This window comes from Streptomyces phaeolivaceus (assembly GCF_009184865.1).
Lineage (GTDB): Bacteria > Actinomycetota > Actinomycetes > Streptomycetales > Streptomycetaceae > Streptomyces > Streptomyces phaeolivaceus.
The window spans coordinates 9,638,581-9,866,785 of sequence record NZ_CP045096.1 but is presented as its reverse complement, the minus strand read 5'-3'; the positions used below and the strand labels follow the sequence as shown (position 1 = coordinate 9,866,785).

Genomic DNA, 228,205 nt, shown 5'->3' with positions numbered 1-228,205 from the left:
GATCGGCCAGGCGATGGGCCTGGGCCAGCAGCGTGCCGTAGATCACCAGCGCGTTCGGGTCCTCTGCCACGGCGTCCGGCAGCTGTCGGCGGAACACGTCGAGGGTGCGGTGGAGTTCGGCGACCGCCTCGCGGAGTTCGTGCGCGGCGGAGTCGTCGTGGCCGCCCGGTGCGAACCGGGTCCGGCCGTAGAGCCCGATGGCGCACGCCGTGTCGCGCAGAAAGTCCGCGTAGGCGCGGGTGATCCCCGCGGCGGGGCGGGGCGCCTTCTCGCTGTCCGCCGCGCTCTCCCACACCGTGCGGGTCACGCCGGAGGTGTGGACGGCGACGTGGTCGAGCACGACCAGCGCGTCCGTGTACCCGTCACCGTCACCGGGCGGGTATCCGTCACCGAGCGGGTATCCGTCACCGAGCGGGTATCCGTCACCGAGCGGGTATCCGTCACCGAGCGGGTATCCGTGACCGGGCGGGGCGGGAGCCCGTTCGCGTGATCATCTTCCTGGTGTGGCTGTGGATCACCAACCTGGCGATCCTCCTCGGCCCGGAGTTCGACGCGGAGCTGGCCCGCCAGCGCGCCGTCGCCGGAGGCCACCCGCCCGACGACGAGCCGTACGTCCAGCCGCGCGACACCCAGAAATGGGATGAGGAGGACCGCCGACGCCTCAGGCCCTGACACGGAGGGCGCAGCACCGACCGGTGCTCGGGCAGCGACACCGCCGGGTCGGTGCCGCTGATCCACTTCGCGGGGGGGCGTAGTGGTACCCGGAGCCGAGGCCCAGGAACGGTGTGCGTGTCATTGCCGCCGCCGGTGGGCGACGTCGTCGGCCCGTCCGCCGGCGCCGAGCGAGCCCGTGGGGTGGAAGGGCCGTTCGGCCTCCAGGCGTGGCAGGAGGTGCCGGGAACGGCGCAGGACGAGGGGTGGAAATGCGGTGCGGGCGAGGTGGGCGAGGCGGAGCCAGGCGGGGGTGTAGACGGCGGTGCGCCGGTTTTCGACTGCCTCTGAGAGCCGCTGTGCGACGAAGTCCGCCGAGTGGAGGTGACGGGCGGGCGGGGGCATGTGGGCGCGCAGTTCGCGCAGGACGGCGTGGTGGTCGGCTTCTTGGATCATGTCAGTGGCGGTCCAGTTCAGGTAGGCGATGCCGACAGCCACTCCGTGGTGGGCCACTTCGGCGCCCAGGGCATGGGCGAAGGCTTCCGCTCCGGCTTTCGAGGCACAGTAGGCGCTCATCATCGGGGCGGCTCCGAACGCCGCGAGGGAGGCGATCTGGAGGTAGTAACCGGCTGTCCCGATCAGGTCGGGCAGGAACGTGTGCGCGGTCAAGGCACTGCCGGTGAGGTTGACATCGACGACCCTCTGCCAGGCGGTCATGTCGGTGGTGATGAACGGGCCGCCGTGGGCGATGCCCGCGTTCGCCACGACTACGGACGGGCGTCCGAGCCTCCGGCGGACCTGCTCGGCCGCCGCTTCGAGGGTCCCCTGGTCGGTGATGTCCGCCTCGACGGCCAGGGCCCGGGTGGGCAGGGCGGCGGCCACCGTCTCCAGCTCCGTCCGCTCGTGACCGATCAGGGCCAGGTGCGCGCCGCGCCGGGCGAGTTCGCGCGCCGTCGCCGCACCCACCCCCCGTGCGGCTCCTGTCACCACGACGATCCGGTTGGCGAGGGGACTGTCGCGCATGGGCTGCTCCAATCGTCTGCCGGGGCGTCAGGGAAGGGATGGGCGCCTGGCTCCGGTGCGGTCGCGGTGTGCCAGGACACGCTGCAGGCGGTCCAGGCCGGGTGCCCGGTGACGGCGCAGGGCCGCTCGCGCGGCATTGGCGCCCGGAGCACCGTGGACGCCGCCGCCCGGATGGGCACCGGCGGCGGCCAGGAAGAGCCCGCGCACCGGCGTCTCCGGGCGACCGGTGCCGGGCACGGGGCGGAAGACCAGCTGCTGGTGGAGGGCGGCGGTGCCGCCGTTGATCGCGCCGCGGTGCAGATTGCGGTCGAGCAGTTGCAGCGTGGGGGGAGCCAGGATGCGCCGGGCCCTGACGAGGGCCCGGAACCCAGGAGCGAATCTCTCGACCTGTCGCTCGATCCGGTCGGCCATCATCTCCTGCTCCTTGGCGTCCCAGGCACCGGTCAGCCCTTCGTCGCCGGCGTCGGAGGTGATCCGTTGGGGGACGTGGGTGTAGGCCCAGGCCGATTCGGTCCCTCGGGGCGACCGCGTGGGGTCGGCGGTCGTCATCTGTCCGAACAGCGCGAAGGGGCGGTCGGGCACGGCGCCCATCGCGATCTGGGCGGCGAACCGGGTGAGTTCGTCCACTCCGTCGGCGAGGTGGACGGTACCGGCCAGGCGTGCCTGCTCCACCTGCCAGGGAACGGGAGCGTCGAGCACCCAGTCGACCTTGAACGTCGCGAAGTCCCACTCGAAACGCTTCAGGTCCGCCGGCAGCTGAGCCGGCAGCTGCTCCGGGTCCACGAGGTCGCCGTAGAGCGCGGGCACCGACACGTCGGCCAGCACGGCACGGCGGGCGGCGATGTGGACGCCGTCGGCGGTGCGTACGCCGACGGCCCGCCCGTCTCGGACGACGATCCGGTCGACGCGCTGTCCGCAGCGCACGGAACCGCCGCGGGCACGCAGTCGCCGTACCAGTGCGTCGGTCAGGGCGCCGGCGCCGCCGACCGGCACGGGAAAGCCGTACGTCTGGCCGAGCATGGACATCAGCCAGCCGAAGCCGCCGCTGCCCGCGGCCTCCGGCGCGAGATCGGCGTGCAGGGCGTTGCCGGCGAGCAGCAGCCTGCCACCCTCGCCCGCGAACTCCTCCGCACCCATGCGGCGTACCGGCAGCAGGAGGGTGCGTGCCAGGCGCAACCCGCCCGCCGCCCGCAGGCGGACAGCGAGCCGCGTCGTGGCCCGCAGCGGGGGAAAGGGGGTGAACAGGGCGTCCAGGATGTCGGGGCGCAGCTGTTCCCAGACCTCGTGCAGCCGTCGCCAGGCGTCTCCGTCCCCGGCCGCGAAAGTGTCGAGACCGGCGGCGGTGACATCGACGCTGCGGTCGAGGACGGGGCATCTGCCGTCCGTCAGGGGGTGGGCCAGGACATGCGGCGCATGGCTCCACCTCAGTCCGAACTCCTCCAGGCCCAGGCCGCGCAGCACCGGAGACGCGGCGGCCAGCGGGTAGAAGGAGCTGAAGAGGTCGCTGACGAACTCGGGGTCCACTCCCCTGTCGTGCCGGACGGCCCCACCGGGTTCGCGCTGTTCCTCCAGAACCTCCACGCTCCAGCCGGCGTCGGCCAGGAGGTTCGCCGCCACCAGCCCGTTGGGCCCCGCCCCGACCACCACCGCGTCAGGCATCGCCGCCTCCCCGGGACTCGTCACATCGCAGTCGTCACGTCGCGCTCGTCAGGTCGCAGTTGTCACGTTGTGCGCCGAGTGCCCCCATCGAGGACAGCCAATCAGCCGACGAAGGGACGCCGAACACCCGACTTCTGCCTCGCTCACGTGCCGTCCCGCGCGCCGGGCCGGTCCGGGCGGTGGCGGTGACCGGGCAGGAGGTCCTGCACCTTGGCCTTGAAGCCCTGGCGGACCATGCCCGAGCGGTCGCTGTCGCCCTTGAGGATCGACGTCGCGGCGGCCTCGATCTGGTCGAGGGTCGCGTGCGGCGGGATCGGCGGAACGGCCGGGTCGGTGACGAAGTCCAGCACGCAGGGCCGGTCGGCGCCGAGCGCGGCCTCCCAGGCGCCCACGACGTCGCCCGGCTTCTCGACCCGGATGCCGTCCAGGCCTCCCAGGGACACGCCCCCTACGCGTGGAGCGTGCTCGGCGCCGCCGCACAGGCCACCGAACGCATCCCCCTGATGACCTACGTGACGTGCCCGACGACCCGCTACCACCCGGCGGTCGTTGCCCAGAAGGCCGCCACCCTGCAACTCCTCTCCCAGGGGCGCTTCCGCCTGGGACTCGGCTCCGGGGAGAACCTCAACGAGCATGTGGTGGGCGGAGGCTGGCCCGCCGCGCACGTCCGGCTCGGCAGGCTGGAGGAGGCCGTGGAGATCATCCGCTCACTCTTCGCGGGAGAGAACGTCAACCACCACGGCGACCATTTCGACGTCGAGAACGCGAAGTTGTGGGATCTGCCCGACACGGCCCCGCCGATCGGAGTCGCCGTATCGGGCGACCGCTCGTGCGAACTCGCGGGCCGGCTGGCCGACTTGCTGATCGCCACCGAACCCCGGCCGGAACTGGCCGCCGCCTTCGACCGGCACGGCGGCGCGGGCAAGCCCAAGGTCGGCCAGCTGCCGATCTGCTACGACACCGACCGCGACGCCGCGATCACCCGCGCCCACGACCAGTTCCGCTGGTTCGGCGGCGGCTGGCCGGTCAACTCCGAACTCCCCGGACCCACCGCGTTCGAGGGCGCCACCCAGTTCGTAAGGCCTGAGGACGTCGCCGAGTCCATTCCCTGCGGCGACGACGTGGACGCGGTCGTCGAGGCTGTACGCCCCTACGCCGAGGCGGGGTTCACCGAGGTCGCGCTCGTCCAGATCGGCGGCGACCACCAGGAGCCCTACCTCGAATGGGCGGAACAGAAGCTGCTGCCCGCCCTGCGCGAACTCTGAGCGGAGGAGCCGACGATGAGCACAGAACGCGCCGCGATCTTCGACGTCGACGGAACCCTCGCCGACACCAATCACCTGCACATCGTCACCTGGTGGGAGGCGTTCCGGCAGGCCGGCCACCGCGTCCCCATGCGGGACATCCACCGGGCCGTGGGCCTCGGCGGCGGCGACCTCATCGCGCATCTGCTCGGCGAGGACCACGATCCCGAGGACGACAAGCAGCTCGTCGCGGCCCACCACGCCCTCTACGCCACCTACTTCGACCGGCTCGCGGCCCTCGACGGGGCGGGCGATCTGCTGCGCGCACTGGCCGGGCGGGGCTGGGGAATCGTCCTGGCGACATCGGCGAGCGGCACGGAACTCTCCGCACTGCGACGGGCCATCGACGCGGACGACGTCATCCTCGGCGCGGCCAGCGCGGACGACGTCACCGACGGCAAACCCGCCCCCGACCCGGTCCGGCACGCAAGGGAACTGGCCGGCGTCCCCGCCGAACGGGCCGTGTTCGTCGGCGACTCCCTCTGGGACATGCGAGCCGCCGTACGGGACGGGGTCGTTCCGGTGGCGCTGCTGTCCGGTGGGATCCCCCGTACGGACCTGGAGACAGCCGGTGCCCGCGAGGTGTACCGGGACCCCGCCGACCTGCTCGGACACCTGGAAAGCAGCGTCTTCGCCCGAAGCGTCCGACCGTAAGACGTCAACCGGTTAGCCGTTGGCGAGGGCTGGTCACGGCCGGCATGGCAGCCTTCACCGACAGGGAACTGCCGCACGTCGAGAAGAACCTGGAAGAACCTGTACCCCACCTGTGCCTCGCGTGCACCGCGTCGGACCGCATGTGCGCGCGGGTCCGCGCCGCGTGCCTGTCTGTTGTGCAGCTCGTTGGCGTCCCTGTATCAGGGTATCGGGGTATTGGGCGAGCGCTTCGAGGACGGGGGCCTCATCGTCGTTCGCACCCGTGCGGCCCCGCGTTCCCCGCGTCCTGAGCCGCACGCCCTCCGCGTAGCCCTGTGGCGCCCTCGCGCCAGGCACTGAGCAGGGTGTCCGCCAGGCGGTTCTCCAGGTGGGTGGTCGTACGGATCCCGAACACCACGTCGGCGTCCAGGTGCGGTTCGTTCTCCAGGAGCCCGCCGACGACTTCGTGGCGTACGACCTGCTCGTGCACCGCGTCCGCCTCCACGTGCTCGGCGTAGAACCGAACGGCCGCCGGGCCCGCGCCCACCCGGCGCATGGCCTCGGCGAGGCGCCGCGAGGCCGGGGACGAGGTCACCTCGACGGCCGCGAAGTTACCGACGAGCGCCGCGCGCAGTGCCCGGTGCAGACCGAACAGGGACATCAGGTTGACGGTGGCGAGGGCCTCGGCCGGCGCGGCGTCGACATAGCGGCCGTATGCGGTGTCCAGCCGCAGGTCCGCCATGAGGTCGGCGAACAACAGCGCGTGGATCTCGTCGGCGCGGCCCGCTCCGAACTCGTCGAACTCCACCGCGACCATGGCCGCCTTGGCCCGCCCGTGGAGCCGGGGCAGGACCCAGGCATGCGGATCCGCTTCCTTGAGGTGGTACAGCGAACGTACGGCCGCGTAAGCACGCAGGTGGTCGAGGGTGCCTTCGTCGCGGAGGAAGTACGAGACGCCGCTGCCGTCGTCGCCGACCGGTTCGAGCTGGAGTTCGTCCAGCGCCTGCTCGGCCGTCTCCGTGTCGGCGATCGGCACGTCCCCGCGCAGTGCGCCCAAAAAGCGGTACTCGATCGCGCCTCGGTGCGCCAGCAGACCGCTGTCCCACTCCAGACCGTCATCGACGTCTTCAAAGCCCTGATAGTGCAGCTCGTAGAGGACATAGAGGGCGAGTTGCAGGTCGTCGCCGTAAGGGGAGCAACTGTCGGGGGACGGCACCGGCCCGGGGTCGGATCCCCGCAGCAGAGCCGTCACCGCGGCGGAGAGCGGGCCGCGCGGCTCCGGCAGCGGCGGGGGCCGGAGCCGGAACAGATGCCGGGAGCGGGAGCCCGTCATGAAGCCACGTCTCTCTTCCCGCGACCCTGTTCCGTGGCGTCACCGGCGCTTCGGCCGGGTGGTTTGTCGCGTCGGCGGTGGCTGGCGTCGCACCAGGGAAAGATCCGGCTGCGGCGACAGGTGCAGACCGCCACCGTGAAGCGACCGGAGACCGTCATCTCGCCGTCCTCGTCGACGACTTCGACCGGTCCCTCGATGAGCAAGGGCCCGTCGCGCTGAACGTGGACGCGGCGGGGGCGTTCAGGCGTGTTCGGCACGGATCACCACCAGTTCCTCGCTCGTTCCGTCGGCTGCCATGCCCTGCTCCCGCAGCCAGGCGAGCCGTGACCGCAGCACACGCCCGAAGGGCAAGTGGGCCCGGTCGGCGACCTCGGCGCGCAGGCCGGATTCCTCCAGGCGGGCCAGCGTGGCGGCAATGCCGCACAGATGCGAGTGCACGAGCAGGAGCGTTCCCGTCGGCCGCAGGACCGTCGGCGCGGTGTCGCAGATACGGTCGATCAGCAGGCGCCCGTCCCTCCCGGCGTCCCAGGCCCTCGCGGTGCCCCGGGGCGGCCCGGTGGACGGCGCGGGCACATAGGGAGGGTTGGCGATCACCAGATCGAAGCGGCGGCCGGACACGGCCCCTGCCAGATCCCCCTGGCGCACACGGAGGGACTGACCGTTCAGCAGGGCGTTCAGCCAGGTGGTGGCGATGGCCCGCCAGGAGATGTCGACCGCGGTGACCCGGCCGCCGCGCCGGGCTGCCTCCACCGCCAGCAGGCCGCTCCCGCTGCCCAGGTCCAGTACGTCCGTCTCCTCCGTGATCCGCTCACGCCGTATCGCCCGCTGCAGGAGCCAGGTGTCGGCCTGAGGGGAGTACACCCCCCGGGGAACCCAGCAGCGAAGGCGGGAGGCGGCCATGAGCGCTTCGGCTGTCATGGGCGCCGCCCGCAGCCGTTCGCCCGCGACGGCACCGGGGACAGGGCTCGTGCGACGACGTGCCGTGCCATGGGCTCGGGAGACATCTTGGGAGTGCGGTTGACGACCAGTGCTTTCACGATCACTCCGGTGTCGAGGGCAAAGGGCCGGCTGCGCGGACATGAGCCCGCGGCGCCCCACGAGTACCCCCTGACAGCCGACGTAACAGGTGGCGGGCAGCGGAGCCTCAGTCATCCGCTGCAAAGGTGCCGGCCCCCGCCGTACGGGTGGACTCGTGGGACTCCTCCCGTCCCGACGGTATGCGGATCTTGGACCTGGGTACTCGGCGGCAATGAAATCCCTCGCCCTTCAGGTGGCCGCGACGAATCCGGCCGGTGTGATCGCCGTCCTCGTCTGCGGTCTCCTCATCGCCGGAGCCCTGGTCTGGTCCGTACGGTTCGGCCTCAAAACACGCCGCCGCGAGCCAGGCCCCCCGGGGCGACACGAGCAGCCCACGCTCCCCGAATCCGGGCCGGTCCACGAGACCCGACAGATGCGCGAGCCGAACGAGGTCCCCCGAGCATCGGATGGCGGCGAACGGCTCACCCCGCACGACCTGCACGCATCCGGCAGCAAACGCAGCGAGAACCAGAACCGCCGACGCTGGAACTCCGACTCCGACCGCCAGTAGAGCTTCGTACAGACGGAAGGCTCCGAACGGCGATTCAGATCTACCAGCGCCGTGGGACCCGTAGCACGCGTCTCTTGCGTCAGTTCCCGGCTTCCCGGGTGCGGGTGGCAGACCGGGCGTGACGAGGTCGAGCCAGCGGGCGCGGGCCGCTGGTGGGTGGCCGGTCGGCGCGGTGGAGAACAGCAGGTAGATGTCGCCGACGGTGACGTCGGGATGGATGTCACCGTCGGCTTGGCCGATCCGGACGAGGGCTGCGACGGCGGTACCGGCGCGATCCTCATCGGCGCGGTCGCCCGGCTCCGCGCCCAGGGTCTGGGCGGCAGCCTTGACAGCCCGGTCGGTCACGGACGCCTCGACGACGCGCCCGAGGAAGGCGGTCAACTCGTCCACCGAGCGGGCGCCGGCCTCGACACGGACGAGCACGGTCTCGGCGTCGTCGGCGATCCGGGCGACGTATGCGCCGACGACGGCCCCCACCACGTCGGTCTTGGTGGGGAAGTGCCGATAGAGGGTGCCCACGGCCACGCCCGCTGCGGCGGCGATCTCGTCCATGCTTACTCAGGTCCGTTCACGGTGATCTGCTCGCCGGCGGCTTCGAGGATCTTCTTCCGGTTGCGGACCGTATCCGAAAGTTGAGGTCGAGACGCCCCACCGTTTTACTCCAAGGACCCCGACCCTCCCGAGCCGGGGCCCACGAGATCACAACTCCACACACGCCCTAGCCTCGCGCTTTCGCGAGTGGGCCTGTCCGGGTCTTGATCAAATAAGCGGAGAGTGCCGCTGACCCGCAACGATGGGACTTGTCGAGGGTCCTGTCAGCTGCGAGGAAAGAAGCACTCTCCAGGTGATGCCCCGGCCCGGACCACCGTGCCGCGCTGCACGACGCCGGTGATCACATTGTGGACGGGGCGATCCACCACGACATCGAGGTTGTCAGTTCATCGCTGTTCTCCCCCGCCGAAAGCTCTCCGCTTGATCGGCCACTCCCGCCGACACTGCGGTCCGGAAGGAGAACCGAACTGATGTCGTGTCAGGCCCACGCTCGATTCGCTCCATGTCCCGCAGGTCCGGCGGCACGTTATCGTCTAGCGAGGTCATGCAGGGGAAAGCGGGGAACGACACGTGCGCGATGTGGGGAAGTTGCCATTGCCGCTGGCGGAGAACAGTGAGCGCTGGGTGAGTGTGGCGGCGGAGCGGACCGTTCTCGGCGTGGTCCACAACATCACCTCTGCGACACGGCTGCTCGACCTGTTGACCGTGTTCGAGGGCGACCGACGTCTCCAGACTGTCTTCACCTGTACCGAGTCGTCGACCCTGGACGAGGGAACCTTTGAATTCTTCACCTCCCGGGGAATGCTTCACATACCATGGGAGGAGGCAATCTCACACAAATTTGACTTGGCAATTGCCACAAGTCGAGGCGGAGATCTCCATAATTTGCAAACCCCATTGATAGGCGCACCCCACGGCGCAGGATACAGTAAAATATTGGTGCGGGAAGCGGGAAGCGGGAAGCGGGAAGCGGGAAGCGGGAAGCTTTTGGCTTGTCGTCGGAATGGTTGACGCATAAGGGGCGAGTTGTTCCGTCGGCCATCGTCCTCTCTCATGATGAGCAACGTGAGCGGCTCGCGGTGAGCTGCCCGGCTGCTGTTCCCGTGAGCGTGGTGGCAGGAGACCCCTGCTTCGATCAGCTGAAGGCAAGTGCTCCGTTCAGAGAGAAGTATCGGCGAGCCCTGGGTGTTCGTCCGGACCAAAAGATCATCGTTGTCTCGTCGACCTGGGGACGCGGGTCGATCCTGGCATCGGATGAGAGTGATATGGATGTGCTTCGTCGAAGCCTGGCGGAGCTGCCGGCCGACGAATATCGCGTTCTGGCGGCAGTGCATTGCAATGCCTGGTACGGCCACGGCGCATGGCAATTGCAGACATGGCTGGCGCCGCTTACCGAGCATGGGCTCCTTCTCCCGGTCCCGGATACGGAGACCTGGAAAGCGGCGCTTCTGGCAGCGGATGGAATCCTTGGCGACCACGGCTCCTTGACGATGTACGGAATCGCACTGGGAATCCCCACAGTCCTGGGCACTTTCGCGGAATCGAAAATAGCCCCCGAGTCGCCCATGGCTCGTCTTGGTAAGACCCTCCCCCGGTTGTCTGCTCACCGGCCCTTCCTGTCGCAGATCGAGGAGGCGGCCAAGGCGCAGCGAGACAGTGCCGAACTGGACCAGTTGCGTGCGACCGTGACGTCCCGGCCGGGAGAATCCGCCGTGCTGCTGCGGCGCCTCTTCTACGACCTGCTCCAGCTTCCAGAGCCTGCGACACCCGCCAGATCGCGATTGGTGCCGGTTCCCACCACCGTGCCGGTAGGGCACTCCTCCCCCGTCCAGCGGCCGGCGTACGTATCCGTCGCCGCAGGCGGGGGCAGTGTCACAGTACGGCGCTATCCCGCGCCCCTTCAGCGCCGGACCATGGAACGGCATCTGGCGGGAACGCATTTGGTGGCCGATATCGATGATCCCGACGCCCTGTGGCCCCGTTCCGCGGACGTACTGCTTCTGCCGCTCGGCCGGCCGCGCCACTTGGCCGAGGCTGTGAACCGGGAGGACGTGGCCGCGCGCTACCCCGGCTGCGCCCTGCTCACCGTCGAAGAGCCAGAGGACGGCTGCACGGCGCTGCTCATCAAGGACGGCGTGCGTCTGCGTGCCCGCTGGCGTGGCAAGCGCCCCTCGTGGACATCGGCCGCCATCGCGGCCTCGGTGATCCACGACCATGTGATGTCCACTGCGGGCAGCCCCGGTGCCTTGTGCGTTCAGGTGACGATCGGCGCCGGAGCCGAACCCGGCCTACTCGTCGTCGACGCCCTGTGAGCCGTCCCCGTAACCCACCCCCGAGGCGTCCGCGAGCCGCTGGTCCGCCTCCTGCGCCCGCAGACTGTTCACCTCACGGTACAGATCGCCTGCGGTGACCCAGTCCAGCACCGCCTGTGCGTGGGCACCTTGCCGACTGAGCAGATCTCCCCTGAACAGAAGGATCCCGGCCCGCTGGTAGGCCGGACCGTTCACGGTCATGATCTCGATCGCGTCGCCGAGCGCCGTCACAGCGACGTCCAGCTGTCCGGCGGCGTTTCGATCCTCGGCGTAACGGGTCAGGGCACGTGCCGCGTTGTAGGGGTCCGGCACCGGCATGTCCTCGAACTGCGCGCGGGCGGAACGCAGTTCCTGTGCGGCCTCGTCATGACGTCGCAGATCGGTGCAGGCCACTCCCCGATGGAGGGCGAACAGGGCACGGCCACGCTTGTGGTCGATTCCGTTCAGTGCGGCCAGCCCCAAGTCGTAGTACTCCAGAGCGGCGGCAGGATTGCCCAGTTTGCGTTCCAGCAGGCCGAGGCCCTCCAGCGCGCTGGACTCCGTCCGCTGCCGGCCTTCGGTGGCGTTGCCGTCGGCCGGGCGTACGAGGTCCAGCGCGCTCTCGAAGTGCTCGCGAGCGGTGCGCGGGTCACCCTGGCGCGTGCTCCACCGCTCAAGATGAGCGAAACCGAGCTCGAAGTGCATACGGGCGATGGCCATCGGGTCGCGGCACTCGTGGGCCGACAGGAGAGCCAGCTCGTGCGTCGTGATCCAGGGACTGTGCAGACCGCATCTGAGGTGGAACGTGTGCAGCCCCTGGGCCAGCCGCCAGGTCTGCTCATGCCGGCCCTTTTCGTGCGCCAGGCGTACCGCGTTCTCCAGGCTCTCCAGGCGGCGCTCCAGGCTCGCGATCACCTCTGGTACGTCGACACTTCCCGTGGGTGCGTACGCCGCGTACGTACCCGACGGGTCGTACCGATGGCGGGAGGACAGGGCCGCCTCCGCGCGTTCGGCGAACTCCAGGTAATGCGCGATGATCCGGTCCAGCACCGCTTCACGGACCTCGGCCGGTTCGTCGGCGACAGCACACGTGAGCGCATGGTCGTGGATGAGGTGGTGACGTACCCGGTAGCCGTCCCCGTCCGGCTCTGTCAGGTTCGCGGCGGTGAGTTGTCGAAGGGCCTTGTTCCGGGCGGTGGTGTCCAGGTCCGGGAGCATGGCCCGTACGACGTCCGTCTCGAACGTTTCGGTGGGGTGGAGGCCGATGCAACGGTAGAGACGCGCGGCGTCCGGGGCGAGACCGCGATAGCCGGGATCCAGAGCGGCGGAGATCTCGTCGTCCATGTTGAGCGTTTCCAGCCTGGTCGTGCGGTCGGACAGTTCTGTCGCCAGCTCGCGCACCCTGCCCGCGTGGCCGAGTGCCAGTTGCGCCCCCGCGATGCACAGCGGGAGGGGAAGGTCCCCGCACCCGTCGGCGATCAGGTCCAGTTCCTTCTCGTACGCCGTCGCGTCGCCTCGGATCCTGCCGACATTGACGAGCAGCTTCCGGCTGTGCATCCGGCCCAGCGGCTTCATCTCGAACGGTTCGGCGCCGACGGTGCGGACCAGTCGGGGCAGACGGGAGTGGCTGGTGATGAGGGCCACGCTGCCCGGCGTGCCCGGCAGCAGCGGTTCGACCTGGGAGGCGACCGCGACATCCTCAAGCAGCACGACGATCGGACCACGCGAAGCGAGCCTGCGGAAGTAGGCCGACCGTTCCCCGGGGTCGGAGGGCACGTCCGCCGCCGGAACTCCCAGCTCGCGGAACCAGCGTTCCAGGATCGCCGAGGGCTCCGGCAGGTTGCCCCAGGGATCTCTGCCCAGCGACGCTTCGAGTTGAGGTCCCGTCAGTTCGTCCTGGTGATGGTGCAGCCACCTACGGGCCACAGCCGATGTTCCGCTACCCGGCACACCCTGCACATACATGGTCGCGGCAACCCCGGCGGCCTGACCTTGAGCCCATACGGCGTCCATTCGCCGTAGCAGGCTGTCATTGTTCTCGTAGTGCTCCATCGGCCACAGAGCGATGCGGGGCGACGGCACCGAGTCGCTCGGAAGGGCCTGTCGAGGAATTGCCGGACTGCCGCTGTAGTAGTGGTGGTGGTGCACATTCGATACATGCGCACCGTCTCCCACCACCACCGTGCCGTTGGTGACAATGTTCCTCACCTCGCTGTGCAGGTCCCTCAACTCTCCTGCCAGGGAAGGCTGTTCCTCCAGAAGCCTGCGCAGTTCGCCGCGCAGCAGCTCCTCGACCTGCGGCACCAGTTCCGCCACACGGGCCTCGTCACCCCTGTCCCGAGCCAGGGTCAGATCGTTGCGGCGCTCTTCCAGTTCACCGAGGAAGGAGTCTTCCTGCTCCTGCCTGCCCCGCCTGAAGAGCGCACCCACCCGGGCCCTGAGCGCGGTATACGCGTCGGTACCGATCGTCCCCGCCACGGCCGTCGCAACGGACGCGGCCAGCCGCATCAACTCCGCTTCCACTCAACCCCCTTGAACGACCCGACTCCGGCTCGCTCCACACTATCGGCTTCCGATCAACCTGCAGCGGATCCGACCTGCACATGGCTCATTGCGCAGGCAGCGCCACAGTTCCTCGGCGTGCGGCACGACGATGCCCGCCCTGATCGCACCGGCGTTCCCGGTCAGACACCCAGGTACATGGTGGACAGCGGACGCCAGTGCAAAGAAACGGGGCGAACAGGCCCATGGACACCGTTGCGGAATGAAGATCGGGAAGGTTAGAACGAAAACCTACATACCGGGGCGTATCGCGCATCGGTTTGGGCACTCGACCCCCATGAACACCGAGATCGGGCTCCAGGGCTCCTACTGGCTGCAGACCGCACCGCCCGGCGCCCCCGCTCCCCCGCCGCCGGGGGACCTCAGCGTGGAAGTCGCCGTGATCGGCGGGGGTGTCGCCGGGCTCAGTACCGCCTGGGAGCTGGTTCGGCAGGGGCGTGAGGTGGCGGTACTGGAGGCCGACCGGGTAGCCGCCGGGGTCACCGGCCACACCACCGCCAAACTGACCGCCCTGCATACCCTGGTCTACGACCACCTGCGCCGCACCCGCGGCCCCGAGGGCGCACGGCTGTACGCCGCCTCGCAGAGCGCAGCGATCCGGCACGCCCGCGAGATCGTCGAGGAACTCGGTATCGACTGCGACTGGGAGGAGGCGGCGGCCTGCACCTACGCGGAGGACCCACGGCACGTGGACGCCCTGCGGGCGGAGGCAGCCGCCGCGCGGAAGGCGGGGCTGCCGGCCGAGTTCGTGACCGGGACGGAGCTGCCGTTCCCGGTCGCCGGGGCGGTCCGGGTGAGCGGGCAGGCACAGTTCCACCCCCGTAAGTACCTGCTGGCGCTCGCCGACGACCTGTGCCGCCGAGGCGGCACGGTGTACGAGGGAACGCGCGTCGTCGGCCTCACCGAGGGCGAGCCGTGCACCCTGCGGACGGATTCCGGTGTCGCGATCCGCGCCGACGATGTCGTGATCGCCACGCACTACCCGGTCTTCGACCGGGCCCTGCTGTTCACACGGCTCAGCTCACTCCGGGAACTCGTGGTGGCCGCGCCCGTCGCGGAGGAGCGTGCCCCGCGCGACATGTACATCACGCCGGAGCTGTCGACACGCTCTGTGCGCAGCGCCCCGTACCGCGACGGTGAACGGCTGCTGATCGTCACCGGGGAGCACTTCGTCCCCGGTACCGCCGATGTCGAGGAGAGGTTCGCCCGGCTGTCCGGCTGGGCCGACGACCGCTTCGGCGGGCTCGCCTTCACCCACCGCTGGGCCGCCCAGGACAACGACGCCACCGACTCCGTACCTCTGGTCGGCCCACTGCGTCCCGGCAGCAGGCACGCCTATGTGGCCACCGGCTTCGGCGGCTGGGGCCTGAGCGGCGGCATCATGGCGGGCCGTCTGCTCAGCGATCTGATCAACGGCCGTCCGCCCGCCTGGCACCGTCTCTACGACCCGCGCCGACTGGCTTCCGTGGTCCGCGAAGGAACGTCGTTCCTGAAGCACCAGGCCGCCGTGGCCCGGCACTTCGTCGGCGACCGGCTGCCGGCCGTCACGTCACCCGCGCCGGACGACATCCCGCCGGGCCACGGCGCGGTGGTGCGCCGGGGCGGACGGCACTACGCCCTCCACCGGGACGAGCACGGAACGCTCCAATCGGTGTCGGCACGCTGCACCCACCTCGGCTGTCTCGTGGCGTTCAACGACGCGGAGCAGGCCTGGGAATGCCCGTGCCACGGCTCCCGCTTCGCCCCGGACGGACGGATCCTCCAGGGCCCCGCCCTACACCCATTGGAGGAACGCGATATCCCCGACCAGTAACGAGGCACCCCCACGGCGACGCACACACGCGTCGCCCGCACCGAAAGCAGGTCGCCCCATGACGAAGAAGCCGCACTCGTCCGAACCGTCGCACGGCCGGGGCCCCAGCCGTCACCAGGGCACCGAGCAGCACGGCTGGTCTCCCGACGTGGACGAGACCCGACAGCAGGACAACCCGAGCGCCCACAGGTCCTTCCACACCGCCGAGCACGGCGGCGGGAAGGGACCGGGACGGACGAGGTCGAAGGAGGAGTCGAAGGCCGTACCGGGTGACACGGTGAAGAGCACCGGCGCCCGCGGCGAGGAGTACGCGCACACGGAGGAGGAAGGCCGGCGGGACACCGGGCCCAAGGGCCGCTCCCGGCGCCCCAGCGGCACCAGGGACGCCTCCGCCGAGACCGGCGTCGACCCCCAGGACCCCCCGCCCCGGCGGCACTCGGGGTGACGAGCCTGTGCGCGGCCGGCCGAGGGGGCCGGAGGGACGCGGCGAGGGCACAGACCCGTCCGCCGACCCGGCGGGGCTCGCTCTCGTCGTGATCGACATGATCAACACCTACGACCACGAGGACGCCGAGCTGCTCGTGCCGTCCGTCCGGGAGGTCGTTCCCGTGCTCGCGGAACTGATCGGCCGGGCCCGCCGGGCCGACGTACCGGTGATCTACGCGAACGACAACTTCGGCTCGTGGCGCTCCCATCACGGCGAACTCGTGGACCTCGCGCTGACCCGACCGCACGCCGACCTGATCGAGCCGATACGGCCCGACGTGCTGACCCGACCGCACGCCGACCTGATCGAGCCGATACGGCCCGACGACGAGTCGCTCTTCGTGGTCAAGGCCCGCCATTCCGCCTTCTACGAGACCCCTCTGGCCTACCTGCTGTGGCGGTGGGGAGTCGGACACGTGGTGCTGAGCGGACAGGTCACGGAGCAGTGTGTCCTCTACTCCGCCCTGGACGCCCACATCCGCCATCTGCGGGTCACCGTGCCCAGGGACACCGTCGCGTCCATCCACCCCCATCTGGAGTCCGCCGCCCTGGAGATGATGGAACGCAACATGGGCGCCCGGATCGTCCCGGCGAAGGAGATCGACTTCGCCGGCCCGTCCACGGAGACGGAGGCCGGCACAGACACGGGCACGCATCGCGGGATGTGATGGAACGTGTTCGACTGCACACAGTGCGTTGTTGCATAGGCTCAACAATGGGGGGGGAAGGTGGATGAGCGCGGTCAGGCAGCGACCGCCCGGTCGCCGCCGTGCGGCCGGAGCAGGTTCGTCGGAAACGACGCCCGGTCGCTGGAGCGAGACAGATGATCACGAGGCCACTCCTGACGGTACGAACGGCCACCGGTGTAGCGACCGTGGTGTGCCTGTCCGGCGTTCTCGACCCCGACACGTGCCCCGATCTGGCGCGGGAGCTCGGCCGGTACCTCGATGAGGCCGCCCGGGACGGGCAGCGGCTGGTGCTGGACATGACCGACGTCCAGCCGTTCGGCGCCGCGGTCCGCCGGACCCTCCGGACAGCCACCGAGCACCTCGCGCACTCCCCCGTGCTGGTGGTCGGCGCGAACCCCGCGATGAGAGCGGTGCTGGAGCACGAGAGCGTCGTCGGCGTCCGGCTCCTCGACACCCTCGGCGACGCGCTGGCCGCGCTGCCCGACACCGCCTCGGAGACACCCCCGCACCGATCCGGCCGCGGGAAGGCGTCGACCGGCTGTCACGGCGGTTGCCGTCATCAAGGGGAGAACCTTGACGGCCGAGGCTGATCTGCTCCGGCACCCTCCGGCGTCAGGGATCCGCCGTGCGCAGTGTGCGGTGTCCAGGGCGCCGCATCGTCACGAGGTACGCGGGTACGCGGCCTCCCATGTTCTCGGCTCAAGCAACCCGGTCGGCTTGCCCACCGACCTGCCCACCGAACTGCCAGCCGATTCGGCAGGGCGCGGGCGGTGCGTGCCTTGGGTGAGTTCCTGGCCCTGGCGTCGGCCCTGTGCTTCGGCGTCACTCACTTCGTCAACGGTCTGCTGTCCCGGCGGGTCGACGGAATGACCGTCGCTCTCCACCCCCAACTGGGCGGGACCGTACTCGCACTTGTCCTGGCACCGGGTCTGCGCGGCGGCTCCGCGTCGCTCGCGGACTACGGCTGGGGAGCGCTGTCCGGGGTCGGAACCGGGGTGGGAGTCGCGTTCCTGTACCGGGCGATGTCGCAGGGAGCGATGAGTGTCGTCGTCCCCGTGAGCGATGTCGGTGCCGTGGCTCTGCCGGTGCTGGTCGGGGTGACTCTGCTCGGGGAGCAACTTTCCGCCCCTGTGTGGGGCGGGATCGCCGCCGTGCTGCCGGCGCTCTGGCTGGTCTCGCAGACCACATCCGGCACGGCCGAGGAGGGTCGCGGAGCGCTGTCCGCCGGTGTGCCGAGCGCCTTGGTGGCCAGCGTGGGAATCGGTCTGCGGTTCCCGGCCATGGCCCAGGTGACCGGTGACAGCGGTCTGTGGCCGGTCGTGCTGAGCCGCGTGGTGTCGGTCGTCGCCATCGCCGGCGTACTGGCGTCGTACCGCGCCGGCTGGACCATGCCGAGCGGGGCGTGGGCGACGGCGGTGGCGGCGGGCATGGTCGGGACGGCCGCGATCATGCTGTACCTGGAAGCGACCACTCACCAGCTCATGACCGTGGCCACGGTGCTGTCGTCCCTCTACCCCGCCGTCCCCGTCGTCCTCGCCCTGCTGTTCCTGGGCGAGTGCCTGAACCGTCGTCAGGTCCTCGGCCTGGTGTGCGGAGCGGTGGCGGTCGCGCTGATCGCCCTGCGATGAGAGTGGTCCGTTCGGCGGCTGGCTCGGCAAGGTGGTCTTCGGTGTCGACTCCATCGACGGGTTCTTCGGCCTCTCCGGGTTTTTCGACCTCTTCAGGCGCGTCGTGGGCCGGCCGGGGCACGGGAGCCTTGAAGGCTTGGCCGTTATCCGATGCCTCCAGGTGGGAGCCGAACGCCGTGACCGACCTCGATCCCTTCACCGACCTGCTCGACTACCCGATGTACGTCGTGACCGCCGTTGCCGACGGGGAGAGAGCCGGCTGCCTGGTCGGATTCGCCTCGCAGTGCTCGATCCGTCCCGCCCGGTTCATGGTCTGGCTGTCCAAGGAGAACCGGACGTACCGGATCGCGGGGCGCGCCGAACGGCTCGCGGTCCATCTCCTCCGCCGCGATCAGGACCGGCTGGCCCGGCTCTTCGGCGGTGAGACCGGTGATTGTACGGACAAGTTCGCCGAGAGCCGGTGGCACCAGGGGCCGGGCGGATCACTGATCCTCGACGAGGCCCCCGCGTGGTTCGTCGGTCGCGTGGAGGAGCGGGTCGACGGCGGCGACCACGTCGGATTCCGGCTCGCCCCGGAGGCGGCGCGGAACGTCGCGGGCAGCCGCACGGCTCTGCTGACACTCGGCGACACCCATGACATCGCTTCGGGCCATCCGGCGAACTGACGCGAAGCGCCCTCCCCAGGACGCCCATGTCGGGCGCCGTCCCCGGTCCACGCGCCTCGGCCACCGTCGGCTCCCCCAGCGACGGCCCCGATCAGACCTCGTTCCGGGCCTTGGCGAACTCCGTGAGGAAAGCTTCACAGAAGGCCTTCAGGTCGTCCGGCCTGCGACTGGTGATCAGCGTGTTGGGCCCGTGGGCACAGACGCGCACCTGTTCGTCGACCCAGGTCCCGCCCGCGTTGCGGATGTCCGTACGCAGACTCGGCCACGAGGTCAGCGTACGGCCCGAGACCACACCTGCCTCCACCAGGGTCCACGGAGCGTGACAGATCGCGGCGACGGGCCGGCCCAGGTCGAAGAAGTCACGTACGAACGACACGGCGTCCTCGTCGGCGCGCAGCAGGTCGGGATTGGCGACCCCGCCGGGCAGGACGAGACCGTCGAACGCCTCGGCCGACGCCCCGCGCACCACCGTCTCCACCGGAAACTCGTCCGCCTTGTCCAGATGGTCGAACGCCTGGATCTGTCCAGGCTCCGTCGATATGAGGACCGCCTCGTGGTCCTGGTCGGTGACCGCCTGCCACGGCTCAGTCAGTTCGATCTGCTCGACGCCTTCGGGCGCCATCAGGAACGCGATACGCATGGTCGTCGATCTCCTTGTGTCGATTGCCGTTGGTTTCGCCCCGGGCCGGCTCTCGGCGCGCCGGGCGGCGAAGGGCACTGATTCGAGGACGCTGTGGATGTGCTCTGCACTGCGATGAGTAGGGGGTTGACCTCGTGCCTCGCCACAGACGTAGGTAAGCCGGTCGACGGCGTAGCCCTCGGCTCTGCGGCCACGGCCACGGCCACCGAGTACCCGTAGACCGGACACAGACACGAAGAACACGCGGAGGTTTGTCCCCTCGTTCCCAGGGGACCCTCTGGCCCCATAGCGGCCCAGCCCTGTTCGTCACGCAAGAACCCCGGGACTCGGTGACGAGTCCCGAGGTCATGGTGCTCAGAGGAGGCTCTAGAGGCTTTCGGTCAGGCGGGCGGGCTACCGAACGGGGCGCCCCCGAAGCCGTAGTGGGTCCCCAGCTCGTCGCGGTAGCGCTGATCGGCGAGGTGCTTCTCCCGGTCGAACTCCGGGGCGTCCTTGATCTGTTGCTTGGCGAGGCCGATGAACACCTTCTTCTCGTTCGGGTCGATGCTCTCGACCGTGCTCGCCGGCAGCAGGACCTCCTTGCCGAAGATCCACACACCGGTGTCGACCACCAGGTAGGCGTCACCGACCTCGTCGGAGTGCTTGTCGACCTTACCGATGCTGCCGTCCGTGGCCTCGACCTTGTATCCAGTGAGGTCGGCGTCCGCCAGGCGACCCGCGGTCGACTTGTAGCTCCACACATTCTCAGTCACGCGAGACAACTCCTCGTCGTAAAAAACGATCTATTCGACCGCCGTGGACGCGAGTGCCCGCCGTCCGGAGTGACACACCCCGCGTTTAAGCCAGAATCAAGATTTCTCCCGGAAGTTGCACTCGGCGCGAAACCCACACGGAGTAAATCGGGGCCTGTGCGTCGAGGCGCGCTGCTCGAAGAGATGGAGGTGTTCCCGGCTCCACTCCAGCTTGTGTTCGAGTTCCCGCAGATAGCCTTCGGCCGCCCAGGTCGCCCGGGGTTCGTGTCCGGCGGCGGCGAGGTGGCGTACCCGTTCGATGTTCGCCCGCTGCTCGCGGATGACGGCATCGACAACGCCGTCGGTGGAGGACAGGCCGTAGGCCGTGCAGAACCGTTCCAGGCGCCGGCGTCGGGCGGGCGGTCGTGGGTGGCGCAGCCAGCGCGCGCACTCGGTGTCGTCCCTGAACGGGGCGACGTACTGCAGCGCGTAGGCGATGTCGTGCAGCCGCGCCGCCGGGCGGGCGAAGTCGAAGTCGATGAGGCCCACGGGCCGTTAGGCCTGCCAGACCATGTTCCACGGGCCGAAGTCGCCGTGACAGATCACGTTCGGAGGGCCGAAGTCGCCGTGGCCGACCGTGTCGTCGTGGCCGGGTTCCTGCGTGTCGCCCGCCCGGACGGCGTCGTCGGGTGGGACGAAGTCGGCGGTCGCGTCGTGGTACTCGCGCAGCAGCCGGGCGAAGGCGGTCAAGCCGTGGTCGCCCACGACCTCGGTCCAGCCCGTCGGCCCCGCATCGCCCTCGATGCAGCTGAGGACCTCGCGGCCCTTCTCGTCGATGCCCAGGGCCCGAGGTGAGTAGGGGAAGCCCACCGCTTCGAGGTGACGCAGCAGCGCGTGCACCGTTCCGGTCCAGGGCCGGACGGGGCGGCGGACGGTGTCGCCGATCCGTACGACCTGCCGATGAGGCTGATCCTGCAGCACGTCCTCGTTCGTCACCCGCACGAGGCTATCCACCGCACGAGGCCACCCAGCGTTCGAGGCCAACGGCTGGACCACCGGGACATTTCGGGCTTCGGCCACGACTTCGGTCACGGCTTCAGGACGCGGCGGGCCGGGGGTCGATCCACAACGACTCGGAGGCGGCGCACAGTTCACCCTCGGCCGTGGCCAGGGCCACGCCCATCGTGTGTTTGCGGCCGGACTCCGCCAGCAGCCACGCGTACACGACGTGCCGCTCGCCCGTGGTGACGGGCCGCAGGATCGTGCCCGTGAGGGCGGCGGTGACCGCGCCCGCGCGCTGGGTGCCGAGGAAGCGGCCCGCCCAGTTCCCGGGGCAGTCGAGGGCGCCCCAGACCAGTCGCGGCGGCAGGAGCCCGTCCGGATCGGCGAAGGCCGGGGACGGGGTCCAGGCGGAGGCCACGAGGTCGCGGCCGGTCACCGGCGCGCAGTGCACCCGCAGACCGCGATCAGCGGTACGCAGGCCGCAGCCGAAGCAGTCGACGACCCCCGGTGGCGGCGCCGCCCGGTAGCGCTCCGACGCGGCAGCGGACGCCTCCCAGGAGGGCGCGGGCGGCACGTCGAGCGGCAGCTCGGCGGGGCGGGCGACGGCGAGAGGCCGCTCGGCTTCGCCCAACTCCGCGCTCCCGGCCGCCGTTTCGGCGATCCGCACGGGCGCGCCGACCGGCACAGGACCGCGGAAGTCCACCCGTACCGTCGCCGCTCCGGATCTCTCCGCCAGCACACCGGCGACATAGCCACCGAAGGCCACCCCGGGGTAGCCGACGTACAGCTCCGGCACCACGATCGCGTCACTCGTCGTCATGATCCCCACTTCACCACACCGAGGGGACCTCACCCGGGCGACGACGGGCGGGTGTTCGCAGGATTTGGGAACACGGTGGCCAGATCCAGGGGCCGCAGCAACGTCGTACGCGTCCTCCTCGCACCTCACCTCGCATGCCTTGCACACCATCGAAGCACTCGGCACTGACAATCCGAGGCAGTGACAATCCGAGGCACTGACAATCCGTCCTCCCGGCAGGCGACGGCTACCGTGTCCGCATGTCAACGGGGGGTACGGAAGTTGCCGGGAGCGAATGGGCCGGGCTGTTCGTGGGCATCGAGGCGTTGGCCGCGCAGCCGCCGATGCGGCGGGCCTGGCCGCACGGGCTGAGCCGTGGCGCGCCGGCGGACGCGCTCGTACGGCTGCTGGGCTTGGTGAACGGCCTGGTGGCGCTGAGGTCGCTGCCGGCCGAGGTCGTCGATGTCGCCCTCGCGCATCCCGAGCGCAGGGTCCGCTTGCAACTGGCCGAGTTCCAGAGGGACATGAGCGTTGACCAGTGGGTGCGTCTGATCGCCGGTGAGCCCGGTGACGGTCTCCGCCGTCGCTTCCGTGCGCTGGCCGCCTGGCACTGCCCGAGGGTGACCGAGGCCGAGTTCGAGGGCTGGGCCCGCGATCCGGATCCGCGGGTCCGGCTGCGGGCCCTGTGGTTCCGGGGCCTTCCGGAGCGGCTGGCCACGGCTCTGGCCGCCGATCCCGATCCGGAGGTGCGCGCGGAGGCCTGCGGATACGCCTGGCCGCGTCTGGCTGCGGGCCGGCGGTCCGCGCTGGTCGACGACGCCTCGCCACAGGTCAGGGAAGCCGCCCGTCGGCAGGCGGAGTCGGACCGGCCGATGGCGCGGGCGGACTTCGACGCCCTGGGCTCCACGGAGCAGTGGCGCGCGGCCTGTTCCCAGGTGCTGGATCGGGACCTCGCCGAACACCTGGTCCACCACCCGGAGTACGGACTGCGGATGGCCCTCGTCGAGAACGAGCGTCTGGACGCCGATCTGCTCACCGTGCCGGCTCAGGACGAGGCCTTCCAGGTGCGGGTGGCGGTGGCCGTCCGCCCCGAGGTCGGCGAGGCCCTGCGCGCCGAGATCAGCGCCGGGCTTCCTCCGGGCACCCCCTACTGGCGTGTGGCCTGGGTCGAGGAACTCCATGACGACCCCGAGGCGATGCGTCGTCTGGCCGCCTCCGCGAGCGTGGCCGTCCGGCGCGGCGTCGCGCGCGCCCGCCGCCTGCCCCCCGACGTCGTGGACCGCCTCTCCCACGACCTCGACGCCCAAGTACGGTCCAACCTGGCCCAGTTCTGCGAGGGCGCCCCCGCCGACCTGCTGCTGGAGGTCGCACTGCGGCCGGAGATTCCCGTCGACTCGCTCACCCATCCGCACTTACCCCACCACGTCCTCCTGAGCTTCGCCGACGATCCGGACCCGCTGCGGCGCCGACTGGCCCTCGACGCCCCGGACTCCACCGGCGCACTCGCCGAGCGTCTCGCCGACGACCCCGACGAACGGGTCAGGGCACGTGCCGCCGCCGACCCCCGGCTCTCGTCCGCCACGGTCCCGCGGCTCCTCGACTCCACCCCCCGGGTCCGCCGAGCGGCCATCGGAAACCCTCGCCTCCCCGTCGCGGCCCTCGTCCGCCTGCTGCGCGACCCGGACACCGCGGAGGACGCGGCCGGCAACCCGGCGCTCCCGACCACGGTCGTCCACCGGCTGATCGACCTCGCAAGCCGCGATGAAAGGGTGGCCGAATGAGTGATCACAAGGAACTGCCCTCGGCAGTGGACGCGGACGCCCTGCTCGCCCTGACCCAGGGGCACCACGAGCGTGTCGTACGGGCCGCGGGTACGCGGGAAGCCGGCGGCCATGTGGTGAAGGCCTACGCCCTTGAGGCGCCGGGGCGCGGTGTGACGGAGCAGGACATCACCGCCGCCCTGGGGATCGTCGCGGCGCATCTGGAACTCGGCCGCGTCCGGGGGTCGCTGGGGCTCGCCGTCCTGATCCTGCACGCCGGTGGCGACGGCGACTACGTCCTGGTCCACAGCTGGATCGAGGGGCACATGTCCGACCTGGCCGTCTTCACCGGACCGGCCGGACGGCCCGACCAGTTGCGTCCGGGCCGTACCGGCCTCGCGCCCTGTGTCTGGGAGGCCGCGATCCTCGCCCATGAGCGGGACGCGTTCTCCCGTCATGTCCTCGACGGCAGCGGCCCGCTCGCGAACCGCCTCACGCTCTGGGCCTCGGACACCCTGACGGGCGGCGTCCGCTGAACAGCGGCCCGCACCGTCCGGGGTTCGATGATCACGAATGAGCCAGGCGGTGCGGGTCGCCGGGTGGGCCGAGGCCGACGCCGGCGGGTCCGATTCGTTGCGCGGGCCACACATATCGCTCAGGGCCGGTCAAGTCCCGGAAGCGGACGGTCCGGAGAGGGAACAAGTGCTTCCGGAACGCGTCCACCACGAGCGGCACGGACCCCCCGACCCCACGCAACGTAACTGTCCGCATTGGATCTAGTGCACCCAGTGACGAACCTTCTAGGGTCAAAGCGTTCCCAACACCGCATCCCTGGAGGATTCATGGCAAGTTTCCGTGCCCGGCTGTCCCTGCTCGGTTCGGCCGCCGCTCTCACCGCGAGTGCCCTCGTGCCGGCCCAGCTCGCCGGGGCGCAACCGGCCGCGGCGGCCGAGTACGACTGGGTCGCGCTGGGCGACTCCTACACCGCCGGGGTCATCCCGGCCGCCGGAGACGTCTTCGAATACCCCCGCGACGGCTGTGAGCGCACCGACCAGTCGTACCCCCAGGTCATCGACCGGGACTTCGGCTCGCTGATCGAGCTGACCAACGTCAGCTGCGGCGCCGCCACGATCCAGGACGTCACCTTCAGGGCCCAGGAGCCGATCGGCCGTAACGTGCCGGGCTTCCCCGAGGACCCGGACTACCCCTTCCCGCCGGTCCCGCCGCAGTCCGAGATGGTCAAGCCCGGCACCGACGTGATCACCGTCGGCGTGGGCGGCAACACCCTCGGGTTCGCCGAGATCCTCTTCAAGTGCCTGGAACTGGGCCAGGGCACCGGCGGCGTGGGCACTCCGTGCAAGGACGCCCTGGCCGCCGACATCCCCGCCAGGCTGACCAAGGTGGGCAAGGACTACGACGAGATGCTCGGCAAACTCCACGAACGGGCCCCGCACGCCAAGATCCTGGCCGTCGGCTACCCCACGGTCGTCCCCGAGGACACCTCCAAGTGCCGGTACAACGACGTGAAGCACTTCCTCTCCCTCACCCGGGGCGACCTGGACTGGCTGCGCGCGGATGTCCTGGAGCCCCTCAACGACACCATCGAGAAGTCGGCGGGCGCACAGGACACCGCCACCTTCGTCAACCTCTACGACTCCACCCGGAACCACAGCGTCTGTGACGCCGGCAACTGGGTCGAGGGCGTCTTCGACCAGGACGACCGGCCGGCCCTCGTCCACCCCAACGCCAGGGGCCATCGCAACGCCGCCGACCATGTCGCCTCGGCGATCCTCAACGCCATCGCCCCGAACTGACCCGCACCGCACCGACCCCCACCACGCCTCCGTCGCACGGGTGACACCTCCGCGCCAGGTCGTCGCGAGGGCCTCGGTCGGGGTCGGACGGGCGGCGCGGACGGGAGGGTCCACGCCGACGCCCCTGCCCCGCGTCTTCGACGTTTCCGGCGCGCCAACAGGTCCCGCGGCCGGCGTCCCCGACTCGGAGACGGTCTTCACGCTCCGGCCGCCGCTGTGAGGCGGCCGGAGCGCACGAGGGCGGAACCGCTCAGGGCTGCTTCTTCTCGACGTCCTTCACCGACGTCGGCCCCATCTGCTTGGCGCTGGCGTACTCCGGCATCGTCATGGGCTTGTCGAACAGGAAGAACGACTGGTTCGTGCCGACCGTGAACTCCATGTACGCGTTCGTCGTGGCGTCGAAGCCGTAGTAGGCGCCACAGGTCGAACCCGTCGTGTACGTGCCGTCCATGCCGGGCTGCGGGAGCACCACATGGTCCTCCACCCGCTCGGTCGGAGTGAGCATCTTGCAGCGCGGCACCGGCAGGCCCTTCATGATGAAGTACCCGTACTCGCCCTTGGCGTTCTGGATGTAGACGTACGAGAGTTTGCCGCGCTTGCCCCATGTCTCGACCCACTGGTTGATCGCCTCGCGGGTCGGCGAGTACTCCATGCGGCCCGCCGGCTGCTGGGCCACGAGGTGGTCGTAGTTCTCCTGCTTGGCCTGGGCCTCCTTGTCCTGGCTGGAGTCGGTGCAGGACGTCAGGCCGAGGCCCACGGCGAGCGCGACGACGGTGGCCAGGGCCATGCGTATGGGCTGCTTCATGCTGTGCCGTCCTCTTTCCCGGGGTGCGTGGGTGATCAGTTGGTGCACGTCGTGTGCTCGGCGTCGGCGTCCAGCGAGTACGGCAGGTCCTTGTCGCGGAAGGGCGCGCGATGCTCCTGGGAGGCCTTGGAGTTGTAGTCGTTGACCGACTCGATACGGGTGGCCCGGAGCGCGGTGATGGACTGGTCTATCTGTGTGGTGCGCGTCTCCGAAGCGGTCTTCCGCTCCTCCTCCAGCACCTCGATCGTCCCTTCGGCGTTCTGCACGGCCTCGCACAGTTCGAAGAACTCCTCGTACGTGGACTGCCGGAACACACCGGAGCCGACGGTGTTCTCACGCTGCTCCGCCTCACCCCGGAACGGCGCGGTGATCCACCCCGCGCCGCCGAAGGCGAACGCCCCGATCACATACAGCACGGCCAGGCCGATGACCCCGGCGACGGCCCAGGCCCCTAACCGTGCCCCCTCGCGTACCTGCCCCATGGCAATCCCCCTTCACAGGTGGTTCCTTGACGTGGAACCACCTCCCGCGAAGGAGGACACGGCATCCGCGGAAACGGTTCCGCGCTCAGGCGGGGGCCCGGACGCGGACCAGCAGCAGGGCGACGTCGTCGTCGGGCTGCGGGCGCAGGGCGTTGAGGAGGGCGTCGCCGGTCTGTTCCAGGGAAGTGCCGCTCGGGGACCGCAGGAAGCGGGTGAGGGTGGCGAGACCGGTGTCGATGGGGTCCGCCCGGTTCTCGACGAGTCCGTCCGTGTAGAGGGCGAGCAGGGAGCCGGGGGCGAGGTCCACCTCGACGGTGCCGAAGTCCACGCCGCCCACGCCGAGCGGTACGCCTCCGGGCACGTCGACGAGGTGTGCGGTGCCGTCGCCCGTGGCCAGGATGGGCGGCAGATGTCCGGCGCTGGACAGGGTGCAGGTGCCGCGGTTCAGGTCGCAGACGCCGTACACGCAGGTGGCGATGGCGTCGCCGAGCGGGCCGGCGATGTCGTCGAGGTGCCGCAGCAGTTCCGCGGGCTCCAGGTCGAGGCGGGCCAGCGCTCGGGCGGCGCTGCTCAACTGCCCCATGATCGCGGCTGCTTGGACTCCCTTGCCCATCACGTCTCCCACGACGAGCCCGGTACGTCCCGGGCCCAGCGGGAGGACGTCGTACCAGTCGCCGCCGACGTCGCTGAGGGCCGGGCGGTAGCGGGCGACGATGTCGAGTCCCTCGCGCCGGGCGGGTGTGGTGGGGAGGAGGCTGCGTTGGAGGGTCAGGGCGGTGGCACGTTCCCGGCCGTAGAGGCGTGCGTTGTCGATGCAGATGGCGGCGCGCGCGGCCAACTCCGAGGCGAGCACGCGGTCCTGGTCGTCGAAGGGGCGCTCGTTGAGGGTGCGGTAGAGGCTGAGGGTGCCGAGCACACTGCCCCGGGCCACCAGCGGCAGCGCCAGGTACGAGTGGACGCCGGCGGCGAGGAAGGCACGGGCGGCGGACTCGTCGCGGGCGATCCGCCCCATCGACCGTTCGTCCACGCGCTCGACGAGAATCGGCCGGGCTCTGCGGACGCACCGGGTGATGATCCTCGACGCGCGATGGGTGGCGAGTTCGCCGACCGGGTCGGCGGCCCGGATCACGTCGGAGGGGTGTCCGGGCGCCACGGCCAGCGCCAGGGCCCGGAACTCGGCCGGGGAATCACCGATGACGGGGGTCACGGTGCCGAGGGCCACGACGGATTCCAGGAGGTCCACGGCGGCCAGGTCCGCGACATGCGGTACGGCCACGTCGGCCAGTTCCCGGGCGGTCTGGTCCAGGTCCAGCGTGGTGCCGATCCGTGCCCCGGCATCCGCGATCACGGCCAGCCGCCGGCGTGCCTCGGCCACCTCGGCGGCGGCCTGCTGGCGTTCGGTGACGTCGAGGACGGCCATGGCGAGGCCGAGCACCCGGCCGCCGGTGTCCTCGATGCGGTGGTACGACTCGGAGTAGGTGCGGGCCTGGGTGTCCGCGGCCGTGTGGCCGACGGTGTGCTGGTCGAGGAGGGATCTGCCGGTCTCCAGGACGTGCCGCATCCGGGCCTCGATGGCCTCCACGTCCAGGTCCGGCAGCACCTCGCCGATCCGGCGGCCGACCAGCGCGGACTCGGGGAGGCCGTTCATGCGTTCCAGCGCGGGGTTGACGCCGATCCACCGCAGGTCGGTGTCGAAGACGGCGATGCCGACGGGGGTCTGGTTGACGAGGCTGTGGGAGAGGGCGAGATCCCGTTCGACGCCGCGTACGGTCATCGCGTCCGCGGCCAGCCCGAGCAGATGGGGCTTGCCCTCGCTGTCGAGGAGCCGCATCGTACGGAACTCCACCGCCCGTTCCCCGCCGTCCCGGCACCGCAGCGGGAAGACCCCCGCCCAGCGGGCGCCCGCCCTTACCTGGCTGAAGAGTTCCCTGGCCCGGGGCCGGTTCTCGGGTGCGACCAGCAGGGTGTCGGCGCGCTGCCGGAGCGCCTCCCGCGCGGAGTAGCCGAGCAGCTGCTCCATCGCGGGGCTCCACAGCGCGATACGGCCGTCCGCGTCCAGGACCACCGAGGCGACATGCAACAGGTCCAGCAGCCCGCCGGGGGTCGCCAGGGTCTCGTCGCGATGGGGGGTCGCATACCCGTGCATGCGGGCCGCTCCTTCCGGCGCGGCCAGGGGGTGTGGTGCGAGTCCCGTGCGGTGCCCGCGGTGTCCGGTGCGTGCCCTCGGCGTGCCGGACGAAGGTTCTCGTAGCGGAGCTACTTGGGCCTTTGGCCGGTGCGGCGAGGGTGCGTGCCGGGCGCCGCGGGTGCTGTGCGGGACTCGCACCACACCCCCTGAGGCACCACCGTTGTTGCGCACGTCGTCCGATGAGGTCAGGGTACGACCGGAGGCGGGGAATCGCCTTATGGCGTCGGAGGTTCGTGAACCGGTGGCACCGGTGCCGACGGCGGCGCGCGGGTGCGTCAGGGTGCGTCGGGCGCGGTCGACCAGCGCCACTGGGTGAACTGGTCCAGGTTGGCGGTGCCGCCGATGCGGGTGCCGTTGCCGGACGCCCCCATGCCGCCGAAGGGCGCGTTGGCGGCGTCCTGGGCGGTGACGCCGTTGATGTGCGCCATGCCCGTGCGGAGCCGTCCGACGAGGGCGGTGGCTCGCGGTACGGAACGGGAGTGCACGGCCGCCGTCAGGCCGTACTCGGTGTCGTTGGCGATCTCTACGGCCTCGGCGTCGGTGCGGAAGGTGAGGACGGGCGCGACCGGTCCGAAGATCTCCTCGCGGTAGGCGGGCATGGCGCGCTCGATCCGATCCAGGACGGTCGGCGGGTAGAACAGTCCGTCGCGGCGTCCGCCGGTCAGCACCCGGGAAGCGGCCGACGCGGCCGAGGGCGAAGCAGTAGGCGAGGGCGGCGACACCGCCGAAGGCCACGCCGTAGATCAGCACGCCCGTGGCCAGTCCGGCGGTCGACCGGAGGGTGCGGGAGACGAATTCGACCTCGTGCTCGTGGGCGTGGGCCTCCTCGAAGTCGATGGCGCTGTCGACGTTCGGTTCGCCGAGGAGGTAGGCGACGACCAGGGCGAGGACACCGGCGCCGAGGCCGGCGAGCATGCCTCGCACCAGCAGGTTTCGCACGGTTGCGGAGTTCATGGGAGTGCGTCGCCCCTCGTCAGTGGCAGGGGAAGCCGAGGAGGTGGCGGGCGTCGTGCACCCACTCGTGGACGTCCTCGCCGGAGACGACGGACGTGGCGCCCTGCTCGGCGCCGACGAAGTACAGCAGGACCAGCATCAGGATGCCGAAGAAGACCGCCCAGGGAGCGATGTCCCTCAGCGGCAGCTCGGCGGGGACGACGGGGGTGGTGGGTGTCGGCGGTGCGGCGTGCTGCGCCATGTGGCAGGGCTCTCTGGGAGTTCGCGTCCCATCTCGGTGGTGCACAGGACGACGGCCCCGGGTCTGACTCATGGTGCGCCCCCGTCAGGAGGGGGCGCACCGTTCACAGTGGCGCGACCGTGCCGGATTCCCACCGGCTTCCGTGGCGCCGTCGTCGATATCGGACCGACCGTACTCCCGGGCATGGGCATGACCAATACGGTTCGCCCTGGCCGGAAGCGGCTCTCACCGAACGCTTACCGGTGGCGCGACTCGGATCCCCGGCCGTCTCGGACGTCGTTTTGCCGGACCGGCAACACCAGTGGCAGACCGGGGGCAGGGTGCGCGACGGTGGGCCCGTGACCGACGACATCGCGGCGGGATCGCCCGCGTACGACATCCCTTCGCCCACCGACGGCTATGCGGGAGACCCCGCCGTACGTGCGGAGTGGGACGACCGGTACGCCGACCGGCGACAGCTGTGGAGTGGGCGGCCCAACGGCGCCCTCGTGGCCGAGGTCGCCGGGCTCACCCCCGGACGCGTGCTCGACGTCGGCTGCGGCGAGGGCGCGGACGCCGTCTGGCTCGCGGGCGGCGGCTGGGACGTGACCGCGATCGAGGTCTCGGGCGTGGCGCTGGAACGGGCGGCCGGGCATGCGCGGGACGCCGGTGTCGCCGTTCACTGGGTGCACGCCGAACTCACCGGGGCGGCGCTCCCACCGGCCTCCTTCGACCTGGTCTCCGCGCAGTACCCGGCCCTGCTCCGCACCCCCGACGCCGCCGCCGAGCGAGCGCTGCTCGCCGCCGTGGCGCCCGGTGGCGTGCTGCTGCTGGTCCATCACGCGGGGATGGACACCCAGCCGGCGGACGAGGGCGGCTTCGACCCGGCCGACTACGTCTGGCCCTCGATGGTCGCCGATCTGCTCGACGACGGCTGGGAGGTGCAGGTGAACGAGCGACGTCCCCGCGAGGCGCCCGACGGCGGCGCCGGCGCCCACCACACGGACGACGTGGTGCTGCGCGCACGCCGAAAGCAGGGGAACGGCGAAGGTAGCGGAACGGCGAAGGCCGGGAACGGCGAAGGGCTCCCGCGAGTCATGTCCTCGTGGGAGCCCTTCGTGGTGCCGCCTGCCCGGTGAAGGTTGAGAAGACGATCACGAGCAGGACGTCTGCGGGGTGTTACGACCTCACGGCGCGAGCAGGAGGCTGTCGCCGCGCTCTTTGGCTGCGGCGTGGCGGCGGGCCACGTCCTGCCAGTTGACGACGGCCCACATGGCGTCGATGAAGTCGACCTTCTGGTTCCTGTACTGGAGGTAGAAGGCGTGCTCCCAGGCGTCGAAGACCAGGATCGGGGTGGAGCCCTGGCCGACGTTGCCCTGGTGGTCGTAGACCTGCTCGACGATCAGACGTCCGCTCAGCGGCTCGTAGGCGAGGACGCCCCAGCCCGAACCCTGCGTGGTCGCCGACGCCTTGGTCAGCTGCGCCTTGAACCTGTCGAAGGAGCCGAAGGACTCGGCGATCGCGTCCGCCAGCTCGCCCACGCCGTCCTTGCCGAGGGGTTCGCCACCGCCGTCACCGGTCATGTTGTGCCAGTAGATCGAGTGCAGGATGTGCCCCGAGAGGTGGAAGGCCAGGTTCTTCTCCAGCCCGTTGATCGCACCCCATGCCTCCTTGTCCCGCGCTTCCGCGAGCTGCTCCAGAGTGTCGTTCGCGCCCTTGACGTACGCCGCGTGGTGCTTGTCGTGGTGCAGCTCGACGATCAGGGGGTTGATGACCGGCTCAAGTGCCGCGTAGTCGTACGGAAGCTCCGGGAGCGTGTAAACCGCCATGTCCAACGTCCTCCGACGTTATTGCGAATGATATGCAGCTGCACGCTAACAGTAGAAGCGACAGCTTTTCGATCAGGCGTTGGGCCCAGGACTTCCGCCGTGTCGCGAAGCGGCGGGTCGGGCCGATCGACCAAGGGGTGCGGGACGACGTCCCGGAACGGACGCTGTCAGGCGGGACGGCGCCCCGCACCTGGCATGTGTCGGCATCGCGTTGGGATTCGACCAGCCGTCACTCGCCATCAGTACACATCACCGGACTCATTATTGCACACTACTTGCAACAACTTTCTCTGCGCAGAAGGGGCCGTGCATGGGACGCAAGGCATCTCCGATCGTGCTGGGCATCGAGTCCTCGTGCGACGAGACCGGCGCCGGGCCGGTGCGGCGCGGCCGGCTGCTCGGCCAGGCGCTGGCGTCGAGCATGGACGAGCACGCCCGCTACGGCGGGGTGGTCCCCGAGATCGCCTCCCGGGCTCATCTCCAGGCGCTGCGCCCGGTGATCGGGCACGCGTCGGACGAGGCCGGGCTGCGACTGTCCGACATCGACGCGGTCGCCGTGACCACCGGGCCGGGGCTGTCGGGCGCGCTCCAGGTGGGGCTGGCCGGGGCGAAGGGGATCGCGTACGCGCTGGGCGTTCCGCTGTACGGCGTCCACCACCTCGCCGGTCATGCCGCGGCCGACACCCTGGAGCACGGCCCGCTGCCCGACCCGTGCGTGGTGCTGATCGTCTCCGGCGGCCACACCTCGCTCCTCCTCGTCCGCGACCTGGTCCGCGAGCCGATCGCCCCTCTCGGGGACACCCTGGACGACGCGGCCGGGGAGTGCTTCGACAAGGTGGCGCGGGTCTTCGGGCTGCCGTATCCCGGCGGGCCGGCGATCGACCGGGTGGCGCGCGCGGGCGATCCGCGCGCCGTCGCCTTCCCGCGCCCGCTGACCGGCCCGCGACGACCACACGTTGTGCGGGACCTGGCCGTAGCGGCGCACGACGATCCCGTCGCCGGCGCTGCGTTCCCGCCGAAAGGCGACCCGCCCCGCAGGCGCGACAGAACGAACGGCGGTAGGCCGGAGTGCCGCACCACAGGCAGCGCTGGAAGAGCAGTTCGCCGCGGTCCGGCGATACGGCCGGGATGGCGGGCGCGGTCGTGACCGCGACAGCCGCCTCGCGGTCGTCGCCGAGTTCGGCGTCTTCAAGGGTGTCTGTCCGAAGCATCACGGCCTCCTGCACGCAGTTCGGTGACCGGAAACGGGAGGTCGGAATCCGATCTGGCTCTCTCACCCTGGCCCTGCCCCGAGCCGCCGGTCAACGACGAGCTGGCGCATCTTTGTACGCGGAACACGCTCCGTTGGCCGAGGTCAGAACCGCCTTCCTGGCGCGACAGGCGGCGCCCCCAGCCCTCGTCGACCAGACCGGGCAGCAAGTGATCAGCGGTACAGTCCACTTCCTCCAGGACAGCACGGATGGCCTCGTCTCCCAGTTCCAGCCTGGGCGGACAGCGCAGCACCAACGACGTACCCACCCTGTACATCTGGAGCATGGAGGACACCACATTCGGTCCGGCTTCAGGGCGTCAGCCAGTAGACCCGCTGCAAGCCAGCCCCGGAGTCGCATCTTGATCGGGGTGGCCTGCCGAACTGGCCGGCTCGCCCCGGCTGACAGAGGGGCGGTGGCGCCTCTTTGAGCGCTCCTGATCCACGGAGGACATGAGCACGAGCAGCCGGCCCGGTCGAAGACTGCACGCACGACCGTCTCCGCCGGCAGTCATCCGCGTCATCGACTCACGCACAGCTTCGCGCATCGCGCTCCTGGTCGGCCTCAACGTCCACAAGCATCACCCTCCCGCCGGGCGCATCCCAGTTGGGTCCACGGCAAGCGGTTCGTCGGCTTGGCTATCGTGGCTGCTCATACGGGTGGTAGCGCCAATGCGGATGGCAAGGAGGCAGGGTGAGCGAGGGACGGACCGGATGGCTTCGCGTGCCAGTAGGACATGGGTCGACCGGCTGGGCAACTCGCGGGAATTGCCGAAAGGTGCTGCTGATCGTCCACAACGTCACCTCGGCCACCCGCTTGCTGGATGTGCTGCCGTTGTTCCGTGACGACCTGCGAATACAACTCCTCGCGACCTGCACGGGCTCATCGCCGTTCCAAGCGGGGGTGAGCGAGTTGCTGGCGCGTGTGGGCGTGCCAGTGCTGCCCTGGGATCAGGCATTGCACACCCCGGTGGATCTGGCTCTGGCAGCCAGTTTCGGCGGCGAAATCCATGCCATTCAGGGTGAATTGACCATTATTTCCCATGGCGTGGGCTACAATAAGAGACTGCGGCTGACCGGAGACCGGAGACCGGAGACCGGAGACCGGAGACCGGAGACCGGAGACCGGAGACCGGAGACCGGAGACCGGAGACCGGAGACCGGAGACCGGAGACCGGAGACCGGAGACCGGAGACCGGAGACCGGGCCCGTCTTCGGGCTTTCCTCGGAATGGCTGTTGGCGGCGGATGGCACCCCGGTCGCGGACGTGCTGGTGCTGTCGCACCCCGAGCAGATCGAGCGCTTGCGCAATGCGTGCCCGGAGGCAGTCCCGACAGCGGTACTCGGGGGAGATCCCTGCTTCGACCGAATGCTGGCGGCACGCCCCTATCGGGAGCGCTTCCGTAGAGCGTTGGGCGTGAAACGTGGGCAGCGGCTGATGTTGCTGAACTCGACCTGGAACCCGGAGTCTCTGTTCGGGGACGGCGGCGGCGCGGACGTACTACCGCTTCTTCTGCCGAAACTGACCGCCGAACTCGCGGCGGACGAGCACCGGATCGCAGCCGTACTGCATCCCAATATCTGGCATGGCCACGGACCCGGACAAATCCGTTCATGGCTGGACAGGGCGCAGCGTGGCGGCCTTACACTGGTGGATCCGCTGGAGGGGTGGCAGCAGGCATTGCTGGCTGCGGACGTCGTTCTGGGGGATTTTGGATCAGTGTCGTACTATGCCGCCGCCCTAGGCACCCCCGTCTTGCTCGGAGCGGCATCGCTGGCAGGTCTGGCCGCCGATTCGCCGGTGGCCGACTTCGTGCGGGAGGCACCACGGCTGGACCCGTACGCGCCGTTGCGGCCGCAGTTGGATGCTCTGCTGGCCACGCACCAACCCATGGGCGGCCCTGCCGAGTTCACGACCTCGGCCCCGGGTGGGGCAGCCGCCCGTCTGCGCCGTATCTTCTACGACGTCATGGGGATACCCGAGCCGATGGCGCCGGCGCTGCTCGACCCGCTGCCGCTGCCTTCGTACGACCCGCCGGTGCGCACTTCTCCGCTGCGGGTGCTGACGTCTGTGGTGGGTGCGACCGAGGTGTCGGTCACCCGCTACGCCGATCCGCGCCATGAACCACAGGCCCCGGGCGAAGCACACACGGCGGTGCACGAGGACACCCTGGACCCCGGTCTCCTTTCCGTCGCCGATGTGATCTTCAGGTACGGCTCACCCCACGACCCGAGGCTCGGCCCTCCCGAGTACTGGACCGCCGAGGTGCTGGAACGCCACCCGGGCTGCGCACTCGCCGCGTACGTCACCGCCGCCGACAGTTGCGTGGTGCGGACCAGGGACGGAGCGCTCCTGCGTCTCACCGGCGACCCGCGGGCAGCCGATCCGGCCGCATACGCCTCGGCGTTGCATGCCTGGCTGGCCCTCGGCAAGGACCCCGCGGACCTGGCAGACGGTCTGACCGTGTGGACCGGACAGACCGCCCATCAGGTGTCGGTCACTCAGGCAGGCCCCGGGCCGCTGACACACAGCGATCACGCAGGGCCCGAAGGTGGTTGACGTGGTAGTCGGCGTTCTCGCCCGCGAGCGCGTCGATCGCCTCGTCGATCAGCGGCAGCGCCTCCGACTGCCGCCCGGCACGCCTGTACGTGTCCGCCAGATCGGTGAGCGTACGGGCGGTGTTGTAGGGCTCCTTCTCGCGGAAGAACCCGAGAGCCTCCACCAGCAACTCCTCGGCCTCTTCCAGGAGATGGAGACCGTTCAGCGCGCGCCCCCGGTGACGTTTCAGAAGGGCACGGGCACGGAGCTTGTCACTGTAGCCGTCGTCTTCGGGACCGATACGCTGCCAGATTCCGTCCGCCTCGACGAACAGGTCGTGGGCATCCTGGAAGTTCCACTGACCCAGCCGTACAAGGCCCGACGTCTCGATGGCAGTGGCCAGACCGCGCAGGTGCCCCGCCTGCCGCTCGGCCGCCGCAGCCTTCTCCGCCTGGTCCTTGGCCTCCGCGAACTGCCGCGACTCGATCAGGGCCATCGCCTGCAGGGTGTGCATACGTCCCGCCATCCGGGTGCCGGGACAGATGTCGTCAGCGACCTTCGTCCCCACCCGAAGCGCCGGGAGGATCTCTTCGTGGCGTCCGTCCTTGAGCTGCAGGGCCCACAAGGCCTCGCACAGCTGACACGCGGTGTCGCCGAGACGGTACTCCTCAGCGGCGAACACGGCCTGAACGAGATTGCCCAGCTCGGCGCCGAGGGCGGCGATCGCCTCGCCCTTCGACGCGTAGGGGCCAGGAGGCAGCACAGCGAACAGAGGGCCCACGTGCCAGCGTTCCGGCAGGGCGGCGCGGTCGGCCTGCACCGCGAACGGCAGCAGCAACTCCACCGCGCGCGCCACTGCCCTGGAGCAGGCGGGAATGCCGTCCTCCCGTGCGGCGGCCTGCTCCGCGTGCCGGCGTACTGCGGGACGGAAGCGGTAGCGGCCGGTGCCGGTCTCCTCGACCAGCCCCTTCTCTGCGAACTCGGTGAACAGACCCGCCGCCTCGGCCTCCTCGACCTCGGCCATGGCCCCTGCCACGGCCGGGCTGAGCGCCGGCCACGGCCACAGTGCCGAAAGCCGGTACAGCCGGGCGGCCGTCGGCCCGAGCGTACGGTACTGCTCCTGTGCGGCGGCGTAGGCGGGGTCGCTCCCGGGCATGGTGGGGGTCTCTTCCTCTCTCGGTCGCGCTTCGAGCAGCGACGCGAATGTCCTCAACGCGTACGGGGACCCGCCGCATTGGGCGAGCACCTGCGGCAGTATGGCGCGGGCGCGGGCTTCCTGAACGATCCGCTTGCCCGCGACTTCGGTGAGCAACTCGACGGCGTGGTTCTCGGGCAGTGGCACCACCTCGATCGGTTCGGCGTCCGCCTGGGGAAGACGGCGGTGGGCGACGATGATGGTGAAGACTTCTGGCGCCGAGGTGAGCAGAGGCGTCACCTGCGCGGCGGTCTGGACGTGGTCGAGAACGATGAGCAGCCGCCGGTCCGCGACAAGCCGACGGAAGAGATCCATCCGCTCCTCCAGACCCGGCGGGATGTCTTCCGCGTCCAGTCCGAGGCTGCGCAGGGCTTGTCGGAGAGCCATGGCGGGGTCCGGCACCCGGGCCAGGTCCACGTACAACTGCCCGTCCGGATACCGCTGCAGCTCGCGCCAACCCCATCGCAGAGCGAGGGGTGTGCCACCCATCCCCTCAGGCCCGTACAGATGCGCCCTTCGAGCACGTCCGTCGAACTTGCGGGACGCCTCACGCGTGAGCTGCCGCATCTGCTTGTCGCGATCGACGAAGCCCCTGCGCCCGTCGGGCAGTTGCGGAGACGTGCGGACGCGTACCTGGACCAACGCCCTGCTGACCACCGCTTCCACCTCGGCGAGCCCCCGGGCATGATCCGGATCGCGCAACGCTCCTTCGTGCAGCAGCCGGGCCAGTCGCTCCCAGTCGGCGGGCCGCTCAGGGGCCGGGACCTCCCGTCCCTAGATCCGACGGGCCAGCCCACCGATCATCAGGTACGCGTTCCGACCCGCCTCGTTACCCAACCCCGCGCCCACGGTTCCCAGCATCGCCGAAACCGTCGCCAGCGATATCAGCTCCAGCATCCCGCGCTTCCCCGTTCCCATAGACCGACCACCCGGCGGCCACACACCGGCCTGGAAACCAACCGTAGCGGTGAGATCATGCATGGCGCACACTTCGCCTCGATCAAGGCCGTTTCCCACAAGGCGAGTTGGTCAGATGAAAACTAGCGCGAACGGGCCCTGGAGTTGGATCCCACGAACCGCCCCTGCCGGCGAGTGACGGCTCGGCCTTCCTCGGCGACTCCGCTGCGGCAGTCTCCGAGAAAGGGCTCTTCCCGGCCTTGACTTCACCAGATGTCGGCAGTGCGCGCGAGAGGCCTGGGGCTACCCACCGCGCTTCATGGGGCTACCGCAGGGTTCGCCCCAGCTCCTCAGGCCGTTCAGCGGATTCCGTCATTGCTGTGGATTCTGCGGGGTGCTGTGGTTTCCGCGGGTGCCGAGGGGGCCCACGCCGCTCCGACGGATCCGGCGGCGGTCCCACGACCGGCATCCCGGAGCGGCCGTAGTGGAAGGCGGTGATGCGGTCGTTGTGTTGCGCGTTGAGCCGGTGGATGAGAAGCGCCCCGAGGGCGATCACCGCGATGATCATGATCACGGTCACGAATGTCTCCACGGTTCTCACCTTCCCAGCGGCTGACGCGGCGTCACAGCGGGAGTAGCGGACGTAGCGGTCATCTCAGCCATCGCGGTCATCGCGGTCATCGCGGTCACGGTCGGGACCTGCGGACGTACGCCCGGAACACCGGTCCCATGTCCTCCCTCGTCGCCGGCCTCATGTCCCCCTTCGGAGTCCCAGACCGCCTCGACGGCCCGGTCGGTCTCCGCCACCGCCCGCAGGCGCGCCTCCTCCATCAACCGGCTCGCGGTCGATGTGCCCAGGGGGTCGCTCGCGGCGGCCATCAGCCACGCGGCCGACGCGGCGGGCGTCTGCGGTGGGACCACCAGGAGGTTCCAGCGGCCCACGTGGTAGGAGAGCAACAGCAGTTCGTGTGGGTCCTGCTCGGACCGGAACCAGCCCACTTTCACCACGTGCCCCGCGACAGGCACCTTGCGCGGAACGGCCGGCCAGTGGACGGGATTCACCGTCACCCGGGTGATCCGCCCCCACAACGGGTCCAGTACGGCGGTCAGGGAGCCGAGTTCCGCCCCGAGATCGCGGGAGCGGGGCCACCAGGCGCCGTCCAGCAGAGCCGGTGTGGCTCCGACGGGAGCCAGCGAAAGGCGGAGTGAGGATGAGGACGAGTGCGACGACGAGGACAAGGAAGAGGACGCGGACGCAGACGCAGACGCGACAGTACGGTGAGCGGCTTCCCTCGGCGGCGAGTGGGGAATGGTCACGGTCATGACGTGAACCCTGCCCCGGGCCGGCCACGACCGGCCCGGCATATTGGATCGCCGAAAACGACACGAGCTTGAAAGCCGGTGTGCGAAATGCCCTCGGTACCTTCGAGCGTACTCCTCGGAGAGGCCCCCGGACCGTCGGTCGACGCTCGCGCTGGTCATCGGTGACGTCGTGGGCCACGACCTGACCGCGGCGGCCGGGATGTCCCGGCTGCACGGCATCCTGCGCTCCCTGGCCTGGGACCGTGTCGGGTTGCCGGGCAGCGTCGTGGACCGCCTCGACGACGCCATGCCCGCGATCACCACCGTCCCCATGGCCACCCTCGTCCTCGCCCGGGTCGAAGGCCATCCGCACGACGGCACATGGACCTGCGGTGGACCAGCGCCGGACATCCGCCGCCGCTCCTCCTCACTCCCGGCGGACAGGCTCGGTACCTCGAAGCCGGGCAGGGCCTTCTCCTCGGCGCCCACCTGGGCGACGGCTGGAGCCGGCCGAACGCCGTGGAACCCCTGCCACCGGGATCCACTCTGTTGCTCTACACCGACGGTCTGATCGAGATCCCCGGCAGCGACCTCGACACCGGCCTGAGTCGCCTGCGCCGCCACGCCCTGCGGCTCGCCGACGCGTCCCTGGACACACTGTGCGACCAGTCGCTCGCCCGGATGCCGCCCGGCAGCACCGACGACGTGGCCCTCCTCGCTCTGCGGCTGCCGTCGGCGTGACAGAGGACGGGCCACTGCGCTCGGCCGACGGAATCGAGCTCATTCGCACGGTCGCCGAGCGGATGGCAGGAGCTCATCGAGGCCGAAGCAGCAGCCCACATCGGCGCCGAGTGGAACGGGCACACGCCGACGCGGACCAGGTCCCCAGCGGGCGCCGCGAGAAGGTACTGACCACGCCCGCGCCGCATCGACCAGGCTTCTCTACACCGTGATCATGGAGGCATACGTACACGGCGTCTCCACCTGCAGCATGGACGACCCGGTCGAAGCACTCGGCGGGAACAGCGGCACCTCCTGGTCGGGCGGCAGTTCCCGAAAGCCTCCCGCATCGACCCAACACCCCGGACAAGCCCGCCAGTTGATCGCCTACTGGCTCCGACAAGGGCTGTTCATCATGTGACTGTCGGTGGCGATGGTCGGTGACGGTGAGGGCGTAGTCGCCGTTCAGTGGCGTCACCGCGGGCTTCCGCCGGTCCCTGGTGAGCGCCCGAGGGTGAGCTCAATCGCCGGGTGTCTCCCGGCCCGGCACCTGGGGGGACATCGCGGCAGCGGCTTCCGCCTTGGCATCGCTGACCGCCGCGGCGGCCTGCTTCTCGGCCTCGTCGGTAGCCGCCGCGGCGTCGAGTGAAGCCGTCGAGCCCGCATCGAGCTCTGGTACCCGGCTTTCGTGTGAAGTGTCGTCGGCGTCGGTCGCTCCTGCGGGTTGCTCGGGTGGGGGAGGACCCGGCATCGGCTGGTCGCCGAACGCGCGTGTGACCGTCCGGACCGCCTCGGTCAGCTCCCCCGGGATCACCCAGAACGTGTTGTTGTCGCTGCTCGCCAGGTGCGGGAGCGTCTCCAGGTACTTGTACGCCAGGACCTTCGGGTCCGCGTTGTTGCGATGGACGGCCTGGAAGACGAGCTCCACCGCCTTGGCCTCGCCGTCCGCCCGAAGGATCATGGCTTGCTGCGTGCCCTGGGCCTCCAGGATGTCCTTCTGCTTCGTGCCCTCCGCGGTCAGGATCTTGGCTTGCCGCTCCCCCTCGGCGTGCAGGATGGCCGCGCGCTTGTCCCGCTCGGCACGCATCTGCTTCTCCATCGCTTCCTTGATGGTGTGCGGCGGGTCGATGGCCTTGATCTCCACACGGTTGACCCGGATGCCCCACTTCCCGGTGGCGTCGTCGAGGACGGCGCGGAGCCGGGAGTTGATCTCCTCACGCGAGGTGAGCGTCTCCTCCAGGTCCATGCTGCCGATGACGTTGCGCAGCGTGGTCACGGTGAGCTGATCGATTGCCTGGAGGTAGTCGGCGACCTCGTACGCCGCCGCGCGCGGGTCCGTGATCTGGTAGTAGAGCACGGTGTCGATGTTCACCACGAGGTTGTCCTCGGTGATCACCGGCCTGGGGTCGGAGGAGTAGACCTGCTCGCGTACGTCGAGTTTGGTGTTGATGCGGTCCGCCACGGGCACGACGAAGTTGAGGCCGGGTTGCAGTGTCCGGCGGTATCGGCCGAACCGTTCGATGTTGTAGCGGCGCGCCTGCGGGACGATCCGCACCGTGGAGGCCACGAGGAAGACGACTACAAGGGCCGCCACGAGGGCGAGGATGGCAACTGGTTCCACGATGCCTCCGTTGCTGTGTGTTCAGCCGTTCACGGAAGGAGTTCGCGGGGGTGGACGACGGCCGTGGCGCCTTCGATCTCCATGACATCCACCAGCGCTCCCACTGGTATCACCAGGCTCTCGTCGAGGGCGCGGGCGGACCACTCCTCGCCGGAGAGTCTGATCAGGCCGTGGGTTGCGGTGACTTCCCGTATCACCTCGGCCGGCTTGCCGATCAGCGCATCGCTGCCCTCCCGTGTGAGAGGTTGCTGTGCCATGTGCCGCAGCGCGACAGGACGGACGAGGACGAGACCTGCTGCCGCCGCTACCCCGAAGGCAACGAGCTGGCCGACGACGCCGATGCCCACACCAGCGACCACGGCGGCCACCAGCGCGGCACCCGCCAGCAGCCCGAAGGCCAGGGTCAGGGTGAAGAACTCCGCGGCACCCAGCACCCCGGCGGCGAGCAGCCATACGAACCATGGCATCAGATCGCCCTCCTTACGGAAGCCCTCTCCATCAAGCTACCTGCGGGAAGCGCCGGGCAGAACAGACACGGAAGCCTTGGTTCTTGATCGTCGATGCGTTCGCCCTGACCGGCGGGGACGCATGTGGACAGCTGAACAGCCGCGTCGGCTGTCCCGGACCGCGCGGGACCGGCGGATAGGGGTCCATGCCACCGTCACACACGGCCTTGCGGTCTCGCCATCGGGGCCGACACCCATTTCCGCCGGTATCCGACACCCACTTCCTCGGCGGCCCGACGGTCACTGAGGTCAGGACCGGGACGGAGGGGTGCGGTGCCCGTCCACAAGGGCAAGGCCGGCGCAGCCAGGGCGACCACGAGCAGCAGCCGTGCCCGGACGTGCCGGTACTCGCGGGGGGCAGGGGCGGCCGGCACCGAGCCGACGGGTGTCATGTGGATGAGGAAGTCGTTGAAGGACAGGTCGGCGCGGGAGCCGATCATGATGTTGGGCGGGTCACCGATGAGGGTGGCGGCTCCGCCGATGTTGCAGGCCATCACCTCGGCGATGAGATACGGCACCACGGGCAGCCCGAGCCGGGTGCAGACCAGGACGGTCACCGGTGCGATCAGCAGCACGGTGGTGACGTTGTCCAGCCACGCGGACAGGAACCCCGTCGCCACGATCAGCAGCACCATCAGCCGGTACGGTCTGCCGCGTGCGCGTCTGGCTGCCCAGATCGCGATGAACTCGAAGATCCCGGTCCGTTTCACCACGGCGACGATCAGCATCATGCCGAGCAGCAGGAAGATGACGTTCCAGTCGATGCCCGCGTGCTCGGAGAAGAACGCGTGCTCGGCATCGGTCGCCCCGATGGCCAGCATGACCACCGCGCCCCCGAGCGCGGCGGCGACCCGGTGCACCCACTCGGTCGCGATCAGCACGTAGACGGCGGCGAACACCGCCACCGCCATCCACGCTGTCACGCTCACGGCGTCCCCTCCTCCACACCACACCGGTACGGCGCCGTACCGGCGCCCGCGATGCGGCGCACCCACGCCGCCGCGGTGCGACGCGACAGCAGCACCAGCGGCAGCACCGGGCCGGAAACCGTCTCGGTGAGGGGACCAGGTCGTTGTGGCGTTGCGCGCATGGGTGCCGGGCTCCTCTCGTGATCCGACAGGCCCGCACCCCACCCGACAGCAACAGGCCCCCACGTCGCCGCGCGTCGAGCGGCAAGGGCTGGTCAGCGCGCCTGAAGGCCGAGGCATGGGGCGCGAGGCCGACCGACGGCGTCGTCAGCGGTCGCCGCGGTCGTACGGCGGCCGTCGGGTCGGGGAAAGGGGGGATTGCCTACACCCTCACCCACCGCCGGGGGTGGCCACCATCGGGTCCGGCACCCAATTGCGGACGGGGCAGACCTGTAGAGACGGCGCGGAATGGGTGCCAGACCCGATGGACGCCCGCCCGGCTCACCACTCACGCTGGAACGGACCGGCCCCTCACACGCCGGCCGCCGTCACGCCGACCAGCCCTCCGTCCACCGCCGACAGGCGACAGGCGGCAGCGGCAGCGGCAGCGGCAGCGGCAGCGGCAGCGGCAGCGGCAGCGGCAGCGGCAGCGAGGACGATTCAGGGAGGTGGTACGCGTGCCCTTGTTCTGGAGGATCTTCCTGCTCAACGCCGTGGTGCTCGTCACCGCCACCGCCCTGCTGCTGGGCCCGGTCACCGTGTCCACCCCCGTTCTGCTCACCGAGGCCGCGATCCTCACCGTCGGTCTGGCCGCGATGCTGATCGCCAACGCCCTCCTGCTGCGCATCGGTCTGGCCCCGCTGCAGCGCCTCGCCCGCGCGATGACCACCATCGATCTGCTGCGCCCCGGCGCCCGCCCGGCTGTCGGCGGTCACGGCGAGGTCGCCGAACTGATCGCCACGTTCAACACCATGCTCGACCGGCTGGAAGCCGAACGTGCCACCAGCGCCGCCCGTGCCCTGACCGCGCAGGAGTCCGAACGCCACCGCATCGCCCAGGAACTCCACGACGAGATCGGACAGACCCTCACCGCCGTCCTGCTCGACCTCAAACGCGTCGCCGACCAGGCACCCGACCCGGTACGTGAGGAGTTGCACCAGGTCCAGGAGACCACCCGCGCCAGCCTGGACGAGATCCGCCGCATCGCCCGGCGCCTGCGCCCCGGCGTCCTGGAAGAACTCGGCCTGACCAGCGCCCTCAAGTCCCTCGCCACCGAGTTCACCGGCCCCTCCCTGTCCGTGCGCCACCACATCGCACCCGACCTGCCGCCCCTGGGCGAGAACGCCGAACTCGTCCTCTACCGCGTCGCCCAGGAAAGCCTGACCAACACCGCCCGCCACGCCGACGCCACACGCGTCGGCCTCACGCTGGAGCGGACGCACAGTGCCGTGGAACTGCGCGTGCGTGACAACGGCAACGGCATCGACGGCGCCGCCGAAGGAGCCGGCATCCGCGGCATGCGCGAGCGCGCCCTGCTCATCGGCGCCGACCTCGCCCTCGGCCCCGCACCCGAGGGCGGCACCCACGTACGTCTGACCGTCCCCACCCACCACCGGAGTCAGTGACCATGCCCGAGGCGCCCCCCACCCGCATCCTGCTGGCCGACGACCACCACCTGGTCCGCCGCGGAGTCCGCCTCATCCTCGACAGCGAACCCGACCTCACGGTCGTGGCCGAAGCAGGTGACGGCGCCGAAGCCGTCGAGGCCGCCCGCACCCACCACCCGGACCTGGCCGTCCTCGACATCGCCATGCCCCGCCTGACCGGCCTGCAAGCCGCCCGCGAACTCTCCCGCACCCAGCCGGGACTGCACATCCTCATCCTGACCATGTACGACAACGAGCAGTACTTCTTCGAAGCCCTCGCCGCCGGCGCCTCCGGCTACGTCCTCAAGTCCGTCGCCGACCGCGACCTCGTCGAAGCCTGCCACGCCACCATGCGCGACGAACCCTTCCTCTACCCGGGCGCCGTCAACGCCCTCATCCGCAACTACCTCGACCGTGCCAAGGACGGCACCCATCTCCCCGCCAAAGCCATCACCGACCGCGAAGAGGAAATCCTCAAACTCGTCGCCGAGGGCCACACCTCCCAGGAGATCGCCGGCCTCCTCGTCATCAGCGTCAAGACCGTCGAACGCCACCGCGCCAACCTGCTGCAGAAACTCGGCCTCAAAGACCGACTCGAACTCACCCGCTACGCCACTGGCAGCGCTGGATCACCGGCCGCCCGGACGTCCCCGTTCCCCCCGGGGAGCTGCGCGACCTCAACTACCTGACGCACGCGGCCTGTTCGGCCGGTCTCAGGGACATCGCCGGATCCCTGTTCGCCCTCACCGGGCAGCGCGCGACCCGCACCCCCTGGTCGTACACCGGTGACCCGGTACGCCAATTGACCAAGTTCCGAAAGGATTTCCTGCCGCGCGGCTGAGCCCCCTGCTAGCAGGTCGCGGTCGCCGGGAGGTCGGGGTGGGTCGGGTGGGGGTCGGGGGCGGTCGGGAGGGCGAGGAGCATGGTGAGTCCTCCGCCGGGGGTGTCCTCGGCGTCGAGGGTGCCGCCCATGGCCTCGGTGAAGCCCCGGGCGACCGCGAGACCGAGGCCCACTCCGGCGCCGCGCGGGGCGTCGCCGTAGCGCTGGAAGGGCTCGGAGATACGGGGCTTGGCGTCCTCCGGGACGCCGGGGCCGCGGTCGACCACGCGGACCTCGACGCGATCGGCCAGGGCGCCGGCCGAGACGAGGACGCGTTCCCCGGCGGGGCTGTGCTTCACCGCGTTCTCCACCAGGTCGGCGACCGACCGCTCCAGCAGTCCGGGGTCGACGGCGACCATCGGCGGTGTCTCGGGGATGTCCAGGTCCACGGTGTCCTCGGGGACGCCGCCGAGGGCCATCGGGACGACCTCGTCGAGGTCGATCTCGCGGATCAGCGGGGTGACCGTGCCGGTCTGGAGCCGGGACATGTCCAGCAGATTGCCCACCAGGTTGCCGAGGCGGTCCGCGCCCTCCTCCATCCCTACGAACAGCTCCGCCCGGTCCTCGTCGGACCAGGCCACGTCGTCCGATCTGAGCGAGGTGACGGCGGCCTTGATCCCGGCGAGCGGGGTGCGCAGATCGTGGCTGACGGCGGCGAGCAGCGCGGCGCGGATGCGGTTGCCCTCGGACTGGAGCCGCCGGCGGTCGAGGACGACGACGGCCTGCGCGGCGAACGCGGCGAGCACCCGCCGGTCCTCGGCCGGCAGCACCCGTCCGGACAGCGCGAGGGCCATGTGGTCGCTGACCGGCATGTCGACGTCCGCGTCCTCGGGCCGGGCGACCACGGTCCGGGTGCCGACGCTGCCCGCGCAGGTCCACGGGTCGACGTCACCGGCCCGCTCCAGCAGGGCGACCGACTCCATGCCGAAGGTCTCGCGGACGCGTTCGAGCAGCGCCTCCAAACTGGTCTCCCCGCGCAGCACACTGCCCGCGAGGACCGAGAGGATCTCCGGCTCGGCCCGCAGCCGGGCGGCCTGATGGGTGCGGCGGGCCGCGAGGTCCACCACCGAGGCCACCTACACGGCGACGCCCACGAAGATGGCGATGGCGACGATGTTCTCGGGGTCGGCGATCGTCAGGGTGTGGAGGGGCGGGGTGAAGAACCAGTTCAGCAGCAGGAAGCCCACCACGGCCGAGGCCAGCGCCGGGTAGAGGCCGCCGACCAGGGCCGAGGCCACCGTCAGCGTCAGGAACAGCAGCATGTCGTTGGCCAGGCCCACCGAGGGCGCGACACCGGTCAGCGGCAGCGTCAGCAGGGCGGGGCCCACGACACCGACGAGCCAGCCCCGGATGATCCGGGACCGGCCGAGCCGCGCGCCCCGGGCGGCAGGCAGTCCGCGCCCCTTGCCCGCCTTGTCGTGGGTGATGAGGTGGACGTCCAGGTCGGGCCCGGAGCCCCGGGCCACCGTCGCGCCGACGCCCGGTCCGAAGACGTACTGCCATCCCTTGCGGCGCGACACCCCGAGCACGATCTGCGTGGCGTTCACCCCGCGCGCGAGGTCCAGCAGCGCCGTCGGTACGTCCTCCCCCATGACGTGGTGGTAGGCGCCCGCGTCGAGCGCCGCGACCTTCTCGTCTGAGGCCCGGCGCGCGGAGAGGACGAGGATCGGTACGCGGGTCCAGCCGCGCAGGGCCTTGATGACGTCGACCCCGTCCATGTCGGGCAGTCCCAGGTCGAGGAGGACCACATCGGGCCGACGGGCGGCGGCGAGGCGGAGCGCGGTGGCGCCGTCGGGCGCCGGGTCCACCCCGTACCGGCGGACCTGGAGGTTGATCACAAGAGCCCGGACGAGCTGAGGATCGTCCTCCACCACCAGTACCCGGGTCATCGGCGTACGCCTTTCCTGTTGCGCGGAGCCGGAGTTGCTGCGGGACGAGCGTCACGGCCGCGGGAGCCGACGGGACGGATGTCACCCCTTCCGTCGGCTCCCGCGTACCGCGGGCGGGGCCGTCAGCCCTTCGCCACGAGTGCCTTGAGCGCGATGTTGAGTTCGAGGACGTTCACCCGGGGCTCACCGATGAAGCCGAGGGTGCGGCCCTCGGTGTGGTCGTCGACCAGTTTCTGGACCTGTGCGACGGACACACCGTTCTTCTCCGCCACGCGGTGGACCTGGAGGTCGGCGTAGGCCGGGGAGATGTCCGGGTCCAGGCCGGAGCCGGAGGAGGTGACCGCGTCGGCGGGCACCTCGGAGGGCTCGACCGTGTAGCCGGCCACCGAGTTGTCCTTGACGACGGCGGCCTTGGCGTCCGTCACCCACTTGATCAGGTCGGCGTTGTCCCCGGAGCGGTTCGTGGCGCCGGACAGGATCAGCTTGTACCGGGTGTTGACGCTGTTGCCGCCGAGGCCGTTCTGCGGGCGGCCCTGGAACCACTTCAGATCGGGTTCCGGGGTCTCCTGCCCCTTCTTCAGCGGCAGGTTGTACGCCTGTCCGATGAGGGAGGAGCCGACGACCCTGCCGTCCGCCTTGATCTCCGAGCCGTTGGCCTTGTCGTTGAACAGGGCCTGGCCGACACCGGTGACGGCGAGCGGGTAGAGGACGCCCGTGACCACGGTGAGCACGAGCAGCGCGCGCAGGCCGGCCCAGAGCAACCGGGCGGTGTTCGTAACCGAGTTGTTCATGCCGATCAGCATGCCTTTCGAAAAATTACAGCCCGGGGATGAGGGAGATGACCAGGTCGATGATCTTGATGCCGATGAAGGGGGCGATCAGGCCGCCGATGCCGTAGATGCCGAGGTTGCGGCGGAGCATCCGGTCGGCGCTCATCGGCCGGTACCGCACACCGCGCAGGGCGAGCGGGACGAGCGCGATGATGATGAGCGCGTTGAAGACGACGGCGGACAGGATCGCGGAGTCGGGCGAGGACAGCCGCATGATGTTGAGCCTGTCCAGGCCCGGGTAGACGGCCGCGAACAGCGCCGGGATGATCGCGAAGTACTTCGCGACGTCGTTGGCGATGGAGAACGTCGTCAGCGCGCCCCGGGTGATGAGGAGTTGCTTGCCGATCTCGACGATCTCGATGAGCTTGGTCGGGTTGGAGTCGAGGTCGACCATGTTGCCGGCCTCCTTGGCGGCCGACGTGCCGGTGTTCATGGCCACGCCCACGTCCGCCTGGGCGAGGGCCGGCGCGTCGTTCGTGCCGTCGCCGGTCATCGCGACGAGCTTGCCGCCCGCCTGCTCCCGCTTGATGAGGGCCATCTTGTCCTCGGGGGTGGCCTCGGCGAGGAAGTCGTCGACACCCGCCTCCTCGGCGATCGCCCTGGCGGTCAGCGGGTTGTCACCCGTGATCATGACGGTCTTGATGCCCATGCGGCGCAGTTCCCCGAACCGCTCGCGCATACCGTCCTTGACGACGTCCTTGAGGTGGATGACGCCCAGGATCCGCGCGCCTTCGGTGTCCTCGACGGCCACGAGCAGCGGAGTGCCGCCCGCCTCGGAGATCCGGTCGGCCAGGGTGGCGGCGTCCTCGGAGACGTCGCCACCCTGTTCGCGCACCCAGGCGACGACCGAACCGGCCGCGCCCTTGCGGACCTTGCGCCCGTCGACGTCGACACCCGACATGCGGGTCTGCGCGGTGAAGGCGATCCACTCGGCACCGGTCAGCTCACCCTGGCTCCGCTCGCGCAGCCCGTACTTCGACTTCGCCAGGACGACGATGGAGCGGCCCTCGGGGGTCTCGTCGGCCAGCGAGGAGAGCTGGGCGGCGTCCGCGAGTTCGGCCTCCGGCGTTCCGGTCACCGGCACGAACTCCGACGCCTGCCGGTTGCCGAGGGTGATGGTGCCGGTCTTGTCGAGCAGCAGGGTGGAGACGTCACCGGCGGCCTCGACCGCGCGGCCCGACATCGCGAGGACATTGCGCTGGACCAGGCGGTCCATGCCCGCGATACCGATGGCGGACAGCAGCGCGCCGATGGTGGTGGGGATGAGGCAGACCAGCAGGGCGACCAGCACGACCATCGTGAGGTGGGTGCCCGCGTAGTCCGCGAACGGCGGCAGGGTGGCGACGGCCAGCAGGAAGACGATCGTGAGGGACGCGAGCAGGATGTTCAGCGCGATCTCGTTGGGCGTCTTCTGCCGGGCCGCTCCCTCCACCAGGGCGATCATCCGGTCGATGAAGGTCTCGCCGGGCCTGGTGGTGATCTTGATGACGATCCGGTCGGAGAGGACCTTCGTGCCTCCGGTCACGGCGGACCGGTCACCGCCGGACTCCCGGATGACCGGGGCCGACTCGCCGGTGATCGCCGACTCGTCGACGGAGGCGACTCCCTCGACGACGTCACCGTCGCCGGGGATGATGTCGCCGGCCTCGCAGACCACCAGGTCGCCGACGCGCAGCTCGGTGCCGGGCACCTGCTCCTCCGTCCCGCCGTCCCTCGACAGCCGGCGTGCGACGGTGTCGGTCTTGGCCTTGCGCAGGGTGTCGGCCTGCGCCTTGCCCCGCCCCTCGGCCACGGCCTCCGCCAGGTTGGCGAAGACGACGGTCAGCCACAGCCAGGCGCTGATGGTCCAGCCGAACCAGTCGGTCGGGTCCTTGAAGGAGAAGACCGTCGTCAGCACCGAGCCGACCAGCACCACGAACATCACGGGCGACTTGATCATCACCCGGGGGTCGAGCTTGCGGAAGGCGTCCGGCAGCGACTTGACCAGCTGCTTCGGGTCGAACAGGCCCGCGCCGACACGTCCTTCGTCCTTGTGACCGGTCGGCACATCGCTGTGCGGCGCCCGGGTCGGGGTGGCTGTGGACATCGAGTCCTCTTGCTTCTCCGTACGGGTGGTCATGACGCCAGCCCTTCGGCCAGCGGGCCCAGTGCCAGGGCCGGGAAGTAGGTCAGACCGGTGATGATCAGGATCGCGCCCACCAGCAGACCGGTGAACAGCGGCTTCTCCGTGCGCAGGGTGCCCGCGGTGGCCGGGACCGGCTTCTGCTCGGCGAGCGAGCCGGCCAGCGCGAGGACGAACACCATCGGCAGGAAACGGCCCAGCAGCATCGCGATGCCGAGTGTGCTGTTGAACCACTGGGTGTCAGCGTTCAGTCCGGCGAAGGCCGAACCGTTGTTGTTGGACGCCGAGGTGTAGGCGTAGAGGATCTCGGAGAATCCGTGCGCGCCGCTGTTGGTCATCGAGTTGCCCGGGGTGGGCAGGGCCATCGCGGCGGCGGTGAACACGAGCACCAGGGCCGGGGTGATGAGGATGTAGCAGGCCGCGAACTTGATCTCACGGGTGCCGATCTTCTTGCCCAGGTACTCCGGTGTACGGCCGACCATCAGTCCGGCGATGAACACCGCGATGATCGCCATGATCAGCATGCCGTAGAGGCCGGAGCCGGTACCACCGGGCGCGATCTCGCCGAGCTGCATACCGAGCATGGTGATGCCGCCGCCGAGGCCGGTGAACGAGGAGTGGAAGGAGTTCACCGCGCCGGTCGAGGTCAGTGTCGTGGACACCGCGAAGATCGACGAGGCGCCGACGCCGATGCGCTGTTCCTTGCCCTCCATCGCACCGCCGGCGATCTCGAACGCCGGGCCGTGGTGCGCGAACTCGGTCCACATCATCAGGGCGATGAAGCCGACCCAGATGGTCGCCATGGTGGCGAGGATCGCGTAGCCCTGCTTGATCGAGCCGACCATCACCCCGAAGGTGCGGGTCAGCGAGAACGGGATGACGAGGAGCAGGAAGATCTCGAAGAGGTTGGTGAAGGGCGTCGGGTTCTCGAACGGGTGGGCGGAGTTGGCGTTGAAGTAGCCGCCGCCGTTGGTGCCGATCTCCTTGATGGCCTCCTGCGAGGCGACCGCGCCGCCGTTCCACTGCTGTGTGCCGCCCGTGAACTGGCCGACCTCGTGGATGCCGGAGAAGTTCTGGATCGCGCCGCACGCCACGAGGACGATCGCCGCGACCACGGACAGCGGCACCAGGACGCGTACGACACCGCGCACCATGTCGGCCCAGAAGTTGCCGAGTTCATCGGTGCGGGAGCGGGCGAACCCACGTACCAGAGCGACGGCGACGGCGATGCCCACGGCGGCCGAGACGAAGTTCTGGACGGCGAGACCGCCGGTCTGCACGACGTGGCCCATGGCCTGTTCGCCGTAGTACGACTGCCAGTTGGTGTTCGACACGAACGACGCGGCGGTGTTGAAGGCCTGGTCCGGGTCGATGGAGGCGAAGCCGAGCGAGCCGGGCAGTACGCCCTGGACGCGCTGCAGGAGGTACAGGAAGAGGACACCGACCGCGGAGAAGGCGAGGACGCCGCGCAGGTACGCGGGCCAGCGCATCTCGGTGTCGGGGTCGGCGCCGATGCCCTTGTAGATCCACCTCTCGACACGCCAGTGCTTGTCGGAGGAGTAGACCTTGGCCATGTGGTCGCCGAGGGGACGGTGGACGAGCGCCAGTGCCGCCATCAGGGCGAGCAGTTGGAGGACGCCGGCAAGTACGGGACCCATACCTGTCTCAGAACCTCTCCGGGAAGATCAGGGCGAGGACGAGATAGCCCAGCAGGGCGACGGCCACGATGAGGCCGACGACATTCTCGGCGGTCACAGCTTCGTCACCCCCTTGGCGACGAGAGCCACCAGCGCGAACACCGCGATCGTGGTGACGACGAAGGCCACATCGGCCATCGCTGACTCCTAGGAGAGGGTCGGAAGAGAATCGGACGATTAGAGGAAAGCGCCTCTGTGGCCGGATTCGGCCACCCTTGACGGCTCCCATACGCGGGTTCGCACGGCTTTGACGGAACCCATACGCGGGCCTGAGCCCGGCCGGTTCGCTGTCGGGTTCGCTGTCGGGTGCGTGTGGGCTGGTCGCGCAGTTCCCCGCGCCCCTGAGAAGCAGGGGCTGCGCCCCATGCTTCTCAGGCCCGCAGGACCGTGGTCTGAAGGGCGCGGGGAACTGCGCGAGAAGCCCCACCGGGCCGCACCGGCTCGACCTCGGCGATGAGCACGGTGACCCGGGTACCGGGCTCCGCCGCGGCCGTCTCACCCACGGACGCCATCGCGTCCAGCGAGAGGGCCGCCAGGCCGGTGACGGCGGTCAGCCGGTGCCGCTCGCCGGTATCCGGCGGTTCCTCGGCGGCGGGGACCTCGCCGGGCTCGATCGTGAGGACAGACATGGGATGCGCGCTCCTGCGTGGACCTGCGTACGAAAGCCCGCGCGCGGGGAGGCGATGCGCGGGAGCCTCGCCCTGGGCCCGGAGGAAGGGGCTGTGGCGTCATGCCGTGGCGTCAAGGAGATGCACGGCCTTCATCAGAGTCCCGTCAAGGTAGGGGGCCCCGGCCGTCGCGGTCTCTGGCGTCGGTTGCCATGGGACACAGCCGACGCCCGCCGCCGTGCCTCGTCGAGCGTGCGATACGTCTTGCCCACCCCCGGGGCGGCCCCGAGACAGACCTTCGGACGTCCCTGGCGTATCCCGCCCACGTCCGTTCGTCCCTTGCCCGTGCCGGTTCGTACCCCGCCCCCGCCGGTCGGTACGTCACTCGTTTTGGCCCGTACGTCCCTCATCGCAGCCGACGTGCTCCACTCACCGGCGATCAACTCCCCGAGGGGAAGGGACACTTCCCTCCACCGAAACGCCTGTCCGGGCCGCGCGGCACACTCCTTGACGGGCCCCGCGCCGGGAGGTAAGGGTGACACGGTGACCTCTCCGCCGGACGACCCAGCGCCGCCGCTCCGCGACGACGACCGTGACACGGCGGTACGGCGCCTGCGGGAGGCATACGCCGAGGGGCACCTCTCGCACGAGGAGCTGGGCACCCGCCTCGACCAGGTGCTCGCCGCCCGGACGCGCGGCGGGCTCGTGTCGGCCCTGGCCTCGCTCCCGGAGGAGGACACGGGGACCACGTCCACGATCGCCGCCGCCGGGGGCCGGATCACACGGCGCGGGGCGTGGCGGGTGCCCCGGACCCTCAAGGTCACGTCCGCCTACGGGACGGTGCGGCTGGACCTGTCCCGCGCGGTCGTCGAGCATCCGGTGGTCGACATCGGGCTGCACCTCGGCACCGGCGGGGCGAGGATCACGGTGCCCCGCGACGCGATCGTCGAGTACGAGGACCTGCGGACCGACTGGAAGGACACCCGGTACAAGCCGCCGCGCCGGCCCCGCCCCGGGGTGGGTCCGACCATCCGGATCTCCGGGGTCATGGGCTTCGGACGCTTGAGGATCCGCCACGCCCGGCGTTGAGGGGTGCCCAGGGGCAGGGTAGGGGTCTTCCCGGCGGCGGAGATCGGGGCGGCCTGCTCGCGGTCCTCCAGGAAGGTCGGCGCCGTGCGTCCTCCCCTGCCGGGCGGCCGTGCCCCGTCGGGCCACCGTTTCCTCAGAGGCTGCGGACGGTGATGTCGCCCTGGGCCGTCGTGGCGCGGATGTCGAGCTGAGGGGTGCCGTCGTTCTTGAGGGAGTTGCCGACGCGGCCGTGGTCGGTGCCGGCGTCCAGGGTGGCCGAGACACCGGCGGCGGCGCCGACCGAGATGTCGCCGGACCCGGTACGGAGCACGACCGTGCCGCGCACGGCCTCGGCGATCCGAATGTCACCCCTGGCGGTGCTGATCTCCGCGGGGCCGCCCAGCCGGCCGACCTCGACGTCACCGTCGGTCGCGGTGAGATGGAGGCTCGCGGCGTCGTCGATCTCGATCTCGCGGTACGCGCCCTCGAAGGCGACGTCGCCGAGCGGTCCGACGGCACTGAGTTCGGCGCTGTCGGTGCGGGCCTCGACCCGGGAGCCGACGGGCAGGCGGACGGTGACCTCCACGGAGCCGGAGGGGCCGACGTGCCGGTCTTCGGGAGCGGCGGCCGTGATCCGCAGGACGCCGTCGGCGAAGTCGACGGTGGTGTCCGCGCGGGCGGCGGCGATGAACCGGACGCGTCCGGCGGGGACGGCCAGGACGGCGGAGATCGGGGCGGGGGTGTCGAACTTCTGCATGATGCACTCAGTGAACGCTATGCGGCGTGACCTGTGAGGATGGGCGGGGGGGGGCGGGGGGCGGGGGACGCAACGGCCGCCGTGGGCAGTCGGCGCATGAGCGAGGGAGCGGTGAGGGTGGCTCAGGGATCGCGGGGCCCGGTCGAGCGGATGGAACACCACCAGGCCGCGATCTACCTCGTGGCGATGGCCGTCGGCGGACTGCTGGGCCTGCTCGCCCCGGACGCCGGCCCGGGGCTGGAGCACGCCATCAACCCCGTGCTCGGGTCCCTGCTGTTCGTCACCTTCCTCCAGGTCCCGGCCGCCGAACTGGTCCGCTCGCTGCGCGACGGCCGCTTCCTCTCGGCGGCGCTGGTGGTGAACTTCGTGGTGGTGCCGTCGGTCGTCGCGGCGATGTTCGCCTTCCTGCCCGCGGACCAGGCCGTGCGGGTCGGGGTGCTGCTGGTGCTGCTGTGCCCGTGCGTGGACTATGTGATCGTCTTCTCCGGGCTGGCCGGTGGCTCCGGCCGCCGCCTGCTGGCCGCCACCCCGCTGCTCCTGGTGGCTCAGATGCTGCTGCTCCCGGGGTTCCTGTACCTGTTCCTGGGCTCCGAGTCGGCCGACATCGTCGAGGCGGGCCCGTTCCTGGAGGCCTTCGCCTTCCTGATCGTCGTCCCGCTCGCCCTCGCCTGGGCGCTCCAGGCGTGGGCCGCGCGCCGCCCCGCCGGGCAGCGGGTCTCCGACGCCGCGACGACCACGATGGTGCCGCTGATGGCCGCGACCCTGCTGACCGTCGTCGCCTCGCAGATCCCCAAGCTCGGCGACAGCCTGACCGATGTCGCCGCCGTCGTCCCCTTCTATGCGGTCTTCCTCGTCGTCATGGCGTTCGCGGGGAAGGCGGTGGCCCGGCTGTTCCGCCTGGACACCGCCGCCGGACGGGCCATCGTCTTCACCGGCGCGACCCGCAACTCCCTCGTCGTACTGCCCCTGGCCCTGGCCCTGCCCGACGCGCTCGCCGTGGCCGCCGTCGTCGTGGTCGCCCAGACCCTCGTCGAGGTCCTCGGGATGATCGCGTACGTCCGGCTGGTCCCGCGCCTCGTCCCGGCCGCGCAACACATCTGACCAGGGCGTGGTCGAACGCCCGGCGGCGTCGCGCCGGGCGGGGTCCGCTCCCGGTGGGACGGCGGCGCGTACAACCCTTTGCGCACCAAGGAGGTCGTACGGGCGTCGGATTCATCAGACAGGAGCATGACGTTGCGCAGATCCACCCTGACCGTGGCCACGGCGGCCGCCGCCCTCGCGCTCGCTGTCACCGGGCTCGGCGCGCCCGTGGCCGGCGCGGCGCCGGTCCGTCTGGCGGACGACTTCGACGGTGACGGCTACCGCGATCTCGCCGTCGGCACACCCAAGGCGAGCGGCGGCACGGTCACCGTCCTGTTCGGCTCCGCCTCCGGCGTCGGCGGGACCCGGTTCGTGAACGTCACCCAGAACACCCCTGGTGTGCCGGGCGCTTCGGAGAGCGTGGACAGGTTCGGCGAGAACGTCACCAGCGGTGACGTGAACGGCGACGGCTACGCCGATCTGATCGTGGGCGCGCCCGGCGAGGAGGTCACCGGCAAGCCGCGCGGCTCGGTGACGATCGTCTGGGGAGGTGCGAAGCCCTTCACCTCCGGCGGGCTGTCGCTCACCGCGCCGACCGCCGAGGCGGCCGGTTTCGGGGAGGGCGCGGCCTTCGCCGACCTCGACGGGGACGGCACGGCGCAGCTCGCCGTCGTCGGGAACGACACCTTCTGGTGGTACGGCGACGGCGGGCCCACGCAGGACGGGGCGCTCGCCCCCGAGGTGGACTTCCTGCCGGACGGCGTCCGTCTCGACGGCGTCGTGGCCGGTCACTTCTCCTCCGGGGACGGCGGCGACGGCTTCGAGTACGTCCTGCACGGCACCCGGACCGAGCCGGACGGCACCCCGATGTCCGGCTATGTGGGTGTGCTGCGCGGCGGCCACGGTGACATCGGCTCCCTGCACACGGACCTCAGTGACGACGGGACGACCGGCTCCGCCGCGTGGTGGTCGGGGGCCGTCGCGACGGGCGACATCGACGGCGACGGGTACGACGATCTGGTCACCGCCGACGAGGCGGGTGTCGAGGGCGGTTCGGTCATGGTGCGGTACGGCTCGGCGTCCGGTCTGCCGCTCAAGGGGCGCGCCTACCACCAGGACAGCCCCGGTGTCCCGGGCACCGACGAGGCCGGGGACGACTTCGGTTCGGCGCTCGCCCTGGGCGATGTGACCGGCGACGGCCGCGCGGACCTCGCGATCGGCGCCCCGTACGAGGACGTGGACGGCAGGCGCAACGTCGGCAGCGTCGTCCTCCTCAAGGGCGGTGCGAACGGACTGACGACGGCCGGTGCCCAGTCCTTCCACCAGGCCACGGCGGGGGTGCCGGGCGCGGCGGAGGCCGGGGACCACTTCGGCTCCTCGCTCCGGCTGCGTGACATCAACGCCAACGGCAGGGCGGATCTGGCGATCGGCGCGTTCGGCGAGGACGTCCTGCCGAACGGCTACGACGACGGGGCGGCGTGGGTGCTGCGGGGCGCGGCCTCCGGCCTGACGACGGCCTCGGCGACGTCCTTCGACGCGACGGACTTCGGCTATCCGGTGGTCGCGGGCCGGAGGTTCGCGGACGTGTTCGCCCGCTGAGACTCCCCCGCGCCCAGGCCGCGTTCAGGCGGCACGGGCGCGCAGGCGGCGCAGCATCCTGGCGTCCTCGAAGCCGACCGAGCGGGCGGCGGCGTCGACCGTGGCGCCGTGGCTGATGAGGTGTTCGGCGCGTTCCACCCGCAGGGTCTGCTGGTAGCGCAGCGGGGTGAGGCCGGTGGCGCGGCTGAAGAGGCGGGTGAGGGTGCGTTCGCTGACGCCGACGGCCGCCGCCAGGCCGGGCAGCGGGAGCGGCTGGTCGAAGCGGGTGTCGATGAGGTCCTGGGCGCGGTGCACGGTGTCGTCGAGATGGGACCGGTGCCGGAACATCGCGCTGGACTGCGGTTCGTGGCCGTTGCGGCGGGCGTAGACGACCATGTCGCGGGCGACCTGCGCGGCGACGGCGGGCCCGTGCCGGCCGGCGACGAGATGCAGCGCCAGATCGATACCGCTGGCGATACCGGCCGAGGTGATCACCCGGTCGTCGGCGGTGAACAGGACGTCACGGACGACGACCGCCCCGGGGTGACGCAGGGCCAGCTCGTCCTGTACGTCGTGGTGGGTGGTGCAGCGGCGGCCCTGGAGCAGTCCGGCCCGCCCGAGCGCCTCCGCGCCGGCGCAGACGCTGGCCACGCTGCCGCCGCCGCTGTGGTGGTCCCGCAGCATCTTGAGGGAGGCGTCGGTGATGGCGGGCGAGTCGGCCAGGGTGCGGGCCCGCCAGCCGGGGACCACGATCAGGTCCTCGGGCCCCAGTTCGGGCCAGTCCGTTCCGGCGACCAGGGGCAGTCCCTGGGCGGTGGGGACCGGTGGCTGTTCGGCGACGTAGGTGAGGGTGTAGGGGTGCCCGAAGTCGGCCGCGGTGGAGAAGACCTGCGCGGGTCCCGCCAGGTCCAGCAGATGGACTCCGGGCACCAGGAAGAAGACGACGTGGCTCACGATCCGGTCATCATGCCCGAAGGTCCGCCGCGGCTTCCAGCTCGTCCACCGTGGCGATGGTGGCGAAGCGTCCGGCGAGGGCGTACTCGGTACGGCGGACGGCCTCGTCGGCGGGCAGGGTGCGGGGGTCGGCGAGCAGTTCGGCGACGCTCCGGTCGGCGGGGGCGTCGCGGTGCGGGATCGGGTTGGTGGCGGTCGCGTCGACCACGAAGGTGACCCGGTAGCCGAGGTCGCTCGCGACGCGGGCCGTGGTCTCCACGCACTGTTCGGTGCGGATACCGCAGACGGCGAGTTCGCGGACCCCGTTCTCGGTGAGGAGTTGCTGCAGGTTGGTGGTGGTGAAGGCGTTGTGCGCGGTCTTGTGGACCAGCGGCTCGCCGTCCTGCCTCGGGTCCAGTTCCTCCAGTGGACGGACGTGGCCGAGGGCGGGGTCGAAGACGTCGCCGGTGCCGGGCTCGGAGTGCAGCACCCACACCACCAGGTCGCCGGCGCGGCGGGCCGACCGGACCAGTCGGTTCACCTTGTCGGCGATCTTCGGGTCGGAGATCGTCTCCCACAGCGGCTGGGCGCGGAAGGACTCCTGGACATCGATGACGATCAGTGCTCGGGTCATGCCCCAAGCCTCCGCCCCGCGGCGGGGCGGCGAACAGGCCGCATCGGGTCCCACAGCGGACCGATCCGGTCAGCGACCGCGGGCGATCGGTTCGACGTGGCCGATCGGATCGACGGCGGTCCGGGGCGCGTCCGGCCTCGGACGGCGGTCCGGGGCGCGTCCGGGCGACGCGGCTCAGGGAGCCTTCTCGGCGGCGGGCAGCACGTCAACGGGATTCGCAGGCAGGCGAGTTGACGTGCGCGACGAGGTGGTCGCGCCCCGCAGCAGCGACAGCACCAGGGCCACGGCGAGCAGGGCGGCGCAGACGCAGGAGGCGAACGCGTATCCGGTCCGGGCGTGGCCGTCGCCGGGCGGGCCGGGCGCGGCGTACAGGTAGACGGCCGAGACGGCGCTGAGGCAGACGGCCGCCGCGATGCGCTGGGCCATCTGCAGAATGCCGCCGCCCACTCCGGCGGCCTCGGCCGGGGCGTGTTGCAGCACCTGCGTCTGGTTGGGCGCGACGCTGAGCCCCGACGCGGCGCCGGCCAGCAGTTGTGTCCCGGCGAGTGCCACCGGCAGTGCGGCCGTCGGCACGGAGAGCGCGATGACGGCCCCGGCCAGGGCGGCGCCGATGCCGAGGGCGAGGCCGACGGTCACCGTGCGCGGTCCGATCCGCCGTACGAGGCGCCAGGCGAGGGCCGAGGAGACGCCCATGGCGACCGCCGAGGGAAGCGTGACCGCCGCCGTGAGGAGCGCGGACAGACCGAGCCCGTCCTGCAGGAAGACGGTGAGCACGAGGGACGCGGCCAGCGAGGAGCCGAACTGGGCCATGGCGACGACCGTGCCGAGGGCGTACGGCCTCGACGACCTCAGCGCCGGATGGACCAGCGGCCGGCGGCCTCGGCGGACCCGTAGACGCTGGTGCGCGGCGAAGACGGCCGCCAGGGCGCACAGCGCCGCCGCCCACAGGAGCGCCTCCCGCCCGCTGTCGGGGGTGCGGATGAAGGGCACCATCAGGGTCAGGGTGCATCCGCAGGCCAGGCCGAGGCCGAGGACGTCCAGCCGGGCGTTCCGGGCGGTGCGCCGAGGCGGTGGCAGGCGGCGGACCGCGAGGGCCAGGGTCGCCACGGCGCAGGGGGCGCTCAGCAGGAGGCAGGCCCGCCAGCCCGTTCCGGGGCCAGGCCGGCGACGAGCGCGCCGCCGAGGGGCGGTCCGAGCGCCGCGGCGACACCGGCCGCGACCGCGTACATGCCCAGCGCCCGGCCGCGGGCCGGGCCGTGGAAGACGTCCTGAAGGGTGCCGATCACCTGGGAGTTGACGAGTCCGGCCGCGGCGCCCTGCACCAGGCGCGCGCCGATCAGGGTCCCGGGTCCCCCGCCCGTCGCCGCCGTGATCCCGGCCAGGAGGAAGACGGCCATCCCGGCCAGGAAGAGGTGTTTCCGTCCGTACAGGTCGCCGAGGCTGCCGCCGGGCACGAGCGCCAGGCCGAACGTCAGGGAGTAGCCGGCCACCATCCACTGGACGTCTCCGGCGGAGGCGCCGAGCGACTGGCGCACGCTCGGCACGGCGATGTTCAGCACCGCCTGGTCCAGCAAGGTGGTCGCGCCCGCGGCCAGACACACCGACAGCACCCGTCGCGCCGCGCGGTCTTCACCGGGAAGCATCGCCATGGGGTCCTTCGCGGAACTACGGCCGGCCCCAACCACCGTACGGCTGAAGCTGGTCGACGTCGGACGGGTGCGCCGGGAACGGGTCGGGAACGGAGGGGACGAGGGGGACGAGGGGGACGAGGGGGTGCGGGCGGCCGGGGTACGGCGGTCAGCGACAGACCTCGTCGAAGTGGTCGGCGCGGCGGCTCACCCAGAACGGGTCGAGCGGCACCGTGTGCGCCGGGCCGGTGGTCTCCATGGCCGGGATCAAAACACAGGGCGGACAGGGGCGTCCACCATCCGTCCCAGCCGCTGAGACAACGGGGTTGATCTGGTGCGTCGCCGCCCGGATGTGGTTGTCTGGCCCCATGACCGTGCTCGTGACCCGCCGCCACGTCGACTACGTGCGTGTCACCACCACGGGCTGTTCCGCCACGAGCTGACGCCTCGCTCCGGCCCCTGAGCAGCCACTCGCGCGGCCAAGGGCGCGTCCTGAACACCGTGCTGACGCCGTCTCAGGTCCTCCTCCCGCCGGCCTCCGGGGCCTGGCGGGAGGGGGACCCGCACGGGCGTCGCCGGTGGTTCGCGCGCGAGAGCCCGCTTCCGCTGGAGGCGGGGGGTGAACTGCCGGGTGTGCGGCTGGTGTTCGAGACCTGGGGGCGCCTCGCGGCGGACCGGTCCAACGCGGTGCTGGTGCTGCACGCCCTCACCGGCGACAGTCATGTGGCCGGTCCCGCCGGGCCCGGTCACCCCACCGCCGGCCGGTGGGACGGGCTCGTCGGCCCCGGGCGGGCGCTCGACACGGACCGCTGGTTCGTGGTGGCGCCGAACGTGCTCGGAGGCTGTCAGGGCAGCACCGGGCCGTCCTCCACCGGCCCGTCCGGGCGGCACTGGGGCGGGGACTTCCCGTTCCTGACCCAGCGTCACCAGGTCGCGGCCGAGGCGGACCTGGCCGATGCGCTGGGCGTCGACCGCCGGGCCCTGGTGGTCGGCGGGTCGATGGGTGGGATGCGGGCGCTGGAATGGGCGGTGTCGCGCCCCGAGCGGACGGACGCGCTGCTGCTGCTCGCCACCGCGGCGGCGGCGAGCGCCGAGCAGATCGCCTGGGCCGACATCCAGCTGCACGCCATCCGCTCCGATCCGCACTGGCACGGCGGCGACTACCACGGCACCGGCCGGGGCCCCGACGCCGGGCTCGGGCTGGCCCGCAGGACGGCACATGTCACGTATCGCAGCGAGCCGGAACTCCAGGCCCGCTTCGGCCGCCTCCCGCAGGACACCGAGGATCCCTGGCGCGGCGGCCGGTACCGGGTCGGCTCCTATCTCGACCATCACGCGGCCAAGCTGGTGGGCCGCTTCGACGCGGGCAGCTGTGTCGTGCTGTCCGAGGCCATGAACAGCCATGACATCGGCCGCCGACGCGGCGGGGCACGCGCCGCCCTCGGCCGGGTGACCGCGCGGACCCTGGTCGCCGGGGTCGACTCCGATCGCCTCTACCCGCTCGCCCAACAGGCGGAGTTGACGGCGGGCATTCCCACGGCGGACGGCCCCCGGGTGATCGAATCACCGCACGGCCACGACGGCTTCCTCGTCGAGGTGGAACAGGTGGCCGCGCTCGTGACGGAACTCGTTCCCCCCGATCCCCGTTGACCTCACATCCTCACCGGCGTCGCATCCCCGCCGGCGCCGAAGAAAGGCAGCACCATGTCACCTCGCACCGCGCACACGGCCGTGGCCGTCCACCCCCTGCTGGCCGAACGCTGGAGCCCGCGCTCGTTCGACGCCACGCACACCATCGGCGACGAAGAGCTGGTGTCGCTGCTGGAGGCGGCCCGCTGGGCGCCCTCCTCCCGGAACTCGCAGCCGTGGCGCTTCCTGGTCGGACGGCGTGGCGAACCGACGTACCAGCGGCTCTTCGACAGCCTGGTGTCCTCCAACCGGCTCTGGGCGGGAGACAGTTCGCTGCTGATCGCCGCGCTCGCGGCGGAGCGTGCCGAGAACGGTGCGGCGCAGCACGGGCCCGCGTACGACACCGGCCTTGCGGTGGCCCAACTGTCGGTGCAGGCGCACGCGTTGGGGCTGCACGCCCATCAGATGGGCGGCTTCGACGCCGAGCGGCTGCGGGTGTCGCTGGGTGTCCCGGACGGCTACCGGCCGCTGTCCGTCACCGCGATCGGCGCCCTGGCGTCGGCGGACCTCCTCCCGCCGGAGCTGCGGGCCCGGGAGACCGCCGTCCGCGAGCGGCGCCCGCTGGCGGAGACGTTCTTCGGGGACGGCTGGGGCGATCCGCTCCCGGTCGCACCCTGAGCCGTGTTCCCCTCGCCCTTGCCCCCCGCCGGGCGTCAGACGCCGAGTTGCAGCGGTCGCGTCGGATCGCCGGACCACTCCTCCAGCGAGCCGTCGTAGAGCGAGACGTCGTCGCGGCCCAGCAGGGTGAGGGCGAGGGCCGTGGCCGCCGCCGAGATGCCGCCGCCGCAGTACAGGACGACCGGCGAGTCGGAGACGTCGAGCACCGCGCCCACCGCGGCGGCGAGTTCGGGGCGGGGCAGGACACGGCCCGTGGCGTCCAGCAGCGCACGGCCCGGGAGGCTGCGGCTGCCGGGGATGTGGCCCCGACGGCTGTAGCGGGTGGTGACCGTGCCGTCGAAGCCACCGGCCGGCAGCGCGCACACCAGGGTGCCGGGGCGTTCGCCCCGGCTGACGGCGGCCACCTCGTCGATGTCCGTCCAGAGTTCGGGGCGCGGGACGGGAGTGACAGGGGTGACCGCGCTGGCGGGGGCGGCCGTGACGACGGGACCGGCGGGGCCGACGGCGGGCGGGGGGTCGTCGGTCTCGCCGGAGGACACCGGGTGTCCGGCCGCCTCCCAGGCTTCCAGGCCGCCGTCGAGTACGGCCGCCGGTGCGCGGCCGTCTGACTGTCAATGATGAAGCCAGGCCTTTGCGATGGCGCGATGGACTGGCTCGACGCGAGTACGGAGAACTGTCCCGTCCAGCGCACGCTCGACGTGGTCGGGGAGAAGTGGACGTTGCTGATCCTGCGGGACGCCGTCAACGGGGTCCGGCGCTTCGCCGACTTCCACCGCCATGTCGGTCTGTCCGAGGCCGTCCTCAGCGACCGGCTCCGCAAGCTCGTCGCGGCCGGCGTCCTCAGGGCCGTGCCCTACCGGGAGCCGGGCAGCCGCTCCCGCAACGAGTACCGCCTCACCCGCAAGGGCTGGGACCTGTGGCCCGTCCTGATGGCACTCAGCCAGTGGGGCGAGGCGTACGCGCTGGGCGCCGAGGGCCCGGTCCTCGACGTCCGGCACACCGCCTGCGACGCCCCGGTGCGCGTCGTCGTCGCGTGCTCGGCGGACCACACGGCCCTCGCCCCCCAGGACGTCACCGCCCGCCTGGGACCGGGCGCCCGCCCCCGGACCTGAGCGGCGCCCGTCACGGAGCCGACCGCAGTGTCACAGATCTGTCCGCATACGGTCCCCTCTTCGTCGGCGGAGGTCGTGGTACCGCTCCCAGCAGGCACGATCACCGGGACATCACGATTCCCGGGGGCTTGTCATGACTTACACCGCTCGTGCACGCCGTACCTCCGCCGTACTCGCCGCTCTCTCGCTCGGCGTTCTGGCACTGACCGCCTGTGACGGCGGCACCGACAAGGACACCGCCGGCGCGAGCACGGCCACGCCGAGCGCGACGGATCCGACCACGGCGGCCCCGAGCGCGACCGCTCCCGGCAAGGAGGCGAGCCCGTCCGGCGGCTCCGACGACGCCGACGGCGCCTCGCCGTCGTCGGAGCCCGGGGTGGACGACGGTCAGGACGGGGGTGTGGGAATGTGCGAGACGAGCGACCTGGACTACACCGTCACCGTCGCGTCCCTGCCCTTCAGCCACGCCTTGCTGACCGCGACCAACAACAGCGGCGACCCCTGTCTGCTGCCCGCCGACGACCCGGTGATCACGATCCCGGGTCTCGACGGCGCCGCCGAGCACAGAGGACCCACCGGCACGGACTGGATCCTGGAGGCCGGCGGGCGCGCCTACGCCGGAATCCTGTTCGACGCCGCCGACACCACGGGCGGCAAGACCGCCGACCAGGTGGAGATCGCGCTCACCGCCGCCGAGAGCCCGGCGACCGTGACGATCGACGACGGTCCCGTCACCGTCGACGACAGCCAGGTCACCGGCTTCTTCGGCACCGCCGAGGACGCGCTCAGCTACTGACGGGGGTGCGGGTCCCCTCGCCGGTCCCGCGACCGCCTGATCATCCCGCTGACACGATCTCAACTCCCGTGACAGGGTGCGGTGATCGGGAACGGCAGACGGAGGGGCTTTTCGTGGAAGCACAGATGTGGGACGCGCTGGTCGGCGTGGCGAAGAGCGCGTACTCGGCAGGGCTGGGCGAGGGCGCGGTCCCGCGCCCGCTCATCATGCCGCTGGTGCGCGGCGAGCTGGTCGGAATGATCTGGGTCCGCCCGATCGAGGTCGGTCAGGACGCGCTCACCGGGATCGCGGAACTCGCGAACATCGCCGCGGCGGCCGGCGCGGACGAAGTGGTCCTGGTCTGGGAGACCCATGACGTCGCCACCGCCTGCGAACTGCCGGTCGTCGGCCCGGCGCCCTGCCTGAACATGGTGCTCGCCACGCCCGACGGGCACGTCCTGCACCGGTTCCCCTACAGCGAGCAGGTCCTGTCCCGCAGTCCCGAGGGCTGGGCGTCGGTCGCCCCGGACTGGGGGCCGGCCCCCGCGCCGCAGCCGGGCGGGGAGCTGGTGCCGCCGATCCAGGCCGCGGTGAACTACTCCTTCATCCCGCTCGAACTGGACCACCCCTCCCCGTTCGGCGTCACCGTCGTGCTGATGGAGGAGGACGGCTACCGGGTTCGCCTGACCGAGGCGTTCGCGCGCTGAACCGCCATGGCAGAGCCGCTCAGAGGTGGGCGTCCAGGATCTCCCGTACCTCGGCGATGGTCATGGGCCCCGTGCCGTGCGCCACTGCTTCTCCCTGCTTCAGCAGGACGTAGGACGGGGCCGCGGTGATCCCGTATCGCCCGGTCGCGGCCGGACAACGCGTGATGTCGGCGCGGACGGCGGTCAGTCGGCCCGTGTAGTCGTCGGCGATGCCTCCCATGACGAGGTCCATCACCCGGCAGGGCTCGATCGCCTTGGGCCATGTCCCGGTGAAGTAGGCGAGGACCGGAAGTCCGCTCATCCCGAGGACGAAATCGAACTCCGCGTCCTCACGGGGTCGATGAACCCTCTTCGCCATGGAAGCTCCTGACCTCACGTTCCGTCGTTCCCTCCCCATCATCCCCCGCGCGGCGCGCGGTGTGCCGGGCCGGGCCCCTACGCGGTCGCCCGCGTCCACGGGCGTAGCTTCTCCGGGTTGCGGACCGCCCAGATGCGGGTGACGCGGTCGTCGGAGATGTCGAACGCGGCCACGGTCATGGTGTGGCCGTCGCGTCGGGCCACCAGGCCCGGGGTGCCGTTGACCGAGTGTTCCAGGAGTTCGAGCCCCGGGGCCTTCTCGGCGATGGCGAGCAGGTACCGGGCGATGCGCGCGCCGCCCTCGACCGGGTGCGGGACGGTCCCCACCAGTCCGCCGCCGTCGGCGGTCATCACGGCGGCCGGGTCGAGGAGGGCGACGAGGGCCGCGATGTCCTTGCTCTGCCAAGCCTCCTTGACCTGCCGCACCACCTCGGCGCGGCCGGTCGCCGGCACCGGGGCGCGGTCGCCGTGCAGCCGCCGCCGGGCGGAGGCCGCGAGCTGTTTGCAGGCCGCGGGGGTCCGGTCGAGCACACCGGCGATCTCGGCGAAGGGGTACCGGAAGACGTCGTGCAGGACGAACGCGACCCGCTCGGCGGGCGTCATCGACTCCAGGACGACGAGGAAGGCCATGGCCACCGACTCGTCCAGCACGATCTGGTCGGCGGGGTCCCCACGACCGGTGCGGTCGCCGCCCGTGGTCTCCCACTCGGTGCGGTCGGGCAGCGGCTCGGGCAGCCACGCCCCGACATAGCGTTCCCGGCGGGCCCGCGCCGAGCCGAGCAGGTCGAGGCAGATACGGCCGGTCACCGTCGTCAGCCAGGCGCCCGGGGACAGAATCTCGGCCTGCCGGTGGCCCGGCAGCGCGTACCAGCGGGCGTAGGCGTCCTGTACGGCGTCCTCGGCCTCGGTCGCGGAACCGAGCAACCGGTAGGCGACATTGAGGAGTTGCCGCCGCTCCCCCGCCACTCCGGCGGTTCCGGCTCCGGCGGTTCCAGCTCCGGCGGTTCCAGCTCCGGCTCCCGCAGACCCGGCTCCGGCAGATCCAACTCCAACTGCCGGAGTTCGGGCCGATCCACCCGATCCGTACGTTCCCGTCGCGCCGGTCCCCGCTGTCTCCATGCTTCCGGCCGCCCCCTTGCCTTACCTTTCGCCGGCCCGTGTCGTCGGGTCGGTGAGACCTTATCGATCTGCTGCCCGACGGGCGGGAACGGGGACTGAGACATGGCCACCCAGGTGACGGTGACAGGGACGGCGAAGGCGCGGCGCGGCTGGTCGTTCCTGCGGATCGCGATAGCCCTGCAGACCTTGACCATCTTCCTCCAGGCGGTCTCCGCCGGACTGCTGCTGACCTCGTCCTACGGGGAGGTCCTGCACAGCGTCGGGGCCCGGGTGATGTACGGGGCGTCGATGCTGTATCTGCTCGCGGCGGTACTGGCGTGGCGGCCGGGCGGCGGCTCGCCCCGGCCCGTCCTGCACGCGTCCGGTTTCCTCGTGCTCGCCTCGGCGCAGGTCGTGCTCGGCATCGCGCACGTCCCGTCGGTCCATCTCCCCCTGGGTGTCCTGATGTTCGGGCTGAGTGTGCTGGCGCTGGCCCGCCGCTGAGCGCCGGGACGGGCCCGCCGGGCCGCTCCGGCCGCTCGATCAGGGGCGGACCGATGCGGTGAGGCGTCGCAGTGCGGCGTGGCCGGGCGGGCCCCAGGTGGGCTTGCCCCCGGGGCGGCCGTGGTCGCCGGCGTCGCCGATGTGGACGCAGGCGAGGGCGCGGAGCACCGCCCAGCCTCGGGCGCGGCGCAGGGTCGCGGCGTCCGGGGCCGGCCGGTAGGCCGCGTGGAAGTGGTCGGCGGCGCCGTCCGGGAGCAGGATCCAGGCGGCGGCGAGGTCGAAGGCCGGGTCTCCGGCGAAGAGGTCGCCGAAGTCGATGACACCGCAGAAGGTGCCGTGCGCGGTCAGGACGTTGGCCGGGTGCAGATCGCCGTGGAGCCAGAGTCTCGGACCCTCCCACTCGGGTGCCGCCGCCGCGTCCTCCCACACGGCGCGGACGGCGTCCGGGTCCGGGACGAGCCCCAGTTCGGTGGCCGAGGCGAGACTTCGGGCGAAGCCTTCGGCGCTGTCGGCCAGCGGGCCGCCGCGGTCCCGGCCCAGGGGCGCCTCGTCGGGGGCGGGGCGGTGGAGCGCGGTCAGGAAGGCGGCCAGGGAGAGGGCCGCCTCCTCGGCGCGCGTGGCGGGGGCGCGGTCGGCGGGCTCGCCCGGTACCCAGGTGGTGACGAGCCAGGGCCTCGGGAACCGTGCGGAGGGCTCACCGAGGCGCTGGGGGACGGGAATCCGCAGCGGAAGACCGGGGGCGAGCGTGGGCACCCAGGCGTGTTCCTTGCGCAGCAGCGCGTCCGCGGACTCCGTGGCCCAGGGCAGCCGGACCGCGAGGTCGTCCCCGAGCCGCCACACCTGGTTGTCCCAGCCGCGCGCTCCGAGCGTCACGGGGTGATCCGCCAGGTCGGGGCACTGCTCGCGCAGCAGCTCCCGGACGAGGTCTTCGGTGATGTCCGTCTCGGTGACTGTCATGGGGAGCGAGCGTAGCCAACGGACGCGTACCGACGGAGGCACGCTCCACCGAGTCGGACCCATTTAGTTAGACCCTTGACAGTCAGGGTTCTCACCAATACCGTCCCGGTAGATGACCGTGGGACGGCGGATCCGGCCGGAAAGGGCGGGCGCATGACCGACAGCACCGAGAGCACGGACGCACGGACGTGGATGTGACGGTCGTGGACGCGGCGGACGTGGACGTGGCGGACGTGGACGTGGCGGTCGTGGGGCTGGGCCCCGTCGGAGCCACGGCGGCGAACCTGGCGCACGGTCTCGGTGTGCGTCAAGTGACGCTCACCACCAAGGAGTTCGGGCGGCTCATCTGCGAGCGGGACGAGGACACCGCCGCCAAGCGCGACACCGATCCGCTCGCGGAGCTGGCGGCGGCGGCGGGGACCATCCGTCAGTCCCTGATCCCGGACTCCGGGCGGGCTTCCTGGCACCGGAGGGCTCGCCGGCCCGCGGTGACGTCCTCCCCCAGCCGAGGGTGACGGACGACCGGGCCCGCACCGGGCTGCTGGACGAGTTCACCGGGAGCACGTTCCGGCTGGTCGTACGCCATGACGCGGGCCTCGCCGCTCGGGCCGGCCGTCGCCCGTGAGACCTGCGGACGCGGCCTCCAACAAGGCCCGCGAACAGGGCCTACGACACCTTGAACTCGATCTGGGTGATGGACGGTCCGTCGCCGGTGACCTGGCCGTCGCCGATGGACTCCGTCCACGAGCCGTCCTGCTGAAGCTTCTCCAGGACCGTGGGGGAAAGGCTGACCGTGATCTGGATGCCGCCCCCGGCGGACGGGGCGCGGTCGATGCGGATGTCATTGCTTATGCCGACGAAGCTACCTCCAACGCACCACCCGGCAGGGGCCGTTGACGTTTTACCCGGGGACGTGGGGTTACGGCCCGTTCGGTCCTCCGGACACGGCGGGAGCGCACGGCCCCACCGAAATCGATCACACCGGCGTCGATCACATCGGCGTAGCCACTTCCGGCATTTTACTAGGACGTCCTACTATCTCTTCAGACAGCGTTCCCCCGACCCGCCCGGGAAGGCCCCCATGAGCGACCTGCACCGCCCCGTGCACCCCGTCCGTCTGATCACCGCCTCTGCCCTGTTCGACGGGCACGACGCGTCGATCAACATCATGCGGCGCATCCTCCAGTCCCAGGGCGCCGAGGTGATCCACCTCGGGCACAACCGGTCGGTGCGGGAGGTCGTGGACGCGGCGCTGGAGGAGGACGCCCACGGGGTGGCGGTCTCGTCCTACCAGGGCGGGCATGTGGAGTACTTCGAGTACCTGGTGGAGTCGCTGCGCGAGCGGGGCGCGGACCACGTCCGGGTGGTGGGCGGCGGCGGCGGTGTCATCGTGCCCGAGGAGATCGCCCGGCTGCGCCGCAGCGGGGTGACCATCTTCTCCCCCGAGGACGGTCAGCGGATGGGGCTGGCCGGGATGGTCAACACGGTCGTACGGGACTGCGACTTCGACCTGTGGGACAGCGGGCCGGCGGATGCCGCCGCCGTGCTCGCCGGGGACCGGTTCGCGGTCGCCCGCGCGCTCACCGGGGCCGAGCTGGGGAAGCTGCCGCAGGATCTCCTGGACCAGGTACGGGCCGCCGCCTCGTCCCGGGTGACGCCGGTGCTGGGCATCACCGGCACCGGCGGTTCGGGCAAGTCCTCGCTGACCGACGAGCTGGTGCGCCGGTTCCGGGTCGACCAGCAGGACAAGCTGCGGATCGCCGTGATCGCGGTGGACCCGACCCGCCGCCGGGGCGGCGGCGCCCTGCTCGGCGACCGCATCCGGATGAACTCCCTCGACGGCGGCCGGATCTTCTTCCGCAGTCTGGCCACCCGCGGCAGCCGTGAGCTGCCCGAGCATCTGCCCGAGGTGATCGACGTGGTCAAGGCCGCCGGGTTCGACCTGGTGATCGTGGAGACACCGGGCATCGGACAGGGCGACGCGGCGATCGTGCCGTTCGTGGACACCTCGATGTATGTGATGACGCCGGAGTTCGGCGCCGCCTCACAGCTGGAGAAGATCGACATGCTCGACTTCGCCGACATCGTGGCGATCAACAAGTTCGAGCGCCGGGGAGCCAAGGACGCCCTGCGGGACGTGGGCCGTCAACTGGTCCGCAACCGCGAGGCGTTCGGAATGCGGCCCGAGGACATGCCGGTGTACGGCACCTCGGCGGCCACCTTCAACGACGACGGCGTCACCGCGCTCTACCAGCATCTGCGGACCGCCCTCGCCGAGCACGGGCTGCCGCTGTCCGAGGGCACGCTGGCACCGGTCGACGTCAGGCACTCCTCGGGCATCCGCCAGGTCGTGCCCGCCGACCGGGTGCGCTATCTCGCCGAGATCACCGATGCCGTACGCGGCTACCACGCCGACACCGGCCGGCTCGCCGAGGCCGCCCGCCGGGTGCAGCGCCTGGACCTGGTCAGCGGCGAACTCGCCGACGCCGGCCATGGCACGGACGACGTCCAGGCCCTGCTCCGGGACGCCCGCCGGCGACTCCCGCACGACCTCGGCGAGCAACTGGCGAACTGGTCGGCCGTGGTGGAGTCGTACTCGGGCGAGGAGCAGGTGGTGAAAGTGCGGGACAAGGAGCTCCGCACCAAGCTGACCCGCGAGTCCCTCTCCGGCAACCGCATTCCCCGGGTCGCGCTGCCCCGCTTCACCGACCACGGGGAACTCGTGAACTTCTGGCGCCGGGAGAACCTGCCCGGCCACTTCCCGTACACGGCCGGGGTGTTCCCCTTCAAGCGCGACGGCGAGGACCCCGCCCGGATGTTCGCCGGCGAGGGCGATCCGTTCCGCACCAACCGCCGCTTCAAGCTGCTCTCGGAGGGCCAGCCCGCCACCCGGCTGTCCACCGCGTTCGACTCGGTCACCCTCTACGGCCGCGACCCCGACGAACGCCCCGACGTCTACGGCAAGGTCGGCACCTCGGGCGTCTCGGTGGCCACCCTCGACGACATGAAGGCCCTCTACGACGGCTTCGACCTGGTCGCGCCGACCACCTCGGTCTCCATGACGATCAACGGGCCCGCGCCGACCGTCCTCGCGTTCTTCCTCAACACCGTGATCGACCAGCGGATCGATGCCTTCCGGGCCGCCGAGGGCCGCGACCCGTCGCCCACCGAGGCCGCCGAACTGCGCGCGCACGCGCTCGGACACGTACGCGGCACGGTCCAGGCCGACATCCTCAAGGAGGACCAGGGCCAGAACACCTGTCTGTTCTCCACCGAGTTCTCCTTGCGGATGATGGCCGACATCCAGGAGTGGTTCATCGAGCAGAGAGTCCGCAACTTCTACTCGGTGTCCATCTCCGGCTACCACATCGCCGAGGCCGGCGCGAACCCCATCAGCCAGCTCGCCTTCACCCTCGCCAACGGCTTCACCTACGTCGAGGCCTATCTCGCCCGGGGCATGGACATCGACGACTTCGCCCCCAACCTGTCGTTCTTCTTCTCCAACGGCATGGATCCGGAGTACGCGGTGCTGGGCCGCGTCGCCCGCCGCATCTGGGCGGTGGCGATGAGGGAGAAGTACGGGGCCAACGACCGGTCGCAGAAGCTGAAGTACCACGTCCAGACCTCCGGGCGCTCCCTGCACGCCCAGGAGATGGACTTCAACGACATCCGCACCACGCTCCAGGCGCTCATCGCCATCTACGACAACTGCAACAGCCTGCACACCAACGCCTACGACGAGGCGGTCACCACCCCCACCGAGGAGTCCGTACGCCGGGCCCTGGCCATCCAGTTGATCATCAACCGGGAATGGGGCCTGGCCATGAACGAGAACCCCCTCCAGGGCTCGTTCGTCATCGACGAACTCACCGATCTGGTCGAGGAGGCGGTGCTGACGGAGTTCGAGCGGATCAGCGAACGCGGCGGGGTGCTGGGCGCGATGGAGACCGGCTACCAGCGCGGCCGTATCCAGGACGAGTCGATGCTGTACGAGCACCGCAAGCACGACGGCACCCTGCCCGTCATCGGCGTCAACACCTTCCGCAACCCGCACGCCGACACCGCCGAACCCGTCGTCATCGAGCTGGCCCGCGCCACCGAGGACGAGAAGCAGTCCCAGCTGGACCGTGTGCGCGAGCACCAGGACCGCCACCGCGACCGGGCCCACAGCGCCCTGGCCGCCCTCAAGGACGCGGCCGTGAGCGGTACCAACGTCTTCGCCGTCCTCATGGACGCCGCCCGGGTCTGCTCGCTTCAGCAGATCACCGAGGCGTTCTTCGAGGTCGGCGGCCAGTACCGCCGCAACGTCTGAGCCGGATGCGGCCGGGTCAGGCGCTCAGCGCCGCCAGCACCACCGACCTGGCCTCGTCCTGGACCTGCCGCAGATGGTCCGCGCCGAGGAAGGACTCCCCGTAGATCTTGTAGACGTCCTCGGTGCCCGAAGGGCGGGCCGCGAACCAGGCGTTGGCGGTGGCGACCTTGATGCCACCGAGGGCGGCGCCATTGCCGGGGGCCTCGGTGAGAACCTGGGTGACCGGTTCCCCGGCGAGGGTGTCGGCGGTGACCTGGGCCGGGGACAGCTTGGCGAGCAGCGCCTTCTCCTCACGGGAGGCGGGGGCGTCGACGCGGGCGTAGGCGGGGGCGCCGAAGCGTTCGGCGAGCCGGGCGTAGTGCTGCGAGGGGGTGCCGCCGGTGACCGCCGTGATCTCGGAGGCGAGCAGGGCCAGGATGATGCCGTCCTTGTCGGTGGTCCACACCGAGCCGTCGCGGCGCAGGAAGGAGGCGCCCGCCGACTCCTCGCCGCCGAAGCCGAGGGTGCCGTCGGAGAGGCCGTCCACGAACCACTTGAAGCCGACCGGGACTTCGACCAGCTGCCGGCCGACGTCCGCCGCGACCCGGTCGATCATGCCGGACGACACCAGGGTCTTGCCGATCCCGGCCCCGGCGGGCCACTGCTCCCGGTGCGAGAACAGATACGAGATCGCCACCGCCAGATAGTGGTTGGGGTTCATCAGGCCGCCGTCCGGGGTGACGATGCCGTGCCGGTCGGCGTCGGCGTCATTGCCGGTCGCGATGTCGAAGCGGTCCCGCCGCTCGATGAGCGAGGCCATGGCGTACGGCGAGGAGCAGTCCATGCGGATCCTGCCGTCCCAGTCCAGCGTCATGAAACGCCAGGTGGGGTCGGTGAGCGGGTTCACCACGGTCAGGTCGAGCCGGTGCTGTTCGGCGATCCGGCCCCAGTAGGCGACCGACGCGCCGCCCAGCGGGTCGGCGCCGATGCGCACCCCGGCGGACCGGATCGCCTCCAGGTCCAGCACGTTCGGCAGATCGGCCACATACGCGCCGAGGAAGTCGTGCCGCCCGGTGCCGGGGGCGGCCAGGGCGCGGGTGTAAGGGATACGCCGTACGTCCTTCATCCCGGCCGTGATGATGTCGTTGGCGCGGTCCTGGATCCAGGAGGTCGCCTCGGAACCGGCGGGGCCGCCGCTGGGCGGGTTGTACTTGAAGCCGCCGTCGGCGGGCGGGTTGTGCGAGGGGGTGACCACCACTCCGTCGGCGAGCGCGGACGTACGGCCGCGGTTGTGGGCGAGGATGGCGTGCGAGACCGCCGGGGTGGGGGTGTAGCCGTCGGCGGCGTCGATGAGGACGGTCACGTCGTTGGCGGCGAACACCTCGAGCGCGGTGATCCGCGCGGGTTCCGACAGGGCGTGGGTGTCGGCGCCGAGGAAGAGGGGACCGTCGGTGCCCTGGGCGGCGCGGTACTCGCAGATGGCCTGGCTGGTGGCGGCGATGTGGTCCTCGTTGAACGCCGTCGCCAGGGACGAGCCCCGGTGTCCGGAGGTACCGAACGCCACCCGCTGTCCCGGTTCGGCCGGGTCCGGATGCAGCGCGTAGTACGCCGTGACCAGACGGGCCACATCGATGAGATCCTCGGGCCCGGCGACCTGCCCCGCTCGCGCGTCCTGCATTGCCCCGCTCCTGTCGCAGAGGTCGAGTTGAGTACCGCCCTCATTCTCCCCCGCGCGCCCCACCGGGACGCACGGGTGTCGGGCGGGCGCCGAGCGGACTTCGGACTGCCCTCGGGCGCTTCTCGGGTGGCCCGCGGGTGGCCCGCGTCCGGCGGCTACGACGAGGCCATGGCCCAGCGGATCGTCCGGGTCAGGGCCCGGCCGGTGGGGCGTACGGCGAGTCGCTCGACGAGCGGCACCCGGGGCAGCCACAGCATGCCGCGGGCCCAGGGCGGGAGCAGCGCGACCGCGTTCGCGGCCAGCCCGCCGTAGAAGGGCCGTACCGCGAGCGGCAGGGGAGGCTGGAACAGCAGGAAGCGGGCGGCGGCGCGGGCCTCGGGCGTGGCCCTCAGCTCGTCCCGGTAGGCGGTCAGGCGCGCGGACAGTTCGCGGCGGTCGCGCGGTGGGTCGCTCACGCCGAGCGCCTCGGCGACGCGCGCGGTGTCGGCGACGTAGGCGTCGTATCCGGCGGCGTCCAGCGGGTGGGCCCCGAAGCACGCGTGGGCGCGCAGAAAGCCGGCCGTCTCGGCGGCGTGCACCCAGCCGAGCAGCCGTGGATCGGCCGCGTGGTACGGCAGGCCCTCGGCCGTGGTCCCGCGGATCCGCTCGTGGATGCCCCGGACGTGGTCGACCGCCCGCTGGGCGTCCTCGGCGGTGCCGAAGGTCGTCACGGCCAGGAAGGCGCTGGTGCGCTGGAGCCTGCCCCACGGATCGCCCTGGTAGCCGGAGTGCCCGGCCACCGCCGCCATGGCGAGCGGGTGCAGGGACTGCAGCAGCAGTGCGCTCAGCCCGCCGATGAACATGGAGGCGTCACCGTGGACGGTCCGGATCGGGCGCTCCGGGCCGAACCAGCGCGGGCCGGGGGTCTCATGGATACGGGCGCGTTTGTCCGGCCCGTCGGGACCGGCGACCCGGCGGAACAGGGCCTGTCCCAGCTGCTCACGGACGACGGTCAGCATGGCGGCCTCCCCTCTCCCGCTGTCCAGTGTCCGCATATCGCCTATGCCGACCCAGAAGGGAAGTGCATTCATATGTACTACTTATGGTTACATGGGTGACAGCACCCGAGCGTTGGAACACCGAAGGGAGCGTGCCCCATGGCGGTCGAAACAGTGGGAGTACCGCCCGGTGAGACGCCACCCGGCGAGGGCTCCACCTCCGGGATCTCCCATCCGGAGCCGCCGGCGCCGCGCAAGCGCTGGGAGGCGCTGTCCCTCACCCTGATCATGCTGGTGGTGGCGCTGGTGGCGATCGGTCTGATCAGCATGGCCGTGGTCCTCTGAGCGTCTCCCCCGTCCGACCGCCACCCTCCTCCGACCGGTGCCCTCGTCATGACCCCGGCCCCGGGTCCGGCCGTACGGCCTCGGTGATCCCGGCGCGGGCCGCTTCGAGCTGAGCGGCGAACGCGATGCCCAGGAACAGCGCCACACCGGTCAGGTTGGCCCACAGCAGCAGGGCGACGAACGCCGTCAGCGGCCCGTACACGGCGCCGAACGATCCGCTCCTGGCGACATAGAGCGCCAGCAGCCAGGTGGCCGAGACCCACAGCACGAGGTGGACCGCCGAGCCGAACGCGAGCCAGGTGTAGCCGGGCCGGTCGCGGCGCGGAGCCCAGCGGAAGATCACCACCGAGGCGACCCAGGCGAGGGCCACGCCCAGGGGCACTTCGAGGGGCCGCCACCAGTCGAGCAGTCCCGGGGACCGGCCGAGGGACTCCACCACCGAGGTGCCGACGGCGTCCCCCGCGACGAGCACGAGGAAGCCCAGGACCATCGGCGTGCCGGCGGTGAGGGCGAGGAGCAGGGCCCGGCCGTACTTGGCCAGGAACGGCCGGTCCCGCTCGATGCCGTAGATGCGGTTGGCGCCCCGCTCGACCTGCCCCGTCGCGGAGGCGGGGTTGAGCACGGCGAAGGCGAGTCCCAGCCACATGGCGACGGCGTTCCAGACGCCGGAACCGGCGCTGCGCGCGGTGGCGTCGAGGGCGTCCTCGACCAGGCGCGCGCTGGCGCCCGGCACGATCCGGCCCAGGGTCAGTTCGATGATCCGGCCCACGCTCTCCGTGTGCACGGTGGTGGCCACACCGACCAGCGCGATGGTGAACGGCACCAGCCCCAGGACCACTTGGAACGCGAGGGAACGGGAGTGGGTGAAGCCGTCGGCGTAGCGGAAGCGGGCGAACGCGTCGAGGAGCAGCCGCCGGCCTCCGTAGTGCCGCAGCGCGGTGAGCGCCTCGTCCCCGGACAGCTCCTCCCCGATCATGTCCCGCGTCTGCGGTACGTGCACGACGGTCCCCATCGAGAACGTCCCCTTCCGCTGTCTCGCGCCGAAGCCCCGCTCGGCGGGGAGCGCGAGGGCGTACCGCGCTCGGCCCCGACCGCGCGGACCCTTTACCGGAGATGATCATTTCATCTGCTGGGCGGCGCGTTGGAGCACAAGGGGCGCGCCCGCCGATGTAAGGGCCGGACCTGCGAAGACGGATCGACATCCTCACCATGCGATCGTGTTCGATCAGAAAGGCATCAATAGTGAAATACATATCGTCAGCGTCAATCAGATCCGGCATGATTCCGACCCGGCGACACCTCTCCGTATTCACATCGGGCCAGCCTCGACATCCCGACGCGTGATCAACCGAACGAGTCTTTTCAGATGGCTAACGTTGGGGCAACCTGAAAGGGCAGTAATCGTGAAAATTGACGAGGCGAGGGAGCTGAGGAACCAGTTGGTTTCACGGCTCCTCCCACCCGCCACCCACGCCTGGACGCGCCCCGCGGCCCATGAACCCGGGGGGCGTATCACCCGGTCGATCGGTGTCGGCATGTCGCACAGAGAATCCGGGGGATACCGATTGGAGTTACGCCTCGAAGAACGGGACCTGAGAGAGCATCCGGCTGTCGCCGCGCTTCTCTCCTCCGCCCGGGGGGAGGTGAATGTCGAGGTGACCGGGAGAATCAGCGCGCTCGGCGCACGCCACAACCCCTATCGGTCACGTCACCGTCCCCTGCGCGTGGGGCACTCGGTCGGACACGGTCTGGTGGGGGCCGGAACACTGGGCTGCTTCGTCCGCTTCCTGGGGCAGCCGGGCACCGTCGGGGTCCTCTCCAACAACCATGTCCTGGCCGCCACCAACCGCGGCACCATCGGCGATCCGATATTCCAGCCGGGCATGCTGGATTCCGGATGCCCGAACGACCGCATCGGCACCCTTTCCCATCTCGTCCCCCTCGAAGAACGGAAGGAGAATCAACTGGACGTGGCAGCTGCCACTCTGGACCCCGGAATCGAGACCATGGGCAACTTCCTTCCCGAAGGTGTTCTGGAGAAAGTGGACGAGCCTTCCTTCGACGATGATCTCCTCGCGAAGGTGGGGCGTTCCACCGGCCACACCAAAGGCCATCTGTCCGCCACCGAGGTCGACCTGATGCAGGTGGAGTACCGCATCGGCGAGGCCGAATTCCGGTACTTCAACTTCTCCAATGTCATCGAGATCACGGGAACCCATGGGTTTTCCTTTTCCGCGGCCGGCGACAGCGGGTCCATGGTCTACTCTCCTCGTACCCGCGTTGGCTATGCGATGATCTTTGCAGGCAATGAGGTGGCGAACCGGTCCTATGCCATGCCTCTGCCCGCCGCGCTTCACGCCGTGAAGGCCGAACCGCTCAACGGCACAGAAGATCGATAGACGCAGTGGAGGCTTTCCCATGCCGGACCTTGCAGCAGCCCGCCAGGCCAAGAGCAGAATCATGAATACGGTCCTCAGCACCAGCGACGCACAGCATGTGGCGGGGATCGGCCTCCGGCAGCAGGAAGACGGCTGGGTCGTGCGGATCAACCTGCGCGAGGACGATGACGGGACACGCCGGAAGATCCCCGCCGAGATACTGGGCGTTCCCGTCGTCATCGAGGTGACCGGCGGTATCCGCGCCCAGTCGACGGCCGGGAGCGCACCGCGTGCGGCACACCCCACCGCCTCCCCGGCCGATCACAGCCGTCTGCGGCTGCTGATCGCGGCAGCCGCCCTCCTGGCCGTCACCACCATGGCCACCCTGCTGTTCGTGCTGGCCTGACCGCCCCCCTCGCCTACGGCGTCTCGGTGCCGGATCGGCCATCGTCCCCGCAGCGGATCGCGCTCCGGGACGTACGGCGGGGCCGGGAGCGCGACGGCGTGGATCTGTCGACGACCGGGACCGGGGCGGCGGCGACCTCGCTCGTCCTCGGCCCCGCCGGGCGCACCCTGTACACCACCCGCGCATCCGCGTCCGGCATGCTCGACCACGAGGCGTGGGACACCGCGAGCGGCCGGCGCACGAGCACCGTCAGCGATGCCGACCTCGCGAGCGCCCCTGTGGCGGTCCGCCCCGACGGCGGCCTCATGGTCGGGGACAACCGTCTGTACGGCCTGCCCTCCGGTCCGGGCCGGGCCCAGGACCTGGTGCAGGGCGACCAGGTCAGCGCGCTCGCCTTCCGCCCCGACGGCCGGGCCCTGGCGGCGGACGACCGGACCGGCCGGGTCGCGCTGTGGGACGGCGCCGTCCGCCACCGGGCGCGGGTCCCGCGCAATGTCTTCCCCTCGCCGCTCGGCACCGCCCCGGAAGCGGTCGGCGCCCTCGCCCTCAGCCCCGACGGCCGCACCCTCGCGGTCGGCGGCGACGCGGGCACCCTCCAGCTGTGGGACACGGAGACCCAACAGCCGCTCGGCGGGCCGCTGCCGACCTCCGGCGAGGGCATCGAGACCCTCGCCTTCGGCGCCGGCAGCGGCACCCTGTACGCCGGGAGCGCGCATGTCCCGCTCCGGCGGTACGCGGTCGACACGGGCCGAGCGATGAGCACCGTCTGCGCCCGCGCGGGCGGCGGCCCGACCCGCGCCCAGTGGCGGACGTACATCCCCGACGTGCCGTTCCGCGAGGTCCGCGGAAGGACTTGACGGGGCTCGGACGGACGCGCCCGCGTCGGGCCACGCGAACCGGGACCTCGCCCGTGACGACGGGTGCCGCTACCCGTCCGCCGGTCCGTCGGCGCGGGCCACGAGCAGTTGTTGGAAGAAGCCGGTCTCCTGGGGCGTGCGCCAGGCGAGGTCGACGAACCCGGCCTCGGCCGCGAGGGCGGTGAGCCGGTCGCGGCCGAGTGCCCGGTACGTGGTCCGGCGGACCCGGACCCGCCATTCCCCGGCGTCGGCCGGCAGGAGCTGGAAGTGCTCCAGGTCGTAGTGCTCGCCGTCCTCGTGCCAGTGCCAGAGCTGGAAGGTGACGGTTCGCTCTCCACGGTCGGTGCCATCGGCCCCACCGGCGCCATCGGCCCCGTCGGACGGATCGGGGTGCGGGTGGACCTGTGGAGGCGTCGACGCCGGGCGGTCGCGCAGCAGTTCGTCGTACGGGCGGGTGCTGACCAGCAGCAGGCCGCCGGGCCGCAGCACGCGGCGCGTCTCGGCGAGGGCGGTGCGCACGTCCCGCTCGGTCAGCAGGTGGGGCAGCGAGTTGTCGGCGCAGACGACGGTGTCGAAACGGCCGTCGCGGAACGGAAGGCGCCGCATGTCGGCGGCGGCCGTGTCCAGACGGACGCCCCGGGAGACGGCCTCACGGGTGGCGCGGGCGACCGCGCGGGGGCTGAGGTCGGTCCCGGTGACGTGGTGCCCGTGCGACGCGAGGCCGATCGCCTGGGTGCCGATGCCGCAGGAACAGTCCAGCACTGCGGCACGGTCCCGGCCGATGAGGGCGTGCAGGGCGGCCCCCCGGGCGACGGATGCTCGCGTCCCAGTCGGCGTAGATGAGGTGGTAGTCGTCGGCCAGTTCGTCGTAGAAGCGCGCCACCGATGCCCCGGACATGGCGCGAGGGTATCGCGCCAGGTGGCGTAGTCACTGGGCGTGCGGGCGTGGGGATGCCGGACAGCCCTGTCGCCCTCGGGGGTTCACCGGGATCGCAGCACGGCCTCCAGCTGGCCCAGGGGATCGTCGCCCACGAAGCGCAGGACGACCGTGTCGGCGCCTGCCGTCGCGAGCGCCCGGATGTCGGCGACGGCCCGGGAGGCGCTGCCGGAGACGGTGAAGACCTCGTCCTGGGGGCGGCCCAGCCAGGCGCCGTGGCCCTCGGTGTGGGGGTGCAGGGCACGGGCCACCTCGTCGGGGTCGTCGCCGACGCGGGCGAAGGCGAAGACGGTGAGGGTGTGGTCGGCGGTGGCGCCGCCCTTCGCGGTCAGCTCACGGATCCGCGCCAGGTCGCGCGGACCGTGGCCCTCGGCGATCAGCGTGCCGTCGGCGACCCGGCCGGACAGTTCGAGGGAGCGGGGGCGCACGACACCCGCGACGACCGGCGGGACCTCGGCCGGCGCATGCACCAGCTCGACCCCGTCCAGGCGCACTTCACGCCCCGCCAGCTCGACACGCTCACCGCGCAGCAACGCCCGCACGGACGTGATCGTCTCCTCCAGCAGCGCCAGCGGGGAGCGGGGCGCGACACCGACCTGGGCCATCCACTCCCCTACCCCGTGCCCGATGCCGGCCACCAGCCGGCCGGGGAACACCCGGGCCAGCGTGGCCAGTTCCATCGCCAGCAGCGCCGGGCTGCGCAGCGGTGCCGGGGTGATGCCGATCCCCACCCGCAGGCGCCCCGTCGCCCCCAGGGCCACGGCCGCGGCCGACACACCGCCGTTCCAGCCGAGGTCCTCCACCACCCACAGATCGTCCACCCCGAGCGCCTCGGCCCGTCGCGCGAACTCGGGCAACCCCTCCGGGGCCCAGTCACGGTCGTACATCACACCGATCCGTACGTTTGTCATACGGGGAACCTACGCGGCGCCAGGCAAGTGGATCAACGACGTATCCGGCTGAAGGCCGGAGCGAGGGCGGGGCGGGAACGGGAATGGGTCCGCCCACTTGGCTTCCGGCGGATCGGATCGGCTCGGCCTCGCTGGTCTCGCTCGCGCACGGTACGAACGACGCGCAGAAGACGATGGGCGTCATCACGCTCACGCTGATCTCGGCCGGGGCCCTCGGCCACGACGCCGGGCCGCCGCTGTGGGTGATCGGTTCGGCCGGACTCGCCATCGGTCTCGGTACCTACCTCGGCGGCTGGCGGATCATCCGGACGATGGGCAAGGGGCTGACCGACATCCAGTCGCCGCAGGGCTTCGCGGCGGAGGCCGCCTCGACGACGGTCATCCTGACCTCCGCGCACCTCGGTTTCGCGCTGTCGACCACTCAGGTCTGCTCCGGCGGCATCCTCGGCGCCGGTCTGGGCCGGCGTCTCGCCGAGGTGCGGTGGGGTACGGCGGGCCGCATGGTGGTGGCGTGGCTGGTGACCCTGCCCGCCGCCGCGCTGGTCGGTGGCCTCGCCGCGAGCGTGGTGACGCACGGCGGGAACATCGGCCTCGTCGTCATCGCGCTCCTCGCCCTGGCCGTGGCCGCGTTCATCGTGCTGATGTCGCGCCGCAACCCGGTGCACGCGTCCAATGTCAACGAGACCCACGAGGTCGGCGTCCGCGCCACCGTGCCGACGCCGGTCTCCACCGCCGCCTGAGCCGTCCGACCGCCCGGGTCCGGGAGAGCAAGGAGAGTACGAACGATGCAGCTGGACTGGAGCGCCCTCGGTGAGGTCGCCGCGGTGAGTACCGGAGTCACGGTCGGGGTGGTCGTCGTCTTCGCCCTGGGGGTGCTGGGCCTGGCCCGCGCGGAGACCGCGCGCGAGGGCGACGGGGGCAGCGACGCGGTGGGGTTCGGCGTGGCCGGGCTGTGCTTCCTCGCGTGTGCCGCCGTGGTGGCGTACGGGATCCATCTGATCGTGCCGCGGTTCCACTGACGCTCCAGGGAAGTAGAGATGACCGAACTGCTCAGCGACATGCGTGTCGACTACAGCGACCACGACGACCCGGTGCTGATCCGGCCCGACGGCAGCCCGGTGGACACCTGGCGGGAGAACTACCCGTACGCAGAGCGCATGGAGCGCGGGGAGTACGACTGGCACAAGCGGCTCCAGCAGATCGAGCTGCTGAAGCTGCAGAGCTGGATCAAGGAGTCGGGGCGCCGGCTGGTCGTCGTCTTCGAGGGGCGGGACGCGGCCGGCAAGGGCGGCACCATCAAGCGCTTCACCGAGCATCTCAATCCGCGCGGCGCCCGGGTGGTGGCGCTGGAGAAGCCGACCGAGCGCGAGCGCGGGCAGTGGTACTTCCAGCGGTACGTCGAGCATCTGCCGACGGCCGGGGAGATCGTGCTCTTCGACCGGTCCTGGTACAACCGGGCCGGTGTGGAGCGGGTGATGGGCTTCTGCACGGACGACGAGTACCGGCGCTTCATGCGGCAGGCGCCCGCCTTCGAGCGGATGCTCGTGGACGACGGCGTGGACCTGGTGAAGTTCTGGTTCTCGGTGTCGCAGGGCGAGCAGCGCACACGCTTCACGATCCGTCAGGTCGACCCCGTACGGCAGTGGAAGCTCAGCCCGATGGACCTCGCGTCCCTCGACCTCTGGGACGACTACACCGCCGCGAAGGTCGCCATGTTCCGCGAGACGGACACCGAGCAGGCGCCGTGGACCGTGGTGAAGAGCAACGACAAGAAGCGGGCCCGGGTGGAGGCCATGCGCAGTGTGCTGGCCCGCTTCGACTACACCGGCAAGGACCACGAGATCGTCGGCGAACCGGACCGGAGGATCGTGGGCGAGGCGGCGACCCTGCTGGAGGCCGGGGAGGACGTCGACCGGTAGCGGCGCGGCGCGATCCTGACGGGTGATCCTCGCGCGCGCCAGTGCCGGTCCCGGTGGCGTGCCCACGCGTGAACGCCCGCCCGAGAGCCTCGGGCGGGCGTTCGGCTTCGCCGGTCGGTGGTGCGGCGGGTGTCAGTCCACGATCATCTCGGGGCGCCCCGCCGGGGCACGTTCGACGAGGAGGCCGCCGAAGTTGTCCTCGACCTCCGCCTTCTCCGCCGCGTTGGGATACGGGTTCGTGCACGCGGTGCCCGCGGTGGAACCGGACATCAGGCTGGAGCAGGGGCCGGGCTTGCGGTCGGGCAGGCCCAGGATGTGGCCGAGTTCATGGGCGGAGATACGGATCGTGTCGTAGCCCTGGTCCACGGCCTGGCGGCCGATGTAGACGGTTCCGTTGCCCAGGGTGGTGGGCAGCGCGCGGGGCCAGCCGTTGTCCGCGAGGACCCGGATGTTCGCGCGTTGCCCGGTGGTGGCGGGTCGCAGCTCGACGGCGTCGACGCTCTCGTTCCAGATCGCCGCGCCCCGGTCGACCGCGCTCCTGAACTCGGCGGAGCCACTGGCGTCGTAGGTGAAGACCCGGGCGGCCAGTGAGGCGTCGGCCGTGGCGGCGGGGGCGGCCACGGCCTGACCGGCCGTCAGGGACAGGGACACCAGCAGGGCTGCGGTCAGGCCGCCGGTCAGCGTACGAACGTGCATGTTCGACCTCCTCGTGGGGGAAAGTTAGTCGTGCTCATGACACTAGCCGTTCGCCGCCCGTAGGCGGCGGAGGTGATTCCGTCAATCCGAGGCGGCTCCGGCCGAATGCCGCCGGGCCCCGCCTGTCGTAGCGCGGGGCCCGATGGGGTGTGGTGAGGGCGCCGTACGGTCAGGGGCAGCTGACGCGGGTGTCGCCCGGGTCCGTCGTGCAGGAGTCCGTACCGGGGCCGCCGTTGGCGGTGTCGTTGCCGGGGACTCCGTCGACGGTGTCGAGGTTGTCGGTGCCGTTGTTGCCGATCAGGTTGTCGTTGCCGGGGCCGCCGTTGAGGGTGTCGTTGCCGGCGCCGCCGTCGACGCGGTCGTTGCCGTGGCCGGCGTGGACGGTGTCGTTGCCGGAGCCCGCGTTGACGGTGTCGTCGCCGCCGAGGGCGCAGATCACGTCGTTGCCGAAGGTGCCGGTGAGGATGTCGTTGCCGCTGGTGCCGACGCGGGTGCAGCCACGGGTGTTGGTGACCGTGGTGGTCGCCGCGGCCGTGTTGTCGCCGGAGTTGGGGTCGGTCTGGGTGGCACCGACCGTGGCCCGGTCGGTGAGGGTGCCGGTGGCCCGGGGCTCGGCGGCGACCGTCACCGTGACGACGGCCCCGGGGGCGAGGGTGCCCAGCGCACAACTGGCGCCGGTCGCGGTGGTGGTGCAGGTGCCCGAGGTGGTGGTCGCCGCGGCGTCCCGTCGAGGGTCCGCGGCCCGCCGGGGACTCCGGCCGGTCCGTCCCGGCGGCCCCGGGACGGCCGGTGCCGGGCGGCGCCGGGAGCGTGGTGTGGTCTGCGTTCTGGGTCATGTTCCCAGGCTGGGGAGCGCGCCCGGCCCTCGGTGTCCGGCAGGTGTCCGGTCCCACCCCGCCACCCGGCGGGTGCCGCCCTGCCGGGTGGGGCCCGGCCGGTGCGGGCACGCCGTCGGTGTCGAGGGCTCCCCGTGGCGTCGAGGACTCCCCCCGGCCGGCCGGAACCCTCCCCCCGGCCGGCGGGAACCGGCCGAGCTGCTCCACGGCACGTTCGCGTCCGGCCCCGCGGCCGACGGCGGCTACGAGGTCCGCCTCCGGGTCCCGGTCCGCGCGGACCGACACCGGGCGGAGGCCCCGGGAGAGGTCGGGCGACCGGCGCGCGCAGGGGAGAGGCGATCATGCCGGGGCGCGCGGAGAATGGGGGCGAGGGATCCTGTCGCGGGCTGTGGTGGGATCCGTGGTTCTGCGGTGCGAAGGTCGTGGGACATGGGGATCAGTGCGGCCGTACCGGCCGAGGAACAGATTGCGCGGGACGAACTCGCGTCCATCCGGAACATGGCGGTACGGCTCAGCGCGGCCTACCCCTCGGTCGACCGGGCCACCGTCGAGGCGACGGTCAGGACCGCGTACGACTCGTTCCACCTGGCCCGGGTCAGGGCCTACGTCCCGATCCTGGTCGAACGCCGGGCCCGGCGGGCTCTCGGTGCGAAGGGCGGGGCCTGATGCCGGACGAGAGAGCCGCGACCATCGCGGAGTTCATCGCGCCGCTGCGGGTGGAACCGGGGTCGAAGGTGCGGCTGGAGCGGGACTTCGACCCCCGCTACAGGGGCGATCTGCGGAAGCGCGACGGGAGCGAGCTGCTGCGGACCGGGGTGTCGCTGCTGGCCGAGTACCAGGAGCGGCTGGCCGCCCAGGACTCGTACGGCGTGCTGCTCTGTCTCCAGGCGCTCGACGCCGGGGGCAAGGACGGGACGATCCGCCATGTGATGAGCGGCGTCAATCCGCAGGGCGTGCGGGTCAGCAGCTTCAAGGTGCCCTCCGCCGAGGAGCTCGACCACGACTACCTGTGGCGCTACGCCCGGCGCCTGCCCGCGCGCGGTGAGATCGCCATCTTCAACCGCTCGCACTACGAGGAGGTCCTCGTCGTACGGGTCCACCCCGAGAACCTGGTCCGGCAGAAGCTGCCGGACGGCACCCGGGGACCGGACATCTGGGAGCGGCGCTACCGGGAGATCAACCAGTGGGAGCGGTATCTCACGGACAACGGGTTCAAGGTGGTGAAGATCTTCCTGAACCTGTCCAAGGAGGAGCAGCGCACCCGTTTCCTGAAGCGGATCGATCTGCCGGAGAAGAACTGGAAGTTCTCCGCCGCCGACGTCCGGGAGCGGCGCCACTGGGACGAGTACCAGCTCGCGTTCTCCGAGATGCTGTCGGCGACGAGCACCGAGTGGGCGCCGTGGTACGTCGTACCGGCGGACCGGAAGTGGTTCGCGCGGGTCTGCGCGGCGGCGATCCTCGCGCACACCCTGATGGACATCGACCCGCGCTACCCCGACGTGGGCGACGCGGCACGCAAGGCGCTGCTCGTCACCCGGGAGGAGCTGGAACGGGAGGCCCCCGCCGGCGCCCTGGCCGATCCGTACGCCGGGGCGCCGGGGAGGAAGAAGCACGGGTAGGCCCGGCGCGGACCGGGACCTGCTCCGGGCCCCGCGGGGCGGGGGATTCACGGCTGGGCGAGACTAGGCCCGGAGCAGCGCGGCGGAACGGAAGGACGGTCTGTGACCAGCGAGCACAGGAGTCGGGGGCTCGTGTCCCGGTTGCGGGTCGTTCCCGGGGTCCGCGCGGTGTCGTCGTACCGGCGCGAATGGCTGGGCAAGGACCTGGTCGCGGGGGTCGTCCTGACGACGCTGCTGGTGCCGCAGGGCATGGCGTACGCCGAGCTGGCGGGCCTGCCGCCCATCACGGGTCTGTACACGACGATCCTCTGTCTGCTGGGTTACGCGGTGTGCGGGCCGTCCCGGATCCTGGTGCTGGGCCCGGACTCCTCGCTGGGGCCGATGATCGCCGCGACCGTGCTGCCGCTGGTGGCGGCGGACGGTGATCCGGACCGGGCGGTCGCGCTGGCCTCGGTGCTGGCGCTGATGGTGGCGGCCATCATGATCCTTGCCTCGGTGGCGAAGCTCGGTTTCATCGCCGATCTGATCTCCAAGCCGACGATGATCGGCTATATGAACGGCCTGGCCCTGACGATCCTGGTCGGTCAGCTGCCCAAGCTGCTGGGCTTCAAGGTCGACGCGGACAATCTGATCGGCGAGTGCGTCGGCTTCGTACAGGAACTCGCCGACGGGGCGGTGGTTCCGGCCGCCGCCGCGGTCGGCGTCGGCGGGATCGCGCTGATCCTGCTGCTGCAACGCGTGCTGCCGAAGATCCCCGCCGTGCTCGTGATGGTGGTGCTGGCGATCGCGGCGGCCGTCGTCTTCGATCTCGGCGCGCGCGGGGTGAACCTGGTCGGTGAACTGCCCGAGGGTTTCCCGCCGTTCACGGTCCCGGAGATCCGGCTCTCCGATCTGGCGCCGCTGCTCGCCGGTGCGCTGGGCATCGCGCTGGTGTCCCTGGCCGACACGATCTCCAACGCGTCGGCGTTCGCGGCGCGCACGGGTCAGGAGGTCCGCGGCAACCAGGAGATGGCCGGGGTCGGCGTCGCGAACCTGGCGGCCGGTCTCTTCCAGGGCTTCCCGGTCAGTACGAGCGGGTCCCGTACGGCGGTCGCGGAGCGCGCGGGGGCCCGGAGTCAGCTGACGGGCGTGGTCGGCGCGGCGCTGATCGTCCTGATGCTCGTCCTGGTCCCGGGTCTGTTCCGTGATCTTCCGCAGCCGGCCCTGGCCGCCGTGGTGATCACCGCGTCGCTGTCCCTGGCCGACGTCCCGGGGGCGGTACGGCTGTGGCGGCAGCGCCGGGCGGAGTTCCTGCTGTGTCTCGCGGCGTTCGTCGGTGTGGCCCTGCTCGGTGTGCTGCCCGGGATCGCCGTGGCCGTGGGCCTGTCCGTCCTGAACGTCTTCCGGCGGGCGTGGTGGCCGTACAACACGGTGCTGGGGCGGGTGCGGGGGCTGGAGGGCTATCACGACATCCGGTCCTATCCGGCGGCCGGGCGGCTGCCGGGCCTGGTGATCTACCGGTTCGACGCCCCGCTGTTCTTCGCCAACGCCAAGGCGTTCCGGGACGAGGTCAGACGGCTGGCCGACGCCGACCCCCGGCCGAGCTGGATCGTGATCGCGGCGGAGCCCATGACGGACGTGGACACCACCGCCTCGGACGTCCTGGAGGAACTCGACGAGGCGCTCAACGCGCAGGACGTGCATCTGGTGTTCGCCGAGCTGAAGGACCCGGTCCGCAGCAAGATCGAGCGGTACGGGCTGACGCGCACGATCGACCCGGCGCACTTCTTCCCGACCGTGGAGGCCGCCGTCGCGGCCTTCCGGCTGCGGACCGGGGCGGAGTGGACGGAGTCGGGCGACGACCGTCCCGAGGCCGAGCATCGGTGAAAGCGTTTACAGGCGCCTTGACTGTCACACCTCGCGCTGCTTTCCTCACAAGCGTGTAAACGGTTCAACTCCCCCTGGTTTCCGGTCCGTACACAAGAGGTGATGTTGTCATGCGCATGACACTCAGAGCTCTGGTCGTCTGTGCCGCGCTGCTCGCCGGGCCGACGAACCTGCCCTCGTCCGGTGCGGGCACGGCCGCGGCCGACGCCCCGGCGGTGCGGGCCGCGCGGATGATGGAGAACCTCGGGCGCGGGGTCGTCGCGGTGCGCTCGGCCGGTAACCGGGTGCTGGTCTCCTGGCGGCTGCTGGGGCTCGACCCGGAGGGCATCGGCTTCCACGTCTACCGGTCCACCGCCGGCGGCGCGTACACCAGGCTCAACACGGCCGTCCTGACCGGCGGGACCAACTACACGGACACCACGGCCGACCTGACCCGCTCGCAGAGCTACCGCGTGGCCCCGGTCGTGGGCGGCCAGGAGCAGGCGCCCGGCGCGGCCTTCACCCTGACGGCGAACCACACGACGGAGCCCGTGGTCCGTGTGCCGTTGCGGTCCGGCGGTCCGGTGAAGTTCGTCTGGGCCGGCGATCTCGACGGCGACGGCGAGTACGACTACCTCGTGGACCGGCAGACCTCGCCGCAGCGGCTGGAGGCGTACACCGGGCGCGGGCAGTTCCTCTGGGACGTCGACCTGGGGCCGAACAGCCGGAACCAGGACAACATCGAACCGGGGTCGTCCACGATCGACGTGGGCCACTGGGACGGTGTCACGGTCTACGACTTCGACAGCGACGGCCGCGCGGAGGTCGCCCTGAAGATCGCCGACGGTGTCCGGTTCGGCGACGGGACGGCCTGGACGCACGCGGACGACTCCCGCCAGTTCATGGCCGTCCTCGACGGCCGGACCGGGGCGCTGCGCAACTGGGCGGCGGTGCCGACGACCTACCTCGCCGACGGACCGATGGGCGCGCGTCTCGGGGTCGCGTATCTCAACGGCACCACACCGAGCCTCGTCGCCTATATGAAGAACCGGCGCGACGACGGGGCCTTCAATCTGATGATGGCCGCCTGGCGGTTCACCGGCGGGGCGCTCAGGCAGGAGTGGACATGGCTGCGCGGCGGCCAGAACGCGCCCGACGGGCACAACACCCGTGCCGTCGACGTGAACGGCGACGGCACGGACGAGGTCGCCGAGATCGGGTTCGTCCTCAACGGCGACGGCACACCCCGGTACTCGATGGGCCCCCAGGGCATCGTCCACGGCGACCGCTTCCACATCGCCGACCTGGACCCCGGCCGCCCGGGGCTCGAAGGCTACGGCGTCCAGCAGGACAACCCGAGCGGGCTGCTGGAGTACTACTACGACGCCGCCACCGGCTCCGTGATCTGGCGGCACGACGGCGGCCCCGCCGACGTCGGACGCGGTATGGCCGGCGATGTCGACGCGCGCTTCCCCGGCATGGAGGTGTGGTCCTTCTCCGGCCTGTACAACGCGTCCACCAACCGGCTCACCGAACCGAACACCGCGCTGCGCCCCTGGCCGCAGCTGGGCCTGTGGTGGGACGGCGACCTCACCATGGAACTGCTCAACGACGGCAAGATCGAGAAGTGGAACCCGCTGAACCCGACGCCGACCGGCGGTCTGCCCCGGCTGGTCAGCACCTGGAACCACGGCGCGGTCACCGCCGCGCAGGGCGGCCCCACCCTCGTCGGTGACCTCCTCGGCGACTGGCGCGAGGAGGCCGTGTACACCAACGCCGCCTACGACGAGCTGATCGTCTTCACCACCGACCAGCCGACCGGCACCCGGCTGTACACCCCGGCCCACAACCCGGCCTACCGCAACGCCATGACGTTCAAGGGCTATATGCAGTCCCACCAGCTCGACTACTTCCTCGGGGCCGGCATGGCGCAGCCGCCCCGGCCGAACATCGCCTACGCGGGCGGTTCCCCGCAGTAGCGCGGAGTCGTGCCGCACCCGGGGGTGCACCAGGGATTCCACGGGTGCGCCCGGGGTCGGCCCCGGACGACGGTGGCCGGGTCACTGAGCCGGGCCCCGGCGCACGATGAGCCGGGCCCGGCGGTCCAGACCACCGGGACCGGGGAAGATCGTCATGCGCTTGTCCAACATCGACGTCATGTCGAAGCCGGGCTCGTCCGGCAGGGGTACGACCAGGAACGTAACGACGACGAGGAACGCGGCGGCCGGGAGCACGGCGGCGACCGCCCTTCGCTCCGGGCCGGAGGCGACGGCCGACTTCGAGAGGGCGCGCTCCCGGTTGTTCGGGATCGCCTACCGGATGCTGGGGCGGGTGGCCGACGCCGAGGACGTCGTTCAGGACGTGTGGGTCCGCTGGCAGGGCACGGACCGGGCACAGGTACGGGACCGGGTCGCGTTCCTCGTGACCGTCACCATCCGGGTCGCGCTCAACGAGGCGACCTCGGCCCGCGCCCGCCACGAGGTCAGTGTCGGCGCGGGGATCCCGGGCGGCGACCCCACGTCCCTCGATCCGGCGCGGGAGGCCGAACGCGGCGAGGCGCTGGAACTCGCGATGGGGCTCCTGATGGCACGGCTCACGCCCGTCGAACGCGCCGTGTACGTGCTGCGCGAGGCGTTCGAGTACCCGTTCCGGGAGATCGCCGGGATTCTCGAACTGAGCGAGGGCAACGCACGGCAGGTGGCGCTGCGGGCGCGCAGACATCTCGCCGGGCAACGGCGCACCCCGGTCGACGCGGCGGAGCGGGACGGGCTGCTCGAAGCCTTCCTCGACGCGTCCCGGGTCGGCGACATGGGGCATCTCATCGGCCTGTTCCAGGGAGGTGGCACCCTGCGGCGCCCCCGCTGATCCGCCTCGCGGGCCGCCTCGGGCGCCCGGCCCGGTGACCGTGCCACCACCCACGGTCGCCGATTGTCCGGGCCACGCGCACGGGGCATGATGGGGGCCGACCCGAGTGGATCAGGGTCGGGCTCCTCTGAACTGCGCGGTGGTGGTGGATGGCGAGCGGCGCTCCTCGGCGCGGGCCGCGCGGGCTGCGTGGCCGGCGTGGCGAGTGCGGGGCGCTGGATCAGGTGGTGGCCGGCGCCGGGGCGGGGCAGAGCCAGGTGCTCGTGCTGCGCGGCGAGCCCGGCGTCGGCAAGACCGCGCTCGTGGAGTATCTGGTGGGCCGGGCGGCGGGGTGTCGGGTCCTGCGGGCCGCCGGTGTCGAGTCCGAGATGGAGCTGGCGTTCGCCGGGCTGCATCAGCTGTGCGTACCGATGCTGGGACAGCTCGACCGGCTGCCCGAACCCCAGCGTGACGCCCTGGCCATCGCGTTCGGGCTGCGGGCGGGCAGCGCCCCGGACCGTTTCATGGTCGGGCTGGCGGTGCTCAGTCTGCTGGCCGAGGTGGCGGAGGAGCGCCCGCTCGTCTGTGTGGTGGACGACGCCCAGTGGCTCGACCGGGTCTCCGCGCAGACCCTCGCCTTCGTCGCCCGCCGGCTGCTCGCGGAGCGGGTGGCGCTGGTGTGCGCGGTGCGGACCTCGGCACCCGCCCCGGCCGACGATCCGCTGGTGGGGCTGCGGGAACTCGTGGTCCGGGGGCTGCGCGACGACGACGCGCGGGCGCTGCTGGACTCGGCGGTCCCGGGCCGGCTGGACGAGCGGGTCCGGGACCGGATCGTCGCCGAGACCCGCGGCAACCCGCTGGCCCTGCTGGAGCTGACGCGGGGCCTGACGGCGGCGGAGCTGGCCGGGGGGTTCGGGCGTCCGGACGCCCGGCCGCTGGCGAGCCAGATCGAGCAGAGTTTCCTGCGGCGGATCGGCGGGCTCCCGGACGCGGCGCAGCGGCTGCTGCTGGCCGCCGCCGCCGAGCCGGTGGGGGACGTGCCGTTGCTGCGGCGGGTGGCGGAGCGGCTCGACATCGGGGCGGACGCGGCGGGGGCGGCCGAGGAGGCGGGGCTGATCGAGTTCGGGGCGCGGGTGCGGTTCCGTCATCCGCTGGTGCGCTCGGCGGCCTATCGCGCGGCCGATCCCGGTGTGCGCCGGGACGTGCACCGGGCGCTGGCCGAGGCGACCGATCCGGCGTTCGACTCCGATCGGCAGGCCTGGCACCGTGCCCACGCGGCCGTCGAACCCGACGAGGAGGTGGCGGGCGAGCTGGAGCGCTCGGCCGGCCGGGCCCAGGCCCGTGGCGGTGTCGCGGCGGCTGCCGCGTTCCTGAGACGTGCGACCGAGCTGACGCCCGACCCGGCGACACGCGGCGCGAGGGCGTCCGCCGCCGCGCGGGCCGCCTTCGAGGCCGGGGCCCCCGACGCGGCGCTCGATCTCCTCGCCGCCGCGGAGCTGGGCCCGTTGGACAAGGCCCAGCACGCGCGGCTGGCCCGGCTGCGCGCCCAGATCGTCTTCGCCCGCAGACGCGGTGGCGAGGCCCTGCCGCTGCTGCTCGACGCGGCGGGCCGACTGGAACAGGTCGACGACGGGGAGGCGCGCGAGGCGTATCTCGAAGCGATCGGGGCGGCGGTCTTCGCCGGTCGGCTGCACGGCCGGGTCGATGTGCGGGAGGTGGCCGAGGCCGCGCGCACCGCGCCGCGCGGCTCGCACCCCGCCCGGCCGGCGGACCTGCTCCTCGACGGTCTGGCGACGCGGTTCACCGAGGGCCATGACAAGGGCGCCCCGGTGCTGAAGCCCGCGCTGCGCGCGTTCCGGCGCGCCGCCGGACGCGACGAGGACGACGCCATGCGCTGGCTCTGGCTGACCTGGCTGGTCGCCGGCGACCTCTGGGACGACGAGGCCTGGTACGAACTGACCACGCACGCGGTCCGGGCGGCGCGCGCGAGCGGCGCGCTCAACTTCCTTCCCCTGGCGCTCGGTTACCGCGCCGCCGTCCATGTGCACGCCGGGGAGTTCGATCTCGCCTCGGCGTTGATCAACGAGTCCGACAACATGACGGAGCTGACCGGCAATTCACCGATCGCCTACCCCTCGCTGCTGCTGGTGGCCTGGCGGGGCGAGGACGCGAAGGCGGCGGAGCTGATCCGGGCCGCCGCCCGGGACGCGACCGCGTGGGGCGAGGGGCGGGCGATCGGTCTGGCCCACTACCTCCTCGCGGTCCTGAACAACGGCCTCGGCCGGTACCAGGACGCCCTGGACGACGCCGAACGGGCCGGGGAGTTCGAGGATCTGGCGAGCGGCGCGTTCTCCCTGGTCGAACTGGTCGAGGCGGGCGCCCGCAGCGACGCGCCGGAGGCCGCCGAGGCGGCCCTGCGCCGGCTGGAGGAACGGGCGGACGCCAGTGGCACGGACTGGGCCCTCGGTGTGCTGGCCCGGTCGAGGGCGCTGCTCCACGACGGCCCGGCCGCCGACGCGCTGTACCGCGAGGCCGTCGAGCGCCTGGAGCGCAGCCGGATCACCGTCCACCTCGCGCGCACCCACCTGGTGTACGGCGAGTGGCTCCGCCGTGAGAACCGGCGCCTCGACGCCCGCGAACAGCTGCGCACCGCCTACGACATGCTGCGCGGTTTCGGCGCGACCGCCTTCGCCGAGCGTGCCCGTCGTGAACTGCTGGCCACCGGCGAGTCGGTACGGCAGCAGACGGTCGACCCGCGGGAGGCCCTCACCGCGCAGGAGGCCCAGATCGCCCGGCTGGCCGCCGACGGGAGGACGAACTCCGAGATCGGGGCCGAGCTGTTCATCAGTCCCCGCACGGTCGAGTGGCACCTGCACAAGGTGTTCACCAAGCTCGACGTCAACTCGCGGAACAAGCTTCGGGCGGCGCTGGCCCGCATCTGACGGTCAGGCGACGAGGCAGAGATCGCGTCCGGGACGGTTCCGCGCGAAGACGACGAGGCGCAGCACCGCGAAGCGGGCGACTCCGGCGAGCGCGGAGGCCGACAGATAGACGACCTGTTCGAGCACCGCGCCGGGTTCGGCCACGGACTCCCGCAGGACGAGCACCGCCACGCAGGTCACCGCGTACGCCGCCACCGCCGATCCGGCCGACTGGGTGTGCTGACGCCAGGTCGCCCGGCCGCCCGCGCCGAAGGTGAAGCGGGCGTGCAGTTCGGTGGCGAGGAGCGTGGACGCCACGGTGATCAGGGCGTTGGCCAGGGCCCAGGGCAGCCAGGAGGCGAGGGCCGCCACGGCGAAGCCGGAGGCGACGCCGACTCCCCCGCCGCAGACCGCGAAGCGGGCGAAGGCGGTGACGGCGCCGGGTGCCGTCCCGTGCCGACCGCGTGCTGTGTCCATGGTCCGACCCCCTCGCCCATCCAGAGTTTCTCGATACGGAAACGCTACGTTGCATTCATGGATCCAGCAACGTCAATATTGCACGAGATCTCAATATAGCCAGGTTAATGCGCCGATTTCATTGCAATGGTCGCGACATTAACGCAACAAGCATCCACAACTCCGTTGCAACGATGGAGAGTGAACGCTATCCCTTGAGGGCGCGGGTGCCCGGGGCGCAGTCGTCCCGCAGTCGGGCCAGTTCGGCGGCGGGCAGGCCGCGGGCGGAGCCTCGGCGGCTGTGGTCGAGGAGGGCGGCCCCGGTGCGCAGCCATCGCGGCAGGGGGTCCACGCCGATGAACTCGGCCAGGCGGGTCAGCTCCTCGGCCGGGTGGTCCAGGAGGCTCTCGTAGGAGAGGGCGGCGCGCCGGTCCGCGGGGAGCCGGGTCAGGAACTCCGTTCCCTCGGTGACCAGTTCGGACCACAGGGCGCCGAAGACCCGCAGCGGGATGTGCCGGTCGCGCACGAGGGCGGGGTCGAAGCGGTCGTCGAGCAGGGGTGCCAGGTCCGGGGGCAGCGCGCGGACGTGCTCGGGCGTCAGCTCGGCGAAACTGCCCACGCCGGCGCGGGACTTGATCTCGCGGAGCAGGGAGATCGCGCGGTACCCGGGGTGGCGGCTCATGGACAGGGCGCAGTCCGGGCCGTCACGGAACAGATGCACGAATCCGGCGTCCGGGAAGGCCTCGCGCAGCCTCGGGGCCCAGCCGGTCGAGTAGCCGGAGCGCTCCACCACGGCGGTGCGGCCGAACCTGGCGCAGAGCAGGCCGAACAGGGCGCGGTGGTGCTCGGCGGCGGTGCGTTCGGGCCATCGGACCACCGCCGCGCCGAGTGCGTCGAGGAGTCCGTCCGGGTCGTCGGTGAGGTGGGGCAGCACCATCAGGGAGAGCGCGGGAATGCCCGTAGTCCCCGTCGCGTATCTGCCGGGGCGGCGGGTGTAGAGAAACTCCGGCAGCGGCACCCCACTGCGGAGCATCCGCTCGAAATGCGGCGCGGGCCGGAAGATCGCCTGCCAGAACTCCTCGCCGCCCAGCTCCCCCGAGGGGAAGGCCGCGTCGCCCACCGAGGCCATGTACTCGTTGAGGCTCAGTACGTCCGGGTGAGCGTTGAGGATGCGGGACAGCGCCGTCGAACCGCTGCGCCCCGTACCGAAGACGAAGGTCGGAGAACGCATGATCCCCTCTCGCGTGGTGGACTTCCGCGACCGGTACCGCGACCGGTGCCGCGACCGAGGTCAGGACCGGTGTCATGACGGGTGCCGCGCTCGGCGGCCCGCACGGTGCGTGCCGTCCCCACTCTGCCCGGTCCACCGGGGTGCGTACGCGTCACGCCGCGCGGACGTACCCGCACGGGTTCAGAGGTAGCCGGGGAAGGGCTCGGCGCCCATGAGGACCGCCCCCGCGCCGTCGTACATGCCCTCCTGGAGGAAGGCGTGCTGCGGCACCACCGACGCGTCGCGCAGATGGCGCTGGAGCGGGCTCGCCTCGTCGACGGCGTCGATACCGCCGAGCTGATAGGCCGCCCGTACGACGTCGAAGGAGGTCTTGGCGAGATGCGCGGAGGCCAGGCGCAGCGCGCTCGCCTGCCGGTCCGTCACCGGGTCGCCCGCCTCGACCGTCGTCCACGCCTCCTCCGTCGCCTCGTAGAAGAAGGCGCGGGCGGACCGGAGTTGGGCCTCCGCCTGACCGACCGTGATGCGGTAGGTGGCGCGCTCGGCGGGCCTGGGCGCGCCGGTGTGGCCGGGACGGCCGCCCTGTGCGATCACATGGTCGAGGGCGGCGCGGGCGACGCCGAGGCCGACGACCGCGAGGACCTGGGAGGCGTAGGGGACGGTGGGGTAGCGGTAGAGGGGTTCGTCGACGGTGGCCTCGCTGCCGCGGACGAACGTCCACTCCTCGGGTACCACCTCCCCGTCGACGACCAGGTCATGGCTGCCGGTGCCGCGCAGACCGACGACGTCCCAGTTCTCGGCGATCCGCACCCGGTCGGGGCGCAGTACGGCGGTGAGGGGCCGTCCGGCCCTGTCCGCACCGGCCTTGATGCCGACGCCGAGGACATCGGCGGCGGTGCAGCCGCTGGCGAACCTCCAGCGTCCCGAGACGCGGTAGCCGCCCGGGACGCGTTCGGCGGGCTGTACGGGGAACAGGCCGCCCGCGAAGACCACATCGGGGCCGTCGGCGTACAACTCGGCCTGGGTGGCGAGCGGCAGCGCGGCCAGATAGACGAGGGAGGAGCCGAAGCTCGCGACCCAGCCGGCGGAGCCGTCGACGGCCGAGATCCGCTCGACGAGACGGAGGAAGTCGGCGGGCGGGAGGGCGTCGCCGCCGAATCGTCTCGGTGCGCCGGCCCGGTAGATTCCCGCGTCCTTGAAGACGGCGATCACCTCGCGCGGGATGTGCCGCTTCTCGTCGAACTCGGCCCGTCGCTCCTCGACCACCGCCAGCACCCGGTCCAGCGCCCGCGCCATGAGAGATCCCCTCGCCTCGCCGGGTGATTCGAATGCCCCACCGTCTCTCATCCCCACTGTCCCTCATCCGCCCCCTGCTCGGGGTGAACTTCCGGGGCCGGTACGGGTGTTGGGCTCCAGCAATTATGATCTTGGTCATGACTGCGCAGAACACCGACAAGACACTCTCCCGTAAACAGCGCCTTCAGGAGAAGCAGCGCCGGCAGCTGGCCGTGGTCGACACCGTCGACAAGGCCGAGGGCAAGGTCCGCAAGGCGGAGGCCGAGTTGGCCGTGGCCGTCACCGAGGCCGTGCAGATGTTCGGCGACGAGCAGGCCGCGTCCGAGGCGCTCGACATGTCGGTCGAGGCGATCCAGCGCTTCCTGCGCATGGCGCAGGACGAGGCGGCCGACGCCGACGCGACGGCACAATGACGCCACGGCACGAATGGATGACAAACGGTTACTGGGCGATGCGAACCGAGGTCATACGGCGTGCGCCTTCCACGCGGCGGCCACGAACCACCTGGGGCCGCCCGACACCCCATCGCGGCACCCTCTTCGCATCGAACCCCTCACCCACGCAGCCGGGACATCGACGGATCGAACAGCGGCTCCTCGCCCACGACCGCCTCGACGCGCTGGTCGAAGTACCCGATGTGCACCGTGGCCCCCGGCACCGCGACCTCCGCCGGCAGCCACGCGTAGGCGATCCCCTTGCCGATGGTGTAGCCGTACGCCGCGCTGGTGACATAGCCGACGGCCCGCTCGCCGTCGTACACCGGCTCCTTGCCCATGACGACCGAGCGCGGGTCCTCGATCGTGAGGCACGTCAACTTCCGCCGTACGTCTGTGGCCCGGCGCTCCAGCGCGGCCTTGCCGATGAAGTCGCCCTTGTCGGGCTTGACGGCGAAGCCGACGCCGGCCTCGTACGGGTCGTGCTCGTAGGTCATGTCGGTGCCGAAGGAGCGGTAACCCTTCTCCAGGCGGAGGCTGTTGAAGGCGCCGCGGCCGGCGATGACACCGCCGAGGGGCCGGGCGGCGGCCCAGAGGGTGTCCCACAGCTTCTGGCCCAGGTCGGCCGTGGTGTACAGCTCCCAGCCGAGTTCGCCGACGTACGACAGCCGCATGGCCGTCACGGGGACGGAGCCGATGTGGGCGCGCTTGGCGCGGAAGTACTTGAGGCCGTCGTTGGTGAAGTCCTCGTCGGTCAGGGGCTGGAGGACCTTGCGGGCCAGCGGGCCCCACAGGCCGACGCAGCAGGTGCCGGGGGTGATGTCGCGGACCTGGACCGTGCCGTCGGCGGGAAGGTGGCGGGTGAACCAGTCGAGGTCCAGATTGCCGTTGGCGCCGACCTGGAACAGGTCGCGGCCCAGGCGGGCGACCGTGATGTCGCTGCGGATTCCGCCGTCGTGGTCCAGCAGCAGGGTGTAGGTCACCGAGCCGACGGACTTGGCGACCTTGCTCGTGGTCAGCCGCTCCAGGAAGTCCGCGGCGCCGAGGCCGGTGACTTCGAGCCGCTTGAGGGCGGTCATGTCGTACAGGGCGACGGTCTCGCGGGTGGCCTGGGCCTCGGCGCCGACGACGGGCGACCAGTGGCGCGCGGCCCAGTCGTTGGGGGTGGGGATGCTGCGGCCCTCGACCAGCGGGGCGTTGGCCTCGTACCACTGCGGGCGCTCCCAGCCGTTGGCCTCCAGGAAGACGGCGCCGTGCTCCTGCTGACGGGAGTGGAAGGGGCTCCTGCGGATCGGGCGGGGGTCGCCCGACGGCTGGAGGGGGTGGAGGATGTCGTAGACCTCGACGAAGTTCTGGCAGTCGCGGGCGAGGACGTACTCCGGGGACAGCTGGTGCGGCTCGAAGCGGTTGACGTCGCACTCGTGCAGGTCGAACGAGGAGCAGTGGCCGTCGACCAGCCATTCGGCGACGGCCCGGCCCACACCGGCGGAGTGGGTGACCCAGACGGCCTCGGCGACCCAGAAGCCCTTGACGTCCGGGGACTCGCCGAGGAGCGGGTAGCCGTCGGTGGTGAAGGAGAACAGGCCGTTGATGCCCTCCTCGACCTTGGCCTCCGCCGTGGCGGGCAGGAGGGCCTGGGTCTCGGTCCAGGCCGGCTCGAAGTCCTCCTCGGTGAACTTCAGGACCGAGGGCATCTCGTCGGCCTCGTCCACGGAGAGGATCTCGTCGGCGGTGATGGGCATCGGGCGGTGTCCGTAGTAGCCGATGCCGAGGGTGTCGAAGCGGTCGCGGTAGTAGAGGTCGGCGTCCTGGTGGCGCAGGATCGGCCGGATCGCCTCCTCGGTCTGGCCGGCCAGCGCCGGTACCGGGCCGGTCCAGGCGAGCTGGTGGGCGAGCGGGGTGAGCGGAAGGTTCATCCCCACCATGCGGGCGATCTTCGGGCCCCAGATACCGGCGCAGCACACGACGATGTCGGCTTCCAGATCGCCCTGGTCGGTGCGGACGCCGGTGATCTCGCCGTCGGTGTGGAGCACGTCGAGGACCTCGTGGCGGGCCAGGAAGGTCACGCCGCGTTCGGTGGCGCGGCGGATCTGGGCCTCGACGGCGAGGACGGCCTTGGCGAGGCCGTCGGTGGGGACCAGGAGGCCGCCGAGGACCTTGTCGCGGTCGACCAGCGGGTGCCGCTCGACGCACTCGTCGGCGGTCAGCAGGCGGGACTCGATGCCCCAGGCGGTGATCCAGCCGTGGCGGCGGTGGAGTTCGGTGAGGCGCTCGGGGGTGGTGGCCACTTCGAGGCCGCCGACCTGGAGGAAGCAGGGCTGGCCGTCGACGTCGAGGGAGCAGAACTTCTCGACGGTGTAGCGCGCCAACTCGGTCATGGTCTTGGAGGGGTTGGTCTGGAAGACCAGGCCCGGTGCGTGTGACGAGGAGCCCCCGGTGGCGGGGAGCGGGCCCTGGTCGACCACGGTCACTTCGGTCCAGCCGCGTGCGGAGATCTCGTCCGCGAGTGCCGCGCCCACGACGCCCGCTCCGATGATGACCACTCGGGGTCCCGCCATCGCCGCACCTCCGATTGAAAGCCGAGTCCAGCCGGTTCAGTTGCTTCGTGCGCAACACAGTTCAGGTTGCGCAACTCAATGTGCCTTCCGGGCAGGTGGGTGTCAAGAGGGCCCGGGAGGGGGGACATACGACGTTTCCTCGCCCCCGCCGCCCCTACCCGTCCCGTCCCCGGGGCTCCGGGTCGGAGCGGGAGAAACGCGATGCCCGGTGGGCGGGGCGCAGACGCGCGCGCACCGCCCACCGGGCAGTCATGCACAACCGAACCGGAAACCCGGGCTCACTTGATCCAGGCGTCCACCTTCGCCCGGTTGGCCTCGACCCACTTCTTCGCCGCCGCCTCGGGCGTCATCTTGTCCACGGCGATGTACTTGGCGACCGTGTTCTGGTCGTCGTTGGTCCAGGTGAAGTTCTTGACCAGGTCGTAGGCGGGGCTGCCCGACTCCGCGAACTTCGTGCTGACGATCTTGTCGAGCTTGTAGACGGGATAGTCGCAGGCGACCTTCTCCGCGTCGGCGTCACAGCCCGCCTTGTACTCGGGCAGCTTGACCTTGACCAGCGGCACCTCGGCCATGAACCACTGCGGCTCGTAGAAGTAGCCGATCACCCACTTCTTGTTCTTCTCGGCGTCCCGGAAGGCCTGGATCAACGCGGTCTCGCTGCCCGCGTACACCACCTTGAAGTCCAGCTTCAGGTTTTTCACCAGGGCCTCGTCGTTGGTGACGAAGGACGGGTCGCCGTCGAGGAGTTGGCCCTTGCCGCCGGACTCGGAGGTCTTGAATTCGTCGGCGTACTTGTCGAGGTTGTTCCAGTCGGTGATGTCGGGGTGTTCCTTCGCCAGCCACGGCGGCACGTACCAGCCGATCAGCCCTTCGTTGCCGGTCGCGCCGGCCTCGACGGCGGTCTTCTGGTCGGTGATGTACTTCTTCTTCAGATCGTCGTGGCCCCAGTTCTCGATGACGGCGTCCACCTCGCCCGTCCCGAAGCCCTGCCAGGCGATCTCCTCTTTCAGGTCCTTCTTGGTGACCTTGCAGCCGAGGTCGTTCTCCGCGACGTACGCGACGACCGCCGCGTTCGCCTCGTAGCCCACCCACGGGTTGACGGCCAGGTTGAAGGTGCCGCACTTGCCGGAGTCGCCCGAGCTGTCGGAACCCGAGGACTCGTCACCGACCTTCGCGCCGCCGCACGCGGTGAGGGCGAGACCGAGAACGGCCAGCCCGGCCACACCGGCTCTCCACTGTCGTATCCGTGTTGCCATGGTCAGTGCTCCTTATGCGCTCACGCGGCGGGCCGCGGCCTGGGTGATCCGGTCGAACATGACACCGAGAAGGACGATGGCGAGGCCCGCCGCGAGTCCCTTCCCGTACAGCTGTCCCTGGGAGAATCCGGCCACGACGTCGTAGCCGAGGGCGCCGGCTCCCACCAGGCCGCCCACCACCACCATCGACAGCACATAGATCAGGCCCTGGTTGGTGGCGAGCGTCAGGGCACTGCGTGACATCGGCAGCTGGACCTTGGTGATGATCTGCCAGGTGTTGCACCCGGCGGAGGTGGCCGCCTCGACGGTGGCCGCGGGCACGGCCCGTACCCCGTCCGCGATGATCTTGATGGCGACCGGTGCGGCGTACACGATCGCGGCGACGATGGCCGTGAAGCGGGTCGCGCCGAACAGGGCGAGGAACGGCACCAGATAGACGAACGGCGGCATGACCTGTGCCGCGTCCAGGGTGGGCCGCAGGACCCGGTCGGCGAGGGCGCTGCGGCCCATCCACACGCCGACGGCCATGCCGAGCAGCATCACCAGGACGGTGGCGACGAGGGTCGACGCCAGGGTGGTCATGCTGTCCGACCACAGGCCCGTGCCGAGCAGCAGTCCCACGCAGACGGCGGCGGTGACCCCGGCGCGCCATCCGCCGACCACCGTGCCGATCCCGATCAGCACCGCGGCGACGAGCCACCACGGGGAGTCGGTCAGCAGCGACTGGAACGGGTTGAGCAGACCGTTGGTGAGGGCGTCACGGAAGGCGTTGGTGAGGCCGGAGAGGCTGTCCTGCACCCAGGTGGTCGTGGTGTCCGCGGCCTTCGCGACGGAGCTGCCGACGCCGCCCTCGCCGGGGAACTCGGCGGCCCACACATAGGTGTGCGACATGTAGACGAGGACGGCGGTGACCACGCCTCCGGCGGCCAGCAGCGGCCGTCGCAGGCCCGCGAACCGGCCGTTCGAGAGCCTGCCCGTCTCCTGGCGCGCGGCGGCGGCCGTGGTGACCCGGTCGAGGACGATCGCCATGACGACGATGGCGAGGCCCGCGTTGAAGGCCGTGCCCACGTCGAGCGACTGCAGGGCCTGCAGAACGGTGTGGCCGAGTCCGGGCGCGTCGATCAGGGCGGCGATGGTCACCATGGCCAGGGCCGCCATGATCGACTGGTTGACGCCCATGACCACGGTCCGTTTGGACATCGGCAGCAGGACCTTCAGCAGCGCCTGCCACCGGGTCGCGCCGAGCGAGTCGGCGGCCTCGACGGTGGTCTCGGGCACGGACCGGATGGCGTGCGCGGTGATCCGGATCGCGGGCGGCGCCGCGTAGATCACGGTGGCGATGGTGGCGGAGGCGCCGCCGATCAGGAAGAACAGGGTGAGCGGGGCGAGGTAGACGAAGGTCGGCATCGTCTGCATGAAGTCCAGGAACGGTGTCACGACCCGGTTGAACCGTGTCGACAGTCCCGCCCAGACGCCCAGCGGGATCGCGAACAACAGCGCCACGAACACCGCGGAGACGGTGAGCGCCAGGGTGTCCATGCTCTCCTGCCACAGGCCCTGGAGCCCGAAGAAGGTGAACCCGGCCACGGCCAGCAGGGCGACCCGCCAGTTGCCGACGGCCCAGGAGACATAGCCCGCGATGCCCACGACACCGAGCCAGCCGATCTGCGGGAGGGGGCGGTCGGCGGAGGGCTGGGAGATCAGTTCCTGGACGAAGGTCACCAGGGTGTCGATGACCAGCCGGATCTCGTTGAAGAAGTACAGGAAGAGCGGGTTGGAGTTGCGGTTGGCGCCGATGGAGTCGTTGAGGTCGTTGATCCAGCGGTGCAGGTCGGTGAGGTCGGCGGCGGCCAGGGTGAGGGTCTGCTTGCCGCGCAGTACGGCGAAGAGCACCAGCCAGGCGATGAGGATCGCGGCCACCACCGTGCCGCGTCCGATCCTGCGCACGCGGGCGGCGGGTGCGACGGCCGGGGGCGCGGAGTCCGTCTTCCGGGGTTGTTCCGGCTTCTGGGGTTGTTCGGGTTTCTCCACGGCGACGGTCATCACATGCCGCCTTCCTGCCCGGCGACCACCGCGAGGATCTCCTCGTCGCCGACGATGCCGAGCAGTTCACCGTTCTCGACGACCTTGACGGGCTTGTCGGCCGCCAGGACCGCCCGGGTGGCCTCCCGCACCACGACGTCGGGGCCCAGCTCGGGGCCGTCCAGGGCGTCGCCGTCGTTCAGCGGGCGCATGATCCAGCGCAGGGTGAGCACATCGCCGCGCGGGACGTCCTTGACGAACTCGCGGACGTAGTCGTCGGCCGGGGCACCGACCAGCTCGTCGCCGGTGCCGCACTGGACCATCTTGCCGTCGCGCATGATGAGGATGCGGTCGCCGAGCTTGAGGGCCTCGGAGAGGTCGTGGGTGATGAACACCATCGTCTTGCCGACCTCGTGGTGCAGCCGGATGACCTCGTTCTGCATGTCTCGGCGGATCAGCGGGTCGAGCGCGGAGAAGGGTTCGTCGAAGAAGAGGACGTCCGGGTCGCCGGCCAACGCCCGTGCCAGGCCGACGCGTTGCTGCATTCCGCCGGAGAGCTGGTCGGGGTAGGAGTTCTCGTAGCCGGAGAGCCCGACGAGTTCGACGACCTCCAGGGCCCGCTTCGTACGCTCGGCCCTGCTCAGGCCGCGGATCTCCAGGCCGAAGGCCACGTTGTCGACGACCCGGCGGTGGGGCAGCAGCCCGAAGTGCTGGAAGACCATGGAGAACTTACGGCGCCGGAGGTCGCGCAGGCGTTTGGCGTCGGCCTCGCGGATGTCCTCGCCCTCGAAGACGATCTCCCCCGCGGTGGGTTCGATCAGCCGGGTCAGACATCGCACCAGCGTGGACTTGCCGGAGCCGGACAGACCCATGACGACGAAGACCTCGCCCTTGCGGACGTCGAAGTCCACGTCGCGGACGGCGGCGGTGCAGCCGGTGCGGTCCATCAGTTCCCGGCGGGTGAGGCCGCACAGTTCCTCGGACTCCGGCACCCGGTCCGCCTTCGGCCCGAACACCTTCCACAGCCGGCGCACGGATATGACCGGAGTACCGTCCGAGTCCTCGGGGGTGCTGCGCCGCTCCGGCGCCTCGGTCTGTGTGGAAGTCACGATCGACCTCTTCTCGGCATTCAGCCGCGGAACCAGTGTTGCGGCCGGGGTTGGATGTTCTGCCAGATGTGTTTGGGCTCTCGGTACTCGTTCAGGCCGGTCGGTCCCAGCTCCCGGCCCACTCCCGAATGCCCGAAGCCACCCCATTCCGCCTGCGGCACATAGGGGTGGTAGTCGTTGATCCACACCGTGCCGTGGCGCAGCCTCCGGGCGACCCGCTGGCCCTTGCCCGCGTCCTCGGTCCAGACGGCCCCGGCGAGGCCGTACTCGGTGTCGTTGGCGATCCGGACGGCGTCGTCCTCGTCGGTGAAGCGCTCCACGGTGAGCACGGGCCCGAAGGACTCCTCGTGCACCACCCGCATGTCCTGCCGGCACTCGTCGAGCACGGTCGGCGGGTAGTAGTGGCCGTCCGCGAGGGCCGGGTCGTCGGGTCGTGCGCCGCCGCAGCGCAGTACGGCGCCCTCGGCGAGCCCGGCCGCCACATACGCCTCGACCTTCTCCCGGTGCTGCGCCGAGATCAGCGCCCCGGTCTCGGCCTCGGGGTCGAAGGGGCCGCCGAGCCGGATCCGCCGGGCGCGGCGGACGATCTCGTCGACGAGGCGGTCGTGGAGGGAGTCCTCGACGATCAGTCGGGCGCCGGCCGAGCAGACCTGGCCCGAGTGCAGGAAGACGGCCGTGAGAGCGAAGTCCACGGCCGTCTCGAAGTCGGCGTCGGCGAAGATCACGTTGGGGTTCTTGCCGCCGAGTTCCAGTGCCACCTTCTTCACGGTCGCGGCGGCCGTGGCCATGATCCGTCTGCCGGTGTCCAGTCCGCCGGTGAAGGAGACCATGTCGACGCGCGGGTCCTCGGAGAGCGGGGCGCCCACCTCGGGTCCGGTGCCGAGGACGAGGTTGGCGGCACCGGCCGGAAGCCCGGCCTCCTCCAGCGCCCGCATCAGCAGGACGGAGGTGGAGGGGGTCAGCTCGCTGGGCTTGAGGACGATCGTGTTGCCGGCCAGGAGCGCGGGGGCGACCTTCCAACTGGCCTGCAACAACGGGTAGTTCCAGGGGGTGATGAGTCCGCAGACCCCGATGGGCTCGTAGACCACCCGGCTCACGGCGTCGTCGCGTCCGGTGTCGATCACGCGGCCGGCGTCGGTGCCGCCCAGACCGCCGTAGTAGCGGAAGCAGGAGACGACGTCGGCGATGTCGTACTCGCTCTCCACCAGCCGTTTCCCGCTGTCCAGCGACTCGGCGCGGGCGAAGTCCTTGGCGTCGCGCTCGATCAGGTCGGCGGTGCGCAGCAGCAGGGCGCCGCGCTCCCGCTCGGGGGTGTGCGGCCAGGGTCCCTCGTCGAAGGCGGCACGGGCCGCGGCGATCGCCGCCTCGGTGTCGGCACGGGTCCCCTCCGAGACGGTCGCGGAGAGCGATCCGTCGGCGGGACAGCGAATCTCCCGGCGCCCGCCGGCCACCGGATCCCGCCATTCCCCAGCCATATACAGGTCTGCCACGCGCCAAGCCCTTCAGCCGAAATGCGTTGCGCATCGTGCATTCAATTGCTTGTGGTGGAACACCCTTGCGAACGCCGTAGACCTACGTCAAGAGGTTGGCCGATGACGATTTCGCCATCCGAGCACTTGCCCGACCGCTCTTGACCGCAGGCGGCACCGAGCCGACCATGTTGCGTATCGCTCACCTAGTTGTGCAATACGCACCAATGGAGGCCTTCATGTCCCCTCGACCGCAACCTGGCCGCGAGTTCGTCCTCACCCTCTCCTGTCCCGACAGCGCCGGACTGGTCCACGCGGTGAGCGGCTTCCTGGTCAGGAACTCGGGCAACATCCTGGAGAGCCAGCAGTTCGATGATCGACTCCAGGGCCGTTTCTTCATGAGGGTCCACTTCGACGTCTCCGACCCGGACGCGAACATGAAAACTCTGCGTTACCGGTTCGGCCCCGTGGCCGAGGCGTACCGCATCTCCTGGTCCCTGAGCGAGGCGTCGACCCCGACCCGGACGCTCATCATGGTGTCCCGGTTCGGCCACTGCCTCAACGATCTGCTCTTCCGTCAGCGCACCGGCGCCCTCAACATCGAGATCCCCGCGATCGTCTCCAACCACCGCGACTTCGAGGGGCTGGCGGAGACCTACGGCATCCCCTTCCACCATGTGCCGGTCACCCGGGACACCAAGGCCGAGGCCGAGGCGCGGCTGCTGGAGCTGGTCCGCGACCTGGACGTCGATCTGGTGGTGCTGGCCCGCTACATGCAGATCCTCTCCGACGACCTGTGCAAGCAGTTGGAGGGCCGCGCCATCAACATCCACCACTCCTTCCTCCCCAGCTTCAAGGGCGCCAAGCCCTACGACCAGGCCTACGACCGCGGGGTCAAGCTCGTCGGGGCGACCGCGCACTATGTGACGCCGGACCTCGACGAGGGCCAGATCATCGAGCAGGACGTGGTCCGGGTCGACCACTCGCTCGACCCGGGCGACCTCGTCACCGTCGGCCGCGACGTCGAGGCCCAGGTCCTCGCCCACGCGGTGAAGTGGCACAGCGAGAGCCGCGTCATGGTCGACGGCAACCGCACGGTGGTCTTCCGCTGAGCGGGTCGTATACGAAGGGGGGCGGGCCGGAGTCTCCGGCCCGCCCCCCTTCGTATACGACCCGCTCGGGACACCTACCCGGCCGACTCCTGCCGCGCGTCCCGGTGCCGGTAGTACACGGCCTCGGACGGCGCCGCCGGCTCCTTGCCCAGGATCAGGTCCGCGGCCTTCTCGGCGATCATCATCACCGGCGCGTAGATGTTCCCGTTGGTGACGTACGGCATCACCGACGCGTCCACCACCCGCAGCCCGTCGACGCCGTGCACACGCATGCTGTCGGGGTCGACGACCGCCATCGCGTCGGTGGCGGGGCCCATCTTGCAGGTGCAGGACGGGTGCAGGGCGGTCTCGCCCTCCTTCGCGACCCAGGCGAGGATCTCCTCGTCCGACGCGACCTGGGGGCCTGGCGAGATCTCCCCGTCGTTGTAGGGGGCCAGCGCGGGCTGGCTGAGGAGCTTGCGGGCCACCCGGATCGCCTCGACCCACTCGCGGCGGTCCTGTTCGGTGGAGAGGTAGTTGAACCGCAGCGCGGGATGTTCGCGCGGGTCCTTGCTCTTGATCTTCACCGAGCCGATGGCGTCGGAGTACATGGGCCCCACATGCACCTGGTAGCCGTGGCCGCCGGACGGCGAGGAGCCGTCGTAGCGCACGGCGATCGGCAGGAAGTGGAACATCAGATTGGGGTAGTCGACGTCCTCGTTGCTGCGGGCGAACCCGCCGGCCTCGAAGTGGTTGGTGGCGGCCGGGCCCTTGCGGAAGAGCCACTGCAGCCCGATGAAGGGGGCGCGCCACTTCGCCATGTACGGCTGCATGGAGACCGGCTGCTTGCAGGCGTACTGGACGTACACCTCCAGATGGTCCTGCATGTTCTCGCCGACGCCCGGGAGGTCGTGGACGACGTCGATGCCGAGCGCGCTCAGCTCCTCCGCGTTGCCGACGCCCGAAAGCTGAAGCAGCTGCGGGGAGTTGATGGCGCCGCCGCAGAGGATGACCTCCTTGGCACGGACCTGCTGGAGCGCGCCCCTGCCGCGCCGGTACTCGACGCCGACGGCCTTCCTGCCCTCGAAGAGGACGCGGGTGACAAGGGCCCGGGTGGTGACGGTGAGGTTGGGCCGCTTCATGGCGGGCTTGAGGTACGCCTTCGAGGCCGACAGCCGGCGTCCGCGGTGGACGTTGCGGTCGAACTTGGCGAAACCTTCCTGCCGATAGCCGTTGACATCGTCCGTGGGCGCGTGGCCCGCCTCCTCGGTGGCCTTGAGGAAGGCGCCGAAGAGCGGGTTGGTGGCGGGCCCGCGTTCGAGGACGAGGGGACCGTCGTGGCCGCGGAACTCGTCGTCCGGATCGGCCGCGAGACAGTTCTCCATCCGCCGGAAGTACGGCAGACAGTGGGCGTAGTCCCACTTCTCCATCCCGGCGTCGGCCGCCCAGCGTTCGTAGTCCATGGGGTTGCCGCGCTGGAAGATCATGCCGTTGATGCTGCTGGAGCCGCCCAGCACCTTGCCGCGGGCGTGATAGACGCGTCGGCCCCCCATATGGGGTTCGGGCTCGGACTCGTACTTCCAGTCGTAGAAGCGGCTGCCGATCGGGTACGTCAGCGCCGCGGGCATATGGATGAAGACGTCCCACGGGTAGTCGGAGCGGCCGGCCTCCAGAACCAGGACCCGGTTCGCGGGGTCCGCCGAGAGTCTGTTCGCCAGCGCGCTGCCGGCCGAGCCGCCGCCGACGATGACGAAGTCGTATTGCAGGGGAGCCATGGTGCCTCGTCTCGCTCGCGCCATAGATACGCGAGGCATGCTAGACCGGTATCGCTATGCGCACCAGGTTGCGAACGGCGCAACTTGCGAGGTCTTGATTTCCGGGCGGTTACTTGCAGTCGTGTTGTTTACTACGCGTATAGTTTTGTTGTGAGCAACCACAGCCAAGACACCGAAACGTCAAATTCGTCGTCCGGCGGAGTGCAGTCGGTCGACCGAGCCATCAGCGTCCTGGAGATCCTGGCCCAGCGCGGCGAAGCCGGCGTCAGTGAGGTGGCCGCCGAGATCGATGTTCACAAGTCCACGGCGTTCCGTCTACTCGGGGCCCTGGAAGCGCGTGGTCTGGTGGAGCAGGCGGGTGAGCGCGGCAAGTACCGCCTCGGCTTCGGCATCGTGCGGCTGGCGGGCGCGGCGGCGGGCCGACTCGACATCACCCAGCAGGGCCGTCCCATCTGCGAACGCCTCGCCGAGGAGATCGGCGAGACGATCAACATCGCCGTGCTCCAGGAGCACTACGCCGTCAACCTCTACCAGGTGCGCGGTCCGGGCGCGGTCACCGCGCACAACTGGGTCGGCCAGCTGACCCCGCTGCACGCCACGTCGAGCGGCAAGGTCCTGCTGGCGTATCTGCCCGCGAAGGAGCGTGCCGCGCTGCTGGCGGAGGCTGGCCTCAAGAAGGTCACCCCGCGCACCATCACCGCGAAGGCCAAGCTGGAGCGGAACCTCGCCGAGGTGCGGGAGGAGGGCTACGCCTGGACGCAGGAGGAGCTGGAGATCGGTCTGCACGCCATGGCCGCGCCGGTCCTGGACCGGGAGGGCGAGGTCATCGCGGCCCTCACCGCCTCCGGCCCCTCGTACCGGTTCACCGAGGAACGGATGCGTGAACTGGCCCCGGCGCTCATCAAGGGCGCCGAGGAGATCAGCCACCGGATGGGTTACCTGGGCTGAGTCACCCCTGGGGGGTGCCCAGGCGCTCGTTCACCCAGTCGTGGAAGGCACCGATGTGGTGCTCGCTGGGCACCAGCACACCGCCCTTGGCGTACATCCGGGAGCTCATGCCGGGCTGGGTGCGTTCGCAGGCGTCGAAGTCCTGCTGGTTGACGCGGTGGAACAGCTCCACGGACCGGCTGACGTCCTTGCCGCTCTCGACGACGTGCGGCAGATAGAGCCAGTCGCACTCGACGATCGTGCGGTCGGCGGCCACCGGGATCATCCGGTGGAAGATCACATGGTCGGGGACGAGGTTGATGAAGACCTGCGGTTTGACGGTGATCGCGTAGTAGCGGCGGTCCTGGTCCTCGGCGACGCCGGGGATGCGGTCCAGCCCCTCGGAGCCGTCGACGGTGAAGCCCTGGACCTCCTCGCCGAACTCGGCGCCGTGCCCCACGTAGTACTGGGCGGCGTAGCCGTCGGCGAACTCCGGGAGCACCTCGGTGAGTTCGGGATGGATCGTGGCGCAGTGGTAGCACTCCATGAAGTTCTCGATGATGAGCTTCCAGTTGGACTTGACGTCGTACACGATTCTTTTGCCGACCGTGAGGTTGTCGATGTCGTAGCGCTCGATGGACTCGACGTCGCCGAGCCGTTCGACGACCGCGCCCATCACGTCCTCCTCGAAGGACGGCGGGTTCTCGGCGAGACAGACCCAGACATAGCCGAGCCACTCGCGGACGGCCACGCTCACCAGGCCGTACTCGGTGCGGCCGACGTCGGGCATCTTGGTGAGGTTGGGGGCCGCGACGAGCTTGCCGTCCAGGCCGTACGTCCAGGCGTGGTAGGGGCATTGGAAGGCCCGTTTGACCTCGCCGGTCTCCTCCGTGCAGAGCCTGGCGCCGCGGTGCCGGCAGACGTTGAAGTAGGCGCGGACCGAGTGGTCCCGGGCGCGGGTGACGAGGATGGACTCGCGGCCCACGTCGACGGTGCGGAAGGCGCCGGGCTTCGCCAGTTCGGAGGCGCGCGCGACGCAGAACCACATCGTCTCGAAGATGTGCTCCTGCTCCTGGGCGAAGATCGCGGGATCGGTGTAGGCGGAGCCGGGGAGGGTGGCGATCAGGCTGTCCGGCAGGCTGGTCGAGGTCACTGGTGCACTCCTCGGGGAACGTCGTGGATCGGGCGGTCACGCGCCGGGAAGAGCGACTCCGGACGGTGTGGTGGAAGGAAGGTCAGCTCGCCGCGGCGAGCTGCTTGCGCCAACGGGTGAACAGCCGGGGCTGGTTCATCCCGAGCACGGCGACCGGCTGTCCGGCCCGCCGGTAGACCGCGAGGACGTTGCGGTCGTCGGGTGCGCCTTCCTCGACGGTCACGCTGTCGGCGCCGGCCGCGTGTCCGGCGAACTGGATCTTCACGCCGTACTGGTCCGACCAGAAGTACGGCGGCCGGGGCACACCCGGCTCCACCGCGCCTCCGGCCAGCAGGGTCGCGACGGCCGCGGCCGGGCGTTCCTGTGCGCCGGTCCAGTGCTCGACGCGGCGGTGCCGGCCGGCGCGCGGGTCGTACCAGTTGGCGCAGTCGCCGACCGCGACCACGCCGGACAGGCTGGTGCGGCCGTCCGCGCCGCACTTCACGCCGTCGTCGAGGGTGATGCCGGAGCCCTCCAGCCACTCGACGCACGGGCGGGCGCCCACCCCGACGACGACGAGGTCGGCGGGGATGCTGCGGCCGTCCTCCAGCAGGACGGCCTCGACCTTGCGCTCACCGCTGAGGCCCTTGACGCCGACGCCGCACAGCAGTCGTACGCCGTGGTCGAGATGGAGGGCGGAGACGATGCCTCCCATTTCCCGGCCGAGCGGGGCGGCGAGCGGGGTCGGGGCCGCTTCGACGACCGTCACGTCCAGCCCGAGGGCGTACGCGGTGGAGGCCACCTCGGCGCCGACGAAGCCGCCGCCGATGACCACCAGCCGTCCGCCCCGGGCCAGTTCGTCCCGCAGGGCGCGGGCGTCGTCCAGGGTGCGCAGGACATGGACGCCGGTCAGACCGTCGGAGCCGGGCAGCCGTCGTGCGGCGGCGCCGGTCGCGATGACGAAGCCGTCGGCACGGATCTCCCGGCCGTCGGCGAGCCGGACCGCGCGGGCCGTGGCGTCAAGACCGGTGGCGCGGGCGCCGAGCAGCCACTGCGCGCCCAGGTCCTCGCCGTCCGTCTCCAGGGCGAGGTCCGCCTCGCCGAGGCCGCCGGCCAGGAACTCCTTGGACAGCGGCGGCCGGTCGTACGGGCGGTGGGTCTCGTCGCCGATGAGGACGAGGCGTCCGTCGTACCCCTGCTTGCGCAAGGAACGCGCCGCCGACAGTCCGGCCAGCGACGCGCCCACGACGGCCACGGTCCTCACGCGGGACCCCCGGCCAGCCGCGCGGCGACACAGGGCGGCAGGTTGGGGGCGTCCGTGGACACCCGGACATGGATCATGCCGTCCTCGATCAGGACCTCATGGGTCCGCACGGGGAGCTTGGCCGGCGGGGAGTCGACGGCACCGGTCCTCAGGTCGAACTTCGAAGCATGCAGCGGGCATTCCACCTCGCAGCCCTCCAGCCAGCCGTCGGCGAGCGAGGCGTCCTGGTGGGTGCAGGTGTCGTCGATGGCGAACACCTCGCCGTCATCGGTGTGGAACACCGAGACCGGAGGATCGATGTCGAGCCGGAAGGCCTCGCCTCGCGGAAGATCCGCGAGACGGCACGCGGGAATCATCATGACACCTCGGGTGCGTATAGCGAAACGGATTGCGGTAAGCGCAACAACAGTCTGGGGGTCGCCCAGAATCCTTGTCAAGGCGTCAAAGCGCCCGCTTCGGACGGCTCGGGAGGCCGCTTTCCGGGCACCCCGAAACGCCCGTACGACCTGCGGAAACAGGGGGTACGGGCGCCGTGCGGGGGTCGCTTCGGGGGCGGTCAGAAACCGCGGTCGATCCACTCCTGGAGGTGCGGGGCCTCGGCGGCGACGGTGGTCGTGTCCCCGTGTCCGGTGTGGACGACGGTGTCGCCCGGCAGCGTCAGCAGCCGGTCGCGGATGGAGTCGACGATCGTCGGGAAGTGGCTGTACGACCTGCCTGTCGCCCCCGGCCCGCCCGCGAACAGGATGTCGCCGCTGAACAGCGCCGTCAGCTCCGGCGCGTGGAGGCAGACCGCCCCGGGGGCGTGGCCGGGGGTGTGCAGCACGGTGAGGTCGACGCCCGCCACGGTGAGGATCTGGCCGTCGGTGAGTTCACCGTCGGGCGACCGGTCGGGGTGGGTCTGCTTCCACAGCGGCAGATCGTCGGTGTGCGGCAGGATCGGTGCCCCGGTGCGCGCGGCGAGTTCGGGGGCGGCGTCGATGTGGTCGTTGTGGGCGTGGGTGCACACGATGGCCCGCAGGGTGCGTCCGCCGAGGGCCTCGGCGATCGCTCCGGCGTCGTGCGCGGCGTCGATGACGACGGCCTCGCTGTCGTCCCCGACGATCCACACGTTGTTGTCGACGTCCCAGGTGCCGCCGTCCAGGGAGAACGTGCCCGAGGTGACGAGGTGTTCGATGCGCGCGGCCATCAGAGGACCACCACCGAACGCAGGACGTCGCCCCGGTGCATCCGCTCGAACGCCTTCTCCACGTCGTCCAGCGCGATGGTCTCCGTGACGAAGGCGTCCAGGTCCAGGCGGCCCTGGAGGTAGAGGTCGATCAGCATGGGGAAGTCGCGGGAGGGCAGGCAGTCGCCGTACCAGGAGGACTTGAGGGAGCCGCCGCGGCCGAAGACGTCCAGGAGGGGGAGTTCGAGCTTCATCTCCGGGGTGGGCACGCCGACGAGGACGACCGTGCCGGCCAGGTCGCGGGCGTAGAACGCCTGCTTGTACGTCTCCGGGCGGCCCACCGCCTCGATGACGACGTCGGCGCCGAAGCCGCCGGTCAGTTCGCGGATCGCCTCGACCGCGTCGGTGTCGCGGGAGTTGACCGTGTGGGTCGCGCCCAGCTTCCTGGCGGTCTCCAGCTTGGCGTCGTCGATGTCGACGGCGATGATCCTCGCGGCGCCCGCGAGGTTCGATCCGACGACCGCCGCGGCGCCCACACCGCCGCAGCCGATCACCGCGACGCTGTCGCCGCGGCCGACGTTGCCGGTGTTGATGGCGGCGCCGATGCCGGCCATCACCCCGCACCCCAGCAGGCCCGCGGCGGCGGCCGACGCCGCCCGGTCGACCTTGGTGCACTGTCCGGCGGCGACGAGCGTCTTCTCCGCGAACGCGCCGATGCCCAGCGCGGGTGACAGCTCGGTGCCGTCCAGCAGCGTCATCCGCTGCTTGGCGTTGTGGGTGCTGAAGCAGTACCACGGACGTCCGCGCAGACAGGCCCGGCACTGACCGCAGACCGCGCGCCAGTTGAGGATCACGAAGTCACCGGGGGCGACATCGGTGACGCCCTCCCCCACCGACTCCACGACACCCGCCGCCTCATGGCCCAGCAGGAACGGGAACTCGTCGTTGATCCCGCCCTCCCGGTAGTGCAGATCGGTGTGGCAGACCCCGCAGGCCTCGATCTTCACCAGCGCCTCCCCCGGACCGGGGTCGGGCACGATGATCGTTTCCAGGCTGACAGGGGCGCCCTTGCCCCGCGCGACGACAGCACGGACCTGGTGCGTCATGGCCACTCCTCGGCTGGTACGAGACCTGAGTCTGAAGTTGCTTATGGCGGTACGCGGCGCACGTACCGCAACACAGCATCGTGGAGGGCCGACCGGCGGTCAAGAAGTTCCACGGCCCTGGCCGGGCTCCTCGTCGGGCTACCCGCCGGGGAGGGCCTGCTCCGCCCAGATGGTCTTGCCCGTGCGGGTGTGGCGGCTGCCCCAGCGCTGGGTGAGCTGGGCGACCAGCAGCAGACCGCGCCCGCCCTCGTCGAAGGCGCGCGCCCGGCGCATGTGCGGAGCGGTGGCGCTGGAGTCCGAGACCTCGCAGATGAGGGTGGTCTCGCGGATCAGCCGCAGCTGGATCGGGGAGCCGCCGTAGCGGATGGCGTTGGTGACCAGTTCGCTCACGATGAGTTCGGTGACGAAGGAGACCTCCTCCAGGCGCCAGGCGGTCAGCTGGTCGGAGGCCAGCTTGCGGGCGTGGCCGACGAACGCGGGGTCGGCGGGCACCTCCCAGGTGGCGACCCGGTCGGCGTCCAGCGCCCGGGTCCGGGCCAGCAGCAGGGCCACGTCGTCGACGGGCCGGTCCGCCAGCAGGGCCCCCATGACCCCGTCGCAGGTCTCCTCCAAAGGGCGGCCCGTACCGCACAGCGCCTGGCGCAGCCGGGCGAGTCCGTCGTCCAGATCACGGTCCGGGGCAAGGACCAGGCCGTCGGTGTAGAAGGCGAACACACTGCCCTCGGGGACGTCGAACTCGGCGGTCTCGAAGGGCAGCCCGCCCACGCCCAGCGGTGGCCCGATCGGCAGGTCGAGGAAGGCGGCCCGGCCGTCCGGGGCGATCAGGGCCGGTGGCGGATGACCGGCCCGCGCCATGGAGCAGCGGCGCGAGACGGGGTCGTACACGGCGTACAGGCAGGTCGCGCCGATCTCCCCCGGGCTCTCCGCGTCCGTGTCCTCGGCCTCGTCGGCGGTCCGCTCGGAGTCCAGGCGCAGGACGATGTCGTCGAGCTGGGTGAGCAGCTCGTCCGGGGCGAGGTCCACGTCGGCCAGGGTGCGGACGGCCGTGCGGAGCCGGCCCATGGTGGCGGAGGCCTGGACGCCGTGGCCGACGACATCGCCCACGACAAGGCCCACCCGGGCCCCGGAGAGGGGGATGACGTCGAACCAGTCGCCGCCGATCCCGGCGCGGGTGCTGGCCGGCTGATAGCGGGAGGCGACCTCGACGGCGGCCTGCCGGGGGGCGCGGTGCGGCAGGAGACTGCGTTGCAGTTCCAGGGCGATGGCGCGTTCGCGGGTGTAGCGGCGGGCGTTGTCGACGCAGACGGCGGCGCGGGCGGCGAGTTCCTCGGCCAGCAGCAGATCGTCCTCGCCGAAGGGCTCGGCCGTGCGGTGCCGGGAGAGGATCGACAGACCGAGGGTGATGCCCCGGGCGCGCAGCGGCACGGCCATCATCGAGTGGATGCCGTGCACCTCGATGCTGCGGGCCCGTTCCTGGGAGCCCGCCGCCCACAGCTGCGCGGTGACGTCGTCGACCTCGTACAGCAGGGCCCGGCCGGTGGTCAGGGCGCGGCCCGGCGGCGAGCCGTCGACATAGGTGTGTCTGCTGCCGACCGGGATCACGGCCTCGGGGCAGCCCTCCAGCACGGACCGCTGGGCGGTGCGGCGGAAGACGAGCGGGTCGGTGCCGGGCGAGGGCGTGGCCTCCTCACCGGCCAGTACGGAGTCCAGGAGGTCGACGATGACGAAGTCGGCGAGATGGTCGGTGCACACCTCGGCGAGTTCCTCGGCGGTGCGGGTGGTGTCCAGGGTGGAGCCGATGCGGTTGCCGGACTCGTTGAGCATGCTCAGCCGGCGGCGGGCGAGGAACTGCTCCGTGCTGTCGATCGCGGCCAGGCACATGCCGCGCACCTCGCCGCCGGCGTCCTTCAGCGGGCTGAGCGACACCAGCCACGCGTGCTCACGGGCCTCGCCCGGTGCGCGCAGCCATGCCTCGTACGGCATCGGCTCGCCCGTGCGCAGTACCCGCTGAACGGCGTCGTCGAGGCCCTCGAAGCCGGGGAGCCGGCGCCGGCCGTCGACCGAGACCCCCACCCGTCGGCCCAGCAGGTCCCGCTGGGACCTGCCCATCACACCTTCCATCGCGGAGTTCACGGACACCGCGAGTCCGTCCTCGTCGAAGAGGGCGATCGGGACGGGGAGCTGGTCCAGGGCCCAGCGGCGCAGCCGTGCGGCGGGCTCCGGGACGGTGGCGGTCAGGAACCACTGCGCCTCCCCCGCCGCGTCCAGCAGCGGATGGGCCTCCAGCTCCAGTTCCACGTCGTGGCCGTCGCGGTGCCGGGCGCGGACGGGGCCGCGCCAGTCGGCCGGCCGGGCGAGACGGGCGCGGGCCGAGGCGGGCAGGGCGTCGGCCAGCAGGTCGGCCGCGCGGCGGCCGATCACCTCACCGTGCCCGTACCCGAGCACCCTGCGGGCACCGGTGCTCCACGCGGTGACCAGCCCCCTGGCGTCGACCGCGGCCGAGGCGACCCCGTGCTCGCCCATCGTTCCTTCTCTCCGTACGACCGGAGCCGTCGTCCATGGGCCCACGGATCGACGGCAGTCACTGCTCGACGGGTTCATTGTGCTCCGGGCGGGCCGCACCTCGCGCGCGACCGCCCGGATCCGATGAGTCCCGCCAGGGCCTGTCCGACAATTCGCGTCGCCGCCCGTAGGGCGGCCCCGCCGCGCTCGGGCGCCACCCATGGGCCATCGGCCTCATGGACTCCCGTTCCCGGCCGGGCCCGGCGACCCTGCGCCACCATGGCGCCGTCATCGGGGCCCTGCGCGCCGGAGGTTTCTCCGTGCCGATGACCGCGCACGCCGTCTCACTGATCGACAGCTATCCGTACGGCTTCGTGCTCCAGGAGCAGAGCCTGCCGTTCTCGGGCCCGGCGGAGGTGGGTGAGGTCACGGACGCGATTCTGGACGCGATGCCCGCCGACGCGTACCCGCGTCTGACCGAACTGGCCGTCGAGCACGTCCTCAAGCCCGGGTACGACCACTCCGACGAGTTCACGTACGGCCTCGACCTGATCCTCGACGCCCTGCGCCCGGACGGGGCGGCGGACACCTGACCTGTTCGTCCGCGGCGGCGACCCTAGCGGGGGCGGCCGGCGGGGCGATGCTCCGGAAACCACTCCCGCGCGTAGTCGACGGCTTCCACGAGGTCGACGAGCCGGGAGGCCGCCGCGCCCACCATGCCGGTGCGCACCGCCTTCCCGCCCCTGTCCTTCTCGAAGTCGGCGCCCAGCGCCGCGAAGTCACTGTCGTCCAGGGCGACGTCCTCGTACGCCCACCACTGGCGTACGCCGTCCCTGCGGACCACGCAGTTGTAGGTCCGGCGCGGCGGATCGTCGACCCGGTATTCGCCGAGGTGGAACGCGGTGCACCTGTCGAACCCGACGCCCAGCAGCAGAATCTGGGCGCCCATGTCGTACAGACGGGCCAGGGGCGAGTGCTCGCCCAGATGGCAGTCGGGGTGGTGGTCGTCGATCACCGTCGAGGCGTCGGGGCCCAGAGCGGCGAACGAGGTCTGAGGGTGGGCGCTGCGCCGGGACTCCGGTCGCAGCCGGGCGGTCTCGGCCAGTATCCCCATGCCCGTCGAGGGTGTCTCCGCCGAGTCGAACGGCGGCATGGCGGCCCGGAAGGCCTCCCGCGCCTCCGCGCTCAGCCCCCGCACACGCTCCAAGTAGAGGGTGGACGTATCCGAGTTGCCCGCGGTGAACGTGGGCACCACGAGCGTCCCCCCGGGTTCAAGCACTCGGCGCAGCGCACGCAACACCGCGTCCGCCCCACCGTCGATTCCCCCGAGACTCCTCATCGAGGCATGCACCATGAGCACACCACCGGACTTGACTCCCAGTTCGACGAGCCGACGGGCGAGTCGGGATTCGGTGAGTCTCACATCGCAGGAGGATAGACGTGCCACGAAACCGGAAACCGCTCACTGGACATATGGGCGCGGATGTGGGATCGGATGGGGGATCGATCGGGCGGGTCGAGCGGGCGGGATGCGAGTCGGTGGTGGATGCGTGGGTGTGGGGGCGTTCTCGGGGGCGTGCTCGGGGACTGTTCGTGGGGTTGTGCACGCTGGATGTGATTCAACTCGTGGACCGTGCGCCGGGGGGCAATGAGAAGGTGACCGCTCGGGAGCAGATGGTGGCGATCAGCAGACCGGCGACGGCCGGGCCGATCACCCGGGCGACATTGAAGTAGGCGGCGCTCAGGGCGGACGCGTTGGGCAGCAGGTCGGTGCCGACCAGTTCGCCGACGAACGACATCCGGGTGGGGACCTCGACGGCGTTGACGGTGCCCAGGCAGAGGGCGAACAGGAACACATGCCACAGCCGTACCGCCCCGCCGAGGTCCAGGACGGCGAGTCCGAGCGCGCAGGCTCCGGAGACGAGGTTGCACACCATCAGCGACCGGCGTTTGTCGTACCGGTCGGCGATCCGGCCGCCGTGCAGGGTGAGCAGCAGCAGCGGAGCGAACTGCGCGGCGGTGACCGCCCCCAACGCCGTACCGGAGTCTCCGGTGAGATCGAGGACCAGCCAGTCCTGGGCGACGACCATCATCCACGTCCCGGACACCGAGAGGACCTGTCCGAAGGCGAAGAGCCGGAAGTTGCGGACGGCCAGTGAGCGGAAGACGGTCCCGAGTACGACGGGTACGAGCCTGAGCGCACCGGGGAGGGTCCGGGGCCCGCCGGGCACGGTCAGGAGACCGCCGCCGACGGCCGGGGGCGGGCGGCGCGGGGCGTGAGGGTGGTCTCGTGGGCGGTCAGGCAGTCCTCCAGGAACGCGAGGGCGCGCAGATGGTAGGAGCGGGCGGCCCAGCCGAGGCTGATGTTGTGCCCGGCCGCCGGCTGACGGTCCACGCTCACTCGCGGGGCGGCCGTGAAGTGCGCGGCCAGATCGGTGAGGGCCTCCTCGTCGTGGCGCCACCAGGCCTCGTGTTCGGCGAACGTCAACCGTACGGGTACCCGGACGCGGGGTGCGGTGGTGCGGAAGAGCTGCGGCCAGCGGGCCAGTTCGGCCCGTTCCAGGGCGGGCACGGGCTCGACGATCGTGCCGCTCTCCCGGAAGGTGCCCGAGGGATACAGCCGCAGCGGCCCCCAGCTGCGGCGCAGTCGGCCGCCGTCGTGGGGGTCGGTGGGCAGTTCGTGCGGCTCTACGGCGTACAGATGGCCGCAGCCGGAGATGTCCAGGCCGAGCAGGTTCGGCACCCCGGGGTCGTCGGCGGCGGCGGTGAGGGCGACCTTGCCGCCGTAGGAGTGGGCGAGCAGGAACAGGCCGGCGCCCGTGTCGTGGCGGGCGGTGAAGTCGCGCAGGGCCGCGCGCAGCGACACGGCCTGTTCCGCGAGTTCCTGTCCCTCGGGCAGTCCGGCGGCGGAGTGCCGGTAGCCCGGCCGGTCCACGGCGAGCACGGTGTAGCCGAGGCTCGCTCCCAGTGTCAGCAGGGACTGCTGGGGGTGGGCCCGGCAGTCGAAGTAACCCGCGTTCATGCCGCCGCCGTGCACGGCGACCACGACGGCCCGCGCGGGGCCGCCGGGCGGCTCTCCGAGCAGCGCCGACAGCGGCAGCCCGGCCGCGTCCAGGGTGATCCGGCGTACCTCGCGCGGGCGTGTGTCGGCCGGTCCGGTCATGGGCGCTCTCCTCCGGGTGGGGGCAGCCAAGGGTCTCCCGTCCGGACGGTGACCGCACCCGCGCCGCCACGGGTGGGTGAACGGGTGGGCCGGAGGAGTCGGAGAAGCCGTCGACGGTCCGTGCCGCGCGCCGGGGTCAGTGCCGCGGGCTGTCCCCGAAGGCGGTCACCGTCAGGAAGGGGATCGGGAGTTCGACGAGGCGTTCCGGGCCGGGCGGGGCCTCGCCGTCGAGGTGGGCGTCGCCGGGGTGGAGGGTGTAGCTGGACTTGCCGTGGCCGTAGACCATGACGCCTTCGAGCATGTAGATGATCTCGGTTCCGGCGTGCTGGAAGAGCGGGAAGACCTCGCTCTGTTCGGTCAGGGTGACCAGCAGGGCGTCCATGCGCTTGTGGGCGCCCCGCAACGAGCCGAGCCGGGCGTACTCGTGGCCGACGCGGGTGCCGCGCCGCACGATCAGGGCGCCGTGTCCGGCGGGCACGAAGACGGCCTCGCGTTCGTCGTCCATGCCCCGCGGCAGCGCGGTGACGGGGACGTCGAGACCGCGTGCGAGGCGGGAGAGCGTGGTCAGGCTGCACGCGGTCTGCGCGTTCTCGATCTTCGAGAGCATGGCCTTGGAGATACCGACCCGCTGTGCCATCTCGCCGACCGAGAGCCCGACGGCCTGCCGGTACTCACGGGCCCGGACCGCGATGACGCGCTCCAGCGCCCGGTCGTCGGGCTCCGGGGAGTCCGGGGAGTCGGCTGTCTGTTCGGGGTGCTCGGCCACCGCCGCATCCTGGCCCGGCCGGTCGAGCCGGAACCGGGGGTGGGCCTCGGCACGGCCGGTGGCCAGGTCGGCGGCCAGGTCGGTGGCCAGGTCGGTGGCCATCGCCCCGATGAGCGGGGCGAACCTGGCGCCGTGGCCGGAGCACGGGGAGACGACGACGAAGGGGCCGTGGCGGTCGAGGACGAAGTCCTCGTCGGGGGTGGTGGTGTAGAGGCAGGTCGCCGCGGTGACCGGGTCGGGGTCGAGGCCGGGGAGGCGGTCGCGGACGAAGCCGCTGACCCGGGTGCGCGAGGTCGGGTCGACGACCTTGTCCCGGGTGCGGGCGGTGGTCCGGGTGCCCGCGTCGTGCTCGGCGACCTTCATCGCGGGGAGCGGGCCGCCGTCGCTGCCCGAGGGCAGGCCGTACAGATGCAGTTCCCCGTCCCAGATCAGGGTGGGCCAGCGGACGGACGGGTCGCGCTGCCGGAAGTGGAAGACCTGCTGCCGGGTCACCGTCAACGGCGGCAGGGGAACGGGCAGTTGGAGGTCCGGCAGCCATGCTCCGGCCGCGATCACCACCGTGTCGGCGAGGATCTCGTGGCCGTCGTCCGTGCGCAGGAGCACGTCTCCGCTCCCCCGGATGTCGATGCCGGTGACCCGGGTGCCGACGACCGCCCGCGCCCCGTGCTCGATCGCCCGCCGTACGCAGGCGGCCACGGTCAGGTCGGCGTCGACCGTGCCCGCGTCCGGGTGGCACAGCACCGGGCCGGTGATCCGGAGGTACGGCCAGCGCTCGGAGGCGTCCTCGGGGGCGAGGAGTTCATGGGGCACCCCGGCCGCGGCCAGGAGACCCGCGATCGCCCCCGTGTCCCGGTCCTCGCCCATGTCGAGGCCACCGGTCGTACGCAGCAGGGGAGTTGATCTGTCGTGTTCCAGCTCCCGCCACCGTTCGTACGCCTGCCCGGTCAGTCGTACGTAGAAGGGGTCGGCGTAGGCCCGGCGGAAGATCCGGGAGCTGCCGTGGGAGCTGCCGTGCCGGTGGCCGATGTCGTACGCCTCGATCAGGGTGACCCGGTGGCCGCGCCGGGCGAGCTGCCAGGCGGTGGCCGCGCCCATGAGTCCGGCGCCGACGACCGCGATCACCGGGCGGCTCCCGGGATCCAGTCGGTGCCCGCGAGCGGGACGCGGGCCATCGCGGCGGACTCGATGGTGAGGGCGACCAGGTCCTCGGGCTCCAGATGCAGCAGGTGGGCCTTGCCGCAGGCGCGGGCGCGGGTCTGGGCCTCCATGGTCATCACGCGGAGGTAGTTCGCGAGCCGGTGGCCGGCCTCCGCCGGGTCGAGGCGGGCGGCGAGTGCGGCGTCCTGGGTGGAGATGCCGGCCGGGTCGCGGCCGTCCTGGTAGTCGTCGAAGTAGCCCGCCGCCGAGCCGAGTTCGCGGTACTCGGCGTCGTACTTGGGGTGGTTGTCGCCGAGCGCGATCAGCGCGGCGGTGCCGATGGCGACGGCGTCCGCGCCCGGGGCGAGGGCCTTGGCCATGTCGGCGCCGCCGCGGATGCCGCCGGAGACGATCAGCTGGACCTCGCGGTGGACGCCCAGCTCCTGGAGTGCCCGGACGGCCTGGGGCAGCGCGGCAGGGTGGGGATGCCGACGTGTTCGATGAAGACGTCCTGGGTGGCGGCCGTACCGCCCTGCATGCCGTCGACGACCACGACATCGGCGCCCGCGTGCACGGCGAGCTTGACGTCGTAGTAGGTGCGGGTCGCGCCGACCTTCACATAGACCGGCTTCTCCCAGTCGGTGATCTCACGGAGTTCGAGGATCTTGATGGCGAGGTCGTCGGGGCCGGTCCAGTCGGGGTGGCGGCAGGCGCTGCGCTGGTCGACGCCGACGGGCAGCGTCCGCATCCCGGCGACCCGTTCGGTGACCTTCTGCCCGAGCAGCATCCCTCCGCCGCCGGGTTTGGCGCCCTGGCCGAGGACCACCTCGATGGCGTCGGCGGCCCGCAGGTCGTCGGGGTTCATGCCGTAGCGGGACGGCAGGTACTGGTACACGAGGTGCTTGGAGTGGCCGCGCACATCTCCTCCAACCGCCAAGGAACTGTTTTCGCAGGGCCACGAGGATCAGATACTCGTGGTCTGTCACCGTGGGTAGTCCATGGGCCGCCCCGCTAACTGCCAACAGGGCAACACGGAGATCGATCTTGACCTCAACTTCGCTTGAGGTTCTACGGTGCTTGCACCAGCGATCATTCCTAGGGGGCACCGCACATGACGACCCAGCACACATCCGACGCCGAACTTGCCGCTCAGCCGGCTGCGTACTGGACCGGAGTGGCCTACGAGGCCATCATCTCGTTCACCCGATCTCAGCAGGCCGAACTGGGCTTCACCCAGCCCCAGTTCTGGCTGCTGCGCAACCTGTCGAAGAACGACATCTCACCCGGCGGCCGCGGCATGACCATCCCTGAACTTCAACAGGCCATGAGCTCTTACATCAGGCCTGAAGACGACCTGAAGGCAGAGGCAGAAGTCCTGCTGGAGCGCGGTTGGCTCACCCACGATGCCGGGGGACGACTGTGGATCACCGAGTCGGGCGAGGAGGCTCGTGTCGGTCTCAAGCAGCACGCCCCGGCCATCCGGGCCCGCATCCATCAGGGCATCGATGACGCCGACTACGTCACCACACTGAAAGTGCTCCAGCAGATGATCCGAAACACGGGCGGCACCCTAACCTAGCCGCCCCCCCCCGGATGGCGGCGCGTCTGGACGCAGGGACGGTATGGGTCAACACCTACCGGGCCATGTCGCCGATGTCACCGCGCCAGGGCTTCAAGACCAGCGGGGTCGGGGTGGAACACGGCACGGAGACGATTCTGGAGTACACGCGGCTCAAGAGCGTCTGGATCAACATGGGCGAGGAGCCGGTGGCGGACCCGTTCACGATGCGGAGCTGAGCCGGAATGCCACTGATCACCACGACGGAAGTGACGGCAGCGGAGGAGCGGTCATGAGGTTTTCGTTGTTCGTGCACATGGAGCGCTGGGACGAGGAGGTCAGTCACCGGCAGCTCTTCGAGAACCTCTCCGAGCTGACGCTGATGGCCGAGGCCGGCGGGTTCGGCACGGTGTGGATCGGCGAGCACCACTCGATGGAGTACACGATCTCCCCGAGCCCGATGCCCCTGCTCGCCCACCTCGCCGCGAAGACCTCGACGATCCGGCTGGGCGCCGGGACCGTCATCGCCCCGTTCTGGCACCCGATCCGGGTCGCCGGCGAGTGCGCGCTGCTCGACGTCATCAGCGACGGCCGGATGGAGGTCGGACTCGCCCGGGGCGCCTACCAGTTCGAGTTCGACCGGCTGGCGGGCGGCCTCCCGGCGGCGGACGGCGGCAAGCACCTGCGCGAACTCGTCCCGGCCGTACGGGCGTTGTGGCAGGGCGACTACGCCCACGACGGCGAGATCTGGCAGTTCCCGACCTCGACCAGCGTCCCCAAGCCGGTGCAGCGGCCCACCCCGCCCATGTGGATCGCCGCGCGCGACCCCGCCTCGCACGACTTCGCGGTGGAGCAGGGCTGCAACGTCATGGTCACCCCGCTGATGAAGGGCGACGAGGAAGTCGTCGCCCTCAAGGGGAAGTTCGACACCGCCGTGGCCAACCACCCCGAGGTGCCGCGCCCCGAGCTGATGGTGCTGCGGCACACGCACGTCCACTCCCCCGACGACCCGGAAGGCTGGCGCCCGGCCGCCGAGGCCGTCAACCGCTTCTACCGCACCTTCGACGCCTGGTTCGGCAACAAGACCACCCCGGTCAACGGCTTCCTGCCGCCCAGCCCCGAGTCGAAGTTCGAGGGCCGCCCGGAGTTCGAGCCGGAGTCCCTGCACCGGACCGCCATGATCGGCACCCCGGCCGAGGTCGTCCGGCGACTGCGCTCCTACCAGGAACTCGGCGTCGACGAGTACAGCTTCTGGATCGACAACGGCCTGCCGCACGAGGAGAAGCGCAGGTCGCTGGAGCTGTTCATCAAGGAAGTCGTGCCGGCCTTCCAGTGAGAGCGCTCCGGCGGGCCGCGCGCCCGCCCCCGAGGCGGCGGCGTGACTCCGGGGCGCACAGGAGCCAGCCGGTGAGGGCCGCCGTGAGGCAGCCGGCCCACAGGACATGGGCGTCGGCCCAGCGCGGGTCGCCCGGCGGGACGAACAGGGCGAGATGGGACGGGAGGAAGACACCGGCCGCGACCGGCAGGACCAGTACGGCGCCCGCCACGGCCGGCCCCGGCGTCCGGGTCGCGCCGAACCGGACCGCCGCGGCGGCCAGGGCGAGCGCCGACGCGGTGAGCGCGCCGGCCTCGACCGTCACCGCTCCCGGCGGGAGCGCGGCCCACTGCCCGGGGTCGGCGCCCGCCCGTACGACGGCCAGCACCAGCGCCCACCAGGCCGCGCACACCGGCAGGACGACGGCCACCCGCAGGGCCTGCCGCAGCGGACGCGGCACGGGAGGGACACCGGTGGTGTGCCGGGCGGGGTCGTCCAGGACGAACGCCGTCCCGACCGCCCCGCACAGCGCGGCCACCCGCAGCAGGTTGACGAGCACCTCCGCCGGGAGGTCCAGGGAGAACAGCAGCGGTACGGCGGCGATGAGCAGCCCCAGGGCCCATCCGGCGGCGAACAGGGTCCAGGGCAGCGACCGCGCCGTGGGCCGCACCAGGGCCGCCGCCACCGGGAGCCGCCGTCCCACACGCGCTGGTACTCCCGGTCGTCTCACGCGCACAGGTACTCCCGGTCGTCGGCGGTCTCGGCCGGAGCGGTGACACCCAGCAGGGCCGCCGCGCGGTCGGTGGTCGTCCCGGAGGCGGAGAGGTCCGCCCAGGAGGCCTTCACCCTGCGCTCCACCTCCTCCTGGGGCTGGGCCAACACCCGCTGGAGCACGGTGAGTTCACGGCTGCGCAGGGCGATCGCGGTCGCCGGGGCCTGGATCACCCCGGGGCTGTTGAAGCCCTCGCCGGTCTTCTGGAACATGGCCTCGCCGTCCCGGGTCGCGCGGACCGCCAGCCAGACCATCAGGACACCGCGCGCGTCGCAGTACGCGCCGTCGTAGCGCTCGTGCCCCACGACCAGGCCCCGGGCCACACTCGCGGCGAACTCCAGTTCGCGTTCGCCGCCCCACGCCGTGGTCGCCGTCAGTTCACCGGGCGCGGCGGGCGCGATCTCCGTGGTGCCGGACGGTCCGTCGAGCGCGGCGACCCCCTGCCGTACGGTCACCGCCCGTGTCGTCGCCGTGCCGCCGGCCAGCGACCGCACCCGGTCCGTGACCGTGGCCCACTGGTCGATCCAGGGCGTGAACTCGGGGAAGGCGCAGTATGTCGTCGCCCCGTGCCGCTCGCACTCCTGTGTCCTCGCCGGGTCACGGGTCGCCACCTCGCGTGCCTCGCGCACCGCGTCGGTCGGCGCCGTGCCCTGGAGGACCACGGTGGTCACGACCACGCCGAGCGCCCCCAGCGCGACGGCGCGTACGGCCCGGGTCCGGCCGCCGCTCAGCAGGACCGCGCCCGCCCCCGCCAGCACCGCGAGCGCCAGCAGATACAGCGCGTGCCAGGCCGCGGGCCGCCCCAGCAGCTCGGACGGCAGCGGGCGGGTGCCCTCGTCGAACAGCACGGGGGCCGTCCCGCGCAGCCAGGCCGGGCTGCTGGAGTCGGCGACGAAGACCATGGCGAGCGCGAGGAGGGCGACCACGGCCAGCGGTGCCGCGAACGCCGACCGGACGACCCGGCCGAGCAGCACCCCCACGGCGGCGGGCAGCAGGATGAGCAGCGGCCCGGTGGCCAGTTCGGAGACCGAACCGTGGCCCACCGCCCCGGGCTTCAGGGCCGTCGCGGTGAACTGCCCGGCCACGATCAGGGCGCCCACCAGCACGGTCGGCAGCACCGACAGCAGATGCGCCACCGTGCGCCCCCACCGCGGCAGGACCAGCACCCCGAAGGACACCTCCGTGCCCCGCCGGTGCGAACGCAGCACCGCCAGGTTCGCGGCGACCAGCACCGCGAGCCCCAGCAGCAGTTGTCCCATCTGGGTCTCCCGGTCGACGTCCTGGAGGACCGGATAGGCGTCCTCGGTCTCGCCACCGGGCCAGAGCACGAGTGCCAGGTACACCGTCAGGGTGAGCAGTACGAGGGGGTGCAGCAGCAGGCGCCGCGCCTCCACCCGGGCCAGCGCGAGCACCGCCCGCCGGCCGCCCCGGACCGGCACCGGTCCGGGCCTCGGGTCGGGCTTCGGCCGGGGCGCGGAGACCTGGGTCCCGATCGGCGCCGTCATGCCGTCGCCTCCGTCACCGGGTCGCCGCCGAGGGCGAGGAGATAGCCGTCCTCCAGCGTCGGTTCGACCAGCCGGGCGCCCGGGGGCGGGTCGCCGACGTTGCGGAACTCGCCCGTCCCCGTGCGCCATCCGGCCCTGGCGCCCGGCTGCCGCTCCCCGCTGTGCCACACCCGGCCGTCCGCCACCGCCGTCAGCTCGGCGGCCGTACCGTCGAACCGCACCCGGCCCTTGTCCATCACCACCACCCGGTGACAGAGCATCGCCACGTCCTCGGTCTGGTGGGTGGACAGCAGCACCGTCCGGCCCTCGCCGGCGTCCGCGATCAACTCCCGGAACCGCATGCGCTGTTCGGGGTCGAGGCCGACCGTGGGCTCGTCCAGGACCAGGAAGCCCGGGTCGCCGACCAGGGCCGCCGCGAGCGCGACGCGCTGGCGCATTCCGCCGGAGAGCCGCCGTATCCGTTTGCCGCGGACGTCCGCCAGCCCGACCGCGTCCAGGACCCGGCGGGCCTCGGCGTGCCGGGCCCGGCGGTCCGTCAGCTCCTTGAGGATCGCCACGTAGTCGATGAACTCGAAGGCGGTGAAGTCCGGGTGGAATCCGGGGTTCTGCGGCAGATAGCCCAGGGCCCGCCGTACGTCCTGCCGTCCCCGGACCGTGCTCGGGTCGTGTCCGAGGACGGTGAAGGCGCCGTTGTCCGGCGGGGTCGCCGTGGCCAGGATCCGCAGCAGTGTCGTCTTGCCCGCACCGTTCGGCCCGAGCAGTCCGGTGACGCCCTCGGTCAGCCGGAACGTCACCTCGTCCACGGCTCTGGCGCCGCGATAGCTCAGGGCCAGCCCGGCGGCGGAGACCGTGGGGCGCGCCGGGGCCGGGGGCGGTGTCGCGCCCGTGGGGTCGGTGGACTGGGCCGGGGCCGGGGGTCGGGTCATGACAGCCTCCTGGCTGCGAAGTGGAGGGGGCGGAGGGAGGGGCCGAGCTGACGGCCGCTGTCGAAGCGGTCCCGGGCGGCGATCAGCAGCGCGGTCGCCACCGTCGCGATCGCCGCCGCCGCGCCCTGTCCCTCGGCGGTGAAGGGGAGCGGTGTGCCGGACGCCAGCAGTCGGCTGAGCACCACCAGGGCGGTCCAGCCGGCACCGACCAGCGCGGGCGCGAGGACCGGGCCCAGCCGGGCCGTCAGCGCGAGGCCCGTCGCTGTCAGCGCGAGCGCCGGCAGCAGCCAGCCGAGCGCCGCCAGGCCGAACGACGGCAGCGCCAGGCTCGCCAGTCCGCTCAGCACGGTCGTCGTCGACAGCACGGCGACGGTCCGCACCATCAGCAACCGGAAGGTGTGCATCGGCGCGACCACGGCCATCTCGTGCGTCGGGTCGAGCCCCGGCCCGAAGGACACCGCCACCCCCGCCAGCGGCAGCAGCGGCGCGGTGGCCAGGAGCATCAGCGGCGACGCGACCAGCCCCACGCCGACCGCGAGCAGCAGGGTGAGCGCCACGGCGCCGAGCCAGGAGCGGCGCAGTACCGGAGTCGCCGCGAGCAGCCGCGCGGTGTGGTCGGCGACCCCTACCCGGATCAGCAGCGACTCGGCGAACCCAGGCCTCGGGGCGTCCAGTTCGGCGTCCAGCCGGGCCCAGCCCGCGTCGGTGTCGGCGGGCGGGACATGGGCCGCGAGCGCGGCCCGGCAGTCGGCGCAGGCGGCGAGGTGGGTCTCGACGGACCACAGCCGCGGGGCCGTGAGCGCTCCGTCGGCGTACTCCCGCAGGTCCCCGTCATCGGCGTGCCAGCTCATGTCAGGCCTTCCCGCAGTTGCTTCCGGGCGCGCATGGCCCGGGTCTTGACCGTGCCCGGTGGGATGCCGAGCAGGACCGCCGCCTCCCGTGTGGTCAGGCCGTCGATGACCGTGGCCTGCAGCACCGCCCGCAGCTCCGGCGAGAGCCCGGCCAGTGACCCCGCGAGGTCGCCGTGCCGCACCCGGGCCAGGACCTGTTCCTCGGCGGACGCCTCTTCGCGCTGGCGCAGCCGGGCGAGCGCCTGCCGCAGCCGGCCCCGGGCGCCGTCGCCGCGCAGCGCGTCCACCAGGCGGCGCGAGCCGATCCGCCACAACCAGCCCGCCACATCGCCTTCGCGCCGGTAGCGGGCGGCTCCCCGCCATACGTCGAGAAACGTCTCCTGGACGATGTCGTCGACCAGCACCGGATCGGCGCAGCGTCCGCGCAGCCGCAGCACGAGCCATGGCGCGTACCGCCGGTACAGCTCTTCGAAGGCCCGGCGGTCCCCGTCCGCGACGGCGCGCATCAGCTCGGCGTCGCCCGGACTCCCCCGTTTCAATTCGCTCACACCCCTTCATCGGACGAGCCCCCCTCAGCGGTTCACGGTGCCTTCAGCAGCCGCTCCAACTCGTTGCCGGCCTCCTCGTACCCGGCGTCACGGATCCGTTGCAGCTCGCGCAGATCACCCCTCGCGACGGCGCGCCGGGTGAGCAGCGACCCGGCGTGCAGGGAGCCCTCGTCCAGCAGTTCGCTCAGTTCCCCGACGTCGTCGGCGGCGTCGGCGAGGTCGGCCAGCCGGTCCAGGGCGGTCTCGTTGCCCTCGTCGGCCAGCTCGCGCAGGGTCTCCCGGTCGAACTTCCCATGGCCGTGCGTGCTGTCGTGCTTGCTCTCGTGCTTGTGGTCGTGATCGCGCTCGTTCTCGTTCGTCATGGCGCCATGCTGCAACCCCGCCCCAGGGGCGGGGTCAAGTGGCACGATGACCGGGTGATCACCATCGGGCAACTGGCCGGATATGTCGGGGTGTCCGTCAAGACCGTCCGCGTCTACCACGACAAGGGGTTGCTCCCGGAGCCCGAGCGCGACGCGTCTGGGTACCGGCGGTACGGCGCGAGCGACGTCATCGACCTGATCAAGATCCGGACGCTCGCCGAGGCAGGTGTCCCCCTGTCCCGCATCCGCGACCTGCGCACGGCGACCGACGAGGAGTTCCGGCGGGCGCTGCGCGAGATCGACGACGACCTGACCGCCCGTATCCGCGGTCTGCGGGAGACGCGGGGCCGGTTGCGCCGACTGGCCGCCGGGCAGCCGGTCCCGCTGCCGGACGGGGTCGGCGCCCATCTGGAGCGCCTGGCCGACTGGGGGTTCACGCCCCGGTGGGTGGACCTGCAGCGCGACCTGTGGATCCTCGTCTTCGCCACCCACCCCGACCACGCGGCCGGCCTGTTCGCCGACCAGGCCGAGATCCTCACCGACCCGGCGCTGCGGGGACTCTTCCTCGCCTACGACCGGGCGTACGACCTCGACGCCGACGATCCCCGCCTCACGGACCTGGCCCGCCGGATCGTCGAGGCGACCCGGGAGCGCTACGGCCCCGACGGACTGCCCGAACTGGGGTCGGCCTCCGAGATCCCGGCCCTCGTCCAGGGCACGGTCAACGCCTCGTCCCCGGCGTGGCGGCGGCTCGACACGCTGGTCCGCGCGGCACTGGACGGGTGACCTCGACGGACCCCACCGCGTCCCGCCGCAGACCTTGACGCGGTCTTGACGCCCCCCGGCCCCCTTTCCCATGGCCCAGGCCTCACTCCCTGCTTACGCTGATGCGGCGGTCCCTCGATGGCCGGAACTGTTCGTAGCACCGCACGTCTGGAGCGTTCATTGGCCACCACCGAGGGCATCCGCAGCGGCCGTCTGCGGGCGTGGATGCTGGAAGGCCTGTCCGACATGGGCAAGGGCGGCGGCCACACCGGACCGCATGCCGAGCCACAGCCCGCGCACAAGGGTCAGCCCTGGTGGCGGGTGATGTGCCTGACTGGCGTCGACTACTTCTCCACCCTCGGCTACCAGCCCGGCATCGCCGCGCTCGCGGCCGGTCTCCTCTCCCCCGTGGCGACCGTCGTCCTGGTGATCGTCACCCTCGCGGGAGCGCTCCCGGTCTACCGCCGGGTGGCCGAGGAGAGCCCCCGGGGCGAGGGCTCGATCGCGATGCTGGAACGGCTGCTGACGTTCTGGAAGGGCAAGCTGTTCGTCCTCACCCTGCTGGGCTTCGCGGCGACCGACTTCCTGATCACGATCACCCTGTCGGCCGCGGACGCCTCGACCCATCTGATCGAGAACCCGCATCTGACGGACGCCCTGCACGACAAGCAGCTCCTGATCACGCTCATCCTCATCGCCCTGCTGGGCGCGGTGTTCCTCAAGGGCTTCCTGGAGGCCATCGGCGTGGCCGTGGCGCTGGTGGCGGTCTATCTGGCGCTGAACGTGGTGGTCGTGGTGGCCGGCCTGTGGCATGTGATCACCGAGGGGCATGTCGTCACCGACTGGTCGACCGCGCTGACCGCCGAGCACGGCAATGTCTTCGTCATGATCGGTGTGGCCCTGATCGTCTTCCCCAAGCTCGCGCTCGGCCTCTCCGGCTTCGAGACGGGCGTGGCCGTCATGCCGCATGTGAAGGGCGACCCCGGCGACACGGAGGCCGACCCCAAGGGCCGTATCCGGGACACGAAGAAGCTGCTGACGGCAGCCGCCGTGATCATGAGCGTCTTCCTGATCTGCACCAGCTTCATCACCACCCTGCTGATCCCGGAGAAGGAGTTCGAGCCGGGCGGCGACGCCAACGGCCGGGCGCTCGCCCATCTCGCCCACGACTATCTGGGCAGCGCCTTCGGCACCGTCTACGACGTCTCCACGATCGCCATCCTCTGGTTCGCGGGCGCCTCCGCCATGGCCGGACTGCTCAACCTGATGCCCCGCTACCTCCCCCGGTACGGCATGGCACCGCACTGGGCCCGCGCGGTGCGCCCCATGGTCATCGTCTTCACCCTGGTCGGTTTCCTCGTCACCTGGATCTTCGACGCGGACGTGGACGCGCAGGGCGGCGCCTACGCGACGGGCGTCCTGGTGCTGATCAGTTCGGCGGCGATCGCGGTGACGATCGCCGCCCGCAAGGCCGGCCAGCGCAACTGGACCATCGCCTTCGGTGTCATCTCGGCGGTCTTCCTCTACACCACCGTCCTGAACGTCATCGAACGCCCCGACGGTGTGAAGATCGGTGCCTGTTTCATCGCCGGCATCATCCTCGTCTCCCTCCTCTCCCGTCTGGCCCGCGCCTTCGAACTGCGCGTCACGAGCGTCCGGTTGGACACGACGGCGGAGCGCTTCGTCCGGGACATCGCGCACCGCAAGATCCGCTTCATCGCCAACGAGCCCGACAACCGCGACCTCGCGGAGTACCGCGAGAAGATCGAACAGATCCGCCACGACAACGACGTGCCCGGCGCCGAGGACTTCGTCTTCGTGGAGGTCACGGTGACGGACCCCTCGGAGTTCGAGGCGGGCCTGACCGTGCGGGGCGAGGTGATGCACGGCCGCTACCGGGTGCTGACGCTGGAGTCCTCCTCGATCCCCAACGCGCTGGCCGCCCTGCTGCTGCATGTCCGGGACTCCACCGGGGCGATACCGCACATCTACTTCGAGTGGACCGAGGGCGGCCCGTTCGCCAACTTCCTCCGCTTCTTCCTCTTCGGCCAGGGCGAGGTCGCCCCGGTCACCCGGGAGGTCCTGCGCGAGGCGGAGCGGAACCGGGCCCGGCGCCCCCGGGTCCACGTGGGCTGACCGGCCGGGCCGCACCCACCGGGGTCAGGTGGACCGGGGTCAGGTGGAGGAGTCCGCGACCGGGTACGGCACGAACGCGCTGCTGTTGAGGTCGATCCGAAGCGGACGGCCGAGGGGCGGCACCGCGCGCTGCGGGCAGTCGAGGCGCTCGCAGAGGCGGCAGCCCATGCCGATGGGGGTGGCGGCGGAGGCGTTCGCGAGGTCGAGGCCGTCGGAGTAGACCAGCCGGTGGGCGTGGCGGATCTCGCAGCCGAGGCCGATGGCGAAGGTCTTGCCCGGCTCGCCCCAGCCGCCCCGGTGGCGGGTCAGCGCACGGGCCGTCCACAGATACCGTCCGCCGTCGGGCATCTCGGCGACCTGGACATGGATACGGCCGGGCGCCGCGAACGCCTCGTACACGTTCCACAGGGGGCAGGTGCCGCCGGCCCGGGAGAAGTGGAAGCCGGTCGCGGACTGCCGTTTGGACATGTTGCCCGCCCGGTCGACCCGGACGAAGGAGAAGGGGACCCCGCGAAGCAGCGCCGACCGACGCTCACCGAATGGTCACCTCCGCCGTCCGCGCGGACCCCACCTGGCGGGTCGCCCCGCCCGCCCCCGGTCTGACCGACCGCCGGGTGGAGATCACCGGTCCGCCCGAGCGCCGTATAACCGTCAACGCCCTCAACTCCGGTGCCCAGGTGTGGCTGGCGGACTTCGAGGACGCCACCGCGTCCACCTGGGACAACATCGTCGGTGGCCAGCTCAGTCTGCTGGACGCCGTCGAGCGGCGCATCGACTTCACCACGCCCGAGGGCAAGGAGTACCGCCTCAAGGACCGCGAGCGGCTCGCCACGATCGTCGTACGGCCGCGCGGCTGGCATCTCGACGAGGAGCATCTCGCTTACGACGGCCGGCCGGTGCCCGCCGCGCTCGTGGACTTCGGGCTGTATCTCTTCCACTGCGGGCGGCGGCAGATCGACGCCGGTCATGGGCCGTACTTCTCTCTGCCGAAGCTGGAGAACCGCTACGAGGCCCGGCTGTGGAACAACATCTTCGTCGCCGCGCAGGATCTGCTCGGCATCCCCCGGGGCACGATCCGGGCCACGGTCCTCATCGAGACGATCACCGCCGCGTTCGAGAGGGAGGAGATCCTCCATGAGCTGCGGGAGCACGGCGCGGGCCTGAACGCCGGGCGCTGGGACTATCTGTTCAGTCTGATCAAGACGTTCGGTCACCGCACCGACTTCCTGCTGCCGGACCGCGCCGAGGTCACCACGACCGCGCCGTTTCTGCGCGCCTGCACCGAACTGCTGGTGCGCACCTACCACAGGCGTGGCGCCCACGCGATCGGCGGAATGGCCGCCCAGGTGCCCGGCGAGGACCCGGCCGCGTACGAGGCGGCGCTCGCCGAGGTCCGCCTCGACAAGGAACGGGAGGCGGAGGACGGCTTCGACGGCTCCTGGGTCGCCCATCCGGCGCTGGTGCCCGTGTGCCGTGAGGTGTTCGACGGTGTGCTGGGCGGGCGCCCGCACCACCCGTCGCCTCCATCGCGGAGTCCCTGTACGACGAGTTCCGTGAACCGCTGTACGCGCCTCCCCCGCTGCTCCAGCGGATGGTGGAGGCGGGACTGCTCGGCCGGAAGACCGGCCTGGGGTTCCACACGTACGACCACGGCTGACGGGGGGAGGGCGGGAAGGTGACGACAGGGCCTAAGCTGACCTGTGCAGCTGGTTCGCCCCGTCCGCCAGACGGGATGCGTCGCAAGAGGGAACCCGGTGGGAATCCGGGACTGCCCCGCAGCGGTGAGTGGGAACGACCGCCGTCATACGCACTGGGCCCGACGAACAGGGTCTGGGAAGCGACGGCCAGTAGGTGTCCTCCGGTCGGGAGGGCGTGCCCACGAGTCCGAAGACCTGCCAACTGCCCGTGCGCGGACCACTCCGTGCGCGGACATCCCGGTGACCTCGTGGGCGGGTCGGCGCACATATCGGACAAGCCACGGCCGCGCCTTGTCGCGCGAGGCCGATTTCCGTCCGGTTCGTCACCCCTTCGCGCTCGCGTCCCGTCGCCGGGATCCCAGGGATTCATCTCGCGAAGGAGATCTCCGTGACAGCGAAGTCCGCAGCCGCGGCAGCACGGGCCACCGTGTACGGCTACCCCCGCCAGGGCCCGAACCGGGAACTGAAGAAGGCGATCGAGGGCTACTGGAAGGGCCGGGTCACCGCCGACGCCCTGCGCGCCACCGCCGCCGAACTGCGCCGGACCAACTGGCGGCAGCTCGCCGGGGCCGGCATCCACGAGGTGCCCACCGGCGACTTCTCGTACTACGACCATGTGCTCGACACCACCGTCATGGTCGGCGCGCTCCCCGCCCGGCACCGCGGGGCCGTGGAGACCGACGCGCTGGACGGCTACTTCGCCATGGCGCGCGGCACGCAGGACGTCGCGCCGCTGGAGATGACGAAGTGGTTCGACACCAACTACCACTATCTGGTGCCCGAGTTGGGCCCGGACACCGTCTTCACGGCCGACTCCGCCAAGCAGGTCGCGGAGCTGAAGGAGGCGCTCGCCCTGGGTCTCGCCGCGCGGCCCGTGCTGGTCGGCCCGGTCACCTACCTCCTGCTCGCCAAGCCCGCGCCCGGTGTGGCCGCCGACTTCGACCCGCTCACCCTTCTCGACCGGCTGCTGCCGGTGTACGCCGAGGTCCTCGCCGATCTGCGCGCGGCGGGCGCGCAGTGGGTGCAGTTGGACGAGCCCGCCCTGGTCCAGGACCGCACCCCGGCCGAACTGAACGCCGCGACGCGGACCTACCGTGACCTGGGCGCCCTCACCGACCGGCCGAAGCTGCTGGTGGCCTCCTACTTCGACCGGCTCGGGGACGCGCTCCCCGTCCTGGCCAAGGCCCCCGTCGAGGGCCTGGCCCTGGACTTCACGGAGGCCGCCGCCGCCAACCTGGACGCCCTGGCCGCCGTGGGCGGACTGCCGGGCAAGCGCCTGGTCGCGGGGGTCGTCAACGGCCGCAACATCTGGGTGAACGACCTGTCGGCCTCGCTCGCCACGCTCGGCACGCTGCTCGGGCTGGCCGACCGGATCGATGTCGCCGCCTCCTGCTCGCTGCTCCATGTGCCGCTGGACGCGGCGCCGGAGCGGGACATCGAGCCGCAGATCCTGCGCTGGCTCGCCTTCGCCCGGCAGAAGACGGGCGAGATCGTCGCCCTCGCCAAGGGCCTCGCCCAGGGCACGGACGCGATCACCGGCGAACTCGCCGCCAACCGCGCCGACCTGGCCTCCCGGGCAGGCTCGCCGATCACCCACGACCCGGCCGTCCGGGCGCGCGCGGCGGCCGTCACCGAGGCGGACGCCCGGCGCTCGCAGCCGTACGCCGAGCGCGCGGCGGCCCAGCGCGCCCACCTCGGGCTGCCGCTGCTGCCGACCACCACGATCGGCTCCTTCCCGCAGACCGGGGAACTGCGCACGGCGCGCGCCGATCTCCGCGCGCGCCGGATCGACACGGCCGGGTACGAGGAGCGCGTCAAGGCGGAGATCCAGGAGGTGATCTCGTTCCAGGAGAAGACCGGCCTGGACGTCCTGGTGCACGGCGAGGCCGAACGCAACGACATGGTCCAGTACTTCGCCGAGCAGCTCACCGGCTATCTCGCCACCCAGCACGGCTGGGTCCAGTCCTACGGCACCCGCTATGTCCGCCCGCCGATCCTGGCCGGCGACATCTCCCGCCCCGAGCCGATGACGGTGCGCTGGACGACGTACGCCCAGTCCCTCACCGCACGGCCCGTCAAGGGCATGCTCACCGGGCCCGTCACCATGCTCGCCTGGTCCTTCGTCCGCGACGACCAGCCCCTCGGTGACACCGCCCGCCAGGTCGCCCTCGCCCTGCGCGACGAGGTCGACGACCTGGAGCGGGCGGGGAGTTCGGTGGTCCAGGTGGACGAGCCCGCGCTGCGCGAGACCCTTCCGCTGCGCGCCGCCGACCGCCCGGCCTATCTCGCCTGGGCCACGGAGGCCTTCCGGCTCAGCACCAGCGGCGTGCGCCCGGACACCCAGATCCACACGCACATGTGCTACGCCGAGTTCGGCGACATCGTCCAGGCCATCGACGACCTCGACGCCGACGTCATCAGCCTGGAGGCCGCCCGCTCGCACATGCAGGTCGCCCGCGAACTCGCCGCCCACGGCTATCCCCGCGAGGCCGGACCCGGGGTCTACGACATCCACTCGCCCCGGGTGCCGAGCGCCGAGGAGGCCGCCGACCTGCTGCGCACCGGGCTGAAGGCCGTCCCCGCCGAACGCCTGTGGGTCAACCCCGACTGCGGCCTGAAGACCCGGGGCTGGCCCGAGACCCGCGCCGCCCTGGAGAACCTGGTCGCCGCCACCCGTACGGTCCGCGCGGAACTCCCCGCGTCCTGACGCGGGGTCGACCGCCCGGGAAGGCGGACAACTGGGAGTCCGGGGAGGCCGGTAGCCGGGGGAGACGCACAGCCCGGTGAGGCCGCTCCCGGCCGAAGGGCTTCCGCGAGGCGTGACGCCTCGCGGAAGCCCTTCGCCATACCCGGGACGCGATCCCCTGTGCCCACCCCGGCCGGAAGACCCGATCCGGCCGGGTGGCGCGTCAGATCACGGTGAGCCGGTCCACCAGCAGTTCCGTCCTCCGGTCGGCCTCCCCCGGCGGCAGCCGTCCCTCCCGGGTCAGGGTGGCCAGTCCGTGCAGGGCCGCCCAGAACACCTCGGTGAACAACCCCGGGTGGACACCGTCCCCGGCGACCTCGCCGAGGCTCTCCAGCAGCGCGGCGCTGACCGCCCACCTCTGTGCCGACCACGAGTAGGCAACCGGCCGGGCCGGAGGTCATCCCGTCGGCGCCCTGTGGTGGGACCGTGAGCGCGGCGCCGAGCAGATCCCCGAACTCGTCGCGCGGCGCGAGGAGTTGAGCGGGGACCGGTTCCGGGCCGGCTCGGTGAAGATCATGCAGGACGGCATCGCGGAGAACCACACGGCCGCGATGCTCGACCCGTATCTCACCGGCTGCGGCTGCGCCTCGGACAGCGGCGGCAGCGGCAGCGGCAGCGGCAGCGGCAGCGGCAGCGGCAGCGGGATCAGCTTCGTCGAACCGGGTGAGCTGAAGAAGTACGTCACCGAACTCGACGCGCTCGGCTTCCAGGTGCACTTCCACGCCCTCGGCGACCGCGCGGTGCGCGAGGCGCTGGACGCCGTCGAGGCCGCCCGTACCGCGAACGGGTACCACGACACCCGCCACCACCTCGCGCACCTCCAGGTCGTCCACCCCGACGACGTACGGCGGTTCCGGGCGCTCGGCGCCACCGCCAATCTGCAGATGCTGTGGGCCGCCCACGAACCGCAGATGGACGAGCTGACCCTGCCGTTCCTGGGCCCCGAACGCGGCGCCCGGCAGTACCCGTTCGGCGATCTGCTGCGGGCCGGGGCGACGCTCGCGGCGGGCAGCGACTGGCCGGTCAGCAGCCCCGACCCGTTCCAGGCCCTCCATGTCGCCGTCAACCGCCGCCGCTCCCCCGACGCCCCGGACGGCACCCCCGAGTTCCTGCCGGAGCAGCGCCTCGACCTCGGCACCGCCCTCGCCGCCTACACGGCGGGCAGCTCCTACGCCAACCACCTCGACACCCTCACCGGCAGCATCACCGTCGGCAAGGCGGCCGACCTGGTCGTCCTCGACCGCGACCCGTTCACCGGCCCGCCCGAGGAGATCGCGGCCACCCGGGTCCTGCAGACCTTCGTGGACGGCGAACGCGTCCACGCGGCCCCCGACGCGTGAAACCCGCCGCCTGCCCGCGTAGGCATGACTGCGCAGGCAGAAAAGCACGGCCAGAGAGGCGATGTCTGACATCATCGGTTCCGCTCGCCGGGTTGGGGACTCCACCGTCACCTTCGACGCCCGCACGGCGAAGCCGATCAGCATCACCGCGCCGGACTCCGCCGAGCTTCTCGACGCGTATGTGAGCTTCGGGGTGAAGGCGGGTGACGGGGTTCGTTCCAGCCTCTGGAACCTGGACGACTTCAACGGTGCGCGCGTCGGCCATGTCGGCCCGCAGGTGCCGACGGCGCTGATGAACGCGCAGGTCGGTGGCCTCTGGCAGAAGGGCAGCACCAGCTACAACCTGCTCTACAACCGCACCGGTTCGTTCTACAAGGGCTTCAGCCACACGGCCGAGATGAGCGAACTGGCCCTGGTGAACGCCAGGTTCGGCTCCTCCGCCAAGAACCGTACGGGCTCTCTCATGCCGGGCTGGGTCGATGCGACAGGGCCGTCGGCGTACAGCGTCAGCCTGATGACCGACCCGTTCGCCCTGCCCACCACGGCCAAGACCTACTTCACCACGCCCAAATACCTGACCTGGGAACTCGGGGCCTACCAGCACAACGGCGACGACTTCGGCGTCGATCTGACGTCCGCGGGTCCCAGGACCTTCGAGGCGGGGAAGACGTACTCGGAGACCTTCAACGTCGGTGTGTTCAGCCCGAAGGAGGCGTACGGGAGCAGCCAACGGCTCGGCAACGACATGCGGTTCCGCGTGGACGAGTTCGCCGACGGGGTCGGCCACCACGGCGAATCGGCGGTCTCCCAACAGCGCACCGCGGTCACGGCCGACGGCAGGACCGTCCTCGACGCGCAGGAAGGGGCGTGCGGGATGCTCGAAGGGCTCCCCGCCGGGTCCGCCACGTACAAGATGAGCACGGAGGCGACGCGCCCCTCGTCGGTCGCGAGTGCCACGAGCCGGCTCGTGGCGGCCTGGACGCTCACCTCGAAGCAGGTCACGGGCACCACTCCCGCGAACCTGCCCATCAACATCGTCCGCTTCACCCCGAGCCTGGACCTGACGAGCACCGCGAAGTCCGGCGAGACCGTCACGTTCCCGCTCCATGTCCGGGGCCCGGCGCAGAACAACCTCGGATCGCTCACCGTCCAGGTCTCCTACGACGGAGGCAAGGTGTGGACCGACACCCCGGTCGCCTACGGCACGGGCACGGACGGTAGACGCCACATCACCCTGACCCACCCCAAGACCGCGACCTCGGTCTCCCTCAGGGCGAGGGTCACGGACACGAGCGGCAACGCCTACGACGTGACCATCGAGAAGGCGTACCTGCTCAACCAAACCGACATCTCCCGCACCGGTACGCACCGGACCGGCACCGGCGGTCCACCGCCGACCACACGCCCGGGGACACACACCACGTCCCCGGGCGCTCCGCGTCCGACTCCTGGCAGCCGCTGGCCGAGGTGAAGGCCCCGGCATACCTGTCGACGGACTCCCGGTACGCGAAGTACACGAGCAACTGGACGAACCCGTTCCTGTACGTGCTGCCGGAGCGCGTGGGCGATCTGAAGGCGGGCACGCTGCTCCTGGCGAGTGTCGTGTCGGGCGACGACCAGTACTACAAGGAACACAAGGCGGCCGACCCGGACTGGACGCCGTCCAACGACGGGGACCGGAGCGACATGGCGATCGCCCTGTACTCCAGTGACGACGAGGGCGTGACCTGGCAGGTGCTCAATGTCGTCGCGACCGGCGGCTGGCAGCGCGACCGCCGGTCAACGCGTCGGCCAGTGGGTGGACGACAGCGCCACGGGCACCTGGAAGGTCGTCGAGGCCGGCAACGGCCACGTCAAACTGCAGTCGGCCAAGAACAAGGACCTCTATCCGACCGGCGCGTCCACCGACGCCCCGCTCACCCTGCGGCCCGCGACCTCGGACGGCTCCCAGGACTGGAAACTCGTCCCGTAACCCGTAACCCGTAACCCGTAACCCCCATAGCGCACGGCCGGTGGCTGGGCGGCGGTCTTCCTCAGGCCCCGCCCAGCCACCCCTGGAACACGGTGAAATCGGCTGGGGTCAGCCCCACCCGCGCCTCCACGCGGTGGAGGAGGGCCCGCCCCCGGTGATGCCGTGACACCCACGCGCGGTCGAGGTCGGTGATCTCGTCGTCGGCCCAGATGAACGGGCGCCCGGCCGCCGTCCGGACGAGGGCCCGGGTCTTCCAGTGCAGCAGGTCCGCACGGTCCTCCTCGGGCGCCTCCGGCAGCTCCACGACCGGCAGCGACGGCAGCCCGAGCAGCGGGGCGATCACCTCGTTGGCGTCGTCCATCCACGCGGTGGCCCACATCAGCGCACAGGGCAGCCGCAGCAGGCGGGGACCGTGGGCCCGGTCGATCCTCGCCAGTTGGGGGTTCGACGAGTGCTGCCAGTCGACCCACTCCTCGGCGGCCGACGGGAGCCGTGCGCCGCCGTAGGGCAGCAGTGTGCCGTCGACGTCAAGGAAGAGCAGCGGGCGCCCCTCGTGTCCGGTCACGACCGCACGCCGCCTACGGTCTCGGCGGCCCCGTCGGGCCGGTCGGCCGCGTCGGCCTCCCACCGCAACAGGTCTCCCGGCTGGCAGTCGAGCACTTCGCAGAGCGCGGCGAGGGTGGTGAAGCGGACCGCCTTGGCCCGGCCGTTCTTGAGCACCGCCAGGTTGGCCGGGGTGATCCCGACGCGTTCCGCGAGTTCACCCACGGACATCTTCCTCCTGGCCAGCATCACATCGATGTCGACGGCGATCGGCATCAGTTCGCCTCGGCGAGTTCGGCCCGCATCCGCGTCACCTCGATGTCCCGTGAGCCGGCCTGCGCGGCACGCGACGCCGGCCGATCGTCCGGACTCACCCGATCAGCGATAGAAATCTATTGAAAGTCGATAGGTGAGGCAAGCGGTGGCCGGTGGCGCCCCCAAGTGCCCCGCAGACGCGGAATCAGCGGCCTCAAGTGCCCTGGAAATGGGGGCGTACGCGGCTCTCACGGGGGCACGAGCGCGATATGGCCGTGGTCCGCGCGGCCTGCTCCGGCGGTCTCCCGGCAGGCACTACCGGCCCGCCCACGCTCTCGGCAAATAGGCTCTGACCTGGTGTTTTGCTGGAATTCCTCTAGGCTGACGGCGTCTGCCGGACTCCATCGGAGGGGGACCTGATGAGCGAGAAGGCCATGCCGTACGACGCCGCACGGATCGAGGTGCTGGAGGGTCGGGACGCCGTACGGAAGCGGCCCGGCATGTATGTCGGTTCGACCGGGGAACGCGGCCTGTATCACATGGTGTACGTCATCGCCGACCGGGCGGTGGAGGAGGCGCTGGCCGGCCGCGCGGCATCCGTCGGCATCACCCTCGTACCGGACGACGGCGTACGGGTCACCGACGACGGGCCGGGGCTCCCCGTGGGGGCGGCCGGTCACACCGGCGGTCCCACCCTCGAAGCCGTGCTGACCGACATGGGCGCGCTGACGGGGAGCGACGACCGGCACACCGTCCACCTGGGCCACTTCGGTCTCGGCCCCTCTGTCACCAACGCCCTCTCCGGCCGTCTGACGGCCGAGGTGCGGCGCGCGGGGACGCGCTGGGTCCAGGAGTACGCGCGGGGCCTCGCGGTCGGCGACCCCGTCGCCGCGGGTCCGGCGACCGGCAGCGGGACCACCTTCACGTTCTGGCCCGACGCCGACATCTTCGAGACGGTGCGCTACTCGTACGCCGTGCTGGCGGAGCGGTTCCGCGAACTGGCCTTCCTGAACCGGGACCTGGACATCAGGCTGGCCGACGAGCGCTCCCCGGACGAGTCCCGGTCGGAACGGTTCCGGTTCCCCGGCGGCATCCGGGACTTCGTCGCCTTCCTCGACGAGGGGTCGGGGGCGCCCGTCCACCCGGACGTCATCGGCTTCACCAGGGAGGACCCCCGGATGGCGGGGACCGTGGAGGTGGCCCTCCGGTGGGGCGGCGGCGGCACCGAACAGGTCCGGGGCTTCGCCAACAGCCTGCCCACCTACGAAGGGGGCACGCACCTGGAGGGTTTCCGCGACGGCCTGACGGCGGCGCTCGACGCGTACGCGCGCCGACGGCGGCTGCTCACGGCGGCGGACCCCGCTCTCGACGCCGACCGGATCGGCGAGGGCCTGACGGCGGTCGTGTCGGTGAGGCTGGACCGCCTCGAATTCTCCGGCGCCACCCGCAGCCGGCTGGGCGGCGACGCCGTGCGCGGCAGTGTCGCGGATGCCGTCCGGGAAGGCCTCGACGCATGGCTGACGGCACATCCGGACGAGGCCGCGGCCGTCGTCGACCACCTCGTCCGGGGCCGTCCGGGGCGGTAAGTGCCGTTGCGCAACCGGCTACGCGATCGGGGGGTGAGGGCCTCGGGCGGGGCGGTCGTGTCGGTGCCTGCTGCTTGGATGCGGGCAGGCCGACGATCGCCCCGAGGGAGAAGCCGATGTCCGAGCACAGGATCGAGGACCTGGTGGCGGAATCGATCCGCCTCCTGGACGACCACACCGCGTCCGGCGATCCCCGCGTCCGGGACTGGTTCGCGAAGCTGTACGGCTTCCAGGACGGATTCGACTGCTCCTTCACCCACTTCCGGGTGAGGGACATCCTGCTGCGTCGCGGGTACGCCTACCGATTCCCGCTCGACCGGCACCCCGACCACGAGGACGGCTATGTCGACCCGCCGTTCCTCTACTGCGACGCGGGCACCGATCTGTGGCGCCGTATGGTCTCCGCCGGGGAACTCCGAGGTCCCGACGCCGACCCGCCGCGCCGCACCCCGCTGATCGACGTGGTCCGGGAGATCGCCGTCGCCGCCGAGAAGTCGGGCGACCACGAACTCGTCGGCGAGTGGTACGCGTTCGGCTGCGAGACCCTGCTCGGCGGCCCGGCGGGCTGCCCGTTCGACGTCGACGAACTCGCCGACATGCCCGCCGTACGGGACCTGCGTGCCGTGGTCCGCCGCACCGACACCCTGGCCGTCGCCCGGCGCTCGCCGTACGCGTCCCCCGTGGAGTGCGCCGACGACAACGAACTCGCCGCTTGGTGGTGGCGGTTGTAGCGGGAGACGCCGCTCAGCCGGGCGTCTCCCCAGGCGTCTCCCCGGCCGCCCAGTCGCGGATGAGCCGGGTCGTGCGGTCGGGCCGCTCCTCGTGCAGATAGTGGCCGGTGCACGGCCAGTGCTCGACACGTGAGCCGGGCACCCGCAGTGTGCCGCGCTCCCACTCGGCGGCCTCGGCGGACGTCCACACCGTCAGCGCGGGCTGGGTGCGGCGCAGCAGAAACGCCTCGCTGGCCGGGCGGGCGCCGACCGCGCCGGGGTCGGTGTACATGCCCGCGTAGGCCTGGGCGATCACATGGTCGGGGGTGCCGAGCACGGTACGCAGGTGCGCCGTACGGAGACCGGGCGGGGCCTGTGCGGAGAACGCGCCGGCCACGAAGGAGGCGGCGGCGCGGGCGCCGTGCTCCCGGTACGCGGCGAGACGGGCCGGGATCCGCGCGACCTCGGCCTCGTCCGCGCCGTGCGCGGGATCGAGGGCGACGACCGACCGCACGGCCTCCGGGTGGCGGACGGCGAGCAGGTTGACGACCTGGACGCCCATGGAGTGGCCGACGGCGACGACCGGTCCGACCCCGAGGGAGTCGAGCAGCGCGGCCAGGTCCTCCGCCATCTCCGCCGGGGTGTTGCCCTCGTCCGGCACCGCGGAGCGGCCGTGGCCGCGCAGATCGGGGACGAGGACCCGGAACCGGTCGGCAAGCGCCTCCGCGTGCGGTGACCATTCCCGTCCGTCGCCGCCCCAGCCGTGCGCCAGCAGCAGAGCGGGGGCGTCGTCGGGGCCGAGGGAGGTGCAGAAGAGCCCGATGCGGCCGAGGTCGAGCAGTGTCATGAGGGGTCGTCCGGGGTGGTGCGGTAGGTGGCGTGGGCGAAGTCCGCGTGCACGCCGGAGCCGTCGAGGTGCTGGACCCGGAGTCCCAGCATCGCCCCGGTGAAGCCGAGCACCCTCAGCTGTCCCTCGTGGAACTCGTCGGCGTGCTCGTCCGACAGGACGGTCGCGTCGAGGTCGGGGCCCAGCGCCCGGGGCCGCTCGCCGCCGACGCCGTACGAGAACCGCAGGGCGGGGCCGTCGAGTTCGGCGCGCAGGACGACGGGGTGCCCGGGTTGGAGCGGGATCCGGGGCGGGTGCGCGGTGAGCGCTCCGGCCGTACAGCTGAGGGCCCGCAGCACCGGGGAGCCGTCGTCGTCGGCCGTGACGTACAGGTAGTGCCGGTTGCGGGTGTCGTAGTACGCGGTGAGTCCCGCCAGGTGGTCGGTGGAGCCCGGCGCGAAGGTCAGTTCCGTCTCGAACGAGCAGCGTCGTGCCGTCACCCGCCGGGCGACCAGGCTGGGGGTCCGGCGCCCGACCGGGGACTGGCCGCCCCGGACACGGAGCCGTCCGGGCCTCGGCTCCACCCACTCCGGGCCGGCCGGGCGGCGCAGGGTGGACCAGTCGGGTCCGAGCGTGGGAGCGTCGAAACGGTCCGTGGCAGGCGGCTCGGGCACCGGGGCGGGCGGCAGACCGGGCGCCGGTACGGTCACGGCGGGGACCGCGCCCGCGATGCGCGGCCAGCCGTCCTCGGTCCGGGTCACGGGCTGCAGGGCGGTCTCCCGGCCCAGTACGCACCGGCCGCGCTCGCCGTACGGGCGGGCGGTGATGTGGGCGGCGTACCACTGGCCGTCCCGGGTCTCGGCCAGGGAGCAGTGTCCGGCCTTCTGGAGTTCCAGGGTCGGGTCGTGCCGGGAGGTGAGCAGCGGTCCGGCCGGGTCCGGCTCGTAGGGGCCGAACAGGTCCCGGGAGCGGGCGACGGCCGCGCCGTGCTCGTAGCCGGTGCCGCCCTCGGCGTGGACGAGGTGGTACCAGCCGTCGCGGCGGTGGAGGTGCGGTCCCTCGGCGACCCCGGCGGCGGTGCCCACGGAGATCGTCCGGGGCGCGCCGATCAGCCCGCCCGAAGCCCGGTCGTACTCCTGGAGTTCGATCCCGGCGAACATCTCCCGTTCGGGCCGCCGGTCGAAGCGCGTGTTGAGCAGCCGGCTGCGGGCGTCGAGGTCGTGGAAGAGGGACACGTCGAAGCCTCGGCCGTGCAGCGGCACCGGGTCCGACCACGGCCCTTCGATCGACGGGGCGGTGGTCACGTAGTTCGGAAGGTCCTTCCAGCCCTCCGCGTAGGTGTCGACCACGGTGAAGACGAGATGGAACAGGCCGTCGGCGTACGACAGTCCGGGCGCCCAGATGCCTCCGGAGTCGGGGACCCCGGTGAGGTCGAGCAGGCGCCGGCTGTCCAGGATGCCGCCCAGCGACCGCCGGTTCACCAGATCCCGGGAGTGGTGGACACGCACCCCCGGACACCACTCGAAGGTGGCGGTCGCGAGGTAGAAGTCGTCACCGACCCGCAGGATCACGGGGTCGGGTGCGAAGCCGCGCAGGACGGGGTTGTGGATCATTTGAGGCTGCCCATGAGAATTCCGCTGCGCCAGTACTTCTGGAGCGTGAACATGAAGATCGCGAGCGGGACGATCGACAGCAGGGACCCGGTGAGGACGAGCGTGTTCATGTCGCGTGCGGTCTGTGCCTGTTGGAGCCAGGAGTACAGGCCCAGGGTCACGGGGAAGGTGCGCTCGCCGTTGAGCATGAACAGGGGGAGGAAGAAGTTGTTCCAGATGTTGATGAACTCCAGCATGAAGATGGTGATGCCGCCGGTGCGCATCAGCGGCAGCGCGATCGAGGCGAAGACCCGCAGATCGCCGGCGCCGTCGATGCGGGCGGCCTCCATCAGTTCGGTGGGTACGGAGCTGTCCGCGTACACCTTGCCGAGGTAGACCCCGAAGGGGTTGATGAAGTACGGGATGAGCACCGACCAGATGGTGTTGGTGAGCCCGATCTCGGAGAACACCAGATACAGCGGGAAGGCCAGCAGGGTGCTCGGCAGCAGGGAGGCGCCGACGATGACGGCGAAGAACGCGCCCCGGCCGCGGAAGTCGAACTTCGACAGTCCGTACCCGGCGGCGAGCGAGATCAGGGTGGAGCCCGCCGCGCCGAGGGTGGAGTAGAGGACGGAGTTGCCCAGCCAGCGCAGGAACACCCCGTCGTGGTAGGTCGCGATGTCGTGCAGGTTGTCGCCGAGGTGGTTGGTGGAGAACCACAGGCCGAAGGTGGAGTAGAGGTCCGTCTGGTTCTTGGTCGCGGAGACGATCAGGAACCAGGTCGGGGCGAGCGAGTACAGCAGGAAGACCACCAGCAGACCGGTGGTGAGCACCACCGCACGGCGGGAGGGGCGTACGCCGCCCCCGGAAGCGACACTGCTCATGACATCTTCCTGTTCGTGGCGCGGTAGAAGACATGGGCGAGGATGCCGGTGACGACGGCCAGGACCAGGGACTCGGCGGCGGCGTACTGGTAGTCGCCGACCTTGAAGGCCTTGTCGTAGATCTCCATCATCGGCGTGAAGTCGGTGTTGATGGACTCCGGTGCGATCTGCCGCATGATCAGCGGCTCGCCGAACAGCTGGAGTCGGCTGATCAGGGAGAACATGCCGGTCAGCACCAGGATCCCGGTGATGTTCGGGATCTTGATCGACCAGGCGATGCGCCACTCCCGGGCGCCGTCCAGCCGGGCCGCCTCGTACAGCTCGCGGGGCAGTGCCTGGAGCGAGGCGGAGATCAGGATCATGTTGAAGCCGATGCCCTGCCAGGTGAGCAGATTGCCCAGCGAGAGATAGGTGTTGACACCGCCGAAGAACGAGATCTCCGCACCGGCGCGCTCCGCGAGGTCCAGCAGCGGGCTGCCCGTCGGGCTGTAGAGGAACAGCCACATCAGGGTGGAGACCACGGCGGGGATGACGTACGGGATGAGCAGCGCGGCGCGGAAGAAGCGCACCGCGCGTGCGGCCACCCCGTCGAGCAGGAGGGCCAGCAGCAGGGCGATGCCCAGCATCACCGTGATCTGCGCGGCGCCGAACAACAGGGTGCGGCCCATGCTCGCCCAGAACGCGCTGTCGGCGAGGACCGAGGCGAAGTTGGCGAAGCCGGTGTAGACGACCCGGGTCGGGCCGAAGCCGAGGCCACTGCTCTTCTTCTCGTGCAGGCTCTGGCTGAAGGCGTAGCCGATCGGCACGACATAGGTGGCGAGGAAGCCCAGCAGGAAGGGGAGCATGAACAGCGGCCCCTTGTAGGCTCCCCGCCTCCCGCCCCGGCGGGGGGAGGGCCGCCGGGCCGGGGAGTCGGTCGCGGCCTTCGCCGGTCGCGTCAGGGTGGACACGGGCTTCTCCAAAGTCTCCGGATTCCGGACGAGGGTGGGTCGACGGGCCGCGGGCGGGGCACGGCGGCCCCGCCAGCGCGCGGACGTCAGCCGGCGGCGACGGCCTTGACGCCCTTGCCGTTGAGGTCGTCGACGGTCCACTTCTCCAGGCTCTTGAGCATCTCGGCGACCGTGAGTTCCTTCTTCATGACCTTGCCCCACTGCTTCTGCATCTCGGAGTACATGGCCGCGTAGTTCGGCCCGTACTGCCACTGGTCACCGACCCGGGAGGCGGCGTCGGTGATCACCTTCGCGCTGTCCGACCTCCCGTTGAACATCCCGGTGGGGATGATCTTGTCGACGTACGGGGAGACGTCCGGGACGGCCGGGAAGAGGCCGGACTTGGAGGCGGGGTCGGTGAGGGTGGTCAGCGACTCCTCGCCGCTGGACAGCCAGGAGGCGAACTCGGCGGCCCGGTCGGGGTACTCGCAGCCCTTGAGGACGGCCAGGACGTCGAAGTTGGAGGAGGTCCGCGGCGCGGCGGTGTCGAAGACCGGTGAGTCCGCGAGCTGCCACTTCCCCTTGGACTTGGGGAAGTTGGTGTCGTAGATCGGCAGCTGCCAGGTCGATGTCGTCATCGCGATGGTCGTGCCGAGGTCCCAGGTCCTGAAGACGCCCGGGTCGGCGTAGGAGGCGTTGGAGGCGAGGTCGTTGTCGACCAGCCGCTGCACGATGTCGCCCGCCTTCAGCGCCTCGGGCGAGGTGAAGTCGACGACCCAGTGGTCGCCCTCCACCTTGTACCACTGGGCCCCGGCCTCCCAGGACAGGTCGACCAGGGTGGACGGGTCCTCACCGGCCATGTTGAAGATCTTGACCTTCTTGTTCTCCTTCTGCGCCTTCTGGCCGGCGGTGATCAGGTCGTCCCAGGTCTTCGGCGCCTCGATGCCGTACTTCTCGAACAGGTCCGCGCGGTAGGCGGTGAACAGCGGCGAGGAGCCCATGGGGATGCCGAAGGTGGTGCCGCCGGGGCTGACCGCGTTCCACGCGGCGGCCGTGTACTTGTCCTTGTAGGGCGCGGCGACCTTGGTGACATCGGTGAGCAGTCCGTCGGCGGCGAAGTTCGCCAGGTTCATCCCGTCCATCTTCGACAGACAGGGCGCGGTGCCGGCGTTCACCGCGGCGCGCAGCTTCTGGTACGCCGTCTCGCCCGCGGGGTTGACGAACTTGACCTGGGTGTCGGGGTGGGCCTTGTTCCACACCTTCGTCTGGGCCTCGATGCCGTCGGTCCAGCTCCAGAACTCCAGGGTGACCTTGCCCTTGGTGGCCTTCGTGGCGGAGTCGGATTCGGCGTCGCCGCCCCCGCAGGCGGCCAGCAGCAGGGACAGGGAGGCCGCGGCGGCCACCGGGGCGAGGGCTCTGGCACGGAACTGGGACATCGGTCCTCCACGGACGGAACAGGACGGCGCTTGGGGTGGGGGAACCGGCGCGGTCGGGACAGTAACCGGTTGTTGTGGACGGTAGGACGCCGGTGGCCAAAACCACAAGAGGCGAGGCCGGTTTGTTTCGTCTAACTTTCAACAGCGTTACCGGCAAGCCGCCTTCCACCTGCACTTCTTCACGGTGGCATCACTTACAGTAGATTTCGCCCTCACACAGAATGACGGACGATCGCACATTGACCTGCCCACCGAAGACTCCCTAACTTGGTAACCGTTTACCTTCCCTTTCCCCGTCCCAGCAGGAGCGCCATGCCCCCGCACTCGCTTCCCCGTGCCGTCTTCGCCATGAACCCGGTGCATCTGCCGGCGCTCTTCCCGTCGCCCCTCATGGACCGGCTGCGGCAGTGCGTGACGATCGATCCCGGACTCGTCGTCCAGGACTTCGGCGATCCGTCCGCCGCCCCCGCGCTGGCGCGGGCGGAGGTGCTGATCACCGGCTGGGGCTGTCCGCACGTCGACGCGGAGGTCCTGGACGCGGCGCCCCGGCTGCGGACCGTGCTGCACGCGGCCGGCAGTGTGCGCGGGCTCGTCGGCGACGCCGTGTGGGAGCGGGGGCTCACCGTCTCCAGCGCCGTCCTGGCCAACGCGCTGCCCGTGGCCGAGTACACGCTCGCCACGATCCTGCTCGCCGGCAAGGACGCCTTCGGCCTCCGGGAACGCTTCCGGGCCGAGCGGGTGTACCCCGCGCCCGACGAGTACACGGCGGTCGGCAACCTGGGCCGGCGGGTCGGGATCATCGGCGCGTCACGCGTGGGCCGCCGCGTGCTGGAACTGCTGCGCCCCTTCGACCTCACCGTCGGCCTGTACGACCCCTACGTGGACCCGGCCGAGGCGGCGGCGCTCGGCGCGGTGCCCCTCCCCCTCGACGAACTGCTGCGCACCAGCGACATCGTCAGCGTGCACGCGCCCGACACCCCCGAGACCCACCGGATGCTCAGCCGCGACCGGCTGGCGCTCATCCCCGACGGCGGTGTGCTGATCAACACCTCGCGCGGTGCCCTGGTGGACCCCGAGGCGCTCACCGCCGAACTGGTCGGCGGCCGGATCAGCGCGGTGCTCGACGTCACCGAACCCGAGCCGCTCCCCGCGGACTCCCCCCTCCACCACCTCCCCAACGTCTTCCTCACCCCCCACATCGCCGGCTCCCTCGGCAACGAACTGGCCCGCCTCGGCGGCACCGTCGTGGAGGAACTGGAACGGCTCACCACCGGGCTGCCGCTGTCGTACGGGGTGCGGCGGGGGGAGCTGACGATCAGCGCCTGACGAACCGGGGCCCGTGTCCCGTCGGCGCGCCCGGCGGAGGCATGATCGGGACATGACCCAGCACTCCGAGGACGGCTATCTCCTCGACAACCGGCGGTCCGAGGCGGGTGAGCGCTTCGACGCGCTCGGCGCGCTGTTCGACCCGTCCACGTTCCGGCATGTCGAAGGCCTCGGGATCGCACCGGGTTGGCGCTGCTGGGAGGTGGGGGCCGGGGGCTCGTCGGTGGTACGGGGCCTCGCCGAGCGCGTCGGGCCCACGGGGTATGTGCTCGCCACCGACATCGACACCTCGTGGACGGCGGACGCGGTGGCACCTCAGGTGGAGGTGCGCCGCCATGACGTCGCCGCCGACGCGCCCCCGCCAGGTCTCTTCGACCTCGTGCACGCCCGGCTGGTCCTCGTCCACGTCGCCGACCGCGCACGCGCCCTGCGGGTGATGACCGGTGCTCTGCGCCCCGGTGGATGGCTGCTGCTGGAGGACGCCGACCCCGCGCTCCAACCGCTGATCTGCCCCGACGAGTCCGGCCCCCCGCAGCGTCTGGCCAACAAACTCCGCCGGGGCTTCCGGGAACTCCTCGCCGAGCGCGGCGCCGACCTGTCGTACGGCCGCCGCCTGCCGCGTCTGCTGCGCGAGGCCGGCCTCACCGAGGTAGGGGCGGACGCCTACTTCCCCGTCTCGGGCCCGGCCTGTACGGCGCTGGAGACGGCCACCGTGCGACAGGTCCGCGACCAGCTCGTGGCCAAGGGCCATGCGACGGCGGAGGAGATCGACACCCACCTCACCAACATCGCCGCGGGCGGTCTGGATCTGGCGACGTCCCCGATGATCTCGGCATGGGGCCGGAAACCTCAGCCGTCCTGACACGCGCCGCCCCGGGTGAGCCGCCCGTTGCGTGTGTCGCCCGGCGGTGTGGTGTCTGGGTACCGGCACCCGTGGAGTTGAGTACGCGCACTCAGGAACCGGGCGGCTCACGGGCCGACGATGAGGTCATCCTCGTAGAGACCGGGAGTGACCCCATGTTCAGCCGCCTCGCCGATGTCCTGGTGCCCGTCCTCGGGCGTCTCACGGTGACCGCCGACGCCGGATCCGCGTGGGCGCCGGGCAGCATCGTCGTCGCGAACCACACCTCGCTCGCCGATCCCGCCGTCGTCCTCGCCGCCCTGCACCGCCTCGGCGTCCAGCCGGTCGTCATGGGCGCCGCCGGCCTGTGGCGCATCCCCCTGCTCGGCCGCGCGCTGACCCGCGAGGGGCACATCCCCGTGTTCCGCCGGGACCCGCGGGCCGCCGACGCGCTCGACCTCGCCGCCGAAGCGCTGGCGGACGGCCGGACGATCCTCATCTACGCCGAGGGCGGCATCCCCCTCCGCAGGGACGCCGCGGAGGCGCCGCCCGAGCCGTTCCGCAGCGGGCTGACCCGGCTCGCCGAACGCACCGGCGCGCCCGTCGTCCCGGTCGGCCAGGCCGGGGCCCGCCGGGTCACCTCCGGCAGCACGGCCAAGCAGCTCGCGGGCCTGGTCACCGCGCCCCTGCGCCGCCCCGCCCTGCATGTGCACGTGGGGGCGCCGCTCAGCCTGACCGGCGGCCACAGCGCGAGCACCCGACAGGCACACGCGGCGGTGACGGCCGCCTGGCGCACGGCCGCCGCCCACCTCGGCGAACCGGCGGCGCTCGCCGCGTAGCGGAGGAGGCGCACCGGCAAGGGGGGCGCCGGCCGCGCCGGCCCTCCGCGTCACATGACCGGCCCCTACAGCGGCGCCTCACTCGACGCGGACGCCCGAGGGAAGATACTGCGACGGAGCCCGGCTTCCTGAGCCGGAACGCATGAGACGGGCAGGACGGGCGGGTCGGACAGGAGGACGACGGTGGAGTTGCGCTGGCTGACATCGTTCGTGGCGGTCGCCGAGGATCTGCACTTCGGGCATGCCGCCGACCGGCTGTATCTGGCCCCGTCCGCGTTGAGTGCCCAGATCAAGGCGTTGGAGACGGAGTTGGGGGTGCGGCTGATCGACCGTGGCCGCCGTTCGCGGATCCGGCTGACCGGCGCGGGGGAACTGTTCCTGACCGAGGCCCGGCTCACCCTCGCGCAGGTCGCGAAGGCCGAGGCCGTGGGCCGCCGGGCGGGCCGGGGCGAGCTGGGCGAGGCCGAGATCGCGTACGTGGCCTCCGCCGCCTTCTCCGGCGTACTCACCCGGGTCCTCGCCGACTGCGGACGGCACGAGCGGGACGTCACCGTACGGGTGCGGGAGCTGGAGACCCCGGCGCAGCTGGAGGCGCTGGGCTCGGGCCGGATCGATGTGGGGTTCCTGCGGTGGCGGCCGGAGTATCCGCCGGATCTGACGGCGGTGTGTCTGCTGACGGAGGAGATGGTGCTCGCGCTCCCCGAGGAGCACCGGCTGAGCGCCCTGGAGGCGGTGCCCGCCGCCGAGCTGGCCGAGGAACGGTTCGTGGTGCCCCACTTCGACGAGGAGCACGACTTCCGCGACCAGCTCGGGCAGGTGGCGGACGCCGGTGGTTTCCCGCCCAGGCTGGCCCCGCCCGTCAAGGACTTCGTGGCCGCCCTCACCCTCGTCGGCGGGGGCCTCGGTGTGGCCCTCGTACCGGACTCGGTACGCCGTGTGCGGATGCCCGGTGTGGTGCACCGCCCGCTGGCCGACGTGTCCCTCACCACCCGGCTGGTCGGAGTGCACCGCCGCGACGAGACCTCCCCCGCCGTCCGCCGGGTGATCCGCCGGCTGCGCGCGGTCGCGTCGGACGGCGGCTGACGCCCGTCGCACGGGGTGGCCGAAGGGGTTCAGGCGAAGGCGCGGTGGCCGGTGACCGCGTGGCCGATCACCAGCGCGTGCACCTCGTCCGTGCCCTCGTAGGTGCGCACCGATTCGAGGTTGGCCATGTGCCGCATCACGGGGAAGTCGCTGGTCACGCCGTCGCCGCCGAGGATCGTACGGGCGGTACGGGCGATGCTGAGGGCCTCGCGCACATTGTTGAGCTTGCCCACGCTGATCTGGGCCGGGGTGAGCGCGCCCGCGTCCTTCAGCCGGCCGATGTGCACGGCGAGCAGCAGGCCCTTCTGGTACTCCACCGCCATGTCCGCCACCTTCTGCTGGGTGAGCTGCAGTTCGGCGAGCGCCTTGCCGAACACCCGCCGGGTGCGGGAGCGTTCGACGGCGGCGCCGAGGCATTCCCGGGCCGCGCCCATGACGCCCCAGATGATGCCGTAGCGGGCCTCGTTGAGGCAGCTGAACGGCCCGCGCAGACCGGTGACGCCCGGCAGGACGGCGTCGGCGGGCAGTCGGCAGCCGTCGAAGGCCAGGTCGCACTGGATGGAGGCGCGCAGGGAGAGCTTGTTGGTGATCTCCGTGGCGGTGAAGCCGGGTGTGCCGGCGGGGACGAGGAAGCCGCGTACGCCGTCCTCGGTGTTCGCCCAGATCACGGCGACATCGGCGACACTGCCCAGGCCGATCCAGCGCTTCGCGCCGTCGAGCACCCAGTCGCCGCCCTCGCGCCGGGCCGTCGTCCGCATCGACTTGGGGTCGCTGCCGCCGTCCGGTTCGGTGAGCCCGAAGCAGCCGATGGCCCGCCCGGCGGCCAACTCGGGCAGCCAGCGCGCCTTCTGTTCCTCCGAGCCCCACTTGGCGATCGCGGACATCGCCAGGGAGCCCTGCACGGAGACGAAGGTCCGCCAGGCGCTGTCGGCGGCTTCGAGCTCCAGACAGGCCAGCCCGTACGACACCGCGCTCGCCCCGGCGCACCCGTACCCCTGGATGTGCATGCCCAGCACGCCCAACGCGCCCAGTTCCCGGACGAGTTCACGGCGGAAGTGCCGGTCCTCGAAGTCGGCGTCGACGGTCGGGGCGATGCGTTCGCGCGTGAAGGCGCGCACCTTGTCGCGCCAGGCGGCCTCCTCCGGGGTGAAGAGGTGCGCGCAGTCGAGGTCCAGGGTCGGGGCGGCGGAGATGTCCGTCCTGGCGGTGGCAATGGTGGTCATCTGTTCGTCTCTTCCTCGAACGGGTCTTCCTCGGACGGGCTGAACACGGCGTCGGTGTGCTCGCCCAACTCCGGTGGTGGGAGCCGGTACTGGGCGGGTGAGCCGCTGAGGTGGATCGGGTGGGCGACCTGGAGGGTACCGGCGACGTCTGCGAGGGCGCCGAGGCCGAGCCGTTCTGCGTGGGCGAAGGCCTCGTCGAGCGAGTTGACCGGTCCGGCCGGTACGCCGACGGCGGGCAGCGCCTCCGCCCAGTGGTCCGCCGGCCCGGCGCTCAGCGACTGCTCCAGGACCGCGCGGAGTTCGGCGCGGTGGGCGACCCGGTCGGGGTTGGTGCGGAAGCGGTCGTCCTCGGCCAGCTCCGGCCGGCCGAGCGCGGTGACCAGCGCCGCGAACTGCCGGTCGTTGCCGACGGCGAGGGCGATCGGCCGGTCCGCGGTACGGAAGGTCTCGTACGGGGCGATGCTGGGGTGCGCGTTGCCGAGCCGCCCCGGTACCACCCCGGCGGAGACGTAGCCGGAGGCCTGGTTGACCATGGCCGACAGCAGCGAGCCCAGCAGGGTCACCTCCACCGACTGCCCTTCGCCGGTGCGTTCCCGGTGGCGGAGCGCGGCCAGGATGCCCAGCGAGGCGTGCAGTCCGGTGATGACGTCGACGAGCGCGACGCCCACCTTGGTGGGGTCCCCGCCGGGCTCGCCGGTGACGCTCATCAGGCCGCCGACGGCCTGGACGAGCAGGTCGTAGCCGGGGAGCGCGGCACCGGGGCCGGTGCCGAAGCCCGTGATCGAGCAGTAGACCAACCCCGGGTCGGCGGCCCGCAGTTGCTCGGCGCCGAGCCCCAGTCTCTCCATGGTTCCGGGGCGGAAGTTCTCGACCACGACGTCGGAGCGTGCGATCAGCCGCCGGGCCTGGGCGAGGCCCCGGTCCGTGGCGAGGTCGAGGGCGACCGATCGTTTGTTCCGGTTGACGCCCAGGTAGTACGTGGAGGTCCCGGCCGCGTCGACGGGTGGCCGCCAGGAACGGGTCTCGTCGCCGGTGCCGGGCCGCTCCACCTTGACGACCTCGGCGCCGAGGTCGGCCAGGAGCATCGTCGCGTACGGCCCGGCGAGCACCCGGGAGAAGTCCGCGATCCGTACCCCGTCCAGCGCACCCGTCGCCATCCTCGACTCCTTCTCGCGTCCTGTCCTGCCCTGCCCTGTCGGCGTCAAGCGTCGTCCGGCGGGACTCGGCACGTCAACGACGCTTTGACGCATGTCTGTGCGCGAGATCCGCACGTACGGCGGCGCGCACCACCCGCCCACGGCCACGCGCACCACCCACCCACGGGCTCGGCACCGCCGCAGACGCCTACGGCTCGGCACCACCGCATCCGCCCACGGCTCGGCACCACCGCACCCGCCCCCGTGCTCGGCCGCCGCCCCCAAATCCGGAATTCCTGATGAAGCGCGTCAGGAAAACCGCGTTTCCACGGGCTTACCAGGGGCTCTTCCCGTGGGTCACAGTCGGCGGCGTGACAGGGGCAGCCCGGAAGGGACCCCGTTGACGGCGACGACCGTCAGTCCATCCGCCGAGCACGACATCGGTCCGAGCCGTCTGCGGCACGACCCGTGTCCCCTCTACCGGTACCTCCGCGAGCACGACCCCGTGGCCCGGGTGCCGCGGGCGGGCCGCTGTCCGGTGACCCGGCACGCGGATGTCCCGCGTGTCGAGCGGAATCCGGAGATCTTCCCGTCGTCGGAGAAGCCGTCCCTGATGACGCGGTCGATCGGCGAGACCCTGCTGCGCCAGGACGGTGCCGCCCACCGGCGGCTGCGCCGGGCCGCCGAGGCACCGCTGCGGCCGAGGGCCGTCGACGAGCACTGGCTCCCGGTGTTCCGGCGCAACACCGCCGACCTGCTCGCCGGTCTCGCCGCGCGGGGCTCGGGCGATCTGGTCGCCGACTTCGCCGGACCGCTCGCGGCCCGTGACCTCGCCGCCCTGCTGGGGCTGCGCGGGGTCGGTGACGACGACATGCGGCAGTGGTCCCAGGCGATCATCGACGCCGCCGGGAACTACGGCGAGGACCCGGAGGACGAACTCCTCGACTGCACCGCCGCGCCCCGCGAGTCCGGCAGCCGCCTCAGCTGCCGGCTCGGCCTGACAGACCGAACTGCCGCGCTGGCAGGCCGAGTACGAGCAGCGGCGGACCGAACAGGCACGCCTCCATCAGGCCTTGCCGGAGGCGCAGAACCGGCTGATCACGGGGTGGCGCCCGGACAAGGGCACCGGCAAGCACCAACGGGCCACCCGGGCCGGTGCGTCGGCCCGTTCCGTGCACCGCCGGCAGAACGACCTCGAACGCCACAGCGTCACCGCGCCTGTGCCGCCCCGGCGGTTCCACATGCCCGAACCGCCCGCCCGGCCCGGGGTCCTGCTGCTGCGCGCCCAGGAGGTGAGCGTGGACGGGCGCCGGCACCGGCCGACGACCGTGGCGGGGGCGTCCGGCGACCGGCTGGCCGTCACCGGGCCGAACGGGGCGGGCAAGTCCACGCTCCTGTCGGTCCTGGCCGGGCACCTCGCGCCCACGCCGGGCCGGGTGCACGGGCGCGTACCGTCCGACTGCACCTCCTGGGTCAGGAGTCGCCGCACGCGACACGGCGGCGGGCCCGTGATCTCTACGAGGCGCACACCGCGCGGCTGGTGACCGCCGGGATCCTCAAGGAGGACGAGGTCGTCGGGCTCGGGGCGCTGGGTCCGCTCACCTCGCGCGACGCCGGGAAGCCGGTGGCCGACCTGTCGACGGGACAGCAGCGCCGGCTCGACCTGGCGCCGGCGCTCGCCACCCGGCCGCACGTCCTGCTGCTGGACGAGCCGACCAACCATCTGTCCATCGCCCTCGTCGACGAACTCACCGACGCCCTGCACGCCACGGACGCGGCGGTCGTCGTCGCCACGCACGACCGGCAGCTGCGACGCGACATCCACGGCTGGCCGCGGCTGCCGCTGAGCCCGTCCGAGCGGGAGCCGGTGCGGCGGGCCACGCTCTCGCCCGACAACGGCTGACCACCGCGTCGCACGGGGTCCTGACCGGCGCTACCACCAGCGATGGCGGTCACTGACGACGCGCCGGTCACGGAGCGGCTGGGTCTCCAGGGCGTTGCCCTTGGGGAACACCTTCCGGTAGTGCGCCAGCGCCTCGGCGGAGGCCTGGACGGGATGGGTCAGCACGATCCAGCGCACTCCCGGGACGTAGGGGCAGGTGGTGGTGGAGCCGACGTAGCGGTAGGACTCGGTGCAGGACGGCAGCAGCGCGTCGAGTCCGACCCCGTCGACCGGCCAGTGCCCCTCCGAGCGGCGGGCCGACATCAGCAGACGGTCCAGGGAGTCGTTGGCCTGCCCCGGGTGGACGAAGACACCGATGACGGTGTACCCACTGTCCTCGGCCTCGGCCCCACCGGCGTCCTCGGCACCGTCACCGGCCACCCGCTGGTACTTCATGTGCTGTTCCATCGGGAACGCCACTCCGCCGACCGTGTGCTCGGACGGTGTGTGCCAGTGCACGTCGACCAGGGCGAACCTGTCGTCGCCCACCCACAGCAGACACTCGTCACCGTCCCGCGGCTCGGCCTTGACACTGCCCTCGTCGGTCCGCACACAGTCGGCCCGGCCTCCCCGCGCGAGGTCGCGCGGAGGACGGTGCCGGGGCTTCCTGGGATCGTCGAAGCGCAGGTCCAGCTCCAGTTCCCGCGGATGATGGAACCGCAGGGGCGGCAGAGCCGACGAGTCGGTGTCCTGCGGCCGAATGTCGACCGGACTCAGCTTCTCGGACTGGACACCGACGGCGAACGGCACGGGCGCGGTCTGGGACATGGGCGAACACCTTCGACTGAGTCGGAACTTCCAGGCCGGAATCACCCCGAATCTCCCCACCCACCACCTCGGCACGCACCACCTCACCTGAACTGCTGAACGAACGGCATGAACTTGACGCCAGGAGGGGTCAACTGCCCCCGCATTTGGCTAGGTTGCCGGGGACCTGGCACGGACACCCGAGGGAGCGGCCGTCGTGAGCCCACAGCGGATCACCTTGGCCCGGCGAGTCCTGGGAACAGTCCTTCGCCACGTTCACTCCGGGTTCCCGGACCGTGGCACTGGGCCGGTGTGGGTGACGGACGGGGTCACCCACAGCGCGTGCAGGGCCGCGTCGACGGTGGCGGGCTGCCGGGTGTGCGAGTAGTGGCCGGGGACGCGGAGGAGGCGGGCGGCGAGGGTGCCGCGGACGCGCTGGAGGCGGAGAGCGGAGGACGGCCCGGTGACCCGCGGTAGGGGGGGACCGGGAGGAACTGGCGCGGGCGTACGGGAACAGGCCGGACGGGCGGTGGACGGGGTCGACGCTGACCGGCGGTGCTCACTGGGGCGGGCGGCCCGTGCATCAGCGCCCTCGATCTGGCGCGCGTCGGCCGCCTCTGCCTGCGCGGCGGGGTGTGGGGCGAGCGCCGGGTCGTCTCGCGAAGGTGGATCGAGGAGTCATGGACGCCGTGCCGGGTCAAACCGAACTACGGCCTGTCCCGGTGGCTCAACGACGACCGCACCGTGTGGCCCTCCGCCCCCGCCACCGGCCGATGCTCCCGCGGCAACGGCGGCAACCGCCTGCTGTGGATCGCCCCGGCCCGCGACCTGGTGATCGTCTCCTGCTGGGGCGCGGAGGCCGAAACTCCTGGCGGCCGTGTCGCGGGCGGTGGTGCCGGCCCACTGAGCTGCGAGGTCTCCGAAAAACCCGCGTGCGCCGAACCCGTCCCCCACGTGACAATCAGGGACCACCAAGGGGAGGAACCCATGAGCCGGGCCCACCTGACTCTTCACGAGCCGCTGCCGCCGCCGGAGGAGCTCGCGGCAGCACTCGAAGCGGGGCACGTCACACGGAAGTCGCACCCGGAACCGCCACTGTCCATCTACACGTACACGCCTCAACTCGTCGCAGCCACTTGTGAAGTGACAGCATGGCAACACCCGAAAAGCACGCGCGCTGGTGCGCTGGGCAGCTCAACGCCTAACTGTCCGACAAGGCTTGCGACGTATGCGGCACCAGCGACGACCTTGCGCTCGTCTTCAAGAAGCGCCGTTGGTCAGAAGTCGCCGTCACCGCTTGGGCGCAAACCAAGTTCAACCTCCGGACCACGCTGGGGCGTTCTCGCATCACATGCCGACCGTGCATCGCGGACCGGATTGCCCGCGTCCGCGCTGTGCTTGAGTCCGGCATCCGGCACGACACGTGCCAGGACGACGATTGCGCCAAGGAAGTCCGCAGCCGGGGCTTCTGTATCAACCACAGGTACGCATACATACGACTCACGGGCGTCACACCCCGCGGCTTGGCCCCGTCCGGCGCGGGAAACGTCAACAAGGAGGGCTACAGGCGCGTATCTGCTCCGGACCACCCCAACGCCAATCGGCACGGCAGGATCCTCGAACACCGCAAGGTCTTGTCCGAGAAGCTCGGTCGACCGCTGCGGCCGGAAGAAAGCGCCCACCACAAGAACGGTGACCGGCCCGACAACCGGCCCGACAACCGGCCAGAAAACCTGGAGCTCTGGGTCAAGTCCCAACCGGCAGGCCAACGCGCGAGTGATCTCGTCGCGTGGGCACGCGAAATCGTTGAGCGATACGGCGACGAGGTCGAGCGCGGCATTGTCCAAGAGCGTTCGCGGGGGCTGCCATGCAGCTCTCTGACCTCTTCAGCCTCCGCGACCTTGAGACAGCCATTGCCGCTGGCCATGTGACCCGCAAGGCCCACCCTTCGCTGCCGATCTCCATCCTCACGTACACGAGGGCGTGCCAGTACGAGCGGGTGTGGAACCGCGTCACCACGCGCTGCCGGGGACTCGTGGCCGACGACGGCACCGGGGAGATCGTCGCACTGCCGCTGCCGAAGTTCTTCAACGTCGGTGAGCACGAGGCGGGTCAGCCGTACGCGCCGACGCTCCCGGACGAGCCGTTCGAGGTGTACGACAAGGTCGACGGCAGCCTCGCGGTGGTGTTCCACTACGCGGGCCGGTGGCGGGTGGCGTCCAAGGGGTCGTTCATCAGCGTGCAGGCGACCTGGGCGCAGCGGCTGCTCGACGGGAGGGACACCTCCGGTCTGGTGCCGGGGGTGACGTACCTGGCGGAGATCCTGTACCCGGAGAACCGGATCGTCGTCGACTACGGCGACCGGCGGGACGTGGTGCTGCTGGCCGCGTTCGCCGAGGACGGCACGGAAATCGCCCTGGCGGAGGCCGCGGTGGGCTGGCAGGGCATCGGCTCGGTCGTCACCGTGCGGCCCGCGCTGCCGCTCGCCGAGCTGCTGGCGATGACCGAGGGGAACCGGCTGCCCGGCGGCAGCGCGGCGACGGGCACCGACGCGGAGGGTTTCGTGCTGCGCTTCGCCTCGGGGGTGCGGGCGAAGGCCAAGTTCGCCGAGTACGTACGGCTGCACAAGGTGCTCACCGGGGTGACCGAGCGGGACATCTGGCGCGGTCACGGCATTCAGCGGTTCGCGGGACTGCCCGCCAAGCAGATCGCACAGGCCCTCAACTGCTCGGCGGAGGACGTCGTCGCGTCCGGCGGCCGGCCCCTGGACGCGCTCCTGGAGCAGGTGCCCGACGAGTTCGACGCCTGGGTGCGCGGGGTGGTCGCGGGCATCGAGAAGCAGGTGGAGGACCGGGAGCGGGCGATCGACGAGGCGTTCCGTTCGCTGGCGCATCTCACCGGTGACCGGGGCGCGTTCGCCCGCGCGGTGCGGGAGCTGCCCGACGCCGCCGTGCGCCCCGCCCTGTTCCAGCGCCTGGACGGGCGGCCGACCGTGCTCGTGACGTACCGTTCCACCCGGCCGGAGGCGTCCGACCCCTTCAGATACGACGAGGAGAACTGATCGTGCCGACCGTGCCCGTGGTGCACGTCATGACGGGGCTGCCCGCCTCGGGGAAGACGACGGCGGCGCGCAAGCTGCAGGCGGAGTCCGAGGGGCGGATGCGCCGCGTCAACCTCGACGATCTGCGGCAGATGCTCGACGTCCCGCTGCCGGAAGGGCCGGAGGGAGCCGAGCGCCGGTCGTACGCGCACGAGCAGACCGTGCTGGCGATCCAGGACGCGGCGGTGCGCGCGGCCGTCGAGGGCGGTTTCGACGTCGTCGTGGACAACACGCACATGACACCGCACATCCCGAAGCGGCTGAAGGCGGCGGTGGCGGGGCTGGCCACGTTCGTGGTGCACGACTTCACCGACGTACCGGTGGAGGAGTGCCTGCGGCGCGACGCCGAGCGGGAGCGGCCGGTCGGTGAGGAGATCATCCGGCTCCTCGCCGACAAGCACGCCAAGTCCCGCCGGGGCGGCTGGCGGCTCACGGCGGAGTGGCTGAACGACGAGCCCGCCGTCGAGCCGTACACCGCCGACCCGGCGCTGCCCCCGGCGGTCATGTGCGACATCGACGGCACCCTCGCCCTCCGGGGCGACCGGGGCGCCTACGACTTCACGCGCTGCGAGGAGGACCTCCTCAACGAGTCGGTGCGCGGGGCGCTGCGCGCCTTCCGGAGCGCCGACGGCGATGTGATCGTCCTGCTCTCCGGGCGCGGTGAGGAGCACCGGGAGCGGACGGAGTCGTGGCTGCGCGCGCACGAGGTGCCGTACGACGAGCTGTGGATGCGGGCCGCCAAGGACCAGCGGCGCGACGACGTGGTGAAGGCGGAGCTGTTCGACCGGCATGTACGGCACCGGTTCGCGGTGCGGGTCTCGCTGGACGACCGGGACCGAGTGGTCGCCGTGTGGCGGCGGATGGGGCTGCCGACCTGGCAGGTCAACTACGGCGCGTTCTAGCCACCGGGGCCTGCGGCGCGCGGGCCGGTCGGCGGTCGTGCGCCCGCTGGTAAAATGGGGGCACGCTTCGACACCGCCGGGGCCCGTACCGAGGGGTACGGGCCCCGGCGCGTTCCGGGCGCCACACCAGGAAAGGTTCCCCATGAACGCGAAGCCGTCCGCCTCCGACTCCGACCCCGCCGGGCCGCCGCAGCCCACCGACGCGCCGCCGGCCGAGTCCTTCGACGCGCTCGAGCTGCCGCCCGAGCTGCTGCGGACCATGACCGACCTCGGGGTGACGGAGCCGTTCCCGATCCAGGCGGCGACTCTGCCGAGCGCGCTCGCCGGGCGTGACGTCCTCGGCCGGGCGCGGACCGGGTCGGGCAAGACGCTGGCGTTCGGGCTGGCGCTGCTCGTCCGCACGGCGGGCCTGCGGGCGGAGCCGAAGCGGCCCCTCGCCCTGGTCCTGGTGCCGACCCGGGAGCTCGCGCAGCAGGTGAGCGACGCGCTGACCCCGTACGCGCAGGCGCTGGGGGTACGGCTGGCGACGGTGGTCGGCGGGCTGTCGATCAACAAGCAGCAGGCGTCGCTGCGCAGCGGTGTCGAGGTGCTCGTGGCGACGCCGGGGCGCCTGGCGGACCTGGTGTCGCGCCGGGACTGCCAGCTGAACCAGGTACGGATCACCGTGCTGGACGAGGCGGACCAGATGTGCGACCTGGGCTTTCTGCCGCAGGTCTCGGAGATCCTGGACCAGGTCCGCCCCGACGGGCAGCGGCTGCTGTTCTCCGCCACGCTCGACAAGGATGTCGACCAGTTGGTGCGTGACCACCTCGACGACCCGGTGCTCGCCTCGGTCGACCGGGTCGCGGCCTCGGTCACCACGATGGAACACCATGTGCTGAACATCCACGGCGCCGACAAGTACGCCACCGCGACCGAGATCGCCGCGCGGGACGGCCGGGTGCTGATGTTCCTGGACACCAAGGCCGGGGTCGACCAGTTCACCCGTCATCTGCGGGCCAGCGGGGTACGGGCCGGCGCGCTGCACAGCGGGAAGTCGCAGCCGCAGCGCGCGCACACGCTCGGCCAGTTCAAGGACGGGGCGATCACCGTGCTGGTGGCCACCAACGTCGCGGCGCGGGGCATCCACATCGACGCGCTCGACCTCGTGGTGAACGTCGACCCGCCCGCCGACGCCAAGGACTATCTGCACCGGGGCGGGCGTACGGCACGCGCCGGGGAGTCCGGGAAGGTGGTCACGCTGGTCACCCACGGCGAGCGGCGCGAGGTGAACCGGATGCTGTCCGAGGCCAGGGTCCGCCCGACGGTCACCCAGGTGCGCTCCGGCGAGGCGCAGTTGACCGCCATCACCGGGGCGAAGCGCCCGCCGGCCGGGACGAAGTCCACCACGGGCAACGCCCCCTTCCGCGGCCTCGGCACCCGTCCGGGCCGTCCCGCGAAGGAGTCCCGCAAGGCCGCCGAGGCCCGCAGGACGGCGGAGGCCCGCGCGGCTGCCCGGGTGCGCAAGGGCCGCTGACGCCGAGGCTCGCGTAAATCGTTCGGCGTCGGACTACGGCTCGCGTAGGGTGCCCGGGTTGCCGAGTGCGAAGGCGGGTGGTGGGCGTGGCTGTCCGGAACCGGAACGTGGCGCGGGACCTGTGGGCGGGGGCGGCGCGGGCCGCGCTGGGTGACGGGCGTCGGCTGGAGGCGGTCGAGCGGCTCACGGGCGGCACCACGAAGGGCGTGTACCGCCTGACGATGGACGACGCCACGACGGCGGTCGCCTATGTGTGGGACGAGTCGGAGAACTACTGGCCGGCGACCGAGGGCGACGGCGACCTCACGGACCCGTTCTCGCCGGGGGTCGGACTCGACCTGTTCGAGGCGGCCCACAGGCGGCTGGACGCGCTGGGGCTGCGGGTGCCCGAGATCCATCTGATCGACCGCGGGCGCACCCGCCACCCGGCCGACCTGGCGATCGTGGAGGACTTCCCCGGCGAGAACCTGTTGGAGCTGGTCGACCGCGACCCGCGCGCGGCGGAGCCGACGGTGGCGCGTCTCGCGGAGGCACTGGAGGCGATGCGGGCGCATCGGGCGCCGGGCTTCGGCAAGGTGGCCGTGGTCGACGCGGGAGGAAGCGCGGCGGCGCCGTCGTGCGAGCAGGCCGCGCTCGCCTTCGCGCTGCGCTGTCTCGCCGAGGCGGCGGCGCGCGACCGGCGGATCGCGGACGCCCGCGACCGGCTGGACGAACGGCTGCGGGAACTGGCCGCGGCGGTGCATCCCCGGGCCGAATACTCCGTCGTGCACGGCGAGTTGGGCTTCGACCACGTCCTGGTGGACCGGCACGGCCACCCGGTGCTGATCGACATCGACGAGCTGCTGTACTTCGACGTCGAGTGGGAGCATGTGTTCCTGCGTTTGCGCCATCCCGACGGCCACTGGCGCCCGTTGGCGGTGGAGGGCCTCGACGAGGACCGGCTCGCGCTCTACACCCTCACCCAGCGGCTGTCGCTGACGGCGGGTCCGCTCCGGCTGCTCGACGGTGACTTCCCCGACCGGGCGTTCATGCGGGGCATCGCGGAGCACCACGGGGGCGAGGCGCTGGCGATGGTCTCGGGCGCGTAGCGCGAGGCGTCGGCGCGTGGTTCCTTCACCACGCGCCGTCAACTTCCTTCACCGTACGCCCCCTTGACCGCGATCCGGCTCACTGGTTCCGTGGGAAGGCTGCTCATGGGAGCGCTCCCACCTCCGGTGCGAAAGGATCCCCATGCTGACCTCCCCCCACAGGTCCGGCAGACGCGGCGCACGAGCCCTGGCGGCCGTCCTCACCACGGCGCTCGTCGTCTGCCTGCTGTCACTGGCCGGCCTCACCCGCGCCCACGCCGCGCCGGGCGACGGCTCGGTCTCCGATCCGCATCTCGTCTACGTCGGCCGCTGGGACACGAGTTCCGGTACGACGGCGGTCGCCCACTGGGCGGGCGCGTACGTACAGACGTCGTTCACCGGCACCACGGTGCAGGTGAAGGCGCGGGACGCGGTCAATCTCCACGTCAGCGTCGACGGCGGCCCCGACGTGTTCCACGCGGGCGTGCGCGGCACGGTGAACCTCACCCCGCGCCCCCTCGCCCCGGGCACGCACGCGCTGCGGATCACCTACCGGTCCGGGGACACGGTGTTCCAGGGGCTGGTGCTGGACGCCGGTGCCCGTACGGTCGCTCCGGGCGCGGCGCCGGGGCTGATCGAGTTCGTCGGCGACTCCATCACCGCCGGTGCCCTCACCGACCGGCTGGCGCTCGACTCGTACGCGTGGAAGACGGGTGAGCGGCTGGGCATGCGGCACACGCGGATCGCGCGCGCCGGGTACTGCCTCGTCGCACGGTCCGGCTGCACCGGTCTGAGCGGTCAGTTCTTCAGGACGGCCAGTACGGGCGCCGTGGACTGGGACTTCTCCCGCTACCGGGCGAGCGCGGTCGTCGTCAACCTCGGCACCAACGACATCGGGCATGGTGTGACCGGCGCCGCGTTCCAGGCGGCGTACACCGCCTTCCTGCGGGACGTGCGCGCGAAGTACCCGGACGCGACGCTGTTCGCGGTGCGGACCCTCAAGAAGCGGTACGTCGCAGAGACGAGGGCGGCCGTCGCCGCGCGCAACGGCGCCGGGGACAGCAGGGTCCGTTACGTCGACACCAGCGGCTGGCTGACGGACGGCGCCGACTACGAGGACGGCAACGGACATCCCAACGAGGCGGGCCACACCAAGTTCGCGGACCGGCTCGCCCCGGTGATCGGCGCCGCCCTGAACGGCACGGCGTCGGCCTCGGTGCGGGCGGCGGCGCCCGGACAGCCCGGCGACCCGAACATCAAGTTCGTCGGCCGCTGGGACACCACCACGTCGAGCACCGCGTACACGCCGTACTGGGCCGGCGCCTACTACCGGGTCGGCTTCACCGGGCGGACCGTGCAGCTGAAGCAGCGCGGCACGATCGACTTCTGGGCGCGGATCGACGACGGGCCCGTGCGGTTCTACGACGACGTGAAGGGGACGGTGAACCTGACCCCGGCCGCGCTGTCCCCAGGTCGCCACACCTTGCAGGTCAACTACCAGGTGGTGGCGGGCTCCTATCGCGGTGACGCCGTCTTCCAGGGGCTGGTCCTGGACAGCGGCGCGACGACCTTCGCGCCGCCCGCGCCGACGAAACTGGTCGAGTTCGTGGGCGACTCCATCACCGTGGGCACGACCAGCTCGCAGAACGCCCGTACCGCGTACGGCTGGCTGATCGGGGAGCGGCTCGGCACCGAGCACACGCAGATCGCCCAGGGCGGTGCCTGTCTGGTCGCGGCGACGGACGGCTGTGTGGGCCTGGAGCGGCAGTACACCAAGCTCAACCCCAACGCGGCGACACCCGACTGGGACGCCGCCCGCTACCGGGCCGACGCCGTCGTGATCAATCTGGGCACCAACGACGCGGGCCACGGGGTGAGTTCGGCGCAGTTCCAGGCCGCCTGCAGCAGTCTGCTGCGGAAGGTCCGCGCCGCGCATCCGGGAGCCTGGATCTTCGCCCTGGAGACCTTCCGGGGGCGGTTCGTGCCGCAGACCGAGGCCGCCGTGCGGGGGGCGGTCGCGGGCGGGGACTCCCGGGTGTCCTTCGTCGACACCACGGGCTGGCTGGGGTCCGGCGACCTCACCGACTCCGTACACCCCAACGACCAGGGACACCGCGCGATCGCCGACCGGCTCGCCCCGGTCGTCGCCGCGCGGATCGGTGTCTGATGCCGGTCGCCGGGCCTACGATTGCGCCATGGCCGTCGTCCTCTTCGCAGGCATTCCCGTGAACGACTACAGCGTGGCGCTCACCTGGTACGAGCGACTCTTCGGTGCGCCGCCGACGTTCTTCCCGAACGACACGGAGGCCGTGTGGGAGCTGGCGGAGCACCGGTATGTGTATGTCGAGCACCGGCCGGGGCGCGCCGGTCACGCCCTGCACACCGTCTTCGTCGACGACCTCGACGGCCATGTCGCCGGGATCACCGGCCGGGGGCTGGAGCCCAGCAGCCGCGAGACGTACGCGAACGGCGTACGCAAGGTCACATACCACGATCCCGACGGGAACGAGATCGGGTTCGGCGGCGGCCCGGTCTGATGCGGCCGGGCGGTGGAGGCTGATCGCCGGGCTTCGCTTCCGCTTGCCGATGTCGTCGGAGCGGGTCACGAAGCGGGCCGCTCCCCCGGTCACCCGGAACAGGAAGCCGCCGCTGTCGTCGCCGACCTGGATGTACTGCGAGTCGGCGTCGAAGCCCATCCGGCGGGTGATGCCCTGCCAGGGGGGCGCAGGAGTTCGGAGCGCAGGGCGGAGCGGCCGTCGTCGCCGGCGGAGGCGGGGCCCTGGGCGGCGAACCGGACGGCGTCGTACGCCTCGGCCGCCCAGGGGCCGGGCGCGGCTCCCGCGTGGCGGGCACGGAACGCTGCGGCGAACGCCTTGGTGCGGGGGTCGGCGTTCGCGTCGGTGTGGGAGGTGCCGATCCGCCAGTCCTCGGCGACGGCGAGGAAGGGGGCGCCGAGGACGTGTTCGCCCGCGACCCGGGCGCCCCGGTGGCCCGCGTCGAGCAGAGACCCTCGGCGACGCGGGCGGCGACCATCCGGGCCACGGGGTCGGGGAGCCGGTCGCCGAAGGTGTCCGTGGCGTCCTCGGCGAGCAGCCGCCGCAGCTGCTCGGTGGTGGGCCGCGCGTCCGGGTCCTTGGCCAGACAGCGGGCGACCACGGCGGACAACTCGCCCTCCAGGCCGCCGAGTTCGGGTTCGTCGTGGACCGTGCGATAGAGCAGGGCGTCCGGTGTCCCGGTGCCGAAGGGCGGGGTGCCGGTGGACGCGTACGCCAGTACGCAGCCCAGGGCGAAGACATCACTCGCGGACGAGGCCGGGTGGCCCTGGGCCTGCTCCGGGGCGAGGAAGCCGGGGGTGCCGACGACCATCCCGGACGCGGTCAGGGCCGTGTCGTCGGCGGCGCGGGCGATACCGAAGTCGATCAGTCGGGGGCCGTCCACGGCGAGCAGCACGTTCCCGGGCCTGACGTCGCGGTGGACGAGCCCGGCCGTGTGCACGGCGTCCAGTGCCTCGGCGAGCAGCCCGCCGAGGGCGCGTACGGCGCGTGGGGGCAGCGGGCCGTGCGCGGCGACGGCCTCGGCGACGGAGGGCCCGGGGACGAACGCGGTGGCCAGCCAGGGGTCGCGGGCCTCGGCGTCCGCGTCCAGGACGGGCGCCACCCAGGGGCTGTCCACCCGGCGGGCGAGATCCACCTCCCGGGCGAACCGGGCCCGGAAGTCGTCGTCGCCGGTGCTCTCCCCCCGGATGACCTTGACGACCGCCAGTGCGCCGGAGTCGGTGCGGCCGAGGTGGACGACGCCCATGCCGCCCGCGCCGAGCCGCCTCAGCAGGCGGAACCCGGCGATGCGGGACGGGTCGGACGGCTGCAACGGTTCGCTCACTGTCCCGCCCCCTCCGTCGCGGTGGGTTCCCCGGTGGGTTCCGCCGCGGGTTCCGCGGTGGCTCCCGTGCCTGCCGTGCCACCCGTCCCGCCGGTCTCCCCGCTCCTGCCCTGCCGGTCGATGTCGGCGGCGACGAGGGCCACGCCCTTGGCCATGTCGGAGGTGATGGCGGAGTCCTCGTCCTCGCTCCGGCCCGCGCCGTGCCGTGCGGTCGCGGCGACGGTGACCGGGCCGACCCGGAACTTGTACCAGTCGAAGGGACGCGCCTTCCCGCCGTCGGCCAGCCACTCCCCGCTCTCGGTGAGGTCGTCCTCGCTGATCGCGGACCGCGCGTCGCCGTACGCGTCGACCTGGGAGTACAGGCCGCGCACCCGGTCGGTGGCGTTGAGCCGCTGCTCGGGGCAGCGCATCGCCGATTCCAGTGCCCCGGCCATGTCGCGGCGCGCCGACACGACGTCCCGGTGCACGGTGACGGTGACCGACACGTACACCGGTCCCTTGCCGTCCTGTTCCGGCAGTTCGCAGGCCCGGGTGAGGCCGGCGAGGACGGTGTCCGGCAGCGCCTCGCGCCGCCACGGACAGTCCTGCCCGAGCACGGCCCACTGCGCCGGATCACTCTCGAACGGCTCGCGTACGCGGAACCCGCTGCCGAAGGAGTCGGGGCGTACGTCGAGGTCGCGGACGAAGGTGACCGCCTCGGCCCGCGTCTTCGGCGCCCGGTCCTCGGCGAGCGTGTACGGCCCGCTCACGGGCGTCGTCGAGGGCGAGGGCGACGCGGCGGGGGTCCTGCCGGGCTCACCCTTGGCGTCGCTCTCGTCGCCCGGTCCACTGGTACACCCGGCCAGCAGCAGCGCCACCGCCGCCGCGGCCAGGGCTGGTCTCCACCCGGCCATGCCGCACTCCCACCCCGCGCACCCGCCCTTCGTTGGGCGGTGTGACACCGGTAGGGGAAGTGTGACGCACGGGAGGGCCTCCAGTCCCCAACTCGCCTTATGGAAATACGTAGTTGCCGGTCGGGAGGGTGGCCACGGACCCCACCTCGCGCGGATTCCCGTACGAGGTGCGCGCAAGGGGTGGCGGATACCGGCGGTGCCGGGTGCCGCGCGGCTCACGACGTCTCAGGGCACCCCACGCCGCCGAGCGCCGAGGGGGTCCCACCGGCATGCTGCCGTGGGGCCGTGGGCGTATGGTCCGCATATGGGTGACGTGCGGTGGCCGGGTGTGCGGTTCGTCGGACCGGTTCGGGGCGGGTGAGGGCGTGCCCGATCCTGGTGTCGTCGGTCCGCGGGCGCTGGAGTCCGCGCTGATCGAGGTGGCCCGGGAGAGCGGTACCTCGGTGACGGCGGTGTATCTGCTGCCGCCGGACGAGCCGGTGCTGCGGTTGGCGGTGCTGGGCGGGGTCCCCTGGGAGATCTCCATGCCGTGGGCGCGGGTGGCGCTGAAGGCCTCCTCCCCGGTGTCCGACGCCGTACGGGAACACCGGCTGGTGTGGGTGAGCGGCCAGGAGGAGCTGGCGCGCCACTATCCCCGGCTGTCGCTGGTCGTGCCGTACCGCTTCACCCTGGCCGCCGCCCCCATCACCACCGGCTCGGACGTCTGGGGCGGCCTGGTCCTGCAGTGGCCGGCCTCGCATCCGCCGCAGCCCGCTCCCGGGGAGCGGGAGAAGATCACCAGCGTCTGCCACCGGCTGGGACGGCTGCTGCGGGCGGCGGCGGACGCCGGTCGTCCGGTGCGGCCCGGCGCCGAGCCGGTGATGCTGCCGCCGGTCCGGGTCCGCACCGCCGGCCCGGCCGAGGCGCAGGCCGCCGTCGACTTCGCCGAACGCATCCCCGGCGGCTGCTGCTCGCTCGACGTGGACGGCCGGATCACCTTCCTCAGCACGAAGGCCGCCGAGCTGCTCGGCGCGGGCATCCCCGAACTGCTGGGCGCCAAGCCGTGGGAGGCGCTGCGCTGGCTGGACGACCCGACCGCCGAGGACAGCTACCGGGCGGCGATGCTCAGCCGCGAGACGGTGTCCTTCATCGCCTTGCGCCCGCCGGACCGGTGGCTGTCGTTCCGCCTCGTACCGGACGCCTCCGGCATCAGCGTGCACATCGCGCCCACCCACTCGGAGCACGCCCACGCGCCGGTGACGACCCCGCGCCGGTCGAATCCGCCGTCCTCCCCGGCTACACCGGGGCGGGCCACCACCCTCTACCACCTGATGCATCTGGCCGCGACGCTCACCGAGGCCGTCGGTGTGCGTGATGTGGTCGACCAGGTCGCCGAACAGCTGCTGCCCGCGTTCGGCGCCGCCGCGCTCGCCCTGATGACGGCGGAGGACGGCCGGCTGCGGATCATCGGCTACCGCGGCTACACCGCCGAGCTGATGGAACGCTTCGACGCCGCCCCGCTCACCTCGGACACCCCCGCCGTACGCGCCCTCACCACGGGTGTGCCCGCCTTCTTCGCCACGTTCGCCGAGCTCAAGCACGCCCATCCCCCGGCCGTCCTCAAGGACGACATGGCGGCCTGGGCCTTCCTGCCGCTGATCACCTCGGGGCGCCCGGTCGGTTCCCTGGTCCTGGCCTACGAGCGGCCCCACGCCTTCGTCCCGGAGGAGCGCGCCGTCCTCACCTCCACCGCCGGACTGATCGCGCAGGCCCTGGACCGGGCCCGGCTGTACGACACCAAGCACCAGCTCGCCCACAACCTCCAGGCCGCCCTGCTGCCCCACACCCTGCCCCGGGTCGCCGGGCTGGACGTGGCCGCCCGCTATCTCCCGGCCACCCGGGGCATGGACGTCGGCGGCGACTTCTACGACCTCATCCGGCTCGACCCCACGAGCGCCGCCGCGACCATCGGTGACGTGCAGGGGCACAACGTCAACGCCGCCGCCCTCATGGGACAGGTCCGCACCGCCGTCCACGCCACCGCGGGCGCGGCCCCCGACGAGGTCCTCGCCCGCACCAACCGGCTGCTCACCGATCTGGACCCCGGCCTGTTCACCAGCTGCCTGTACGTCCATCTCGATCTGAGGGCGCGCACCGCGTGTCTGGCCACCGCCGGGCATCCGCCCCCGCTGCTGCGCCACCCCGACGGCCGCACCGAACCCGTCCACCTGCCGCCGGGGCTGCTGCTCGGCATCGACCCGGACGCCGGGTACACGTCCACCGAGATCCCGCTGCCACCCGGCTCGGTGCTGGCGCTCTACACGGACGGGCTCGTCGAGACGCCCGGTGTCGACATCGGCGCCGCGGTCGACGCTCTGGCCCGCGCCCTCGCGGGCACCGATCCGTCCGGCCCGCACGCCATGAACACCGTCGCCGACGCCCTCGTGCAGCACGCCCGCCGCTCCGCGCCGCGCAGCGACGACATCGCCCTGCTGCTCGTCCACTCCCTCTGACACACCTCTGCGGTTCACATACATGTCCGCTATTCCAACCCATTGACCCGGAAGCGAGCGCTCCGTAAGGTTCCCGCATTCCTACGTACGTGATGGCGGTTCACACATGTGAATCACCAGAGGGAGACAACGATGTCAGAAGTCGTCATACCCGACGCCGAGGGCCGCGCGGTCGGCAAGTTCCTGCGCCGTATGCTGCCGATCCTGGTCCTGATGCTGCTCATCAACCAGATGGACCGGACGAACGTCGGTTTCGTCCAGGACGAGCTACGGGCCGACGTCGGGGTGAGCGCCACCGCGTACGGGCTCGGCGCGGGCCTCTTCTTCATCGGGTACGCCCTCTTCGAGGTGCCCAGCAATATGCTCCTGGAGCGGTTCGGCGCCCGTGTCTGGCTGACCCGCATCATGATCACCTGGGGTCTGGTGATCGTGGCGATGTGTTTCATCCACAACGTCTGGATGTTCTACGGGCTGCGCTTCCTCCTCGGTGTCGCGGAGGCAGGCTTCTTCCCCGGCGTCCTCCTGTACTTCACCCAGTGGCTGCCGGACTCCAGCAGGGGCCGGGCGAGCGCGATCTTCCTGGGCGGCTCGGCCACCGCGTACATCGTGACCGGGCCGATCACGGGCGCGCTGCTGGAACTGCACGGGGTCGGCGGGTTCGCGGGCTGGCGCTGGATGTTCGCGCTGGAGGGCATGCTGTCGATCGTCGTCGGCTTCGTCGCCGGATTCTTCCTCGTCTCCCGCATCCAGGACGCCCCTTGGCTCACGGCGGAGGAGAAGGACGCGCTGAGCGCGGCGGTCGCACGGGACGAGGAGGCGCGCAGCCGGGCGCCCCGGGTGTCGCGGCTGAAGCTGCTGATCCACCCTCAGGTCGCGCTGCTGACCACGGTGTTCTTCGCGATGGCGCTCACCGGGTACGCGATCACCTTCTGGTTGCCGAGTCTGGTCGAGGAGATCGGCGGACTGTCGCCGTTCCAGGTCGGTCTGCTCTCGGCGATCCCGTGGATCTGCGCGGTGATCGCGATGTACTCGATGAGCCACTTCACCGACCGTGCCCCCGACCGCCGTCCGTTCCTGGCGATCGCGCTGGTCCTCTCCGCGACGGGCACCTTCCTGGCCACGCTGGGCTCCCCCTGGTTCGGCCTCGCGGCCATCACGCTGGCCGCGGTCGGCGGGAAGTGCGCGGCCACCCTGTTCTGGCCGATGGCCCAGTCCGGGCTCGACCTGAAGATCGCCGCGCCGGGGCTGGCCGTCGTCAACTCTATCGGAAACCTGGGCGGTTTCGTCTCCCCCACCCTCTTCGGCTACCTCAAGGACACGACCGGCACGACCAACGGGGGCCTGTACACCCTGTCGGCAGCCTCACTGCTCGCGGTGGCCGGGGTGGCACTGATCCGGCGGACCGGCGGGGGGTCCGACCTCGGTTCGGGATCGGGCTCGGCTTCCGGCTCCGGCTCCGGTGAACCCGCTTCGGTGAAGGGGCAGTTGGCGACGGGGGACGCGCGGTAGGACAGCCGGGCGGTCGGCGGCGAGCCGTCGCGGACCGCACCCGTCAGTCATGGTTCGTCGGCCGTCGGCCGTCGGCCGTCTCCTCTCGTCTCACCCTGCGCGCCCGCCTCTTGAGGCGGGGTACGCGGTCGAAGATCGCGGCGAGGCGGGCTGCCTGGGCGAAGAGGGTGGCCGGGCGGGTGCGGTCGCCGTCGAGGTGGGTGAGGGTTTCCTGGTCCGGGCATGTGCGAAGTGACTCCCGGGAACCGCTCCCGCCGGGATTGCGTACCTCTGTACGATCACCGGGCACACACGGGGTTCGGCGGTGGAGGGGGCGGCGTTGGACGGCGAAACGGCTGGACGAAGAGGTGGTTGGCGGCTGAGGGCCGCCGTGTCGGGGGCCGCGGCGGCGGTACTGCTCGGCGGGTGCAGCGCGGGCTCGGCGGAGCGGGCGGACGGGCCCGGCACCCGGGCCTCGGGGTCCCCGGCGGCTTCCGCTTCGGCCTCCGGGCAGGTGTCGGCGGAGGGCGGGGAGCCGTCGGCGACACCGTCCGTGACCCCCTTCGAGGCGGCCCCGGACCGGGTACCGAGGTCGGGACGGCAGGGCGTCGCGCTCGCGGAGGCGGTCGTGATGCGACCCGGGGACTGGGGCACGGGCTTCCGGGCGCAGCCGCTGGCCCGTAGCGCCGAGGGCACCAGGGCCGTACTGGACGAGGAGTGCCGGTGGCAGCGCCGGGCGCTGCCCGACGACGTACTCGCCTCGCTCTCCCTCTACAGCGAACTGCCGGACACCGGGGATCGCGGCACGATCAAGGTGACGGCGACGGTGACGGTGCACACGACGGTGCCCGGCGCGGACGACCATCTGTCCGAGACGCTGGAGGAGGCGCTGCGCTGCCCGGAGCAGCAGGTGCGCACCGACGAACGGATCGCGGAACTGATGTCCGTGGGCACGCCTCGCGGTATGCGTGGCAACAACTACGCCGACGACTCGATCCTGGAGACGGGCGTCTATCTCACCGGAAGCGGCAAGGCCATGTACCGGTGGATGGTCACCCGGCTCGGCCAGGTGACCATGACGGTGTCGATCAAGGGCGCCGAGGGCTACACCGTCGCCGAACTGGAGCAGTACGTGACGCGGGGCACCACGACCATGCTCGACCGGGCGGGTTACGAGCTGGGCGGGGGCGAGGGCTGATGGAGCGGCTGCGTTCCTCCGATCCGGCGCGGATCGCCGACCACCGTCTGCTCGGCCGGCTCGGCGCCGGCGGGATGGGGGTGGTGTATCTCGCGCGGACGCCGGCCGGTTCGCTGGTGGCGTTGAAGGTGCTGGCGGCGGAGTACGCCGAGGACGCGGATTTCCGGGAGCGGTTCCGGCGTGAGGTCGAGGCCGCCCGGCGTGTCCGCAGCCCCTGGGCGGTGCCGGTGGTGGCCGCCGACCCCGGCGCGGCGGCGCCCTGGCTGGCGACGGCGTACGTACCGGGTCCGTCGCTGGCCTGGGCGGTGGCCGTGCACGGGCCGCTCACCGAGCACGGGCTGCGGATCCTCGGCGGCCGGCTGGCGCAGGCGCTGGCCGAGGTGCACCGGGCCGGGCTGGTCCACCGGGACCTCAAGCCGGGCAACGTCCTGCTCGCCGCCGACGGGCCACGGCTCATCGACTTCGGTATCGCCAGGGCACCCGAGGACACCGCGCTCACCGCGACGGGGTTCGTGGTCGGCACGCCCGGCTTTCTCGCGCCGGAACAGGCCGACGGACGGGGCGACCGGACCGTCGGCGCGGCCGGCGACGTGTTCTCCCTGGGCTGCGTCCTGGCGTACGCGGCAACGGGCCGCCCGCCGTTCGGCACGGGGGCGCTCGACGCACTCCTCTACCGGGCCGTACACGACCCGGCCGACCTCGACGGCGCCCCTGCCGCGCTGGCCGAACTGCTGTCCCACTGCCTGGAGAAGGACCCGGACCGCCGCCCCGGGGTGGACGACCTGATACGGGAGTTGCTGCCCGGGGAAGCGGCGGTTCCGGCTGTCGAAGCGGCGGCGGACGGCGCGGACGCCGAGCCCGGCGCGGACGCTGCCGAGGCGTTCGCCGACGCTCCCCCGTCCTGGCTGCCCGAAGAGGTCGTCCGGCTGATCGCGCGGCGGTCGACCGAGGCGCTCGCGCTGCCGGAGATCGAAGGCACCGAGATCTCGGCCGGCGCCTCGATCGACGTCCCGGCCGACGCCTCACCCACGGACGGCACCCCGGTGACCACCCCCGTCACCACCCCCGTCACCACCCCCGTCACCACCCCGGGCGGTGACTCGGCGCACGGGCCCGGCCCGCACGGTTCCCCCTCCGGCGACGACACCGTGCCCACGGCGGCCGGCGGCACCCCCGACGCCCCCGCCAGGCGTCGCATCCTGCTCGTCGGCGCGGGCGCGCTCCTCGCCGCAGGCGGTGCCGCGTCCTGGTGGGCGCTGGGCCGGGAGGGCGGCTCGGGCGACAAGAAGCAGGCCGCCGCTTCCCGGGGCCCGGCCCACACCGTCGCGCTGCACGGCGATCTCAGCGGCGAACAGCGCGACACCGGCCGGGCCCAGGAACACGGACTGCGGCTGGCCGTGGCGGAGTTCAACGCCCGAGACGACGCCCCCTTCCAGGTGGACGTACGGACCGTGGACGACGGCGGCGACCCGGCCGAGGCCGCCCGGCTGGCGAAGCGGCTGGCCGACGACCCGGCCGTACTCGCCGTGATCGGTCCGACCACGGACGCGACCGCCCAGTCGGCGCTGGCGGAGTACGATGCCGCGCTCGTCCCCGTGCTCGGGGTGTCCCCCGGCGCCATCGGTCTCTCCGTGCAGGGCTTCCGCTCGTTCCTGAGCACCCGGCTGCCCAACTCGGTGATATCCGTCTATCTGGACGCGGTGCTGCGCGGCGCCCGCCCGCGCAGGGTCGGTGTGGTCGTGGACCGCGCGGCCGACAACTACGGCTGGGAGATCAGCAGCACCCTGAGCAAACAGCTGAACACGGCCGGGCAGCCGTACCTCCCCCGCGTGGTCAGCGCCATGCGTTCCGGCTTCGGGGACACCGTGGACGACCTGCTGGCCGCCGACATCGACTCGTTCGCCTTCGCCGGACTGCCCGACCGGGCCGGGTCGTTCGCCGGGGCGCTGCGCGAGCGCGGCTTCTCCGGTGCCCGCGCCGGCGGGCCCGCTCTCCTCGACCCGCGCTTCCTCACGGCGGCGAAGGAGGCCGCCGACGGGTGGACGATCGTCGCACCGGTCGTCGACCCGGCGGACCTCCCCGAGGCGAAGGCGTTCGTGGCCGCCTACCGGAAGCGGTGGAAGAAGGCACCGCCCCGGTACGCGGCGGAGACCTACGACGTGACCTCGATGGTGCTCACCACGCTGGCCGGCCTCTCGGCCAAGATCCGCACCCGTGAGGAACTGCTCGCCGCGCTGCTGGCCGCCAAGTACCAGGGCGTCACCAGGACGTACGGGTTCCAGAAGAACGGTCTGCCGGTCATCGACGGCACCGGCGGCCACCTCTGGCGTGTCGAGGGCGGAGCGTTCGTGTACGGCGGCCCGGCGCCGCTGACCGCCTGATGGAGCCGCTGCGCACCGCCGACCCGTCGCGGCTGGGCGACTACCGCCTGCTGCGCCGGCTCGGCGCCGGCGGCATGGGCGTCGTGTTCCTGGCCCGCGCGCCGGGCGGGGCGTACGCCGCCGTCAAGGTCGTCCGGGCGTCCTACGCGGACGACGTCGGGTTCCGGGCCAGGTTCCGCCGGGAGATCGAGGTGGCCCGGCGGGTGGACAGCCCCTGGGTGGTCCCGTTGCTGGGCGCGGACGCCGACGCGGAGGATCCCTGGCTGGCGACCGCGTTCGTACCGGGTCCTTCGCTGGCGGAGGTGCTGGATGGGCCGGAGGGGCCGGAGGGGCGGGGGCCGTGGCCCGCCGCCTCCGTGTCCGTGCTGGGGCAGCTGCTCGCCGAGGCGCTGGACGCGGTCCACCGGGCGGGGCTGGTGCACCGGGACGTGAAGCCGGGCAATGTGCTGCTGGCCCCGGACGGGCCCCGGCTCATCGACTTCGGTATCGCGCGCACGCCGGACGGCACGCCGCTCACGTCCACCGGCGTCGTCGTGGGCTCGCCTGGCTTCCTCTCGCCCGAGCAGGCGCGGGCGCGCGGCGCGGACATCGGGCCGCCCAGCGATGTCTTCTCGCTCGGCTGCGTCCTCGCCCGCACCGCGACCGGCGTACGTCCCTTCGGGGCCGGCGCCGCCGCCGCGATGCTGTTGCGCACGGTCTACGACGAACCTGAACTGCCCGGTATCCCAGCGGCGTTGGAACCGGTCGTACGGGCGTGTCTGGACAAGGATCCGGCGCGGCGGCCGACCGCCGTCGAGGTCGGCGCCGCGCTCACCGCCGCCGTGACCGCCGACCGGGAGCGGTGGCTGCCGGAGCCGGTGACCCGCCTGATCGCCGACCGGTCCGCGGCGGTGCTCGCGATGGGCGCGATCGAACCGACGCGCGTGTCCGCACCGACCGCACGGGGTACGGCGGCGGAAGCGGTCGCGGTCGCGAACGAGCCGGTGGCTGTGGACGGGTCGGGGGACTCGGGCGCGCCGGTGTCGGTGGACGGGCCGGTGTCGTTGGACGCGGTCACGGTGACGTCCCTCAAGGAACCGGACGCCGTTCGCCGGTCGGCCACGACCCGCCGCGGTTTCCTGGTGCTCGGTTCCACAGGTGCGGCGGGAGTGCTGGCGGCCGGCGGTGGGGCCTGGTGGTGGAACAACAGGGGTGAGCGGAAGGCCGGTTCGGGCGGCGTGCCCTCGTCCGGGCCGCGCACCGAACTCGCCGTGGCGTTCCAGGGCGACCTCTCCGGCGCGCACGGCGACATCGGCCGCGCCCAGCTCAACGGCGCCCGGCTGGCCGTCGCGCGTGTCAACGCCGACGCCGACCGGCCGCTACGGCTGAGGCTGCGGGCGTACGACGACGAGGGCGAACCGGACCGCACCCTGGACCGGGCCCGACGGCTGGTGGCGGACGAGCGGGTCCTCGCGGTGCTGGGCCCGACCACGGACGACTGTTTCCTCGCGGCGGAGACCACGTACACGAAGGCCGTGCTCCCCGTCGTCTCCGTGTCGGTGGGGGTGTCGGGGCAGGTCAGGGAGGCCGACCTGAGCACGCTCCGTTCGCACGCGCAACTCTCGCCCACCGATCAGTTGCTGGCCGCCCCCTGCAACAGGTATCTGTCGGGCAAGGCCGACGCCCGCCAGGTGTTCCTCGTGGAGGACCGGGCCGAGGGCGACTTCGCCTGGACCCTGTGCGACCTCGTCCAGCGCGGACTGGGCCGCGCCGGGAGGGACGCCGAGATCACGAGTGTCGCCGCCGGGAGGCTCGACGCCGCCGCGCTCGCCGGGAAGGCCGTCGCGGCACGGGCCGACGCGGTCGTGTTCAGCGGCGGTCAGGAACGCGCGGGCGCCTTCGCGGCGGCGCTGCGCGGGGCCGGGTTCTCCGGGGCCCGGGTCGCGACCCAACGGGCCTTCGGCACAAGGTTCCTGGAGAGCGCGGGCCCGGCCGCCGACGGCTGGGTCCTCGCCACCACGTTCATCGACGCGACGGCCACCCCGGCGGCCCGCTCCTTCGCCGCCGCGTACGAGGCACGGTACGGGGAGCGCCCCGGCCCGTACGCGGCGGAGGCGTACGACGCGGTGCTGTTCCTGGCCGAGGTGTGCGGGAGCGGGGGCTCGCCCCTGACGGAACGCGGGGCGGTCGTGCGGCGGATGCGTGAGGTGACCTACAAGGGCATCAGCCGGACCGTCGCGTTCTCGGCGGACTACGGATACAACCATGACGCGTTGTTCCTGTTCCGCGTGGTCGACCGGAAGTTCGACTTCCTCGGCCAGTACCAGCGGGCGGATGTGTGAGCGAACGTGCGAGGAGTCGGGTTGGTCATCGGGGCCCGGTCCGAGGGGCTATCGTGACTTCATGTCGCAGGACCTGATTCGTATCGTTTCCCGAGACTCGCCCATGGCCCTGGCCCAGGTGGAGCGCGTACGCGCCGAACTCGCCGTGCTGCACCCGGCGCTGCGCACCGAAGTGGTCCCCGTGAAGACGACCGGGGACAAGTGGATGGGCGACCTCTCCCAGGTCGAGGGCAAGGGGGCGTTCACCAAGGAGGTCGACGCCGCCCTCGTCGCGAGCGAGGCGGACCTGGCCGTGCACTGCGTGAAGGACATCCCCGCCGACCGGCCGCTGCCGGCCGGCACGATGTTCGCCGCGTTCCTGGCACGGGACGACATCCGGGACGCGCTCGTGGACCCCGCCGGACGCACGCTGGACGAGCTGCCCGCAGGGACCCGTATCGGCACCTCGTCCGTCCGGCGCACCGCGCAACTCGCCGCCTCCCACCCGCACTTGGAGTGCGTGCCGTTCCGCGGCAACGCCAACCGCCGGCTGGAGAAGCTGGCCGCCGGTGAGGCGGACGCGCTGCTGCTGGCCGTGTCCGGGCTGGAGCGGATCGGCCGGGCGGATGTGATCAGCGAGATCCTCTCCGTCGAGACGATGATGCCGCCGATCGGCGCGGGCGTGCTGGCGCTGCAGTGCCGGGAGGGCGACACCGACACCATCGACATCGTCAGCGGCCTCGGCGATCCGAACACCCACCGCGAGACCCTCGCCGAACGGATGTTCCTGCACGTCCTCCAGGGCCACTGCAACAGCCCCATCGCCGGTTTCGCCCACACGGACCGCGGCGGCGAACTCTCCCTCCGCGCCTCCGTCTTCACCCCCGACGGCAAGACCACCCTCAACGCCCACGAATGGGCCGGCCGCCTCGACCCGGCGACCCTCGGCACCTCGGTGGCCGTGGCCCTCCTCCGCCAGGGCGCCCGGGACCTCATCGACGGAATCGCCCACTGACCCACGTCCGCGTCGACGGACCGTTCCTCCCGGCCGTCCCCCGAGCCGTCGTCTCAGTCGACCCTGCGGGACAGCACCTGGCCCGGCCAGGTGCCGGAGAGGAACGGGGTCGTGCGGGTGAAGCCGTTGCGCTCGTAGAAGGCGACGAGGCGGCCTTCCTCGCCCGCCCAGCAGTCGACGCGGAGGAGTGATACGCCCGCTCGGCGGGTTTCCTCGACGGCGTGGGTCAGCAGGGACACGCCGATGCCGAGGCCGGCGTGGTGGCGGTCGGTGACCAGGAGGCGGACGTAGCGCTCGGCTTCGCCGGCCGGGGCGATCGGCACCTGGGGGCTGGGGCCGGTGTCGAGGACGAGCGCTCCGACGGGTCGTCAGTCCAACTCCGCGATGTACGGGGTGTTCTCGGTCGTGTACCGCTCGATCCGTGCCGTCCCGTCGGGCCTCCGCGAGTACGGGATCGTGCCCCACTGCTCGGTGTTGCCACGCTCGTTCATCCAGGCCACCGCCCCGTCGAGCATACGAAGGATGGCGGGTGCGTCGGCCGGGCCGCCGGGTCGGACGCGCAGGGCGTGGGGCGTGTCGATCATGGGGGAAGCCTAGGTGATGTCGGGTTCGGCGAGGTCGTGACCGAGACCGTGATCGAGGTCGAGGTCGAGGTCCCGGCTGCGGCTGCGGCTGCGGCTACGGCTGCGGCTGCGCGCCAGGCCGAGTTCGCGCTCGCCGAGCGGTGCGAAGAACCGCTCCACATCGGTGTCGGTGACGTCGGCGAGGGTGGCCGGGGACCAGTGCGGGTCGCGGTCCTTGTCGATGACCTGGGCGCGGATGCCCTCGACCAGGTCGGGAATGGCCAGGGCCGCACAGGACACGCGGTACTCCTGGTCCAACACCCGCTCCAGGGAGCCCAGTCGCCGGGCTCGGCGTACGGAGGCCAGGGTGACCTTGAGGGCCGTGGGGGACTTGGTGAGCAGGGTCTCGGCGGTCTCCTTGGCCGCCGGGTCGCCGTGGGCGAGCAGACGCCGGACGATCCCCTCGACCGTGTCGGCGGCGAAGCACGGGTCGATCCACTCCCGCCGCGCGGCCAGTTCGCCCGGAGGGGTCGGCTCCGACCGCCGGGCCACGGCTTCCCGGGCGGGCAACTCGGCCAGTTCGTCGAGCAGTTGGCCCAGCGACGCGGACGGTACGTAGTGGTCGGCGAGGCCGCACAGCACGGCGTCCCCGGCGCCCACCGGTGCGCCGGTCAGCGCCAGGAAGGTGCCCAACTCGCCCGGGGCCAGAGCCAGTAGATACGTCCCGCCGACATCGGGGACGAAACCGATGCCGGTCTCGGGCATGGCGACCCTCGACCGCTCGGTGACCACCCGGACATCACCGTGCGCGGAGATGCCGACCCCACCGCCCATCACGATCCCGTCCATGACGGCGACGTACGGCTTCGGATAGCGGGCGATACGGGCGTTGAGGCGGTACTCGTCCCGCCAGAACGCGGCGGACGCGGTGCCGTCACCGTCACGGGCGTCGTCGTGCACTACGCGGATGTCGCCGCCCGCGCACAGGCCCCGCTCCCCCGCGCCGGCGATGACGACGGTCTCGACGGCCGGGTCGTGCTCCCAGGCGGTCAACGCCTCGTCGATACGGCGGACCATGGTGTGGTTGAGGGCGTTGAGCGCCCTCGGGCGGTTGAGAGTGATGTGAGCGGCCCGGCCTGCGGTGTGCAGGAGGACGGGCTCTTCGCCGCCGGTCATCGAATCGCCTCCGTCGCGACCGGTCATGGAATCGCCTCCGCCGGGTCTCGGAGCACAAGGACGCGCATGATCTTGTCGGTTCTTTCCGGGTCCGTCTCATGACCGGCGACCGCCCGTCATGAGACGGACCCCGCTCCGAGCAGGAGCTAGGTGGGCGCGGTCGCCGGAAGCGCCCTGAGCTTGCCGACACCCCGGGCCGGTTGAGCCTACCTGCCACCGGCAGTCCCCCGGGCATCCGCATCCGCACCCGCATCAGCCCCCGTATCGGCCCCCGCTTCCGCCCCCGTATCAGCCCTCGCATCCGCCTCGGCCAGCAGCTCATGTGCGACCGCGTTGACCGCCTCCACCGCGCCCTGGCGGTCGAAGCGGAAGAGGAGGGTGCCGCTGGTCTGGGCCCAGGTGCGGGCCTGGGGGGTGTAGCCGGCGACGGAGAAGAAGACGCCGGTCTTCTTCTCCTGGGCGGCGACGCCGTGGAGTTGCTGGACGGTGGGGCGGCCGGTGGGCTTGCCCTCCAGTTCGACCTGGGCGACGGCACGGGCGCTGACCACGTCGACGCCGCCGTCCGCGCCGACGGGCGTGGCGACCGCGTCGGCGAAACCGAGGTGGCGCATCCACTCGGCGGCGCTCAGTTCGGCGTCGCGGGCCTCGCGGATCAGCCGCTCGGGCGGCCGACCGGAGGGTGCCACCGCCGTGCGACGCGGCGAGGCGGCGGCGAGTGCGCGGGCTGCGACGGCCGTCTCCAGACCGTGGTTGGTGGAGAAGGAGAACGTACGGGCGCCGGAGGCGAGGTAGCCGTAGGCGCCGGGCTGTGTCTCCGGGGTGTCGTCGCGGTAGACGACGTCCCTGTCCTTCACCACCAACGCCCGGTCGGTGACGACCGCCAGTACTCGGCCGCCCCCGGAGGGACCCTGATCCGGGCCCACGGCGAGGCCGAGTATCCGCTCGTCGGCGGCGACATGCGCCCGCGCCAGTTTGGTGAACCGCACCTTGAGCGGCTGTGGGTCGAAGGGCCGCAGCCGTGCCATACCGGCGGCGACCGCGTCCTCGACCGTCGCGCCCAGCGGAGGCAACTCCTCCAGCAGCCGCTTCGCCTCCGCCTCGACGTCCCGGACGGGTGGGCCGGTGTCCGCGGTCGTCGCACCCTGCGCGACCGCCTGGACGGCCCGGCGGTCCGCGGCGGCGATCCGGGCGGCGGGGCTGAGGTTCGCCCGCCAGACGATCACTCCCGCCGAGACGAGCAGACACACCCACAGCAGCGGCCACGAGCCGAACACGACCGCCGCGACCACGCTCAGGGCCACCGCGCCACAGCCGACGGCGGGCGTACCGATCGCGGGCGCGGAGTCGTCGTCCGGCAGGCACGGCTCACCGTCCGCCCGCTGATGCCGGGCCAGCCCCTGCCGATTCGCCGCCACCTGCTGCCCGCACAGCGGACACGCGAGTCTGCTCATCCGCCCCCACCCCCACACCGGTACTCGTGGATCACTCACTCCCCGGCCGGAGACCAACAGCGGCCACCGACAACACCGACGAGCCGCCGACGGCGGCACCGCTCACCCCGGCGGCTTCCGCCAGATCCGCATCTCGGTCGCCGGTGGACGCTCCGCGAACCGGCAGTCGGGCGCCGTCTCCGCGAGCATCGCCCGCAGGTCCCGCTCGAAGTCCGCCAGTGCGTCGCCGAACAGGTGCGGCGCGGAATCGGAGCGGGAGAACACCCACGCGACGATGTCGTCCGAGGTGCGGGTGACGACCTCCCCGGCCGGCACCACCAGCCGTACGAAGCCCTGGAACCCGGCGCGCTCGATGATGGCGGCCTCGCCACCCGGCGTTCCGTCGACCAGCACTCCCTGCCCGGCGCGCCGCACCGGGCCCAGGTAGCGGCGTACCAGGTCACCGATCCGGTCGTACGGCGGCGCGGTCGACGACGGCGGCACCGGCTCGGGCGGCGGGTCCTTCAGGTCGCTGATGTGGAGGAGCGCGCCGCCCGGCTCCAGCATCTCCAGCACGGTGGCCGCGACCCGGTCCCGGTCCGTCCAGTGGAAGGACTGGGCGAACACCACGACCCGGAACTCCCCCAGCCCCACGGGCAGATCCTCGGCACGGGCGGCCACCCAGCGCGCGCTGGTCACCCCTCGCTGTCCGGCCTGCCGTTCGGCCTCGGCCAGCATGTCCGCGTCCGGATCGACGCCGACCGCCTCCGTGAAGTACCGCGCCATCGGCAGCAGTACGGTCCCCGGACCGCAGCCGACGTCGAGGAGTCTGCCCCTGCCGTCCAACTCCAGGGCCCCGGCGAGCACTTCGGGGAAGCCGGAGGCGTACGGGAGACGGCCCCGCCCGTAGTGGACCGCGCTGCCCTGGAAGAGCGTGCGGTCCCACCGCCATCCCTCAGGCATGCCGATACCCCTCTCCGCGTCTCCGCCGCCTCACCCAGGAGCCGGGCCGAGTGCGCCGCTTCGCTCAGTCGAACTCCTCAACGTACTCCTCCGGCGGCCCCAGTTCGGGACGGGCCCGCAGCTCCAGTTCCGTGCCGAGGCGTTCCAGTTCGAGGACCGTCACGGTGTTCCCGCCGGAGCGGAGCAGGGGCGCCGGGCAGTACAGCGTGACCTGGGGCCCGATCTCCCAGTACCGGCCGAGGAGAAATCCGTTCACCCAGACGAGGCCCCGGCCGGAGCCCGGCAGCGCGAGGAAGGTGTCCGCGGGTGTGTCGACCCGCAACTCGGCGACCGCGAACCCCGCGTTCGCGCGGACGGGACGACCGCCGACCGTGGGCGCGGTTCCGACCGCCGCCCCCAGCTCCGCGTCCCCCCACTCCTGCAACGCCACCGGCCTGCTCTCCCACCCCTGCACGATGCGCCGGTCGACGAGGACCGGGCCGAGCAGGCCCTTGTGGGCGCCGATGCCGGGACCGTAGTTCACGCGCCCGAGGTTCTCGACGAGGATCTCCAGGCGTACGACGGCACCGGTGCCGTCGATGTGGAGTTCCGGTGAGTCGGGGGCGGCGGCACCGGCGAACGTGCCGTCGACGAAGACCAGTGCCCGGTCCCTCACGTCGGTGAGGACGAGCCGGTGGGCGCCCGCCGGGATGCGGGGGTGCGCGGTGTGCAGGACCATGCCCGCGTCGAGACCGAGTTGTTCGAACGAGGCGGGGCGGGGCGCGGTCGTGGCCTGGGCCGGGACGGCGCGCAGGCCGGGGAGCAGGTCGGCCCGGTGGACGAGCGGGAGGCGGGCCGGGGGCAGGGTCGGCAGGCGTGCGGGGGAACGGAGCGGGCCGTGGGCGCCGAGTGCCTCGCGTACGGCGTGGAACTTGGCCGTGAGGCTGCCGTCCTCGGCGATCGGCGCGTCGGAGTCGTAGCTGGTCACGACGGGGGCGAGTCGGCCCTCGTGGTCGTTGGCGCCCGCCCAGAGGCCGAAGTTGGTGCCGCCGTGGGCCATGTAGAGGCTGACGCCGCCGCCGTCGGCGACGATGGCGCGGAGGGTGTGGACCGCGCTGTCCACACCACGGACGTGGTGCCGTTTGCCCCAGTGGTCGAACCAGCCGTTCCAGAACTCGGCGACGAGGAAGGGTTCGTCCGGGCGCCGGGAGGCGAGGAGTTCACGGGCCGCCTCGGGCTTGGAGCCGAGGGTGACGGCCGTGAGGGTGCCGGGGAGGGTGCCGCCGTCGAGCATCAGGTCGGTGGGGCCGTCGGCGGTGAACAGCAGTTCCCTGATGCCCCGTTCGGCCAGGGCGCGGCGGTTCCAGCGCAGATAGGCGTGGTCGTCGCCGTAGCTGCCGAACTCGTTCTCGATCTGGACCGCCACGACCGGGCCGCCCTCGCGGGTCTGGAGGGCGGCGACGCGCGGGATCAGGTCGTCGAACCAGCGGGCGACGGGGGTGGTGAACGCCGGGTCGGAGCTGCGGATCGCGAGGTCGCGGGCGGTGAGCCAGCTGGGCAGACCGCCGTTGGACCACTCCGCGCAGATGTAGGGGCCGGGCCGCACGATGACGTCGAGGCCCTCCTCCCCGACCGTGCGGATGAAGCGTTCGAGGTCGCGCCAGCCGTCGAAGCGGGGCGGCGCGTCCTCGCGGGGCTGGTGGAAGTTCCACGGCACATAGGTGTCGACGGTGTTGAGGCCGAGGTCGGCGAGGCGGCGGATCCGGTCCCGCCACAGGTCGGGGTGGACCCGGAAGTAGTGCAGCGCCCCGGAGAGGACGCGATGCGGGACGCCGTGCCGGTACAGCCGGCCCCCGCCCCAGGTGAGCGCGCCGGCGGCGCCGGAGACCGCCTCGCTGTCCGCGCACGCCCTCCCGGAACTCGCCCTCTCCGGACTCACTCGCTCCGGACTCACTCTCTCCGTACGCGCCGTGTCGGTCGTGGTGTGGGCCGGGCAGAGGTGGGTCGTGGTCGGCTCAGTCACGATGTGAGCCTATGTTATCGGTGCCATACGTAACAAGGTCGATAGAATCCGGTGAACGACTCCGTGGCCGTCCACGGGAGGGGAGCACCATGACCGAGGAGACCGCGAGGCTCAGGCAGCCGAGCATGGCCGATGTGGCGCGGGCCGCCGGGGTGTCGGCGCAGACCGTCTCGCGCGCGCTCCGCGGCTCGCCGAACGTCAACCCGGAGACCAGGCGGCGTGTGCTCGCCGCCGTGGAGCAGGTCGGCTACCGCTTCAACAGCGCCGCCAGGGCGTTGTCCTCGGGCCGCAGCCACACCATCGGCCTGGTGCTGCTGGCGTCCGGCGGGTACTACTCGCGCTCGGCGGTGACGGCCGGTGTGGAGTCGGCGGCGGGCTCGGCCGGGTACGCGGTGAGCATCGCGACCATCGCCGCGCTGGACACGGGGCTGATGGAGCAGTCCCTGTCCAAGCTGGCCGACCAGGGCGTGGACGGCTTCGTGATCGCCGTGCCGCTCATCTCCGTGACGCGGAAGATGGAGGACATCACCCGTGACATCCCGACCGTCACCCTCGACGGCTCGCGGACGGCGGGTGCCCGGGTGCTCGGCATAGACCAGCAGGAGGCGGGCCGGGTCGCCACCCGGCATCTGCTGGACCTCGGGCACCGGCAGGTCTGGCACATCTCGGGGCCGGACGAGTGGATCGAGGCGCGCCGGCGGCGGCAGGGCTGGCAGGAGTGCCTGACGGCGGCCGGGATCGAGGCGCCGCCGATCCTGGAGGGCGACTGGTCGCCGGACTCGGGGTACCGGCAGGGGCAGATCGTCGCGATGATCCCGGAGGTCACGGCGGTGTTCGTGGCCAGCGACGAGATGGCCTTCGGGGTGATCCGGGCCCTGCGCGAGCGGGGCCGCTCGGTGCCCGGCGACGTGTCGATCGTGAGCGTCGACGACATCGCGCTCGCGGCCTACAGCTCGCCCCCGCTGACCACTGTCCGGCAGGACTTCTACCGCTACGGCGCGGCGGCCGTCGACCTGCTGCTGCACGGCGACGAGGCCGATGTGGACGCCTCCGTGGTCACCGCCTCGCTGACGGTGCGTGCCTCCACCGCGCCCCCGCGCGCCGACTGACCCGGCACCGCGCTCCGGCCCGACCGTTCGGCAACTCCCTCTCGTGAGCCCCTTGCGCTGCCATGTTATCGGTGCCACCGTAACAACACCGGATCACCTTGTGATCCAGATCTCGCGCAGCCAGGTGGGCAGTCGTCCACGGGAAGGACACCGCATGAGGAGATCGCTCGTCCTCACGGGCGCCGCGGTCACAGTGCTCGGACTGCTCGCCGGCTGCTCGGCCGGCGGGAGCGGCTCGGACTCCGGCAAGACGGTTCTCAAGGTCGCCGCCCTCGAAGGCGGTTACGGCCGGGACATGTACACGCAGGTCATCAAGGCGTACGAGGCCTCGCATCCCGACATCGATGTCCAGTTGCAGATCTCGAAGAGCATCGAGGACGAGATCACCCCGAACATGAAGGCGGGCCGCTACCCGGACGTCGTGGTGCTCGGCCAGGGCCGCAAGGCCGCCCTCACCGAGACGCTCGTCAAGGACAAGGCCCTGGAGGACCTCACCCCGGTGCTGAAGGAGAAGGTCCCGGGTGAGGACACGACCGTCGGGGACAAGCTCACCGAGGGCATCGTCGGCAACCTCAACACCGACCCGTACGGCACGGACAAGACGTATCTGATGCCGATGTACTACGCGCCGACCGGACTCTTCTACAACCAGGGCCTGTTCAAGGAGAAGGGCTGGAAGGTCCCGGCCACCTGGGACGAGATGTTCGCGCTCGGCGACACAGCGAAGAAGCAGGGCATACCCCTGTTCACCTATCCGACCGCCGGGTATCTCGACTCGTACTTCTTCGCGCTCCTCGCCGATGTCGGCGGGGAGTCGTTCTACACCGATGTGATGACGTACAAGAAGGACGTCTGGAAGTCGGCGAACGCCCGGAAGGCGCTCGACATCACGACGAAGCTGCTCGGTTACGCCGCGCCGGCCACCGTCGGCTACGCCAACGAGCAGGACTTCACCAAGAACCAGCAGCTGGTGCTCGACGACAAGGCGCTGTTCATGCCGAACGGCACCTGGATCGTCGGCGAGATGGCGGACGCCCCGCGCTCCGACGGCTTCGCGTGGGGGCTCACCCCGCTGCCGGCGGTCACGGCGGGCGGCAAGCGGTACATCACCACGTCGGTCGAGTCGGTGTGGGTGCCCAGCGCTGCCCAACAGAAGGACGCGGCCAAGGAGTTCATCGCCTATCTGTACTCCGACGAGGCCGCGAAGATCTTCGCCAAGTCGGACGCGATCCAGCCGGTCGAGGGCATCGCGAGCAGTCTGTCGGCCGAGAACGCCGAGTTCTACAAGGTGTACGAGGACCCGTCGGTCGCCGCGCTGGTCGGCGGCTTCGCGAGCACCGCGCCCGTGGAGGGCGTCGACATCAAGGCCACCCTCTTCGATACCGCCAACAGCGTCATCAGCGGCGACACCACCGAGGACGAGTGGCAGTCCGCGCTGAACGAGGCGAGCGAGAAGCTGCGGCAGGCGGGCGGTTGAGGTGAGGACAGGCACGGTGACGACCTCCGCCACCCCACCCCCCGCGCAGAGGAACGGCGTGTCGAAGGCCGAACCGGCGCCGCCCGCCGGGCGTTCCCGGCGCGGCGGCGGGCGCTCCCCCGTCCGCCGCCGCGCCGACACCCGCTTCGTGCTGCTCTGTCTGCTGCCCGCGCTGGTCCTGTTCGCGGTGTTCATGATCGTGCCGACGCTGAACGTGTTCCGGATGTCGTTCTACACCTGGAGCGGTTTCTCCCCGGACATGCGGTTCGTGGGGCTGGACAACTTCCGCGCCCTCCTGGACGACCGGCAGTTCGTGCGCGCGTTCCAGAACACGGTGGCGCTGCTGGTCGTGGTGACGGTCGTGACGACGGTCATGGGCCTGTTCCTCGCCGCGCTCATGACCCGGCAGCGGCTGCGCGGACGCAACCTCTACCGGTTCGTGCTCTACGTCCCGAACGTGCTCTCGGTGGTGGTGATCGCGGCGATCTTCTCCGCCGTCTACGACCAGGAGAACGGCCTCCTCAACGGCGCCCTCCGGCTGCTGTCGTTGGACGGGCTGCAACAGGTCTGGCTCGGGAACCAGAAGATCGTGCTGTATTCCGTGGCCGTCGCGATGGTCTGGCAGTCGCTCGGCTACTACATGGTCCTCTACATGTCGAGCATGGCGAGCGTCCCGGAGGAGCTGTACGAGGCGAGCGCGCTCGACGGCGCCTCCCCCACCCGGCAGTTCTTCGCGCTCACCCTGCCGTTGATCTGGGAGAACCTCCGCACCACGCTGACCTTCTTCATCATGAGCGCCGTCAACCTCAGCTTCGTCCTCGTCCGCGCGATGACCGGCGGCGGCCCGGACGGCTCCTCCGAGGTCCTGCTGAGCTACATGTACAAGCAGGCGTACACGAACTCGTCGTACGGCTACGGCATGGCAATCGGTGTCGTCATCTTCGCGTTCTCGTTCCTCGTGTCGCTGCTGGTGAGCCGGGCGACGCGGCGCGAGCCCCTCCGGTACTGAGGACGGAACACCACGACCATGACCACACCCACGTCGTCCCGCCCCCGCCTCGGCCGCCCGCTCACCCACCTCCTCGTCATCGCCCTCGCGCTCGCGATCGCCGTGCCGGTCGGCTGGGTGCTGCTGGCCTCGCTCAAGCGGAAGGGCGAGTTCTTCGGCAGCCCCTGGACGCTGCCGCAGAGCCTCCACTTCCAGAACTACGTCGACGCGTTCGTCACCGCGCACATGGGCCAGTACTTCCTGACCTCGGTGTTCGTCACGGCACTTGGCCTGGTGTTCGTCCTCGCGGTCTCGGTACCGGCCGCGTACGTCATCGCCCGCTACGAGTTCCGGGGCCGCCGTCTCGTCGAACTCGCGCTCCTGGCGGGCCTGTTCGTCAACGTCAACTACATCGTCGTACCGATCTTCCTGATGCTCGTCGACTGGGACCGCGCCCTCGTCGACGTCTTCCCAGGGGGCTTCTTCATCGACAACCCCACCGTCCTGGCCCTCGTCTACGCGGCCACGTCGATCCCGTTCACGATCTATCTGCTCACCGCGTACTTCCGGTCGATCCCGGTCGAGTACGAGGAGGCCGCCGCGCTCGACGGGGCGTCCCGTTTCCGGATCATGACCAGCGTGATGCTCCCGATGGCGCGTCCGGCGGTCACCACCGTGATCCTCTTCAACTTCCTCGCCTACTGGAACGACTTCATCATCGCCCTCACCCTCCTCCCCGGCGATGGCAAGACCTTGCAGGTCGGCCTGTTGAACCTGTTCACCGCGCAGAAGGCGGCGGCCGACTACGGGCGCCTCTACGCCGGCATGGTCATCGTCATCGTCCCCGTGCTCCTCCTCTACGCCGTCATCCAGCGCCGGCTCATCGAGGGCATGGCGTCCGGCGGCGTGAAGGGCTGACCGCTCCCCCGGGGGCGCCGAAGGCCCCGCCCGCACCAGCGGAAGGAAACCGAACATGAAGGCATCGACGCGTACGGCGCTTCTGGTCGCCACCCGTACGCTCCTCGCGGCGGCCTGTGTCACGCTCGTCGTCACCGCGCGCACCACGGCCGGCTGGGACAGCCTGCTGGTCATGCTCGCCGCGCTGGCCGGGCTGCTGGCCCTGCTCGCCTCGTACAACCGGCGGTTTCGATGACCACGGCCGCCGGCACCGGACGGGCCCTGGCGGAGGTCCGGCCGAGCGGACGCCAACTCACCTGGCAGGCCATGGAGTTCTACGGGTTCGTCCACTTCGGCATGAACACGATGACGGGCCGGGAGTGGGGCGAGGGCCACGACGACCCGGCGCTGTTCGACCCGGCCGGGCTCGACGCCGACCAGTGGGTGCGGGCCCTCAAGAGCGCGGGGATGACCGGGGTCATCCTCACCTGCAAGCACCACGACGGCTTCTGCCTCTGGCCGAGCGACGTCACGTCCTATTCGGTCGCCTCCTCGCCCTGGCGGGACGGCCGGGGCGATGTGGTCGCGGAGGTCGCCGACGCGGCACGCCGGCACGGTCTGCGGTTCGGCGTGTACCTCTCCCCCTGGGACCGCACGGAGGCGTCGTACGGTTCGGGGACCGCGTACGACGACTTCTACGTCGCCCAGCTCACCGAACTGCTCACCCGGTACGGGCCGGTGTTCTCCGTGTGGCTCGACGGCGCCAACGGCGAGGGCCCGAACGGCAAGCGGCAGTACTACGACTGGGAGCGGTACTACGCGGTGGTCCGCGAGTCGCAGCCGGACGCGGTGATCAGTGTGTGCGGGCCGGATGTCCGCTGGTGCGGCAACGAGGCCGGGGAGACCCGCCCCGACGAGTGGAGTGTCGTACCGCGTGCCCTCCAGGACGCCGAGCGCACCGCCGACCGTTCGCAGCAGGCCGACGACGGCGCCTTCGCCCGTCTGGTCCGCAGCGACGACCGGGACCTCGGCAGCCGCGCCGCTCTCGTGGGGCACGAGGACGATCTCGTCTGGTATCCGGCCGAGGTCAACACCTCGATCCGGCCCGGCTGGTTCCACCATCCGGCGGAGGACACCCAAGTCCGTTCCGTGGACGAGCTGTTCACCATCTATCTGCGTTCCGTCGGCGGCAACTCCTGCTTCCTGCTCAACGTCCCACCGGCCGCCGACGGACTCGTGCAGGACGCCGACGTGGCGGTGCTCGGCCAACTCGGGCGGCGCATCCGGGACTTCAGGGCGCGCCGGATCGAGGCCACGGCAACGGTCTCGTCGGGCCCCGAGGTCGACCCGGCCGCCCTGCCCACCGTGACCCTCACCTTCACCCGGCCGTATCGGATCGAGGCGGTCGTCCTGGGCGAGGACATCACGCGAGGGCAGCGCATCGAGCATGTCGTCGTCCGGGGCCACCGGGACGGTCGGTGGACGACGCTCGCCGAGGCGGACTCGGTGGGCCACCAGCGCATCCTGACGTTCCCGCCGACCGAGGCCGACACCGTACGGATCGAGGTGACCCGGTCCCGGGACACCCCGCTCCTCGCCCGGACGGACGCGATCGAGGCGGCCTCGTGAAGCGGACCGGGACACCTCGCGGAACGACGGGAGCACCCCGGAGAACCGCCTTCCTGATCTTCGGCGCGTGCGTCGCCCTCACCGCCCTGATCGTCACCGGGGTGACCCTGCTCGGCCACCGCGGCAGCGGCGGCGGCACCCGGATCGCCACCCTCGACGGACACCCCGTCACCCGCGACGAACTCCTCTTCCACATGCGGCGGTTGGCGCCGACCGTGCAGAACGAGCTGCGCAACGCGTACGGCCTCGGCGGCACGCTCGACTGGAACGCGAAGGCCGGTGGCAGGACCGCGCTCCAGCGTCTCGAATCCCGGGCGCTGGACGAGATCGAGCGGGACAAGACCGTCCTCGTCGTCGCCGAGGAGCAGGGCCTCGTGGACTCCGTGGACCACGCGGACTTCCTCACCGAGCTGGCGAAGGAGAACGAGTCCCGGGCCGAGGCCGTCGCCGCCGGCCGGACCGTGTACGGCGTCACGGAGTTCTCCCCCGACGAGTACTACAGCCACCGGCTCACCGAACTCACCACCGGCCTGAAGAAGCGGCTGGGCGCCGAGGCCGGGGGCCCGCTGAAGGTCACCGACGTCGAGGTCCGGCACGCCTTCGACTCCGACCGGGACGCGTGGAGCGCCAACGCGACCACGTACACGTACACCCGGCTGGTCGTACCGATGCCCGCCGACGCGCCCTCGGAGCGGGCCACCCGCCTCCAGCGACGGGTGTCCGCCGCCGAGCGCCTCGCGGACGTCGTCCCCGGGGAGCCCGGGGCCAGGCTCACGACGGCCACGTACGACGGCGGTGGCGCCACCAGCCTGAACGCGCACGACCAGGACCTGACGACGGTGCTCGGCGGGCTGAGGACGGGTGAGGTGTCCGCCCCTGTCCCGGGCACCGGTCAGATCACCTACTACGAACTCGACGGCAAACGCGTCGACGAGGACAAGGCGTTCGCCGCGTACTCCCAGCGGATCCGGCAGTCGCTCGTCGAGGAGAAGTTCGACCAGTACCTCCAGCGTCGGATCGACGACGGTGACATCGATGTCGACAGCGCGGCGCTGGGTGCCATCAACGCAGAGGATGTGCAGCAATGAGACCCGTCGACACCGGACCACCCCGCCCTGCCCGGACGCTGTACGTGGGCTTCGTCGCCCTGCTCGCCGCCCTGCTCGTCGGAGCGCTGGTGCCCGCCGCGCACGCCGGTACGGCCCCGCACCGGGCGCCCGTGCGGATCAAGCCCGCCTGGCCGGGCAACACGCCGAACACCACGGGCGGCAAGGACTACTTCATCGACTCGGCGCTCGGTCGCGACAGCGCGGCCGGGACGTCCCCGGGCACGGCCTGGCGCACCCTGGCCAAGGCGAACGCGACGACGTTCGCACCCGGCGACCGTGTCCTGCTCAAGGCCGGTGCGCAGTGGCAGGACGAGCAGTTGTGGCCGAAGGGCTCGGGCAGCACGGGCCGGCCGATCACCATCTCCGCGTACGGCGACCCGAACGCGAGACGTCCGTACATCGCGGCCAACGGCAAGGTGCCGAACCCGTTCCGGGCGGACGGCACGAAGAATCCCGCGACCGTCGGCCTGACGGGCGCCATCGTGCTGCGCAATCAGCAGTACTGGGACATCAACAACGTCGAACTGTCCAATGACGACGATTTCGCGACCGACATCACCACGGGGACGTACGTCCGCGACGGAATCATGGTCTCGATCAACGCCGATCTCCTGGCGAGCGGCGCGGACAGCGTCATGGACCACTTCCGGATCTCGAACGTCCACGTCCACAACCTGGACGGCCCCAGCACTTGGCAGCGCATCCACTACGGCGCCGTGAATTTCCAGGTGTTCGGCAGCCGCAGCTACAAGGACTACGGCACGGGCGGCTATTACTTCAAGGACGTCCGGATCGAGAACAACACCTTCGAGAACGTCGAACTGCACGCCGTCCAGTTCGCTTTCAACTGGTTCGCGGCCGACGGCGCGGACGCCGGCCAGTACGACGAGAGCGGAAAGTGGCACGAGGGCTGGGAGCAGTTGTGGGTACGCACCCGCGATCTGTACAGCCGTGACGTCTACATCGGCCACAACTACGCGGAGAGCGTCGGCCAGGGCGCGATCCAGCTCGCCAACACCAAGAACATGACGGTCGAGTACAACGAGGTGAACGGCTTCTTGGAGCGCTACGACGCGGTGTCCTGCGCGCTCTATCTGTGGGCGGGCGCCGACTCTGTGATGCAGTTCAACGAGGTGTACGGCGGCCCGGACAACGAGTACGACGGCACTCCCTGGGACCTCGAATACACGAACTTCAATGTCACGTACCAGTTCAACTACTCGCACGACAACGAGGCGGGCTGGATGGCCTATATGGGCAACAGCTCGAACTCGATCGCCCGCTACAACCTGAGCGTCAACGACAACGGCGTCCTGGTGAAGAACATGCTGTCGACGAACTACTCGCCGACGTACTTCACCAACAACACCTTCGTCTACGACGGCGCGGATCTCGACTATGTCCACGACGAGACGTTCCTGAGCCGTGTCTACTTCCTCAACAACGTCTTCTACAACACCTCGAAGACGAAACCGACGACGTGGTACCGCCGGACGGGCGCACTGCGGCAGGCCGTGTTCGCCCACAACGACTACTACGAGGCGGGCGGCACCCATTCCCCGCAGGAACCGGCCGACCCGGACGGGCTGCGGGCCGATCCACGGTTCGTCGGTGACCCGGCCGACTATGTGACCGGCGTGGGCGTGAACCGGATCCGGGAGGCCGCCGCGCACTTCGCCCCGCGCGACGACTCACCGCTCATCGACGCCGGCCGCTACAACCCGCGCCTGGGCACCCAGGACTTCCTGGGCCGGCACATCTACCACGGCGACGCCCCGGACATCGGCACGGTCGAGACCCTGATCGGCCCGAAGGTCCCGAACCCGGTGGACGACGATCCCATCGAGGAGGAGGTGGACAACCGGGTCGACCTCGCCCTCGGCAGACCCGCCACCGCCAGCTCGACCCACCCCGGGGCGAACGGCACCCTCACCGCCGACAAACTGACCGACGGCAGCCTCACGACCCGCTGGGCCGCCGCCGACGACGCGGCCTACCCGATCACCCTCGACATCGACTTCGGTGCGAACACCACCTTCGACCAGGTCTCTCTGGACGAGTACACCGACTCGGGCACCAACCCCCGGGTGCGGACGTTCGACCTGCAACGCTGGGACGCGGCGGCCGGCCGCTGGGTCACCTTCGCCACCCGTGACACCGGCATCGGCCACGACCTGACCGTGACCGGCTTCGGTGACATCACCACATCACGGCTCCGGGTGGCGCTCACCGGGAAGATCGCGACGGAGACGTACACACCGACACTGACCGCGATATCGGTCTACAACAGCGGCGGCTAGGGCCTCCCCCGCACGGCGGTCACCGAGGGGCGAACGCCCACCGGTGACCGTCGCCGTCACTCGTCGTCGACGACCAACCCCTTGGCGGCCGGCAGCGGTTCGAGGACCGTCATCGAGATGTGCGGCCCTGCCGAGTGCTGGTCGGCGGCCCCGTTGGCGGGGAGCCCGTAGCGGGAGCGGCCGACGCGGCCGAGGTCCTGGACGGTGGTGATACCGGCGGTGCGGACGGTGAGGGTGTCAGCCATGGCGGCCCGCCGGGGTCGTACAGGAGGTGTCGTCGCGGGCTGCCAGGGGTGTACCCGCGTACGTGTCCCACTCGTCGGGGTGATGGGGACGAACCGGAAGGTGTCACCGGGCAGGCAGGCGGTGAGGGGGTCGCTGTGCGGGTCGAGGACGCGCAGGGGGGTGCGGCCGAGGAGGGGCCAGCCGCCGGGGGACGGCATCGGGCAGATGACCGCCTGGCGTCCGGCGACGGCGACCGAGCCGGGGTCGACGCGGGTCCGGGGTGAGGCGAGTCGGGGCACCGGCTTCGGGAAGGGCGGCCCGTCCATCATCGGTGCTCCGGCGGGGGCGCCCAGACAGCGGACGGTGAGATCGGTGCCGGGGTGGACGGCGACGACCTCGGCCTCGGTCAGGCCCAGTCCGGCGGCGACCTCGGGCAGGTCGGGGCCGAACTCGCCGCCGTAGACGACGGGGACGACGGGGACGACGGGGACGACGGGAACGACGGGAACGACGGGAACGACGAAACGCCGGGGAGGTGTCGACCGCCGTCCGGAGCCGGCCCCGATCCGGGCGGCCTCGTGGCGCAGGACGCTCCGGACGGTCTCGTGGTCGGTGGTGGCGGAGTCGAACTCCACCAGCCGGGCGTCGTAGGTGGGCACCATGTCGTGCACCCCGGGCAGCCGGACGGCGTCCAGGGCGTCCGCCAGGGCGTGCACGAGCCGCCAGTTCTCCTCGCGGTCCGGGCCGACCGCCTTGACGACGAGGGCGGAGTCGCCGCAGTCCGTGACCGTGCACGCGAGATCGCCCGGCGGGCCGCTCCGCACTGTGTCGTCCGCCATATCAGGCGCTCCTGGCGGTCAGGACGGCGTCGAGTCGGGTGATCTCGACGTCGGCGGCGAGGAGTTGGGCGCGGATCCGGCCGGCCAGCGCGAGCGCTCCGGGGGTGTCGCCGTGCAGCAGGACGGAGTCGCAGGTGACCGGGAGATTCTTGCCGCCGACGCTGCGGATGAGGCCCTCGGTGACCATGCGCAGGGTGCGCCGGGTGCGCCGGGCGATCTCGTCCGGGTCGTGGATCACCGCGCCGGGTTCGGAGCGGGGGACGAGGGTCCCGTCGTCGTCGTACGCGCGGTCGGCGATACCGACGATGCCGACGATGCCGACGCGCAGTCCACGGGCGCGGGCGGCGTCGGCGAGTTCGCCGTCCTGCGCGAGGACGATCAGCGACTCGTCGAGGGACGCGACGGCCTCTGCTGCTGCCCAGCGGGATCCACACCATCCGCCAGGTGGTGGAGGCCGCCTTCCAGCACGCCTCGCTCCGGCCGAAGGTGGTCGGCGAGGTCGAGTCCGCGCTGACGCTCGTCAACGCCGTGGACGCGAATCTGGGCGCGACCGTCCTGCCCTGGTCCGCCGCCCGTGCCGTCCTCGACGTGCACGCCCCCTGTCGGTCCGCCGCATCGTGAATCCCGCGATCCAGGTGAAACTCTCCCTGGTCACCTCGGACAATCAACCACTGTCCGAGCCCGCCCTCGCGGTCCACGATCTGTTCCTCGAACTCATCGCGGAGTACGACGATTCCCCGACCTTCCCGGCCGATGAGCCGAAAAAGACTCCGGAAACGACTCCGAAAACCACTCCGGAAACGACTTCACATGCGAAACCGGATGCGAAACCGGGAACGAAAAAGGCCCACGAACAGCGATGCGTGAGACATCACGTGGGCCTTCTGCCGCTACGGTCCCCGCTACGCGCCGAACCCGAGAAGCGCGACTTCGAGCGGGAGGGCCGGGCGCTCGGGGAGGGCGGGCGGGTCCTGGCCGCGGCCGGTGTGCGTGGGCGGGACGACACGGAGCGCCTTGATCCCGTCGGCGGCCCATCCCGCGCCGGTCGGAGGCAGCGACAGGGTCATCCGGCGGCCGTCGGCCAGCGTGGTCTCGATCTTGGTCGGGTCGTTCGTCGTCATGGCAACCCTCTTCCGTCGCGCACCAGGTGCGTCCAGCCTCATCACGAAGGACGCCGGCGCGCCACGAGAGGTTCCCCGCGGCTGTGAAACCGCTGCTCGGGCCCACCGGAAAATGTGAACTGGCGTACGCGGAACGGGCGTCGGGACGTAAGTTGTGTCCGGAACTCCTCGCTTCGGCTGAAAGACGGACGGCAGACATGACCGACCACGCGACCACGCCCGGACCGGCGGCGCATCAGAAGATCGACACCTCGGTGCCGCACTCGGCCCGTATCTGGAACTACTGGCTGGGCGGGAAGGACAACTACCCCGTCGACGAGCAGGCGGGCGACGCGTACACGGAGCTGTTCCCGGGCATCGTGACCATCGCCCGGAGCAGCCGCGCGTTCCTGCGCCGCAACATCACGTACCTGGTCGCCGAGGCGGGCATACGCCAGTTCCTCGACGTCGGTACGGGCCTGCCGACCGCCGACAACACCCATGAGGTGGCCCAGCGGATCGCGCCCGAGACCCGGATCGTCTACGTCGACAACGACCCGATGGTCCTGTCCCACGCCCGCGCCCTGCTCTACTCCACGCCGGAGGGGGCGACCGCCTACGTCGACTCCAATGTGCTCGACCCGGACCGTATCCTCACGGCCGCCGCCGAGACCCTGGACCTCGGCAAGCCCACCGCGCTGATCCTCAGCAACATCCTGGGCCATGTCGCCGACACCGAGCAGGCGCGCTCCATCGTCGACAGCCTGCTGGGGGCGCTGCCGTCGGGGAGCTACCTCTCCGTCAACGACGGTTCCCGGGGCATCGACCCGGTCTTCGAGCGGGCCCAGGACGGGTACAACGAGAGCGGCGCCGTGCCCTACAACCTGCGCACGGTCGACGAGATCACCTCCTACTTCGACGGCCTGGAACTGCTCGACCCCGGCGTCGTCTCGGTCCCCCTCTGGCGCCCGGAATCCACCGACCCCGCCCCGCAGATCATCGCCGAACACGGCGGCCTCGCCCGCAAGCCCTGACCCGACGCCGTGGGCCCCCGACGGCGAGCGGGCCACCCGGATCCTGCAACTCCTGGCCCTGTCGGGGTCGGCCGAGGCACGCGAGGCGCTGCGGGCGTACGTCCGTGAGGGCGAGCACCGGGTCGACGTACTGGAGTCGGTTGCGGACGTCCGGCCCGTCGCGTGGTGGGACGACCCGGCGGAGGTCGCACGGGCCCGACCGGGCGACGACCGGCCCCGGTTGTGGGGTTCCGAGCCGTGGGTGCGCCGGCGGGTGGGGGCCGAAACGCATCCACCCGGCCGCCCGCACCGGCCGCACCCGATCGCCGTGGGTCCGAGCGGTCGCCGGCTGCTGGACGTCCTCGCCGACGGCGGCTCGGCGCTCCACACGAGGATCGAGGCCCTGCGTCTGCCGGCCGGACGTCCGCCGGACCCGTCGCTCGTCCCGCTGGTGGCCGGCCTTGCGGAGGTGAACGGCGAACTGCCCCTGCCGGGGAGTTGAGTTCGCGGTTCTGCGGCTCGGTCCGCTCGCCGTGCCCGAGGCACGGACGTGGGCGGTGAGCGGGGCCCACGGCTGTCCCGGATCGGGCTCCGGCCGCTGGCGGAACACGGCACGGAGCACGATCTGCCCCTCCTGCCGGCGGAGTTGGAAGCGCAGGAAGCGGCACGCCAGTGGTGCGGTCCCTCCACTCCGGCCACCGGGATCGCCCGGTTCGGCGCGGCGGGCGCGGAGACGGCGCCGGTGCCGCGCCGGCCATGGTCGCGCACCCCGCGCTCGTACGAACGGCCGCACTTTCCGCGGGCGTTGGCGGCCGTGGGCGCCGACCGGGCTCGACCTCGCGTTCACCGAGTCGCTGTGGGACTGCGAATCCGACGCCCGTCTTCCGGGGATCGCGCACGCGCCCGATCACCCCCGGGTACGGGAGCGGCTCACCCGGCTCCGCGACGATCCGATGGAGGAGGCCGAGGTCCGGACGGCCGCCGGGAAGCGCCTGGTCACCGGCGGTCGGTGATCGAACATTTTCCGGCCAAAGACTTGTTGTGCCCCTGACATAGTCCTCGCTCGTCTGTCACTCTGTGCGCATTCCGTCTCACGACGGCGCACGCGCACCCGCATCGCAGCACTCCCTGCCCCACCCGGTGCCTCGACCCGTGCACCGGGTCCTTCGTACGGCCGTTCGTCCAACGTCGGCCGCAGCAAAGGAGTTCGCGTGAGATCCACCCCCCACAGACGTACCACGGCCACGGCCGCCCTCGTCGTCGCGGCGGCCATGCTCGCCGTCGCCGTCCCGGGCGCCCCCGCGATCGCACGCGGTGACGGCGGCGAAGGCACCGCCCGTCCCGTGTCCGCGAAGGCGGACCGCGGCTCGCTGCCCGCGCAGCTGTCTCCCGCTCAGCGTGAGACCCTCATCCGCACCGCCGAGGAGGCCACGGAGAAGACCGCGGACCGTCTCGACCTGGGCGGCCAGGAGGAGTTGCGGGTCCGTGACGTCGTCAAGGACGCCGACGGCACCGTGCACACCCGCTACGAGCGCACCTACGCCGGGCTGCCCGTACTCGGCGGCGACCTCGTCGTCCACGCCGCCAAGTCCGGCGCGGTCGAGAGCGTCACCCGCGCCTACAAGCCCACGCTGAAGGTGTCGGACCTCAGCCCCGAGGTCACCAAGGCCACGGCCGAGAAGCAGGCGCTCGCGGCGGCCCAGGAGGAGGGGTCGACCAAGACCGCTCCGGACAGCAGCCGCAAGGTCGTCTGGGCCGCGAAGGGCACGCCGGTCCTCGCCTACGAGACCGTGGTGAGCGGCTTCCAGCACGACGACACCCCCAGCGAGCTGCATGTCATCACCGACGCGCAGACCGGGAAGAAGCTGTTCGAGTACGAGGCCGTGCACACCGGCACGGGCAACACCCGTTACAGCGGCACGGTCACCCTCGGCACCAGCCAGTCCGGCTCGTCGTTCACGCTGACCGACGCGGACCGGGGCAACCACCGCACGTACAACCTGAACCGCGGCTCGTCCGGGACGGGCACGCTGTTCAGCGGGACCGACGACGTCTGGGGCGACGGGACCACCGCCAACCTGGAGACCGCCGGTGCCGACGCGCACTACGGCGCGGCTCTGACGTGGGACTACTACAAGAACGTGCACGGCCGCAACGGTCTGCGCAACGACGGTGTCGCGCCGTACAGCCGGGTCCACTACGGCAACGCCTACATCAACGCGTTCTGGCAGGACTCCTGCTTCTGCATGACCTACGGCGACGGGGCGGGCAACGCCAACCCGCTCACCTCGATCGACGTGGCCGCGCACGAGATGACCCACGGTCTGACGTCGGTCACCGCCAACCTCACCTACAGCGGTGAGTCGGGCGGCCTGAACGAGGCGACCTCCGACATCTTCGCCGCTGCCGTGGAGTTCGCCGCGGGCAACGCCAACGACGTCGGTGACTACCTCGTCGGCGAGAAGATCAACATCAACGGCAACGGCACACCGCTGCGTTACATGGACCGCCCCAGCAAGGACGGCTCCTCGCGCGACTACTGGTCGTCCACGCTCGGCAACATCGACGTCCACTACTCCTCGGGCCCGGCCAACCACTGGTACTACCTGGCCTCCGAGGGCAGCGGCGCGAAGGTCGTCAACGGCGTCTCCTACGACTCGCCGACCTTCGACGGGCTGCCGGTGACACCGATAGGCCGGGACGCGGCCGAGAAGATCTGGTTCCGGGCGCTCACCACGTACATGACGTCCAGCACCAACTACGCGGGCGCCCGCACCGCCACCCTCCAGTCCGCCGCCGACCTGTACGGGCTGGGCTCGGTCACCTACAACAACACCGCCAACGCCTGGGCCGCCATCAACGTCGGCGCCCGGATCCTCGACGGTGTCACGGTCGTCCCGCCGGCCGCCCAGTACTCCCTGGTCGGACAGGCCGTCACGCTGGACGTCCAGGCGTCCTCGACCAACGCCGGCGCCCTGTCGTACGCGGCCACCGGCCTGCCGGACGGGCTGTCCGTCGACGCCGCCACCGGCCGGGTCTCGGGTACGCCGACCACGGCCGGCAACTGGACGCCGACGGTCACCGTGACGGACGCGACCGGCGAGACCGGGACGGCGAGCTTCGCGTGGCGGGTGGACGAGGAGGGGAACCAGTCGGTGTTCGAGAACACCGCCGACTACCAGATCCCCGACAACGGCACCGTCGAGTCCCCGATCAACGTCAACCGGGCCGGAGCGGCCTCCAGCACGCTCACCGTGGATGTGAACATCGTCCACACCTGGCGCGGTGACCTGGTCGTCGACCTGGTGGCCCCGGACGGCACCGCGTACCGGCTGAAGAACTCCGCGTCGTCCGACTCGGCCGACAACGTGATCGCGACGTACACGGTGAACGCCTCCTCCGAGACCGCCGCGGGCACCTGGAAGCTGCGGGTGCAGGACGTGGCCAGCCTCGACACCGGCTACGTCAACAGCTGGAAGCTGACCTTCTGACGCACCGTCAAGTGTCGTACGAGTGAGGTGAGTCAGCTACCGAGCGGCCGGTCCTGCTTCCGCGGGACCGGCCGTTCGGCCGTGTCGCCCTCCGCGTCGATGTGCGGCATGATCCGGTCCAGCAGGCGCGGGGTCCACCAGGCGTGGCTGCCGAGGAGGGTCATCACGGCGGGGACCATGAGCAGTCGGACGACCGTCGCGTCGATGAGGACGCTGACGGCGAGACCGAGGCCCAGCATCTTGACCACGATGTTGTCGCTGACGATGAACGCGGCGAAGACGCTGACCATGATGAGGGCGGCGCAGGTGATGACCCGGGCCGTGATCTCCAGCGCGTGGGCCACGGCGGCACGGGCGTCGCCGGTGCGCGACCAAACCTCGTGGACCCGGGAGAGCAGGAAGATCTCGTAGTCCATGCTGAGGCCGAAGATGATGGCGAACATCATCATCGGGACATAGCTCTCGATGGGCACCTTGCCGTTGACGCCCAGGGCGGGTCCGCCCCAGCCCCACTGGAAGACGGCGACCACGACACCGTACGAGGCGGCGATGGACAGCACGTTGAGGACTGCCGCCTTCACGGCGACCAGCAGACCGCGGAAGACGGCGAGGATGATCAGGAAGGCGAGTCCGACGACCACGGCGATGATGACGGGCAGCCGGTCCGCCACGATGTCCCGGAAGTCGACCTGGGAGGCCGTGGTCCCGGTGACATAGCCCTGCGCCTTGGTACCGGAGACCGAGGCGGGGAGGGTGTCGTCGACGAGCCGGTTCGTCAGGTCCGTGGTGTCGGCGTTCTGCGGCGACTCCTTCGAGTAGACCGTGCCGACGAGGACGTCCCCGTCCTGGGTGGGCGTCAGCGGAGTGACCGCGTACGCGCCCTCGACCGCGTCGAGGTTCTTCTGCGCGGTGCTCTGCAGGCTCTGCCGGTCCGAGGACGGCACCGAGGTCTGGTCGATGACGATCGTGAGCGGACCGTTGGAGCCCGGCCCGAAGGCGTCGGTCATCAGGTCGTAGGCGCGGCGGTCGGTGAACGAGGTCGGGTCGGCGCCGTCGCCGATGTGGCCGAGCTGCATGGAGAACAGGGGGATCGCGAGGACCGCGACGGTCGCGACGCCGGCCGACAGGAACCGCCACGGGTGGTGCTCGACGCGTTGCGCGTAGCGGTGCCAGGTGCCGGTGATCTCCTCGCCCGCGTCGGCGCCGGTCTCGGCGACGGGTTTGCGGACGTGGTAGCGGTCGATACGCCGGCCGATCAGGCCGAGCAGGGCCGGGACCAGGGTGAGGGCGCCGATGATCGCGGAGACCACGGTCACGGCGGCGGCGACACCAAGTTTGCCGATGAAGCTCACACCGGACGCGTACAGCCCGGCGAGGGCCACGATCACCGTGCAGCCGGAGACGAGGACGGCGTGGCCGCTGGTCGAGGCGGCGCGGCCGGCCGCCCGGACCGGGTCGTCGCCGTCCAGCAGGTTCTGCCGGTGGCGGGTGGTCAGGAACAGGGCGTAGTCGATGCCGACGCCGATACCGATCATCGTGGCCAGCGTCGGGGAGACGGTGGCGAAGACGAACGCCGAGGCCAGCAGCCCGAGACAGGCCAGGCCCCCGACCACGCTCAACAGCGCGGTCACCAGCGGCAGTCCGGCCGCGACGACACTGCCGAAGCCGATGAGGAGGACGACGATGGCCACCGCGAAGCCGATGAGTTCGCTCACCCGGTCGTCGGGCGCGGGCCGGGCCAGCTCACCGAGCGGTCCGCCGTACTCGACCTCGGCGCCCGCCGACCGCAGCGGCTGCACGGAGTCGTCCACGCCGTCGAGATAGCCGTCCCCGAGGGTGGAGGGCTGTACGTCGAAGCGGACGGTGATGTACGCGGTCTTCTGGTCGGAGGACAGCGGGCCGACGTTCGGCTGCTGCGACTGGTCCGACGACTGCGACGACTGCGACGACTGCGACGACGAGTCGGAGGACGAGGAGAGCGGGTTCTGCGCCGACAGCACGTGCGGCAGCTTCTCCAGGCTGGAGACCGTGTCGGACATCTGGGAGCCGAGCGAGGTGAGCGCCTTGTCCTTGTCGTACAGGACGATCTGGCTGCTGTAGCCGCCGGCCGCCGGGTCGTGCGCCTTCAGGACGTCCAGGCCCTCCGTGGACTGCACGCCCGGCAGGTCGAAGTCGTCCGAGTACTCGCCGCCGTAGACATGGTTGAGGGTCTGCAGGGCCGCGAGGGCGACCAGCCAGGCGACGATGACGATCACGAAGTGCCGGGCGCACCACTCGCCGAGCCGTCGCAGCCGCCCCACCGCGGCCTTGCCCCCGCCTTCTCCACCGGAACGCCCTGAGCGCATCGCCTCTCCCACGGGAGCGATCTCCCGGACCCCATTACACGATGCTCCCGGTGGCCCGGCACCTCCGGAAACAGGCGGTCCCCCGGTTGGCGGCCCCGGCTTGACAGGCGGACGATGGGGAGGTGGGACGGAACGGAAGGAGCCACCATGCTGGAGATCAAGACGGTCGAGAAGCCGGACGAACGGCGCGATTTCCCACGGGGTCACCTCGAAGCCGTTCACCTCACCGGGCTCGACTTCGCCGTGGCCACGTTCGAGCCGGGCTGGCGCTGGTCCGAGTCCGTCGGCCCGATCGCGGGCACGGAGAGCTGCCAGGTCCACCACAACGGCTATGTGGTCCAGGGGCGTATGCACATCCGTATGGACGACGGCGGTGAGGGCGAGGTCGGGCCCGGCGACGCCTTCGTCTGCCCGCCGGGGCACGACGCGTGGGTGGTGGGCGACGAGCAGGTCCTGCTGTACGACTTCGCCGGACAGATGGCGACGGACTACGCCAAGGCGAAGGACGACTGACGGGACCGACCCGATCCGGGTACGAGAGGAACCGGAGGCGGCGGCGCACCCGCGCCCCGCCTCCGTGTGTCGGACAGGCCCTAGCTAGGGCGTGCTTCGGAAGTCCCTTCGTCGCCCGGAGGGCGGCTCCGCGGCGTCCGGTGCGGCGAGAGTACGTGCCAGGCGCCGCGGAGCAGAAGGGACTTCCGAAGCACGCCCTAGATCCCGTCGGATTCCCGCAGGTTGTCCAGCGTGGCGTTCGTGTCCGTCTTCAGCCACTCCACGACGTCGTCGACGTCCGGCATGGTGACGTCGTCATAGGTGGAGCCGTAGGCGCTCCAGCGCATCTCGTACGTCATCCAGCCGTCGCGCACCGCGAGGGTGGCCGAGCGGCTGCCGCTGTCGTCGTCGCCGGACGAGGTGTCCTCGGTGACGAGATACGCCTCGTCGCCGAAGCCGGAGACCTCGTCCACCTCGTAGTCCTCGTATCTCTGGTCGTACTCCGACCACAGCGCGGTGAACTCGGGGCCGGGGTCGGTCTTCTTGTGGAGGTCCATCTGGACCGAGAAGTACGCGTCGGAGAGCGAGGAGGTCGAGGACTCCTTGAGGGAGATGCTGCAGTAGCCCTGGTCGAGGGCCTCGTGCTCCAGGGAGTTGTTCACCGGGGCGGTGTCCTCCTCCGGGTACTCGTTCTTGAACGACGAGTAGTCCACCGAGGAGCAGAGATTCGACTTGGCCTCGTAGCCGCGCAGATCCGCCTCCGTGTCGTCGTTGCCGAGCAGGAGGAAACCTCCTCCCCAGGCCGCGGAGGCCACCACCGCGCCCAGCAGCACCCACAGCACCGCGCGTCCGCCGGCACCCTTCGCGGGCGGGGCGCCGAAGTGCGGGTGACCGCCCGGCGGATAGCCGCCGACGGGCTGGCCGTACGGAGGGGCCTGCGCCGGGATCGGAGCGGCCGGGGGGCCGTAGCCGACCGGTGACTGAGGGTTCGGGTAGGGGTAGGCGGTCGGGGCCTGCTGCGCGGGTGCCTGCGCGGGGACCGGTATCTCCGCCTGGGTCGGTGTGGGCGTCGACGGCTGGGCCGGGGGCGGATAGGCCGGGGCGGCGGACGGCTGGTCCTGCGGTTGCGGTTGTGCCGGCGCACCCTCGGGGCGTTCGGTCATCGGGGTCTCCTCGGGTCGTGGTGGTGGACGGGGTGCGGCGGCGGAGAGGGAACCCGCCCGGCTCGGCCGCCGGACGGGGCGGCCGGGTGTCGTGTGCGAACGCGTAGAGGAGAAATACCCGCGGCCCGATCCCTTCCATGCGGCCCCAGGGACCCCGGCCGCACCTGAAGATCCAAGCCTCGCAGAGCGCCCGCCGCGCGGTCGTCCGTAGAACTACGCACCCCGCCTACGCAACCTGGGGTGTCGGCCGGGGTGCGGGCGGGGCCGTCGGCCGGGGCGGTGGCCGTCATGGGGCGGGTGTCGGTGCCCGGTGCTTTCATGGGAGTCATGACCAGCAGAAGCGTGGTAGTCGAGCGGCGGGTCGCCGCTTCCCAGGGGCGGGTGTGGGAGGCCCTGACGGACCTCGGCGGGATGGACCGGATGCTCAGCGGTGTCACGGGGGTCGAGGTCCTCACGGACGGGGGCTTCGGGGTGGGCACCCGGTGGCGGGAGACGCGTCGGATGTTCGGCAAGGACGCCACCGAGGAGATGTGGGTGACCGTCAGCGAGCCGCCCGAGCGCTATGTGGTGGAGGCCGAGTCGCACGGCTCCCGCTATGTCTCCCAGTGGCAGCTGCGGGCCGACGGACCGGATGCGACGACGGTCCTGATGACGTTCTCGGCCGAGTCGACCGGTGCCGTCGCGGGTCTGCTCGCCAAGCTCATGGGTTCCGTCGGCGCCCGAGCCGTCCGCAAGGCCGTCGAGAAGGATCTCGACGACATCGCCGGGTGGGTGGAGGGCCGCAGGGGGTGAGTCTCCCCGCGGCCCTCGCGTCGGGTCATCGCCCGGGGGGTTGTCAGGAGTTCACGCCGAGGCCCGAGGTCACATAGGCGCACTCCGTGTAGATGTAGCCCGACTCCAGCTTGGCCGTGTCGGAGGCGGCGCTCGACGCGCTGCCGCCCTTCGGCTTGTGCAGGAAGTACGTGGTGCCGACCGGCAGACTGATCGTCCGCTGCGGGTAGTTGTCGTTGCCGTTGCACGGCTTGAAGCTGGGGTTCAGCGTGCTGCTCCAGTCGTAACTGGTGCAGCTGCCGCAGCCCTTCAGGGTGAAGGAGCCGGTCACCGGACCGGTGTACATGACCTGGATCTCGTCGGGGCTGTCGTTCTTGACGGTGACGGAGATGCTGCCGCCGGAGCGGGTGGTGGGCAGCTTCTTGCCCGCCTCCGGGACCTCCTGCGCGATCTCGGCGGCGATCGCTATCTTCTTCGCGCGCGGCGCGTTCCTGTGCTTCTTGTTGGCGTCGACGAAGTCGTTCATCGACGTCACCGCCTCGGCGAAGTCACCGTCGTTGTACTGGTCCACGCCGCAGGTGTAGACGCCCGCGGACGCGGACTTCTCGGCCTTCCCGGCGTCGGCGGCGAGGGCGTCGGCCACCCCGGCCTTCTCCCCCGGCAACGCCTTGACCTGCGAGCCGAGCGTCTCCAGCCGGTCCACGGCGGTGCACGGGTCGTCGCCGCCCACGGCCTTGACGGCCTTGTCGACGGCCGCCTTGACATCGGGTTCGACCTTCGCCGCCTGGTCCGAGTCCGGGAAGGTGGTCAGCAGGTCGCTGAACTGGTTCTGCCAGCCCTCGGTGTCGCCCGCGAGGCTGTCGGAGGCGCACTCGTACAGCGAGGTGGCGAGCCGGTCGTCGGGCCAGCCGGTGAGCGAGCCGAGGTCCTGCTTGCTCACGGTCTGCGGAACCGTGCGCAGGTATTCGAGGGGCGCGACGGCATCGCAGTACGCCTGCTTCTCGAAGGGGGCGCCGACCGTCGTGTAGAAGGTCTTCAGCCGGTCCGGGACCTTCTCGGCCGCCCGGGAGTCGGGGTGGTCGGTGCTGAGGTCGTCGTAGGCGGTCAGCGCCCTGCGGTACTCGGACTGGGTGGTGGAGAAGGACTCGCCGGAGGCCTTGTCCACGAGGTCGTCGGCCTTCTCCAGCCGGTCCAGGAGCATCTCCTCGACGGCTTCCTCCCGCGCGGTCTCGTACAGCAGACCGCTCGCGACCGGTACGCCGAGGAGGAGGACGCCGAGAGCGATGGCGAGCGGGGACTTCGCGGGCCACACGAGGCGGTTGCGCAGGCCCAGGAAGGCTCCGTGGGCGGCGACGAGGAGGAGGAACAGACCGTAGACGGTGAGGGTCGCGCCGGAGACGCCGTCGGGGTCGGCGGGCAGCACCGTGAACAGCAGCAGGCCGGTGGCGGCCCAGCACACCAGGGTCAGCAGCGGGCGGCGCATCAGGGCGTAGCCGAGGCCGAGACCGCTGAGGTTCAGCAGGCCCACCCCTACGGCCCGCCAGCCGTCGGCCGGACCGGGCGGCGGGCCCGGCGGCATCGGCGGCACGACGAAGCTGTGGCTCCAGCCGTCCTGGTCTCTTATCCCGTACTGATCCCCGGACATCTCGGATCCCCCCGTCAACTCCACCCGCATGCTTACGAATTGTCAGTGTACGGCCGAAACTCGATGCCGCGACAGTTGATTCTCGGGCGCAGGCGGAGATCGATTTCTCTTTGTGATCACCGGCTTGAGGACCACGAAAGGTACACGGCCCATGGCTGGTTGACGCAGCGGGGTCACCTTCCGGTTCGCCCGGCGAACGGGGTTTTCCGCGTCGGCGGTCCAGGAGCCGGCGTGCGACGGGCCGGGGACGCCTGGGCCAGGACGAGGACGGCCGCCGCTCCCGTGGTGAGGACACCGGCCGCGAGCACGATCCACCAGGGGGCGGTCGCGTCGTACGGCGCGCGCCCGGCGTAGGCGGTCGCGGTGACCGCTCCGAAGGCGGCGGCGTAGCCGAGGGAGGCCAGCGCCAGCATGGTGGCCGCCCGGCGGGACGGGAGGCGGCCGGCGTCGGCCAGGATCGCGAGGACGGCGAGGAGTTGGATGCCGTGCAGTCCGGCGGCGTGCGCGAGTTTGGCGCTGCCCGCCGCCCCGAACAACACCTCGTCCGGCACCCGTCCGGTGTCGTCGAAGGCGGCCTCCCCGACAGCGGCCATGTCGCCGCCGATGTACCCGGCCACCAGGACCGCCGCCAGCCCGACGAGCGTGGCGACACGGGCCGCCCCGCTGCCGTCGAAGCGGATCAGCGCGGCGACGAACAGCCAGACCAGGCCGAGGATCAGCGGCAGGATCAGGGTGCCGATCGCGGACCAGATCGCCGAGTCGGTGTCCGTGGCCTGGTTGAAGTGGGACGCGACCCCGCGCCAGCGCTGGGCGGTGATGAGCCCGACCTCCAGGACGCCGACGAGGACGATCAGGGCCGCCGGGACCCGTACCCACCAGCGCGCGGGCATCTGTTTCACGACCCAGACCACGGACCACAGCAGCAGCCCGAAGGACACCCCGAACGCGACCGGCTTGCGCCAGGACACCGGTCCCCACCACGGCTCCCGGTCGATCACCGCCACCAGCCCGTGCACCGCCCCGGAGACCACCAGCGCGGTCCCGCACCACCACAGCAGCCGCTGGAAACGGCCCTCCGGACGTACGGCACGCCACACGTCCGTCGCCAGTACGGCCCCCGTACCGATCGCGCTCATCACCGCTCCCCTCCCGCCGATGGCCCGACCGTAGGGCGGCGGAGGGTGCCGGGCGTCCCCCTGCGGGGGTGCCGGAACGTACCCCCGTGGGGGTACGTCCGGTCAGCCTGGGCCGGGGTGCGGGTGATCGCCCCGGGACTCCATCAGACCGGAGCGGTACGCCAGGACCACGGCCTGGGCCCGGTCGCGGGCGTCGATCTTGTGCAGGATGCGTTTGACGTGTGTCTTGGCGGTGGACTCTGCGATGCCGAGCAGATCGGCGAGTTCCGCGTTGGAGAGGCCCTCGGCGATCAGGCGCAGCACCTGCGCCTCACGGGCGGTGAGGCCGCGCAGCCGGGCACGGTCCCCGGCGTCCGGATCGGTGCGGCCGGTCCGGCCGTCGAGAACGAAGCGTTCGACGAGGGCGCGGGTGACGGACGGATCCAGCAGGGTGTCTCCGGCGGCCACCGTCCGTACGGCGTCGATGAGCCGCTCGGGGGCGGCGCGCTTGAGCAGGAACCCGCTGGCACCGGCCCGCAACGCCCGCCACACATAGGCGTCGTCGGGGAACGTCGTCAGGACGAGGACCCGTGCGGCCAGGCCCGCCGCGACGATCCGGGCGGTGGCCTCGATGCCGTCGAAGCCCGGCATCCGTACGTCCATCAGCACGACGTCCGGGGCCAGCGCGTGGCACAGTTCCACGGCCCGCACCCCGTCGGCGGCCTCCCCCACGACCTCGATGTCCGGGGCGGTGCCGAGCGTGACCGCGACACCGGTGCGCAGCAGGGCGTCGTCGTCGGCGAGGAGCACCCGGGCGGGCGGGCCGACGGGACGGCCGGTCGTGGTGGCGGCGTGAACGTCGGTCATGGCAGCGGCAGTTCGACGCTGAGGGCGAAGCCGGTGCCGCCGTCGTCCGCCGGGCCGTGGGCGACCGTGCCGCCCAGCGCGGCGGCCCGTTCGCCGATGCCGCGCAGCCCGCGGCCGGGACGGTACCGCGGCGGCGGTCCTGCCCCGCCGTCCACGACCCGGACGAGGACCGCGTTGCCCCAGCGCTGTCTGCGGACCGTCACCTCGGCGGAGCGGGCGTGGCCGTGGCGCAGGGCGTTCGTCAGCGCCTCCTGGACGATCCGGTGCACGGACAGCCGCAGCGCGCCCGGCAGGACGAGCGTCTCCGGCTCGATCCGCAGCCGTACGTCCATGCCCGCGTCCGCCATCGGGCGCACGAGCCGGTCCAGGTCGCCCGGGTCCAGGGCCGGGTCGTCCGCGTCCGGCGCCGCGGGGGCGCCGTCGTCGTCGGCGCGCAGGACGCCGAGGAGCCGGTCGAGTTCGCCGAGGGCGTCCCGGCCGGTGCGTTCGACGCTCCTCAGCAGTTCACGGGTGCGGTCCGGGTCGGTGTCGAGGACCATCCGTCCGGCGCCGGCCTGGACCAGCATGGCGTTCACCGAGTGGCCGACGACATCGTGCAACTCGCGGGCGATGCGCACCCGTTCGGCGACGAGCGTCTCGCGGCGCAGGAGCCGCCGCAGTTCCTCCGTCTCCCGGCGGTGCCGGGCCGTGGCGCAGCCCGCCGCCCAGACCAGCAGCCAGACCAGGACGACCGCGACCTGTGTCACCCACGAGTCGTGCCTCGGCGCGAAGTGGGCGAGCACACCGAGCGGTACGAGGAGCGCGCCGAGCACGGCCCGGCGCGGACTCGCGTACAGGCCCAGCGAGTGGACGGCGATGAGGTTCGCGACCGGCGTCAGCTCGCCGGGGCTCACCCACAGGGCCTCGGCGACGAGTGCGGCCGTGCCCACCGTGTACCCGGCCAGCGGGGCGCGGCGCCGGACGGCCAGGCCTCCGGCGATCAGCACACCCAGGGCCAGCACCACCGGTGGGGAACCGGCGGGTTCCTCTCCCGGGCCGAGCCGTACGGCCACCATGGCCACGAGCAGTACGCCGGCCGCCGCCATGTCGCCCGGCGGCGGCCACCGCAGCCGCCGGGCCCAGCCCTCCGCCATGCTCCGCCCCGCCCGTCAACTGATGCGGCATCAATCGCCGCTCAAACTAACAAGGTTGACGGAGCATGGGGACGGCATCCAGTGGGTCGTTCCGTGCCGTTCCGGGCCGTTCCGGGCCGTTCCGGGCCGTGCCCGGTCAGTAGCCGCCGCGCCTGACCCGGCGGAGCAGCACGACACCGGCGAGCACGGCCACACCGCCGATCATCGCCGGCCACAACTGCGCCCCGGTCTCGGCGAGGTCGCCCGTCGCCGACTGCGACCCCTGCGAGCCGTTCTGCCCGGCGGGCGACGGGATGTTGGCGGCCTGACCACCATTGCCCGGCTGGCCCTGCTGGTCGCCCTGACCGCCCTGGTCCTGGCCGTCGCCGTCGTTGTTCTGACCGCCCTCGTTCTGGCCGTCCCCGTTCTGGCCGTCCCCGTTCTGGTCGCCGCCGTTCTGACCGTCGCCGTTCTGGTTCTCGGCGGGGCGCAGTTCACAGGCGGCGAGGGAGTCGAGGCCGTCGGGGCGGTCGCCGACGCGGTCGATGGCGATCGCGACGCGCTCGATCGTCGCGGCCCGCTTCTCCTTCAGCGGGTCCATGATCGCGTTGTCGGCGAACCCGTCGTCCTGCCGCTGGGCCTGCGCGGAGTTCTGCAGCCGCTGGTAGGCCTCGGCTATCTGCTGGTCCAGGGCGGCGAGTTCCTTGTCGACCCCCGGCCGCGCCTCGTCGGGCACCTCCGTCAGTTCGGCACCGACATCCGGGCAGTCGATCGTGCCGACGGCCGAGTTGACCTGCTCGACGGTGTCGTCCGTCGAACCCTCCTCGGTGGCCGACGCGTAGACGTTGACGGCCACGAGCCCGCCTCCGCCCAGGATCAGCGCGATCGCGGCGGAGGTCGCGCGCCGTGCTCCTGATGGGCGTCTGCGCCTGGTGGTGCGTCCCACGGACAGGTCCTGCAACGTCTCGGTCGGATCCGGACAGGGAGAACCCCAGCCCGATACGGAGCCGGACCGCGATCTGTTCAAACGACTCGTGAATTCATAGGAATCTCATAGGAAGCGGCACGTCACAGGTGGTCACAGAGCTGCCGGGCGTCTCCTCGGCCCCGCGGCCGACGGCATCGGCCGTGACAGTGTGTGATCCCCTCTCGCCTCCGGGCGCGGGGCAGTGTAGACATGGGCACATGGTCCGTCTCCTGGGTCGATCTCGCTCTCAATCGACCCGCCGTCCCCAGAGCCGGCCTGCGCAGGGCCGGGACGACCGCGCCCGGCGGGTACCGCACGGTTCGGACGGCGGCGCAAGTCGAGAGCCGGGGCAGGGGTCGGGCCCGCTCGCGGGGCTGCGGTCGGCGCTGCGCGGACGCAGTGTCGCCGGGCAGGTGTTCCTGCTGCAGGTGGTGATCGTGCTGGTACTGGTGGTGTCGGCCGTGGTGGCGCTGGTCCTCCAGGTACGGCACGACAGCACCAAGGAAGCGCACAACCGTTCACTCGCCGTGGCGGAGACCTTCGCGAACGCGCCGGGCACCCGCGAGGCGCTGGACGCGAAGGACCCGACGGCGATCCTCCAACCGAGGGCCGAGGCCGCCCGGATCCAGTCCAAGGTGGACTTCATCGTCGTGATGAACACCGACGGGATCCGCTACACCCATCCGAAGACGGACCGCATCGGCAAGCAGTTCGTCGGCACCATCGAACCCGCGCTGAAGGGCGAGTCCTTCACCGAGGACATCAACGGGACCCTCGGCCCGCTCGTCCAGGCCGTGGTGCCGATCAAGGACCCCGACGGCAAGGTGGTGGGTCTGGTCTCGGCCGGGATCACCACGGAGAACGTGGGCGGCGTCGCGGAGCAGCAGCTGCCCCTGGTGCTGGCCGCCGCCGCGGCGGCCCTCGCCCTGGCCACGGCGGGCACCGCCCTGGTCAGCAAACGGCTGCTGCGGCAGACCCATGGCCTCGGCCCGTCCGAGATGACCCGCATGTACGAGCACCACGACGCGGTGCTGCACGCCGTGCGGGAGGGCGTGATCATCGTCGGCGGCGGGGGCCGGCTGCTGCTCGCCAACGACGAGGCGCACCGTCTGCTCGATCTGCCGCCGGACGCCGAGGGGCAGGACGTGCTCGCCCTGGGCCTCGAACCGCACATGGCCGATCTGCTGGCCTCGGGGCGCGTCGCCAACGACGAGGTGCACCTCGTGGGCGACCGGCTGATCGCGGTCAACCAGCGCGCCACCGATCTGCAGGGCGAGCCCTCCGGCAGCGTCGCCACGCTCCGCGACTCCACCGAGCTGCGCGCCCTCTCCGGCCGCGCGGAGGCCGCCCGGGAGCGGCTGCGGCTGCTCTACGACGCCGGAGTGGGCGTCGGCACCGGGCTGGACGTCACCCGCACCGCCGAGGAACTGGCGGAGGTGGCCGTCCCCCGGTTCGCGGACTTCGTCACCGTGGACCTGGCCCCGGCCGCGCTCAGCGGCGACGAGCCCGAGACGGCCACGACACTGCGCCGTACGGCGTTCTGCGGGATCCGCAAGGACGCGCCGCTGTACAAGGTGGGCGAGCGCATCGACCTGGTCGCCTCCTCGCCGCAGGCCCACAGCATCGACAGCCACAGTTCGACCCTGGTGGCCGACCTCAGCCGCGCGCCCGGCTGGCGGGCCCAGGACCTGGAACGGTCCGCGCAGGTCGTCGAGTACGGCATCCACTCGCTGATCACCGTGCCGTTGCGGGTGGGGCAGCTGGTGATGGGCGTCGCCAACTTCTGGCGCTCGGAGAAACCCGAGCCGTTCGACCGGGAGGAGTTGGCGCTCGCCGAGGAGCTGGTGGCCCGTGCGGCGGTCTCCATCGACAACGCGCGCCGCTACACCCGCGAGCACACGATGGCCGAGACCCTGCAGCGCAGCCTGCTGCCGCGCAATCTGCCCGAGCAGAGCGCCCTGGACGTCGCCTACCGCTATCTGCCCGCGCAGGCCGGGGTGGGCGGCGACTGGTTCGACGTCCTGCCGCTGTCGGGGACCCGGGTCGCGGTCGTCGTCGGCGATGTCGTCGGGCACGGGCTGCACGCGGCGGCCACGATGGGGCGGCTGCGGACCGCCGTCCACAACTTCACGGCGCTGGATCTGCCGCCGGACGAGATCCTCGGGCTGCTGGACGAGATGGTCAGCCGTATCGACCTGGACGAGGCGGTGGTCGACGGCATCGCCCCGATCACCGGGGCGACCTGTCTGTACGCGATCTACGACCCGGTGTCGCGGCGCTGCACCGTCGCCCGCGCCGGGCATCCGCCGCTCGCGGTGGCCCGGCCGGACGGCACGGTCGACTTCCCCGACGTACCGGCCGGTCCGCCGCTGGGTCTGGGCGGGTTGCCGTTCGAGACGGCGGAGCTGGACCTCGACGAGGGAAGCCGGCTGGTGCTGTACACCGACGGGCTCGTCGAGCACCGGGAGCGGGACATCGACGCCGGTCTCGAACTGCTGCGGACCGCGCTGTCCGGGTCCGACACCTCACCGCAGGGCACCTGTGAGGCGGTGCTCGACGCGCTGCCGCCGAGCCGGGCGAGCGACGACATCGCGCTGATCGTGGCCCGCACCCGCGCGCTGGACTCGGGCCGTGTCGTCGAGTGGGAGGTGCCCGGCGACCCGGCGGCGGTCCGCCGGGCGCGCGCCGACGCCACCCGCCAGTTGGCCGCGTGGGGCCTGGAGGAGCTGGAGTTCACCACCGAGCTGATCCTCAGCGAGCTGGTCACCAACGCCATCCGGTACGGCGGGGGCCCCATCCGGGTGCGTCTCATCCACGACCGCCAGCTGATCTGCGAGGTCACCGACAGCAGTCACACCTCGCCCCATCTGCGGTACGCCGCCACGACCGACGAGGGCGGCCGGGGCCTGTATCTCATCGCCCAGCTCACCCAGCGCTGGGGCACCCGCTACTCCCCCACCGGCAAGACCATCTGGACCGAACAGGCCCTGCCCTGACGGCAGTGAACCTGACGGCAGTGAAGGAGAGACCCGCACATGCGTATCGGACTGCTCGGAACCGGTCCGTGGGCCGAGATGGCCTACGCCCCCGCGCTGAGCGCGCACCAGGAGCTGGACTTCGTGGGGGTGTGGGGCAGGCGCCCGGAGGCGGCCAAGGAACTGGCCGACCGGCACGGCGGGCTGCCCGTCTACGAGGACGTGGACGCCCTGTTCGCCGATGTGGACGCGGTCGCCGTGGCGCTGCCGCCGTCCGTGCAGGCACCGCTCGCGGCGCGCGCCGCGCGGGCGGGCTGCCATCTGCTGCTCGACAAGCCCCTCGCGACCGACGTCGAGGAGGGGCGGGCCGTCGTCGAGGCGGTCACGGAGGCCGGGGTCGCCTCGGTCGTCTTCTTCACCGCCCGTTTCCAGACCGCGATCGACGCGTGGATCACCGAACAGGCCTCCAGGGACGGCTGGTTCACCGGCCGCGCGGAGTGGTTCGGGTCGCTGTTCGACGACGAGAGCGACAGCCCCTTCGCGGACTCGCCGTGGCGGCGGGAGAAGGGCGGCCTGTGGGACGTGGGCCCGCACGCCCTGTCCGTGCTGCTGCCGGTCCTCGGGGACGTGGAGAAGGTGGCCGCCGCCGTGCGGGGCCCCAAGGACACGGTCCATCTGATCCTGCTGCACACCGGCGGGGCGTCCAGCACCCTCACCCTCAGCCTCACCGCGCCGCCCGCGGCCTCCGGCGCCACGGTCGAGCTGCGCGGCCGGACCGGGACGACCGTACTGCCCACGACCGACGAAGGTGCCGTACCGGCTCTCGTACGGGCGGGAGACGCGCTGTTGGCGGCGGCGCGTACCGGGCGCCCGCATCCGTGCGACGCCGCGTTCGCGCTGCGGGTGACGGAGCTACTGGTCGAAGCGGAGGGCAAGTTGACCGGCTGACCCGGCCGACTCCCGGGCGGGCGCGCGGGGTTGTCCAGGGAGCCCGCGCCCGATGTGCGTCCGGGTTTGCGTTCGTCCGATTTCGGACATCGTCCGGTGGCGGGCATGCCTTCGCCTCGCGCGTTCCGGTGAGGAGGTGCCCGTGGGCGCGACCGACGGGAGCGCCGCCGAGCCCCTGCGGCGCGGGGTGGCGGCCCAGAAGAAGGACCAGGACGCGCGGACGGTCATGCGGCTGCGCCTGGGGGTCGGTGTCATCGGCGTAGCGCTGCCCCTGGCGCTGCCGGCGGGCAACTGGATCGCGGCGCGGATCGACGGCCGGACCGGGGAGGGCTCCTGGCCCGGTTCCATGAGCGGCTCGTACTACACGAGCACCCGGGACATCTTCGTGGGCGCGCTGTGCGCGCTCGGGATCTTCCTGGTCGTCTACCGCTTCAACAGGTTCAACGACATCCTCGGCACGATCGCCGGAGCCTGCGCGCTCGGCGTCGCCCTCTTCCCCACCGCGCCGGGAGCCGGGGGCGACGGGAGCCAGCAGACGGTCTCCGTGTTCCACCAGGTGTTCGCCGTCGCCCTGTTGACGGCGATGGCGGCCTTCTGTCTCTTCATGTACGGGGCGCCCGGCATCAAGGACCGCCCGTACGCGCGGCGTCCCTACCTGGTGGCCGGGGTGCTGATCCTCGTCTTCATGGCGCTCGCCGCCGTCGCGGCGGCCACCAAGGTGGGCGACGACTGGCTGATCACCCCCCTGTACCTGTGCGAGTGGCTGTCCGTCTGGTCGTTCGGCTTCGCCTGGACGGGCGCGGCCCTGTCCCTGGCCGCCGACATCGACCGGCTGTCGCGGACCCGGGCCGTCGTCGACGCGGTGGTCGGATGGCTCCGCGCCCTCGGCGGTCCGCCGGGCCGGGGGAAGCCGCGCTCGCCCGAGACGGTGTGACCGGCCTCAGACGACCGGGCTCAGGCGCGGGCGCCGGTGAGGAAGCGGTCGAGGGTGGCGGTCAGCTCCGCCGGCTTCTCCACGGGGAGTTCATGGCCGGCGTCCAGGATGCGCACCTCGGCGTTCTGGTAGGCCTTGGCCATGCGGAGCATCTGGGAGACGGGCAACTGGATGTCGTAGTAGCCGTGCACGAGGAGGGTGGGGGTGCCGATCTCGCCGAGGCGGTCCAGGACGTCGAAGGCCCGCATGGCCCCGTACAGGGTCATGACGACCTCGCGCGGGGTGGCCGCCGAGGCGCGGATGTACTCCCGGATCTCCTCGCGGGGGTAGCCGGGGGCGAAGGCCCGCTGGATGTTGGCGGCGACGAACAGCCTGAAGGGGACCCGGGTGGAGACCGCCATCAGCAGACCGCGGCCCCGGCTGTAGGTCATCCGGCCGATGGAGCCGACCAGCACCAGGCGCTCCACCCGCTCGGGGTGGGCGAGGGTGAGGGTCTGGGAGATCATGCCGCCCATGGAGTGGCCGACCAGGACGAACCGCTCGACCTCCAGGTGATCGAGGAGGGCGAGCACGTCTGTCGCCAACTCCTCGATCGTGCGCACCCCGGCCCCGCCGCTCTCGCCGTGGCCGCGCAGATCGAGCCGGATCACCCGGCGCTTCGCGGCGAAGTGCGCGACCTGGTGGTCCCAGCGGCGCCGGTTCGCGGTCCAGCCGTGGAGGAACACCAGGGGCACACCGTCGCCCTCGCGGGGGCCCTCGTCGTCGTACGTCAGCGCGGCGCCGTCGACTTCGAGCTGCGGCATGGGGGCCTCCTGCGGTGCGATCCGGTTACTGACCGGTACGGTAACGGGTCGCCCGGCCCCCGTAAATCGTGCGCGCCCCACCCGTCGCCCTGTTAATTTCCCCCGGTGTTCTCCCTCCAAGAGCCCCCGTTCTTCACACGGCTGCGTGACGCCCGCCGTGTCCTCGTCGCCGGTGCCGGTGGCGGTTTCGACGTCTACGCCGGTCTGCCGCTGGCCCTGGCCCTGCGGTCGGCGGGCAAGGAGGTCCATCTCGCCAACCTCTCCTTCGCCGATCTGTACGGCCTGAGCCTGGACGTGTGGCTGGAGGCGGATGTCGCCGCCATCGGCCCGGAGACCGCGTTCCGGGGCGACTACTTCCCCGAGCACGCCCTCGCCCGGTGGCTCGATCTGCACGGGCTGCCCAGCACGGTGTACGCGCTGTCCCGTACGGGTGTGGCACCGCTGCGGGCCGCCTATCGGGCGCTGCTCGGTCATCTGGGCGGGGTGGACGCGGTGGTTCTGGTGGACGGCGGCACCGACATCCTGATGCGCGGCGACGAGCACGGGCTCGGGACGCCGGAGGAGGACATGGCGAGCCTGGGTGCCGTCGCCGGGCTCGACGAGGTCCCGGAGCGGCTCGTGGCCTGCCTCGGTTTCGGCGTGGACGCCTACCACGGGGTCAACCACTCGCTGGTCCTGGAGAACCTGGCCGCACTGGACCGGGACGGCGCCTATCTGGGCGCGTTCTCGCTGCCGCGCGACAGCCGTGAGGGCGCCCTCTACCTGGACGCGGTGGCGCACGCGCAGCGGTGCACGCCGACGCACCCGAGCATCGTCAACGGCTCCGTCGCGGCGGCCGTGCGCGGCGAGTTCGGCGACGTCCGCTTCACCGAGCGGACCCGCGGCGGCGAACTTTTCGTGAACCCGCTGATGGCGCTGTACTTCTGTGTCGACGCGGTGGGGCTGGCCCGGCGCAACCTCTACCTCGACCGGCTGGAGAGGACCGAACTGACGCGGCAGATCAGCTCGGTCGTCGCGGAGTTCCGGGACGAGCTGCCCCGGCAGCGTCCGCCGCGTGCCTTCCCGCATTGACCACGGGGAACAGCTGACAGACTGACGCCATGGAAGAACGCGCATTCGGTAGGTTGGGTCAGCACGCGTCCGTGGTCGGTCTCGGCACTTGGCAGCTGGGCGCCGACTGGGGGGACGTCGACGACACGGAGGCCCTCGCGGTGCTGGAGGCGGCGGCCGAGTCGGGGGTGACCTTCTTCGACACGGCGGACGTCTACGGCGACGGGCGCAGCGAGCAGACCATCGCCACGTTCCTGCGGAGCAGGCCCGACCTCCATGTGTTCATCGCGACGAAGATGGGCCGTCGCGTGGACCAGATCCCCGAGAACTACGTCCTCGACAACTTCCGGGCCTGGAACGACCGGTCGCGCCGCAACCTCGGTGTGGACCGACTCGACCTGGTCCAGCTGCACTGCCCGCCCACGCCGGTCTACTCCTCGGACGAGGTGTTCGACGCGCTCGACACCCTGGTCGGGGAGGAGCGGATCGCCGCGTACGGCGTCAGCGTGGAGACCTGCGCCGAGGCGCTGACGGCGATCGCCCGGCCCAACGTGGCGAGCGTGCAGATCATCCTCAACCCGTTCCGGATGAAGCCGCTCCTCGACGTCCTCCCGGCGGCCGAGAAGGCGGGCGTCGCGATCATCGCGCGGGTGCCGCTGGCCTCGGGTCTGCTGTCGGGCAAGTACACGAAGGACACGGTGTTCGCGGAGAACGACCACCGCACCTACAACCGGCACGGCGAGTCCTTCGACCAGGGCGAGACCTTCTCCGGCGTCGACTACGCCACGGGCGTCGAGGCCGCCGTCGAGTTCGCGGCGCTCGCCCCCGACGGGTTCACCCCGGCCCAGCTGGCGCTGCGCTGGATCATCCAGCTGCCGGGTGTCACGACGGTCATCCCGGGTGCCCGCACGCCGGACCAGGCCCGCGCCAACGCTGCCGCCGCCGCGCTGCCGGAGCTGTCGGGCGAGACGCTCACGGCGATCCGGGGGCTGTACGACCGCCGGATCAAGGAGCAGGTGGAAGGCCGCTGGTAGGACACCGGACAGGGCTCGTCCGGCGCCTCGCGGCGGACGAGCCCTGTGCGTGTCCGACGAACCGGGTCAGATACGGCCGCCGGTGAGCCGGGTGAGCGGGCCGCCGTGGACATGGCGTCCCGAGCGGCGGCCGGCCGCGTAGGAGGCGGCGGTCAGGACGGTCAGGCCCGCGCCCACACCGGCGGCGACGAGCTTGCGGTGGGCGATGACGGTCATGGCCGTCTTCGCGGTGGCGGCCACCTGACCGGAGGCCTGGACGACCGCCTGACGGCCCACCTCGACGCCCTTGACCGCGCTGCGCACGGCGTTGCCGGCGCTGTCGGCGGCGCGCCTGGTCGCGTCGGCCGCGTGTCCGGCTCCGGCCTTGGTGGCCGACGCCGCGTCGTCCACCTTGATCGCCGCCGTCTTCGCACCCTCGGTGGCCGGCGCCGTAGCCTGGGCGGTGGTCCGGCGGGCCTTGGCCGCGGCCGTCTCGGCGGACGCGGAGTTCTCGTTCGGGTCCTTGTTCGGTCGATTCATGGAGACCGCGTTGCCGTTCGCCGCCCCGGCAAACACATCCGGGCGGCCGTCCGGGCATTCCCCCGGATGGCATAAGATCGCTTTATGAGGTCATAGACCCGACCCGTGTACCTGGTAAGGGTTACCTTAGTTTAGGGTTGCCGTCGAGTCGCTTGTCTCCGCTCGAAGGGAACCTGAACATGCCCCGCCCTCTGCGGGTAGCCATTGTCGGAGCCGGACCCGCCGGGATCTACGCCGCCGACGCGCTGCTGAAGTCCGACGTGGCCACCGAGCCCGGTGTGTCCATCGACCTCTACGAGCGGATGCCCGCCCCGTTCGGACTGATCCGCTACGGCGTGGCCCCCGACCACCCCCGCATCAAGGGCATCATCACGGCCCTGCACCAGGTGCTCGACAAGCCGCAGATCCGTCTCTTCGGCAACGTCGACTACCCGACGGACATCAACCTGGACGATCTGCGCGCGTTCTACGACGCCGTGATCTTCTCCACGGGTGCCACGGCCGACCGCGCGCTCGACATCCCCGGTGTCGACCTCGACGGCTCGTACGGCGCGGCCGACTTCGTCTCCTGGTACGACGGCCACCCGGACGTCCCGCGCACCTGGCCCCTGGAGGCCGAGAAGGTCGCCGTCCTCGGTGTCGGCAACGTGGCGCTCGACGTGGCCCGTGTCCTCGCCAAGACCGCCGACGAACTGCTCCCGACCGAGATCCCGGCGAACGTCCACGAGGGGCTGAAGGCCAACAAGGCGCTGGAGGTCCACGTCTTCGGCCGCCGCGGCCCGGCGCAGGCGAAGTTCTCCCCGATGGAGCTGCGGGAGCTGGACCACTCCCCCAACATCGAGGTCATCGTCGACCCCGAGGACATCGACTACGACGAGGGCTCCATCGCGACCCGGCGCGGCAACAAGCAGGCCGACATGGTCGCGAAGACCCTGGAGAACTGGGCGATCCGCGACACCGGCGACCGCCCGCACAAGCTGTTCCTGCACTTCTTCGAGTCGCCCACCGAGATCCTCGGCGAGGACGGCAAGGTCGTCGGCCTGCGCACCGAGCGCACGGCCCTCGACGGCACCGGCAACGTCAAGGGCACCGGCGAGTTCAAGGACTGGGACGTCACCGGCATCTACCGCGCGGTCGGCTACCTCTCCGACAAGCTGCCCAAGCTGCCCTGGGACGTCGAGTCGGGCACCGTCCCGGACGAGGGCGGCCGGGTCATCGAGGAGACCGGCGCGCACCTGCGGTCGACGTATGTCACCGGCTGGATCCGGCGCGGCCCGGTGGGCCTCATCGGGCACACCAAGGGCGACGCCAACGAGACCGTCTCCAACCTCCTGGACGACTTCGCGAACGGGCGGCTGCAGGAGCCGTCCGCGCCCGCGCCGGAGGCCGTGGACGCGTTCCTCGCCGAGCGGAACGTGCGCTTCACGACGTGGGAGGGCTGGTACAAGCTCGACGCGGCGGAGAAGGCGCTGGGTGAGCCGCAGGGGCGTGAGCGGGTGAAGCTCGTCGAGCGTGAGGACATGCTGCGAGCGAGTGGCGCGTAGGCGCTCCGCTTGGGGCAGGGGGACTGTGGGCCGTCTTTGAGCCGCGGGTTGTTCGTGGCTGGTCGCGCAGTTCCCCGCGCCCCTGGACGGGGCCTTCGGCCCCCCGTCCAGCGAGCGGATGGCCGTCGGAGGCATAAGCTCGTCCAATGGCCAAGTACTACGACGTGCACCCCGACAATCCCCAGCCGCGTGCCATCGGGCAGGTGGCCGACAGTATTCGTCAGGGTGGGCTCATCGCGTATCCGACGGACTCCTGCTTCGCGCTGGGGTGCCAGCTCGGCAGTCGTGACGGCATCGAGCGGATCCGTACGATCCGGCAGCTCGACGACCGGCACCACTTCACCCTGGTGTGCGAGAACTTCGCGCAGCTGGGGCAGTTCGTGCACGTCGACAACGATGTGTTCCGTGCCGTGAAGGCGTCGACGCCCGGCAGCTACACCTTCATCCTCCCCGCGACCAGGGAGGTGCCACGCAAGCTGCTCCACCCCAAGAAGAAGACCGTCGGGGTGCGCATCCCCGACCACCGCGTGGCCCAGGCCCTCCTCGCCGAACTGGGCGAGCCCCTCGTCTCCAGCACGCTGCTGCTGCCCGACGAGGAGGAGCCGCTGACGCAGGGCTGGGAGATCAAGGAACGCCTGGACTACCTGGTCGACGCCGTGGTGGACTCCGGTGACTGCGGCACCGAGCCGACGACCGTCATCGACTTCTCCAGCGGCGAGGCCGAGATCATCCGCAAGGGCGCGGGCGACACCGCACGCTTCGAGTGACGCCCGGGGCCGGTGGGGCCGACGGGGCCTGCTGGGTTCAGGTCTGCCGCAGCGGCTCGTACGCCTCCGCGCCCAGCCCGAACGTCCAGGCCACCCCCTGCCGGGCCGTGGTCGTCGTGGGCGGCACCCGCAGCCAGTAGGTGCGGCTCGTGCCGTCGGGCTCCGGTGTGGAGTTGACGACCTCCACCATCACCACGTCCTCGTCGCCGGGCAGGGCTATCCGCCAGAGCACGCCCGTCTCGTCGCGATGCACCGGCTGCGCCCCGGACTCCTCCAGATAGCGGTCGTAGCCGTAGAACTCCAGCATCACGCGGCGCAGTTCCGCGTTCTCCTCGGCTCGGATCAGCTCGGGGGTCAACGTGCCCAGCCGGTCGAGGAATTCACCGGGGACGGGCAGGCCGCGCCAGGCGTGCAGGGCGAAGCCGTCGGTGTGGGCGAGCGCGGGTCCGTCGCCGCGGTCGAGGCGGCCCGCCTCGTCGCGGTGCAGTTCCACGGGTCGTTCGGCGACGACCGCGACGTTCTCGTACGGCCACCACCAGCCCGCCGTGCGGGCCACCTCGGCGAGGCCGTCGAGCCCGGGGGCCGCGTCGAGGGCGGCCAGCCAGGCCGCGTCGTGCTGGCCCAGGACCGCGTCGAGGAGCAGGAGCCGCAGGCCCGTCTCCTCCTTGCGGTCGGCCGGGGCCAGGGCCTCGACGACGCCGGTGCGGACGCGGTCGATCAGCGGCCGGGTGGTCTCCCAGAGGTCGGCGCCCGTCGCCCGCCAGTGGTCGCCCCAGCCGGTGGGGCCCAGCCGGGTGTGCAGCGCGGCGCGCGCGGCGGCGACCGGTCTGTTGCGGACGGCGTCGCGGACGCTCGCCCCGGTCGCCGACAACGCCTCGCCGTACGCCCCTGGGTCGGCCCACCGGCCGCCATCCGGTCCGCCGTCATCCGGTCCGCCGCCGTCCGGTCCGCCGCCGTCCGGTCCGCTGTCGGCCGCCCCGTCGCGATTCACCGCTGCTCCCGACAGCAGGCGTACCGCCTCCAGGGGCGAGCGGGCCCATACGATCCGCTCGGGCTCCCGCAGCCCCGCCCGCCGGTAGGCGAGGCGTACACCCGCCTCGGTCCGCGCCCGGTCGCCCGGCCCCGTGGCCGCCGCCACCGTCCGCCAACTCGCCTGTTCCTGCACGCCGTTCCCCTCCGTCATGGTCCTGTCCTGTCCCCGCCCCCATGCCGCCGTGTCAGTCCGCGACGATCCGCACCGAGCCCGGTACGTACTCGCGCTGCCGTATCACCCGGTACCAGCCCTTGGGCAGGGAGATCGCCGCGTGCTCCTCGTGGACGACACGGGCGCCCTCCGGCACGTGCAGCAGCATCGGGCCGAACACGCTCGCCTCGCGGATCAGACGGCCGGGGCCGACGACGGCATGCGCGTGACCGGTGACCTCGCCGAGGGCGAGGACGAGACGGCCGCGCCCGTCGCGCGGTTCCGAGGCGGCGTCGAGCGCGCCGCCGGGCACCGCGCTCTCGGCCAACGGCGCGATGAGGACGTCTCCTTGCCGGTACATGGCTCTCCCTCCGTCGGGCACTCTCCGTGCCACGAGAAGACCGTAGGCGCAGCCACTGACAATCGGCCCGTGCGGGCCTCGCGGACCGTTCGCCGGGGCGGGCGCGACGGTTGTCCACAGGACCGAGGTCCGTTGTTTGTCCACAGGACAGGGGTCCGCCGCACACGCTGTCAGTCGTTCTTGGTAGAACTCCCGTACCCGGCGGCGCTGTGTGCTCCGGGTGCGCAGCGGGCGGACCGGGCACGGGCTCGGCTGCCGTCCATGGACTTGGAACGAAGGGGCGGGGCGCACATGACCATCGGGAGCCATCTGGAGGATTTCCACGGCCTGCCGGTCCACCGCTTCCCCAGGTCGGTGAAGGGCCCGGAGGGTGCCGCGCACCTGCCCGCCCCGGAGTCGGTGGCCTGGAGCATCGCCGTGGACTCGTACGACAGCGAGGAGGAGTGGGAGGCGGCGTTCGCCCGGTTCCTGGCCTCGGTCGACACCGAGAAGGTACGGGCGCTGGTCGTGGGGGCCTGGAGCGAGGCGTACGACAGCGGGCCCGAGGGGATCGTCGAAGCCCTGGTGGCGGCGAAGGACCGGCTGCCGTCGCTGCGCGCGCTGTTCCTCGGTGACATCGTCATGGAGGAGTGCGAGATCTCCTGGATCAACCAGGGCGATGTGGGCCCCCTGCTGAACGCCTTCCCCGAACTGGAGGAGTTCGGGGTGCGCGGCGGCCAGGGGCTCGTGTTCCCGGCGCTGCGGCACGAGCGGCTGCGGACGCTGACGGTCGAGACCGGCGGTATGCCCGTGGAGGCCGTCCGTGGTGTCGCGGGCGGCGATCTGCCGGCCCTCGTCGAGCTGGACCTGTGGCTGGGCACACCCGAGTACGGCGGCGACTGCGAGGTGGCTGATCTGGCGCCGATCCTCGCGGGCACCCGGCTGCCGGCCCTCAAGCATCTGGCGTTGCGCAACAGCGAGATCCAGGACGACATCTGCGCGGCCCTGGCCGCCGCGCCGGTCGTGGCCCGCCTCGACGTCCTCGACGTGTCCATGGGCATCCTCACCGACGACGGCGCGACCGCCCTGCTCACGGGCCAGCCGCTGACCCACCTCACCACGCTGGACCTGCACCACAACTACCTCAGCCCGGCGATACGCGACCGCCTCCGGGACTCCCTGGAGGCCGAGGGGGTCCAGGTCGACGTGGACGCCGACGACGCCGAGTCGGACGAGGAGGAGGACGGCACGGTCTGGCGGTTCGTCGCGGTGGGCGAGTGAGCGCGTAGACGTACGGGGGCGAGGGCGAGAAGGGGGGATCGGGATGTCCGGTTGGAGCGGTGCGGCGGGGGCGGGGCCCGGCCCGCACAGGTGGGTGGTCGTCGGGAACGGGGAGAACCGGCGGGTCGGGCTGTTCGTCGCGGCGGCGGAGGCGGCCGGTCTCGGCAGGCCTCGTGTCGTCGAGTGGCGGGACGTGCTGCGCGACGGCGGCCACGAGTTCGCCGCCGACGAGATCGTCCGGCTGGACTCACCGGGCGAGAACGCGGAGGTGGACCGGCTGCTGCGCGGGGTCGACGATCCGACGCGGGTGGAGGGCTCGGCCGTCTGGTACGCCCGGTTCCTGGCCGCCGTGGGCTCGTTGCGGGGCGGGGTGCGGCTGGACGATCCGGCGGATCTGCCGGTGCTGTTCGACAAGCGGCTGTGCCACGCCCGGCTGGACGCGGCCGGGGTCCCGGTGCCCCCGTCGCCCACCTCGGGCGCCGCACCGCCGGTGCGCGGCTGGGACGACGTACGGGCGGCGATGCGGGAGCACGGCATGCCGCGTGTCTTCGTGAAGCCGGCCCACGGGTCCTCCGCGTCCGGGGTGCTGGCCGTCGAGTCGTCGGGAACCTCGTCGGGCATGTCGTCGGGAACCTCGTCGGGCATGTCGTCGGGAACCGGGAGAACCGGCGGACGGATCAGGGCCACCACCTCGGTGGAGGTGGCCCCCGACGGCCGGTTGCACGCCCCGCCCCGGCTGCACAACTCCCTGCGGGTGCGGCGCTACACGGACGAGCGGGAGATCGCCGGCATCGTCGACGCCCTCGCGGCCGACGGTCTGCACATCGAGCGCTGGCTGCCGAAGGCGTCCGCGCAGGGCAGGTCCGCCGATCTGCGGGTCCTGGTCGTGGCGGGCCGGGCCACCCACGCCGTCGTCCGCACCAGCCGTTTCCCGATGACCAATCTCCATCTCGGCGGGGCGCGGGGCGATCTGACGTCGGTCGTGGACGCGGCGGGCGACCGCTGGCGGCAGGCGCTCGACATCTGCGAACGGGCCGCCGCCTGCTTCCCGGGCACGCTGTGCGTCGGCGTGGACCTGCTTCCGGCGATCGGCTGGCGCCGGTTCGCCGTGGGCGAGGTCAACGCCTTCGGCGATCTGCTGCCCCGGCTGACCGGGCTGCCGGGCGGCCCGGCGGAGGGCCTGGACACCTACACGGCCCAGCTCACGGTGGTACGGAGCGCGCTGCTCCCGACGCCCTCGCTCCACCCCCAGGCAAGGAAAGACCATGCACCCTTCTGACGCCGGCACGGCCGTCGAGCAGGCCGTCGCCACCCCTGCCGTCGAGCCCGACATGAACGAGGTGGTGGGCCGGGACGACCTGCTGCTGCTCACCCTCGACACCCTGCGGTACGACGTGGCCGTACGGCTCGCGGCGGAGGGCAGGCTGCCCAACCTGTCCGCTCGTCTGCCGGGCGGCGTCTGGGAGAAGCGGCACGCGCCCGGCAGTTTCACCTACGCCTCGCACCAGGCGATGTTCGCGGGGTTCCTGCCGACCCCGGCGGCGCCCGGACCGCATCCACGGCTCTTCGCGAGCCGGTTCGCCGGCAGTGAGACGACCGCCGGACGCACCTTCGTCTTCGACGGCCCCGACCTGGTGTCCGCGCTCGCCGAGCACGGCTATCGCACGGTGTGCGTGGGTGGGGTCGGCTTCTTCAACAAGCAGGGGGCGCTCGGCAGTGTTCTGCCGGGTCTGTTCCAGGAGAGCCACTGGGAGCCGGAGTTCTCCGTGGCCTCGCCGACGTCCTTCGAGTCCCAGGTGGCCCGCGCCGAACGGATCGTGGCCGAACTGCCCGCCGGACAGCGGCTGTTCCTCTTCCTCAACGCCTCGGCACTGCATCAGCCGAACTGGTTCCATC

At 71.5% G+C, this 228,205-nt stretch carries 199 protein-coding genes, 22 pseudogenes and 1 riboswitch (2 of these 222 running past the window's edge); of the genes and pseudogenes, 110 read left to right on the top strand and 111 right to left on the bottom strand.

The features are described 5' to 3' along the window. Window positions 1-340, bottom strand: partial view of a hypothetical protein gene (locus F9278_RS44955; protein ID WP_226967220.1) — the 5' portion only. Its footprint begins 32 nt before the window's first position; only the first 340 of its 372 coding nucleotides appear in the window; the start codon lies at window positions 338-340; the stop codon falls past the left edge of the window. 146 nt (window positions 341-486) lie between these two features. Here F9278_RS44955 and F9278_RS44945 point away from each other — a divergent pair. Beyond that, a pseudogene (locus F9278_RS44945) lies at window positions 487-672 on the top strand (ribonuclease BN); the annotation flags it as partial. 120 nt (window positions 673-792) lie between these two features. Here the strand turns inward: F9278_RS44945 and F9278_RS44940 are convergent. The 3 genes from F9278_RS44940 to F9278_RS44930 all read right to left on the bottom strand — a co-directional run bounded on the left by F9278_RS44940 (window position 793) and on the right by F9278_RS44930 (window position 3,725). Continuing rightward, entirely contained in the window at window positions 793-1,674 is an 882-nt protein-coding gene (locus tag F9278_RS44940; protein WP_152173446.1) for an SDR family oxidoreductase, read from the bottom strand. Between the two features lie 27 nt (window positions 1,675-1,701). Next, window positions 1,702-3,333, bottom strand: a complete 1,632-nt coding sequence (locus F9278_RS44935; protein ID WP_152173445.1) for a phytoene desaturase family protein — start codon at window positions 3,331-3,333, stop codon at window positions 1,702-1,704. Window positions 3,334-3,476: 143 nt separating this feature from the next. After that, window positions 3,477-3,725 carry a pyruvate decarboxylase gene (locus F9278_RS44930; protein ID WP_404818996.1) on the bottom strand — a complete coding sequence of 83 codons (249 nt, stop codon included), beginning with the start codon at window positions 3,723-3,725 and terminating at the stop codon, window positions 3,477-3,479. Here F9278_RS44930 and F9278_RS44925 point away from each other — a divergent pair. After that, window positions 3,636-4,598, top strand: coding sequence for a TIGR03557 family F420-dependent LLM class oxidoreductase (locus F9278_RS44925; protein ID WP_404818995.1), 963 nt, complete (start codon window positions 3,636-3,638; stop codon window positions 4,596-4,598). The genes F9278_RS44930 and F9278_RS44925 overlap by 90 nt on opposite strands. A gap of 15 nt (window positions 4,599-4,613) precedes the next feature. Continuing rightward, window positions 4,614-5,291 (top strand): HAD family hydrolase, encoded by a 678-nt coding sequence (locus tag F9278_RS44920; RefSeq protein WP_152173444.1) that lies wholly within the window; start codon window positions 4,614-4,616, stop codon window positions 5,289-5,291. Between the two features lie 244 nt (window positions 5,292-5,535). On the opposite strand, the gene F9278_RS44915 is transcribed toward F9278_RS44920, so the two are convergent. The 3 genes from F9278_RS44915 to F9278_RS44905 are packed head-to-tail and all read right to left on the bottom strand — an operon-like array spanning window position 5,536 to window position 7,521. Continuing rightward, window positions 5,536-6,603 (bottom strand): iron-containing redox enzyme family protein, encoded by a 1,068-nt coding sequence (locus F9278_RS44915; protein WP_152173443.1) that lies wholly within the window; start codon window positions 6,601-6,603, stop codon window positions 5,536-5,538. Then, a complete protein-coding gene (locus F9278_RS44910) occupies window positions 6,600-6,860 on the bottom strand; it encodes a CDGSH iron-sulfur domain-containing protein (RefSeq protein WP_152173442.1) in 261 nt (86 codons plus the stop codon). Before F9278_RS44910 ends, F9278_RS44915 begins: the two co-directional genes overlap by 4 nt. Beyond that, window positions 6,844-7,521: a HemK2/MTQ2 family protein methyltransferase gene (locus F9278_RS44905; RefSeq protein WP_152173441.1), complete on the bottom strand. Its 678-nt coding sequence runs from the start codon at window positions 7,519-7,521 to the stop codon at window positions 6,844-6,846. The genes F9278_RS44910 and F9278_RS44905 overlap by 17 nt, the downstream gene beginning before the upstream one ends. A gap of 331 nt (window positions 7,522-7,852) precedes the next feature. Between F9278_RS44905 and F9278_RS47925 the strand changes: the two genes are divergently transcribed. Then, window positions 7,853-8,191, top strand: coding sequence for a DUF6479 family protein (locus F9278_RS47925; protein ID WP_152173440.1), 339 nt, complete (start codon window positions 7,853-7,855; stop codon window positions 8,189-8,191). A 168-nt stretch (window positions 8,192-8,359) separates the two neighbouring features. Here the strand turns inward: F9278_RS47925 and F9278_RS48965 are convergent. Then, window positions 8,360-8,743 (bottom strand): annotated as a pseudogene (locus tag F9278_RS48965) (TetR family transcriptional regulator); the annotation flags it as partial. A 570-nt stretch (window positions 8,744-9,313) separates the two neighbouring features. Between F9278_RS48965 and F9278_RS44890 the strand changes: the two are divergent. Together F9278_RS44890 and F9278_RS44885 are read left to right on the top strand one after the other, a co-directional pair. Beyond that, window positions 9,314-9,754: a hypothetical protein gene (locus F9278_RS44890; protein WP_152173439.1), complete on the top strand. Its 441-nt coding sequence runs from the start codon at window positions 9,314-9,316 to the stop codon at window positions 9,752-9,754. Between the two features lie 92 nt (window positions 9,755-9,846). Then, window positions 9,847-11,055 (top strand): hypothetical protein, encoded by a 1,209-nt coding sequence (locus F9278_RS44885; protein ID WP_152173438.1) that lies wholly within the window; start codon window positions 9,847-9,849, stop codon window positions 11,053-11,055. On the opposite strand, the gene F9278_RS44880 is transcribed toward F9278_RS44885, so the two are convergent. Continuing rightward, window positions 11,032-13,557, bottom strand: a complete 2,526-nt coding sequence (locus F9278_RS44880; protein WP_152173437.1) for a tetratricopeptide repeat protein — start codon at window positions 13,555-13,557, stop codon at window positions 11,032-11,034. The two genes, F9278_RS44885 and F9278_RS44880, sit on opposite strands and share 24 nt — an antisense overlap. 316 nt (window positions 13,558-13,873) lie before the next feature. Between F9278_RS44880 and F9278_RS44875 the strand changes: the two genes are divergently transcribed. The 7 genes and pseudogenes from F9278_RS44875 to F9278_RS44850 all read left to right on the top strand — a co-directional run bounded on the left by F9278_RS44875 (window position 13,874) and on the right by F9278_RS44850 (window position 18,877). Beyond that, a complete protein-coding gene (locus tag F9278_RS44875; RefSeq protein WP_152173436.1) occupies window positions 13,874-15,409 on the top strand; it encodes an FAD-dependent oxidoreductase in 1,536 nt (511 codons plus the stop codon). Between the two features lie 58 nt (window positions 15,410-15,467). Then, complete coding sequence (locus F9278_RS44870; RefSeq protein WP_152173435.1) at window positions 15,468-15,854, top strand: hypothetical protein; 387 nt, start codon at window positions 15,468-15,470, stop codon at window positions 15,852-15,854. 97 nt (window positions 15,855-15,951) lie between these two features. Next, window positions 15,952-16,563, top strand: coding sequence for a cysteine hydrolase family protein (locus tag F9278_RS44865; RefSeq protein ID WP_404819042.1), 612 nt, complete (start codon window positions 15,952-15,954; stop codon window positions 16,561-16,563). A gap of 155 nt (window positions 16,564-16,718) precedes the next feature. Then, window positions 16,719-17,174 carry an STAS domain-containing protein gene (locus F9278_RS44860; protein WP_152173434.1) on the top strand — a complete coding sequence of 152 codons (456 nt, stop codon included), beginning with the start codon at window positions 16,719-16,721 and terminating at the stop codon, window positions 17,172-17,174. A gap of 189 nt (window positions 17,175-17,363) precedes the next feature. Beyond that, the gene (locus F9278_RS44855) at window positions 17,364-18,212 is read left to right on the top strand and encodes an EamA family transporter (RefSeq protein WP_152173433.1); all 849 of its coding nucleotides are present in this window, start codon (window positions 17,364-17,366) and stop codon (window positions 18,210-18,212) included. Between the two features lie 4 nt (window positions 18,213-18,216). Next, window positions 18,217-18,288 (top strand): annotated as a pseudogene (locus F9278_RS48960) (GlsB/YeaQ/YmgE family stress response membrane protein); the annotation flags it as partial. A 100-nt stretch (window positions 18,289-18,388) separates the two neighbouring features. Continuing rightward, window positions 18,389-18,877: a flavin reductase family protein gene (locus F9278_RS44850; protein WP_152173432.1), complete on the top strand. Its 489-nt coding sequence runs from the start codon at window positions 18,389-18,391 to the stop codon at window positions 18,875-18,877. Window positions 18,878-18,968: 91 nt separating this feature from the next. On the opposite strand, the gene F9278_RS44845 is transcribed toward F9278_RS44850, so the two are convergent. The 5 genes from F9278_RS44845 to F9278_RS44830 all read right to left on the bottom strand — a co-directional run bounded on the left by F9278_RS44845 (window position 18,969) and on the right by F9278_RS44830 (window position 22,070). After that, window positions 18,969-19,517 carry a type 1 glutamine amidotransferase domain-containing protein gene (locus F9278_RS44845; RefSeq protein ID WP_152173431.1) on the bottom strand — a complete coding sequence of 183 codons (549 nt, stop codon included), beginning with the start codon at window positions 19,515-19,517 and terminating at the stop codon, window positions 18,969-18,971. A 380-nt stretch (window positions 19,518-19,897) separates the two neighbouring features. Further along, on the bottom strand, window positions 19,898-20,269 hold the full coding sequence (locus tag F9278_RS44840; protein WP_152173430.1) for a PRC-barrel domain containing protein: 372 nt from the start codon (window positions 20,267-20,269) through the stop codon (window positions 19,898-19,900). 96 nt (window positions 20,270-20,365) lie between these two features. Then, window positions 20,366-20,797 (bottom strand): hypothetical protein, encoded by a 432-nt coding sequence (locus F9278_RS46640; protein ID WP_193241926.1) that lies wholly within the window; start codon window positions 20,795-20,797, stop codon window positions 20,366-20,368. A gap of 6 nt (window positions 20,798-20,803) precedes the next feature. Continuing rightward, window positions 20,804-21,244 carry an aminoglycoside phosphotransferase family protein gene (locus F9278_RS46635; RefSeq protein WP_193241925.1) on the bottom strand — a complete coding sequence of 147 codons (441 nt, stop codon included), beginning with the start codon at window positions 21,242-21,244 and terminating at the stop codon, window positions 20,804-20,806. Between the two features lie 100 nt (window positions 21,245-21,344). After that, complete coding sequence (locus tag F9278_RS44830; protein ID WP_152173429.1) at window positions 21,345-22,070, bottom strand: hotdog fold domain-containing protein; 726 nt, start codon at window positions 22,068-22,070, stop codon at window positions 21,345-21,347. Window positions 22,071-22,309: 239 nt separating this feature from the next. Between F9278_RS44830 and F9278_RS44825 the strand changes: the two genes are divergently transcribed. The 3 genes from F9278_RS44825 (at window position 22,310) to F9278_RS44815 (ending at window position 25,623) form a co-directional block, all read left to right on the top strand. Continuing rightward, window positions 22,310-23,830 carry a PE-PGRS family protein gene (locus tag F9278_RS44825; RefSeq protein ID WP_152173428.1) on the top strand — a complete coding sequence of 507 codons (1,521 nt, stop codon included), beginning with the start codon at window positions 22,310-22,312 and terminating at the stop codon, window positions 23,828-23,830. Continuing rightward, window positions 23,827-24,345, top strand: coding sequence for a hypothetical protein (locus F9278_RS44820; protein WP_152173427.1), 519 nt, complete (start codon window positions 23,827-23,829; stop codon window positions 24,343-24,345). The genes F9278_RS44825 and F9278_RS44820 overlap by 4 nt, the downstream gene beginning before the upstream one ends. A gap of 306 nt (window positions 24,346-24,651) precedes the next feature. Beyond that, a complete protein-coding gene (locus F9278_RS44815; protein WP_193241924.1) occupies window positions 24,652-25,623 on the top strand; it encodes an SGNH/GDSL hydrolase family protein in 972 nt (323 codons plus the stop codon). A 250-nt stretch (window positions 25,624-25,873) separates the two neighbouring features. Here F9278_RS44815 and F9278_RS44810 read toward each other — a convergent pair whose 3' ends face one another. From F9278_RS44810 to F9278_RS44780, 6 genes and pseudogenes are all read right to left on the bottom strand, one after another. Beyond that, a complete protein-coding gene (locus tag F9278_RS44810; protein WP_152173426.1) occupies window positions 25,874-26,428 on the bottom strand; it encodes a hypothetical protein in 555 nt (184 codons plus the stop codon). A gap of 35 nt (window positions 26,429-26,463) precedes the next feature. Then, the gene (locus tag F9278_RS44805; RefSeq protein WP_152173425.1) at window positions 26,464-26,910 is read right to left on the bottom strand and encodes a hypothetical protein; all 447 of its coding nucleotides are present in this window, start codon (window positions 26,908-26,910) and stop codon (window positions 26,464-26,466) included. Between the two features lie 85 nt (window positions 26,911-26,995). Further along, window positions 26,996-29,056 (bottom strand): SpoIIE family protein phosphatase, encoded by a 2,061-nt coding sequence (locus F9278_RS44800; protein WP_152174533.1) that lies wholly within the window; start codon window positions 29,054-29,056, stop codon window positions 26,996-26,998. 317 nt (window positions 29,057-29,373) lie between these two features. After that, complete coding sequence (locus F9278_RS44790) at window positions 29,374-29,820, bottom strand: aldehyde dehydrogenase family protein (RefSeq protein ID WP_319023136.1); 447 nt, start codon at window positions 29,818-29,820, stop codon at window positions 29,374-29,376. A gap of 10 nt (window positions 29,821-29,830) precedes the next feature. Further along, window positions 29,831-30,013, bottom strand: a pseudogene (locus F9278_RS48955) (CbtA family protein); the annotation flags it as partial. 58 nt (window positions 30,014-30,071) lie between these two features. Beyond that, the gene (locus tag F9278_RS44780; RefSeq protein ID WP_152173424.1) at window positions 30,072-30,293 is read right to left on the bottom strand and encodes a CbtB domain-containing protein; all 222 of its coding nucleotides are present in this window, start codon (window positions 30,291-30,293) and stop codon (window positions 30,072-30,074) included. 338 nt (window positions 30,294-30,631) lie between these two features. Here F9278_RS44780 and F9278_RS44775 point away from each other — a divergent pair, with 338 nt between their 5' ends. Continuing rightward, entirely contained in the window at window positions 30,632-31,411 is a 780-nt protein-coding gene (locus F9278_RS44775; RefSeq protein ID WP_152173423.1) for a class I SAM-dependent methyltransferase, read from the top strand. Window positions 31,412-31,459: 48 nt separating this feature from the next. Here F9278_RS44775 and F9278_RS44770 read toward each other — a convergent pair whose 3' ends face one another. After that, a complete protein-coding gene (locus F9278_RS44770; RefSeq protein WP_152173422.1) occupies window positions 31,460-32,101 on the bottom strand; it encodes a superoxide dismutase in 642 nt (213 codons plus the stop codon). A 310-nt stretch (window positions 32,102-32,411) separates the two neighbouring features. On the opposite strand from F9278_RS44770, the pseudogene F9278_RS44765 reads away from it, so the two are divergent. After that, window positions 32,412-33,041 (top strand): annotated as a pseudogene (locus tag F9278_RS44765) (tRNA (adenosine(37)-N6)-threonylcarbamoyltransferase complex transferase subunit TsaD); the annotation flags it as partial. 1,003 nt (window positions 33,042-34,044) lie between these two features. After that, complete coding sequence (locus tag F9278_RS44760; protein ID WP_152173421.1) at window positions 34,045-35,910, top strand: hypothetical protein; 1,866 nt, start codon at window positions 34,045-34,047, stop codon at window positions 35,908-35,910. Here F9278_RS44760 and F9278_RS44755 read toward each other — a convergent pair. The 4 genes from F9278_RS44755 to F9278_RS44745 all read right to left on the bottom strand — a co-directional run bounded on the left by F9278_RS44755 (window position 35,849) and on the right by F9278_RS44745 (window position 39,220). After that, on the bottom strand, window positions 35,849-37,786 hold the full coding sequence (locus F9278_RS44755; RefSeq protein ID WP_226967218.1) for a tetratricopeptide repeat protein: 1,938 nt from the start codon (window positions 37,784-37,786) through the stop codon (window positions 35,849-35,851). The genes F9278_RS44760 and F9278_RS44755 overlap by 62 nt on opposite strands. 72 nt (window positions 37,787-37,858) lie before the next feature. Next, window positions 37,859-37,981 carry a hypothetical protein gene (locus F9278_RS48360; protein ID WP_264300200.1) on the bottom strand — a complete coding sequence of 41 codons (123 nt, stop codon included), beginning with the start codon at window positions 37,979-37,981 and terminating at the stop codon, window positions 37,859-37,861. 325 nt (window positions 37,982-38,306) lie between these two features. Beyond that, on the bottom strand, window positions 38,307-38,573 hold the full coding sequence (locus F9278_RS44750; protein WP_152173420.1) for a hypothetical protein: 267 nt from the start codon (window positions 38,571-38,573) through the stop codon (window positions 38,307-38,309). Between the two features lie 5 nt (window positions 38,574-38,578). Next, window positions 38,579-39,220 carry a DUF5994 family protein gene (locus F9278_RS44745; protein ID WP_319023135.1) on the bottom strand — a complete coding sequence of 214 codons (642 nt, stop codon included), beginning with the start codon at window positions 39,218-39,220 and terminating at the stop codon, window positions 38,579-38,581. Window positions 39,221-39,473: 253 nt separating this feature from the next. Between F9278_RS44745 and F9278_RS48950 the strand changes: the two genes are divergently transcribed. From F9278_RS48950 to F9278_RS48945, 3 genes are all read left to right on the top strand, one after another. After that, complete coding sequence (locus F9278_RS48950; protein WP_404818994.1) at window positions 39,474-39,854, top strand: SpoIIE family protein phosphatase; 381 nt, start codon at window positions 39,474-39,476, stop codon at window positions 39,852-39,854. Next, entirely contained in the window at window positions 39,773-40,024 is a 252-nt protein-coding gene (locus F9278_RS48350) for a SpoIIE family protein phosphatase (RefSeq protein ID WP_404819041.1), read from the top strand. Before F9278_RS48950 ends, F9278_RS48350 begins: the two co-directional genes overlap by 82 nt. Before the next feature lie 214 nt (window positions 40,025-40,238). Beyond that, complete coding sequence (locus tag F9278_RS48945; RefSeq protein ID WP_152173419.1) at window positions 40,239-40,424, top strand: hypothetical protein; 186 nt, start codon at window positions 40,239-40,241, stop codon at window positions 40,422-40,424. A gap of 99 nt (window positions 40,425-40,523) precedes the next feature. On the opposite strand, the gene F9278_RS44730 is transcribed toward F9278_RS48945, so the two are convergent. From F9278_RS44730 to F9278_RS46630, 4 genes are all read right to left on the bottom strand, one after another. After that, window positions 40,524-41,624: an SPFH domain-containing protein gene (locus F9278_RS44730; RefSeq protein ID WP_152173418.1), complete on the bottom strand. Its 1,101-nt coding sequence runs from the start codon at window positions 41,622-41,624 to the stop codon at window positions 40,524-40,526. Between the two features lie 29 nt (window positions 41,625-41,653). Continuing rightward, a complete protein-coding gene (locus tag F9278_RS44725) occupies window positions 41,654-42,091 on the bottom strand; it encodes an NfeD family protein (RefSeq protein WP_152173417.1) in 438 nt (145 codons plus the stop codon). 194 nt (window positions 42,092-42,285) lie between these two features. Next, window positions 42,286-43,041: an SLC13 family permease gene (locus F9278_RS44720; RefSeq protein ID WP_404819040.1), complete on the bottom strand. Its 756-nt coding sequence runs from the start codon at window positions 43,039-43,041 to the stop codon at window positions 42,286-42,288. Window positions 43,042-43,055: 14 nt separating this feature from the next. After that, on the bottom strand, window positions 43,056-43,220 hold the full coding sequence (locus tag F9278_RS46630) for a hypothetical protein (protein WP_193241923.1): 165 nt from the start codon (window positions 43,218-43,220) through the stop codon (window positions 43,056-43,058). Window positions 43,221-43,715: 495 nt separating this feature from the next. On the opposite strand from F9278_RS46630, the gene F9278_RS44710 reads away from it, so the two are divergent. Then, window positions 43,716-44,663, top strand: a complete 948-nt coding sequence (locus F9278_RS44710) for a sensor histidine kinase (protein ID WP_152173416.1) — start codon at window positions 43,716-43,718, stop codon at window positions 44,661-44,663. Between the two features lie 2 nt (window positions 44,664-44,665). Further along, a complete protein-coding gene (locus F9278_RS44705; protein WP_152173415.1) occupies window positions 44,666-45,373 on the top strand; it encodes a response regulator transcription factor in 708 nt (235 codons plus the stop codon). 160 nt (window positions 45,374-45,533) lie between these two features. Here the strand turns inward: F9278_RS44705 and F9278_RS47905 are convergent. The 7 genes and pseudogenes from F9278_RS47905 to F9278_RS48940 all read right to left on the bottom strand — a co-directional run. Further along, window positions 45,534-47,453: pseudogene (locus tag F9278_RS47905) on the bottom strand (DUF4118 domain-containing protein). Between the two features lie 122 nt (window positions 47,454-47,575). Beyond that, the gene (locus F9278_RS44690) at window positions 47,576-48,244 is read right to left on the bottom strand and encodes a potassium-transporting ATPase subunit C (RefSeq protein ID WP_193241920.1); all 669 of its coding nucleotides are present in this window, start codon (window positions 48,242-48,244) and stop codon (window positions 47,576-47,578) included. A gap of 25 nt (window positions 48,245-48,269) precedes the next feature. Then, a complete protein-coding gene (gene kdpB / locus F9278_RS44685; protein ID WP_193241919.1) occupies window positions 48,270-50,402 on the bottom strand; it encodes a potassium-transporting ATPase subunit KdpB in 2,133 nt (710 codons plus the stop codon). After that, window positions 50,399-52,063 carry a potassium-transporting ATPase subunit KdpA gene (gene kdpA / locus F9278_RS44680; RefSeq protein WP_152173413.1) on the bottom strand — a complete coding sequence of 555 codons (1,665 nt, stop codon included), beginning with the start codon at window positions 52,061-52,063 and terminating at the stop codon, window positions 50,399-50,401. The genes kdpB and kdpA overlap by 4 nt, the downstream gene beginning before the upstream one ends. Before the next feature lie 7 nt (window positions 52,064-52,070). Continuing rightward, a complete protein-coding gene (kdpF, locus tag F9278_RS44675; protein ID WP_018566520.1) occupies window positions 52,071-52,160 on the bottom strand; it encodes a K(+)-transporting ATPase subunit F in 90 nt (29 codons plus the stop codon). Between the two features lie 391 nt (window positions 52,161-52,551). Next, window positions 52,552-52,731, bottom strand: a pseudogene (locus F9278_RS44670) (hypothetical protein); the annotation flags it as partial. A 203-nt stretch (window positions 52,732-52,934) separates the two neighbouring features. Then, window positions 52,935-53,120 (bottom strand): annotated as a pseudogene (locus F9278_RS48940) (hypothetical protein); the annotation flags it as partial. Window positions 53,121-53,253: 133 nt separating this feature from the next. On the opposite strand from F9278_RS48940, the gene F9278_RS44665 reads away from it, so the two are divergent. Next, on the top strand, window positions 53,254-53,799 hold the full coding sequence (locus F9278_RS44665; RefSeq protein ID WP_152173411.1) for a DUF1707 SHOCT-like domain-containing protein: 546 nt from the start codon (window positions 53,254-53,256) through the stop codon (window positions 53,797-53,799). Window positions 53,800-53,932: 133 nt separating this feature from the next. Here the strand turns inward: F9278_RS44665 and F9278_RS44660 are convergent, their stop codons facing one another. Further along, window positions 53,933-54,535, bottom strand: coding sequence for a DUF4097 family beta strand repeat-containing protein (locus tag F9278_RS44660; protein WP_152173410.1), 603 nt, complete (start codon window positions 54,533-54,535; stop codon window positions 53,933-53,935). 150 nt (window positions 54,536-54,685) lie between these two features. On the opposite strand from F9278_RS44660, the gene F9278_RS44655 reads away from it, so the two are divergent. Together F9278_RS44655 and F9278_RS44650 are read left to right on the top strand one after the other, a co-directional pair. Further along, on the top strand, window positions 54,686-55,636 hold the full coding sequence (locus F9278_RS44655) for a bile acid:sodium symporter (RefSeq protein WP_193242105.1): 951 nt from the start codon (window positions 54,686-54,688) through the stop codon (window positions 55,634-55,636). A gap of 126 nt (window positions 55,637-55,762) precedes the next feature. After that, window positions 55,763-57,214 carry an FG-GAP and VCBS repeat-containing protein gene (locus F9278_RS44650; protein WP_226967214.1) on the top strand — a complete coding sequence of 484 codons (1,452 nt, stop codon included), beginning with the start codon at window positions 55,763-55,765 and terminating at the stop codon, window positions 57,212-57,214. Between the two features lie 24 nt (window positions 57,215-57,238). On the opposite strand, the gene F9278_RS44645 is transcribed toward F9278_RS44650, so the two are convergent. The 4 genes from F9278_RS44645 to F9278_RS48340 all read right to left on the bottom strand — a co-directional run bounded on the left by F9278_RS44645 (window position 57,239) and on the right by F9278_RS48340 (window position 60,409). Next, window positions 57,239-58,147, bottom strand: a complete 909-nt coding sequence (locus tag F9278_RS44645; RefSeq protein WP_152173408.1) for a GlxA family transcriptional regulator — start codon at window positions 58,145-58,147, stop codon at window positions 57,239-57,241. Between the two features lie 10 nt (window positions 58,148-58,157). Next, a complete protein-coding gene (locus F9278_RS44640) occupies window positions 58,158-58,760 on the bottom strand; it encodes an isochorismatase family protein (RefSeq protein ID WP_152173407.1) in 603 nt (200 codons plus the stop codon). Window positions 58,761-58,934: 174 nt separating this feature from the next. Further along, window positions 58,935-59,867: an MFS transporter gene (locus tag F9278_RS48345; RefSeq protein ID WP_264300198.1), complete on the bottom strand. Its 933-nt coding sequence runs from the start codon at window positions 59,865-59,867 to the stop codon at window positions 58,935-58,937. Window positions 59,868-59,881: 14 nt separating this feature from the next. Further along, a complete protein-coding gene (locus F9278_RS48340; RefSeq protein ID WP_264300197.1) occupies window positions 59,882-60,409 on the bottom strand; it encodes an MFS transporter in 528 nt (175 codons plus the stop codon). Window positions 60,410-60,889: 480 nt separating this feature from the next. Between F9278_RS48340 and metX the strand changes: the two genes are divergently transcribed. Continuing rightward, window positions 60,890-62,038 (top strand): homoserine O-acetyltransferase MetX, encoded by a 1,149-nt coding sequence (gene metX, locus F9278_RS44630; RefSeq protein ID WP_152173406.1) that lies wholly within the window; start codon window positions 60,890-60,892, stop codon window positions 62,036-62,038. Between the two features lie 54 nt (window positions 62,039-62,092). Further along, the gene (locus F9278_RS44625) at window positions 62,093-62,695 is read left to right on the top strand and encodes a nitroreductase family protein (RefSeq protein WP_152173405.1); all 603 of its coding nucleotides are present in this window, start codon (window positions 62,093-62,095) and stop codon (window positions 62,693-62,695) included. 35 nt (window positions 62,696-62,730) lie between these two features. Here F9278_RS44625 and F9278_RS46615 read toward each other — a convergent pair whose 3' ends face one another. Then, window positions 62,731-63,234 (bottom strand): sulfurtransferase, encoded by a 504-nt coding sequence (locus F9278_RS46615; protein ID WP_226967213.1) that lies wholly within the window; start codon window positions 63,232-63,234, stop codon window positions 62,731-62,733. Window positions 63,235-63,339: 105 nt separating this feature from the next. On the opposite strand from F9278_RS46615, the gene F9278_RS44615 reads away from it, so the two are divergent. The 3 genes from F9278_RS44615 (at window position 63,340) to F9278_RS44605 (ending at window position 65,289) form a co-directional block, all read left to right on the top strand. Further along, window positions 63,340-63,807, top strand: a complete 468-nt coding sequence (locus tag F9278_RS44615; RefSeq protein WP_152173404.1) for a winged helix-turn-helix transcriptional regulator — start codon at window positions 63,340-63,342, stop codon at window positions 63,805-63,807. Window positions 63,808-63,940: 133 nt separating this feature from the next. Beyond that, complete coding sequence (locus F9278_RS44610) at window positions 63,941-64,603, top strand: DUF4232 domain-containing protein (RefSeq protein WP_152173403.1); 663 nt, start codon at window positions 63,941-63,943, stop codon at window positions 64,601-64,603. Window positions 64,604-64,728: 125 nt separating this feature from the next. Beyond that, window positions 64,729-65,289: a hypothetical protein gene (locus F9278_RS44605; protein WP_193242103.1), complete on the top strand. Its 561-nt coding sequence runs from the start codon at window positions 64,729-64,731 to the stop codon at window positions 65,287-65,289. 19 nt (window positions 65,290-65,308) lie between these two features. Here F9278_RS44605 and F9278_RS44600 read toward each other — a convergent pair whose 3' ends face one another. Further along, a complete protein-coding gene (locus F9278_RS44600) occupies window positions 65,309-65,647 on the bottom strand; it encodes a thioredoxin family protein (protein WP_152173401.1) in 339 nt (112 codons plus the stop codon). Between the two features lie 77 nt (window positions 65,648-65,724). Next, window positions 65,725-66,612 carry an RNA polymerase sigma factor SigJ gene (gene sigJ, locus F9278_RS44595; protein WP_226967212.1) on the bottom strand — a complete coding sequence of 296 codons (888 nt, stop codon included), beginning with the start codon at window positions 66,610-66,612 and terminating at the stop codon, window positions 65,725-65,727. A gap of 255 nt (window positions 66,613-66,867) precedes the next feature. Here sigJ and F9278_RS44590 point away from each other — a divergent pair, with 255 nt between their 5' ends. Next, window positions 66,868-67,248 (top strand): hypothetical protein, encoded by a 381-nt coding sequence (locus F9278_RS44590; protein WP_152173399.1) that lies wholly within the window; start codon window positions 66,868-66,870, stop codon window positions 67,246-67,248. Window positions 67,249-67,287: 39 nt separating this feature from the next. Here F9278_RS44590 and F9278_RS44585 read toward each other — a convergent pair whose 3' ends face one another. After that, a complete protein-coding gene (locus tag F9278_RS44585; protein ID WP_152173398.1) occupies window positions 67,288-68,205 on the bottom strand; it encodes an aminoglycoside phosphotransferase family protein in 918 nt (305 codons plus the stop codon). A 188-nt stretch (window positions 68,206-68,393) separates the two neighbouring features. Between F9278_RS44585 and F9278_RS44580 the strand changes: the two genes are divergently transcribed. Both F9278_RS44580 and icmF read left to right on the top strand, forming a co-directional pair. Further along, entirely contained in the window at window positions 68,394-68,720 is a 327-nt protein-coding gene (locus F9278_RS44580) for a hypothetical protein (protein WP_152173397.1), read from the top strand. Between the two features lie 566 nt (window positions 68,721-69,286). Next, on the top strand, window positions 69,287-72,517 hold the full coding sequence (icmF, locus tag F9278_RS44570; RefSeq protein WP_152173396.1) for a fused isobutyryl-CoA mutase/GTPase IcmF: 3,231 nt from the start codon (window positions 69,287-69,289) through the stop codon (window positions 72,515-72,517). 16 nt (window positions 72,518-72,533) lie between these two features. Here the strand turns inward: icmF and pgm are convergent, their stop codons facing one another. Together pgm and F9278_RS44560 are read right to left on the bottom strand one after the other, a co-directional pair. Then, window positions 72,534-74,174, bottom strand: a complete 1,641-nt coding sequence (gene pgm, locus F9278_RS44565; RefSeq protein ID WP_152173395.1) for a phosphoglucomutase (alpha-D-glucose-1,6-bisphosphate-dependent) — start codon at window positions 74,172-74,174, stop codon at window positions 72,534-72,536. 155 nt (window positions 74,175-74,329) lie between these two features. Beyond that, window positions 74,330-75,172, bottom strand: a complete 843-nt coding sequence (locus tag F9278_RS44560; RefSeq protein ID WP_152173394.1) for an oxygenase MpaB family protein — start codon at window positions 75,170-75,172, stop codon at window positions 74,330-74,332. A gap of 138 nt (window positions 75,173-75,310) precedes the next feature. On the opposite strand from F9278_RS44560, the gene F9278_RS44555 reads away from it, so the two are divergent. Then, window positions 75,311-75,496 carry a DUF6480 family protein gene (locus F9278_RS44555; RefSeq protein WP_152173393.1) on the top strand — a complete coding sequence of 62 codons (186 nt, stop codon included), beginning with the start codon at window positions 75,311-75,313 and terminating at the stop codon, window positions 75,494-75,496. 46 nt (window positions 75,497-75,542) lie between these two features. Here F9278_RS44555 and F9278_RS44550 read toward each other — a convergent pair whose 3' ends face one another. Further along, complete coding sequence (locus F9278_RS44550) at window positions 75,543-76,508, bottom strand: YihY/virulence factor BrkB family protein (protein ID WP_152173392.1); 966 nt, start codon at window positions 76,506-76,508, stop codon at window positions 75,543-75,545. Between the two features lie 205 nt (window positions 76,509-76,713). Here F9278_RS44550 and F9278_RS44545 point away from each other — a divergent pair, with 205 nt between their 5' ends. From F9278_RS44545 to F9278_RS44535, 3 genes are all read left to right on the top strand, one after another. Then, window positions 76,714-77,895, top strand: coding sequence for a hypothetical protein (locus F9278_RS44545; RefSeq protein WP_152173391.1), 1,182 nt, complete (start codon window positions 76,714-76,716; stop codon window positions 77,893-77,895). Window positions 77,896-77,956: 61 nt separating this feature from the next. Then, complete coding sequence (locus F9278_RS44540; RefSeq protein WP_193241918.1) at window positions 77,957-78,280, top strand: hypothetical protein; 324 nt, start codon at window positions 77,957-77,959, stop codon at window positions 78,278-78,280. A gap of 26 nt (window positions 78,281-78,306) precedes the next feature. Then, a complete protein-coding gene (locus F9278_RS44535) occupies window positions 78,307-79,137 on the top strand; it encodes a WD40 repeat domain-containing protein (RefSeq protein WP_152173389.1) in 831 nt (276 codons plus the stop codon). Between the two features lie 69 nt (window positions 79,138-79,206). Here the strand turns inward: F9278_RS44535 and F9278_RS44530 are convergent. Continuing rightward, window positions 79,207-80,035 (bottom strand): annotated as a pseudogene (locus tag F9278_RS44530) (class I SAM-dependent methyltransferase). 83 nt (window positions 80,036-80,118) lie between these two features. Then, entirely contained in the window at window positions 80,119-80,985 is an 867-nt protein-coding gene (locus F9278_RS44525) for an LLM class flavin-dependent oxidoreductase (RefSeq protein ID WP_152173388.1), read from the bottom strand. A 113-nt stretch (window positions 80,986-81,098) separates the two neighbouring features. Here F9278_RS44525 and F9278_RS44520 point away from each other — a divergent pair. The 3 genes and pseudogenes from F9278_RS44520 to ppk2 form a co-directional block, all read left to right on the top strand. Next, window positions 81,099-81,725, top strand: a pseudogene (locus F9278_RS44520) (anion permease); the annotation flags it as partial. 45 nt (window positions 81,726-81,770) lie between these two features. Further along, window positions 81,771-82,004 carry a hypothetical protein gene (locus F9278_RS44515; protein ID WP_152173387.1) on the top strand — a complete coding sequence of 78 codons (234 nt, stop codon included), beginning with the start codon at window positions 81,771-81,773 and terminating at the stop codon, window positions 82,002-82,004. 18 nt (window positions 82,005-82,022) lie between these two features. Then, window positions 82,023-82,904, top strand: a complete 882-nt coding sequence (gene ppk2 / locus F9278_RS44510) for a polyphosphate kinase 2 (protein WP_152173386.1) — start codon at window positions 82,023-82,025, stop codon at window positions 82,902-82,904. 132 nt (window positions 82,905-83,036) lie between these two features. On the opposite strand, the gene F9278_RS44505 is transcribed toward ppk2, so the two are convergent. Beyond that, window positions 83,037-83,600: a snapalysin family zinc-dependent metalloprotease gene (locus tag F9278_RS44505; protein WP_152173385.1), complete on the bottom strand. Its 564-nt coding sequence runs from the start codon at window positions 83,598-83,600 to the stop codon at window positions 83,037-83,039. A gap of 169 nt (window positions 83,601-83,769) precedes the next feature. Further along, a complete protein-coding gene (locus F9278_RS44500) occupies window positions 83,770-84,261 on the bottom strand; it encodes a calcium-binding protein (RefSeq protein WP_152173384.1) in 492 nt (163 codons plus the stop codon). A 604-nt stretch (window positions 84,262-84,865) separates the two neighbouring features. Between F9278_RS44500 and F9278_RS44495 the strand changes: the two genes are divergently transcribed. The 6 genes from F9278_RS44495 to F9278_RS44470 all read left to right on the top strand — a co-directional run bounded on the left by F9278_RS44495 (window position 84,866) and on the right by F9278_RS44470 (window position 93,686). Next, the gene (locus tag F9278_RS44495; RefSeq protein WP_152173383.1) at window positions 84,866-85,102 is read left to right on the top strand and encodes a three-helix bundle dimerization domain-containing protein; all 237 of its coding nucleotides are present in this window, start codon (window positions 84,866-84,868) and stop codon (window positions 85,100-85,102) included. Then, window positions 85,102-86,055 carry a polyphosphate kinase 2 family protein gene (locus F9278_RS44490; protein ID WP_152173382.1) on the top strand — a complete coding sequence of 318 codons (954 nt, stop codon included), beginning with the start codon at window positions 85,102-85,104 and terminating at the stop codon, window positions 86,053-86,055. Before F9278_RS44495 ends, F9278_RS44490 begins: the two co-directional genes overlap by 1 nt. Window positions 86,056-86,157: 102 nt before the next feature. Further along, window positions 86,158-87,921, top strand: a complete 1,764-nt coding sequence (locus F9278_RS44485) for a SulP family inorganic anion transporter (RefSeq protein WP_152173381.1) — start codon at window positions 86,158-86,160, stop codon at window positions 87,919-87,921. 110 nt (window positions 87,922-88,031) lie between these two features. Beyond that, window positions 88,032-89,879 carry a rhamnogalacturonan lyase family protein gene (locus F9278_RS44480; protein WP_226967211.1) on the top strand — a complete coding sequence of 616 codons (1,848 nt, stop codon included), beginning with the start codon at window positions 88,032-88,034 and terminating at the stop codon, window positions 89,877-89,879. Window positions 89,880-90,033: 154 nt separating this feature from the next. After that, window positions 90,034-90,765, top strand: coding sequence for a sigma-70 family RNA polymerase sigma factor (locus tag F9278_RS44475; RefSeq protein ID WP_226967210.1), 732 nt, complete (start codon window positions 90,034-90,036; stop codon window positions 90,763-90,765). Window positions 90,766-90,914: 149 nt separating this feature from the next. Then, entirely contained in the window at window positions 90,915-93,686 is a 2,772-nt protein-coding gene (locus tag F9278_RS44470) for a helix-turn-helix transcriptional regulator (protein ID WP_152173380.1), read from the top strand. 3 nt (window positions 93,687-93,689) lie between these two features. Here the strand turns inward: F9278_RS44470 and F9278_RS44465 are convergent, their stop codons facing one another. The 3 genes from F9278_RS44465 to F9278_RS44455 form a co-directional block, all read right to left on the bottom strand. Beyond that, complete coding sequence (locus F9278_RS44465) at window positions 93,690-94,142, bottom strand: GtrA domain-containing protein (RefSeq protein WP_152173379.1); 453 nt, start codon at window positions 94,140-94,142, stop codon at window positions 93,690-93,692. Between the two features lie 187 nt (window positions 94,143-94,329). Further along, the gene (locus tag F9278_RS44460) at window positions 94,330-95,352 is read right to left on the bottom strand and encodes a sulfotransferase family protein (RefSeq protein WP_152173378.1); all 1,023 of its coding nucleotides are present in this window, start codon (window positions 95,350-95,352) and stop codon (window positions 94,330-94,332) included. Window positions 95,353-95,532: 180 nt separating this feature from the next. Next, the gene (locus F9278_RS44455) at window positions 95,533-96,645 is read right to left on the bottom strand and encodes an acyl-CoA dehydrogenase family protein (RefSeq protein WP_152173377.1); all 1,113 of its coding nucleotides are present in this window, start codon (window positions 96,643-96,645) and stop codon (window positions 95,533-95,535) included. A 137-nt stretch (window positions 96,646-96,782) separates the two neighbouring features. Here F9278_RS44455 and F9278_RS44450 point away from each other — a divergent pair, with 137 nt between their 5' ends. Further along, window positions 96,783-97,058: a hypothetical protein gene (locus tag F9278_RS44450; protein ID WP_152173376.1), complete on the top strand. Its 276-nt coding sequence runs from the start codon at window positions 96,783-96,785 to the stop codon at window positions 97,056-97,058. Window positions 97,059-97,198: 140 nt separating this feature from the next. Here the strand turns inward: F9278_RS44450 and F9278_RS44445 are convergent, their stop codons facing one another. From F9278_RS44445 to F9278_RS44425, 5 genes are all read right to left on the bottom strand, one after another. Then, window positions 97,199-99,637: a GcvT family protein gene (locus tag F9278_RS44445; protein ID WP_152173375.1), complete on the bottom strand. Its 2,439-nt coding sequence runs from the start codon at window positions 99,635-99,637 to the stop codon at window positions 97,199-97,201. 278 nt (window positions 99,638-99,915) lie between these two features. Continuing rightward, entirely contained in the window at window positions 99,916-100,893 is a 978-nt protein-coding gene (locus F9278_RS44440; protein ID WP_152173374.1) for an ABC transporter substrate-binding protein, read from the bottom strand. Window positions 100,894-100,905: 12 nt separating this feature from the next. Continuing rightward, window positions 100,906-102,936, bottom strand: a complete 2,031-nt coding sequence (locus F9278_RS44435) for an ABC transporter permease (protein ID WP_152173373.1) — start codon at window positions 102,934-102,936, stop codon at window positions 100,906-100,908. Then, a complete protein-coding gene (locus F9278_RS44430) occupies window positions 102,936-104,024 on the bottom strand; it encodes a quaternary amine ABC transporter ATP-binding protein (RefSeq protein WP_152173372.1) in 1,089 nt (362 codons plus the stop codon). Before F9278_RS44430 ends, F9278_RS44435 begins: the two co-directional genes overlap by 1 nt. 20 nt (window positions 104,025-104,044) lie before the next feature. Beyond that, window positions 104,045-105,514, bottom strand: a complete 1,470-nt coding sequence (locus F9278_RS44425) for an aldehyde dehydrogenase family protein (RefSeq protein WP_152173371.1) — start codon at window positions 105,512-105,514, stop codon at window positions 104,045-104,047. Window positions 105,515-105,732: 218 nt separating this feature from the next. Between F9278_RS44425 and purU the strand changes: the two genes are divergently transcribed. Continuing rightward, window positions 105,733-106,605, top strand: coding sequence for a formyltetrahydrofolate deformylase (purU, locus tag F9278_RS44420; protein WP_152173370.1), 873 nt, complete (start codon window positions 105,733-105,735; stop codon window positions 106,603-106,605). 74 nt (window positions 106,606-106,679) lie between these two features. Here purU and betA read toward each other — a convergent pair whose 3' ends face one another. Next, the gene (gene betA / locus F9278_RS44415; protein ID WP_152173369.1) at window positions 106,680-108,359 is read right to left on the bottom strand and encodes a choline dehydrogenase; all 1,680 of its coding nucleotides are present in this window, start codon (window positions 108,357-108,359) and stop codon (window positions 106,680-106,682) included. 201 nt (window positions 108,360-108,560) lie between these two features. Here betA and F9278_RS44410 point away from each other — a divergent pair, with 201 nt between their 5' ends. Next, on the top strand, window positions 108,561-109,307 hold the full coding sequence (locus F9278_RS44410) for an IclR family transcriptional regulator (RefSeq protein ID WP_152173368.1): 747 nt from the start codon (window positions 108,561-108,563) through the stop codon (window positions 109,305-109,307). Between the two features lies 1 nt (window position 109,308). Here F9278_RS44410 and F9278_RS44405 read toward each other — a convergent pair whose 3' ends face one another. From F9278_RS44405 to F9278_RS44380, 6 genes are all read right to left on the bottom strand, one after another. Continuing rightward, complete coding sequence (locus F9278_RS44405; RefSeq protein WP_152173367.1) at window positions 109,309-110,439, bottom strand: aromatic ring-hydroxylating oxygenase subunit alpha; 1,131 nt, start codon at window positions 110,437-110,439, stop codon at window positions 109,309-109,311. 82 nt (window positions 110,440-110,521) lie between these two features. After that, complete coding sequence (locus tag F9278_RS44400; protein WP_152173366.1) at window positions 110,522-111,682, bottom strand: NAD(P)/FAD-dependent oxidoreductase; 1,161 nt, start codon at window positions 111,680-111,682, stop codon at window positions 110,522-110,524. After that, entirely contained in the window at window positions 111,679-112,041 is a 363-nt protein-coding gene (locus F9278_RS44395; protein WP_152173365.1) for a bifunctional 3-phenylpropionate/cinnamic acid dioxygenase ferredoxin subunit, read from the bottom strand. The genes F9278_RS44400 and F9278_RS44395 overlap by 4 nt, the downstream gene beginning before the upstream one ends. A 197-nt stretch (window positions 112,042-112,238) precedes the next feature. Next, window positions 112,239-112,868, bottom strand: a complete 630-nt coding sequence (locus F9278_RS44390; RefSeq protein WP_152173364.1) for an MBL fold metallo-hydrolase — start codon at window positions 112,866-112,868, stop codon at window positions 112,239-112,241. Next, entirely contained in the window at window positions 112,868-113,953 is a 1,086-nt protein-coding gene (locus F9278_RS44385) for an S-(hydroxymethyl)mycothiol dehydrogenase (RefSeq protein WP_152173363.1), read from the bottom strand. Before F9278_RS44385 ends, F9278_RS44390 begins: the two co-directional genes overlap by 1 nt. A 138-nt stretch (window positions 113,954-114,091) precedes the next feature. After that, window positions 114,092-116,476 (bottom strand): SpoIIE family protein phosphatase, encoded by a 2,385-nt coding sequence (locus F9278_RS44380; RefSeq protein ID WP_152173362.1) that lies wholly within the window; start codon window positions 116,474-116,476, stop codon window positions 114,092-114,094. 182 nt (window positions 116,477-116,658) lie between these two features. Between F9278_RS44380 and F9278_RS44375 the strand changes: the two are divergent. Continuing rightward, window positions 116,659-117,048, top strand: a pseudogene (locus F9278_RS44375) (TetR/AcrR family transcriptional regulator C-terminal domain-containing protein); the annotation flags it as partial. A gap of 23 nt (window positions 117,049-117,071) precedes the next feature. On the opposite strand, the gene F9278_RS44370 reads toward F9278_RS44375, so the two are convergent. From F9278_RS44370 to F9278_RS44340, 5 genes and pseudogenes are all read right to left on the bottom strand, one after another. Then, window positions 117,072-117,878, bottom strand: coding sequence for an aminoglycoside N(3)-acetyltransferase (locus F9278_RS44370; protein ID WP_226967209.1), 807 nt, complete (start codon window positions 117,876-117,878; stop codon window positions 117,072-117,074). Between the two features lie 250 nt (window positions 117,879-118,128). Continuing rightward, window positions 118,129-118,611 (bottom strand): annotated as a pseudogene (locus tag F9278_RS44360) (MFS transporter); the annotation flags it as partial. 77 nt (window positions 118,612-118,688) lie between these two features. Next, a complete protein-coding gene (locus F9278_RS44355; protein ID WP_152173361.1) occupies window positions 118,689-119,618 on the bottom strand; it encodes an alpha/beta hydrolase in 930 nt (309 codons plus the stop codon). A gap of 136 nt (window positions 119,619-119,754) precedes the next feature. After that, window positions 119,755-121,506, bottom strand: coding sequence for an FAD-dependent oxidoreductase (locus tag F9278_RS47895; protein WP_226967208.1), 1,752 nt, complete (start codon window positions 121,504-121,506; stop codon window positions 119,755-119,757). After that, a pseudogene (locus tag F9278_RS44340) lies at window positions 121,503-122,386 on the bottom strand (FMN-binding glutamate synthase family protein). Before F9278_RS44340 ends, F9278_RS47895 begins: the two are co-directional and overlap by 4 nt. Before the next feature lie 246 nt (window positions 122,387-122,632). Here F9278_RS44340 and F9278_RS44335 point away from each other — a divergent pair. From F9278_RS44335 to F9278_RS44325, 3 genes are read left to right on the top strand one after another with little or no spacing between them, the layout of a single operon-like run. Beyond that, entirely contained in the window at window positions 122,633-123,100 is a 468-nt protein-coding gene (locus tag F9278_RS44335) for a MarR family winged helix-turn-helix transcriptional regulator (RefSeq protein WP_152173360.1), read from the top strand. Between the two features lie 14 nt (window positions 123,101-123,114). Next, window positions 123,115-123,318 carry an aldehyde dehydrogenase family protein gene (locus F9278_RS44330; RefSeq protein ID WP_226967207.1) on the top strand — a complete coding sequence of 68 codons (204 nt, stop codon included), beginning with the start codon at window positions 123,115-123,117 and terminating at the stop codon, window positions 123,316-123,318. A 53-nt stretch (window positions 123,319-123,371) separates the two neighbouring features. Beyond that, window positions 123,372-124,415, top strand: coding sequence for an LLM class flavin-dependent oxidoreductase (locus tag F9278_RS44325; protein WP_152173359.1), 1,044 nt, complete (start codon window positions 123,372-123,374; stop codon window positions 124,413-124,415). Here F9278_RS44325 and F9278_RS46610 read toward each other — a convergent pair. From F9278_RS46610 to F9278_RS44295, 6 genes are all read right to left on the bottom strand, one after another. Further along, window positions 124,387-125,097 carry an ABC transporter gene (locus tag F9278_RS46610; protein ID WP_193241917.1) on the bottom strand — a complete coding sequence of 237 codons (711 nt, stop codon included), beginning with the start codon at window positions 125,095-125,097 and terminating at the stop codon, window positions 124,387-124,389. The genes F9278_RS44325 and F9278_RS46610 overlap by 29 nt on opposite strands. 23 nt (window positions 125,098-125,120) lie before the next feature. After that, the gene (locus F9278_RS44315) at window positions 125,121-126,671 is read right to left on the bottom strand and encodes an ABC transporter permease (RefSeq protein ID WP_152173358.1); all 1,551 of its coding nucleotides are present in this window, start codon (window positions 126,669-126,671) and stop codon (window positions 125,121-125,123) included. Continuing rightward, window positions 126,668-127,597 (bottom strand): ABC transporter ATP-binding protein, encoded by a 930-nt coding sequence (locus F9278_RS44310; protein ID WP_226967206.1) that lies wholly within the window; start codon window positions 127,595-127,597, stop codon window positions 126,668-126,670. The genes F9278_RS44315 and F9278_RS44310 overlap by 4 nt, the downstream gene beginning before the upstream one ends. Then, complete coding sequence (locus tag F9278_RS44305; RefSeq protein ID WP_152173357.1) at window positions 127,594-128,448, bottom strand: anti-sigma factor family protein; 855 nt, start codon at window positions 128,446-128,448, stop codon at window positions 127,594-127,596. The genes F9278_RS44310 and F9278_RS44305 overlap by 4 nt, the downstream gene beginning before the upstream one ends. After that, entirely contained in the window at window positions 128,445-128,954 is a 510-nt protein-coding gene (locus F9278_RS44300; protein ID WP_152174524.1) for an RNA polymerase sigma factor, read from the bottom strand. Before F9278_RS44300 ends, F9278_RS44305 begins: the two co-directional genes overlap by 4 nt. Window positions 128,955-129,028: 74 nt before the next feature. Then, the gene (locus F9278_RS44295; RefSeq protein ID WP_226967205.1) at window positions 129,029-129,358 is read right to left on the bottom strand and encodes a hypothetical protein; all 330 of its coding nucleotides are present in this window, start codon (window positions 129,356-129,358) and stop codon (window positions 129,029-129,031) included. A gap of 54 nt (window positions 129,359-129,412) precedes the next feature. Here F9278_RS44295 and F9278_RS44290 point away from each other — a divergent pair, with 54 nt between their 5' ends. Continuing rightward, on the top strand, window positions 129,413-130,144 hold the full coding sequence (locus F9278_RS44290) for a MerR family transcriptional regulator (RefSeq protein WP_152173356.1): 732 nt from the start codon (window positions 129,413-129,415) through the stop codon (window positions 130,142-130,144). A gap of 204 nt (window positions 130,145-130,348) precedes the next feature. Further along, window positions 130,349-132,259, top strand: coding sequence for an APC family permease (locus F9278_RS44285; protein WP_404819039.1), 1,911 nt, complete (start codon window positions 130,349-130,351; stop codon window positions 132,257-132,259). Between the two features lie 39 nt (window positions 132,260-132,298). Here F9278_RS44285 and F9278_RS44280 read toward each other — a convergent pair. Continuing rightward, a pseudogene (locus F9278_RS44280) lies at window positions 132,299-132,775 on the bottom strand (short-chain fatty acyl-CoA regulator family protein); the annotation flags it as partial. Between the two features lie 26 nt (window positions 132,776-132,801). Here F9278_RS44280 and F9278_RS44275 point away from each other — a divergent pair. The 3 genes and pseudogenes from F9278_RS44275 to metE form a co-directional block, all read left to right on the top strand. Continuing rightward, a pseudogene (locus F9278_RS44275) lies at window positions 132,802-133,770 on the top strand (malate synthase); the annotation flags it as partial. 5 nt (window positions 133,771-133,775) lie between these two features. Next, a pseudogene (locus F9278_RS44270) lies at window positions 133,776-133,916 on the top strand (3-hydroxyacyl-CoA dehydrogenase family protein); the annotation flags it as partial. 33 nt (window positions 133,917-133,949) lie between these two features. Then, window positions 133,950-134,173, top strand: a riboswitch (cobalamin riboswitch). 171 nt (window positions 134,174-134,344) lie between these two features. Then, window positions 134,345-136,663: a 5-methyltetrahydropteroyltriglutamate--homocysteine S-methyltransferase gene (gene metE / locus F9278_RS44265; protein ID WP_152173354.1), complete on the top strand. Its 2,319-nt coding sequence runs from the start codon at window positions 134,345-134,347 to the stop codon at window positions 136,661-136,663. 202 nt (window positions 136,664-136,865) lie between these two features. On the opposite strand, the pseudogene F9278_RS44260 reads toward metE, so the two are convergent. After that, window positions 136,866-137,045: pseudogene (locus F9278_RS44260) on the bottom strand (TetR family transcriptional regulator); the annotation flags it as partial. Between the two features lie 61 nt (window positions 137,046-137,106). On the opposite strand from F9278_RS44260, the pseudogene F9278_RS44255 reads away from it, so the two are divergent. The 4 genes and pseudogenes from F9278_RS44255 to F9278_RS44240 form a co-directional block, all read left to right on the top strand. Beyond that, window positions 137,107-138,042, top strand: a pseudogene (locus tag F9278_RS44255) (amidohydrolase); the annotation flags it as partial. 61 nt (window positions 138,043-138,103) lie between these two features. After that, a complete protein-coding gene (locus F9278_RS44250; protein ID WP_152173353.1) occupies window positions 138,104-139,513 on the top strand; it encodes a molybdopterin-binding protein in 1,410 nt (469 codons plus the stop codon). After that, a pseudogene (locus F9278_RS47890) lies at window positions 139,489-139,809 on the top strand (RICIN domain-containing protein); the annotation flags it as partial. The gene F9278_RS44250 and the pseudogene F9278_RS47890, both read left to right, overlap by 25 nt. Further along, entirely contained in the window at window positions 139,784-140,014 is a 231-nt protein-coding gene (locus F9278_RS44240) for an RICIN domain-containing protein (protein WP_152173352.1), read from the top strand. The pseudogene F9278_RS47890 and the gene F9278_RS44240, both read left to right, overlap by 26 nt. 61 nt (window positions 140,015-140,075) lie before the next feature. Here the strand turns inward: F9278_RS44240 and F9278_RS44235 are convergent, their stop codons facing one another. Both F9278_RS44235 and F9278_RS44230 read right to left on the bottom strand, forming a co-directional pair. After that, a complete protein-coding gene (locus F9278_RS44235; RefSeq protein WP_152173351.1) occupies window positions 140,076-140,579 on the bottom strand; it encodes an HAD domain-containing protein in 504 nt (167 codons plus the stop codon). Then, entirely contained in the window at window positions 140,576-140,833 is a 258-nt protein-coding gene (locus tag F9278_RS44230) for a helix-turn-helix domain-containing protein (protein WP_152173350.1), read from the bottom strand. The genes F9278_RS44235 and F9278_RS44230 overlap by 4 nt, the downstream gene beginning before the upstream one ends. A 398-nt stretch (window positions 140,834-141,231) precedes the next feature. On the opposite strand from F9278_RS44230, the gene F9278_RS44225 reads away from it, so the two are divergent. After that, window positions 141,232-142,398 carry a DNA topoisomerase subunit B gene (locus tag F9278_RS44225; protein WP_152173349.1) on the top strand — a complete coding sequence of 389 codons (1,167 nt, stop codon included), beginning with the start codon at window positions 141,232-141,234 and terminating at the stop codon, window positions 142,396-142,398. Between the two features lie 116 nt (window positions 142,399-142,514). Continuing rightward, window positions 142,515-143,129 carry a hypothetical protein gene (locus F9278_RS44220; RefSeq protein ID WP_152173348.1) on the top strand — a complete coding sequence of 205 codons (615 nt, stop codon included), beginning with the start codon at window positions 142,515-142,517 and terminating at the stop codon, window positions 143,127-143,129. 13 nt (window positions 143,130-143,142) lie between these two features. On the opposite strand, the gene F9278_RS44215 is transcribed toward F9278_RS44220, so the two are convergent. The 5 genes from F9278_RS44215 to F9278_RS44195 form a co-directional block, all read right to left on the bottom strand. After that, window positions 143,143-143,955 carry an alpha/beta fold hydrolase gene (locus F9278_RS44215; RefSeq protein WP_152173347.1) on the bottom strand — a complete coding sequence of 271 codons (813 nt, stop codon included), beginning with the start codon at window positions 143,953-143,955 and terminating at the stop codon, window positions 143,143-143,145. Continuing rightward, entirely contained in the window at window positions 143,952-145,547 is a 1,596-nt protein-coding gene (locus tag F9278_RS44210; RefSeq protein ID WP_152173346.1) for a glycoside hydrolase family 43 protein, read from the bottom strand. Before F9278_RS44210 ends, F9278_RS44215 begins: the two co-directional genes overlap by 4 nt. Beyond that, entirely contained in the window at window positions 145,544-146,410 is an 867-nt protein-coding gene (locus F9278_RS44205) for a carbohydrate ABC transporter permease (RefSeq protein ID WP_152173345.1), read from the bottom strand. The genes F9278_RS44210 and F9278_RS44205 overlap by 4 nt, the downstream gene beginning before the upstream one ends. Next, on the bottom strand, window positions 146,407-147,360 hold the full coding sequence (locus F9278_RS44200) for a carbohydrate ABC transporter permease (protein ID WP_152173344.1): 954 nt from the start codon (window positions 147,358-147,360) through the stop codon (window positions 146,407-146,409). Before F9278_RS44200 ends, F9278_RS44205 begins: the two co-directional genes overlap by 4 nt. Window positions 147,361-147,446: 86 nt before the next feature. Continuing rightward, window positions 147,447-148,775, bottom strand: a complete 1,329-nt coding sequence (locus tag F9278_RS44195) for an ABC transporter substrate-binding protein (RefSeq protein ID WP_152173343.1) — start codon at window positions 148,773-148,775, stop codon at window positions 147,447-147,449. A gap of 312 nt (window positions 148,776-149,087) precedes the next feature. Here F9278_RS44195 and F9278_RS44190 point away from each other — a divergent pair, with 312 nt between their 5' ends. From F9278_RS44190 to F9278_RS44175, 4 genes are all read left to right on the top strand, one after another. Then, the gene (locus F9278_RS44190) at window positions 149,088-150,101 is read left to right on the top strand and encodes a hydroxyacid dehydrogenase (protein ID WP_152173342.1); all 1,014 of its coding nucleotides are present in this window, start codon (window positions 149,088-149,090) and stop codon (window positions 150,099-150,101) included. A 52-nt stretch (window positions 150,102-150,153) separates the two neighbouring features. After that, a complete protein-coding gene (locus tag F9278_RS44185) occupies window positions 150,154-150,963 on the top strand; it encodes a methyltransferase domain-containing protein (RefSeq protein ID WP_152173341.1) in 810 nt (269 codons plus the stop codon). 155 nt (window positions 150,964-151,118) lie between these two features. Further along, window positions 151,119-151,781, top strand: coding sequence for a lysophospholipid acyltransferase family protein (locus F9278_RS44180; protein WP_152173340.1), 663 nt, complete (start codon window positions 151,119-151,121; stop codon window positions 151,779-151,781). A gap of 183 nt (window positions 151,782-151,964) precedes the next feature. After that, the gene (locus tag F9278_RS44175) at window positions 151,965-152,864 is read left to right on the top strand and encodes a LysR family transcriptional regulator (protein WP_152173339.1); all 900 of its coding nucleotides are present in this window, start codon (window positions 151,965-151,967) and stop codon (window positions 152,862-152,864) included. 29 nt (window positions 152,865-152,893) lie between these two features. On the opposite strand, the gene F9278_RS44170 is transcribed toward F9278_RS44175, so the two are convergent. Beyond that, complete coding sequence (locus tag F9278_RS44170; protein WP_193241916.1) at window positions 152,894-154,087, bottom strand: acyl-CoA dehydrogenase family protein; 1,194 nt, start codon at window positions 154,085-154,087, stop codon at window positions 152,894-152,896. Beyond that, window positions 154,084-155,244, bottom strand: coding sequence for a CaiB/BaiF CoA transferase family protein (locus F9278_RS44165; RefSeq protein ID WP_152173338.1), 1,161 nt, complete (start codon window positions 155,242-155,244; stop codon window positions 154,084-154,086). Before F9278_RS44165 ends, F9278_RS44170 begins: the two co-directional genes overlap by 4 nt. Before the next feature lie 1,220 nt (window positions 155,245-156,464). Between F9278_RS44165 and F9278_RS48570 the strand changes: the two genes are divergently transcribed. Both F9278_RS48570 and F9278_RS47880 read left to right on the top strand, forming a co-directional pair. Next, window positions 156,465-156,767 carry an ATP-binding cassette domain-containing protein gene (locus tag F9278_RS48570; RefSeq protein WP_319023154.1) on the top strand — a complete coding sequence of 101 codons (303 nt, stop codon included), beginning with the start codon at window positions 156,465-156,467 and terminating at the stop codon, window positions 156,765-156,767. Further along, window positions 156,764-157,126, top strand: coding sequence for an ATP-binding cassette domain-containing protein (locus F9278_RS47880; protein ID WP_226967204.1), 363 nt, complete (start codon window positions 156,764-156,766; stop codon window positions 157,124-157,126). The genes F9278_RS48570 and F9278_RS47880 overlap by 4 nt, the downstream gene beginning before the upstream one ends. A 30-nt stretch (window positions 157,127-157,156) precedes the next feature. Here the strand turns inward: F9278_RS47880 and F9278_RS44150 are convergent, their stop codons facing one another. Further along, window positions 157,157-157,933 (bottom strand): carbonic anhydrase family protein, encoded by a 777-nt coding sequence (locus F9278_RS44150; RefSeq protein ID WP_152173337.1) that lies wholly within the window; start codon window positions 157,931-157,933, stop codon window positions 157,157-157,159. A 321-nt stretch (window positions 157,934-158,254) separates the two neighbouring features. Between F9278_RS44150 and F9278_RS48335 the strand changes: the two genes are divergently transcribed. The 8 genes from F9278_RS48335 to F9278_RS44110 all read left to right on the top strand — a co-directional run bounded on the left by F9278_RS48335 (window position 158,255) and on the right by F9278_RS44110 (window position 167,034). Further along, a complete protein-coding gene (locus F9278_RS48335; RefSeq protein ID WP_264300196.1) occupies window positions 158,255-158,389 on the top strand; it encodes a hypothetical protein in 135 nt (44 codons plus the stop codon). A gap of 1,046 nt (window positions 158,390-159,435) precedes the next feature. After that, complete coding sequence (locus F9278_RS46605; RefSeq protein WP_193241915.1) at window positions 159,436-159,843, top strand: hypothetical protein; 408 nt, start codon at window positions 159,436-159,438, stop codon at window positions 159,841-159,843. Beyond that, complete coding sequence (locus F9278_RS44135) at window positions 159,780-160,973, top strand: RNA ligase (RefSeq protein WP_152173336.1); 1,194 nt, start codon at window positions 159,780-159,782, stop codon at window positions 160,971-160,973. Before F9278_RS46605 ends, F9278_RS44135 begins: the two co-directional genes overlap by 64 nt. Window positions 160,974-160,975: 2 nt before the next feature. Next, window positions 160,976-161,914, top strand: a complete 939-nt coding sequence (locus F9278_RS44130) for a phosphatase domain-containing protein (RefSeq protein WP_226967203.1) — start codon at window positions 160,976-160,978, stop codon at window positions 161,912-161,914. A 142-nt stretch (window positions 161,915-162,056) separates the two neighbouring features. Further along, on the top strand, window positions 162,057-163,430 hold the full coding sequence (locus F9278_RS44125) for a DEAD/DEAH box helicase (protein WP_152173335.1): 1,374 nt from the start codon (window positions 162,057-162,059) through the stop codon (window positions 163,428-163,430). An 86-nt stretch (window positions 163,431-163,516) separates the two neighbouring features. Further along, entirely contained in the window at window positions 163,517-164,518 is a 1,002-nt protein-coding gene (locus F9278_RS44120; protein WP_404818993.1) for a phosphotransferase family protein, read from the top strand. 142 nt (window positions 164,519-164,660) lie between these two features. After that, window positions 164,661-166,664 carry a GDSL-type esterase/lipase family protein gene (locus F9278_RS44115; protein WP_152173334.1) on the top strand — a complete coding sequence of 668 codons (2,004 nt, stop codon included), beginning with the start codon at window positions 164,661-164,663 and terminating at the stop codon, window positions 166,662-166,664. A 28-nt stretch (window positions 166,665-166,692) separates the two neighbouring features. Further along, window positions 166,693-167,034, top strand: coding sequence for a VOC family protein (locus tag F9278_RS44110; protein WP_152173333.1), 342 nt, complete (start codon window positions 166,693-166,695; stop codon window positions 167,032-167,034). 466 nt (window positions 167,035-167,500) lie between these two features. Here F9278_RS44110 and F9278_RS44105 read toward each other — a convergent pair. Together F9278_RS44105 and F9278_RS44100 are read right to left on the bottom strand one after the other, a co-directional pair. Next, window positions 167,501-168,376, bottom strand: a pseudogene (locus tag F9278_RS44105) (serine/threonine-protein kinase); the annotation flags it as partial. Continuing rightward, entirely contained in the window at window positions 168,373-169,269 is an 897-nt protein-coding gene (locus F9278_RS44100; protein WP_226967202.1) for a hypothetical protein, read from the bottom strand. The gene F9278_RS44100 and the pseudogene F9278_RS44105, both read right to left, overlap by 4 nt. A 293-nt stretch (window positions 169,270-169,562) precedes the next feature. On the opposite strand from F9278_RS44100, the gene F9278_RS44095 reads away from it, so the two are divergent. The 6 genes from F9278_RS44095 (at window position 169,563) to hemC (ending at window position 180,143) form a co-directional block, all read left to right on the top strand. Then, complete coding sequence (locus F9278_RS44095) at window positions 169,563-171,761, top strand: SpoIIE family protein phosphatase (RefSeq protein WP_152173332.1); 2,199 nt, start codon at window positions 169,563-169,565, stop codon at window positions 171,759-171,761. Between the two features lie 132 nt (window positions 171,762-171,893). Beyond that, the gene (locus F9278_RS44090; RefSeq protein WP_152173331.1) at window positions 171,894-173,270 is read left to right on the top strand and encodes an MFS transporter; all 1,377 of its coding nucleotides are present in this window, start codon (window positions 171,894-171,896) and stop codon (window positions 173,268-173,270) included. Between the two features lie 370 nt (window positions 173,271-173,640). Further along, a complete protein-coding gene (locus F9278_RS44080) occupies window positions 173,641-174,447 on the top strand; it encodes a hypothetical protein (RefSeq protein ID WP_152173329.1) in 807 nt (268 codons plus the stop codon). Further along, window positions 174,447-176,828, top strand: coding sequence for a bifunctional serine/threonine-protein kinase/ABC transporter substrate-binding protein (locus F9278_RS44075; protein WP_193241914.1), 2,382 nt, complete (start codon window positions 174,447-174,449; stop codon window positions 176,826-176,828). The genes F9278_RS44080 and F9278_RS44075 overlap by 1 nt, the downstream gene beginning before the upstream one ends. After that, window positions 176,828-179,149 carry a bifunctional serine/threonine-protein kinase/ABC transporter substrate-binding protein gene (locus F9278_RS44070; protein ID WP_152173328.1) on the top strand — a complete coding sequence of 774 codons (2,322 nt, stop codon included), beginning with the start codon at window positions 176,828-176,830 and terminating at the stop codon, window positions 179,147-179,149. Before F9278_RS44075 ends, F9278_RS44070 begins: the two co-directional genes overlap by 1 nt. A 61-nt stretch (window positions 179,150-179,210) precedes the next feature. Next, complete coding sequence (gene hemC, locus F9278_RS44065; RefSeq protein WP_152173327.1) at window positions 179,211-180,143, top strand: hydroxymethylbilane synthase; 933 nt, start codon at window positions 179,211-179,213, stop codon at window positions 180,141-180,143. A 53-nt stretch (window positions 180,144-180,196) separates the two neighbouring features. On the opposite strand, the pseudogene F9278_RS44060 reads toward hemC, so the two are convergent. The 5 genes and pseudogenes from F9278_RS44060 to F9278_RS44040 form a co-directional block, all read right to left on the bottom strand. After that, window positions 180,197-180,727 (bottom strand): annotated as a pseudogene (locus F9278_RS44060) (GNAT family N-acetyltransferase). A gap of 9 nt (window positions 180,728-180,736) precedes the next feature. Further along, window positions 180,737-181,882 (bottom strand): enoyl-CoA hydratase/isomerase family protein, encoded by a 1,146-nt coding sequence (locus tag F9278_RS44055; RefSeq protein ID WP_152173326.1) that lies wholly within the window; start codon window positions 181,880-181,882, stop codon window positions 180,737-180,739. A gap of 206 nt (window positions 181,883-182,088) precedes the next feature. Further along, window positions 182,089-183,333 (bottom strand): restriction endonuclease, encoded by a 1,245-nt coding sequence (locus tag F9278_RS44050; RefSeq protein WP_152173325.1) that lies wholly within the window; start codon window positions 183,331-183,333, stop codon window positions 182,089-182,091. A 102-nt stretch (window positions 183,334-183,435) separates the two neighbouring features. Then, complete coding sequence (locus F9278_RS44045) at window positions 183,436-184,275, bottom strand: class I SAM-dependent methyltransferase (protein ID WP_152173324.1); 840 nt, start codon at window positions 184,273-184,275, stop codon at window positions 183,436-183,438. Between the two features lie 64 nt (window positions 184,276-184,339). Continuing rightward, window positions 184,340-186,277 (bottom strand): glycoside hydrolase family 35 protein, encoded by a 1,938-nt coding sequence (locus tag F9278_RS44040; RefSeq protein ID WP_152173323.1) that lies wholly within the window; start codon window positions 186,275-186,277, stop codon window positions 184,340-184,342. Window positions 186,278-186,366: 89 nt separating this feature from the next. On the opposite strand from F9278_RS44040, the gene F9278_RS44035 reads away from it, so the two are divergent. From F9278_RS44035 to F9278_RS44000, 8 genes are all read left to right on the top strand, one after another. Beyond that, window positions 186,367-187,386 carry a LacI family DNA-binding transcriptional regulator gene (locus tag F9278_RS44035; protein ID WP_152173322.1) on the top strand — a complete coding sequence of 340 codons (1,020 nt, stop codon included), beginning with the start codon at window positions 186,367-186,369 and terminating at the stop codon, window positions 187,384-187,386. A gap of 154 nt (window positions 187,387-187,540) precedes the next feature. Continuing rightward, the gene (locus F9278_RS44030) at window positions 187,541-188,863 is read left to right on the top strand and encodes a carbohydrate ABC transporter substrate-binding protein (protein ID WP_152173321.1); all 1,323 of its coding nucleotides are present in this window, start codon (window positions 187,541-187,543) and stop codon (window positions 188,861-188,863) included. 16 nt (window positions 188,864-188,879) lie between these two features. Beyond that, window positions 188,880-189,872: a carbohydrate ABC transporter permease gene (locus tag F9278_RS44025; RefSeq protein ID WP_226967200.1), complete on the top strand. Its 993-nt coding sequence runs from the start codon at window positions 188,880-188,882 to the stop codon at window positions 189,870-189,872. An 18-nt stretch (window positions 189,873-189,890) separates the two neighbouring features. Beyond that, window positions 189,891-190,769 carry a carbohydrate ABC transporter permease gene (locus F9278_RS44020; RefSeq protein WP_152173320.1) on the top strand — a complete coding sequence of 293 codons (879 nt, stop codon included), beginning with the start codon at window positions 189,891-189,893 and terminating at the stop codon, window positions 190,767-190,769. A gap of 55 nt (window positions 190,770-190,824) precedes the next feature. After that, a complete protein-coding gene (locus F9278_RS44015) occupies window positions 190,825-191,004 on the top strand; it encodes a DUF6903 family protein (RefSeq protein WP_152173319.1) in 180 nt (59 codons plus the stop codon). Next, the gene (locus F9278_RS44010; protein WP_152173318.1) at window positions 191,001-192,377 is read left to right on the top strand and encodes an alpha-L-fucosidase; all 1,377 of its coding nucleotides are present in this window, start codon (window positions 191,001-191,003) and stop codon (window positions 192,375-192,377) included. The genes F9278_RS44015 and F9278_RS44010 overlap by 4 nt, the downstream gene beginning before the upstream one ends. Beyond that, window positions 192,374-193,465 (top strand): hypothetical protein, encoded by a 1,092-nt coding sequence (locus tag F9278_RS44005; RefSeq protein ID WP_152173317.1) that lies wholly within the window; start codon window positions 192,374-192,376, stop codon window positions 193,463-193,465. The genes F9278_RS44010 and F9278_RS44005 overlap by 4 nt, the downstream gene beginning before the upstream one ends. Further along, complete coding sequence (locus tag F9278_RS44000; protein WP_152173316.1) at window positions 193,462-195,786, top strand: discoidin domain-containing protein; 2,325 nt, start codon at window positions 193,462-193,464, stop codon at window positions 195,784-195,786. The genes F9278_RS44005 and F9278_RS44000 overlap by 4 nt, the downstream gene beginning before the upstream one ends. 56 nt (window positions 195,787-195,842) lie before the next feature. Here F9278_RS44000 and F9278_RS43990 read toward each other — a convergent pair whose 3' ends face one another. Continuing rightward, the gene (locus F9278_RS43990; RefSeq protein ID WP_226967199.1) at window positions 195,843-196,850 is read right to left on the bottom strand and encodes a 5-oxoprolinase subunit B family protein; all 1,008 of its coding nucleotides are present in this window, start codon (window positions 196,848-196,850) and stop codon (window positions 195,843-195,845) included. A 1-nt stretch (window position 196,851) separates the two neighbouring features. Continuing rightward, complete coding sequence (locus tag F9278_RS43985) at window positions 196,852-197,229, bottom strand: LamB/YcsF family protein (protein WP_264300226.1); 378 nt, start codon at window positions 197,227-197,229, stop codon at window positions 196,852-196,854. A gap of 65 nt (window positions 197,230-197,294) precedes the next feature. Between F9278_RS43985 and F9278_RS43980 the strand changes: the two genes are divergently transcribed. Next, complete coding sequence (locus tag F9278_RS43980) at window positions 197,295-197,471, top strand: LysR substrate-binding domain-containing protein (protein ID WP_264300195.1); 177 nt, start codon at window positions 197,295-197,297, stop codon at window positions 197,469-197,471. Between the two features lie 281 nt (window positions 197,472-197,752). On the opposite strand, the gene F9278_RS43975 is transcribed toward F9278_RS43980, so the two are convergent. Beyond that, window positions 197,753-197,971, bottom strand: coding sequence for a hypothetical protein (locus F9278_RS43975; protein ID WP_152173314.1), 219 nt, complete (start codon window positions 197,969-197,971; stop codon window positions 197,753-197,755). A 197-nt stretch (window positions 197,972-198,168) separates the two neighbouring features. Here F9278_RS43975 and F9278_RS43970 point away from each other — a divergent pair, with 197 nt between their 5' ends. The 3 genes from F9278_RS43970 (at window position 198,169) to F9278_RS43965 (ending at window position 202,454) form a co-directional block, all read left to right on the top strand. Beyond that, the gene (locus tag F9278_RS43970) at window positions 198,169-198,984 is read left to right on the top strand and encodes an SAM-dependent methyltransferase (RefSeq protein ID WP_152173313.1); all 816 of its coding nucleotides are present in this window, start codon (window positions 198,169-198,171) and stop codon (window positions 198,982-198,984) included. Between the two features lie 307 nt (window positions 198,985-199,291). Next, on the top strand, window positions 199,292-199,465 hold the full coding sequence (locus tag F9278_RS46600) for a hypothetical protein (RefSeq protein ID WP_193241913.1): 174 nt from the start codon (window positions 199,292-199,294) through the stop codon (window positions 199,463-199,465). A gap of 709 nt (window positions 199,466-200,174) precedes the next feature. Continuing rightward, window positions 200,175-202,454 (top strand): M4 family metallopeptidase, encoded by a 2,280-nt coding sequence (locus F9278_RS43965; RefSeq protein WP_152173312.1) that lies wholly within the window; start codon window positions 200,175-200,177, stop codon window positions 202,452-202,454. 32 nt (window positions 202,455-202,486) lie between these two features. On the opposite strand, the gene F9278_RS43960 is transcribed toward F9278_RS43965, so the two are convergent. Next, complete coding sequence (locus F9278_RS43960) at window positions 202,487-204,799, bottom strand: MMPL family transporter (RefSeq protein ID WP_152173311.1); 2,313 nt, start codon at window positions 204,797-204,799, stop codon at window positions 202,487-202,489. 147 nt (window positions 204,800-204,946) lie between these two features. Here F9278_RS43960 and F9278_RS43955 point away from each other — a divergent pair, with 147 nt between their 5' ends. Next, window positions 204,947-205,312, top strand: a complete 366-nt coding sequence (locus F9278_RS43955; protein ID WP_152173310.1) for a cupin domain-containing protein — start codon at window positions 204,947-204,949, stop codon at window positions 205,310-205,312. Window positions 205,313-205,509: 197 nt separating this feature from the next. Here the strand turns inward: F9278_RS43955 and F9278_RS43950 are convergent, their stop codons facing one another. Next, window positions 205,510-206,454 (bottom strand): hypothetical protein, encoded by a 945-nt coding sequence (locus tag F9278_RS43950; protein WP_152173309.1) that lies wholly within the window; start codon window positions 206,452-206,454, stop codon window positions 205,510-205,512. Between the two features lie 327 nt (window positions 206,455-206,781). Here F9278_RS43950 and F9278_RS43945 point away from each other — a divergent pair, with 327 nt between their 5' ends. Then, window positions 206,782-207,246 (top strand): SRPBCC family protein, encoded by a 465-nt coding sequence (locus tag F9278_RS43945; RefSeq protein ID WP_152173308.1) that lies wholly within the window; start codon window positions 206,782-206,784, stop codon window positions 207,244-207,246. 43 nt (window positions 207,247-207,289) lie between these two features. Here F9278_RS43945 and F9278_RS43940 read toward each other — a convergent pair whose 3' ends face one another. The 5 genes and pseudogenes from F9278_RS43940 to F9278_RS43920 all read right to left on the bottom strand — a co-directional run. After that, a complete protein-coding gene (locus F9278_RS43940) occupies window positions 207,290-208,870 on the bottom strand; it encodes a hypothetical protein (protein ID WP_193241912.1) in 1,581 nt (526 codons plus the stop codon). Between the two features lie 173 nt (window positions 208,871-209,043). Then, a complete protein-coding gene (locus tag F9278_RS47875) occupies window positions 209,044-210,006 on the bottom strand; it encodes a hypothetical protein (protein WP_226967198.1) in 963 nt (320 codons plus the stop codon). Between the two features lie 102 nt (window positions 210,007-210,108). Beyond that, complete coding sequence (locus tag F9278_RS43930) at window positions 210,109-210,852, bottom strand: response regulator (RefSeq protein WP_152173306.1); 744 nt, start codon at window positions 210,850-210,852, stop codon at window positions 210,109-210,111. Continuing rightward, window positions 210,849-211,985, bottom strand: a complete 1,137-nt coding sequence (locus tag F9278_RS43925; protein ID WP_152173305.1) for a sensor histidine kinase — start codon at window positions 211,983-211,985, stop codon at window positions 210,849-210,851. The genes F9278_RS43930 and F9278_RS43925 overlap by 4 nt, the downstream gene beginning before the upstream one ends. Before the next feature lie 238 nt (window positions 211,986-212,223). After that, window positions 212,224-212,820 (bottom strand): annotated as a pseudogene (locus F9278_RS43920) (DUF1996 domain-containing protein); the annotation flags it as partial. 329 nt (window positions 212,821-213,149) lie between these two features. On the opposite strand from F9278_RS43920, the gene F9278_RS43915 reads away from it, so the two are divergent. The 3 genes from F9278_RS43915 to F9278_RS43905 all read left to right on the top strand — a co-directional run bounded on the left by F9278_RS43915 (window position 213,150) and on the right by F9278_RS43905 (window position 217,788). Next, window positions 213,150-215,927: a SpoIIE family protein phosphatase/ATP-binding protein gene (locus F9278_RS43915; RefSeq protein WP_226967197.1), complete on the top strand. Its 2,778-nt coding sequence runs from the start codon at window positions 213,150-213,152 to the stop codon at window positions 215,925-215,927. A 39-nt stretch (window positions 215,928-215,966) separates the two neighbouring features. Further along, window positions 215,967-216,854, top strand: coding sequence for a Gfo/Idh/MocA family protein (locus tag F9278_RS43910; RefSeq protein WP_152173304.1), 888 nt, complete (start codon window positions 215,967-215,969; stop codon window positions 216,852-216,854). A gap of 142 nt (window positions 216,855-216,996) precedes the next feature. Further along, window positions 216,997-217,788, top strand: coding sequence for a hypothetical protein (locus F9278_RS43905; RefSeq protein ID WP_152173303.1), 792 nt, complete (start codon window positions 216,997-216,999; stop codon window positions 217,786-217,788). A gap of 20 nt (window positions 217,789-217,808) precedes the next feature. Here F9278_RS43905 and F9278_RS43900 read toward each other — a convergent pair whose 3' ends face one another. Next, window positions 217,809-218,591: an alpha/beta fold hydrolase gene (locus F9278_RS43900; RefSeq protein WP_152173302.1), complete on the bottom strand. Its 783-nt coding sequence runs from the start codon at window positions 218,589-218,591 to the stop codon at window positions 217,809-217,811. A 105-nt stretch (window positions 218,592-218,696) separates the two neighbouring features. On the opposite strand from F9278_RS43900, the gene F9278_RS43895 reads away from it, so the two are divergent. Both F9278_RS43895 and F9278_RS43890 read left to right on the top strand, forming a co-directional pair. Further along, window positions 218,697-219,662, top strand: coding sequence for a DUF1152 domain-containing protein (locus F9278_RS43895; RefSeq protein ID WP_152173301.1), 966 nt, complete (start codon window positions 218,697-218,699; stop codon window positions 219,660-219,662). A gap of 29 nt (window positions 219,663-219,691) precedes the next feature. Continuing rightward, the gene (locus F9278_RS43890; RefSeq protein WP_152173300.1) at window positions 219,692-220,675 is read left to right on the top strand and encodes an aldo/keto reductase; all 984 of its coding nucleotides are present in this window, start codon (window positions 219,692-219,694) and stop codon (window positions 220,673-220,675) included. A 66-nt stretch (window positions 220,676-220,741) separates the two neighbouring features. Here the strand turns inward: F9278_RS43890 and F9278_RS43885 are convergent, their stop codons facing one another. Further along, window positions 220,742-221,230 (bottom strand): hypothetical protein, encoded by a 489-nt coding sequence (locus tag F9278_RS43885; protein WP_152173299.1) that lies wholly within the window; start codon window positions 221,228-221,230, stop codon window positions 220,742-220,744. 143 nt (window positions 221,231-221,373) lie between these two features. On the opposite strand from F9278_RS43885, the gene F9278_RS43880 reads away from it, so the two are divergent. Both F9278_RS43880 and F9278_RS43875 read left to right on the top strand, forming a co-directional pair. Further along, window positions 221,374-222,738, top strand: a complete 1,365-nt coding sequence (locus F9278_RS43880; RefSeq protein ID WP_152173298.1) for an FAD-dependent oxidoreductase — start codon at window positions 221,374-221,376, stop codon at window positions 222,736-222,738. A gap of 146 nt (window positions 222,739-222,884) precedes the next feature. Next, window positions 222,885-223,505, top strand: a complete 621-nt coding sequence (locus F9278_RS43875; RefSeq protein WP_152173297.1) for an L-threonylcarbamoyladenylate synthase — start codon at window positions 222,885-222,887, stop codon at window positions 223,503-223,505. Between the two features lie 37 nt (window positions 223,506-223,542). Here F9278_RS43875 and F9278_RS43870 read toward each other — a convergent pair whose 3' ends face one another. Beyond that, window positions 223,543-224,670 (bottom strand): DUF6745 domain-containing protein, encoded by a 1,128-nt coding sequence (locus F9278_RS43870; protein WP_152174514.1) that lies wholly within the window; start codon window positions 224,668-224,670, stop codon window positions 223,543-223,545. A gap of 52 nt (window positions 224,671-224,722) precedes the next feature. After that, entirely contained in the window at window positions 224,723-225,049 is a 327-nt protein-coding gene (locus F9278_RS43865) for a hypothetical protein (protein ID WP_152173296.1), read from the bottom strand. 291 nt (window positions 225,050-225,340) lie between these two features. On the opposite strand from F9278_RS43865, the gene F9278_RS43860 reads away from it, so the two are divergent. The 3 genes in view from F9278_RS43860 to F9278_RS43850 are tightly spaced (at most 52 nt apart) and all read left to right on the top strand, a layout consistent with a single transcriptional unit that may run on beyond the window. Continuing rightward, entirely contained in the window at window positions 225,341-226,309 is a 969-nt protein-coding gene (locus tag F9278_RS43860; RefSeq protein WP_152173295.1) for an STM4015 family protein, read from the top strand. Window positions 226,310-226,352: 43 nt separating this feature from the next. Next, window positions 226,353-227,588: an STM4014 family protein gene (locus F9278_RS43855; RefSeq protein WP_152173294.1), complete on the top strand. Its 1,236-nt coding sequence runs from the start codon at window positions 226,353-226,355 to the stop codon at window positions 227,586-227,588. Between the two features lie 52 nt (window positions 227,589-227,640). After that, on the top strand, window positions 227,641-228,205 hold the 5' portion of the coding sequence (locus tag F9278_RS43850) for an STM4013/SEN3800 family hydrolase (protein WP_152174513.1). 242 nt of this gene lie beyond the right edge of the window; the window shows 565 of its 807 coding nt (coding positions 1-565); it begins with the start codon at window positions 227,641-227,643; its stop codon lies beyond the right edge, outside the window.

Coding starts and splice junctions, on each gene's coding strand:
- F9278_RS44440 (WP_152173374.1), bottom strand. CDS start 100,893: ATGGCAACACGGATACGACAGTGGAGAGCCGGTGTGGCCGGGCTGGCC.
- F9278_RS44845 (WP_152173431.1), bottom strand. CDS start 19,517: ATGCGTATCGCGTTCCTGATGGCGCCCGAAGGCGTCGAGCAGATCGAA.
- F9278_RS44495 (WP_152173383.1), top strand. CDS start 84,866: ATGGGGATCAGTGCGGCCGTACCGGCCGAGGAACAGATTGCGCGGGAC.
- F9278_RS44450 (WP_152173376.1), top strand. CDS start 96,783: ATGACTGCGCAGAACACCGACAAGACACTCTCCCGTAAACAGCGCCTT.
- F9278_RS44385 (WP_152173363.1), bottom strand. CDS start 113,953: ATGACGCACCAGGTCCGTGCTGTCGTCGCGCGGGGCAAGGGCGCCCCT.
- F9278_RS44460 (WP_152173378.1), bottom strand. CDS start 95,352: ATGCGTTCTCCGACCTTCGTCTTCGGTACGGGGCGCAGCGGTTCGACG.
- F9278_RS44180 (WP_152173340.1), top strand. CDS start 151,119: ATGTTCAGCCGCCTCGCCGATGTCCTGGTGCCCGTCCTCGGGCGTCTC.
- F9278_RS44210 (WP_152173346.1), bottom strand. CDS start 145,547: ATGATCCACAACCCCGTCCTGCGCGGCTTCGCACCCGACCCCGTGATC.
- F9278_RS44055 (WP_152173326.1), bottom strand. CDS start 181,882: ATGACCGGCGGCGAAGAGCCCGTCCTCCTGCACACCGCAGGCCGGGCC.
- F9278_RS43950 (WP_152173309.1), bottom strand. CDS start 206,454: ATGACCGAACGCCCCGAGGGTGCGCCGGCACAACCGCAACCGCAGGAC.
- F9278_RS43915 (WP_226967197.1), top strand. CDS start 213,150: ATGGTCCGTCTCCTGGGTCGATCTCGCTCTCAATCGACCCGCCGTCCC.
- F9278_RS44610 (WP_152173403.1), top strand. CDS start 63,941: ATGACTTACACCGCTCGTGCACGCCGTACCTCCGCCGTACTCGCCGCT.
- F9278_RS44515 (WP_152173387.1), top strand. CDS start 81,771: ATGCAGCTGGACTGGAGCGCCCTCGGTGAGGTCGCCGCGGTGAGTACC.
- F9278_RS44020 (WP_152173320.1), top strand. CDS start 189,891: ATGACCACACCCACGTCGTCCCGCCCCCGCCTCGGCCGCCCGCTCACC.
- F9278_RS44305 (WP_152173357.1), bottom strand. CDS start 128,448: ATGAGCTGGCACGCCGATGACGGGGACCTGCGGGAGTACGCCGACGGA.
- F9278_RS44205 (WP_152173345.1), bottom strand. CDS start 146,410: ATGAGCAGTGTCGCTTCCGGGGGCGGCGTACGCCCCTCCCGCCGTGCG.
- F9278_RS44095 (WP_152173332.1), top strand. CDS start 169,563: ATGGTCCGCATATGGGTGACGTGCGGTGGCCGGGTGTGCGGTTCGTCG.
- F9278_RS44395 (WP_152173365.1), bottom strand. CDS start 112,041: ATGATGATTCCCGCGTGCCGTCTCGCGGATCTTCCGCGAGGCGAGGCC.
- F9278_RS44220 (WP_152173348.1), top strand. CDS start 142,515: ATGTCCGAGCACAGGATCGAGGACCTGGTGGCGGAATCGATCCGCCTC.
- F9278_RS44355 (WP_152173361.1), bottom strand. CDS start 119,618: ATGACCGGACCGGCCGACACACGCCCGCGCGAGGTACGCCGGATCACC.
- F9278_RS44015 (WP_152173319.1), top strand. CDS start 190,825: ATGAAGGCATCGACGCGTACGGCGCTTCTGGTCGCCACCCGTACGCTC.
- F9278_RS44590 (WP_152173399.1), top strand. CDS start 66,868: ATGGCCACCCAGGTGACGGTGACAGGGACGGCGAAGGCGCGGCGCGGC.
- icmF (WP_152173396.1), top strand. CDS start 69,287: ATGAGCGACCTGCACCGCCCCGTGCACCCCGTCCGTCTGATCACCGCC.
- F9278_RS44230 (WP_152173350.1), bottom strand. CDS start 140,833: ATGCCGATCGCCGTCGACATCGATGTGATGCTGGCCAGGAGGAAGATG.
- F9278_RS44455 (WP_152173377.1), bottom strand. CDS start 96,645: ATGGCGCGGGCGCTGGACCGGGTGCTGGCGGTGGTCGAGGAGCGACGG.
- F9278_RS44525 (WP_152173388.1), bottom strand. CDS start 80,985: ATGACAAACGTACGGATCGGTGTGATGTACGACCGTGACTGGGCCCCG.
- F9278_RS44560 (WP_152173394.1), bottom strand. CDS start 75,172: ATGCTGACCGTCGTCCGTGAGCAGCTGGGACAGGCCCTGTTCCGCCGG.
- F9278_RS43925 (WP_152173305.1), bottom strand. CDS start 211,985: ATGGCGGAGGGCTGGGCCCGGCGGCTGCGGTGGCCGCCGCCGGGCGAC.
- F9278_RS44010 (WP_152173318.1), top strand. CDS start 191,001: ATGACCACGGCCGCCGGCACCGGACGGGCCCTGGCGGAGGTCCGGCCG.
- F9278_RS44870 (WP_152173435.1), top strand. CDS start 15,468: ATGACGAAGAAGCCGCACTCGTCCGAACCGTCGCACGGCCGGGGCCCC.
- F9278_RS44445 (WP_152173375.1), bottom strand. CDS start 99,637: ATGGCGGGACCCCGAGTGGTCATCATCGGAGCGGGCGTCGTGGGCGCG.
- F9278_RS44150 (WP_152173337.1), bottom strand. CDS start 157,933: ATGTCCCAGACCGCGCCCGTGCCGTTCGCCGTCGGTGTCCAGTCCGAG.
- F9278_RS44585 (WP_152173398.1), bottom strand. CDS start 68,205: ATGACAGTCACCGAGACGGACATCACCGAAGACCTCGTCCGGGAGCTG.
- purU (WP_152173370.1), top strand. CDS start 105,733: ATGTCCCCTCGACCGCAACCTGGCCGCGAGTTCGTCCTCACCCTCTCC.
- F9278_RS44435 (WP_152173373.1), bottom strand. CDS start 102,936: ATGACCGTCGCCGTGGAGAAACCCGAACAACCCCAGAAGCCGGAACAA.
- F9278_RS44170 (WP_193241916.1), bottom strand. CDS start 154,087: ATGACCACCATTGCCACCGCCAGGACGGACATCTCCGCCGCCCCGACC.
- F9278_RS44615 (WP_152173404.1), top strand. CDS start 63,340: ATGGACTGGCTCGACGCGAGTACGGAGAACTGTCCCGTCCAGCGCACG.
- F9278_RS44815 (WP_193241924.1), top strand. CDS start 24,652: ATGGCAAGTTTCCGTGCCCGGCTGTCCCTGCTCGGTTCGGCCGCCGCT.
- F9278_RS44780 (WP_152173424.1), bottom strand. CDS start 30,293: ATGGCGCAGCACGCCGCACCGCCGACACCCACCACCCCCGTCGTCCCC.
- F9278_RS44655 (WP_193242105.1), top strand. CDS start 54,686: ATGGAACACCACCAGGCCGCGATCTACCTCGTGGCGATGGCCGTCGGC.
- F9278_RS44135 (WP_152173336.1), top strand. CDS start 159,780: ATGCAGCTCTCTGACCTCTTCAGCCTCCGCGACCTTGAGACAGCCATT.
- F9278_RS44550 (WP_152173392.1), bottom strand. CDS start 76,508: ATGGGGACCGTCGTGCACGTACCGCAGACGCGGGACATGATCGGGGAG.
- F9278_RS44215 (WP_152173347.1), bottom strand. CDS start 143,955: ATGACACTGCTCGACCTCGGCCGCATCGGGCTCTTCTGCACCTCCCTC.
- F9278_RS44600 (WP_152173401.1), bottom strand. CDS start 65,647: ATGGCGAAGAGGGTTCATCGACCCCGTGAGGACGCGGAGTTCGATTTC.
- F9278_RS44070 (WP_152173328.1), top strand. CDS start 176,828: ATGGAGCCGCTGCGCACCGCCGACCCGTCGCGGCTGGGCGACTACCGC.
- F9278_RS44475 (WP_226967210.1), top strand. CDS start 90,034: ATGCGCTTGTCCAACATCGACGTCATGTCGAAGCCGGGCTCGTCCGGC.
- F9278_RS48360 (WP_264300200.1), bottom strand. CDS start 37,981: ATGCTGGAGCTGATATCGCTGGCGACGGTTTCGGCGATGCTGGGAACC.
- F9278_RS44110 (WP_152173333.1), top strand. CDS start 166,693: ATGGCCGTCGTCCTCTTCGCAGGCATTCCCGTGAACGACTACAGCGTG.
- F9278_RS44295 (WP_226967205.1), bottom strand. CDS start 129,358: ATGACGAACGAGAACGAGCGCGATCACGACCACAAGCACGAGAGCAAG.
- F9278_RS43865 (WP_152173296.1), bottom strand. CDS start 225,049: ATGTACCGGCAAGGAGACGTCCTCATCGCGCCGTTGGCCGAGAGCGCG.
- F9278_RS44035 (WP_152173322.1), top strand. CDS start 186,367: ATGACCGAGGAGACCGCGAGGCTCAGGCAGCCGAGCATGGCCGATGTG.
- F9278_RS44905 (WP_152173441.1), bottom strand. CDS start 7,521: ATGACAGCCGAAGCGCTCATGGCCGCCTCCCGCCTTCGCTGCTGGGTT.
- F9278_RS44830 (WP_152173429.1), bottom strand. CDS start 22,070: ATGACGACGAGTGACGCGATCGTGGTGCCGGAGCTGTACGTCGGCTAC.
- F9278_RS44705 (WP_152173415.1), top strand. CDS start 44,666: ATGCCCGAGGCGCCCCCCACCCGCATCCTGCTGGCCGACGACCACCAC.
- F9278_RS44190 (WP_152173342.1), top strand. CDS start 149,088: ATGCCCCCGCACTCGCTTCCCCGTGCCGTCTTCGCCATGAACCCGGTG.
- F9278_RS44650 (WP_226967214.1), top strand. CDS start 55,763: ATGACGTTGCGCAGATCCACCCTGACCGTGGCCACGGCGGCCGCCGCC.
- F9278_RS44770 (WP_152173422.1), bottom strand. CDS start 32,101: ATGGCGGTTTACACGCTCCCGGAGCTTCCGTACGACTACGCGGCACTT.
- F9278_RS43955 (WP_152173310.1), top strand. CDS start 204,947: ATGCTGGAGATCAAGACGGTCGAGAAGCCGGACGAACGGCGCGATTTC.
- F9278_RS44285 (WP_404819039.1), top strand. CDS start 130,349: ATGCTGGAAGGCCTGTCCGACATGGGCAAGGGCGGCGGCCACACCGGA.
- F9278_RS44315 (WP_152173358.1), bottom strand. CDS start 126,671: ATGACGGCGCCGATCGGGACCCAGGTCTCCGCGCCCCGGCCGAAGCCC.
- F9278_RS44865 (WP_404819042.1), top strand. CDS start 15,952: ATGATCAACACCTACGACCACGAGGACGCCGAGCTGCTCGTGCCGTCC.
- F9278_RS44660 (WP_152173410.1), bottom strand. CDS start 54,535: ATGCAGAAGTTCGACACCCCCGCCCCGATCTCCGCCGTCCTGGCCGTC.
- F9278_RS43880 (WP_152173298.1), top strand. CDS start 221,374: ATGCCCCGCCCTCTGCGGGTAGCCATTGTCGGAGCCGGACCCGCCGGG.
- betA (WP_152173369.1), bottom strand. CDS start 108,359: ATGGCTCCCCTGCAATACGACTTCGTCATCGTCGGCGGCGGCTCGGCC.
- F9278_RS46630 (WP_193241923.1), bottom strand. CDS start 43,220: ATGCGCGCAACGCCACAACGACCTGGTCCCCTCACCGAGACGGTTTCC.
- F9278_RS47925 (WP_152173440.1), top strand. CDS start 7,853: ATGAAATCCCTCGCCCTTCAGGTGGCCGCGACGAATCCGGCCGGTGTG.
- F9278_RS44125 (WP_152173335.1), top strand. CDS start 162,057: ATGAACGCGAAGCCGTCCGCCTCCGACTCCGACCCCGCCGGGCCGCCG.
- F9278_RS44810 (WP_152173426.1), bottom strand. CDS start 26,428: ATGAAGCAGCCCATACGCATGGCCCTGGCCACCGTCGTCGCGCTCGCC.
- F9278_RS44690 (WP_193241920.1), bottom strand. CDS start 48,244: ATGAACAACTCGGTTACGAACACCGCCCGGTTGCTCTGGGCCGGCCTG.
- F9278_RS44380 (WP_152173362.1), bottom strand. CDS start 116,476: ATGGGCGAGCACGGGGTCGCCTCGGCCGCGGTCGACGCCAGGGGGCTG.
- ppk2 (WP_152173386.1), top strand. CDS start 82,023: ATGACCGAACTGCTCAGCGACATGCGTGTCGACTACAGCGACCACGAC.
- F9278_RS44470 (WP_152173380.1), top strand. CDS start 90,915: ATGGCGAGCGGCGCTCCTCGGCGCGGGCCGCGCGGGCTGCGTGGCCGG.
- F9278_RS43900 (WP_152173302.1), bottom strand. CDS start 218,591: ATGCCGCAGCTCGAAGTCGACGGCGCCGCGCTGACGTACGACGACGAG.
- F9278_RS44935 (WP_152173445.1), bottom strand. CDS start 3,333: ATGCCTGACGCGGTGGTGGTCGGGGCGGGGCCCAACGGGCTGGTGGCG.
- F9278_RS43945 (WP_152173308.1), top strand. CDS start 206,782: ATGACCAGCAGAAGCGTGGTAGTCGAGCGGCGGGTCGCCGCTTCCCAG.
- pgm (WP_152173395.1), bottom strand. CDS start 74,174: ATGCAGGACGCGCGAGCGGGGCAGGTCGCCGGGCCCGAGGATCTCATC.
- F9278_RS48570 (WP_319023154.1), top strand. CDS start 156,465: ATGCCCGAACCGCCCGCCCGGCCCGGGGTCCTGCTGCTGCGCGCCCAG.
- F9278_RS44225 (WP_152173349.1), top strand. CDS start 141,232: ATGAGCGAGAAGGCCATGCCGTACGACGCCGCACGGATCGAGGTGCTG.
- F9278_RS44540 (WP_193241918.1), top strand. CDS start 77,957: ATGAATACGGTCCTCAGCACCAGCGACGCACAGCATGTGGCGGGGATC.
- F9278_RS44300 (WP_152174524.1), bottom strand. CDS start 128,954: ATGCGCGCCGTCGCGGACGGGGACCGCCGGGCCTTCGAAGAGCTGTAC.
- F9278_RS44800 (WP_152174533.1), bottom strand. CDS start 29,056: ATGCACGGGTATGCGACCCCCCATCGCGACGAGACCCTGGCGACCCCC.
- F9278_RS48340 (WP_264300197.1), bottom strand. CDS start 60,409: ATGGCGATGCTTCCCGGTGAAGACCGCGCGGCGCGACGGGTGCTGTCG.
- F9278_RS44875 (WP_152173436.1), top strand. CDS start 13,874: ATGAACACCGAGATCGGGCTCCAGGGCTCCTACTGGCTGCAGACCGCA.
- F9278_RS44390 (WP_152173364.1), bottom strand. CDS start 112,868: ATGGCCGCGCGCATCGAACACCTCGTCACCTCGGGCACGTTCTCCCTG.
- F9278_RS44625 (WP_152173405.1), top strand. CDS start 62,093: ATGTCACCTCGCACCGCGCACACGGCCGTGGCCGTCCACCCCCTGCTG.
- F9278_RS44250 (WP_152173353.1), top strand. CDS start 138,104: ATGTCTGACATCATCGGTTCCGCTCGCCGGGTTGGGGACTCCACCGTC.
- F9278_RS44860 (WP_152173434.1), top strand. CDS start 16,719: ATGATCACGAGGCCACTCCTGACGGTACGAACGGCCACCGGTGTAGCG.
- F9278_RS43910 (WP_152173304.1), top strand. CDS start 215,967: ATGCGTATCGGACTGCTCGGAACCGGTCCGTGGGCCGAGATGGCCTAC.
- F9278_RS43860 (WP_152173295.1), top strand. CDS start 225,341: ATGACCATCGGGAGCCATCTGGAGGATTTCCACGGCCTGCCGGTCCAC.
- F9278_RS44330 (WP_226967207.1), top strand. CDS start 123,115: ATGGCGGCGCGTCTGGACGCAGGGACGGTATGGGTCAACACCTACCGG.
- F9278_RS44240 (WP_152173352.1), top strand. CDS start 139,784: ATGTCGTCGCGACCGGCGGCTGGCAGCGCGACCGCCGGTCAACGCGTC.
- F9278_RS44915 (WP_152173443.1), bottom strand. CDS start 6,603: ATGACGGGCTCCCGCTCCCGGCATCTGTTCCGGCTCCGGCCCCCGCCG.
- F9278_RS44195 (WP_152173343.1), bottom strand. CDS start 148,775: ATGTCCCAGTTCCGTGCCAGAGCCCTCGCCCCGGTGGCCGCCGCGGCC.
- F9278_RS44100 (WP_226967202.1), bottom strand. CDS start 169,269: ATGGCCGGGTGGAGACCAGCCCTGGCCGCGGCGGCGGTGGCGCTGCTG.
- F9278_RS44090 (WP_152173331.1), top strand. CDS start 171,894: ATGTCAGAAGTCGTCATACCCGACGCCGAGGGCCGCGCGGTCGGCAAG.
- F9278_RS44045 (WP_152173324.1), bottom strand. CDS start 184,275: ATGCCTGAGGGATGGCGGTGGGACCGCACGCTCTTCCAGGGCAGCGCG.
- F9278_RS44325 (WP_152173359.1), top strand. CDS start 123,372: ATGAGGTTTTCGTTGTTCGTGCACATGGAGCGCTGGGACGAGGAGGTC.
- kdpB (WP_193241919.1), bottom strand. CDS start 50,402: ATGACCACCCGTACGGAGAAGCAAGAGGACTCGATGTCCACAGCCACC.
- F9278_RS43890 (WP_152173300.1), top strand. CDS start 219,692: ATGGAAGAACGCGCATTCGGTAGGTTGGGTCAGCACGCGTCCGTGGTC.
- F9278_RS44000 (WP_152173316.1), top strand. CDS start 193,462: ATGAGACCCGTCGACACCGGACCACCCCGCCCTGCCCGGACGCTGTAC.
- F9278_RS47875 (WP_226967198.1), bottom strand. CDS start 210,006: ATGAGCGCGATCGGTACGGGGGCCGTACTGGCGACGGACGTGTGGCGT.
- F9278_RS44335 (WP_152173360.1), top strand. CDS start 122,633: ATGACGACCCAGCACACATCCGACGCCGAACTTGCCGCTCAGCCGGCT.
- F9278_RS43990 (WP_226967199.1), bottom strand. CDS start 196,850: ATGGCGGACGACACAGTGCGGAGCGGCCCGCCGGGCGATCTCGCGTGC.
- F9278_RS44165 (WP_152173338.1), bottom strand. CDS start 155,244: ATGGCGACGGGTGCGCTGGACGGGGTACGGATCGCGGACTTCTCCCGG.
- F9278_RS44725 (WP_152173417.1), bottom strand. CDS start 42,091: ATGCCATGGTTCGTATGGCTGCTCGCCGCCGGGGTGCTGGGTGCCGCG.
- F9278_RS43975 (WP_152173314.1), bottom strand. CDS start 197,971: ATGACGACGAACGACCCGACCAAGATCGAGACCACGCTGGCCGACGGC.
- F9278_RS44940 (WP_152173446.1), bottom strand. CDS start 1,674: ATGCGCGACAGTCCCCTCGCCAACCGGATCGTCGTGGTGACAGGAGCC.
- kdpA (WP_152173413.1), bottom strand. CDS start 52,063: ATGGGTCCCGTACTTGCCGGCGTCCTCCAACTGCTCGCCCTGATGGCG.
- F9278_RS44555 (WP_152173393.1), top strand. CDS start 75,311: ATGGCGGTCGAAACAGTGGGAGTACCGCCCGGTGAGACGCCACCCGGC.
- F9278_RS43960 (WP_152173311.1), bottom strand. CDS start 204,799: ATGCGCTCAGGGCGTTCCGGTGGAGAAGGCGGGGGCAAGGCCGCGGTG.
- F9278_RS44115 (WP_152173334.1), top strand. CDS start 164,661: ATGCTGACCTCCCCCCACAGGTCCGGCAGACGCGGCGCACGAGCCCTG.
- F9278_RS44185 (WP_152173341.1), top strand. CDS start 150,154: ATGACCCAGCACTCCGAGGACGGCTATCTCCTCGACAACCGGCGGTCC.
- F9278_RS44920 (WP_152173444.1), top strand. CDS start 4,614: ATGAGCACAGAACGCGCCGCGATCTTCGACGTCGACGGAACCCTCGCC.
- F9278_RS44075 (WP_193241914.1), top strand. CDS start 174,447: ATGGAGCGGCTGCGTTCCTCCGATCCGGCGCGGATCGCCGACCACCGT.
- F9278_RS44490 (WP_152173382.1), top strand. CDS start 85,102: ATGCCGGACGAGAGAGCCGCGACCATCGCGGAGTTCATCGCGCCGCTG.
- F9278_RS43930 (WP_152173306.1), bottom strand. CDS start 210,852: ATGACCGACGTTCACGCCGCCACCACGACCGGCCGTCCCGTCGGCCCG.
- F9278_RS43970 (WP_152173313.1), top strand. CDS start 198,169: ATGACCGACCACGCGACCACGCCCGGACCGGCGGCGCATCAGAAGATC.
- F9278_RS44720 (WP_404819040.1), bottom strand. CDS start 43,041: ATGGCGGTGGCGGTGTTCGCCGCCGTCTACGTGCTGATCGCGACCGAG.
- F9278_RS44310 (WP_226967206.1), bottom strand. CDS start 127,597: ATGACCCGACCCCCGGCCCCGGCCCAGTCCACCGACCCCACGGGCGCG.
- F9278_RS44605 (WP_193242103.1), top strand. CDS start 64,729: ATGTGGGACGCGCTGGTCGGCGTGGCGAAGAGCGCGTACTCGGCAGGG.
- F9278_RS48945 (WP_152173419.1), top strand. CDS start 40,239: ATGGAGGCATACGTACACGGCGTCTCCACCTGCAGCATGGACGACCCG.
- F9278_RS44640 (WP_152173407.1), bottom strand. CDS start 58,760: ATGACCCGAGCACTGATCGTCATCGATGTCCAGGAGTCCTTCCGCGCC.
- hemC (WP_152173327.1), top strand. CDS start 179,211: ATGTCGCAGGACCTGATTCGTATCGTTTCCCGAGACTCGCCCATGGCC.
- F9278_RS43855 (WP_152173294.1), top strand. CDS start 226,353: ATGTCCGGTTGGAGCGGTGCGGCGGGGGCGGGGCCCGGCCCGCACAGG.
- F9278_RS44805 (WP_152173425.1), bottom strand. CDS start 26,910: ATGGGGCAGGTACGCGAGGGGGCACGGTTAGGGGCCTGGGCCGTCGCC.
- F9278_RS44825 (WP_152173428.1), top strand. CDS start 22,310: ATGTCAACGGGGGGTACGGAAGTTGCCGGGAGCGAATGGGCCGGGCTG.
- F9278_RS44465 (WP_152173379.1), bottom strand. CDS start 94,142: ATGGACACAGCACGCGGTCGGCACGGGACGGCACCCGGCGCCGTCACC.
- F9278_RS44480 (WP_226967211.1), top strand. CDS start 88,032: ATGCGCATGACACTCAGAGCTCTGGTCGTCTGTGCCGCGCTGCTCGCC.
- F9278_RS44505 (WP_152173385.1), bottom strand. CDS start 83,600: ATGCACGTTCGTACGCTGACCGGCGGCCTGACCGCAGCCCTGCTGGTG.
- F9278_RS44030 (WP_152173321.1), top strand. CDS start 187,541: ATGAGGAGATCGCTCGTCCTCACGGGCGCCGCGGTCACAGTGCTCGGA.
- F9278_RS44820 (WP_152173427.1), top strand. CDS start 23,827: ATGAGTGATCACAAGGAACTGCCCTCGGCAGTGGACGCGGACGCCCTG.
- F9278_RS43875 (WP_152173297.1), top strand. CDS start 222,885: ATGGCCAAGTACTACGACGTGCACCCCGACAATCCCCAGCCGCGTGCC.
- F9278_RS44050 (WP_152173325.1), bottom strand. CDS start 183,333: ATGAGCAGACTCGCGTGTCCGCTGTGCGGGCAGCAGGTGGCGGCGAAT.
- F9278_RS43940 (WP_193241912.1), bottom strand. CDS start 208,870: ATGTCCGGGGATCAGTACGGGATAAGAGACCAGGACGGCTGGAGCCAC.